The organism is Stenotrophomonas sp. Ste96, from assembly GCF_024519495.1.
Classification (GTDB): domain Bacteria; phylum Pseudomonadota; class Gammaproteobacteria; order Xanthomonadales; family Xanthomonadaceae; genus Stenotrophomonas; species Stenotrophomonas bentonitica_A.
This window is the reverse complement of record NZ_JALJRX010000002.1, coordinates 341,575-517,082: the sequence shown is the minus strand read 5'-3', so window position 1 is coordinate 517,082 and position 175,508 is coordinate 341,575. Positions and strand designations below refer to the sequence as shown.

The 175,508-nt window shown below is 66.1% G+C and carries 152 protein-coding genes, 1 tRNA gene and 1 pseudogene (1 of these 154 running past the window's edge); 72 read left to right on the top strand and 82 right to left on the bottom strand.

Annotated elements, in window-relative coordinates; genetic code table 11:
- The 9 genes and pseudogenes from OC373_RS09095 to OC373_RS09050 all read left to right on the top strand — a co-directional run.
- Positions 1-373, top strand: a pseudogene (locus OC373_RS09095) (methyl-accepting chemotaxis protein); the annotation flags it as partial.
- A gap of 183 nt (positions 374-556) precedes the next feature.
- A complete protein-coding gene (locus OC373_RS09090; protein ID WP_261997533.1) occupies positions 557-1,336 on the top strand; it encodes a flagellar brake protein in 780 nt (259 codons plus the stop codon).
- A 159-nt stretch (positions 1,337-1,495) separates the two neighbouring features.
- The gene (locus tag OC373_RS09085; protein WP_019182921.1) at positions 1,496-1,987 is read left to right on the top strand and encodes a chemotaxis protein CheW; all 492 of its coding nucleotides are present in this window, start codon (positions 1,496-1,498) and stop codon (positions 1,985-1,987) included.
- Between the two features lie 173 nt (positions 1,988-2,160).
- The gene (locus OC373_RS09080; protein WP_019182922.1) at positions 2,161-2,544 is read left to right on the top strand and encodes a hypothetical protein; all 384 of its coding nucleotides are present in this window, start codon (positions 2,161-2,163) and stop codon (positions 2,542-2,544) included.
- Between the two features lie 96 nt (positions 2,545-2,640).
- Complete coding sequence (locus OC373_RS09075; protein WP_261997532.1) at positions 2,641-5,001, top strand: methyl-accepting chemotaxis protein; 2,361 nt, start codon at positions 2,641-2,643, stop codon at positions 4,999-5,001.
- Positions 5,002-5,181: 180 nt separating this feature from the next.
- Positions 5,182-7,455: a methyl-accepting chemotaxis protein gene (locus OC373_RS09065; RefSeq protein WP_046273424.1), complete on the top strand. Its 2,274-nt coding sequence runs from the start codon at positions 5,182-5,184 to the stop codon at positions 7,453-7,455.
- Between the two features lie 53 nt (positions 7,456-7,508).
- Positions 7,509-8,369, top strand: coding sequence for a CheR family methyltransferase (locus OC373_RS09060; protein ID WP_019182925.1), 861 nt, complete (start codon positions 7,509-7,511; stop codon positions 8,367-8,369).
- A complete protein-coding gene (cheD, locus tag OC373_RS09055; RefSeq protein WP_019182926.1) occupies positions 8,366-8,962 on the top strand; it encodes a chemoreceptor glutamine deamidase CheD in 597 nt (198 codons plus the stop codon). Before OC373_RS09060 ends, cheD begins: the two co-directional genes overlap by 4 nt.
- The gene (locus OC373_RS09050) at positions 8,959-10,029 is read left to right on the top strand and encodes a chemotaxis response regulator protein-glutamate methylesterase (RefSeq protein ID WP_070427310.1); all 1,071 of its coding nucleotides are present in this window, start codon (positions 8,959-8,961) and stop codon (positions 10,027-10,029) included. Before cheD ends, OC373_RS09050 begins: the two co-directional genes overlap by 4 nt.
- Positions 10,030-10,052: 23 nt before the next feature.
- Here the strand turns inward: OC373_RS09050 and OC373_RS09045 are convergent, their stop codons facing one another.
- From OC373_RS09045 to OC373_RS09020, 6 genes are all read right to left on the bottom strand, one after another.
- Positions 10,053-10,928 (bottom strand): amidohydrolase family protein, encoded by an 876-nt coding sequence (locus OC373_RS09045; protein WP_261997531.1) that lies wholly within the window; start codon positions 10,926-10,928, stop codon positions 10,053-10,055.
- 13 nt (positions 10,929-10,941) lie between these two features.
- Entirely contained in the window at positions 10,942-11,964 is a 1,023-nt protein-coding gene (locus OC373_RS09040; RefSeq protein ID WP_261997530.1) for an amidohydrolase family protein, read from the bottom strand.
- Positions 11,965-11,987: 23 nt separating this feature from the next.
- Positions 11,988-13,283 carry a carbohydrate porin gene (locus OC373_RS09035; protein ID WP_261997529.1) on the bottom strand — a complete coding sequence of 432 codons (1,296 nt, stop codon included), beginning with the start codon at positions 13,281-13,283 and terminating at the stop codon, positions 11,988-11,990.
- A gap of 76 nt (positions 13,284-13,359) precedes the next feature.
- Positions 13,360-14,673 carry a C4-dicarboxylate transporter DctA gene (dctA, locus tag OC373_RS09030; RefSeq protein ID WP_046273429.1) on the bottom strand — a complete coding sequence of 438 codons (1,314 nt, stop codon included), beginning with the start codon at positions 14,671-14,673 and terminating at the stop codon, positions 13,360-13,362.
- 42 nt (positions 14,674-14,715) lie between these two features.
- Entirely contained in the window at positions 14,716-15,771 is a 1,056-nt protein-coding gene (locus OC373_RS09025) for a 4-oxalomesaconate tautomerase (protein ID WP_261997528.1), read from the bottom strand.
- The gene (locus OC373_RS09020) at positions 15,764-16,435 is read right to left on the bottom strand and encodes a 4-carboxy-4-hydroxy-2-oxoadipate aldolase/oxaloacetate decarboxylase (protein WP_261997527.1); all 672 of its coding nucleotides are present in this window, start codon (positions 16,433-16,435) and stop codon (positions 15,764-15,766) included. The genes OC373_RS09025 and OC373_RS09020 overlap by 8 nt, the downstream gene beginning before the upstream one ends.
- A 101-nt stretch (positions 16,436-16,536) precedes the next feature.
- Here OC373_RS09020 and OC373_RS09015 point away from each other — a divergent pair, with 101 nt between their 5' ends.
- Positions 16,537-17,790, top strand: a complete 1,254-nt coding sequence (locus OC373_RS09015) for a LysR family transcriptional regulator (RefSeq protein ID WP_070427304.1) — start codon at positions 16,537-16,539, stop codon at positions 17,788-17,790.
- Between the two features lie 104 nt (positions 17,791-17,894).
- On the opposite strand, the gene acnB is transcribed toward OC373_RS09015, so the two are convergent.
- From acnB to OC373_RS09000, 3 genes are read right to left on the bottom strand one after another with little or no spacing between them, the layout of a single operon-like run.
- Positions 17,895-20,480 (bottom strand): bifunctional aconitate hydratase 2/2-methylisocitrate dehydratase, encoded by a 2,586-nt coding sequence (gene acnB, locus OC373_RS09010; RefSeq protein WP_070427303.1) that lies wholly within the window; start codon positions 20,478-20,480, stop codon positions 17,895-17,897.
- 49 nt (positions 20,481-20,529) lie between these two features.
- Positions 20,530-20,928, bottom strand: coding sequence for a type II toxin-antitoxin system VapC family toxin (locus OC373_RS09005; RefSeq protein WP_019182936.1), 399 nt, complete (start codon positions 20,926-20,928; stop codon positions 20,530-20,532).
- Between the two features lie 7 nt (positions 20,929-20,935).
- Positions 20,936-21,160 carry an AbrB/MazE/SpoVT family DNA-binding domain-containing protein gene (locus tag OC373_RS09000; protein WP_019182937.1) on the bottom strand — a complete coding sequence of 75 codons (225 nt, stop codon included), beginning with the start codon at positions 21,158-21,160 and terminating at the stop codon, positions 20,936-20,938.
- Between the two features lie 284 nt (positions 21,161-21,444).
- On the opposite strand from OC373_RS09000, the gene acnA reads away from it, so the two are divergent.
- Positions 21,445-24,201 carry an aconitate hydratase AcnA gene (gene acnA, locus OC373_RS08995; protein WP_261997526.1) on the top strand — a complete coding sequence of 919 codons (2,757 nt, stop codon included), beginning with the start codon at positions 21,445-21,447 and terminating at the stop codon, positions 24,199-24,201.
- 182 nt (positions 24,202-24,383) lie between these two features.
- Here the strand turns inward: acnA and OC373_RS08990 are convergent, their stop codons facing one another.
- The gene (locus OC373_RS08990; RefSeq protein WP_261997525.1) at positions 24,384-24,689 is read right to left on the bottom strand and encodes a hypothetical protein; all 306 of its coding nucleotides are present in this window, start codon (positions 24,687-24,689) and stop codon (positions 24,384-24,386) included.
- A 184-nt stretch (positions 24,690-24,873) separates the two neighbouring features.
- On the opposite strand from OC373_RS08990, the gene OC373_RS08985 reads away from it, so the two are divergent.
- The 4 genes from OC373_RS08985 to OC373_RS08970 all read left to right on the top strand — a co-directional run bounded on the left by OC373_RS08985 (position 24,874) and on the right by OC373_RS08970 (position 28,814).
- Positions 24,874-25,245: a type II toxin-antitoxin system prevent-host-death family antitoxin gene (locus OC373_RS08985; RefSeq protein WP_070427301.1), complete on the top strand. Its 372-nt coding sequence runs from the start codon at positions 24,874-24,876 to the stop codon at positions 25,243-25,245.
- A complete protein-coding gene (locus OC373_RS08980) occupies positions 25,245-25,910 on the top strand; it encodes an AAA family ATPase (protein ID WP_261997524.1) in 666 nt (221 codons plus the stop codon). Before OC373_RS08985 ends, OC373_RS08980 begins: the two co-directional genes overlap by 1 nt.
- 199 nt (positions 25,911-26,109) lie before the next feature.
- Positions 26,110-27,786 (top strand): long-chain fatty acid--CoA ligase, encoded by a 1,677-nt coding sequence (locus tag OC373_RS08975; protein ID WP_261997523.1) that lies wholly within the window; start codon positions 26,110-26,112, stop codon positions 27,784-27,786.
- A 158-nt stretch (positions 27,787-27,944) separates the two neighbouring features.
- On the top strand, positions 27,945-28,814 hold the full coding sequence (locus OC373_RS08970; protein ID WP_070427299.1) for a crotonase/enoyl-CoA hydratase family protein: 870 nt from the start codon (positions 27,945-27,947) through the stop codon (positions 28,812-28,814).
- A gap of 65 nt (positions 28,815-28,879) precedes the next feature.
- Here OC373_RS08970 and OC373_RS08965 read toward each other — a convergent pair whose 3' ends face one another.
- From OC373_RS08965 to prfB, 4 genes are all read right to left on the bottom strand, one after another.
- On the bottom strand, positions 28,880-31,054 hold the full coding sequence (locus tag OC373_RS08965) for an ATP-binding protein (protein ID WP_261997522.1): 2,175 nt from the start codon (positions 31,052-31,054) through the stop codon (positions 28,880-28,882).
- A 1-nt stretch (position 31,055) separates the two neighbouring features.
- Complete coding sequence (locus OC373_RS08960) at positions 31,056-32,195, bottom strand: two-component system response regulator (RefSeq protein WP_019182944.1); 1,140 nt, start codon at positions 32,193-32,195, stop codon at positions 31,056-31,058.
- Positions 32,196-32,397: 202 nt separating this feature from the next.
- A complete protein-coding gene (gene lysS / locus OC373_RS08955; RefSeq protein ID WP_070427298.1) occupies positions 32,398-33,915 on the bottom strand; it encodes a lysine--tRNA ligase in 1,518 nt (505 codons plus the stop codon).
- Between the two features lie 127 nt (positions 33,916-34,042).
- A protein-coding gene (prfB, locus tag OC373_RS08950) for a peptide chain release factor 2 (protein ID WP_261997521.1) occupies positions 34,043-35,168 on the bottom strand; the annotation gives its coding sequence in 2 pieces (ribosomal slippage) (positions 34,043-35,092 and positions 35,094-35,168; 1,125 coding nt in all).
- A 204-nt stretch (positions 35,169-35,372) separates the two neighbouring features.
- Here prfB and OC373_RS08945 point away from each other — a divergent pair.
- The gene (locus OC373_RS08945; RefSeq protein ID WP_070427297.1) at positions 35,373-36,122 is read left to right on the top strand and encodes a M48 family metallopeptidase; all 750 of its coding nucleotides are present in this window, start codon (positions 35,373-35,375) and stop codon (positions 36,120-36,122) included.
- Positions 36,123-36,172: 50 nt separating this feature from the next.
- Here OC373_RS08945 and OC373_RS08940 read toward each other — a convergent pair whose 3' ends face one another.
- On the bottom strand, positions 36,173-37,042 hold the full coding sequence (locus tag OC373_RS08940) for a LytTR family DNA-binding domain-containing protein (protein WP_019182948.1): 870 nt from the start codon (positions 37,040-37,042) through the stop codon (positions 36,173-36,175).
- A gap of 175 nt (positions 37,043-37,217) precedes the next feature.
- Between OC373_RS08940 and OC373_RS08935 the strand changes: the two genes are divergently transcribed.
- Together OC373_RS08935 and OC373_RS08930 are read left to right on the top strand one after the other, a co-directional pair.
- Positions 37,218-38,423 carry an acyltransferase family protein gene (locus OC373_RS08935; protein WP_070427296.1) on the top strand — a complete coding sequence of 402 codons (1,206 nt, stop codon included), beginning with the start codon at positions 37,218-37,220 and terminating at the stop codon, positions 38,421-38,423.
- Between the two features lie 9 nt (positions 38,424-38,432).
- The gene (locus OC373_RS08930; protein WP_261997520.1) at positions 38,433-39,425 is read left to right on the top strand and encodes a phosphatase PAP2 family protein; all 993 of its coding nucleotides are present in this window, start codon (positions 38,433-38,435) and stop codon (positions 39,423-39,425) included.
- A 36-nt stretch (positions 39,426-39,461) separates the two neighbouring features.
- Here the strand turns inward: OC373_RS08930 and OC373_RS08925 are convergent, their stop codons facing one another.
- Positions 39,462-42,341, bottom strand: a complete 2,880-nt coding sequence (locus OC373_RS08925) for a VIT domain-containing protein (RefSeq protein ID WP_261997519.1) — start codon at positions 42,339-42,341, stop codon at positions 39,462-39,464.
- Positions 42,342-42,489: 148 nt separating this feature from the next.
- On the opposite strand from OC373_RS08925, the gene OC373_RS08920 reads away from it, so the two are divergent.
- The 4 genes from OC373_RS08920 to OC373_RS08905 all read left to right on the top strand — a co-directional run bounded on the left by OC373_RS08920 (position 42,490) and on the right by OC373_RS08905 (position 46,470).
- Positions 42,490-43,539 (top strand): DUF1176 domain-containing protein, encoded by a 1,050-nt coding sequence (locus OC373_RS08920; protein WP_261997518.1) that lies wholly within the window; start codon positions 42,490-42,492, stop codon positions 43,537-43,539.
- Positions 43,540-43,670: 131 nt separating this feature from the next.
- Entirely contained in the window at positions 43,671-44,735 is a 1,065-nt protein-coding gene (locus OC373_RS08915) for a DUF1176 domain-containing protein (protein ID WP_261997517.1), read from the top strand.
- A 244-nt stretch (positions 44,736-44,979) separates the two neighbouring features.
- The gene (locus tag OC373_RS08910; RefSeq protein WP_156785825.1) at positions 44,980-45,990 is read left to right on the top strand and encodes a DUF1176 domain-containing protein; all 1,011 of its coding nucleotides are present in this window, start codon (positions 44,980-44,982) and stop codon (positions 45,988-45,990) included.
- 93 nt (positions 45,991-46,083) lie between these two features.
- Positions 46,084-46,470, top strand: a complete 387-nt coding sequence (locus OC373_RS08905) for a DUF1176 domain-containing protein (protein ID WP_323054049.1) — start codon at positions 46,084-46,086, stop codon at positions 46,468-46,470.
- 56 nt (positions 46,471-46,526) lie between these two features.
- On the opposite strand, the gene OC373_RS08900 is transcribed toward OC373_RS08905, so the two are convergent.
- The 11 genes from OC373_RS08900 to OC373_RS08850 form a co-directional block, all read right to left on the bottom strand.
- Positions 46,527-46,967 carry an SMI1/KNR4 family protein gene (locus OC373_RS08900; protein WP_070427292.1) on the bottom strand — a complete coding sequence of 147 codons (441 nt, stop codon included), beginning with the start codon at positions 46,965-46,967 and terminating at the stop codon, positions 46,527-46,529.
- A 158-nt stretch (positions 46,968-47,125) separates the two neighbouring features.
- Complete coding sequence (gene recJ / locus OC373_RS08895; RefSeq protein ID WP_261997565.1) at positions 47,126-48,790, bottom strand: single-stranded-DNA-specific exonuclease RecJ; 1,665 nt, start codon at positions 48,788-48,790, stop codon at positions 47,126-47,128.
- A gap of 155 nt (positions 48,791-48,945) precedes the next feature.
- Positions 48,946-49,866 (bottom strand): phosphoglycerate mutase, encoded by a 921-nt coding sequence (locus OC373_RS08890; RefSeq protein WP_261997515.1) that lies wholly within the window; start codon positions 49,864-49,866, stop codon positions 48,946-48,948.
- A 5-nt stretch (positions 49,867-49,871) separates the two neighbouring features.
- Positions 49,872-50,336, bottom strand: coding sequence for a transcription elongation factor GreA (gene greA / locus OC373_RS08885; RefSeq protein ID WP_026069738.1), 465 nt, complete (start codon positions 50,334-50,336; stop codon positions 49,872-49,874).
- 8 nt (positions 50,337-50,344) lie between these two features.
- On the bottom strand, positions 50,345-53,587 hold the full coding sequence (gene carB / locus OC373_RS08880; protein WP_019182957.1) for a carbamoyl-phosphate synthase large subunit: 3,243 nt from the start codon (positions 53,585-53,587) through the stop codon (positions 50,345-50,347).
- A 54-nt stretch (positions 53,588-53,641) separates the two neighbouring features.
- A complete protein-coding gene (locus OC373_RS08875; protein ID WP_139146366.1) occupies positions 53,642-54,199 on the bottom strand; it encodes a hypothetical protein in 558 nt (185 codons plus the stop codon).
- A complete protein-coding gene (gene carA, locus OC373_RS08870) occupies positions 54,196-55,326 on the bottom strand; it encodes a glutamine-hydrolyzing carbamoyl-phosphate synthase small subunit (protein ID WP_019182959.1) in 1,131 nt (376 codons plus the stop codon). The genes OC373_RS08875 and carA overlap by 4 nt, the downstream gene beginning before the upstream one ends.
- Before the next feature lie 241 nt (positions 55,327-55,567).
- Positions 55,568-56,308, bottom strand: coding sequence for a 4-hydroxy-tetrahydrodipicolinate reductase (gene dapB / locus OC373_RS08865; protein ID WP_026069739.1), 741 nt, complete (start codon positions 56,306-56,308; stop codon positions 55,568-55,570).
- 66 nt (positions 56,309-56,374) lie between these two features.
- Complete coding sequence (locus OC373_RS08860) at positions 56,375-56,629, bottom strand: DUF6587 family protein (protein WP_070427290.1); 255 nt, start codon at positions 56,627-56,629, stop codon at positions 56,375-56,377.
- Positions 56,629-58,488, bottom strand: a complete 1,860-nt coding sequence (locus tag OC373_RS08855) for a ferrous iron transporter B (protein ID WP_070427289.1) — start codon at positions 58,486-58,488, stop codon at positions 56,629-56,631. Before OC373_RS08855 ends, OC373_RS08860 begins: the two co-directional genes overlap by 1 nt.
- The gene (locus OC373_RS08850) at positions 58,485-58,742 is read right to left on the bottom strand and encodes a FeoA family protein (protein WP_019182966.1); all 258 of its coding nucleotides are present in this window, start codon (positions 58,740-58,742) and stop codon (positions 58,485-58,487) included. The genes OC373_RS08855 and OC373_RS08850 overlap by 4 nt, the downstream gene beginning before the upstream one ends.
- A gap of 113 nt (positions 58,743-58,855) precedes the next feature.
- Here OC373_RS08850 and OC373_RS08845 point away from each other — a divergent pair, with 113 nt between their 5' ends.
- The 7 genes from OC373_RS08845 (at position 58,856) to OC373_RS08815 (ending at position 65,602) form a co-directional block, all read left to right on the top strand.
- Complete coding sequence (locus OC373_RS08845) at positions 58,856-59,644, top strand: enoyl-CoA hydratase-related protein (RefSeq protein WP_019182967.1); 789 nt, start codon at positions 58,856-58,858, stop codon at positions 59,642-59,644.
- Positions 59,645-59,654: 10 nt separating this feature from the next.
- Entirely contained in the window at positions 59,655-60,041 is a 387-nt protein-coding gene (locus OC373_RS08840; RefSeq protein WP_070427288.1) for a VOC family protein, read from the top strand.
- Positions 60,042-60,208: 167 nt separating this feature from the next.
- The gene (locus OC373_RS08835) at positions 60,209-61,102 is read left to right on the top strand and encodes a hydroxymethylglutaryl-CoA lyase (RefSeq protein ID WP_261997514.1); all 894 of its coding nucleotides are present in this window, start codon (positions 60,209-60,211) and stop codon (positions 61,100-61,102) included.
- A complete protein-coding gene (locus tag OC373_RS08830; RefSeq protein ID WP_019182970.1) occupies positions 61,099-63,687 on the top strand; it encodes an EAL domain-containing protein in 2,589 nt (862 codons plus the stop codon). The genes OC373_RS08835 and OC373_RS08830 overlap by 4 nt, the downstream gene beginning before the upstream one ends.
- A gap of 52 nt (positions 63,688-63,739) precedes the next feature.
- Positions 63,740-64,510, top strand: a complete 771-nt coding sequence (locus OC373_RS08825; RefSeq protein WP_261997513.1) for an SDR family NAD(P)-dependent oxidoreductase — start codon at positions 63,740-63,742, stop codon at positions 64,508-64,510.
- 68 nt (positions 64,511-64,578) lie between these two features.
- Positions 64,579-65,145 (top strand): elongation factor P-like protein YeiP, encoded by a 567-nt coding sequence (gene yeiP / locus OC373_RS08820; protein ID WP_019182972.1) that lies wholly within the window; start codon positions 64,579-64,581, stop codon positions 65,143-65,145.
- Between the two features lie 106 nt (positions 65,146-65,251).
- Positions 65,252-65,602: a hypothetical protein gene (locus OC373_RS08815; protein WP_019182973.1), complete on the top strand. Its 351-nt coding sequence runs from the start codon at positions 65,252-65,254 to the stop codon at positions 65,600-65,602.
- 46 nt (positions 65,603-65,648) lie between these two features.
- Here OC373_RS08815 and OC373_RS08810 read toward each other — a convergent pair whose 3' ends face one another.
- Together OC373_RS08810 and OC373_RS08805 are read right to left on the bottom strand one after the other, a co-directional pair.
- The gene (locus tag OC373_RS08810) at positions 65,649-66,398 is read right to left on the bottom strand and encodes an MliC family protein (RefSeq protein ID WP_019182974.1); all 750 of its coding nucleotides are present in this window, start codon (positions 66,396-66,398) and stop codon (positions 65,649-65,651) included.
- Positions 66,399-66,502: 104 nt separating this feature from the next.
- Positions 66,503-66,898 carry a nuclear transport factor 2 family protein gene (locus tag OC373_RS08805; RefSeq protein WP_261997512.1) on the bottom strand — a complete coding sequence of 132 codons (396 nt, stop codon included), beginning with the start codon at positions 66,896-66,898 and terminating at the stop codon, positions 66,503-66,505.
- Positions 66,899-67,117: 219 nt separating this feature from the next.
- On the opposite strand from OC373_RS08805, the gene OC373_RS08800 reads away from it, so the two are divergent.
- Positions 67,118-67,867 (top strand): response regulator, encoded by a 750-nt coding sequence (locus tag OC373_RS08800; protein ID WP_261997511.1) that lies wholly within the window; start codon positions 67,118-67,120, stop codon positions 67,865-67,867.
- Positions 67,867-68,934 carry an ATP-binding protein gene (locus tag OC373_RS08795; RefSeq protein WP_261997510.1) on the top strand — a complete coding sequence of 356 codons (1,068 nt, stop codon included), beginning with the start codon at positions 67,867-67,869 and terminating at the stop codon, positions 68,932-68,934. The genes OC373_RS08800 and OC373_RS08795 overlap by 1 nt, the downstream gene beginning before the upstream one ends.
- Here OC373_RS08795 and OC373_RS08790 read toward each other — a convergent pair.
- The 3 genes from OC373_RS08790 to OC373_RS08780 all read right to left on the bottom strand — a co-directional run bounded on the left by OC373_RS08790 (position 68,912) and on the right by OC373_RS08780 (position 72,475).
- A complete protein-coding gene (locus tag OC373_RS08790) occupies positions 68,912-70,729 on the bottom strand; it encodes a DUF4105 domain-containing protein (protein ID WP_261997509.1) in 1,818 nt (605 codons plus the stop codon). The genes OC373_RS08795 and OC373_RS08790 overlap by 23 nt on opposite strands.
- Positions 70,729-71,025: a DUF2388 domain-containing protein gene (locus tag OC373_RS08785; RefSeq protein WP_046273482.1), complete on the bottom strand. Its 297-nt coding sequence runs from the start codon at positions 71,023-71,025 to the stop codon at positions 70,729-70,731. The genes OC373_RS08790 and OC373_RS08785 overlap by 1 nt, the downstream gene beginning before the upstream one ends.
- Before the next feature lie 61 nt (positions 71,026-71,086).
- Positions 71,087-72,475, bottom strand: coding sequence for an FAD-binding oxidoreductase (locus tag OC373_RS08780; RefSeq protein WP_261997508.1), 1,389 nt, complete (start codon positions 72,473-72,475; stop codon positions 71,087-71,089).
- Positions 72,476-72,695: 220 nt separating this feature from the next.
- On the opposite strand from OC373_RS08780, the gene serA reads away from it, so the two are divergent.
- Complete coding sequence (serA, locus tag OC373_RS08775) at positions 72,696-73,937, top strand: phosphoglycerate dehydrogenase (RefSeq protein ID WP_261997507.1); 1,242 nt, start codon at positions 72,696-72,698, stop codon at positions 73,935-73,937.
- On the opposite strand, the gene OC373_RS08770 is transcribed toward serA, so the two are convergent.
- Positions 73,931-74,515 (bottom strand): NUDIX hydrolase, encoded by a 585-nt coding sequence (locus OC373_RS08770; protein ID WP_261997506.1) that lies wholly within the window; start codon positions 74,513-74,515, stop codon positions 73,931-73,933. The genes serA and OC373_RS08770 overlap by 7 nt on opposite strands.
- 185 nt (positions 74,516-74,700) lie before the next feature.
- On the opposite strand from OC373_RS08770, the gene OC373_RS08765 reads away from it, so the two are divergent.
- From OC373_RS08765 to mtnC, 5 genes are all read left to right on the top strand, one after another.
- A complete protein-coding gene (locus OC373_RS08765; protein ID WP_261997505.1) occupies positions 74,701-76,179 on the top strand; it encodes an amino acid permease in 1,479 nt (492 codons plus the stop codon).
- A gap of 68 nt (positions 76,180-76,247) precedes the next feature.
- Positions 76,248-77,675 (top strand): amino acid permease, encoded by a 1,428-nt coding sequence (locus OC373_RS08760; protein ID WP_070427279.1) that lies wholly within the window; start codon positions 76,248-76,250, stop codon positions 77,673-77,675.
- A 167-nt stretch (positions 77,676-77,842) separates the two neighbouring features.
- Positions 77,843-78,484 carry a methylthioribulose 1-phosphate dehydratase gene (locus OC373_RS08755; protein ID WP_026069746.1) on the top strand — a complete coding sequence of 214 codons (642 nt, stop codon included), beginning with the start codon at positions 77,843-77,845 and terminating at the stop codon, positions 78,482-78,484.
- A gap of 117 nt (positions 78,485-78,601) precedes the next feature.
- Positions 78,602-79,165, top strand: a complete 564-nt coding sequence (locus OC373_RS08750; RefSeq protein WP_019182986.1) for an acireductone dioxygenase — start codon at positions 78,602-78,604, stop codon at positions 79,163-79,165.
- 3 nt (positions 79,166-79,168) lie between these two features.
- Positions 79,169-79,867 carry an acireductone synthase gene (gene mtnC, locus OC373_RS08745; protein ID WP_261997504.1) on the top strand — a complete coding sequence of 233 codons (699 nt, stop codon included), beginning with the start codon at positions 79,169-79,171 and terminating at the stop codon, positions 79,865-79,867.
- An 80-nt stretch (positions 79,868-79,947) separates the two neighbouring features.
- Here the strand turns inward: mtnC and OC373_RS08740 are convergent, their stop codons facing one another.
- From OC373_RS08740 to OC373_RS08715, 6 genes are all read right to left on the bottom strand, one after another.
- Complete coding sequence (locus tag OC373_RS08740; protein WP_261997503.1) at positions 79,948-82,587, bottom strand: glycoside hydrolase family 2 protein; 2,640 nt, start codon at positions 82,585-82,587, stop codon at positions 79,948-79,950.
- 83 nt (positions 82,588-82,670) lie between these two features.
- Positions 82,671-83,864 (bottom strand): AGE family epimerase/isomerase, encoded by a 1,194-nt coding sequence (locus tag OC373_RS08735; RefSeq protein ID WP_019182989.1) that lies wholly within the window; start codon positions 83,862-83,864, stop codon positions 82,671-82,673.
- The gene (locus tag OC373_RS08730; protein ID WP_261997502.1) at positions 83,861-84,856 is read right to left on the bottom strand and encodes a carbohydrate kinase; all 996 of its coding nucleotides are present in this window, start codon (positions 84,854-84,856) and stop codon (positions 83,861-83,863) included. Before OC373_RS08730 ends, OC373_RS08735 begins: the two co-directional genes overlap by 4 nt.
- A 7-nt stretch (positions 84,857-84,863) precedes the next feature.
- The gene (gene fucP, locus OC373_RS08725) at positions 84,864-86,174 is read right to left on the bottom strand and encodes an L-fucose:H+ symporter permease (RefSeq protein WP_019182991.1); all 1,311 of its coding nucleotides are present in this window, start codon (positions 86,172-86,174) and stop codon (positions 84,864-84,866) included.
- A gap of 44 nt (positions 86,175-86,218) precedes the next feature.
- Positions 86,219-87,262 (bottom strand): LacI family DNA-binding transcriptional regulator, encoded by a 1,044-nt coding sequence (locus tag OC373_RS08720; protein ID WP_019182992.1) that lies wholly within the window; start codon positions 87,260-87,262, stop codon positions 86,219-86,221.
- 118 nt (positions 87,263-87,380) lie between these two features.
- A complete protein-coding gene (locus OC373_RS08715) occupies positions 87,381-89,753 on the bottom strand; it encodes a GH92 family glycosyl hydrolase (protein ID WP_261997564.1) in 2,373 nt (790 codons plus the stop codon).
- 683 nt (positions 89,754-90,436) lie between these two features.
- Here OC373_RS08715 and OC373_RS08710 point away from each other — a divergent pair.
- Positions 90,437-93,520: a TonB-dependent receptor gene (locus OC373_RS08710; protein ID WP_019182994.1), complete on the top strand. Its 3,084-nt coding sequence runs from the start codon at positions 90,437-90,439 to the stop codon at positions 93,518-93,520.
- Between the two features lie 77 nt (positions 93,521-93,597).
- Here OC373_RS08710 and OC373_RS08705 read toward each other — a convergent pair whose 3' ends face one another.
- From OC373_RS08705 to hisS, 15 genes are all read right to left on the bottom strand, one after another.
- On the bottom strand, positions 93,598-94,329 hold the full coding sequence (locus OC373_RS08705; protein ID WP_070427275.1) for a copper homeostasis protein CutC: 732 nt from the start codon (positions 94,327-94,329) through the stop codon (positions 93,598-93,600).
- Positions 94,326-95,324 (bottom strand): N(4)-(beta-N-acetylglucosaminyl)-L-asparaginase, encoded by a 999-nt coding sequence (locus OC373_RS08700; RefSeq protein ID WP_070427274.1) that lies wholly within the window; start codon positions 95,322-95,324, stop codon positions 94,326-94,328. Before OC373_RS08700 ends, OC373_RS08705 begins: the two co-directional genes overlap by 4 nt.
- A 33-nt stretch (positions 95,325-95,357) precedes the next feature.
- Positions 95,358-96,359, bottom strand: a complete 1,002-nt coding sequence (locus tag OC373_RS08695; RefSeq protein WP_070427273.1) for a glucokinase — start codon at positions 96,357-96,359, stop codon at positions 95,358-95,360.
- 145 nt (positions 96,360-96,504) lie between these two features.
- Complete coding sequence (locus OC373_RS08690) at positions 96,505-98,103, bottom strand: calcineurin-like phosphoesterase family protein (protein WP_261997501.1); 1,599 nt, start codon at positions 98,101-98,103, stop codon at positions 96,505-96,507.
- Positions 98,104-98,196: 93 nt separating this feature from the next.
- Positions 98,197-98,823, bottom strand: a complete 627-nt coding sequence (hisIE, locus tag OC373_RS08685) for a bifunctional phosphoribosyl-AMP cyclohydrolase/phosphoribosyl-ATP diphosphatase HisIE (RefSeq protein ID WP_172838084.1) — start codon at positions 98,821-98,823, stop codon at positions 98,197-98,199.
- A 1-nt stretch (position 98,824) separates the two neighbouring features.
- Positions 98,825-99,601: an imidazole glycerol phosphate synthase subunit HisF gene (gene hisF, locus OC373_RS08680; RefSeq protein WP_019183001.1), complete on the bottom strand. Its 777-nt coding sequence runs from the start codon at positions 99,599-99,601 to the stop codon at positions 98,825-98,827.
- Positions 99,595-100,329 carry a 1-(5-phosphoribosyl)-5-[(5-phosphoribosylamino)methylideneamino]imidazole-4-carboxamide isomerase gene (gene hisA, locus OC373_RS08675; RefSeq protein WP_019183002.1) on the bottom strand — a complete coding sequence of 245 codons (735 nt, stop codon included), beginning with the start codon at positions 100,327-100,329 and terminating at the stop codon, positions 99,595-99,597. Before hisA ends, hisF begins: the two co-directional genes overlap by 7 nt.
- Entirely contained in the window at positions 100,326-100,928 is a 603-nt protein-coding gene (gene hisH / locus OC373_RS08670) for an imidazole glycerol phosphate synthase subunit HisH (RefSeq protein ID WP_261997500.1), read from the bottom strand. The genes hisA and hisH overlap by 4 nt, the downstream gene beginning before the upstream one ends.
- Positions 100,925-101,998 carry a bifunctional histidinol-phosphatase/imidazoleglycerol-phosphate dehydratase HisB gene (hisB, locus tag OC373_RS08665; protein WP_261997499.1) on the bottom strand — a complete coding sequence of 358 codons (1,074 nt, stop codon included), beginning with the start codon at positions 101,996-101,998 and terminating at the stop codon, positions 100,925-100,927. The genes hisH and hisB overlap by 4 nt, the downstream gene beginning before the upstream one ends.
- A complete protein-coding gene (gene hisC, locus OC373_RS08660; protein WP_261997498.1) occupies positions 101,995-103,083 on the bottom strand; it encodes a histidinol-phosphate transaminase in 1,089 nt (362 codons plus the stop codon). Before hisC ends, hisB begins: the two co-directional genes overlap by 4 nt.
- The gene (gene hisD / locus OC373_RS08655) at positions 103,080-104,375 is read right to left on the bottom strand and encodes a histidinol dehydrogenase (RefSeq protein WP_070427268.1); all 1,296 of its coding nucleotides are present in this window, start codon (positions 104,373-104,375) and stop codon (positions 103,080-103,082) included. The genes hisC and hisD overlap by 4 nt, the downstream gene beginning before the upstream one ends.
- Positions 104,372-105,283: an ATP phosphoribosyltransferase gene (gene hisG / locus OC373_RS08650; protein ID WP_261997497.1), complete on the bottom strand. Its 912-nt coding sequence runs from the start codon at positions 105,281-105,283 to the stop codon at positions 104,372-104,374. The genes hisD and hisG overlap by 4 nt, the downstream gene beginning before the upstream one ends.
- A gap of 10 nt (positions 105,284-105,293) precedes the next feature.
- Positions 105,294-105,614: a YerC/YecD family TrpR-related protein gene (locus tag OC373_RS08645; RefSeq protein WP_070427266.1), complete on the bottom strand. Its 321-nt coding sequence runs from the start codon at positions 105,612-105,614 to the stop codon at positions 105,294-105,296.
- Between the two features lie 166 nt (positions 105,615-105,780).
- Positions 105,781-106,074: a hypothetical protein gene (locus OC373_RS08640; protein ID WP_261997496.1), complete on the bottom strand. Its 294-nt coding sequence runs from the start codon at positions 106,072-106,074 to the stop codon at positions 105,781-105,783.
- Positions 106,071-107,468: a histidine--tRNA ligase gene (gene hisS / locus OC373_RS08635; RefSeq protein ID WP_019183010.1), complete on the bottom strand. Its 1,398-nt coding sequence runs from the start codon at positions 107,466-107,468 to the stop codon at positions 106,071-106,073. The genes OC373_RS08640 and hisS overlap by 4 nt, the downstream gene beginning before the upstream one ends.
- 140 nt (positions 107,469-107,608) lie before the next feature.
- Between hisS and OC373_RS08630 the strand changes: the two genes are divergently transcribed.
- Positions 107,609-108,370 (top strand): helix-turn-helix domain-containing protein, encoded by a 762-nt coding sequence (locus OC373_RS08630; RefSeq protein ID WP_019183011.1) that lies wholly within the window; start codon positions 107,609-107,611, stop codon positions 108,368-108,370.
- Between the two features lie 7 nt (positions 108,371-108,377).
- On the opposite strand, the gene thrC is transcribed toward OC373_RS08630, so the two are convergent.
- From thrC to OC373_RS08605, 5 genes are all read right to left on the bottom strand, one after another.
- Positions 108,378-109,670, bottom strand: coding sequence for a threonine synthase (gene thrC, locus OC373_RS08625; RefSeq protein WP_261997495.1), 1,293 nt, complete (start codon positions 109,668-109,670; stop codon positions 108,378-108,380).
- A gap of 31 nt (positions 109,671-109,701) precedes the next feature.
- Complete coding sequence (locus tag OC373_RS08620) at positions 109,702-110,634, bottom strand: homoserine kinase (RefSeq protein WP_261997494.1); 933 nt, start codon at positions 110,632-110,634, stop codon at positions 109,702-109,704.
- Positions 110,631-113,153, bottom strand: a complete 2,523-nt coding sequence (thrA, locus tag OC373_RS08615; RefSeq protein ID WP_261997493.1) for a bifunctional aspartate kinase/homoserine dehydrogenase I — start codon at positions 113,151-113,153, stop codon at positions 110,631-110,633. The genes OC373_RS08620 and thrA overlap by 4 nt, the downstream gene beginning before the upstream one ends.
- 347 nt (positions 113,154-113,500) lie before the next feature.
- The gene (locus OC373_RS08610; RefSeq protein ID WP_070427260.1) at positions 113,501-114,448 is read right to left on the bottom strand and encodes a DMT family transporter; all 948 of its coding nucleotides are present in this window, start codon (positions 114,446-114,448) and stop codon (positions 113,501-113,503) included.
- Between the two features lie 66 nt (positions 114,449-114,514).
- The gene (locus tag OC373_RS08605; RefSeq protein ID WP_261997492.1) at positions 114,515-115,204 is read right to left on the bottom strand and encodes an AraC family transcriptional regulator; all 690 of its coding nucleotides are present in this window, start codon (positions 115,202-115,204) and stop codon (positions 114,515-114,517) included.
- 90 nt (positions 115,205-115,294) lie between these two features.
- On the opposite strand from OC373_RS08605, the gene OC373_RS08600 reads away from it, so the two are divergent.
- A complete protein-coding gene (locus OC373_RS08600; protein ID WP_261997491.1) occupies positions 115,295-115,783 on the top strand; it encodes a GNAT family N-acetyltransferase in 489 nt (162 codons plus the stop codon).
- A gap of 57 nt (positions 115,784-115,840) precedes the next feature.
- On the opposite strand, the gene OC373_RS08595 is transcribed toward OC373_RS08600, so the two are convergent.
- The 10 genes from OC373_RS08595 to OC373_RS08550 all read right to left on the bottom strand — a co-directional run bounded on the left by OC373_RS08595 (position 115,841) and on the right by OC373_RS08550 (position 122,429).
- A complete protein-coding gene (locus OC373_RS08595) occupies positions 115,841-116,128 on the bottom strand; it encodes a hypothetical protein (RefSeq protein WP_046272599.1) in 288 nt (95 codons plus the stop codon).
- Between the two features lie 201 nt (positions 116,129-116,329).
- Positions 116,330-116,779 carry a PA2169 family four-helix-bundle protein gene (locus OC373_RS08590; protein WP_019183020.1) on the bottom strand — a complete coding sequence of 150 codons (450 nt, stop codon included), beginning with the start codon at positions 116,777-116,779 and terminating at the stop codon, positions 116,330-116,332.
- Between the two features lie 169 nt (positions 116,780-116,948).
- Positions 116,949-117,218, bottom strand: a complete 270-nt coding sequence (locus OC373_RS08585; RefSeq protein WP_261997490.1) for a PQ-loop domain-containing transporter — start codon at positions 117,216-117,218, stop codon at positions 116,949-116,951.
- Positions 117,218-117,934, bottom strand: a complete 717-nt coding sequence (locus tag OC373_RS08580) for a glycosyltransferase (protein WP_070427256.1) — start codon at positions 117,932-117,934, stop codon at positions 117,218-117,220. Before OC373_RS08580 ends, OC373_RS08585 begins: the two co-directional genes overlap by 1 nt.
- Positions 117,931-118,518, bottom strand: coding sequence for a class I SAM-dependent methyltransferase (locus OC373_RS08575; protein ID WP_070427255.1), 588 nt, complete (start codon positions 118,516-118,518; stop codon positions 117,931-117,933). The genes OC373_RS08580 and OC373_RS08575 overlap by 4 nt, the downstream gene beginning before the upstream one ends.
- The gene (locus tag OC373_RS08570; RefSeq protein ID WP_083279901.1) at positions 118,515-119,264 is read right to left on the bottom strand and encodes a PIG-L family deacetylase; all 750 of its coding nucleotides are present in this window, start codon (positions 119,262-119,264) and stop codon (positions 118,515-118,517) included. The genes OC373_RS08575 and OC373_RS08570 overlap by 4 nt, the downstream gene beginning before the upstream one ends.
- Positions 119,261-120,253 carry an acyl-CoA dehydrogenase gene (locus OC373_RS08565; protein ID WP_083279900.1) on the bottom strand — a complete coding sequence of 331 codons (993 nt, stop codon included), beginning with the start codon at positions 120,251-120,253 and terminating at the stop codon, positions 119,261-119,263. Before OC373_RS08565 ends, OC373_RS08570 begins: the two co-directional genes overlap by 4 nt.
- Before the next feature lies 1 nt (position 120,254).
- On the bottom strand, positions 120,255-121,418 hold the full coding sequence (locus OC373_RS08560) for a zinc-dependent alcohol dehydrogenase (protein WP_019183026.1): 1,164 nt from the start codon (positions 121,416-121,418) through the stop codon (positions 120,255-120,257).
- A gap of 190 nt (positions 121,419-121,608) precedes the next feature.
- A complete protein-coding gene (locus tag OC373_RS08555) occupies positions 121,609-121,848 on the bottom strand; it encodes a hypothetical protein (RefSeq protein ID WP_070427253.1) in 240 nt (79 codons plus the stop codon).
- Between the two features lie 92 nt (positions 121,849-121,940).
- Positions 121,941-122,429 carry a YetF domain-containing protein gene (locus OC373_RS08550; RefSeq protein ID WP_070427252.1) on the bottom strand — a complete coding sequence of 163 codons (489 nt, stop codon included), beginning with the start codon at positions 122,427-122,429 and terminating at the stop codon, positions 121,941-121,943.
- 156 nt (positions 122,430-122,585) lie between these two features.
- On the opposite strand from OC373_RS08550, the gene OC373_RS08545 reads away from it, so the two are divergent.
- Positions 122,586-122,957: a hypothetical protein gene (locus OC373_RS08545; RefSeq protein ID WP_070427251.1), complete on the top strand. Its 372-nt coding sequence runs from the start codon at positions 122,586-122,588 to the stop codon at positions 122,955-122,957.
- A 17-nt stretch (positions 122,958-122,974) separates the two neighbouring features.
- Complete coding sequence (locus tag OC373_RS08540) at positions 122,975-123,139, top strand: hypothetical protein (protein ID WP_019183030.1); 165 nt, start codon at positions 122,975-122,977, stop codon at positions 123,137-123,139.
- An 84-nt stretch (positions 123,140-123,223) separates the two neighbouring features.
- On the opposite strand, the gene OC373_RS08535 is transcribed toward OC373_RS08540, so the two are convergent.
- Positions 123,224-123,300 (bottom strand) — tRNA-Arg (locus OC373_RS08535).
- A 124-nt stretch (positions 123,301-123,424) separates the two neighbouring features.
- On the opposite strand from OC373_RS08535, the gene OC373_RS08530 reads away from it, so the two are divergent.
- The 8 genes from OC373_RS08530 (at position 123,425) to OC373_RS08495 (ending at position 131,552) form a co-directional block, all read left to right on the top strand.
- Positions 123,425-124,027, top strand: a complete 603-nt coding sequence (locus OC373_RS08530) for a phosphatase PAP2 family protein (protein ID WP_261997489.1) — start codon at positions 123,425-123,427, stop codon at positions 124,025-124,027.
- A 117-nt stretch (positions 124,028-124,144) separates the two neighbouring features.
- Complete coding sequence (locus OC373_RS08525; RefSeq protein WP_261997488.1) at positions 124,145-124,474, top strand: hypothetical protein; 330 nt, start codon at positions 124,145-124,147, stop codon at positions 124,472-124,474.
- Between the two features lie 92 nt (positions 124,475-124,566).
- Positions 124,567-125,673 carry a polysaccharide biosynthesis/export family protein gene (locus OC373_RS08520; RefSeq protein ID WP_261997487.1) on the top strand — a complete coding sequence of 369 codons (1,107 nt, stop codon included), beginning with the start codon at positions 124,567-124,569 and terminating at the stop codon, positions 125,671-125,673.
- A gap of 55 nt (positions 125,674-125,728) precedes the next feature.
- Positions 125,729-126,376 carry a YjbF family lipoprotein gene (locus OC373_RS08515; protein ID WP_261997486.1) on the top strand — a complete coding sequence of 216 codons (648 nt, stop codon included), beginning with the start codon at positions 125,729-125,731 and terminating at the stop codon, positions 126,374-126,376.
- Positions 126,373-127,152 (top strand): capsule biosynthesis GfcC family protein, encoded by a 780-nt coding sequence (locus tag OC373_RS08510; RefSeq protein WP_261997485.1) that lies wholly within the window; start codon positions 126,373-126,375, stop codon positions 127,150-127,152. The genes OC373_RS08515 and OC373_RS08510 overlap by 4 nt, the downstream gene beginning before the upstream one ends.
- Positions 127,149-129,290 (top strand): YjbH domain-containing protein, encoded by a 2,142-nt coding sequence (locus tag OC373_RS08505; RefSeq protein WP_315985455.1) that lies wholly within the window; start codon positions 127,149-127,151, stop codon positions 129,288-129,290. Before OC373_RS08510 ends, OC373_RS08505 begins: the two co-directional genes overlap by 4 nt.
- A gap of 69 nt (positions 129,291-129,359) precedes the next feature.
- The gene (locus OC373_RS08500) at positions 129,360-130,475 is read left to right on the top strand and encodes a glycosyltransferase (protein ID WP_261997484.1); all 1,116 of its coding nucleotides are present in this window, start codon (positions 129,360-129,362) and stop codon (positions 130,473-130,475) included.
- A 30-nt stretch (positions 130,476-130,505) separates the two neighbouring features.
- Entirely contained in the window at positions 130,506-131,552 is a 1,047-nt protein-coding gene (locus tag OC373_RS08495; protein WP_261997483.1) for an NAD(P)-dependent oxidoreductase, read from the top strand.
- A gap of 316 nt (positions 131,553-131,868) precedes the next feature.
- Here OC373_RS08495 and OC373_RS08490 read toward each other — a convergent pair whose 3' ends face one another.
- From OC373_RS08490 to OC373_RS08455, 8 genes are all read right to left on the bottom strand, one after another.
- Positions 131,869-133,092 carry a hypothetical protein gene (locus OC373_RS08490; RefSeq protein ID WP_261997482.1) on the bottom strand — a complete coding sequence of 408 codons (1,224 nt, stop codon included), beginning with the start codon at positions 133,090-133,092 and terminating at the stop codon, positions 131,869-131,871.
- A 139-nt stretch (positions 133,093-133,231) separates the two neighbouring features.
- A complete protein-coding gene (locus OC373_RS08485) occupies positions 133,232-134,086 on the bottom strand; it encodes a glycosyltransferase family 1 protein (protein ID WP_261997562.1) in 855 nt (284 codons plus the stop codon).
- A gap of 243 nt (positions 134,087-134,329) precedes the next feature.
- Positions 134,330-135,535, bottom strand: a complete 1,206-nt coding sequence (locus OC373_RS08480) for a glycosyltransferase family 4 protein (protein ID WP_261997481.1) — start codon at positions 135,533-135,535, stop codon at positions 134,330-134,332.
- Positions 135,532-136,527 (bottom strand): glycosyltransferase, encoded by a 996-nt coding sequence (locus tag OC373_RS08475; protein ID WP_261997480.1) that lies wholly within the window; start codon positions 136,525-136,527, stop codon positions 135,532-135,534. The genes OC373_RS08480 and OC373_RS08475 overlap by 4 nt, the downstream gene beginning before the upstream one ends.
- Positions 136,524-137,996, bottom strand: a complete 1,473-nt coding sequence (locus OC373_RS08470; RefSeq protein WP_261997479.1) for a flippase — start codon at positions 137,994-137,996, stop codon at positions 136,524-136,526. The genes OC373_RS08475 and OC373_RS08470 overlap by 4 nt, the downstream gene beginning before the upstream one ends.
- Positions 137,997-138,186: 190 nt before the next feature.
- Positions 138,187-140,403, bottom strand: a complete 2,217-nt coding sequence (locus tag OC373_RS08465; RefSeq protein WP_261997561.1) for a polysaccharide biosynthesis tyrosine autokinase — start codon at positions 140,401-140,403, stop codon at positions 138,187-138,189.
- A 68-nt stretch (positions 140,404-140,471) separates the two neighbouring features.
- Positions 140,472-140,906 carry a low molecular weight protein-tyrosine-phosphatase gene (locus tag OC373_RS08460; protein WP_261997478.1) on the bottom strand — a complete coding sequence of 145 codons (435 nt, stop codon included), beginning with the start codon at positions 140,904-140,906 and terminating at the stop codon, positions 140,472-140,474.
- Between the two features lie 205 nt (positions 140,907-141,111).
- Positions 141,112-142,584: an undecaprenyl-phosphate glucose phosphotransferase gene (locus tag OC373_RS08455; protein ID WP_315985454.1), complete on the bottom strand. Its 1,473-nt coding sequence runs from the start codon at positions 142,582-142,584 to the stop codon at positions 141,112-141,114.
- A gap of 324 nt (positions 142,585-142,908) precedes the next feature.
- Here OC373_RS08455 and OC373_RS08450 point away from each other — a divergent pair, with 324 nt between their 5' ends.
- The 7 genes from OC373_RS08450 to OC373_RS08420 are packed head-to-tail and all read left to right on the top strand — an operon-like array spanning position 142,909 to position 149,370.
- A complete protein-coding gene (locus tag OC373_RS08450) occupies positions 142,909-144,441 on the top strand; it encodes an aldehyde dehydrogenase family protein (protein ID WP_046273729.1) in 1,533 nt (510 codons plus the stop codon).
- Positions 144,441-145,226, top strand: a complete 786-nt coding sequence (locus tag OC373_RS08445; RefSeq protein WP_261997477.1) for an SDR family oxidoreductase — start codon at positions 144,441-144,443, stop codon at positions 145,224-145,226. The genes OC373_RS08450 and OC373_RS08445 overlap by 1 nt, the downstream gene beginning before the upstream one ends.
- 50 nt (positions 145,227-145,276) lie before the next feature.
- Positions 145,277-145,561, top strand: coding sequence for a DUF4190 domain-containing protein (locus OC373_RS08440; RefSeq protein ID WP_261997476.1), 285 nt, complete (start codon positions 145,277-145,279; stop codon positions 145,559-145,561).
- A gap of 7 nt (positions 145,562-145,568) precedes the next feature.
- On the top strand, positions 145,569-146,339 hold the full coding sequence (locus tag OC373_RS08435; protein ID WP_070427234.1) for a class I SAM-dependent methyltransferase: 771 nt from the start codon (positions 145,569-145,571) through the stop codon (positions 146,337-146,339).
- Between the two features lie 9 nt (positions 146,340-146,348).
- Complete coding sequence (locus OC373_RS08430) at positions 146,349-147,404, top strand: quinone-dependent dihydroorotate dehydrogenase (protein ID WP_261997475.1); 1,056 nt, start codon at positions 146,349-146,351, stop codon at positions 147,402-147,404.
- Complete coding sequence (gene murB / locus OC373_RS08425) at positions 147,401-148,450, top strand: UDP-N-acetylmuramate dehydrogenase (protein ID WP_261997474.1); 1,050 nt, start codon at positions 147,401-147,403, stop codon at positions 148,448-148,450. The genes OC373_RS08430 and murB overlap by 4 nt, the downstream gene beginning before the upstream one ends.
- 32 nt (positions 148,451-148,482) lie before the next feature.
- Entirely contained in the window at positions 148,483-149,370 is an 888-nt protein-coding gene (locus OC373_RS08420) for a DMT family transporter (RefSeq protein WP_026069760.1), read from the top strand.
- 10 nt (positions 149,371-149,380) lie between these two features.
- Here the strand turns inward: OC373_RS08420 and OC373_RS08415 are convergent, their stop codons facing one another.
- Positions 149,381-150,547, bottom strand: a complete 1,167-nt coding sequence (locus tag OC373_RS08415) for a nucleotide sugar dehydrogenase (RefSeq protein ID WP_261997473.1) — start codon at positions 150,545-150,547, stop codon at positions 149,381-149,383.
- Between the two features lie 330 nt (positions 150,548-150,877).
- On the opposite strand from OC373_RS08415, the gene OC373_RS08410 reads away from it, so the two are divergent.
- Both OC373_RS08410 and OC373_RS08405 read left to right on the top strand, forming a co-directional pair.
- Positions 150,878-151,228 (top strand): helix-turn-helix transcriptional regulator, encoded by a 351-nt coding sequence (locus OC373_RS08410; RefSeq protein WP_261997472.1) that lies wholly within the window; start codon positions 150,878-150,880, stop codon positions 151,226-151,228.
- Positions 151,225-152,532 (top strand): HipA domain-containing protein, encoded by a 1,308-nt coding sequence (locus OC373_RS08405; protein WP_261997471.1) that lies wholly within the window; start codon positions 151,225-151,227, stop codon positions 152,530-152,532. The genes OC373_RS08410 and OC373_RS08405 overlap by 4 nt, the downstream gene beginning before the upstream one ends.
- A gap of 9 nt (positions 152,533-152,541) precedes the next feature.
- Here OC373_RS08405 and OC373_RS08400 read toward each other — a convergent pair whose 3' ends face one another.
- Entirely contained in the window at positions 152,542-153,570 is a 1,029-nt protein-coding gene (locus tag OC373_RS08400; protein ID WP_261997470.1) for an aminoglycoside phosphotransferase family protein, read from the bottom strand.
- Between the two features lie 268 nt (positions 153,571-153,838).
- On the opposite strand from OC373_RS08400, the gene OC373_RS08395 reads away from it, so the two are divergent.
- Positions 153,839-156,958, top strand: a complete 3,120-nt coding sequence (locus tag OC373_RS08395) for a discoidin domain-containing protein (RefSeq protein ID WP_261997469.1) — start codon at positions 153,839-153,841, stop codon at positions 156,956-156,958.
- A gap of 13 nt (positions 156,959-156,971) precedes the next feature.
- Here OC373_RS08395 and OC373_RS08390 read toward each other — a convergent pair whose 3' ends face one another.
- On the bottom strand, positions 156,972-157,607 hold the full coding sequence (locus OC373_RS08390) for a helix-turn-helix domain-containing protein (RefSeq protein WP_261997468.1): 636 nt from the start codon (positions 157,605-157,607) through the stop codon (positions 156,972-156,974).
- Between the two features lie 432 nt (positions 157,608-158,039).
- Between OC373_RS08390 and OC373_RS08385 the strand changes: the two genes are divergently transcribed.
- From OC373_RS08385 to OC373_RS08350, 8 genes are all read left to right on the top strand, one after another.
- Positions 158,040-159,914 (top strand): serine hydrolase domain-containing protein, encoded by a 1,875-nt coding sequence (locus tag OC373_RS08385; protein ID WP_261997467.1) that lies wholly within the window; start codon positions 158,040-158,042, stop codon positions 159,912-159,914.
- Positions 159,915-159,948: 34 nt separating this feature from the next.
- Positions 159,949-160,947, top strand: coding sequence for a dipeptide epimerase (locus OC373_RS08380; RefSeq protein WP_261997466.1), 999 nt, complete (start codon positions 159,949-159,951; stop codon positions 160,945-160,947).
- Positions 160,944-162,968 carry a serine hydrolase domain-containing protein gene (locus OC373_RS08375; RefSeq protein WP_261997465.1) on the top strand — a complete coding sequence of 675 codons (2,025 nt, stop codon included), beginning with the start codon at positions 160,944-160,946 and terminating at the stop codon, positions 162,966-162,968. The genes OC373_RS08380 and OC373_RS08375 overlap by 4 nt, the downstream gene beginning before the upstream one ends.
- A gap of 19 nt (positions 162,969-162,987) precedes the next feature.
- Positions 162,988-164,292: a peptide MFS transporter gene (locus OC373_RS08370; RefSeq protein ID WP_261997464.1), complete on the top strand. Its 1,305-nt coding sequence runs from the start codon at positions 162,988-162,990 to the stop codon at positions 164,290-164,292.
- Positions 164,293-164,371: 79 nt separating this feature from the next.
- Entirely contained in the window at positions 164,372-166,579 is a 2,208-nt protein-coding gene (locus tag OC373_RS08365; protein WP_070427223.1) for a TonB-dependent receptor, read from the top strand.
- Positions 166,580-166,769: 190 nt separating this feature from the next.
- Positions 166,770-167,813: a DUF1611 domain-containing protein gene (locus OC373_RS08360; RefSeq protein WP_070427222.1), complete on the top strand. Its 1,044-nt coding sequence runs from the start codon at positions 166,770-166,772 to the stop codon at positions 167,811-167,813.
- Positions 167,810-168,814: a class A beta-lactamase gene (gene bla / locus OC373_RS08355; RefSeq protein ID WP_019183071.1), complete on the top strand. Its 1,005-nt coding sequence runs from the start codon at positions 167,810-167,812 to the stop codon at positions 168,812-168,814. Before OC373_RS08360 ends, bla begins: the two co-directional genes overlap by 4 nt.
- A complete protein-coding gene (locus OC373_RS08350; protein ID WP_070427221.1) occupies positions 168,811-170,007 on the top strand; it encodes a hypothetical protein in 1,197 nt (398 codons plus the stop codon). The genes bla and OC373_RS08350 overlap by 4 nt, the downstream gene beginning before the upstream one ends.
- On the opposite strand, the gene OC373_RS08345 is transcribed toward OC373_RS08350, so the two are convergent.
- Positions 169,977-170,888 carry a LysR substrate-binding domain-containing protein gene (locus OC373_RS08345; protein ID WP_261997463.1) on the bottom strand — a complete coding sequence of 304 codons (912 nt, stop codon included), beginning with the start codon at positions 170,886-170,888 and terminating at the stop codon, positions 169,977-169,979. The two genes, OC373_RS08350 and OC373_RS08345, sit on opposite strands and share 31 nt — an antisense overlap.
- A 262-nt stretch (positions 170,889-171,150) precedes the next feature.
- Here OC373_RS08345 and OC373_RS08340 point away from each other — a divergent pair, with 262 nt between their 5' ends.
- The 4 genes in view from OC373_RS08340 to lpdA are tightly spaced (at most 4 nt apart) and all read left to right on the top strand, a layout consistent with a single transcriptional unit that may run on beyond the window.
- Positions 171,151-172,401 carry a 3-methyl-2-oxobutanoate dehydrogenase (2-methylpropanoyl-transferring) subunit alpha gene (locus tag OC373_RS08340; RefSeq protein WP_261997462.1) on the top strand — a complete coding sequence of 417 codons (1,251 nt, stop codon included), beginning with the start codon at positions 171,151-171,153 and terminating at the stop codon, positions 172,399-172,401.
- A gap of 4 nt (positions 172,402-172,405) precedes the next feature.
- Positions 172,406-173,449 carry an alpha-ketoacid dehydrogenase subunit beta gene (locus tag OC373_RS08335; RefSeq protein ID WP_088434370.1) on the top strand — a complete coding sequence of 348 codons (1,044 nt, stop codon included), beginning with the start codon at positions 172,406-172,408 and terminating at the stop codon, positions 173,447-173,449.
- A gap of 3 nt (positions 173,450-173,452) precedes the next feature.
- On the top strand, positions 173,453-174,796 hold the full coding sequence (locus OC373_RS08330) for a dihydrolipoamide acetyltransferase family protein (RefSeq protein WP_261997461.1): 1,344 nt from the start codon (positions 173,453-173,455) through the stop codon (positions 174,794-174,796).
- 3 nt (positions 174,797-174,799) lie between these two features.
- Positions 174,800-175,508 carry the 5' portion of a dihydrolipoyl dehydrogenase gene (gene lpdA / locus OC373_RS08325; RefSeq protein ID WP_261997460.1) on the top strand. It continues 698 nt past the right edge of the window, so 709 of the gene's 1,407 nt are visible here — the first part of the coding sequence; the start codon lies at positions 174,800-174,802; its stop codon lies off the right edge, out of view.

The following is a 175,508-nucleotide window of genomic DNA, read 5'->3' as shown; positions in this document are numbered from 1 at the left end:
GGCCTCGGTGCAGCGCGTGACCGACATCATGGCCGAGATTTCCGCGGCCTCGCAGGAACAGTCGGCCGGCATCGAGCAGGTCAACCAGACCGTCGTGCAGATGGATGAGACCACCCAGCAGAACGCCGCGCTGGTGGAAGAAGCCACTGCCGCCGCCCGTGCCATGGAAGAACAGGCCGGTCACCTGACCGACGCTGTCGCACTGTTCAAGCTGGACAGCCACGGGCACACGGCACCGGCCACCGTGGTCCATGCACCGGCCGCGCCACGAGCCGTCGCAGCGGCCAAGCCGCGCAGCGTCGTTGCCGCACCGCGCCGGGTCAGCCCCCGCGAACCGGCCCTGGCCAACGACACCGAGTGGCAGGAGTTCTGATCGCGCCTGCCACGTGATCACGCGCCCTTCGACACCCCGCTCCGGCGGGGTGTCGTCGTTTCGGCAGGGCCATCGCGCACCGCCGCGCTGCAATTGCCCCTACATAAATGTGAACTACTGCCGATAAACGGACAGAGCCCCGGCATCTACGCCTGCCGGCACCCGCCCAACCCAGCAGATTCCATGTCCGAAGGCAGCCTCGACGCACACGACCGCCCCCATGGCATCCACGACGATGCCACGGATGACAGGTACCTGGTCCGCAACCCCCGCCAGATCCGGCAGTTGCTGCAGGCGCTGATCGACCAGCGTTCGTTGATCAACGCCCATCTCGGCGGCCGTGACCAGTCCTTCCCCACGGCCGTCCTGGAACTGGACGAAGACGACGACTGGCTGCTGCTCGACGGCAGCCCGTCCGAGCCCTCCAACCGCGCCGCCGAGGACGCTGGCCACCTGCTCTGCTTCGCCCAGCTGGACCGGGTGATGGTCCGCTTCCGCCTGGACGGGCTGGAGCGCGTGCGCAACGAAGGCCATGTCGCCTTCCGCGTGCCGTTCCCGCAGGAACTGGTGCACCTGCAGCGCCGTGAACTGTACCGGCTGGAAACGCCGATCACCGATTCCCCGCACCTGCAGTTCCCGGTCAACGAAGACCGCAGCGAAGCGCTCCAGCTGCGCGTGGTCGACATCAGCGGCGGTGGCCTGGCCGTCACGGTGCCGGTGGACTGCAACGTGTTCTCCCTGCAGAAACGCTACGCCGCCCGGCTCGACCTCCCCGACGGCAGCCCGCTGCACGTCTCGCTGATCGTCTGCAACCAGTTGGCGCTCAAACTGCCCAACGGGGCGGAGATGAAGCGCATCGGCATGCGCTTCGACGACCTCCCGCGCGGCGGCGACAGCGCGATCCAGCGCTACATCTTCCGTATCGACCGGCAGCGGAGTGCGCGGAAGAACGGGGAGAGTTGATCGCTGCTTCAACGGCATGGCGTCGCCGCATCCCTGCGGCTCATGGTCCCGACTGAAGGCAGGGTTTGGGTGGGTGGGAGCTAAAGTCGCCCCCGGGCAGGCCGATATCCAGCGTGACCCCCGGTTTTTCGACCGCCACGCCCGACCCAGGACCCCTCGATGAACGACAAGAACAGCAACGCCGCCAGCGACGGCGGCGAGTACCTCAGCTTCACCCTCGGCGCCGAGCACTACGGCGTGGACATCCTCAAAGTCCAGGAAATCCGCGGCTACGACTCCGTCACCCGCGTGCCCGATGCCCCGGATTACATCAAAGGCGTCATCAACCTGCGCGGCACCATCGTCCCCGTCATCGACCTGCGCCTCAAACTGCGCCTGGAAAATGCCACCTACGATGCCTTCACCGTGATGATCGTCCTCAACGTCGAAGACCGCGTCGTCGGCATCGTCGTGGACAGCGTCTCCGACGTCATCCCGCTCGCCGCCGACCAGATCCGCCCGACCCCCGAATTCGGCGCCGCCGTCGATACCCGCTTCATCTCCGGCATCGGCACCCAGGACGACCGCATGCTGATCCTGCTGGATATCGAAACCCTGCTCGACAGCGCCGACATGGGCCAGGCAGCGGTCATCGACGACGTCGCCGCCTGAGACATCCGTCACAGAAAAACGGCAGTCACGCCGCTGCCGCCGTCTGCAACGGCCACCGTCGAAAAAATTGCTTCAGTTCCCCCCTGACCGGCCGATAGCTGGTTTCAGAACCCGGCTGCACTGGATCGCCCATGGCCGGGCCACCTTGCCCATATCCCCGGAGAATTTTCCCGATGAAGTCCCTGCTTGCCCTGTTCTCGGTCGCCGTGATCGCCTCTTCCGCCTCCACTGCATTCGCCCAGTCCGGTGAAATGATTCCGCCGGAACTGGCACCGCGCTCGGTCGGCAAGGACGGCATGGTCTGCGGCAAGGTCGAAAAAGCCCGCTACGCCGAAGGCTCCGAAGGCCAGCCGACCTTCCTGTACATGGGCGGCGCGTTCCCGCGCCACACCTTCTCGGCCCGCATCGCCGGCGCCAACCGCGACAAGTTCAGCTTCCCGCTGGAATCGCTGGAAGGCAAGACCGTCTGCGTGATCGGCAAGATCGCCCGCGATGCCTCGCGTGCTGAAATCGAAGTCAGCTCGCCGGCCGGCCTGAAGCTGGCCAACATCAAGTAACTGCCCGTTCGCCCTGCCACGCCGGCCCTGGCCGGCGTGGTCGCTGCAACCGGCCCCGACGGCCGGACGCGTTTGCCACTGGAGACCGCACCTGCCATGCCGTGGATCAACAACCTCAAACTGATGCCCAAGTTGATGCTGACTTTCGGCGTCCTCCTGCTGGTGATGCTGCTGCAGGGCATCGTGGCCTATCGTGGCCTGCACTCACTCAACAACGTCACCACCGAACTGGCCGGCCCCCGGATGGACAGCATCCGCACCGCCGGTGAGCTGCGTGGCATGGTCGGCGAGTACCGCAACTCCGCCTACCAGGGCCTCATCCGCGCCAGCGATGACGTCAAGGCCGAAGCCAAGGCCCGCGCCGCGGAGCTTCGCACCCAGATCGACGCCTCGATCAAGAAATACCCCGCGCTGATCGACAATCCCCAGCAGAAGAAGCTGTTTGACACCTTCGCCAAGGATTGGACCGATTCGCTGGCGTCCTACGACGCCGTTACCGAAATGCTCGAGCTGGACCTGCCCGACGATGCCGTGGACACCTTCGTCGGCGAAACCCGCGCCAAGCATCGCAAGGCCTCGGCGGCGCTCGAAGCGCTGATTGCTGAAGACAACCGTCTCGCACGCGCCTCCCGCGAGGAAGCCGAATCCACCTACGCCGCCTCGGCCACGCTGACCGTCATCACCCTGCTGGGCGGCGCCGCCCTGGGCCTGGTGCTGGTGTATCTGTTTGCCCGTTCGCTGGTGGGCAGCATGCGCGGCGCCGTCTCGGTCGCCAACGATGTCGCCAGCGGCAAGCTGGACGGCCATATCGACGTCAGCCGCAAGGATGAAGTCGGCGATCTGCTGCAGGCCATGCAGCGCATGCAGCGCGATCTGCGCGAGCGCACCGAAACCGACCAGGCCATCGCCCGCGAGAACCTGCGCATCCGCACCGCGCTGGATTACAGCTCCACCGGCGTCTACCTGACCGATGCCCACCACACCATCGTCTACAGCAACCGCGCCCTGCAGCAGACCCTGAGCCAGTACGAAGCCGACATCCGCAAGGACCTGCCGGACTTCGACGCCGCCGCTTCGCTGATCGGCAAGTCGGCCGCGACGCTGGAACATGGCAGCGAGATCGATCCCCGCACGCTGGCACAGCTGCAGCAGCACGGCGTCAGCCGCCGCCCGATGCAGTTCGGCCAGGCCCAGTTCGCCCAGGTGATCTCCTCCATCGCCAACGAGCAGGGCGAGACCGTCGGCCACGTCATCGAATGGCGCGACCGTACCCCTGAAGCCCTGGTGGAAGCCGAAGTTGCCCGCGTGATCGCCCAGGCAGCGGCCGGCGACCTCTCCGGCCGCATCGACAGCGACGGCAAGGAAGGCTTCTTCCTGCAACTGGCCCAGCAGCTCAACGGTCTGCTGGATGCCAACTCGGCCAGTATCGAACAGGTCTCCAACCTGCTCGCCTCGCTCTCGCAGGGCGACCTGACGGTGCGCATGCACGGCGACTTCCAGGGCGTGTTCGCCCGGATGCGCGACGACGCCAACGCCACTGCCGAACAGCTCAGCGGCATCGTCACCCGGATCAAGCACTCCAGCCAGCAGATCAACTCGGCCGCCAGCGAGATCGCCACCGGCAACAGCGACCTGTCGCGCCGCACCGAGCAGCAGGCCGCCAACCTGGAAGAAACCGCCGCATCGATGGAGGAGCTGACCTCCACCGTGCGCCAGAACGCCGAGCACGCCCGCCAGGCCAACCAGCTCGCCATCGGCGCACACAGCGTCGCCTCCCAGGGCGGTGATGTGGTCGGCCAGGTGGTGACCACCATGAGTGCGATCCAGACCTCGTCCAAGAAGATCGCCGAGATCATCTCGGTCATTGATGGCATCGCCTTCCAGACCAACATTCTGGCGCTGAATGCCGCGGTGGAAGCTGCGCGAGCCGGCGAGCAGGGGCGTGGTTTTGCGGTCGTCGCCTCGGAAGTGCGCACCCTGGCCCAGCGTTCGGCCGGCGCGGCCAAGGAGATCAAGGGCCTGATCGACGACTCCGTCGGCAAGGTCAACGATGGCTCGGCGCTGGTGCAGAAGGCCGGCGCCACCATGGGCGAAATCGTCGCCTCGGTGCAGCGCGTGACCGACATCATGGCCGAGATTTCCGCGGCCTCGCAGGAACAGTCGGCCGGCATCGAGCAGGTCAACCAGACCGTCGTGCAGATGGATGAGACCACCCAGCAGAACGCCGCGCTGGTGGAAGAAGCCACCGCCGCTGCCCGTGCCATGGAAGAACAGGCCGGTCACCTGACCGATGCGGTGTCCATCTTCAAGCTCGACGAGCAGGAGATCGCCCCGGCGCCGGTCGTGGCCGCACCGCCGCGCGCCGTGCGTGCACCGCTGGCGCAGGCCGCGGTACGTCGCCCGGCCTCGCGCCCGGTGGCCACCGAACTGGCCGACGGCGACTGGCAGGAGTTCTAAGCCCCGCCACGCACCACGCGGAAAGGCCCCGATGCATGCGCATCGGGGCCTTTTTTCTGCGCGTTCCACTGCGGCGCTGCCCGCAACCTGAATACGCTCAGTCGAGCGGACTCAATCGTGGCGACCTGCGGCCGATAACAGCATTGCCGCGACATGTCTGTCGATCAAAGACCCCTGCCCATGAATCTACTCAGCCGCTGGAACCAGTCCTTCTCCAACCTGTCCGTCAGGCGCAAGCTCAACCTGCTGACCGCACTCATCGCCGTCGGCGTGATCGCGCTGGCGATCATTGCTGCCCGCATGCAGTACCTGGACCTTGCCGAAACCCGCAAGGAAGCGCTGAAGACCCAGGTTGAACTCAGCTACGGCATCCTGGCGCACTACACCCGACTGGCCAGTTCCGGTGAGCTGACCGAAGAGGCTGCCAAGGCAGCGGCGTTGCAGGCGCTGGACGTGATGCGTGCCGACAATGACAGCGCGTACTACAACGTGCTCGGCACCGACTACACCCTGTTGATGCACCCCTTCGCGCGTGACCGCGTGGGCAAGGTGCAGAAGGACTACACCTCCAAGGACGGCGTGCCGATCTATCTGCAGCAGGTGGACATGGCCAGGACCGGCGGCGGCTACACGTATTACAAGACCACCAAGCCCGGCAATGACGCCCTGATCGAGAAGGTCACCTACGCCGGCATGTACGCCCCGTGGCAGTGGGTCATCACCAGCGGCGTGTACATGGATGACGTGCAGTCCGACGCATTGGCCTTCACGGCCGTGATGACCGCCAGTGGCGGCGCCGTGGTGCTGATCGTGCTGGGGCTGAGCTGGCTGATCGGCAACCGCATCACCCTGCCCCTGCGCCAGGCCACCCACGTGGCCGAAAGCATCGCCCGCGGCAAGCTGGACAGCCGCATCGGCGAGCAGGCGCACGACGAGCCCGGCCGCCTGCTGGAAAGCATGGCGCGCATGCAGGAACAGCTGCATGCGGTGATCAGCGGCCAGCGCGAGATGGCCCGCCGCCACGATGCCGGCAGCACCGGCTACCGCATGGACGAAACCGCCTTCCCCGGTGAGTACGGCCTGATGGTGCATGAAACCAATACCCTGGTCGGCGCACACGTGCAGACCATGGATGCGGTGCTGGCGGTGGTGCAGCGCTACGCGCAGGGCGACCTCAGCGCGGACATCGCGCGCTACCCCGGCGAGAAGGCCGCCATCACCGCCACCGTGGATGCGGTCAAGCAGAACCTGGGCAACATCAACGGCGAGATCCAGCGCCTGGCCGCGGCGGCCGCCGCCGGCGATTTCAGCCAGCGTGGCGACACCGCCCGCTTCGATCACGATTTCCGCCGGATGATCGGCCACCTCAACGCGATGATGCAGGTCAGCGATGACAACCTGGGCAAGCTCTCCCAGCTGCTCTCGGCGATCGCCGAGGGTGATCTGACCGCACGCATGCACGGCGACTTCCAGGGCGTGTTCGCCACCATGCGCGACGATGCCAACGCCACCGTCGCGCAGCTGACCCAGATCGTCGGCCAGATCCAGGAGGCCGCCGGCAGCATCAACCTCGCCGCCGGCGAAATCGCCACCGGCAACAGCGATCTCTCGCGCCGTACCGAGCAGCAGGCTGCCAACCTGGAAGAGACCGCGGCCTCGATGGAGGAACTCACCTCCACCGTGCGCCAGAACGCCGAGCACGCGCGCCAAGCCAACCAGCTCGCGATCGGCGCCCACACCGTGGCCACCCAGGGCGGCCATGTCGTCGGCGAAGTGGTCACCACCATGGCCGCGATCCAGACCTCCTCGAAGAAGATCGCCGAGATCATCTCGGTCATCGACGGCATCGCCTTCCAGACCAACATCCTGGCGCTGAACGCCGCGGTGGAGGCGGCACGTGCCGGGGAACAGGGACGTGGTTTTGCCGTGGTCGCCTCCGAGGTGCGCACCCTGGCCCAGCGCTCGGCGGGTGCGGCCAAGGAAATCAAGGGCCTGATCGACGACTCGGTCGGCAAGGTCGCCGAAGGCTCGCAGCTGGTCAACCAGGCCGGCGCGACCATGGGCGAGATCGTTGCCTCGGTGCAGCGCGTGACCGACATCATGGCCGAGATCTCGGCGGCCTCGCAGGAGCAGTCCGCCGGCATCGACCAGGTCAACCAGACCGTGGTGCAGATGGACGAGACCACCCAGCAGAACGCCGCCCTGGTGGAAGAAGCCACGGCTGCCGCCCGCGCGATGGAAGAACAGGCCACCCAGCTGGCCGATGCCGTGGCCATCTTCCGCCTGGACAACCAGGTCGCGCAGGCCGTCAGCGCGGTCACCGCCCGCGCGGTTGCCGGGATGCCGCCGGTGCGTCCCGCCAGCCGCCCAACGCCGGCCGCCCCGCGTGCCGCCACGCCGATGCGTCCCGCGCGCAGCACGCCGGCCGATGACGGCAACTGGCAAGAGTTCTGAGTGCCCGCGGCGATCACCCGGTCGCCGCATCCCCTTCCCCTGCGAGTCCGCCCGTGTCCACGCCCCCCGCCAACGCCGCTTCACCGAACGCTCGCGAATTCGAGTTCGCCGACCGCGACTTCCGCCGCGTCTGCGAACTGATCTATCAGCGGGTCGGCATTTCGCTGGCGCCGGCCAAGCGCGACATGGTCTACGGCCGGTTGTCGCGCCGGCTGCGGGCGCTGGGCATGCGCAGTTTCAGCGAGTACCTGGATCAGCTTGAAGCCCACGGCGGCGACGAATGGCAGGCGTTCACCAATGCGCTCACCACCAACCTGACCGCCTTCTTCCGCGAGCCGCACCACTTCGAGAAGCTGGCCGAGGAACTGCGCCTGCGCGCCGGCCAGGGCACGCTGCAGCTGTGGTCGTGCGCGGCCTCCACCGGTGAGGAGCCCTACTCGATGGCGATCACCGCCTGCGAGACGTTCGGCACGCTCAAGCCGCCGGTGCGCATCCTGGCCACCGACGTGGACACCCAGGTGCTGGCCACCGCCAGCCGTGGCGTCTACGCGATCGACCGCGTTGCCGGGCTGGATCCTGCGATCCGCAAGCGCTACTTCCAGCGCGGCACCGGTCCCAACGAAGGTCACTGCCGGGTCAACCCCGCGCTGCGCGACCTGATCGACTACCGCCCGCTCAACCTGCTCGCCACCCGTTACGACGTTGGCGGCCCGTTCGATGCCCTGTTCTGCCGCAACGTGATGATCTACTTCGACAAACCCACCCAGCGCGGCATCCTCTCGCGGCTCATCCAGCACATGGGCGATGACGGCCTGCTCTATACCGGCCACTCGGAGAACTACCTGCACGCCGCCGACCTGATCCAGCCCTGTGGCCGCACGCTGTACAAACGCGCGCCGGGAGCGCCGGCATGAGTCTGCCGATCCGCAACGACGAGGTGATGCGGTACTTCGACAGCCGCTTCCAGGTCACCGCGGCCAAGCTGCTGCCGACCCAGTACCTGGCCGTGGACGACGCCACCGCGTTGACCACCACCCTGGGCTCCTGCGTGGCCGCCTGCCTGCGCGACCCGGTGCTCAAGATCGGCGGGATGAACCACTTCCTGCTGCCCGAGGGCAACGTCGGTGATGGCGCACCTGCACGCTACGGCAGCTATGCCATGGAACTGCTGATCAACGACCTGCTCAAGCGCGGCGCCCACCGCAAGCGCCTGGAGGCCAAAGTGTTCGGCGGTGCCAACGTGCTCAAGGGATTCACCAGCAATCCGGTCGGCACCCGCAACGCCGAGTTCGTCCGCCAGTACCTGCAGGCCGAGCACATCCCGATCATCGCCGAGGACCTGTGCGGCATCCACCCGCGCAAGGTGTGGTTCTTCGCCGATACCGGGCGCGTGGTGGTGCAGCGACTGCCGCACGCCCACGAAGCCGAAGTGGCCGCGACCGAATCGGCCGTGCGCGCCCGCCTGTCCAAAGCCCCCGTCACCGGTGGCGTGGAGCTGTTCGAATGAGCCACGGTGTGCCCTGCAAGGTCCTGATCGTCGACGACTCGGCGGTCGTGCGCCAGATGCTCAGCGAGATCCTCGCCAGCGATCCCGGTATCGAGGTGGTCGGCACCGCGGCCGATCCGCTGCTGGCGCGCGAGAAGATCAAGCGCCTGGCGCCGGATGTGATCACGCTGGACGTGGAAATGCCGCGCATGGACGGGCTGGCCTTCCTGGAAAACCTGATGCGCCTGCACCCCCTGCCGGTGGTGATGATTTCCTCGCTGACCGAGCGCGGTGCCGACACCACCCTGCAGGCACTGGCGCTGGGCGCGGTGGACTTCGTCTCCAAGCCCAAGCTCGACGTCGCCCGCGGCCTGCAGGGCTACGCCGAGGAGATCATCGCCAAGGTCAAGATGGCCGCGCGCTCGCGCGTGCGGCCCCTGTCGCGGCCGAACCCGCCACGCATCACGCTCGATGCGGTTGCGCCCGTGGCCGTGCCCCGCTCCATCCAGTTCCGCACCACCGACCGCCTGATCGCCATTGGTGCCTCGGCCGGGGGTACCGAAGCCCTGCGCGTGGTGCTGGAGGGCCTGCCGGCAGACGCCCCGGCGGTGGTGATGACCCAGCACCTGCCGGCGCAGTTCAGCACGCCCTTCGCCGAGCGCCTGGACCGCCATTCGGCGATGTCGGTGCGCGAGGCCACTGACGGTGAAGCGGTGCTGCCCGGCCACGCCTACCTGCCCCCTGGCGGCAAGCACCTGCGCGTGATCCGCGACGGTGCCCGCTGGCGCTGCCGGATCGACGATGGCCCCCCGATCAACCGCCACAAGCCGGCGGTCGATGTGCTGTTCCGCTCGGTGGCCGAAAGTGCCGGGGCCAACGCCATCGGCGCCATCCTGACCGGCATGGGCGACGACGGCGCCCGCGGCCTGCTGGACCTGCGCAACGCCGGCGCCCCGACCCTGGTGCAGGACGAGGCCACCAGCGTGGTCTGGGGCATGCCGGGCAGCGCGGTGAGGATCGGCGCGGCCGAGGAAATGGTGCCGCTGGAGCGGATCGCCGAGCGCTTGATGGCGTTGGCGCGCAGCTGACCGCGGCGGACCGCCCGCTGGCCCTATGCCCAGTACAACCGCATCGGGTTGTCCACCAGCAGCTTGCGCTGCAGCTCGGCGGTCAACGCGATCCGCGGAATGACATCCACCAGCGTGCCGTCATCGGGCATATGCGATTTCAGGTTCGGGTGCGGCCAGTCCGTGCCCCACAGCACGCGATCGGGGAAGCGCTCCACCAGATGCCGGGCGAACGGCACCACGTCGTCGTAGGTCGGCGGGCCGCTCCGTGACAGACGCTCCGGGCAGCTCACCTTGCTCCACACATTCGGGTGCTCGGCCATCAGCCGCACGAACTGCTGGAACGCCGGGCCATCCACGGGTTGGGTGACGTCCGGGCGGCCCATATGGTCCACCACCACGGTGGTCGGCAGCGAGGTGAAGAAATCCCAGCGCTCGGCCAGGTCGGCCGCCTCGAAGTAGACGACCACGTGCCAGCCCAGCGGCGCGATGCGCTCGATGATCGCGCGGTAGTAGGCATCCGGCTTGGGGTCGACCAGCCGCTTGACGAAGTTGAAGCGGACCCCGCGCACGCCAGCTTCGTGCAGCGCTTGCAGCTCTGCATCGGTCACACTATCGCGCACGGTCGCTACGCCACGGGCGCGGCCTTCCGCGCTGCGCAGGGCGTCGACCAGGGCGCTGTTGTCGGCGCCGTGGCAGGTGGCCTGTACGATCACGTTGCGCTCGAAACCCAGCCGGTCGCGCAGCGCGAACAGCTGGTCCTTGCCTGCATCGCACGGGGTGTACTTGCGCTCGGGGGCATACGGAAACCTGTCGCCCGGGCCGAACACGTGGCAATGCGCATCCACCGCCCCGGGCGGCGGCACGAAACCGGGCACGCTCGGGTCCGGGCAGAAATCCAGCCAGTCAGCGTCTTTCACGAACCTCGTCATTTCACAGACCCCTTGCCTTCAGCTGTGCATCCAGGCGCGGATAGACGCGCCGCGCGTTGCCTTCGCAAACCTTGTAACGGTCGCCTTCGGACAGGCCCAGCGCGTTCACGTAGCGCAGCGTGTCGTCGAAGAACTGCCCGGTCTCCGGGTCAATGCCCCGCACCGCGCCCACCATTTCCGAGCCGAACAGGATGTTGTCGATGTCGATGACCTTGAACAGCAGATCGATGCCCGGCTGATGATAGACGCAGGTATCGAAGAACACGTTCTTCATGACGTGCGCGTTCAGCGGCGGCTTGCCCAGCATGTCGGCCAGCCCGCGGAAGCGCCCCCAGTGGTAGGGCACCGCGCCGCCGCCATGCGGGATGATGAAGCGCAGGTCGGGGAAGTCACGGAACAGGTCGCCCTGCAGGAACTGCATGAACGCCGTGGTATCGGCATTGAGGTAGTGCGCGCCGGTGGCATGGAAATTGGCGTTGCAGCTGCCCGAGACGTGCACCATCGCCGGCACGTCCAGTTCCACCATTTTCTCGAAGAACGGATACCAGGCGCGGTCGGTCAGCGGCAGGCCGGTCCAGTGTCCGCCGGACGGGTCGGGGTTGAGGTTGCAGCCGACGAAGCCGAGTTCGTTGACGCAGCGCTCCAGCTCGGCAATGGAGTGGGCGATCGGTACGCCAGGCGACTGCGGCAGCTGGCACACGCCGATGAAGGTTTCCGGATAGAGCGCCACCACGCGGGCGATCAGGTCGTTGCAGCGGCGGGTCCACTCGGCGCTGACCCGTTCATCGCCGATGTGGTGGGCCATCGTGCTGGCGCGGGGGGAAAAGATGGTCATGTCCGCACCGCGCTCGCGCAGCAGGCGCAGCTGGTTGCTCTCCACGCTCTGGCGCAGTTCCGCATCGCTGATGTCCGGATAGACCGGCACAGGCAGCGAAGGATCGTTGTAGTGCGCGATCTGCTGTTTACGAAAGGCGTCGTGGCTGGCGGGGGCGGTCGTGTAGTGACCGTGGCAGTCGATGATCATGCAAGGGCCTCGTGGGGGAGGAATCACCAGCCGAACAGCTGGGCGAAGTGGATGTCCACGCGCAGCCCGACGATCAGCGCATCGGGGATGTCGGTGGTGCGGGTCGGCGCGTAGATGGGGTCGGGGTTGATGACGTACTGCAGGTTGGGCATCACGCGGATCCCCTTGTGCACGGCCCAGCCGTAGCTGAGTTCGGCGATGATTTCGTCCGCGTGTGGCGCGCCGCTACCGCCATTTCGGGTGCGCCGGTCGCGCAGGAAGTCGATCTGTTCATCGCTGAAATGGGTGTTGGAGACGAACATCGCCAGCGTGTCCTGCTCGCGGCCGGCGAACGTACCGGTCTTGACGAAGCCGGCCGAGAAGAAGGTATCGATCGGCGCTTCGTTGCCCGTGTTCACGTATGCCCGTGCGAACAGTGCGAGGTTGCGCTTGCCTTCGCCACGCCAGACGGTCTGGTCGGCCATCGCATACCCGCCCGCCCGCGCACCGTCCTGCACGGCGGTCGGTCTGCCGGTCAGCGCCGCGGAGTTGCCGTCGGCGTCGTAGTAGGAGCTCTTGCCCCCATCGCTGTTGCGGTACATGCCCAGCCGGTAGGTCCGTGGCAGGCGGTCATTGGCGAAGCTGGTCTGGTAACCCACTTCATAGGCGGTGATGGTGCCGGTGCCCTCGCCCACCGAAAAGTCCAGGCCGTTCTTGCCAGCCTTGTTCAACTCGTTGTTGTAGTCGAACGCGCCGGCCTGCGCATACCAGCGCTCGTTCACGTCGTAGCGCACGATCCCGGCCCAGGACGCGTTCGGGTAGGCGGTGATGCCCAGGTCGGTGATCGCCCCATACGGGGTCAGGCACATCGCGTTGCTCATGAACACGCAGTTGAGCGCGGAGCTGTTGAAGTAGCTGTTCACCGGGGCGCGCCCGGCGATGATGCTCAGGCCGTTGTCGAAGCGGTGGCGCAGGGTCAGGCGGGTCAGGCGCCCGCCGGCCACCGGCCGCCAGGTCTGCTGGGCACTGATCGAATTGCCGATCTTCTCGCGTGCCAGGTTGCGACCGGCGAACCAGGCCCACTGCGCGTCGACCTCGGTGTTGTGGATACCCCACAGCGTGTCCAGATCCAGCTTGGACTGGGCCATCACCCAGTACGAGCCTTCGGTGCCCTGCTCGACACCGCCGACCGGATTGGAGGCGACGTTGCCGACCAGGTCCAGCGTGAGATCGACGCCATCAGGCAGACCGCCCTGGGTTGCAGAGGACGCGGCGAACGCCGGCGCCGCCAGGCTGGCAGCCACCAGCAGGGAAAGGGTGTTGCGGGAGAAACGGGACACAAGCGCCTCCTGTGCGCGGCCGGAGCCGCGCAACGGATGGATGTCGGGAGGCCGCGGCAGCGCCGCGGCGGGAGGATCAGACCGTGGCGGCGGTCAGCACGCGGCGGCGCAGGCGGCGGGTGCCGATCTGCTCGGCCAGCACCTTCTCATCCAGCTTGCCTTCCCACTTGGCGATGACCAGCACCGCGATCGCATTGCCGATCAGGTTCACGAAGGTCAGCCCCTCGGCCAGGATCCGGTGGATGCCCAGGATCAACGCGATGCTCGCCACCGGAATGGTGCCGGTCGTGCCCAGCGTCGCCGCCAGCACCACGAATGCCGCACCGGCCACGCCGGCCGCGCCTTTGGAGGTCAGCAGCAGCACCGCGATCAGGCCCAGCTGGTGCCACACGGTCAGTTCGGTGTTGGTCGCCTGGGCCAGGAACAGCGCCACGGTGGTCAGGTACAGGCAGGTGCCATCCAGGTTGAACGAGTAACCGGCGGGGATCACGAAACCGACCACGCCTTCCTCGCAGCCCAGCTTCTTCATCTTCTCGATCAGGCGCGGCAGCACCGTTTCGGTGGAGGTGGTCGCCGCGACGATCACGATCTCATCGCGCAGATAGCCCAGCAGCCGCCACAGGCTGGCGCCGGTCCACCAGCACACGCTGCCCAGCACCAGCACGGTGAACAGCCCGCAGACCACGAAGAACTCGATGATCAGCTCGCCCAGCGACAGCAGCGAACCCGCGCCGAACTGGCCGACGGTGAAGGCGATCGCACCAAACGCACCGATCGGGGCGAAGTACATGATGTAGCCGATGATCTTGAACAGCGCGCCCGAGGTCGACTCGATCACCTTCATCACCGGCGCGCCGCGCTCGCCGATCGAGGCCAGCGCCACGCCGAATAGCACCGCCACGAACAGCACCTGCAGCACATGCGCTTCGGTGAAGGCGCTGACCAGCGTATTGGGGATGATCGCCATGATGTAGGACACGATCGACTGGTCGTGCGCACTGTGCACGTAGCCCTGGATGCTGGCCATGTCGATCGTGGCCGGGTCGATGTTCATGCCGGCGCCGGGCTTCCAGACATCGACCACGACCAGGCCCACGATCAGCGCCAGGATAGTGATGACTTCGAAGTAGATCAGCGACTTCAAGGCCAGGCGGCCCACGCTGCGCATGTCGCGCATGCCGGCGATGCCATGCACCACCGTGACGAAGATGATCGGACCGATCATCATCCGGATCAGCTTGATGAAGGCGTCGCCGAAGGGTTTCATCGCCGAGCCGATGTCTGGCTGCAGCCACCCCAACAACACACCGATCAGCGTACCGGCCAGCACCTGGAACCAGAGCTGGCCAACAATGCCGAAGCGGCTCGGCCGCTTCTCTACAACGGTCATATCAACCCTCCCAGGTCACAAGAATAAGGACGTCGTGCGTATTCAGTCGAACAGCACGCCGTCGAAGAGCTTCCGCGCAGTGCGCAGTACGGCGGCGCGGGACACCTGCCCGGCCGCATCCAGATCAAGCACGGCCGCGGTGCTGCCGCTGGGGTGTTCGATCTCCAGCGTCTGGTGCAGGCCGCCGGGCAGCACCGCCAGGGCGTGCGCGGGTGAGTCCGGCAGCAGGCAGGCGGTGGCGACCGTCACTGCCCCGAGCACGCCGATGGAGGCGTGGCAGCGGTGCGGAATGAAGGAACGGACGCTGATCGCCCCGCCCGCGCGGGGCGCGGCCACCAGCATCATCTTTGGCACCGACTGGGCACTGACATCGCCCAGCCGCATCAACGGGCCGGCCTGCAGGCGGATGGCCTCCAGCCGTGCCTTGAGCGCCTCGTCCGCATCCAGCGTAGCGCGGTCCTCATGCCCGCTGATCCCGACATCGCCGGCACGCAGCACCACGCACGGCATGCCGTTGTCGATCAGCGTCACCTGCACGCCATCGATCGCATCCACGGCATGGCCGGTCGGCAGCAGTGCGCCGCAGCTGGACCCGGCGATATCGGCGAAGGCCAGTGGCACCGGCGCGGCGCGACCGGGCACGCCGTCGATACGTGCCTCACCGTCATAGGCCACCTTGCCCTGCGGCGTCTGTACGCTGGCCACCGCGAGCGTACCGGTGTTGCACATGAAGATGCGCACCTCGGTCTGATCCGTGGTGGCGGCAACCAGCCCGCGCTCGATCGCGAACGGGCCGACCGCAGCCAGCATGTTGCCGCAGTTCTGCGCATCGCTCACCACGGCCTGGTCCACGAAGACCTGCAGGAACAGGTACTCCACGTCGGCATCGGCGCGACTGGAAGGCGCCACGACGGCGACCTTGGAGGTCAACGGATCGCCGCCGCCCATGCCATCGATCTGGCGCGGATCGGGCGAACCGAACGCACGCAGCAGGAAGGCATCACGCGCGGCCGGCGCGGCGGGCAGCTCCGACGCGAGGAAAAACCCGCCCTTGGAGGTGCCACCGCGCATCCACATCGCGCGCACGCCCTTACTCATAGCGCAGGCCCTTGGCCGCCAGGCGCTCACGCATCTGGTAGAGGTCCAGGCCGAGCTCGCCCTTGGCCAGGCGTTCGCGCTTGTCGGCCTCGCGCGCCTCGCGCGCCCGTGCGTCGGCGGCTACCCGGTCTGCATCGGCACGCGGCACGATGCAGACGCCGTCATCGTCTGCGATCACCACGTCGCCCGGCTGGACCAGCGCCCCGCCGCAGACCACCGGCACATTCACCGAACCCAGCGTTTCCTTGACCGTGCCCTGTGCGTGGACCGCGCGGCTCCAGACCGGAAAGCCCATCGCGGTGAGGTCACCCACGTCGCGCACGCCAGCATCGATCACCAGCCCGCGGCAGCCGCGCACCTGGGCCGAGGTCGCCAGCAGATCGCCGAAGTAGCCGTCCGTGCAATCACTGGTGGGCGCGACCACCAGTACATCGCCCTCGCGCAGCTGTTCGATCGCCACGTGCATCATCCAGTTGTCGCCCGGCGGCACCGACACAGTGACCGCGCTGCCGGCGATGCGGACGCCGCTGTAGATCGGGCGCAGCCGTGGATGCAGCAGGCCGCTGCGGCCCTGCGCTTCGTGCGCGGTGGCGACACCGGCCTCTGCCAGCACCTGGATCGCCGCCGGAGCAGCGCGTTCGATAGAAGAGACTACGCGGGACATCCATCCATCCTTCGTTGACGATGACGCAGTCTGTCGTCGCCCGGTCTGCCCCCTCAAGATCGTTTTTCGAAACAGCCATTGGTTTTGGTTATAGTTGATCCATGAGCAGCCCTATGGATCTGAATCTCAAGCATCTGCACGCCCTTGCCGCCGTCTACCACCACGGCGGCATCAGCGCCGCCGCTCCGCACGTGAACCTGTCCCAGCCGGCCCTGACCCAGGCCATCGCGCGGCTGGAGAAACAGTTGGATGCGCCGCTGTTCGACCGGCAGCCCGGTGGCATGTCGCCCACCGAGGCGGCCGACCTGCTGGTCCCCCGCATCGAACGCGCGCTGGACTACATCACGCACGGGGTCCGCGTGGCCCGTCGCGCACAGCGGCTGCCGGCGATGCCGGCTGTCGAACGCCGCGTCACCCTGGGCCAGCTGCGCGCCCTGGCGGCGGTGGATACGGCCGGCAGCTTCACCCTGGCCGCCAGTCGCGCGGGCGTGTCGCAGCCCGCGATCTACCGTGCGGTGCACGAGTTGTCCGAGGTGATCGAAACACCGCTGACCGTGCGCCGAGGCAAGACCGTGCAACCGACGCCGGCGGCGACGCGCATGCTGCGCCTGGTCCGGCTGGCCCTGTCCGAACTCGGCGCCGGCATCGATGAACTCGCCTCGCTGCGCTCGCAGCAGGGCGGCCGGGTTTCGCTGGGGGTCATGCCGCTGGCGCGGGCGATCCTGCTGCCCCAGGTACTGGCACGCTTCGCGCGGGCCTATCCGGGCGCCACGGTGAACGTGATCGAAGGCCCCTACGCGGAACTGCTGGGCGATCTGCGCGAGGGCAGCCTGGACCTGTTGATCGGCGCGATGCGCGACAGGCTGCCGGTGCGCGATATCGCCCAGGAAGGGCTGTTCGACGACGACCCGGTCATTGTCGCGCGCAGCGGCCACCCCCTGGCCGCGACCAAGGGCTTCGGCTTTGCCCGGCTGCTGGACTACCCGTGGGTGATCGCCGCGACCGGCGCACCGGTGCGGGCGCGCTGGGAACACATGTTCCGGCAGCACGGCCACGAACCGCCGCGGCTACGCATCGAGTGTGGTTCGGTGTTGATCACGCGCGGCCTGCTGCTCGAAGATGATTGGCTCACCTTGATGTCGCGCGATCAGTTCGTGTTCGAACGTCGCGCCGGCCTGCTCTGCGAGGTCGGGCGGGCCGGTGATGACCTGCGCCGCCGCATCGGCCTCACCACCCGCGCCGATTGGCACCCCACCCGGCTGCAGCAGGCGTTCGTGGAAACGTTCCGCCAGGTCTGTGCCGAGCGCAACGAGGTGACCGACGACGCCTGGCCGTTCCGGTTTCCAGCGACCTGATCGTGCACATGAAAAAACACCCGGCTCGCGCCGGGTGTTTTCGTGTTTCATCCATCGGCCAGTGACCGATGGGTTACCGAAGCCGGGCAGCGCCCGGCGTCGGATCAGGCAGCAACCGTACCGGCCACGTCCTGATAGTCCTCGATCTGGTCGAAGTTCATGTAGCGGTAGATGTCCTTGCTGCTGGCATCCAGCACGCCGATGTCGGCCATGTACTCTTCCTTGGTCGGGATGCGACCCAGGCGCGAGCAGATCGCGGCCAGCTCGGCCGAGCCCAGGTACACGTTGGAGTTGCGGCCCAGGCGGTTCGGGAAGTTGCGGGTCGAGGTGGAGAACACCGTCGCGCCCTCGCGCACCTGCGCCTGGTTGCCCATGCACAGCGAGCAGCCCGGCATTTCCATGCGGGCACCGGCGGTGCCGAAGGTGCCGTAATGGCCTTCCTTGGTCAGCTCCGAAGCATCCATCTTGGTCGGCGGGGCGACCCACAGCTTGGTCGGGATGTCGCGCTTGCCTTCCAGCAGCTTGGCCGCCGCACGGAAGTGACCGATGTTGGTCATGCACGAACCGATGAACACTTCGTCGATCGCCGCACCGGCGACGTCGGACAGCGTCTTGACGTCGTCCGGATCGTTCGGGCAGGCCACGATCGGCTCGTGGATGTCGGCCAGGTCGATCTCGATGACGGCGGCGTACTCGGCGTCGGCATCCGGCTCCAGCAGCTCCGGGTTGGCCAGCCAGGCTTCCATCTTCTCGATGCGGCGCGCCAGCGAACGGGCGTCCTGGTAACCCTCGGCAATCATCCACTTCAGCAGCGTGATGTTGCTGGTGAGGTACTCGATGATCGGCTCCTTGTTCAGGTGCACCGAGCAACCGGCCGCCGAACGCTCGGCCGAGGCATCGGAGAGTTCGAACGCCTGCTCGACCTTCAGATCCGGCAGACCCTCGATTTCCAGGATGCGACCGGAGAAGATGTTCTTCTTGCCGGCCTTGGCCACGGTCAGCAGGCCGGACTTGATCGCGTACAGCGGGATCGCGTTGACCAGGTCACGCAGGGTCACGCCCGGCTGCATCGTGCCCTTGAAGCGGACCAGCACCGATTCGGGCATGTCCAGCGGCATCACGCCGGTGGCGGCCGCGAAGGCCACCAGGCCCGAGCCGGCCGGGAACGAAATGCCCACCGGGAAACGGGTGTGCGAGTCGCCGCCGGTGCCGACGGTGTCGGGCAGCAGCATGCGGTTGAGCCAGCTGTGGATCACGCCGTCGCCCGGGCGCAGCGAGATGCCGCCACGGGTGGAGATGAACTCCGGCAGGGTGTGGTGGGTCTTGACGTCCACCGGCTTCGGGTACGCGGCGGTGTGGCAGAACGACTGCATCACCAGGTCGGCCGAGAAGCCCAGGCAGGCCAGATCCTTCAGCTCGTCACGGGTCATCGGGCCGGTGGTGTCCTGCGAGCCCACCGAGGTCATCTTCGGTTCGCAGTAGGTGCCCGGGCGCATGCCCTTGCCTTCCGGCAGGCCACAGGCGCGGCCGACCATCTTCTGCGCCAGCGAGAAGCCCTTGCCGGTATCCGGCGGGTCCATCGGCAGGCGGAACAGATCGGTCGGGGCCAGGCCCAGCGCTTCACGCGCCTTGGCGGTCAGGCCGCGGCCGATGATCAGCGGAATGCGGCCACCGGCGCGCACTTCGTCGAACAGCACGTCGGACTTGACCTTGAACTCGGCGATGACGGCGCCGTCTTTCAGCGCCTTGCCGTCGTACGGGCGCAGCTCGATCACATCGCCCATGTTCATCTGCGACACGTCGAGTTCGATCGGCAGGGCGCCGGCGTCTTCCATCGTGTTGTAGAAGATCGGCGCGATCTTCGAGCCCAGGCACACGCCGCCGAAGCGCTTGTTCGGAATGAACGGAATATCTTCGCCAGTGAACCACAGCACCGAGTTGGTGGCCGACTTGCGGCTCGAACCGGTACCGACCACGTCGCCCACGTAGGCGACCAGGTGGCCCTTGTCCTTCAGCGATTCGATGAACTTGACCGGACCGCGCTTGCCGTCTTCTTCCGGCTCGATGCCATCACGCTTGTTCTTCAGCATCGCCAGGGCGTGCAGCGGGATGTCCGGGCGGGTGGTGGCATCCGGGGCCGGCGACAGGTCATCGGTATTGGTTTCGCCGGTCACCTTGAGCACGGTGATGGTCAGGCTCTCGGGCACCTGCGGGCGGCTGGTGAACCACTCCGCATCGGCCCAGCTCTGCAGCACGCCTTGGGCGTTCGCATTGCCGGCCTTGGCCTTTTCCTGCACATCGTGGAAGGCATCGAACACCAGCAGGGTGTTCTTCAGCGCATCGGCGGCGATCGCGCCGACGGTGGCGTCGTCCAGCAGCTGCACCAGCGGGGCGACGTTGTAACCACCGAGCATGGTGCCCAGCAGTTCGGTGGCGCGCTCGCGCGTGATCAGCGGATTGACTTCGCTGCCCAGCGCGATCGCGGCCAGGTACGAGGCCTTGACCTTGGCGGCGTCATCGACGCCGGCCGGCACGCGGTGGGTCAGCAGTTCCAGCAGGAACTCGGCTTCGCCCGCCGGCGGGTTCTTCAGCAGCTCGATGACGTCGGCCGTCTGCTGGGCGCTCAGCGGCAGCGGCGGGATGCCAAGCGCGGCGCGCTCGGCTACGTGGTGGCGGTAGGCTTCCAACATGACAACTCCCGGGTGATTCTTTGAAAGAATGCGGTTTAAAAGTATGGGCTCAGGCGTGCGGCACGATCAGCTTCAGGCCCTTGAAGTAGTCGCGGTAAAACGTGTCGTTCCAGGTGATCAGGCCATCGCACTGCAGCAGTGCATGCGACCCGACCATGAATTCGTCCAGCCCGCGTGGCTTGGCGCCCCGCTGCCGGTGCCGGCGGTGCATCTCACCGGCGCGCAATGCGGATTTGGCCTCCAGCGGACTGAAGTGGACGCCCATTTCCTCCAGCGCCTCCTGCACTTCGGCGCCGCCGCGCAGCGACGCGCAGATCTCGGCGAGGGTCACCCCGCAGATCACCACGCGCCCGCCGACCAGGCTCTGGCGCAGGCCCGCTTCGACCGCATCGGCCTGCGGGCCATTGCTGAGCAGCTCGATCAGCACCGGTGAATCCACGGCGATCATCACGCGCTCATTCCTCGTCGCGGACCGCGCGCACGGCCGCTTCGGCCGAATCGAAACCATCCAGCGCGAACTTGCCGCGGGCACGGGAGATCGCATCGTCCACGCTCTTGCGCAGGATGATGCGGCTGCCCTCGAGCTCCACCTTCAGCTGGGTGCCCTTGGTCAGGCCAAGCGCATCACGGACCGCCTTGGGCAAGGTGATCTGCCCGCGTTCTGCAACGGTAGCTTCCATCGGTACGCCCTCCAAAGTATGCACAAATTATACATACTTCCGGGGGCATACTTCCACTGGAGTACTGATCTGGCCGCCAAGACCCTTGGCACAGAAAGGATCTGTCTCATCCGTGACATGAGGGATACATATCTCCATGTAGCCTGAGACCAACTGCCGCAGGTGGGCGCCGCCCTGAATCGTTCATACTCAGAACGATCGCGGGCCCACCGGTCAGCGGCGAACGCAAGCAGGTCTGCCTCGGGCGGGCCAACGCAAGCCATCCGCAAGAGGAGTCATCTGCAATGAGCGATTCGTTCTCCACCCGCAGCCAGCTGGACGTCGGCGGCACCACCTACGACTACTTCAGCCTGCCCAAGCTCGGACAGACGTTCGACATCTCCCACCTGCCCTACTCGATGAAGATCCTGCTGGAGAACCTGCTCCGGCACGAGGATGGCGGCGTCACCGTCGGCAAGGACCACATCCAGGCCGTCGCCCAGTGGGACCCCAAGGCCGAACCGGACATCGAGATCGCGTTCATGCCCGCGCGCGTTGTGCTGCAGGATTTCACCGGCGTGCCCTGCGTGGTCGATCTGGCCGCGATGCGTGATGCCGTGGTCAAGCTCGGCGGACGCCCGGAGCAGATCAACCCGCAGATCCCCTCCGAGCTGGTGATCGATCACTCGGTGCAGGTCGATGTGTTCGGTACGCCCGATGCGCTGGATCTCAACGGCAAGATCGAATTCCAGCGCAACCAGGAACGCTACGGCTTCCTGCGCTGGGGCCAGAAGGCCTTCGATAATTTCAAGGTGGTGCCGCCCAACACCGGCATCGTCCACCAGGTGAATCTGGAAAACCTGGCCCGCGTGGTGATGACTGCAGACAAGGATGGCAAGGCCGTTGCGTACCCGGACACCGTGTTCGGCACCGACAGCCACACCACCATGATCAATGGCATCGGCGTGCTCGGCTGGGGCGTGGGCGGTATCGAAGCGGAAGCGGCGATGCTGGGCCAGCCATCGTCGATGCTGATCCCGCAGGTGGTCGGCTTCAAGCTGACCGGCCGCATGCCCGAAGGCGCCACCGCCACCGATCTGGTGCTGACCGTCACCCAGATGCTGCGCAAGCACGGCGTGGTCGGCAAGTTCGTGGAGTTCTTCGGCGAAGGCCTGCAGCACCTGCCGCTGGCCGACCGTGCCACGATCGGCAACATGGCCCCGGAGTACGGCGCCACCTGCGGCATCTTCCCGATCGATGAAGAATCACTGACCTACCTGCGCCTGTCCGGCCGCAGCGAGGAGCAGATCGCGCTGGTGGAAGCCTATGCCAAGGCCCAGGGCCTGTGGCATGACGCCAACACCGCGCACGCCAGCTACAGCGCCACGCTGGAACTGGACATGGGCCAGGTCAAGCCGTCGCTGGCCGGCCCGAAGCGCCCGCAGGACCGCGTGCTGCTGGAAGACGTCAAGCAGAACTACCGCGAGAACCTCGTCGGCCTGACCACCAACCGCGACAAGCGCAACGATGATGTCGCCAAGTTCGTCAACGAAGGTGGCGGCGCGGCGGTCGGCAACGAACAGCTGGCCAAGGGTTACAGCGATGTCGAACTGGATGGCCAGAAATTCCGGCTGAAGGATGGCGCGGTGGTCATCGCCGCGATCACCTCGTGCACCAACACCTCCAACCCGGCGGTGATGATCGGTGCCGGCCTGCTCGCCCGCAACGCGGCGGCCAAGGGCCTGGACCGCAAGCCGTGGGTCAAGACCTCGCTCGGCCCAGGCTCGCGCGTGGTCACCGATTACCTGGAAAAAGCCGGTGTGCTGACCGAGCTGGAGAAGGTCGGCTTCTACGTGGTCGGCTACGGCTGTACCACCTGCATCGGCAACTCCGGCCCCCTGCCGACCGAAGTCAGTGCCGGCATTGCCGCCGGTGACCTGGTCGTGGCCTCGGTGCTGTCGGGCAACCGCAACTTCGAAGGCCGCGTGCACCCGGAAGTCAAAATGAACTACCTGGCCAGCCCGCCGCTGGTCGTCGCCTACGCCATCGCCGGCACCACCGACATCGACCTGACCACCGAGCCGCTGGGCACGGGCAGCGATGGGCAGCCGGTGTACCTGCGCGATATCTGGCCGAGCAACAAGGAAATCGGCGATGTGATTGCCGCGACCATCGGGCCGGAGATGTTCAAGAAGAACTATGCCGACGTGTTCAAGGGCGACACCCGCTGGAACACCATCAAGTCGCCCGATGGCGATCTGTATGAGTGGGACGGCAGCTCGACCTACATCAAGAACCCGCCCTACTTCGAAGGCATGACCATGGACGTCGGCCACATCGACGACGTGCACGGGGCGCGGGTGATGGGCCTGTTCGGCGATTCGATCACCACCGATCACATCTCCCCGGCCGGCAACATCAAGAAGGATTCCCCGGCGGGCCGCTTCCTGCAGGAGCGCGGCGTGCAGCCGGCCGATTTCAACAGCTACGGCAGCCGCCGCGGCAACGATGACGTCATGGTGCGCGGCACCTTCGCCAACATCCGCATCAAGAACCTGATGTTCGGCGGCGAAGAAGGCGGCAACACCCTGTACTTCCCGAAGGATGGCGGCGAGCCGCAGAAGCTGGCGATCTACGATGCGGCGGTCAAGTACAAGGCCGAGGGCGTCCCGCTGGTCGTCTTCGCCGGCAAGGAATACGGCACCGGCTCCTCGCGCGACTGGGCGGCCAAGGGCACCAACCTGCTGGGCGTCAAGGCGGTCATCGCCGAGAGCTTCGAGCGCATCCACCGCTCCAACCTGGTCGGCATGGGCGTGCTGCCGCTGCAGTTCAAGAACGGCGACAACGCCCAGAGCCTGGGCCTGGATGGTTCGGAAGTAATCGACATCACCGGCCTGGAGGATGGCGCCAGCAAGACGGCCACCCTCACCGCGACCAAGGCCGATGGCACGAAGAAGACCTTCGAGGTCCATGTGATGCTGCTGACTCCGAAGGAAGTGGAGTACTTCAAGCACGGCGGCCTGCTGCAGTACGTGCTGCGTCAGTTGGCGGGGAAGCGATAAAAAGCTGAGCAACGCAATCATGGCGTGGAAGCCCCCCTGAAACCTCAGGGGGGGGATAGCAACTCGGCCGGATCCGCGACACGCTCAGTTTTACTCCCGACTAGCGCTACCGCGCCGACAGTGCAACTACGGCAGCCATGTCGAGGGCTGCCGTATTAGTTTTGGCCGTGTAACCAAAACAATCAGGGGTACAGGCGTTCACGGAGCACCGTAGTACAGCGCAAAGTCACCTGCCCGAAATGGAAAGTCGCCACGGCCAACCACACCAGCAGCGTTGTGAGCAGCCAGGCACTTACGCCCCAGTCAACAAAACGCACCGTATCCACTGCGCTGTTGTACGCCGGCCACGCTTGCTTTAGCACGTCGCCGTAGAAGAGCGCGCAGGGCGCAGATGCAGTCAACAAGAGGATGAGCAGCCACGTGGGCTTCTCACCATACGACTTATAGACCTTGCGCCCGCGCCACTTTTCGATCAGTCGCCTCAACATTTTCGCGCTCCGCTTGAATTGTGTTCTCAAACAGTGCCGAACCAAGCACCGCCTCTCAACACCGACTGACGAACTCCTAGACGGCCATCACATTCATAATTCTTATCACTTTCATAAATTTCATATTTTGTACAATTTAGCCAAGCTGAGGTATGCTTGACCCATCCGCCAGGGAGCCGCCGCCATGCTGCACGCGCTCAAGTTCGACCCGATCACCGAGCTGACCCGCACCACCGCCTCGACGGTGAAGGAGCACTGGCGCAAGGTGATGCAGGACGTCCGCGAACAGCAGGCCGTACTGGTCACCAATCACAACGAGCCGCAGGCCGTCATTCTGTCCGCCCAGCAGTACCAGGCCATGCAGGCCGAGGTTGTGTCGTTGCAGCGGGACCTCGCGTCCCTGCGCGAACAGGCCCCGGCCCTGCAGCAGCTCCGTCAGCGCTTCGATGATCGCCTTGCCGTGCTGGACAGCGCCGCGGCCGCCAACAAGGCGCGCGCGCTGCTGCGCAAGCCGGCACGCCTCAAGGGCAAGGTGGCCGCAGGCAGCGGTTACTGATGCCTGCACGGCCCTTCCTGTTCGTGCTGGCAGGGGTCAACGGCGCAGGCAAGAGCTCCATTGGGGGCCATCTGCTCCGCCAAGCGGGTCTGGACTGGTTCAATCCCGACGACTGGGCCCGCCAGCTGTGCCGCGAATTCGGCATGAATCAGCGCGAGGCCAATGGCCGGGCGTGGACGGAAGGCTTCAGCCGGCTTCGCTCTGCCATCGCCGAACGCCGCAACCACGCCTTCGAAACCACCCTGGGCGGGCAGTCGATCGCCGCGACCCTGGCCGAGGCCTGCGCCACGCATGACGTACTGGTCTGGTACTGCGGCCTGGCCTCGCCCCAGCAGCACATCGCACGGGTGCGCGCACGCGTTGCGGCCGGTGGCCACCCGATCAGCGATGCGGACATCCACCGCCGCTACCCGTTGGCGCTGCAGAACCTGATCGCCCTGCTGCCAGCGCTGGCACAGCTGCAGGTGTACGACAACAGTGCCGAGGCCGGTCCTGGCCAGCCGGTTGCCGATCCACAGCTTGTGCTGCAGATGGACGGTGGCCGTTTGGCCTGGCCTGCGGCCGATGACGCCGCCCAACTGCGGCAGACACCCGACTGGGCCGTGCCGGTGCTGGAAGCTGCACTGCAGTGCCACGACACCTGCGCTGACGAGCCGCCGCGATGAGCAGGGATGGACGGATGAGCGAACACATGCGGCTGCAAACGTCATGTATCGCCGGGGCCACCCTGCCCCGCGGCCCCGCTGCCGCCGTTGTTCACCGGCCCTTCGCGTTTTCCATTCGGGACGGTATGCTGCCGAGGCATGAAACGACGGATACTCTCCGTCATCGCTTTACATCATCCACGTTTCCTGGAGGGGGAATATGAGTCTGGAACGACCCTGGCTGCAGAGCTATCCCAAAGGCGTACCCGCCGAGATCGACGTCAACGAGTTCCATTCGGTCTCCGCCGTCTTCGACACTTCGGTGGCCAAGTTCCGCGACCGCCCCGCCTACTCCAGTTTCGGCAAGGTCCTGACCTACGGGGAAACGGACGCACTGGTCGAACAGTTCGCCGCCTATCTGCTGGGTGAGCTGCAGCTCAAGAAGGGCGACCGCGTTGCCCTGATGATGCCCAACTGCCTGCAGTACCCGATCGCCACGTTCGGCGTGCTGCGTGCCGGCCTGACCGTGGTCAACGTCAACCCGCTGTACACCGCCCGCGAGCTCAAGCACCAGCTGGTGGATTCCGGCGCGGCCGTGCTGGTGGTCGTGGACAACTTCTGCGACACCGTGCAGCAGGTCATTGCCGACACCCCGATCAAGCAGGTGGTGACCACCGGCCTGGGCGACATGCTCGGCGCCAAGGGCATCGTGGTGAACTTCGTCCTGAAGTACATCAAGAAGATGGTGCCCAACTACAGCCTGCGCGGCGCGATCCGCTTCAACCAGGCGCTCAAGCTGGGCAGCCGCCACACCCTGCCCAAGGTCGAGATCGACCACGACGATGTCGCCTTCCTGCAGTACACCGGCGGCACCACCGGCGTGGCCAAGGGCGCGATGCTGACCAATCGCAACCTGGTCGCCAACATGCAGCAGGCCTCGGCCTGGATCTCCGCCTCGGGGATCGAGATGGGCAGGGAGGTGATCATCACCGCCCTGCCGCTGTACCACATCTTCGCGTTGACGGCGAACGGGCTGGTCTTCATGAAGTTCGGTGGCTGCAACTACCTGATCACCAACCCGCGCGACATGAAGGGCTTCGTCAAGGAGCTCAAGGCGACCCGCTTCACCGCGATCACCGGCGTCAACACGCTGTTCAACGGCCTGCTCAACACGCCGGGCTTCGACGAGGTCGATTTCTCCTCGCTGAAGGTCACCCTGGGCGGCGGCATGGCGGTGCAGCGCGCCGTCGCCGAGCGTTGGAAGAAGGTCACCGGCGTCACCCTGGTCGAGGCCTATGGCCTGACCGAGACCTCGCCGGCCGCCTGCATCAACCCGCTCGACCTGGCCGAGTACAACGGTGCGATCGGCCTGCCGATCCCGTCCACCGATGCCTGCGTCAAGGATGACGCCGGCAAGACGCTGGCCGTCGGCGAAGTCGGCGAGCTGTGCATCAAGGGCCCGCAGGTCATGAAGGGCTACTGGCAGCGCCCGGAAGATACCGCTCAGGCGGTGGACGCCGAGGGCTGGCTGCACACCGGCGACATGGCACGGATGGATGAGCAGGGCTTCTTCTACATCGTGGACCGCAAGAAGGACATGATCCTGGTGTCCGGCTTCAACGTGTACCCCAATGAGGTCGAAGACGTCATCGCGATGATGCCCGGCGTGCTCGAAGTCGCGGCGGTCGGCGTGCCCGATGAGAAGTCCGGTGAAGTGGTCAAGGTGGTCATCGTCAAGAAGGACCCCAACCTCACCGCCGAGATGGTCAAGGAACATGCACGCGCGAACCTGACCGGCTACAAGCACCCGCGGATCGTGGAGTTCCGCAAGGAACTGCCCAAGACCAACGTCGGCAAGATCCTGCGCCGCGAACTGCGCGATACCCCTGCGCCGTAACGGTTCCCCAACGGCTGCATCTTCACAGGGCCCCTGCCGGCAACGGCGGGGGCCTTTTGCATTGCGTGAGATGCCGGGGGTGTAGGATCGCGGCGTGTGGACCCGTCAGGCCCGCCGCCCACCGTCCTCCCAGCGGGCCAGCCTCCGAGGAAATCGCCATGAGCACCATTGAAAAGCTGCCCGTCAACCACCGCTACGCCACCATCCGCACGGAAACCACCGGCAACGACGATGCCCATTGGCTGTTCATGCATGCCGATGCCGCCAGCGGCATCCGCCCGTGCTGCCGCAAGGACATGCTCGATGAAATGTGGAACTTCATGAGCGCGATCACCCGCAGCCCTGCCGAGCGCAACAGCGGCAAGCTGCGCCATTTCGTGCTCGCCTCCGATGCCAATGCCTACAACCTGGGCGGCGATCTGGACCTGTTCACCCGCCTGATCCGCGAGGGCAACCGCGACCGCCTGCTGACCTATGCGCAGCGTTGCGTGGAAGGCGTGCACCACCTGCACACCGGCTTCGGTGGCGACGTGCGCTCGATCGCGCTGATCCAGGGCGATGCCCTCGGCGGCGGCCTGGAGATGGCGCTGGCCTGCCACACCATCGTGGCCGAGGAAGGCTGCGGCATGGGCCTGCCGGAAGTCCTGTTCGGGCTGTTCCCGGGCATGGGCGCCTATTCCTTCCTGTGCAAGCGCGTGGCCCCGCAGCTGGCCGAGAAGATCATCCTCGACGGCCGCGTGTATTCCTCCGAAGAGATGCATGCCATGGGCGTGGTCGATGTGCTGGTGCCCAAGGGCCAGGGCGTCAAGGCCGTGGAAGATCTGATCCGCCAGCACCAGCGCATTCCGCATTCGTATCTGGCGATGAACGCCGCGCGCAACCTGGCCCAGGCCGTGCGCTATGACGAACTGCTGGAAATCACCAAGGTCTGGGTGGACTCCGCCCTTGCGCTGGGCGACAAGTCGCTGCGCACCATGGACCGCCTGATCAAGGCCCAGACCCGCCGCGCCACCCTCGACGTCGCCTGAGCCATCCCCTCCCCTGTGTTGTTCAAGCCCGGCTGCCGCCGGGCTTTTTTTTATTGCAGCCCCACTCAGCGCATGTCGCCGCCGTCGTCGGCCTGCCCCTGCGCCTTGCGCTGCGCACGCGCATCCAGCGCCTGCCGGCCTTCCTTGATGCCCGCCTGCAGCAGGGTCACGCGCTGCCGCCATTCGCTCTTGAGCTGCCAGTCGGCCATGCGCATCAGATCCCCGGCGCGGTTGGCGACGCGGACCAGGCCCAGATTGCTGGCCACGCCCTTGATCGCGTGCGCCTGCTCGCGGAAATGGACCCAGTCGCTGCGCTCGCCGTCGGCCAGTGCCACGCCGATGCACTGGTCGGCATCGGCCAGGCATTGGCGGATGAACTCGCGTTCGAAACCGTCGCCCATGCCGAGCGAGGCCAGCTCGTCGAGCACGCCCGGGTCCAGTACACCATCCAGCGCGGTAGCGGTACGCACGATCGGTGCGCTGGCCTTGAGCTGGCCGTTGGAGGCGATATCGGCAAGCACATCCAGCAGCCGCACCGCGACCACGGGCTTGGCCAGGAACGTATGCGCGCCGGCCTGCGTGCAGCGTTGGATGGCCTCGGGCGTGACGTCGGCGCTGAGCACCAGCACCGGCGTGCGCGGACCGCCACCGGCCTGCATCACGCGCAGTTCCTTGAGCATGTCCAGGCCACTCATGCCGGGCATGTGCAGATCCACGATGGCCGCATCGAAATCACTCTCGGCCATCGCATCGAGCACCGCTTCACCGCCGTTGACGCACAGCACCTTGTGGCCGGCCTTCTGCAGCAGGCGCTGCAGCACCATCCGGTTGGCCTCGTGATCATCGGCGACCAGGATGTGCATGCTGCGCACGCGCGCGCGGTGGCGCAGGAACGGGTCGGCAAACGCAATCACATTGCCGTTGCGGTCCGGCAGCCCGTCGCCGACCAGCGCCGGGGTGACCGTGCCCAGCGGCACGCGCGGCGGCGCGAACGGCAGCTCGAACCAGAAATGGCTGCCCTGCGGCGGGTTCTCTTCGTAGCCGATGTCCCCGCCCATCGCCTCGACCAGGCCCTTGGCGATGGTCGTGCCCAGGCCGGTGCCTTCGTGGCGGCGCGCCATGCTGACGTCGGCCTGCTCGAACGCTTCGAACAGGCGCGGGCGCATCTCCGGGGCGACACCGATGCCCGTGTCGAGGATGTCGAACCGCAGGCGCACCCCGCCGTTGGATTCGGCATCGAGCACGGCCACGCGGATTTCGACACGGCCGTGGTCAGTGAACTTGACTGCGTTGCCGGCGATGTTGAGCAGGATCTGCCGCAGGTGACCCAGGTCACCGCGCAGCAGCGGCGGCACGGTATCGGCCACCTTGACCCGGTAATCCAGCCGCTTGGCCTTGGCCTGCGGCAGCAGGATCAACCCGATGGCCTGGATCACATCGGCCAGCGCGAAGTCCTCGGCGGTCACGCGCAGCTTGCCCGCTTCGATCGCGGAGATATCGAGCACTTCCTCCACCAGCGCCAGCAGGCTGCGCGAGGACGCCTGGATGGTGTTCACACACTCGCGCTGCTCGTCATCGAGCTTGGTGGTGGCCAACAGCTCGGTCATGCCCGACAGGCCGTTGAGCGGCGTGCGGAACTCGTGGCTCATGTTGGCCAGGAAACGGCTCTTGGCCTCGCTCGCGCGGCGCGCCTCGGCCATCGCACGGGTGAGCTGGCGCAGCAGCGTGGAGAAATACAGCGGCACTGCCGCCAGGCCCAGCCACAGGCCGAATGCCAGCCGCGCGTTCAGATGCCAGTACGGGGTCAGCAGTGCGGTGCTGCCGAAGCTGACCATCGCCATCGCCACCGCGACGTACAGATAGTTGTTGCCGTAGCGCATGCCGTTGCCGACCGTCACCCACATCACCACGATGTAGACCCAGGCCAGTGGCTCGCCCATCTGCACCATGCCGGCGGCGATCAGCCCGTAATCGGCGAGCATGCCGGCCACCCGGCGCGGGTCCGAGCGTCCCGGCCGCCACAGCAGCCAGCCGAACAGCCCCAGCGAGAGGGTCAGGCCGGTCAGCACGATCGCCAGCACCCCGTGGTACTGCGCCGGGGGCAGGTCGTGGCGCGGCCCCGGCATGAGCACATACAGCAGGATCAGGGTGATCAGCACGATGCGCACGATCGCCTGGCCGTGTTCGGTATCCGGGCGCTGCGCCAGGCGGTGCTTCAGGCGCGGGTACAGACGACGCATATCACATCCCCGGGCGGGATGACGCGGTGGAGTGCTGTGCGCAGATCTCATCAAGCTGGAGGCGGCCGCGCAGCAGGGCATCGACGCAGCGCGGATCGAACAACCGGCCCCGCTGGGCATACAGATACGCCAGCGTGGCTTCCATGGTCCATGCTTCCTTGTACGGACGCGGTGAGATCAGCGCGTCGAACACATCGGCCACCGCCACGATCCGCGCTTCCAGCGGAATCGCATCGCCGACCAGCCCATCCGGGTAGCCGCTGCCGTCGTAACGCTCATGGTGGCGCAGTGCGATCAGGGCCCCGACCTGGATGAAACGGTTCTGGCTGCCACTCAGCAGCTCGTAGCCGATCCGCGGGTGCCGGCGCATGATCGCCTGCTCCTCATCGCTCAGCTTGCCCTGTTTGAGCAGGACCGCATCGGGAATGGCGATCTTGCCCATGTCGTGCAGGGGCGCCGCCATCTCGATCAGCTTGACCTCTTCTTCCGGCAGCCCGAGCTGCTCGGCGATCAGCCCGGCGACATGCGCCATGCGCTCCAGGTAGGCACTGGTGCCGGCATCACGGAATTCGATCGCCCGCGCCAGCCGCGACAGCGTCTCGCGCTCGCGCTCCTCCACCTCGTGCATGCTGGCCAGCAGGCGCTGCTCCAGCGACAGCGCGCGCTGCTTGACGTTCTCCGACTGCTGGCGCAGCTGCAACAGGTTGTAGCAGCGCGCGCGCAGTTCGCGCGGGCGGATGGGCTTGACCAGGAAATCGATCACCCCGGCCTCCAGCGCGGCCTGGCGGATCGGCTCGTCGCCGACCACGGTGATCAGGATCACGGGGATGTCGCGGTGCTTGGGCAGGCGGCGGAAGCGGCGGGCGAACTCCAGCCCGTCCATCTCCGGCATGCGGTAATCGAGCAACAGCAGATCCACGGCGTGCGACTCGCACCAGGCAAGCGCCGTCAGCGGATCGCCGAAGTCGTGCACGGACAGTTCCGGCGCGATGTCCTCGATGACATGGCGCAGCATGGTACGCGCGGACGTCTGATCGTCAACGATGACAATATTCAAGGCTGCTTCTGCCTTCTTCCTTGACCACACTGGAACATGCTGCGAAGAGGATACTCCGCCGCTCTGCACACTGGCACCTTGCATCGGTCCGCCTCCCGTCATGAACACCCCAGTTCATGATCGTCGTCACAGTGTGACGCCGGTGTCGGCATCTCCCTGCAACCCGTCATGGTCTGTGGCCATCACGCCATAGCGCCTGTTAAGGCCACGCAGAAACCATACCCGCGCGGCCACGGCAGCGGAACCCCCGCGCCGGACGTGCCCCAAGCACGCCCGGACCCAATTCTCAGTTTTCCGGACGCATGTACGGGAACAGCAGCACGTCGCGGATCGAACTGCTGCCGGTCAGCAGCATCACCAGACGGTCGATGCCGATGCCCAGGCCGCCGGTCGGGGCCATGCCGTACTCCAGCGCGCGGATGTAATCGGCGTCATAGTGCATGGCCTCGTCATCGCCGCCTTCCTTGGCCGTGACCTGGGCCTGGAACCGGGCCGCCTGGTCTTCCGGGTCGTTCAGCTCGGAGAAGCCATTGGCCAGCTCCTTGCCGTTGATGAACAGCTCGAAGCGGTCGGTGTAGCCGGGCTGGTCATCGTTGGCGCGGGCCAGCGGCGAGACCTCGACCGGGTGGTCGGTGATGAAGGTCGGCTGGATCAGGGTGTGCTCGACGGTGGCCTCGAAGATCTCCAGCAGCAGCTTGCCCCAGCCGTAGGACGGCTTGATGCGGATCTTCAGGCGCTCGCAGTGGGCGGCCAGCGCATCGCGGTCGGTGCAGTCGGCGGCGCTGATCTCCGGGTTGTGGTGGCGAACCGCCTCGTCCATGCGCCAGCGGCGGAACGCCGGGGCCAGGTCGATGGTGGCACCGTCCCACTCCACCGTGGTGGTGCCCAGCACCTTGCTGGCCACGTCACGGATCACGCCTTCGGTCAGGTCCATCACTTCGGTGTACGTGGCGTAGGCCTCGTACAGCTCCATCATGGTGAATTCCGGGTTGTGGCGGGTGCTCACGCCCTCATTGCGGAAGTTGCGGTTGATCTCGTACACGCGCTCCAGGCCACCCACGACCAGGCGCTTGAGGTACAGCTCCGGGGCCACGCGCAGGTACAGGTCCAGGTCCAGCGCGTTGTGGTGGGTGGTGAACGGCTTGGCCGTGGCGCCGCCGGGGATGTAATGCATCATCGGCGTTTCGACTTCCAGGAAGTCGCGGTTGTCCAGCCACGCGCGCATGGCGCGGATGATCCGCGAGCGCTTGATGAACACCTCGCGCGACTCCGGAGTCACGATCAGGTCGACATAGCGCTGGCGGTAGCGCTGCTCCACGTCGGCCAGGCCGTGCCACTTGTCCGGCAGCGGGCGCAGCGACTTGGTCAGCAGGCGGATGCTGGTGGCCTTGACCGACAGCTCACCGGTCTTGGTCCGGGTCAGCCCGCCCTCCACGGCGATGATGTCGCCCACGTCCCAGCCCTTGAAGGCGGTGTAGGCATCGCCCAGCGTGCTGCCCTGCAGGAACAGCTGGATGCGGCCGGACTCGTCCTGGATCTGGGCGAAGCTTGCCTTGCCCATCACGCGCTTGGCCATCAGGCGGCCGGCCATCTTGACCTGGCGGTCGCTGGCCTCCAGCGCTTCGGCGGTCCACTGCTCTGCATCGGCGAACTCGGCCTGCAGGGTGCCGGCGAAGTGCTCGCGGCGGAAATCGTTCGGGTAGGCAATGCCCTGCCCGCGCAGGGCGGTCAGTTTCGCGCGGCGCTCGGCGATGAGGCTGTTCTCGTCGACGGGGGGCTGCGGCGAGGCGGTCTGATCGTTCATGGCGTGGGTCTATGTATGTCGGGGGGGAGGTACGGTCCCCGCCATCATGCCGATGGTCGGGGCGGATTGCGAAACCGGGCGCGGCCCGGGCACAACGGATCGGGGCCGCGCGTGGCGGCCCCGACGGTCAGGCGTCGGTGCGTTTGGCACCCACGGCCAGGCCGGACTTCAGGCTGGCTTCGACGAATTCGTCGAGGTCGCCGTCCAGCACCTTCTGCGTATCGGAGCGTTCGATGCCGGTGCGCAGGTCCTTGATACGGCTCTGGTCGAGCACGTAGTTGCGGATCTGGCTGCCCCAGCCGATATCGGACTTGGTGGCTTCCACCGCATCACGCTCGGCATTGCGCTTCTGGATCTCCAGCTCGTACAGCTTGGCGGCCAGCATCTTCATCGCGTTGTCGCGGTTCTGGTGCTGGCTGCGGCCGGTCTGGCAGGCCACGACCGTATTGGTCGGAATGTGCGTGATACGCACCGCCGACTCGGTCTTGTTGACGTGCTGGCCACCGGCGCCGGAGGAGCGGTACACATCGGTGCGCAGGTCGGCGGGGTTGATGTCGATCTCGATGTTGTCATCGACTTCCGGCGACACGAACACCGAGGTGAAGCTGGTGTGGCGGCGGTTGTCCGAATCGAACGGCGACTTGCGCACCAGGCGGTGCACGCCGGTCTCGGTCTTCAGCCAGCCGTAGGCGTAATCGCCTTCCACGCGCAGCGTGGCCGACTTGATGCCCGCGACGTCGCCGCCGGAGACTTCCATCAGCTCGGTCTTCCAGCCGCGCGATTCGCACCAGCGCAGGTACATGCGCAGCAGGATCTCGGCCCAGTCCTGGGCTTCGGTACCGCCGGCGCCGGCCTGGATATCGACGAACGCCGCGGCGTTGTCCATCTGGCCGGAGAACATGCGCTGGAACTCCAGCTGCTCCACGTGCTTCTGGTACTTGTCCAGGTCACTGACCACGGCCAGGGCGGTTTCTTCGTCCTGTTCGCTTTCGGCCAGTTCCAGCAGTTCGCCCGACTCGGTCAGGCCGTCGAGGATCGTGGCGATGCCGCCCACGGTCTTGTCCAGGTTGGCGCGTTCGCGGCCAAGGTTCTGGGCGTACTCGGCGTTGTTCCAGATATCCGGGTTTTCCAGTTCCCGGGCTACTTCTTCCAGACGCTCTTTCTTGGCGTCGTAGTCAAAGATACCCCCTGAGCGAGAGCACGCGATCGGTGAGATCGGTGATGCGCTGGCGGACAGGATTGAGCTCGATCATGTCGGCGATTAATGCGTGCGAAAAGACTGTCCATCATAGCCTATCCGGGCCTTTCCGGCGGTGGCCGGGGCGGCAGGTACCCGCCGGCGGGCAGGAAAGCGAGATCGCTGAACACGGGCGCCCGGCCAGACGGTAGACTTCGGCCCCGCCGCGCGGCCCCCTGCCCGCGGCGTCCCCCAACGCACTACATGGAGCACCACCCCGATGAGGACGTCATCCTCCGCCCTGCTGCTGGCCTTCGCCTGCCTGACCGCCTCCACCGGCGCTTCGGCCCTGGACCTCAAGCAGCTGACCAGCACCGGCCTGAAGGCCGGCCAGGCGCTCACCCTGTCCGACCAGGACGTGGCCAAGGCCGCCGACGAAGCCTGCGTCTACATGGACCAGCAGAACAAGGTCGCCCCCGCCAACTCGCCCTACGCCCAGCGCCTGGCCAGGATCACCCAGGGCCTGGCCAACGAAGACGGCATGAACCTCAACTTCAAGGTCTACCTGACCGACGACGTCAATGCCTGGGCCATGGCCAACGGCTGCGTGCGCGTGTACTCGGGCCTGATGGACATGGCCTCGGACGACGAAGTGCGTGGCGTGATCGGCCACGAGATCGGCCACGTCAAGCTGGGCCACTCCAAGACCAAGATGCGTACCGCACTGCTGGCCTCGGCCGGTCGCGACACGCTGGCCGCCTCGGGCAATGCCAATATCGCCACCCTGACCCAGGGCCAGCTCGGCGAACTGGCCGAGGGCTTCGTCAACGCGCAGTTCTCGCAGAAGGAAGAAAGCGCTGCCGACGAATACGGCTACCGCTTCATGAAGCGCCACCAGTACGACCCGGCCGCCCTGGCCAGCATGTTCCGCAAGCTGTCCAGCAAGGGCGGCCTGATGTCCTCCCACCCGGGCTCGGAAGCCCGCGCCGGGCGCATCGACGCGATGATCAAGAAAGACAGCAAGCGCTGAGTTCCCTGCCGGCACCCTGCTCCGCCAGGGTGCCGGTCAGCCAGGCCGGGTCAGGCCGTTGCCTGCACCGCCAGCGCCTGCCGGAACGAGGGCAGCTGCCGGCGACTGCACGGTACGCGCCCACCATCGTCCATGTGCAGCAAGGCCTCGCCCCCGTCCAGCGGCTCGATCGAGACCAGGTGCCGCACGTTCACCAGCCAGCTGCGGTGGGCCCGCACGAACACGGCCGGATCCAATCGTTCTTCCAGTGCCGCCATGGTGCTGCGCAGCGGGTAGTCGTGCCCGCGCACCCGCAGATTGACGTAGTTGCCGGCCGCCTGGGCATATTCGATATCACCGGTGGCGACCAGGAAGTCGCGCCCCAGCTTGCGCACCAGGAACCGTTCCGGGCGCTCCACGGCGTCCACCGGCGGCGCATCGTCCGGCGCGGCCAGCAGATGCGCCTCGCCCTGCCGGCGCCGTCCGAACCAGCTGAAGAAATGCTCGATCGCCACGAAGGTGAAGAACGCACGCACATCCTTGAGGTACTCGTACACCAGGCGTACCGGCCAGCTGGCATCGTCCTGGTAGTGGTAGCCGAGCGCGGCATAAGCGAGATGGCGCAGCCCCATCATCCCGGTGACATGCACCAGCGACCACGCCACGCTGGCCAGCAGGTACAGCGGCAGGCGGCGCTTCCAGGTATCGGCATGCAGCGGCCAACGCTGGCAGCCCCACCACAGGACCGGCAGCGTCAGCAGGATCATCGTGACGCTGCTCAGCTCCCAGATCATCGGCTGCCACAGGCCCAGGTCTTCGCCACGGCGCCCCGCATCCATCACTTCCACCAGCGCATTGGCCACCGCGGTGGTCAGAAGGATCACCGACCACACCAGCATCCGCGCACCCGGCCGCCACCGCGCGGCACGTCCGTTCGCCATTGAATCGTCCATTCGCAAAGGGTCGTCAGCCTGACTCATCACACCATGGTAGTGCGCCCCGCCCGTCCCTTGGCGACCGCCATTGGTCACTTGGCACCCACGGCAGAGCCCTTTGGCGTGGCCGAACCTCCTGCCAGTGCGCACCGTGGAGGCTCCTGCCCTCCCTGCCCCGTCCATGCCACGCCGCCACGACATCGACGCCCTGCGCGTACTCGCCTTCGCCCTGCTCATCCTGTATCACACCGCCATGGCCTACGTGGACGGCTGGGGGTTCCATCTCAAGAGCGATCACACCGCCGAGTGGCTGCAATGGCCGATGCTGCTGGTCAACCGCTGGCGGATGCAGCTGTTGTTTCTGCTCTCGGGCATCGCCATCGCCTTGATGCGGCCGGAGACACGCATCGTGCGCTTTGCCGTGCTGCGCTCGTGGCGGTTGCTGCTGCCGCTGGTGTTCGGGATGTGGGTGGTGGTGCCGATCCAACCCTACTGCGAGGCATTGACCAACGGCCGCATCGAGCCCGGCTTCGGCGCGTTCCTGCTGCGCTACTGGCAGATGCCGGCCTGGCCGCAGGACAGCTTTGCCGGCTGGCAGCTGCGCATCACCTGGAACCACCTGTGGTACCTGGCCTACCTATGGGTCTACACGCTGGTGCTGGCCTTGCTGATGCCGGTGCTGGATACCGCTGCCGTGCATCGCGCCGTGGAGCGCTTCGCCCGTGCGCCGGCGCCGCTGCTGATCGGGGTGCCCAGCCTGCTCTCCTTCGGCTGGGTGGCCTGGCTCGATCCCCGGTTCCCGTCCACCAACCTGCTGTTCGGCGATTGGTACCAGCACGCCAAGTACGGCACGGTATTCCTGGCCGGCTACCTGCTTGCCCGCGCCACCCCGTTCTGGGCGCGCGTGGTCGAGCTGCGCCGGACCACCCTGTGGGTGGCGATCATTGCCGCGAGCTGGTACTTCGGCATCCGCCTCCTGGGGCGGGTCTTGCCGGCCGATTCGGTGCTGCGGCAGTGGCCGGACAGTGTCTGGACGCTGCAGGTGATGGCCAGCCAGTCGCTGTACCTGTGGGCCGTGCTGCTGACCCTGCTCGGCTGGGCCAAGGTGTATCTGGATCGCCCGTTCCGCTGGCTGCCGTACTGCACCGAGGCGGTGTATCCCTGGTACATCCTGCACCAGAGCCTGATCATCGCGCTGCTGTTCTGGCTTAAACCGCTGCACCTGGGGCCATGGTGGGAGCCACTGCTGGTCCTGGCCGGAACCGTGGCGGGTTGCCTGCTGCTGCACGAAGGGCTGATCCGGCGCGTTGGCTGGCTGCGTCCACTGTTCGGACTGCGCCGGGAGCCGTTATCGTTGCCGGTCACGCGGGCGGTGGCCCGACACTGAGGAATACGGATGTTCCAGACCCATTGGCATGTGTGGCTGCAATCCTTCTTCGATGCCGCATGGATGTTGCCGCTGATGAACTTCGTCAGCGCGCTGGGCTACGAATGGGCGTACGTGCTGTTGATCGTGGTGTGCAGTTTCGGGGTGCGTCTGCGCGCGGGGTTGGGCATCATGCTGGCAGTACTGCTGATGTCGATGGCCACGCACGCGATCAAGCAGGGTGCCGCCCTGCCCCGCCCCAGCGATGTCGACATCCACGTGCTGGACAAGGGCCGGCCGGACCACGCGCTGGTCGCCGATGGCGCTGCCGGATCGTTCTGGTCGTTGCCGGCCAATCAGGCGATTGCCTCCCTGCGCGCGCAGCCGGATCCGGACTACGGATTCATCAGCGGTCATGTGGGGGTGGCGACGGCTGCCATGACGGCCGGGGTGCTGTGCTTCGGTATCCGCAGTGCTGGCTGGCGAATCGCGCTGCTGATCGGCTGGCCATTGCTGATGGCGCTGTCTCGGATGTACCTGGGGCGGCATTTCCTGTCCGATGTGCTGGGCGGCTGGCTGGTCGGGATGGCCTTGGGCTGGCTTGCCTGGCAGTGCCTGCCAGCGCCCGCGCGCCGTAATCGAACCCGCCACCTCATCCTCGCCACCCTCGGCGTCGGCGTGACGGCAGCGGCGCTGACGACCGCGTTCGTCCCGGCAGACAGCGCGGGGCGGTATCTGGGGCTGCTGCTGGTCTTCGCCTTCCTGCACTGGCGCGGCTGGCCGCTGGATCCGTACACACCGTGGCAGCGGATCGGGCGCGTCATGGCCGTCATCGGGCTGTATCTCGTCATCAGCCCCGTGCTGGAGGCAGTCGCCGTCGCACTGGCACTCCCTGACGCAGCGGTGGTGGAGGTGGTGTTCAATGCCATCGGCAACGCGGCGATCTTCATGGGCGGCATTGCCCTGGCCGGGTACTGGCCGCAGGCGGCGCGCAGCCTGCCTCGGGCCACCGCCGTCAAATAAAGGGCGGCGGCCCTCACGGGGTCCGCTTGCGGGTGCTTACTTCACCTCGAACTCCCCGACCAGCACCGTCTCCGCGCGGTCCTTCAACCGCAGCGTGACCTGCTGGTCGCGCTGGTCGCGGCTGCCCCATCGGGTGCTCAGGCGCAGCATCAAGGTGGTGGCACCGGTGACCAGCTGCTCGCGGCTGCCGAAGTAGTTCGCTTCGATCCGGTAGATGCCCGGCTTGGCATCGCGCACCGAGAACTGCTCCGGGCCATAGCCGCCGGTGAAGTCCTGCGACATCTGCCCGCCCTGGTAGGTCAGCCGGTTGCCGTAGTAGGCGCGCTCGCCATTGGGATCGGTGACCCACAGGTCCATGTCGCTGTTGTCGCTGTCCCAGCTCAGCACCACGCGCAGGTCCAGCGGCATCGCACGGCGCAGGCGTGGATCGATGGCCGAGGCATCCACACGCTCGCGCACGATCAGCCGGGTCAGTTCGTCCAGCGCGATCAGCGAGATGCCGTCGAACCGCCCATCCCACGGGCGCACCACGACTTCGTAGAGCGCATCCACCGCCGCCTGGTACTGCCCGGCCGCTTCCAGGGCCAGGCCCAGGTCACGGAAACTCTGCGGCTCTTCCTCGCCCATCGCCAGCACCTGGCGGAACACCGGCACCGCCAGCGCCGGCGCCTTGGCCTGCATCAGGCGATAGCCGAGCACGCGCAGCACGTGGCGATTCTCAAGCTGCATCTCGGCCAGGTTGGAGAGCACGCGCAGGGCCAGCTCCCGCTGTCCGCTGGCCAGCAGCAGATCGGCCACGTCCAGATAGAACGCGCTGCTGCCGGCGTGCTGTTCGCGCTCCTGCAGGTACAGCGGATACAGCTGCGCCGGCGTGGCATCGCGCAGGCGGCGTGCATACGCCGAATCCGGTGCCCACGGCGCGAGCGTCAGTGTGATCTGGCCATTGTTGGCCCTGGGTGCCGATTTGGCGCGGCGCTCGGGGGTGGCCTCCGCCTCATCGGCAACCGCCGAGGCGGTCAGCTCTACACGGTCCAGCGCCATCGGCGCCGCAGGTGCCGGCGGTGGCGCGGCCATCGCCATGGCCACCGGCGCGGCGACAGCGTGCACGTCCGGCTTGGGCTGCGGCGGCGTATCTTTCGGCCAGCGGGTATTCCACCACTGCTCGCGCTCGGCGAACTGGCGGGCGATGCCATCCAGGCGGCGCTTCCGCTCGGTTGCCACGTCGGCCACCGTCAACGCATGGCGCTGGTCGTAGGCCGCGCGCAGCGGAGCCGGCGGGCGGATGCCATAGCGCAGATAGTCCTCCAGCGTCTCCAGGACCAGCAGCGATGTATCGGCCGTCACGATCCCGAACTGCCGGGCCAGCGCCTTGGTCTCCGGCGCCCCGGCGGGGGCCGCCGCCAGTGCTGCCAACCGGTCATTCGCCCACGCGTGAGCGACCAGGCCGCCGTCGACCGCACGCGCGTTCGCGACGTTGAGCGTAACCGGCTGCGGACCGCTGTCGCCACCACGCAGGGACAGCAGCACCGTCGCATCGGGACGCAGCACGCGGCCGGTGACGCGAATCCAGCCCTGCGCAGCCCGCGAGGCATCCACGCTCACGTCCTCCACGCCACGTGCCAGCACATCGCTCACTTCGGCGGGCTGCAGCAGCAGCAGCGGCATCACCGCCTCCACCTCCGCCTCGCTGCCCAGCTGCAGCAGCTGACCATGATGGGCGCTGGTCCACGCACGAAGGCGCGGCGCGTCGGTCTTCGCACCGGCGCTGCTCAATGCATACAGGCGCTGATCGGGCGACAGGGTGGGCAACGCCTGGCGGCCATAGTTGGCCAGGCCATCGCTGACCAGCAGGTACTCGCCGATGGTGCGGTTCGGCGTCCAGTCGCCCAGCGCACTGGCGCCATCGTGGGGCAGCGCCAACAGATACTCGCGCAGCGCCGACCAGTCGCCCCGGGTGATCGGGAACTCACGCGGCGCTTCGCTGCGGTCACGCAGCACCGTCAGCTGGACCTGACCCGAGCCGAACGCCTGGAAATAGCGGTCCAGCACGGCCAGCTCAGCCGCACGGTTGCGCGTACCGGCCGAACCGGAGGCATCCCAGAGCAGACCGATGCGCGCAGGCAGGACGCGCGCGGCGGTCTGGGTGCGGACCGGCACGCTGGCCAGCAGATAGCGCTGCCCATCCTGCAGCCCCGTGACCACGTCAGTGCTGCGCGCGAGCGGCAGGCTCCATTGCAGTTGGGCAGGCAGGTCCGCGCCCCGCCCCTGCCACTGCGCCGCGTAGGCATCGGTCTTCAACGTGAACGCGAGTGGATTCACGCCCACGGGCATCGGCTGGCCGGTGCCGCTGGTCTCCAACCGCAGCGTCAGTTGCTCGGCCTGGCGTGCGAAGGACACCGGCAGTGACCAGTGCAGACCCTGCGGCACGAGCGGCAGGCTGTCACGCAGCACCAGCCGCACACGCCGCTCGCCACGCGCCGGGATGGGATACAGGCGCAGCCGGAACTGGTTGCCGGCGGTCTGTTCCAGCAGGCCCGGATCAACCTGGCGACGTTCGATCGCCTCGAAGACCTGGCGTCCCTGCGCCTTGGGTACCGGCACCGCATCGCGAAGCGTGCCATCGATATCCAGTGCGAAACCGGCCACCTGCTGGCCGTAGGCCAACGGGAATTCCAGCTGCCCTTCCAGCACGCGCGCATTGGGATTGTGGAAGGTCAATTCGATCGTGGTTTCGCCGAGCCCTGCCACGACGCGGCTGTCGATGTGGGCCTCGGTCAACCGCACCGGCACCTCGGCACCGGCGACCTGCAGGATGGGTGGGCGTGGCGAGGGAAAACGCCGTGGCTGTGCGTGGGCGCTGGGCAGCTGCCAGCACAGCAGCGCGAGCAGACCGATACTGCGCAGTGCGAGTCCCATGTGACGCTCCTGATCCGATGACCCTCCATTGAACGCGCCGCGATCCACAACGGGGTTGAGCGGTGGCAATCGCCTGTTCCGGTCATGGACGCCTCATCCGCGCTGGGCCAAGATCGCTCTCCACGGATTGATGGACCAAGGATGCCGCATGCGCCTGTTGTTGACCGCCCCGTTGTTGATGGGGCTCGCCCTGCCCGGTTACGCCGCCGCCCCCATCGAGGGCGTGACGTTCACCCACCACGACTGGACGCTGGCCTGCGACAACACCCGCACCTGCCGCGCCGCCGGTTATCAGGCCGATGACAATGGCGGCGACCCGGTCTCGATCCTGCTCACCCGCGCGGGCGGGCCGGATCAACCGGTGCAGGCGGAACTGATGCTCGGCCAGTACGACGACAATACCGCCACCAAGCGGCTCAGCCTGCGTATCAATGGCACCTCGCTGGGCCCGATGCAGTTCGATGCCGCCGAGGGCACCGCCACCTTTTCCGCGAAGCAACTCGCTGCCCTGCTCGCTTCGCTGGCACGCAACAGCCGCATCGAGCTGATGGGCGACGATGGCGCGCGCTGGACGGTTTCCGATCAGGGCGCCTCGGCCGTGCTGTTGAAGATGGATGCGTTCCAGGGCCGCCTCGGCACACCCGGCGCGCTGATGCGCAAGGGCACGCAGGCCGAATCCTCGGTGCCGCCCGCACTGCCGGTGCCGGTCGTGCAGCTGGGCACGCCGGTGGCCACCCGCCCGGCGGATACGGCGCTCGCCGCGTCGCCCGCGCTGCGCGCCGCGCTGGCGGCGGTGACGTCGGCCGACGACTGCGAAGCGTTGGGCGCCGGCGGCAGCCTGTCACCGGACGGCGAACCCGAAGCGCTGACCGTACAGCGGCTCAGTGCCGACAAGCTGCTGGTGTCGCTGAGTTGCTGGCGCGGGGCCTACAACACCGGCGACGGCTACTGGGTGATCAATGACCGCGCGCCGTACCAGCCGCGGCTGGTCACCACGGCAGCCGTGGGGGATGAGGTGCGCACCATCCAGGAGGCGCAGAAGGGCCGTGGCCTCGGCGACTGCTGGTCCACCACCACGTGGGGCTGGACCGGCTCGCAGTTCGTGAAGACGGCCGATTCCAGCACTGGATTGTGCCGCCTTGTTGCCGCCGGTGGCGCCTGGGAGATGCCGACGCTGGTGACCGAAGTACAGGAGTAGCGATCGCATCTGCAATACCCGACGTCGCCGTGACCGACCCTGACTGACCAGAGGGAACCGAATCGTACTCGTTGCATGGCCGTCGCGCTCGCCAGCAGGGACACTGTGAACCCCCGCACAGGACCCCCACGATGCGCCTGCTCGCCAGCCAGCCGACCCTTGCCCTGCTGCTCTGCTTTCTTTCTTCGCCTACTGCTCTGGCTGCCCCGCCCATCAAAGGCATCGCCGTTGACCACGGTGATTGGACTCTGGCCTGCGACAACACCCGGACATGCCGTGCCGCAGGTTATCAGCCTGACGATGGCGAGCATGCACCGGTATCGGTGCTGCTGACCCGGCGGGCGGGCCCGGACCAGCGGGTGAAGGCCGAGCTCATGGTTGGCCAGCTCGGCGAAATCAAGCTGCCCCTGCGGCTGTCGCTGCAGATCGACGACGCCAGGTTGGGCCCGCTGAGGTACAACGCAGCCGATGGCACCGCCACGTTGTTGCCTGCGCAGGTCAGCGCCATGCTCACGGCACTGATGGGCAACAGCCGCATCGCGCTGATCGGCGACGACGGCAGACGCTGGACGCTGTCTGGTCGCGGCGCTTCGGCGGTGCTGTTGAAGTTGGATGAATTCCAGGGACGGATCGGCACGCCCGGCGCGCTCGTGCGGAAAGGCACGAAAGCCGAGAGCACGGTACTGCCCGCCGTGTCGATGCCAATCATGAAACTGACCAACATAGTCGCCACGCGACCGGCTGACAAAGCGCTGGCCTCGTCGGCCGCGCTGCGCGAAGCGTTGATTGCAACCATCTCGGCCGACGATTGCGAAGCCCTGCAACCGACATGGAACGACACCTCCAATGAAGGCCCTCAAGAAATGAAGGTGCAGCGTCTGAGCGCAGACAAGCTGCTGGTATCGCATCTGTGCTGGCGGGGCGCCTACAACAGGGGTGACGGATATTGGGTGATCAACGACCGCCCCCCGTACCGCCCCAGGTTGGTCACTAACTCGGGCAGCGGCGACAACGTGCGCTCCATCGAAGAATGGCACAGGGGCCGCGGCCTGGCCGACTGCATTTACTCCACTACATGGAGCTGGATCGGCACCCGCTTCGTACAGACAGCGGTGGCCAGTTCTGGACTGTGCCGATCAATCACGCTTGGCGGCCCATGGAATCTGCCGACCCTGGTGACCAAGGTGCAGCAGTAAGATGCGCGGCTGTTCATTTCCTTGCGGTCGAGGACCGATCAGCTGTGGGGCGCAACAACCACTGCCACGAATGCCCGCTGGACACCCTCCAAACGCGCATGCGGCAGGCCCAGCGCAACGGGGTTGCCACCGCGCGGAAGGATGCGCCGGTCATGTACGCCTCAGCGCGGGTGGGCAAAGATCACGCTCCCAAGCCCTCATGCTCCAAGGATGCCGCATGCGTTCGTTGCCTCCCAGCCGCTTGATGTTCGTCCCCCTGCTGCTGGCCGGCGCAGTGCCCGTCCAAGCCGCCGATGCGCTCACCGGCATGCGGTTCGATCACCACGACTGGACCATCGCCTGCGACAACACTCGCACCTGCCGTGCAGCCGGCTACCAAGCTGACAATGGCGACCGGGAGCCGCTTTCGGTGCTGCTTACCCGGGCGGGCGGCCCGAACCAGGCGGTCACCGCCGAACTGATGCTGGGCGTGTACGACGAAAGCACGCCGCCGGTTAAGCCGCGCCTGCGCATCAACGGGCAGGATCTGGGCGCGGTAGCTGAGACCGGTGCCGGGCCGTTGAGTGCCGCACAGACCGCCGCCCTGCTCAAAGCGCTGACCCGCGACAGCACGATCCTCGTCGTGAGCGCCGATAAACGCCAGTGGCAGCTCTCAGACCGTGGCGCCTCGGCGGTACTGCTGAAGATGGACGAGTTCCAGGGCAGGCTCCACACGCCCGGGGCGCTGCTGCGCAAGGGCAATCGCCCCGAGGCGACGGTGCTGCCGGCGGTGCCGGTGCCCGTGGTCAGGCAGGCCGCCCTGGTCGCTACGCGTCCCGGCGATGCCGCGCTGGCCGGAAGTGCGGCACTGCGCGCGGCCCTGAAAACCTCCCTGGCACCGGACGCCTGCGATGTCCTGGTGAGCGGCGAGCGCGTCGAACCGCTGACGGTACGCCGCCTCAGCGCGGACAAGCTGCTTGTTTCCACGCAGTGCTGGATGGGTGCCTACAACGTGGGCGAGGGCTACTGGGTCACCAACGATCGTGCGCCGTTCAACCCGCAACTGGTGACCACGAGCGGCAGCGATGAAGACGAAGGCAGCATCCACGCCGCGCACAAGATCCGCGGCCTGGGTGACTGCTGGTCGAGCGATAGCTGGACCTGGGATGGCCGCCGGTTCGTACATACCGCCGATGCCACCACCGGGATGTGCCGGCTGGTCGCGGCCGGCGGCGCCTGGGACATGCCGATCCTGGTGACCCGGGTCGTCAAGTAAGTCGCGCCCGCGTGGAACGGCGGGCTCAGGCGTCGGCATAGAGCATTGGAACGACCCCCTTCCCGTCGCTCGGCTCTGTGTGCCACCGAGCAGGTGGAGCTGCAGGAACGATGCCCCGACCTGTTCTTCGACGAACGCGACCACCCTCTGACCGTACGCAGATTAAGCGGCAGCAAACTGCTGGTTTCCGCCCAATGCTGGATAAGGGGGCAAAACGCAGGGTTCGGCTATTGGATGGTCAACCACCGCGCGCCCTATCAGGCTGCTCTGGTCACTATATCGGCCGACGAAAGTATTGGGGCAAGCCACATTTTTGCATCACAGAGGAATGTTGCTGGCGACTGTTTATCGGCTAAGAGCTGGGCGTGGGATGGCAAGGATTTTGTCCCCACATCGGCGTTGACTACCGGCCTGTGCCGCCTTGTCACCCTTGGCGGACCATGGCAGATGCCGACACTGGTGACCCGTGTGCTGAAGTAAGTGCCTGGTCTGCCCGCTGCCCTGTCATCGGGCAGTGGTCAGCCCGTGCCAGGGAATCACCTTGGCGGACGCGGCATCCTGAAAGGGAAGGTCTGGCTTAGCAGCTGCTCCAACGAGTCATACAACAACTCGGTTTCTCCAGTCTCGTGGAGATACAGATGAAGTACCCCTTCGGCTGTCATCAAAACCGGGTTGCCGGTCCCGTCATCCGATATGACGTAGGCGTCGCGCCACTGTTCTCCGGCACTTTCCAGATAGTTGTCTCGAAACCGCTCGGTCAGCTCAGTGACTGTTTCATTGCCGATAAGAGAGCCATTGTTGAAAGCGTGGATCTCGATACCGCCAAATGCACCCCCAAACGCCTTGATGAACTGGATGTAGTCAGCATTGAACTTGACACCAAGTGTCTGTTCCGCGGTCTCGATCTCAGAATCGGTGGCAGGCAAGCCATAAAGATCCCCGTCCCCCGTCATGATATCCAGGGTGATCATGTCCATTAACTGGTGATCCACTTTGAACGCACTCGATTCCGCTTTCGTTGGTTCAGATCCTAATTGGTCCAGCACAGCAAGTACTGCCCCGCTGCGCCAGAAGTTGACGCAATCGGCACGGACGTTCGGCGCTCCCCCCTGAAGTCAGAGAACAGGCATGCGCCTCACGCATCCGCGCAGTGCTCCACAATCAACTGGATCGCCCCACCGCCCCGGTAATCATCGCTGACCAGCCGGTAGGCGATATGCACCTGGTTGGCCGGCGCATTGCCGGTCCAGCCGCTGAAGTGGATGGCGCTGATCGGCTCGGCACGGCCGGGCACGCGCAGGCTCAGCTTGAGGTGTTTCTCTTTGAGCACCTGCCAGCGGGCTACCTGGAAGTGACCATCGAACAACGGCTCCGGGAAACCCTGCCCCCACGGCCCGGCCAGGCGCAGCGCCTCGGCATGGGCGAAATCCAGCTCCTGCGGCAGCAGCTCGCCGTCGGTGATCAGCAGCTGCTGCAGCGAGAGCGGGTCCAGCGTACGTTCCACCACCTCCACGAAGGCCTGCTCGAAGGCGGCCAGCTGCGCGTGCGGCAGGCTCAGGCCGGCGGCCATCGCATGCCCACCGAACTTGTCGATCAGGCCCGGGTGCGCCGCGTTGACCAGTGCCAGCGCGTCACGGATATGGAAGCCGGGGATCGAGCGCGCCGAGCCACGCAGCGAATCGCCACCTGGCTCTGAAGGCGCAAACGCAATCACCGGCCGATGCAGGCGATCTTTCATCTTCGACGCCACCAGCCCCACCACCCCCGGATGCCACTCGGCGTCGAACAGGCAGGCCGCAACCGGGCGCACGCCTTCGGCACTCAACACCGCACGGGACACGGCCAGTTCGGCGTCGTCGGTCATCAGCTGCTGAACCGCACGGCGCTCCGTATTGATCGATTCCAGCGTCGTGGCGATCTCACGCGCATGGGCGCGGTCTTCGGTGAGCAGCAGTTCGATGCCCAGCGCCATGTCTTCCAGCCGGCCGGCCGCATTCAAACGTGGGCCCAGCGCAAAACCGATGTCGCTGCCGGTCAAGCGCGAGGCATCGCGCCCGCTGGCTTCGATCAGCGCCTGCAGCCCGACGCAGCCCTTGCCGCTGCGCAGACGGCGCAGGCCCGCCGAGACCAGGGCGCGGTTGTTGTCATCCAGCGCCACCAGATCGGCGACGGTACCGACCGCGACCAGGTCGAGCAGGGTCAGCAGGTCCGGCTCCGGGGCCGTGGCGTAGGCGCCCTGCCCGCGCAGGTGGCGGCGCAGCGCCATCAATACATAGAAAATCACCCCGACGCCGGCCAGTGCCTTGCTCGGGAAGGCATCGCCGCTGATGTTGGGGTCCACGATCGCATCGGCCGGCGGCAGGTGCTCGCCGGGCAGATGATGATCGGTCACCAGTACTTTCCAGCCCAGCGCCTTGGCCGCGTTGACGCCGGCGTGGCAGGCGATGCCATGGTCGACCGTGACCAGCAGCCCGGGATTGAGCGGGGCCAGTTCGGCCACCAGTGACGGCGACAGCCCATAGCCGTGCAGCATGCGGTTGGGCACGGCGTGCACCACATCGCGCGCGCCGAGCATGCGCAGGCCGCGCACGCCAACTGCACAGGCCGTGGCGCCGTCGCAGTCGAAATCACCGACGATCAGGATGCGTTCGTTGTTGGCGATCGCATCGGCCAGCAGCGTTACCGCAGCCTGCATGCTGCCGAGCAGGTCCGGCGCATGCAGCTGGGCCAGTTTCGGCTGGGCCTGTGCGGCATCCGTGACGCCGCGGGCGGCATACAGGCGCTGCAGCAACGGCAACATGGACGAGGGCCACTCGCTGACGGCGGCGGCAGGACGGCGCTGGATACGGGGTGCTTCAGACTGGGTCAAAACAGGCTCGATCAATGACGTGCGCGCCCATGATACCGCCCTGGTACCGGTAGAGCCGACCGCTGGCCGGCTGCCGTTCGACGCACTCAGAGCGCGTGCAGTTGCACCGGCTTCTTCCAGAACCGCCAGCGCTGGGCCTTGTCGATCTCCACGCGGGTGCCGTCCTCGAAATCCAGCACCAGCCGCTTCAACTCCCCGCGCGCGATCGCCGCCAGCAACGGGCGGATCGCATCGTTGCCCAGCTGTTCCAGCGAACGCAGCTGGCGCAGATCCACCAGCGCATCCACGGTCTGCTCGCCGTCGGCCTGCAGGCCCGCGGCCTTGGCCAGTGCCTGCAGCAGCGCATCGCGGCTGCGGACCTGGGCATGCGCGGTGGTCACACGTTCGGGCAGCTCACCGCCGCCCCAGAACCACAGCGAATTGATCGCGCGCTTGCCCTCGCTCACGCGCTGCTGGTTCCACGCATGCTGGTGCAGCACCACCTGCGCTTCGGTCAGCAGGGCGCGCCAGCGGCGGCCGGCATCGCCTTCGGGCAGATGGGCGAACAGATCATCGCCGAGCACTTCATCCGGCTCGGCAAAGGCTGGCAGGGTCGTGCCCGGCGGAAGACGCAGGTACCAGCGCGACGGCACCGGGGCATCCAGCACGAAACCGAACCCGGCAAACAACGGCTGCAACGCCGGCAGCAGATGCATTACATCGGCCAGTTCGGGGCGCAGGGTATCCCCGTGCCCCATCAGGCGGGCGCCGTGCATGTCCGGCACCACGTTGGCCGGATCGGCCCGCAGCCAGACCGCGCCATCGGCATCGCCGACGTCCAACTGGCGGGTCAGGGCTGCGGCCGACCACGCGTCCGGCTGCGTCTGGAAATGCCGACGCAGCTGGGCGCGCTCGCCCGCATCGGCACTGCGGCGTTCGGCACGCCCCAGCGCCTTGGCGACGTCATCGGGCAGCGGCGCCGCCGGAAACCGGCTGCGCGCCGGCAGCAACAACGTCGCCGTGGCCATCGCGGTCAGTCCAGGTACTGGACGCTGACGATTTCGTACTCGCGCTGGCCGGCCGGCGCGTCGATGGTGACCGCATCGCCTTCCAGCTTGCCGATCAGGGCACGCGCCAGCGGCGAGGAGATCGCGATCAGGCCCAGCTTGATGTCCGCTTCCAGGTCGCCAACGATCTGGTAGCGCTTTTCTTCATCACTCTCCACGTCCGACAACTCGACCGTGGCGCCGAACACCACCTTGCTGCCGGCGTTGAGCTTGGTGATGTCGATGATCTCGGCATGCGAAAGCTCGCCTTCCAGCTGCTTGATGCGGCCTTCGATGAAGCCCTGCTCTTCGCGCGCGGCGTGGTACTCGGCGTTCTCCTTGAGATCGCCGTGCTCACGGGCCTCGGCGATCGCCGCGATGACCTTCGGGCGCTTAACCGACTTCAGGTGGTCAAGCTCTTCGCGCAGACGCTGCGCGCCCTTCAGGGTGATCGGTGCTCTCATGCGTTCAACTCCTTGTGCAGTTCCTGCAGGGACCAGACCGGGCCGGTCCCGCGGAATTCCAGTGATTGCACCAGCGCCTTGGCGCCGGCAATGGTGGTCGAATAGGTGACGCGATGCTGCAGCGCCTCGCGACGGATCGAGAACGAGTCGTTGATCGCCGCGCGACCTTCGGTCGTGTTGACGATGTAGACGATCTCGCCGTTCTTGATCGAATCGACGATGTGCGGACGGCCTTCGACGACCTTGTTGACGATCTCGCAGTCCATGCCGTGCTGCTGCAGCCACGCGGCGGTGCCACGGGTGGCGACCAGGGTGTAGCCACGCTCGAGCAGGGCCTGGGCCACCGGCAGGACGCGCTTCTTGTCCGGATCACGGACCGAGACGAAGGCCTTGCCCAGCGGCGGGGCCTTGATGCCACCGGCTTCCTGCGCACGCGCGAAGGCGGCGCTGAAGCTGCGGCCCACGCCCATCACCTCACCGGTGGAGCGCATCTCCGGCCCGAGGATCGGGTCGACGCCCTGGAACTTGGCGAACGGGAAGATCGCTTCCTTGACCGAGTAGTAGCCCGGCACGATTTCCTTGGTGGCGCCCTGCTCGGCCAGCGTCTTGCCGGCCATGCAGCGCGCGGCGATCTTGGCCAGCGGCATGCCGGTGGCCTTGGAGACGAACGGCACGGTGCGCGAGGCACGCGGGTTCACTTCCAGCAGGTACACGATGTCCTCGCCGTTCTCGCCGGCCTGGATGGCGAACTGGGTGTTCATCAGGCCGACCACGTTCAGGGCCTTGGCCAGCTCCACCACCTGGCGGCGCAGCTCGGCCTGGGTTTCAGCTGACAGCGAGTACGGCGGCAGCGAGCAGGACGAATCGCCCGAATGCACGCCGGCTTCTTCGATGTGCTCCATCACGCCGCCGATCAGTACGTTGCCGTCCTTGTCGGCAATGATGTCCACGTCCACTTCCACGGCATTGTCCAGGAAGCGGTCCAGCAGCACGGGCGAATCGTTGGACACCTTCACCGCGTCACGCACGTAGCGGGCCAGGTCGGATTCGCCGTACACGATTTCCATCGCGCGGCCGCCCAGCACGTAGCTCGGGCGCACCACCAGCGGGTAGCCGATTTCGCGCGCCAGCAGCAGCGCTTCCTGGTCGTTGCGGGCGATGCGGTTCGGCGGCTGCTTCAGGCCGAGCTTCTCGACCAGCTGCTGGAAACGCTCGCGGTCTTCGGCCAGATCGATGGAGTCCGGCGAGGTGCCGATCACCGGCACGCCGTTGGCTTCCAGCGCGCGCGCCAGCTTCAGCGGGGTCTGGCCGCCGTACTGCACGATCACGCCCTTGGGCTGTTCCAGCTCGACGATCTCCAGCACGTCTTCCAGCGTCAGCGGCTCGAAGTACAGACGGTCGGAGGTGTCGTAATCGGTGGAGACGGTTTCCGGGTTGCAGTTGACCATGATGGTTTCAAAGCCATCATCGCGCAGCGCCAGCGCGGCGTGCACGCAGCAGTAGTCGAACTCGATGCCCTGGCCGATGCGGTTCGGACCGCCGCCCAGGATCATGATCTTGTCGCGGTTGCTCGGGGCCGCTTCGCACTCGTCCTCGTAGGTCGAGTACAGGTAGGCGGTGCTGGTGGCGAACTCGGCGGCGCACGAATCCACGCGCTTGTACACCGGGCGCACCTTGTGGGCACGACGCAGCGCGCGCACGGCCGCTTCGTTGGTGCCGGTCAGTTCGGCCAGGCGGGCGTCGGAGAAACCGGCGCGCTTGAGCTTGCGCAGGCGTGCGGCATCCAGTGCATCGATGCCGTCGGCGGCCACCTCGGCCTCGGCCTGGATGATCTCTTCGATCTGGTCCAGGAACCACGGGTCGATGTGCGACAGCGCGAAGACCTCTTCCACGCTGAAGCCGGCGCGGAACGCATCACCCACGAAGAACAGGCGCTCCGGGCCCGGGGCCTTCAGCTCGCGCTTGAGGGTGGTGATGTCGTCTTCGTTGGCCAGGTCCAGGCCGGTCGGGTCCAGCCCGATCTTGCCGGTTTCCAGGCCACGCAGCGCCTTCTGCAGCGACTCCTGGAAGGTGCGGCCCATCGCCATCACCTCGCCCACCGACTTCATCTGGGTGGTCAGGCGTGCGTCGGCGGCCGGGAACTTCTCGAAGGCGAAGCGCGGGATCTTGGTGACGACATAGTCGATCGACGGCTCGAACGAGGCCGGGGTCAGGCCACCGGTGATCTCGTTCTTCAATTCGTCCAGGGTGTAACCCACGGCCAGCTTGGCCGCGACCTTGGCGATCGGGAAGCCGGTGGCCTTGGAGGCCAGCGCCGAGGAACGCGACACGCGCGGGTTCATTTCGATCACCACCACGCGGCCGGTGGTCGGGCTGATGCCGAACTGCACGTTCGAGCCGCCGGTGTCCACGCCGATCTTGCGCAGCACGGCGATGGAGGCATCGCGCAGGCGCTGGTATTCCTTGTCGGTCAGGGTCTGGGCCGGGGCCACGGTGATCGAGTCACCGGTGTGCACGCCCATCGGGTCCAGGTTCTCGATCGAGCAGACGATGATGCAGTTGTCGGCGGTGTCGCGCACCACCTCCATCTCGAATTCCTTCCAGCCCAGCACCGACTCTTCCACCAGCACTTCGGTGGTCGGCGACAGCTCCAGGCCGCGGGTCACGATATCGACCAGCTCTTCGCGGTTGTAGGCGATGCCGCCACCGCTGCCGCCCAGGGTGAAGCTGGGGCGGATGATGGTCGGGTAGCCGACGCGGGTCTGGATCTCGATCGCTTCTTCCAGCGTGTGCGCCACCGCGGCGGACGGGCACTCCAGGCCGATCTCACCCATGGCCACGCGGAACAGCTCGCGGTCTTCGGCCATGCGGATGGCGTCGCGCTTGGCGCCGATCAGCTCGACGTTGTACTTCTCCAGCACGCCGTTGTCGGCCAGGTCCAGCGCGCAGTTCAGCGCGGTCTGGCCACCCATGGTCGGCAGCAGCGCGTCGGGCTTTTCCTTGGCGATGATCTTCTCGACCGTCTGCCAGTTGATCGGCTCGATGTAGACGGCGTCGGCCATCTCCGGGTCGGTCATGATCGTGGCCGGATTGCTGTTGACCAGCACCACGCGGTAACCCTCGTCGCGCAGTGCCTTGCAGGCCTGCGCGCCAGAGTAGTCGAACTCACAGGCCTGGCCGATGACGATCGGGCCAGCACCGATGATGAGGATGGTTTTAAGGTCAGTGCGCTTGGGCATTGTCTTCTCTAAGTCTGGACAGCGAGGCAGATGGGGGTGATCGCACGCTGTCGATCAGGAAATATCGTCGGGGTTCAGCGCGATCCGGCACTGGTCCTGCAGTCCTTTGGCCAGCTGCACGCCGATGTCGTCGGGCAGCTCCGATTCGATGTCGAGCGTGGCGATGAAGCGGGTGTAGGCCGGGCTGGCCAGGAACGCAGCCACTTCGGCGCGCTCGGCTTCACTCAGATCCACGTTGGACTTTTCGGCGATCGTCGATGGATTCGCAGCGGCGAAGGCCGAGGAGAGGCTCTTGCCCCCGGGGGTGCCCAGGAAGCGCGACCACTCCGCGATCACCTCGTCGCCGTCGTTGCCGAGGCCGGAGATCACCGAACGACGGAACTGTGCGTCGAGCAGACTCTTGATCGGCGCATGCGCGCACTGGCGATCGGTCTCGGGCAGCGCATTGAGCGCGGGCACGTTGTCGACCATCAGCTTGGCCATGTCCGTGCCCAGCGTGCCCAGGCCCAGCGACTGGACCACCGCCCGCACCTCCGCATCCGTGGCCGGTGCGGCCTGGGCCACACCGGTGAAGCACAACAGCGACAGCAGCAGCACGGGGCTGCGCATCACGCCTTGGCCTCGGCCATCAGGGTCACGAAGCGGTCGAACAGCGGACCGACGTCATGCGGGCCCGGCGAGGCTTCCGGATGGCCCTGGAACGAGAACGCCGGCACGTCGGTGCGGGCGATGCCCTGGTTGGTGCCGTCGAACAGCGAGCGGTGGGTCACGCGCAGGGTGGCCGGCAGCGAGGCTTCATCCACCGCGAAGCCATGGTTCTGCGAGGTGATCATCACGCGGCCACCGTCCAGGTCCTGGACCGGGTGGTTGGCGCCGTGATGGCCGTGGCCCATCTTGACCGTCTTCGCACCGGAGGCCAGCGCCAGCAGCTGGTGACCCAGGCAGATGCCGAAGGTCGGCACCTTCTTCTCGAGGAAGGTCTTGATGGCGGCGATCGCGTAATCGCACGGTTCCGGGTCGCCCGGGCCGTTGGAGAGGAACACGCCGTCCGGGTTCATCGCCAGCACTTCGGCGGCCGGGGTCTGCGCCGGCACCACGGTCAGCTCGCAGCCGCGTTCGGCCAGCATGCGCAGGATGTTGAGCTTGGCGCCGAAGTCATAGGCCACCACCTTGAAGCGCGGTGCGGCGTTGACGAAGGCGTTGCTGTCCAGATCCAGCTGGCCCTCGGTCCAGGTGTAGCGCTTGTCGGTGCTGACCACTTTGGCCAGATCCATGCCCTTCAGGCCGGGGAACGTGCGGGCCGCTTCCAGCGCCGTTTCCACGCTCAGGCCTTCGCCGGCCATCAGCGCACCGTTCTGGGCGCCGCGCTCGCGCAGGATGCGCGTCAGCTTGCGGGTATCGATCCCGGAGATGGCGACCACGCCGCGCTGGATCAGCCAATCCTGCAGCGACACCTGGCTGCGCCAGTTGCTCGGGCGGCGCGGCACATCGCGCACGATCAGGCCGGCCGACCACACCTTGGCCGCTTCGTCGTCCTGGTCGGTCATGCCGGTATTGCCGATATGCGGGTAGGTCAGCGTGACCATCTGCCGGGCGTAGGAAGGATCGGTCAACACTTCCTGATAGCCGGTCATGGCGGTGTTGAACACCACCTCACCAACGGACAGGCCGGGCGCGCCTACGGATTCGCCCTCGAATACGGTGCCGTCTTCGAGGACGAGGATTGCGGCTTGGGTCACGGAAATCTCACTTTGGCTACCGAGGGGTCGCCGAAGTCACGCCTGCGCTTCACGAAAAAGCGGCTGCAAAAAAGCGCGGACTGCGGTTCTGGACCGGTCCGGCTGTCGTGATTCGGCGAGCGGGAATTGTAAAGGGAAGCCGGGTTCGACGCCAGTATCCGCGTGCAATTGCCCTATTCAGCCCGACAGAGGGCATGGCGCCGGTTCAGGCGCCTGCCCAAGCTGGCCGGGCGGGCCCCATTCAGACGGCGGGCGGCGGGGTGGCGCCATCCAGCAGGTCTCGGACCCGATAGCTGCCCGGCGCGCGGCCCGGCAGCTGGGCGGCGGCAAACAGCGCGCCACGGGCGAAGATGTCGCGGTTGGTGGCGCGGTGGGTCAGCTCGATGCGCTCGCCCAGCCCGGTGAACTGCACCAGGTGCTCGCCCACGATGTCCCCGGCACGCAGGCTGGCGTAGTGCGGGTGCGCCCCGCCCTTCTCCGCTGCGGCGCCCAGGGTCAGGGCGGTACCGGAAGGCGCATCCTTCTTCTGGGTGTGGTGGGATTCGACGATATCGCAGTCCCAGCCGGCCAGCGCCGCTGCGGCCCGCTCCACCAGTTCATCCAGCACCGCCACGCCCAGGCTGAAGTTCGAGGCCCAGACCAGTGGAATCCGGCCCGCCGCCTGGATCAGTGCCTGGCGCTGCGTCTCGCTGATGCCGGTGGTGCCGGACACGAAGCCGGCACCGCGCTCCACGCACAGCGCCAGCACCGGATCAAAGCCCTCGGGCAGGCTGAAATCGATGGCGACATCGAACTGGGGCGCGCCGGCCAGCTCGCTGCTGGCGAAATGCGGCACGCCGTCCACCACGCGCTGGGCAGGCGAGCGGCGGGTGACCGCGGCCACGACCTGCAGGGCGGGATTGTCGGCGGCAAGACGGAGCAGCGCCTGGCCCATGCGGCCGGAGGCACCGTGGATGAGCAAACGTAGGGGAGTGGTAGTCATGCACGCAGGCTAGCGGGTGGTGGTGAGGCTGCACAAGAGGTTTTGGCGTGGCCCTGCCCTGGCGGCTCAGTGCTGCTTCGGTGGCGTCGGCCCACAACTGTCGCAGCCGCCACACGCACCACCGCCACCCGTGGCAGGTGGCGCGATCTTCCGGCCCAGCGCCTGCAGCCAGGCGGCGCGCTGCGGCTTCACCAGCCCCAGCGCGATCGCCCCGCGCGCCTTGCGCACGGTGCCGGGGAACTGCTTCTTCATCACCACCCACGCGCTGACCAGCACGGCCAGCGCGATCACGGCGTACTGCAGCAGCAGGCCGGTCTCCATCAGCCGCCGCCCAGTGCCACGGTCACCTGGTAGGTGATCAGCGAGGCGATGTACGCGGCCGCGAACAGGTAGAAGGTGGCGAAGCCCATCTGCTTCCACGAGTTGGTTTCGCGCTTGATCGTGGCCAGCGTCGAAATGCACATCGGCGCGTAGATGTACCAGACCAGCAGCGAAAGCGCGGTGGCCAGCGACCAGCCATCGCTGATCAGCGGGGTCAGCGCCTGGCTGGCGGCATCGTCATCGGCGGCCGACAGTGCGTAGACCGTGGCCAGCGAGGCGACCGCGACTTCACGCGCGGCCAGGCCCGGAATCAGCGCGATGCAGATCTGCCAGTTGAACCCCAGCGGCGCGAAGAACACCGCCATCGCATGGCCGATCTGACCGGCGAAGCTGTAGTCGATCGCCGGCATGGTCGCGTTCTCGGGCGCGCCCGGGAAGGACAGCAGGAACCACAGCAGGATGGTCAGCGCCAGGATGATGCCGCCCACGCGCTTGAGGAAGATCATGCCGCGCTCGTACAGGCCCACCGCCAGATCACGCGGGTGCGGGATGCGGTAGGACGGCAGTTCCAGCATCAACGGATGCTCGCTCTTGTCGCGGCGCCACTTCTTCATGGTCCAGGACATCAGCAGCGCGCTGAGAATGCCGGCCGCATACAACCCGAACAGCACCAGGCCCTGCTGGTTGAACACGCCCCAGATCTGCTTCTGCGGGATGAAGGCGCCGATCAGCAGCGCATACACCGGCAGGCGCGCCGAACAGGTCATCAGCGGCGCGACCAGGATCGTGGCCAGCCGGTCGCGCGGGTCCTGGATGCTGCGGGTGGACATGATGCCCGGCACCGCGCAGGCGAAGCTGGACAGCAACGGGATGAACGAACGGCCGGACAGGCCGGCCGCGGCCATCATGCGGTCCAGCAGGAAGGCCGCGCGCGGCAGGTAACCGGATTCTTCCAGCGCCAGGATGAAGGCGAACAGGATCAGGATCTGCGGCAGGAACACGATCACCCCGCCGACGCCAGCGATGATGCCGTCGGTGAGCAGGCTGTTGAGCGGGCCCTCGGGCAGCGCGCCGCCGATCCAGCCCCCCAGCGCGGCCGTGCCGGCCTCGATCAGGTCCATCACCGGCGTGGCCCAGGCATACACCGCCTGGAAGATCAGGAACATCACCACCGCCAGGGTCAGCAGCCCGAACACCGGGTGCAGCAGCCAGCGGTCCAGCGCGTCGTCGATCTTCGCCGTCCGCGTCGGCATGCTGACCGAGGCGGCGAGGATGTCACGCACCTGCGCGTGGTAGTCGGCCTGCGCCGCGGGCACCGCCACCGGGGCCTGCAGGTGCGGCACCATCGCATCCAGGCGCTCCACCAGCCTGGCCGCGCCGTTGCGGCGCACCGCCACGGTCTCGACCACCGGCACGCCCAGCGCCTGTTCCAGCGCCTGGACGTCGATCTTGATGCCACGCCGCTCGGCCGCATCGACCATGTTCAGCGCCACGATCATCGGCTTGCCCAGCTCGCGCAGTTCCAGCGCGAAGCGCAGGTGCAGGCGCAGGTTGGTCGCATCGATCACGCACAGCAGCACGTCCGGGGCGGCCTCGCCCGGGTAGAAGCCCCGGCACAGGTCCCGGGTGATCGCCTCGTCCAGGCTGGCCGGCTGCAGGCTGTAGGCGCCCGGCAGATCGAGGACGGCGAATTCGCGGCCGGACGGCGCGCGCAGGCGGCCTTCCTTGCGCTCCACGGTTACGCCGGTGTAATTGGCTACTTTCTGGCGGCTGCCGGTCAGCTGGTTGAACAGCGCGGTCTTGCCGCTGTTCGGATTACCGACCAGGGCGATGCGCAGGGCGTTGGCGGCAGCGCTCATGCGCGGGCCTCCTGACCCTGCAGCGCGGTGACCACGATGCGGGCGGCCTCACTGCGGCGCAGGGCGAAGCGCGTGAACCCGACCTGCACCAGCAGCGGCTCGGCGCCGACCGGACCACGGGCTACCAGACGGACCTCTTCCCCTTTGACGAAGCCAAGCTCCTTCAGGCGGCGGGCGATCGCATCGTTTGCGTGTAGTTCCTGCACGGACTCCACCAGGGCGGAGCTGTACAGCGCCAGATCGGACAACGTCACGGAGCGCCTTCTCGATGATAGGAATGGTTATCAATTCTACCATCGCCGCGCCGCGTCATTGCCCGTGACCAACGGCCCGCTATGATCTGTACATGTATGGAGTAAACCCGCCCATGAGTGACGCATTACGGATTGAACGCAGCGCCTCGGTGCTGACCCTGTGGCTGAACCGCCCGACCCTGCACAATGCCTTCGACGCCTCGTTGATCGCCCAGCTGACCGCCGCACTGGAGGCCGCCGGACGCGACGACCATGTCCGCGCGGTGGTGCTGGCCGGGGAAGGCGCCTCCTTCTCGGCAGGTGCGGACATGCAGTGGATGCGTGGCATGGCCGCCGCCAGCGAGGAGGACAATCGCCAGGATTCGCTCGCCCTGGCCCGCCTGATGCGGACCCTGGACGAGCTGCCCAAGCCGACCATCGCCCGCGTGCAGGGTGCCGCCTTCGGTGGCGGGGTCGGCCTGGTGGCCTGCTGCGATATCGCCATCGCCAGCACCAGCGCCCGCTTCGGCCTGACCGAAAGCCGCCTGGGCCTGCTGCCGGCGGTGATCTCGCCCTATGTCATTGACGCGATCGGCCCGCGCCAGGCCCGCCGCTGGTTTGCCACCGGCGAGCATTTCGACGCCGAAACCGCCCTGCGCATCGGCCTGGTGCACCAGCTGATCGAGCCGGAACGGATCGACGAAGCCGTCCAGCGCCAGCTCGGCCTGCTCGACAAGGCCGGCCCGGTGGCCTCGGCCTCGGCCAAGGACCTGGTCCGGCGCGTGGCGCTGGGCCGCGACCGGGACGCCACCGACCGCGACAACGCGGCGCTGATCGCCCGCCTGCGGGTCTCGGCCGAAGGCCAGGAAGGCCTCGGGGCCTTCCTCGACAAGCGTTCCCCGCATTGGGTCACCCAGGACTGAGGACAGCGTCATGCTCGACCATATAGGCATCCGCTGCGCCGACTTCGGGCGCAGCCTGGCGTTCTTCCAGCAGGCCCTGGCGCCGCTGGGCATCACCGTGGTGATGCAGGTCTCGGCCGCCCAGACCGGCGAGCATGACCACGCCGGCTTCGGCCGTAGCGGTAAACCGGACTTCTGGATCAGCAACGCCCCCGGCGCCCATGGCGGCGTGCACCTGGCCTTCAGCGCGACCCGGCGGGCCGACGTGGACGCCTTCCACCGTGCGGCACTGGCGGCCGGTGGCACCGACAATGGCGCCCCGGGCATCCGCGAGCATTACCACCCCGATTATTACGGGGCGTTCGTGCTCGATCCGGACGGCAACAACATCGAAGCGGTCTGCCACCACCCCGGCTGACCGCGTACGCCGGCGGGATGGCCGCTTTGTCGCCCATCCCGCGTATCCCCTTTTCGTGGCCCGCCGGGGAACGTGGGCCGCCTTTCGTCTGACAGGAATCTCCGTGACCTCTACCCCACCCCGCCCCCTGCTGGTCGTCCGTCGCTCCGTTCGCGGAGGGCCGGCACATGGATGACTTCGTCCGCATCGTCGAGGTCGGCCCGCGCGACGGGCTGCAGAACGAAGCCCAGCCGGTGGCCACCGCCGACAAGATCGAACTGATCCGCCAGCTCTCGCTGACCGGGCTGCGCACCATCGAGGCGACCAGTTTCGTCAGCCCGCGCTGGGTGCCGCAACTGGCCGACGCCGCCGAGGTGTACACCGGCATCGAGCGCCGCCCGGGCATCGATTACCCGGTGCTGGTCCCCAACGAACAGGGCTATGACCGTGCACGCGCGGTGGGCGTGCAGGAAGTGGCGGTGTTCACGGCCGCCTCGGAAACCTTCAACCGTACCAACACCAATGCCGGCATCGACGAGTCGCTGGCCCGTTTCGCGCCGATCCTGGAGCGGGCCAAGGCCGACGGGGTCAAGGTGCGTGGCTACGTCTCCACCGTGCTTGGCTGCCCCTACCAGGGCGAGGTCGCGGTGAGCGGGGTGGTGCGCGTCGCGCGCGCGCTGTACGAGATGGGCTGTTACGAAATCTCGCTCGGCGACACCATCGGCGTCGGCACGCCGCGCAAAGCCCGCGCGATGCTCAAGGCGGTCGCCGGCGAACTGCCGATGGCCGCGCTGGCGGTGCACTTCCATGACACCTATGGCCAGGCCCTGGCCAACATCGATGCCTGCCTGGAAGAAGGCGTGCGCGTGGTCGATTCGGCGGTCTCCGGTGCGGGCGGCTGCCCGTATGCCAAGGGCGCCAGCGGCAACGTCGCCAGCGAAGACGTGGTCTACATGCTGCATGGCATCGGCATGCGCACCGGCATCGATCTGCCGGCGCTGGCCGCCACCGGGCGCTGGCTGGCCGCACGGCTGGGGCGCGAGACCGGCAGCAAGACCGGCAGGGCGCTGGCGGCGACATGAAAAGCGGCGGCCCGCGCAAGGACGCTGCGGTAGGTGATCATCTCACCGCCCACGTCCACGCGCTGGCCGCCCTGCAACGCGCCCTGGCACAGTCGCCGGGCGATCTGCGCGGCCTGCTGGAAGAAGTGCAGCAGGCCCTGCAGGAGGCCATGGACGAGCGCCAGCTGGCGCTGCGTCGCTATGCCGCGCTGTTCGATGCGGTCCCGGACCCGGTCAGCATCCTCAGCGAACGCGGCGTGGTACTGGACCTCAACAAGGCTGGCGTGCGCGCCTATGGCCGTCCCCGCGAGGAAATCGTCGGGCAACCGATCGAGCTGCTGAACCCGGACCTGCCGGGCGACCACCTCGATCCGGTCTGGGAGGCGCTGCACCGGGGCGAGACCTATGTCATCGAGGTCACCAACATGCGCGGCGATGGCAGCCGCTTCCCGGTGGAGGTGCATTCGGCCGGCTTCGAGCACCAGGGCGAGCACTGCATCGTGGCGGTGGCGCGCGACCTGAGCAGCCGCTGGCAGGCCGAATCGCGCTACCGGCTGCTGATGGAATCCATCGACAAGGGCGTGATCCTGTTCGATCGCCAGTTGCGGGTGGTCTCGGCCAACCCGGCCGCGCATCGCATTCTGGGTACCGCCGGCAATGGCGGCAGCCTGCAGGCGATGCTCGCCCCGGAAGACTGGATCAGCGTGGACGAGCACGGCCACCCGCTCACCCGCGAGCAATGGCCGGCCAGCGTCTCGCTGCACAGCGGGCGCATCGTGCGCAGCACCATCGTCGGGCTGTACCACCGCCCGCGCGGCCGGATGATCTGGATCTCCACCACCAACGTGCCGGTGTACGGCAACGGGCGCGATGCGCCGGACCATGTGTTCGGCCTGTTCAGCGACATCACCGAACTCAAACGCAACAACACGCTGTTCGACCGCGCGCAGTCGCTGGCGCACATCGGCGGCTGGGAGTGGGACCGCGGCCTGCAGCGGCTGTACCTGACCGACGAGGCGACCCGCATCCTCGGCCAGGAGCTGCCGATGCGCGACATGGCCGAGCTGCTGGAATGCCTGCGCGTGGACGACCGCGCGCAGCTGCAGCAGGCGCTGCTGGAAGTGGTCGACCGCCAGGTTTCGTTCGAACTGGAGCTGCAGGGCCAGCGCAGCGACGGGCATTCGTTCTGGGTGCGGATGATCGGCGAGGCCGAGGCCGGGGATGTCGATGCCGCGCGCATCGCCGGCACCGTGCAGGACATCACCGCGCGCAAGCAGGCCGAGGAGACGCTGCGGATCCAGGCGCGCACCGATCCGCTCACCGGGATCATGAATCGCGATGCGGTGCTCAACGACCTGGCCATGCGCATGGCCAACCCGACCCACTGCCGGGTCGCGGTGCTGTACATCGACCTGGACCGCTTCAAGACCGTCAACGACCTGCTGGGCCACAACGCCGGTGACGAACTGCTGATCGATGCCACCCGCCGCATCGCCACCGCGATCGGCACCGAAGGCCTGCTGGCCCGGTTCGGCGGCGATGAGTTCCTGGTGATCTGCGATACCCGCGACCAGGCCGATCAACCCGAGCGGCTGGCCACTGCGATCACGCGCGCCTTCAGCACACCGTTCCGCTTCGGTGCCGACGAATTCCCGGTGACCACCAGCATCGGCATCGCGCGCGCGCCGCAGGATGGGCTGCGCCCGCAGCAGCTGATCCAGAACGCGGACATCGCCATGTACGACTGCAAGCGGCGCACCCGCAACGGCTGGCAGGTGTTCTCGCCCGAGCTGGCGCAGCGCCAGCATGACCGCCTGCAGATCGAGAGCCGGCTGCACCGGGCGCTGGACGATGACGAGTTCCATCTGGTCTACCAGCCGCAGGTCAACCTGCACAGCGGCCAGCTGATCGCCGCCGAAGCGCTGATCCGCTGGCGCAATACCCAGCTCGGCGAGCTGCGCCCGGACATCTTCATCGGCCATGCCGAGAGCACCGGTGACATCGTCCGGATCGGCCTGTGGGTGCTGCGCGAAGCCTGCAGGCAGGTCCGCCAGTGGCAGGATGACGGGCTGGGCATCGTGCGGGTGGCGGTCAATGTGTCCTACCGGCAGTTCGTGGGCGAGGACCTGGCCCGGCATGTCCGCGCGGTGCTGGACGAGTTCCATCTGCCCGGCAGCGCGCTGGAACTGGAATTCACCGAACGGGTGCTGATCGAAGATGCCCCGGACACGCTGCGCACCTTCGCGCAGCTGCGCGAGATGGGCGTGCTGCTGACCATCGACGACTTCGGCGAGGGCTACAGCGCGCTGAACTATCTGCGCCGGCTGCCGATCCATGGCCTCAAGCTGAGCCAGCTGTTCGTCGAGGGGGTGCCGGCCAACCGCTCGGATGTGGCGGTGTGCGAGGCGGTCTGCGGGATCGCCCGCAGCCTCGGGCTGGGCCTGGTGGCCGAAGGCATCGAATCGGAGGCCCAGCGCCAGTTCCTGACCTCTTTGGGGGTCTCGGTCGGCCAGGGCTTCCTGTTCGCGCCCGGGCTGGCGCCGGACGAGTTCGCGCGGCGCCTGGCGCTGCGCGCCCGGGTCGCGGTGGGCAGTGCACAACGGTGATGGCGGCCGCTTCCGCTAGAATCAGCGGTTCTTGAACCAGCGGGATCGTGCAATGCAGCTGTCTTCTGTCCGCGCCGTCATCACCGGCGGTGTCTCCGGCCTTGGTCTGTCCGTGGCCCAGCACCTGGTCGCCAACGGCGCCAAGGTGGCCTTGTTCGATCTCAATGACGACAAGGGTGCGGCCGCCGTGGCCGCGCTTGGCGAAGCCAACGCGCGCTACTACAGCACCAATGTCAGCGACGAGGCCGCCGTGGCCACGCAGATCGATGCCGCCTGCGACTTCCTGGGCGGGCTGAACACCGCGATCAACTGTGCCGGCATCCTGGGCGCCGGGCGCGTGCTGGGCAAGGAGGCGCCGATGCCGCTGGCCAACTTCCAGGGCACGGTGATGGTCAACCTGGTCGGCAGCTTCAACGTCGCCAAGGCGGCCGCCAACCGCATGCAGCACAACACCCCGGGCGACGACGGCGAGCGCGGCGTGATCATCAACACCGCCAGCGTGGCCGCCTATGAAGGCCAGATCGGCCAGGCCGCCTATGCCGCCTCCAAGGGCGGCGTGGTCAGCATGACCCTGCCGATGGCACGCGAGCTGTCGCGCTTCGGCATCCGCGTGATGACCATCGCCCCGGGCATTTTCTGGACCCCGATGGTCGATGGCATGCCGCCGGCGGTGCAGGAATCTCTGGCCGCCTCCATCCCGTTCCCGCCGCGCCTGGGCAAGCCGGAAGACTTTGCCGGGCTGGTCGCCTACATCCTGGGCAACACCTATCTCAACGGCGAGACCATCCGCCTTGACGGCGCCGTGCGTCTGGCGCCGAAGTAAGCGAGCACGCAACCCGCAGGGTGCCCGGTTCCGGCACCCGCCACCTCCACGAACCGACCTTCATTCCCATGAAAGCCAGCGACATCAAGAAAGGCAACGTCGTCGAATTCAACAACGGCGTCTACCAGATCCGCGACATCGAACGCAGCTCCCCGCAGGGCCGCGGCGGCAATGTCCGCTTCCGTTTCATCATGTACAGCGTGCCGGGCGGCAACAAGCTCGATTCCAGCTTCGACGCCGACGACAACCTGCCGGAAGTCGAACTGCTGCGGCGCCAGGCGACCTACTCGTACATGGACGGCGATGCCTTCGTCTTCCTGGATGACGAGGACTACACCCCGTACATGGTCGATGCCGATGTGCTCGGCGATGACGCCGGCTACATCACCGACGGCCTGACCGGCATCTACGTGCAGGTGATCGACGAGACCCCGGTGGGCGTGCAGCTGCCGACCAGCGTGGTGCTGGAAGTGGTCGAGACCCCGCCGGAACTCAAGGGTGGCACGGCCACCAAGCGCCCGAAGCCGGCCAAGCTCAACACCGGCATCGAAATCATGGTGCCGGAGTACATCGCCAACGGCGAACGCGTGCTGGTCAACACCACCACCGGTGAATTCGCCGGCCGTGCCGACTAAGCGCGCCGCACCGACCGTCCTGCTCCTGCTGCTCGCGGCGTGTTCGCCGCGGGCAGTGGAGAGCGAGACGCTGGCGCCCGTGCCTTCGGCGACAGGCACAGCGCCAATGGGGAACACCGCTGATGCGCGCTGCGAAGTGCCTGCAGAGATCTTCGTGGCCGAGGACATCCGCATGTACTGCGCGATGCCGGGCGACGTGCAGGCGTTTCTGACGCGCGAAAGCGCCTGCCAGCACTTCGCTGGCGAAGAAGCCTACGACGAGGACCGCGCCCGCGAACTGGCGTATGCGATCCACGAAACCTGCGACGACCGGGCTGCGCTGTTCAATCAGCTGCTGCAGCGCCACGCCGACAACTGCCTGGTGCACACCGAGCTGATGCTGCTGGGCACGCGTAACGAGCTCGCGCTGGATGCGGACAGCCGGGCGCAACCCAACCCCTGCCCACGCGGCTTGTGACCCTGCACCGGACGCGCAGGTGCGCAATCCGGTGCGTTCCCTTCGATCAGGGCTTGGCAGCCAACGACGGCGCACCGGCGAAATCGCCGCAGCCGTGGTACTGGCGCGCGCCGACGGTAAGCATGGCCGTGGCACCGAAGGCCTGGCCACTCATGTTGTCCTGGCACACGGTGCGCTGGAAGGTGAGCTTCACCGGGGTGCCGTCAGCGGCGGTACCGGACCAGCCATCACGGCCCTGGGTGGGGCTGGCGATCTCGAGCTTGCGCTCGCCGTAATCCATCTCGATGTGCAGCGCCGGGGTGGCCCCCGCGCCGACCTGGGCCAGCCAACCGGGCTCATTGCCGGTCGCGCGGAACCCGGCGGCGGCATCGGCGCCGGCTTCGGTATCGGCCTTGGCGGCCGCATTGGCCGGCGGCGCTTCGCCGCCCTGCTCGCCGGTACCGGTGCAGGTGCGATCGGGCTCGCCCTTGAGGATCAGGATCCCGTCAGTGGTGCCCTTGGTCCAGAATTCGTTGCCCTGCCCGTCTCCGTATTTCGCGCCGGAGGCGGCCGGCTGCGAGGACATGGCAAACGTGCGATCGGCAACCACCACCGTGGCCGAATCCTGGCCGCGATACGTGGCATGCACTTCCAGCTCGCCACAGCGGAACGCGTAACTGCGCTCATCGGTGGTGGAGGCATCCATCGGTGGGGGCGCTTCGCTGCCATCGGCGGCAGGGCGGCTCTCGGTGGCCGGTTGGCAGGCGGCGAGTGCGCCGGTAATGGCCAGGCTCAACAGCCAGGGAGATGCGCGCATGAGGAAACTCCTTGCGATAACGTCAACAACACTTGATCGTACCTGCCGCGCCGTGAGAGCGGGTGAAGCGAGGCTGACCCCGGCGGCAGGCCTGAACACGCGGTTCAGTGCGCACGCGGCGCGGCCGGCAGCACGCACAGCGAAAGCAGATGCACGCCGGGTGCGCCCGTGCAGCGCGCCCAGACCCGCAGCAGCCGCATCGCATGCAGCTGCCGACCGTGCTCGCCGTCGAGATGGAGGCGCATCTCGCCGGTGACCAGCACCATGGCGCCGCAGGCGAGCTGCTCGGTCTGCTGCCGCTCGATGGCAACGATGCGGATGCGCCGCGCATTCCAGCCCGCCAGCAACGCCGAGGCATCCTGCCGCCGGCCATCGTGGTCGGTCAGGAACAGCGCTGGCGAGAGCAGTGCGTTCACCTGCTGCGGCTGCCACTGGATAAGCGCGTCCCACAGTCGCGCCTCGGCCGCCTCCACGTGCGCCGGTTGCAGTATCGCGCTCATGGGCGCACCGGACATCGTCGTCGCGGCCCGCTGGCGTGCACGCCCAGCGTCTGGATTGCCGCCACCAGGGCGGCATGCGTCTTCCTGCTCTTCATCTGCACAGCTGCCGGAACACCGGCCGAAATCACGATGGCGGCAGTCTGCGCGGCCTCGGTGGGGTTTCGATGGAGGAAGTGTGGAGATACGATGGAGCCCAAGCACCTTCCGGCTTTGCCCTGCATGCCCGCCTCCGATCTACCCGGCGCCCCGACCGCGCGCTGGGATCATTCGCTCAATGCCCTGGTCCTGATCGTCGAGGACGAACCCGAGATCGCCGACATCGTCGCGGCCTACCTGGCCCGCGAAGGGCTGCGCACACTGCGCGCGCAGGACGGCCTCACTGCCCTTTCCCTGCACCGCAGCGCACGCCCGGACCTGGTCCTGCTCGACGTGCAGATGCCGGGCATGGATGGCTGGACCGTGCTCAACACACTGCGCCAGCGCGGCGACACGCCGGTGATCATGTTGACCGCGCTGGACCAGGACCTGGACAAGCTCACCGCGCTGCGGATGGGCGCGGACGATTACGTGGTCAAGCCGTTCAACCCGGCCGAGGTGGCCGCGCGGGTGCGCGCGGTACTGCGGCGCACCTTGAACGCCGCGCGCCAGAGTGCGCCGGAGATCCTGCGCGTGGGCAACCTGGTGATCGATCCGGAGCACCACACGGTGCATGTCGAAGGCGACGGCTACAGCCACGAGCTGCTGCTGACCCTGACCGAATTCAAGCTGCTGCACTGCATGGCGCTGGCACCGATGCGCATTTTCAGCCGCAGCGAACTCATGCATGAGTGCCTGCCGGAAAGCGAAGCGCTGGAGCGCACCGTGGACAGCCACGTCAGCAAGCTGCGCCGCAAACTTGACGATGTCGGCCTGGCGAACGTGCCGGCCAGCGTGCGCGGCGTCGGGTACCGGCTGGCGGCGGACCACTGATGCGCCGCTCGGGCCTGAGCCGGCACATCGTGGTCTCGATGTCGATGATGGTGCTGGCGGTCATCGTGATGGTGATCCTCAGCTCCTACCTGCTCTATGCGGTGCTGGTGGCGTTTTACCCCGGCGGCGTGGACGAACCGGTCAGCTGGGTGCCCAGTGGCCCGGAACTGGTCTGGATGGTGGGCGTGACCCTGATCGGGTTGACGCTGGCGGTCGCCGCATCCGTACGCCTGTCCCAGCGCATCCTGACCCCGCTCAACGCGGTGGTGGACAGCATCGGGCGGCTGGCCGATGGCGACCTGGGTGCACGCGCGGCAGTGAGTGACCGCTCGCTGGGCGAAGTGGCGCTGCTGGTGGACGACTTCAACGCCATGGCGCGCCGGCTGCAGAACATCGAGGCCGACCGGGTGATGTGGCACGCGGCGATCGCGCATGAACTGCGCACGCCGGTCACCATCCTGCGCGGCCGCCTGCAGGGCCTGGCCGAAGGCGTATTCGCCCCGGACCAAGGCCAGTTCCGCAGCCTGCTGGCGCAGGTGGAGGGGCTGTCGCGGCTGATCGAAGACCTGCGTGTGCTCAGCCTGGCCGACAGCGCCCGCCTGGACGTGCGCCGCGCCCGCAACGATGTGGTACAGGAAGTGCACACGGTGATGACCCTGGTGGATCCGGGTTTCCGCAGCAGCGGCTTCGTGCTGGAACTGGAGACCTCACGCGAGGAGCATCCCGCACATTGCGACCCGACCCGCGTGCGGCAGGCATTGATGGCACTGCTGGAGAATGCACGCCGCTATGCGACGCCGGGCCGGGTGCGCATCGCGGTGCACGACACCGCTACCCATGTGCAGATCGCCATCGATGAGGAAGGCCCCGGCATCGATGCGGCGCTGCGCGAGCAGATCTTCGATCCCTTCCTGCGCGGCGATGGTTCGCGCTCGCGTCAGCGCGGCGGCAGCGGGCTGGGCTTGGCGGTGGTCAAGGCGATCGCCGATGCGCATGGCGGCCAGGTCGCCTGCAGCGCCAGTACTCTGGGCGGCGCACGTTTCGTCATCGAGCTGCCGCGGCAGTAGCAGCGTCCTGGAGGGCCAGCTCGCGCAACCGCGTGCCGAGCCGGGCCAGATTGCGGTCGATCGTGGCCAGTTCGCGTTGCTGTGCGGCCGGCAGGCGCTGCTTCAACTGCGCCTGCAGCGCCTTCCAGGCCGGGACGCCCTGGGCGCTCAGCTGCGCCGCCGCCGCCGCAGCCTGCACGCGCTCCCCGGCCAATGGCAGCCCGTAGCCGCCACGGCTCACCAAGGCGGCCGGACTGACCAGCTGGCCGGTGTCCTCGAGCAACGCGCGCAGCGTGTCGCGCGCCGCGGCATCGCCAGGGCGCGGATGGCCGAGCAGCCGTTTCAGGGCATCGCGCGCGCGCAGCTCCTCACGGTGCAGCGCCGCCTGCTCCAGCAGCAGCAAGGCGGAGGTGGCGCGCAGGTCGCCCTGCTCCACCCAGCGTGACCGGGCGCTGGCAGGCTGCCGCAACCAGTCGCCTACCGTTGCCGTGCCCAGCGGCAGCTGCCGCCGGGCGACATCGAACAGCTGCTGGTAATGGTCTGCGGCCGAAGCGAAGTAGTAACCCTGGCGCGTCGCCTGCGCGCGATCGGCCAGCACGCTGGCATCAGCCACGCCCTGGCGCTCCAGCCGGGTCAGCAATCCGCGCGGGGTGATCCGGTTCAACCCGGGCGACGCGAGGCGTGGCACGCCTTCCTGCAGCAGCTTCCCGGTCTCCACCGCGCAGTTGTTGCTGACGAACAGATACCGGCCGTCATAGCTCCAGTGCACCTGCGCGACACGTTCGAGCAGGCCGGCGATGTCCTGGTCATCCAGCGCCAGCGGCACCGAAGACAGGCCGCGCAGCTCGAGCTGCGTGTACTCGTTGATGACCTGGTTGAGCGGCAGCACGAACAAGCGCGAGGGATAGGAACCGGTCAGCCCGCGCCAGCTGGATATCTGCACATCGCCAACGAAGGCGCGGTAGGACAGCACGCGGTGATGGGACAGGTCCATCCGGCACGCCGGCCCGCGCGGCCGGCCCGGTGCGCAGATCACCAGCCGCAGCATGCTGTGGCCCCAGCGGCTCATCAGCTGCTCGTTGCCTTCGGCAAGCAGGTAGTCGACGGCGTAGATCCGGGCCGGGTCCAGTTCCAGCAGGCTCGCCGCGCCCGCGTCTTCCTCGGCCTGCATCAACGGCAGGCGGCTGTCGCAGGCCACGGTTTGGCCGATCGGCCCGAGATGCTCGGCGAACCACGCGGCCACCGCCGGCCGACGGCAGGCGTAATCGGGATCGAGCAGCAGGTGCTCGGCATTCACCGCCAGGAATTCCGCGGGGCGTGCGCGCTCATAGTCGTCGGGGCTGCGCCCGCTGAAGGCATTGGCCGTACGGCCAAGTTTCCAAGGTCGCCGCTGCCACCCGGCCAGATCGCGCAGCCGCGCATCGCGCGACCAACCGCCCTGCGGCGAACGGTCCAGTACGTGGGTCAGTTCATGGATCAGCGCGGCCTCGAGCGGGCGCGGCAGCGGTTGATCGTCTTTCACGGTGTCGAGCAAGGCGCGCTGCAGGGTAATCGCCCCGTTGCGGGCGCGGCCATGCACGTGCGCGGGGAGCGTGTCCGACCAGCGCACCTGCACCGGGTGCTGGAACCGTGCCTGCCACTGCGGCGGCAAGCGGCCGCGCACCTGCTGCAGGGTACGCTCGGCCGCGACGATCTGCGCCGGATCCAGTCCCTGCGGCTGCAGCTCCAACATGAGTGCCGCGTGCGCCCATGGCGCGGCAAGCCATGCGACCAGGACCGCCCAGCGCCAGCGGCGGACCTGACCGGACGGGTGCATCAGCGGGCCAGCAGCGTCCTGGCCAATGCCATGTCACTGGCCTGCTGCTGCGCGACACTCTGCTCGCGCAGGTGCAGCAGCGCAGCTTCCAGGCGTGCACCGCGGATGGCGCCATCGCTGGCCACGAAGGCAGCAGCGTCGTCGCGGGCGTCGATCACGATCTTGTCGTCGCCGGAGCTGGACGAACCGGCCGACGACGCGCCGGAGGCGGAACCGGCGGAGCTGCCGGCAAAACTGGAGGCCATCGCCGACAACGGCAGGGCGAGCACGGCAAGGAGCAGGATCGGACGCATCATCGGGGTGTCGTTCGCGGTGGAAAACACAGAGCGTATAGGCTGCGTGAAATCCTGTCTTGCCTCAGAGGTCGAAAACCTTGCCCGGATTCAGCAGCGCTTGGGGATCAAACGCGCGTTTGACCGCCTTCATCAGCGCGATTTCCGGCGCACTGCGCGTGCTGTCCAGATAGCCCTTCTTGACCAGGCCGATGCCGTGCTCGGCCGAGATGCTGCCATCGAAACGGCTCAGCACACCGGCGAGCAGTTTGGTGACGTGCTCGCACTGGGTCAGGAACTCCGTATCGGCGGTATCGTCAGGCTTGAGCACATTGATGTGCAGGTTGCCGTCGCCGATGTGCCCGAACCAGACCACCTCGAACTGCGGGTACGCCTGCCCGATCAGCGCCTGGGTTTCGGCAAGGAAGGCCGGCATGGCCGAGATGCGCACCGAGACATCGTTCTTGTAGGGCTTGTAGCGCGCCACCGCCTCGGTGATGCCCTCGCGCAGGCGCCACAGCTGCGCGGCCTGCGCATCGCTCTGGCTGACCACGCCATCGCTGACCCAGCCGTGCTCCATGCAGTCTTCGAATGCCGCCATGGCCGCCGCTTCCTGGGCCTCATCGCCGGCCGCGAACTCGGTGACCACGTAATACGGGTAGACCTCGGCGAACGGTGCCTGCGCCCCATGCGCCAGCACATGCTCGAGCGCGCGGTCGGTGAAGAACTCGAACGCCTGCAGCTGCAGCCGCTCGCGGAACGCGGCGAACACCTGCATCAGCACCTCGAACGAGGGCAGCGCCAGCAGCATCACGTTGCTGGCCGGCGGCGGATCGGTGAGCTTCAGGGTGGCTTCGACGATCACGCCGAGCGTGCCTTCCGAGCCGATCAGCAGCTGACGGAAATCGTAGCCGCTGGAATTCTTGATCAGGCCCTTGTTGAGCTCGACCAGCTCACCGGCCATGGTCACCACCTTCAGCCCGGCGATCCACTCGCGCGTGTTGCCATAGCGGATCACCCGGATGCCGCCGGCATTGGTGGCGATGTTGCCACCGATCGAGCAGGAACCGCGCGCAGCGAAATCCACCGGGTAGATCAGCCCGTGTTCGAGCGCGGCGTTGTGCACCGCCTCCAGCGCCATGCCGGCCTGCACGGTCAAGGTGCGGTCGACCGCATCGAAGGCCAGCGGCTTGTTCATGCGCTCCAGGCTGAGCACCAGCTCGCCGTGCGCCGCCACCGCGCCACCGGACAGGCCGGTACGGCCGCCGGAAGGCACCACGGCCACGTGTTGGGCGCTCGCCCAGCGCAGGATCGCCTGCACCTCATCGACCGTTCCCGGCAGTGCGATCGCCAGCGGTGCCGGCACCCAGCGCCGGGTCCAGTCTCGGCCGTAGTGCTCCAGATCGGCCGGGTCGGTCTTCAGGCGCAGCCCGGGGCAGTCGTGCAGGAGCGAATCAAGGCGCGGATCGGTCATGGGGCGTCTGGCGGTGCCGGGGGAGCCCGCAAGCCTGCCAGCCACCACGGGCCGCGTCCAGTAGCGGAGCCCCGGGCGCCGCAGCCTGTGGCGATCCCCAGGGCGCACACCGGAAATAGGTGCATCTGAAACCGTTTTGCCACCGATTGGCGCACCGCACCATCGCCGCCCGCTTCTGGCATAGTTGAGGGCTCCCGCCGCCACACGTCGCACGCCGCCCATGTCGCCGAAAAAGACCTCGTTCCCGAAGCAGGATATCCGCGTACTGTTGCTCGAGGGGGTCAGCCAGACCGCGATCGACGTCTTCACCGCGGCCGGCTATTCGCAGATCGAACTGCACAGCAAGGCGCTGCCCGAAGACGAGCTCAAGGCACGCATCGCCGAGGCCCACATCGTCGGCATCCGCTCGCGCACGCAGCTCAGCGCGGACGTCCTGGCACATGCCAAGCGCCTGATGGCGGTCGGCTGCTTCTGCATCGGCACCAACCAGGTGGACCTGGAGGCGGCGGAACTGGCCGGCATCCCGGTGTTCAACGCGCCCTACTCCAACACCCGCAGCGTGGCCGAGCTGGTGATCGCCGAGGCGATCATGCTCACCCGTGGCATCCCGCAGAAGAACGCCGAATGCCATCGCGGCGGCTGGTCCAAGTCGGCCGCCGGCAGCCATGAGGTGCGCGGCAAGACGCTGGGCATCATCGGCTACGGCCATATCGGCACGCAGGTCGGCGTGATGGCCGAAGCGATGGGCATGCAGGTGATCTTCCATGATGTCGAAACCAAGCTGTCGCTGGGCAATGCCCGGGCGGCGATCAGCCTGGACGACCTGCTGGCACGTGCGGACATCGTCACCGTGCATGTACCCGAGACCCCGGCCACCCAGTGGATGATCGGCCCCGATGAACTGGCCCGGATGCGCCCCGGCGCGCACCTGATCAATGCCGCGCGCGGCACCGTGGTCGACATCGACGCGCTGGATGCGGCGCTGCGTTCAGGCCACCTCGGCGGCGCGGCGGTGGACGTGTTCCCGGTCGAGCCCAAGGGCAACGGCGATGCCTTCGTCTCGCCGCTGACCGCGCACGACAACGTGATCCTGACCCCCCACGTAGGCGGCAGCACGCTGGAAGCGCAGGACAACATCGGCGTGGAAGTGGCGGCCAAACTGGTGCGCTACAGCGACAACGGCAGCACCCTGTCGGCGGTCAACTTCCCGGAAGTGACCCTGCCCGAGCATGCCGAGAGCCTGCGCCTGCTGCACATCCACCAGAACGTGCCGGGCGTGCTCTCCAAGGTCAACGAGATCTTCTCGCGCCACAACGTCAACATCGACGGCCAGTTCCTGCGCACCGACCCCAAGGTCGGCTACGTGGTGATCGACATCACCGCCAGCGAAGCCCAGGCCGGCGCGGTGCGCGAGGAGCTGGCGGCCATCCCGGGCACCCTGCGCACCCGCGTTCTTTATTGACGGGCCAGCCAGCGCTTGGCCATGCGCGGCAGCGAATCATCCCCATCGGGGGTCTCGATCGCCGCGTTGGCCACGTCACGGATCTCACGCCAGGCCAGCGCCAGTGATTCTTCGCTGATCGCGAACTGCTCGCTGCCCAGCGCCCGCACCACGTAGCGGGCGTCGTAGTGCCAGTGCCCCGGCACGTCCTTGCGTTCCGGGATCCAGTGCTTGTCGATGTCGAATAGTTCGCCATCCTCCAGCACCAGCGCGGTCAGCCCGGATTCCTCCTCGGTCTCCTTCAGCGCCACCTGGGCCAGATCGCGCTCGCCATCGGCGTGGCCGCCCAGTTGCAGCCAGCGGTCCAGCTTGCGGTGGTGGGTCAGCAGGACCCGCTGCCCGTCGGCGCTGACCAGCCAGGCGCTGCCGGTGAAGTGGCCGGCCAGCCGCTCACGCAGGAAGGGATTCAGGGGATCGTCCAGGAGTGTGCTGAATTCGTCAGCCAGTGCGGCTTGATCCGGGTGGCGGCGGGCGTAGGCATCAAGCTGACTGCGCAGTGCAGCGTCAGGAATGGCAACGGATTCGGGGTTCAGCGACATGGCAGGAGCAGGCATCGTGCGGATTTGGCCGATTATCGCTCGGCCATGCTGCATTTGTGCTTGTACAGCGGCTTCAGCTTTGGCTAAGGTACAGCGGGCCCCGCACCGCTGGGGCGCCCAGTCGCCATCAGGGCGTGCGGCAATGTACCGCGCGCCTCACCTTTGTTCTTTTAGGGAAGCACTGCATGCTGAAGTCTCTGTTGAGGGTCAAACCGGTCGCACCGGCACCGCACGTCGATGCTGGCGAGCCCATCGAAGGCAGCCTGGATGGCGAGCCCACACTGAAACGGACCCTCACAGCGAAACACCTCATCCTGCTTGGCATCGGTGCGGTGATCGGTGCGGGCATCTTCGTCATGACCGGCCAGGCCGCGGCCTTCCATGCCGGCCCTGCCGTCACCCTGTCATTCATCGCAGCAGGCCTGGCCTGTGCTCTTGCCGGCCTGTGCTACGCGGAGTTCGCGGCCATGATGCCCGTCTCGGGCAGCGCGTACTCTTACTCATACGCGACCCTGGGCGAAGGCATGGCCTGGTTCATCGGCTGGTGCCTGGTACTGGAGTACCTGTTCGCCTCGGCATCCGTTGCGGTGGCTTGGTCGGCGTATCTGATCAGCTTCATCACCACCACCCTGCATCTGCCCTTCCCGGACGCGCTGGCATCGGCGCCGGTGGCGTGGGAAGCAGGACAGTTCGTGTCCTCTGGGAAGCTGTTCAACCTCCCCGCCGTTCTGATCGTGGCGGCCGTCACCGGCCTGCTCTACGTCGGCATCACCCAGTCGACCTTCATCAACGCCATCATCGTCGCGATCAAGGTCGCGGTGATCTGCATGTTCATTGGCGTCGGCGTGGCGTACATCGATCCCGCCAACTGGACTCCGTTCGTTCCAGATAACACGGGCACGTTCGGCGAGTTCGGCTGGAGCGGCGTCCTTCGCGCGGGCTCCATCGTGTTCTTCGCGTTCATCGGGTTCGATGCGGTGTCCACCGCCGCCGGTGAAACCAAGGATCCACAGCGCAACATGCCGATCGGCCTGCTGGGTTCGCTGGCCATCTGCACCATCATCTACGTGATCGTGTGCCTGGTGCTGACCGGTCTGGTGCCCTACACCCAGCTCGGTACTGCCAAGCCGGTAGTGACCGCGCTGGAAGCCCACCCCCAGCTGTCGTGGCTGAAGACCTTCGTCGAAGTCGGCGCCATCGCCGGCCTGTCCTCGGTGGTGCTGGTGATGATGATGGGGCAGACCCGCATCGCCTACACGATCTCGCGCGACGGTCTGCTGCCAAGGCTGTTCGGCAAGGTGCACGCACGGTTCAAGACCCCGTACGTGGCCACCATCATTGTGGGCGTCATCGCAGCGGCGCTGGCTGGCCTGATGCCCCTCAATGTCCTCGGTGAACTCGTGTCGATGGGCACGCTGCTCGCGTTCGCCACTGTCTGCGTGGGCGTGCTGATCCTGCGCTACACGCGCCCGGAACTGCAGCGACCGTTCCGCGTCCCGGCCGTGTGGCTGATCTGCCCCCTGGGCGCGCTGGCATGCCTGACGCTGTTCGGCATGGCATTCCGTGAGCATTGGCATCTGTTTGTTGGCTGGACCTTGCTGGGGACACTGATCTACTTCGGCTACGGCATCCGCCACAGCAAGCTGAACAAGAAGTCCGCCTGAGTGCTACCGGGCCGGCCCAGTGCCGGCCCGGTCGTTTGTTACATCGCGCCTGAGAAGAAATCCAAACCATGTTCAAGCAACTGTGGGCCACCAAGCATCCGCACGCCGCCCATGAAGACGCCAATGGCCTGAGCCTGCGCCGTACCCTCGGCCCGTGGGGCCTGACCGCGCTGGGCATCGGCGCGGTGATCGGCGGCGGCATCTTCGTGATCACCGGCCAGGCCGCAGCCAACCATGCCGGCCCGGCGATCATGCTGTCGTTCGTGCTGGCCGCGATCTGCTGCGCGTTCTGCGCGATGGCCTATGCCGAATTCGCGGCGATGGTGCCGGTCTCCGGCAGCGCCTACACCTATACCTATGCCACGTTCGGCGAGCTCTCGGCCTGGTTCATCGGCTGGATGCTGGTGCTGGAATATGGCGTCTCCGCCTCGGCGGTGGCGGTCAGCTGGACCGGCTATTTCCTGAGCCTGCTCAGCCATTTCGATATCCATCTACCCGCCGCGCTGGTCAGCGCGCCGCTGGATGGCCAGCTGCGCCCGACCGGCGCGATCGCCAACATCCCGGCCGCCGTGCTGGTGCTGCTGCTGACCTGGCTGTGCTACGTGGGCATCAGCAAGTCCTCGGCCATGAACATGGCCATGGTGGTGCTCAAGACCGCGCTGATCCTGCTGGTGATCGTGGTGGGCTGGAAGTATGTGGATCCGGCGAACTGGACCCCGTTCATTCCGGACAACGAAGGCCCGGGCAAGTACGGCTTCGACGGCGTGCTGCGCGGTGCCGCGATGGTCTTCTTCGCCTATATCGGTTTCGAGGCGGTGTCCGTAGCCGCGCAGGAATCGCACAAGCCGCAGCGCGACATGCCGATCGGCATGCTGCTCTCGCTGGTGATCTGCACCGTGCTGTACATCGCCATGGCCGCGGTAATGACCGGGCTGGTGCCGTACCAGCTGCTGGGTACCGATGAGCCGGTGGTGACCGCGGTGGCCGCGCATCCGCAGCTGGGCTGGTTGCGCGTGGTCGTGGAGATCGGCGCGCTGATCGGGCTGTCCTCGGTGGTGCTGGTGATGGTGATCGCGCAGCCGCGCATCTTCATGATCATGGGCCGCGACGGGCTGCTGCCGCCGCTGTTCACCAAGATCCACCCCACGTACCGCACGCCGCACATCAACACCGTGATCACCGGCATCGGCATCGCGCTGCTCGCGGCGGTGTTCCCGCTGGACGTTCTGGGCGAGCTGACCTCGATGGGCACGCTGATCGCGTTCGCGGCGGTCTGCGCCGGCGTGCTGATCCTGCGCCGCACCCAGCCGGACCTGCCGCGTCCGTTCCGGATGCCGATGGCGTGGCTGATCTGCAGTCTGGGCGTGCTGAGCTGCATCGCGCTGCTGACCGCGATGACGGCCCACAACTGGATGCTGATGGGCTTCTGGACGCTGGGCGGTTTCGCGATCTACTTCGGTTATGGGTATCGCCATAGCCGGCTGCGCGGGAATTAAGGATCACGCCTAAGCCAACGGCCGAAGCACCGGCCGAAGCGTCAGCTCTCCTGTTTCGGTCGGTTTGGCGGGTGGCATGGGTTCGCGGGGGGACGCCGCAAGCCCCACCCCGTCCGGCCCAGTCGACAAACCTGCTTTTAGCGTTTGACCTAGCTAAAATGACCGGCATGAGCACCCCCACCTTCCCGTACGACACCGCGCGCCTGAGCGAGCTGGCCCAGCTGCTGATCGACAACGTCCGCGAGCTGGCCCACGCCGGGTGGACCCCGGCCACCAGCAGCAACTTCTCCCACCGCCTGGATGACCGCCATGCCGCGATCACCGTGTCCGGCAAGGACAAGGGCCGGCTGGTGGAGGACGACATCATGGTGGTCGATTTCGACGGCAAGGCCGTCGGCCGGCCGCTGCGGCCGTCTGCCGAGACGTTGCTGCACACCCAGCTGTATCGCCGCTTCCCGGAGATCGGCTGCGTACTGCACACCCATTCGCCGGTGCAGACCATCGCCTCGCGGCTGTATGCGCCGCAGGGCCATATCCGCCTGGAAGGCTACGAGCTGCTCAAGGCCTTCCACGGCAACAGCACCCACGAGATGGCGGTCGATGTGCCGGTGTTCGCCAACACCCAGGACATGGATGTGCTCTCGGCCCAGGTCGATGCCCTGCTCGACACCCAGCCGCTGTGGGGCTACTTGATCGATGGCCACGGCCTGTATGCCTGGGGCCGCACCATGGCCGAGGCACGCCGCCATATGGAAGCCTTCGAATTCCTGCTCCACTGTGAGCTGGAGCTGCGCAAGCTGCGCGGCTGATCGCGCTCAGATTCCTGAAGAGAATCTGTATTCCGCGCATCGGCATCAGTGCGTCGCCCCCACCCCGGCGCCGCACTGGTACCCTTTCCTTTCCCTCTTCGCCTCGATGCCGCCGCCATGAGCCGACTCCGCATATTTGATGACACCGCCCCGGATGTCCCGCTGTTCGACAGCCGGGATGGCGAGGCGATCGCTGCCGAACTGACCCCGATCGGCGTGACGTTCGAGCGCTGGCAGGCGGCCCATGAGGTCGCGCCCGGCGCCAGCCAGGACGAGGTGTTCGCCGCCTACAAGGTCGACATCGACCGGCTGGTCGCCAAGCACGGTTTCAAGAGTGTGGATGTCGCCTCGATCGCGCCGGACAACCCGAACCGCGCCGAGCTGCGCAAGAAGTTCCTGGACGAGCACTTCCACAAGGAAGATGAAGTCCGCTTCTTCGTCGCCGGCTCGGGGCTGTTCACCCTGCACGTGGATGGCAAGGTCTACGAGATCGAGTGCGTGAAGAACGATCTGATCGCCGTGCCCGATGGCATCACGCACTGGTTCGACATGGGCGAGGAGCCGAGCTTCGTGGCGATCCGCTTCTTTACCGAGCCGGATGGCTGGGTCGGCCATTTCACCGGCAGCGACATCGCCCAGACCTTCCCGCGTTACCACCCCGCACAGCACCAGGCCGACTGATCCATGCCGCATCCGACCGTCATCCTCACCGATATCGAGGGCACCACCAGCAGCATTTCGTTCGTCAAGAACGTGCTGTTCCCGTATGCGCGCAAGGCGCTGCCGGCGTTCGTCGCCGCGCATGGCCAGGAGCCGCAGGTGCGCCGCTGGCTGGATGCGGTGGCGGTCGAGATCGGCGGCGCCTGCCAGGACAGCCTGATCGTGGAGACGCTGCAGGGCTGGATCGACCAGGACCGCAAGCACACCGCGCTCAAGGCGCTGCAGGGCATGATCTGGGAAGCCGGCTACCGCAACGGCGACTACAAGGCGCACTTCTATCCCGAAGTGGCCGCCGTGCTGAAGGGCTGGCATGCCGAGGGCAAGCCGCTGTACGTGTATTCCTCCGGCTCGGTGCCGTCGCAGAAGCTGTTCTTCGGCTTCAGCGAGGCCGGTGACCTGACCGGGCTGGTCTCGGGCTGGTTCGACACCGAGGTTGGCGGCAAGCGTGAGGCGGACAGCTACCGCCACATCGTCGAGGTGATCGGCGTGCCGGCCGGGCAGATCCTGTTCCTGTCCGACGTGGTCGAAGAGCTGGATGCCGCGCGCGACGCGGGCCTGCAGACCCGTCTGCTGGATCGCCTGGACGACTATCCGCTGCCGCGCAGCGGTGAGGCCACCCACGGCCACGACCGCGTCGAGAATTTCCAGCAGATCAGGCTGTAAGACCCCTCATCGGTAGCCACGCCATGCGTGGCTGGGTTTGGCGCGATGCCGGCACCGCGCCAGCCACCCATGGGGTCGCTCTACCTTGCGTCGGCCAGCGAGGTGAGGCGGAGGGTGCGGCGCAGGGTCGGCAGGTCCGCCTCGCTGCGCAGGCGGATGGTGACCGTCTCGCCCGGCACCAGGTCCAGCGCGTTGTCGTCCAGGGTGGCATCCACGCCGTCGAAGTCGATCCACAGCGCACGCACCAGCTTCGGCGCACGCAGGGTCAGCACGGCACCCTCGCCGTCCGCGCGCAGCGTGCTGTCGATCTTCGCCGGTGACAGCGCCAACGCCTTGGCCGGTGCGAAATACACCACCTGCCGCGACAACAGCGTGGCGCCATCGAACAGCTCGACCACCGCCACCGTGCGGGTGGGATCGGCGCCCTTCAACAGGTCCGCGTCGGCGAATCGCCCCACCTCCAGCGCGGACAACGGCGGCAGTGCCACGGTATGCCGCTGCTCGCTGCGCAGCGCGCCATCGAGATCCATCACCCGCATCCGCCACGTCGCCTGCAGGCCCTGCTGACGATCGTTGAGCAGGCTCACCCGGGTCACGCCTTCGTCGCGCAATGCGGCCACCGCGTGGTCGGCGAAGAACCGTTTGGCGTGGAAGTGCAGCGCTTTCCAGCGGCCGGCGTAGTCGATGCTGGACCACGAGGCGCCCGGCCACACATCGTTGAGCTGCCAGTACAGCGAGCCCATCGTGTACGGCCTGGAGGCGCGGTGATGCAGCGCGGCGAGCTGGATGCCGTCTGCCTGCATCACCTGGCTCAGATACACGAAGGCCGGGAAGTCGCGCGGCGTGCCGTACTCCTCCTCGATGTACTTGAGCAGGCGCTGGTTGCCCTCGCCTGCCATGAATTTCTGGTGCGCGCGCACCGTCGGGCTGTCCACCTGCTGTTCCGCGGCGGGAATGATGCCGTCCAGCGTGCGCAGCACCGGCCAGGCCTGCAGCCCGTACTCGGACATGAAGCGCGGCGTTTCGTGCAGGTAGGCGGTGACCGGCAGGGCCGGATTGCCCCACACCTGCCAGTAGTGCTTGTCGCCGCGGGTGGAATCGTTGGCCTTCTCGTCCAGGTCGTTGCTCGGCGAGCTCGACCAGTACGGCACGCCCAGGCCCTCCTCGGCCACCACCTGGCGCAGGTCATTGCCGAACAGGTCAACGTAGCCCTGCCAGACCTTCGCGGCGAACGCGGGATCGGCAGCGGTCAGGTCGCGGCCGTGGCCCCAGTCCTTCCACGCGGTTTCTTCTTCGTTGTTGCCACACCACAGCACCACGCTGGGGTGATGTCGCAGGCGCCGCACGTTGTCGCGCGCCTCGGCGACCACGTTCGCGCGGAAGTCCGGATCGTAGCCGGGCTGCATGCCGCCCCCGAACATGAAGTCCTGCCAGACCAGCAGACCGAGCTCGTCGGCGATGTCGAAGAACACGTCATCTTCGTAGTAGCCGCCGCCCCAGTTGCGCAGCATGTTCATGTTGGCATCGCGCGCAGCGGTCAGCTCGCGCCGGATCCGCGCCGCGTCCACGCGCGCCGGGAACATGTCGAACGGGATCACGTTGGCGCCCTTGGCGAAGATCGGCACGCCGTTGATCACGAATGCAAACCCCTGCCCGCCGTTGCGGTCCACTTCCCGGCGCAGCTCGACGGTGCGAAGGCCGGTGCGCTGCTCGATGCGGGTCGCGTCTCTCGTGCCAGGGGCCAGCGTGGCGCGAACGGTGTAGCGCGCCTGCTCGCCCTGCCCGGCCGGCCACCAGCGCCGTGGCTGCGGTAGCGCGACCGGCATGACGATCCGGTTGTCACCGGCCTTGAGCAGGGCCTTGCGGTCGATGCGCGCCACGCGCTTGCCGTCCGGATCCAGCACCTCGACCTGCACCGCTGCAGTGCCGACGGCAGCACTCTCCACCTCCACCGCAACCTCAAGGTCCGCCCGCGTCGCATCCAGGGCGCGGGTCTGCACGGCCAGCGCGGTCAGGCGCTGCGCGTCCCAGCTCTCCAGTCGCACTGGGCGCCAGATGCCGGCGGTCACGTATCGCGGGCCCCAGTCCCAGCCGAAGTGGTAGCCCGGCTTGCGTACGAAATTGCCGACCATCGCGTCTTTTGGCTCATCGCCATAGGGCGAGGGATAGTTGCCGGCGATCTTGTGCGGCATCGCCTGCACGCCCGGCAGCAGGGTGCGGATCGGCGAGCGCAGCACGATGCGCAGTTCATTGCCGCGCGCGCGCAGCTTCCCGTCGACCCGGGCCCGCCAGGTGCGATGGCTGTTGTCGGCCTGCAGCAGTGGCTGACCGTTGAGGGTGACCGTGGCGAACGTGTCCAGCCCGTCGAACGCCAGCTCGGCATGCGCACGGGCGAGCGTGCCGGCATCCACATCGAACCGTGCGCGGTACTCCCAATCGGCCAGGCCGATCCACTGCAGGCCGGCCTCCGGGGCGCCGACGTAGGGATCCGGAATCTGCCCCTGCGCCAGCAGGTCGGTGTGCACGGCGCCGGGCACCTGCGCCGGGCACCACTGTTGCAGGCCGGGGTGCGCGGCACCGCGCGCGTCGCCGGGTAGCAGGCGGAATGACCACTCCGCCGCCAGCGGGGCGGCTGCCACGGGCAGTGCCCAGGCGGCCAGCAGGACCAGCATCAGCCAGCAGGCCGGTGCAACGACATGGAGACGGCTGTGCATGCGCATGGGGATCTGCCTGGCTGCGGGAGCAGCCGACCAACGGTCGGCTCTACCGGGTTGGTGCAGCCGACCTGCGGTCGGCTACCGATTCAACGCACTACGTTGAGCACTTCGTAGCACGCGCCCATGGTGTGGTAGTCGGTCTTGCCGGCCGGGCTCTTCTCATCGCTGTACTTGCGGTTGTCCGCGTCCAGGATGCGATACCAGGCGCCGTAGCGATGATCGATCATGTGCTGCCAGGCGTAGCCCCACAGCTTGTCGTACCAGTCCCAGTACACGGCGTCGCCGGTGCGCTTGGCCAGCAGCGCGGCGGTGGCCAGCGATTCGGCCTGCACCCAGAAGTACTTGTCGTCATCGCACACGCTGCCGTCCGGGGCGAACCCGTAGTACAGCCCGCCGCGTTCGGCGTCCCAGCTGCGTTCCACCGCCACATCGAACAGATGCCGCGCGGTCGGCACGAGCCAGTCGGCCTGTACGTGGCGATCCAGGATCAGCAGCAGCTTGGCCCACTCGGTCTGATGCCCCGGCTGGAAACCCCAGGGGCGGAACAGGTGCTTGGGATTGTCACGGTTGTAGTTCCAGTCGATCTGCCACTGGGTGTCGTAGTGCTCCCACACCAGCCCGTCGCCCTGCGCCGCCTGGCGGCGGGTCATGTGGTCGGCCAGCAGCAGCGCACGTTCCAGGTAGCGCTGCTCGCCACTGGCCTCGAATGCAGCCAGCATCGCTTCGCACATGTGCATGTTGGCGTTCTGGCCGCGGTAATCGCTGAAGGTCCAGTCGGCGTCGGCTTCGTCCTTGTACAGGCCGAACGCCGGCTCCCAGAACCGCGTCTCCAGCAGCTGCCAGGTCTCGTCCATCCACGCACGGGCCTCGTTGATGCCGGCCTTCAGCGCGCAGCTGTAGGCCAGCAGCACGAACGCCACGCCGTAGCAATGGTTGGTCGCATCTTCGACCACCCCATCGCGCAGCGTCCAGGCGTAACCGCCGGTCGCCGGGTTGCGATGCACCTCGCGCAGGTAGCGGAGGCCGTGTTCGACCGCGGCCAGGTCCTCCGGCTTGCCGAACTCGCGGTAGGCCATCGCGTGGTTGAACACGAACCGGGTGCTGCTGACCAGATGACGATGGCTGGCGTCGTAGACGCTGCCATCGTCACGGTAGTAATGGAAGAAACCGCCCTTGGGGTCGATTTCATGCGGCTGGTAGAACGCCATGGTCTGCGCGATATGGGCGCGCAGGAACGCGGGCGAGCGGAAATCGGGGGTCGGCGGAACCGGCGTGGTCATGCGGCGTCATCCTGTTGTTGCTGGAGCAGGTGCTGGACTTCATCACGGCTGGGCATCGCGGCGAAGGCGCCCTTGCGGGTGACCGCGAGCGCACCGACGGCCGCACCGAAGCGGATCGCCTCCACCAGCGCGGCGGGGTCCTCGCAGAAGGCGGCAAAGCCCGTCCCGTCGCCACCGCGCTCGCCGATGCCGAACAGCAGGCCGCCAACAAAGGCATCGCCCGCCGCAGTGGAATCGACCGTGGTGACGCGGAAGCCGGTGAGTACGCCGTGGGTGTGGCGGGTGTGCCAGCGGATCGGCGCGGCACCGTCGGTGATCACCACCGCCTGCGCCTGCGCGGCGAGCAGACGCTCGACCACGGCGGCGTCACCGCCCGGCACCGAGGCCGCCAGATACTCGAGTTCTTCGCGCGAAAGCTTGACCAGATCGGCCAGCGACAGCGCTTCCCACAACCGCGGCAGCGGGTCGACACCGGTCGGCCACAGCGCCGGGCGCAGGTTGAGGTCGAGGCTGACCATCGCACCGGCCTGGCGCGCGCGGCGCATGCCCTCCAATGTCGCCTCGGCGATCTCGGCCTCGGTCAGGCTGTTGGAGCACACATGGAAGCTGCGCGTGCCTTCAAAGCAGTTCGGATGGAAGTGCGCACTGCGGAACAGCAGGTCCGCCGCCGGCGGGCGGTAGAAGCTGAAGCTGCGTTCGCCGCTGGCATCCAGTGCCACGAAGGCCAGCGCGGTCTTGGCCGCGTCGGTGCGTACGATGCAGTCGGTCGCCACGCCGGCACTGGCCAGGCTCTCGGCGAGGAAGTCGCCGAACATGTCCTGGCCGAGCATGCCGGCGAAATGGGTGTCCGCACCAAGCCGCGCCGCAGCAACGGCGACGTTGGCGGGCGCACCGCCGGCATACTGCAGGAAGGCACGCGGGGTGTCCGGGGTGGCCGGCGGTTGGGCAAGTAGATCGATCAAAATCTCGCCGAAACAAACAATCTTGGACATCTTGGCCTCAAGCTCCCTGGCGGATTCCAGCGGCCGGGCGCGAGCCCCACAGGCCGTAGAAGATGATGTAGCCGTAGCACAGCAGCGGCAGGATGAAGGACGGCTGCAGGCCGATATGGTCGGCCAGCTTGCCCTGCAGGACCGGGATCAGCGCCCCGCCGACGATCGCCATGATCAGCAGGCTCGACGCCTTGGTGGTCAGCGTGCCCAGGCGTTCGATGCTCAGCGCGAAAATCGTCGGGAACATGATCGAATTGAACAGGCCGATCGCCACCACCGAGTACAACGCCACCTGCCCCTGGGTGAGCATGGTCAGCGCCAGCAGTGCCACGTTCATGCTGGCGAACAGGGTCAGCAGCAGACGCGGCGAGAAGCGGGTCATGATGGCAGAACCGGCAAAGCGGCCGATCATCGCCATCGTCCAGTAGGCAGAGACGTAATGCGTGGCCTGCTGTTCGCTGAAGCCACCGATGTTCGGCAGCGACAGGTAGTTCACGAGCACGCTGCCGACCGCCACTTCCGCACCCACGTAGAAGAAGATGCCGAGCACGCCGAACCGGACGTGGCGGTGACGCAGCGCCTCCATCAGGGTGTGCTTGTCGCCGCTGTTCTGCTCCGTCGTCTCATTCAGTGCCGGCAGGCGGAACAGATAGACGAACACGGCAAGCAGGACCAGCGCGATTGCCAGGCCGACATACGGGCCCTGCACCGACTGGGCTTCCTGGGTGCGATAGGCCAGCTGTTCGGCCATCGGCAGCACATTGATCTCGTCCGCACTTTTGACGGTGTTGCCCAGGATGAGCAGGCCACCGAAGATCGGCGCGATCGCGGTCCCCAGCGAGTTCAGCGCCTGGGCCAGGGTCAGTCGGCTCGACGCCGTCTGTTCCGGACCGAGCAGCGCCACATACGGGTTGGCCGCCACCTGCAGGACAGTGATACCCGTGGCCAGCACGAACAGCGCACCCAGGAAGGCTTCATACACGCGCAGCTCGGCCGCGGGCCAGAAGCCGAGCGCGCCCACTGCGGCGATGGCAAGGCCGGCCACGATGCCGTTCTTGTAGCCCAGCCGTGCGACCAGGCGACTGGCCGGCACCGACATCAGGAAGTACGCGCCGAAGAAGGTGAACTGCACCAGCATCGCGCGGGCGTAGGTCAGATCGAACACGGCCTTCAGATGCGGGATCAGGATGTCATTGAGGCAGGTGAGGAAGCCCCACATGAAGAAGATCGTGGTCGCCACGGCCAGCGCAACGCGCGTGTTCACCACGGGCGCGGCGGAGGATGAGGATGGGAGGCGGGGCGTTGGAGAGATGGGCATTCAGGTACGCGCCTCAGTGCGCGAGCAGGTGATTGGGGGAGCCATCAGACAGTCATCGCGCCGCTGCTCTCGCGAACGCGGAGCTGGACCGGTGCAACGGTACGGGCCGGTGCGGCGTCGGGATGATCCAGACGCAGCAGCAGCAGTTCGGCGGCCTGTCGCCCGCGTTCGCGCGGGTTGACGGTCAGCGTGGTCAGCGGCGGCGATGCCACCGAGGCCTCGGAAATATCATCGAAACCGGTCACCGCGAAATCGCGGCCCGGCTGCACGCCACGCGACGCCAGGCCCAGCATCAGGCCCAAGGCGACGCTGTCGTTGTAGCAGACCGCTGCGGTCGGCACGGCATCCAGGGCGAACAGCTCGCCGGTGCGCGCGGCCGCATCCAGGCGGCTGGGCGAGGTTTCAATCAGCCACTCCGGCTGCACCGGCATGCCGGCTTCCACCAGGGCCTGCGCATAGCCGGTGCGGCGCTGATGGCAGGAACTGGATACCGCATGACCGCCATAGAACGCGATGCGGCGGTGGCCCTGCTCGATCAGATGCCGCGTAGCCAGGTAGGCGCCCTGCTGGTTGTCCAGGGTCAGGAAGTCCCAGTCGGCACCGGGCAGCTCGCGGTTGAACAGCAGCACGTTGGCGTGCCCGAGCACCTGGCGCAGCTGCCCGGCATCGCTGCCTTCGGCGGGCGACAGGATCAGCCCGGCCGGCATGTGCTCCATCAACGTGGTCAGCACCGCCTGCTGCCGCTCCGGCGATTCACCGGTGCTGCCAAGCAGGGTCACGAAGCCCTTGCCGCCCAGCGCTTCGTCCACCCCGGAGGCGAACTCGGCGAAGAACGGGTTGGACAGGTCGTTGATGACCAGCGCCACGCTGGACGAAGTACGCCGGCGCAGATTGGCCGCGCCACGGTTGTAGACATAGCGCTGGCGCCGCAGTTCGGCCTCCACCTTGGCACGGGTGTCGACATTCACCAGCGGGCTGCCACGCAACACCAGCGAGACGGTCGCGCGCGACACGCCGATCGCTTCGGCGATGTCGGTCACGGTGACCGCGCGCGTGCCTTTGCCGGCGGGGGTGGCCTTGTCTTTCATCGGGTCGTCGGGTTCCTCAAGCAAGGTGCAAGCCTAAACGATCGCATTGACCAGCGGTCCGTGCCCGTGCCGGCGATCAGCCCCGATGGGCTGGCCACGGCACGGGCCGGTGCGTGGCTCATTCGAGCGCCGCGCCCGGGGTGGCGCAGAACGAGGCCGGCAGCGCCTCGGCCTGGGTGCCCCAGCCATTCTCCGGCGCGGTGCCGCCCAGCGCGAAGGCGATGGTGCCACCGCGCTGCAGCTGCGCCCAGTCCAGCCACACCGGCGCATGCGCGCGGCCATCGACCTGGACATTCTGGACGTACTGCAGCTTGCGGCCGTCGGCGCCCGGTGCCTTCAGGGTGAGCGTCCTGCCCTGGCCCAGATCGATCTCGGCGCGGGCGAAGCGCGGGGTATGCAGCAGGAACTCGCCGCTGCCCGGCACGGCCGGGTACAGGCCGAGCGCGCTGAACAGGTACCAGGCCGACATCGTGCCCAGGTCATCGTTGCCGGTGACCCCGTTGGGCGCGTTGGTGAACAGCTGCTGCGCGGCGCGCACCACGGTGGCGGTCTTCCACGGCTGGCCGATCAGCGTGTACATCCACGGTGCATGCAGATCCGGCTCGTTGTTCGGGTTGTAGCGGTACTGGTTGTAGTAGCTGTACGGGCCAACCACCCATTCCTTGCGTGCGGCGGTCAGCGGCGAGGTCACCAGCGCGTCGTAGGCGAAGAACGTGTCCAGGCGGCGAGCGGCCTGCTCGCGGCCGTGCATGGCCTGGACCAGCCCGGGCACGTCCTGCTGCGCCAGCCACTGGTACTGCCACGCGGTGCCTTCATGGAAGCCATGGTGCGAACGCGGGCTGTACTTGCCATCGGCCGGCAGGTACCACGCGCCATCTTCCATGCGCGGCCGCGGGAAGCCGTTGAAATCACCCTCCTCGTCGCGCACCGACGGGTCCCACACCTTGTGCCAGTTGCGGCCACGCTCACGCAGCACGCCGGCATCGGCAGCATGACCGAGGCCATCGGCCATCTGCGCCAGCGCGCAGTCGGCCAGTGCGTACTCCAGCGTTGCCGAGCCACCGTGGTGCGGGTCCACGTCCATGCCCTTGGAGGGGAAGGCGCGGTCGTACTGCACGTAGCCGTTGGCCAGGTAGCTGGGGTTACCCGAACGACCCGCATGACGCGAGTTCATCGGCGGCACTCCGAACGCGTTCTTGCGCAGCGCGGTGTAGGCCTCGCCCTCGCGGCCGGCCAGCGCGCCGAAACGCCACAGGTCGACCAGGAACGGCGTCACCGGATCACCGGTCATCACGTTGGTTTCGAAGTTGGCATAGCCCCAGCGCGGCAGCCAACCGCCCTGCGCCTCGATGGCCAGCAGCGTGCGGCCGATGTCGCGCGCGACCTCCGGCTTGGTCAGGGCCAGCCACTGGTTCTGCGCGCGGTAGGTATCCCACAGCGAGAAGTACTCGTAGTAGGTCCAGCCGTCAGCGCGATGGATGTTGTCGTCGTAGCCACGGTAACGGCCGTCGGCATCGCTGCCGGTCAGTGGCTGCAGCAGCGCGTGGTACAGCGCGGTGTAGAGCACGGTACGGTCATCGTTGCTGCCGCCCTGCACACGCACGGCCGCCAGTTCCTTGCGCCACTGCTGCTGTGCCATCTGCCGCATCTGGTCGAAAGAAAGCAGGCGGTCGCCCTGCATGCCATCGCTGCGCAGGTTGGCGCGCGCGCCTTCGGCATCCACGTGGGAGATCGCGCTGACTGCGGTCACTGCGCGGTCCTTGCCCAGGTCGAAGCTGAGCCAGGCGCCACTCGGCTTGAGCTCGCCTTCCATGCCATGGCGGGCGCCGGGCAGGCCACCGCCCTCGCCCCAGGTGCCGAACGACTTGAACGGGCGGTCGAACTCGATGCGGAACCAGGTGGTGTACTGATGGCCACCGCAGAAGCTCTTGGTGACCAGCTTGCCTTCCACGGCGCGGTCGCCGACCACATCAACCACGCTGCCGATCACCGAATGGCGCTCGTTGGCCTGGCCGAGGTTCACCAGCACGTGGCCGGTGCCTGCATCGGCGGCGAAGGTGTAACGCTCGGCCGCGGCACGGGTGCGTGCGGTGGCTTCGGCATCGATGCCGCCGTAGTTGGTCAGGCGCACCTTGTAGTAGCCCGCCTGCCCGACTTCGCCGTCGTGGGTATAGCTGGAGGCGTAGCGCTTGTGATCGAAGCTCTTGGCGTCGTCGGTATTGAAGTCGCCGCCCGGGCCGATGCTGCCGGTCACCGGCAGGACCGAGACCTGGCCGCCCTGCTCCCAGCAGCCCGCACCGGAGAGGAAGGAATGCCCGAAACCCCGGATCTTCGGATCGTCGTAGCGCCACCCGGCGTAGTGCTCACCGATCGGGCTGACCTGGATCAGGCCGAAGGGCGCCGAGGCACCCGGGAACGTATTGCCATCGTCCTTGCTGCCGATGAAGGTGTTGACCTCGCGCTCCAGCGCGGCGGGCGCGGCCTGCAGCATCAGCGGCGCGCAGCTCAGCGCCAGCAGGCAGGCCAGGCCGGCGAGCGGGCGGCGGCGGGCCGGGATGGCGCCGGCGGCGGAAACGACGGAAGGACGGTGAGAAAGACGGGTCACGGACACGGACTCCTTGGCGGACGTGGCGGCAGCGCGAACCAGTGGCGGCGGGCGCCTCTAATTCCCTGGACTGGGTGACCCAATCCACACCCCGGTGAATTTAGATCGATTCAAGTAAAGCACGGGAATTTCAATCGATGCATTCTGCGCTGCAACATCGAGGACCGATCGACAGCACCCCGCCCTGCCCGAGCCTGCGCAGTGCCTGGCAATGCCCGATGCGTAGGGCGGACATTCCGCCCCATCGGCCGATATAGCGGGCTGAAGCCCCGGACCCAGCAACATTGCGGGATCGGCCGGGGTCAAGCGAAAGCACGCTCCACGTCCATATTGCGGAGCAGCATGCTTCCCTCGCGCGGTCGTGCTAAAAATCCCCCGCCAATCGTTTAGATCGATCCAACTTGAAACGGTCACGATTGCCGGAAGTGGGGAGCCGGGGGACTGCCCCACGCGATGCATGCGGGACGCGCCAGGCAACTCGACGCTCGAGATAATTTGGCTCCACCCATTAGATCGATTCAAAGAATTCGTATCGCCACCGTTTCAATCCAGGAGAGGGAGAGAGTGGAATGAAGATGTCACGCATGCACCGCCGCGTTGCGTTGTCCGCGGCCATTGCCAGCGCGTTGGCCACGGCCGTCGTGCCGGCCGCGCTCGCGCAGCAAGCCACCCCGGCCACGGGTACACCCGATGCCACCACGCTCGACAGCGTGACCGTCACCGGCTACCGCTACGCCATCGAAAAGAGTCTGCAGCAGAAGCGCGACGCCAACGCCGTGGTGGAAGTGATCACCGCCGAAGACGTGGGCAAGTTCCCCGACAAGAACGTCGCCGACGCGCTGCAGCGCGTGCCTGGCGTGGTCATCGAGCGCAGCGGTGGCGAAGGCAAGACCGTCAGTGTCCGCGGCCTCGCTCCGGACCTGACCCTGACCCAGTTGAACGGCAACTACGTGGCGACCTCGGAAACCAACAACGAGGCCACCCGTTCGTTCAACTACACGCTGCTGCCGGCCAACATGCTTTCCAGCGCCGAGCTGTTCAAATCGCCGGAGGCCCGCCTGGATGAAGGCGGCATCGGCGGCACCGTGATCCTGCACACCCGTCGCCCGCTCGACATGGAAGCCAACTCCGGCTACGTGAACCTGGAGGGCACCTCCTCGGACACCAGCCACGACGTGGATCCGCAGACGTCGGCGCTGTACTCCTGGCACAGCAAGGATGAGCGCTTCGGCGTGCTGGTCGGCGCGACCAAGCAGACCCGCACCAGCCGCACCATGCAGGCGAGCACCGAGGACTACCAGTGGTACGGCAACGGTACCGACGCGGTGGATGCCTACGGCAATCCGCAGCTGCAGGACGGTATCCACTACTGGTGGGGCCAGTCCGGCTTCAATGACCAGAGCGGCCGCAACTACAGCGAATTCTTCATGCCGACCTCGGTGAACTTCGCCGTGAAGGAAGAAAAGCGCGAGCGCACCGGTGGCCAGTTGACGTTCCAGTTCAAGCCGACCGACAACCTGACCCTGACCGCCAATTACTTCCGCTTCGAGCTGGAAGGCAATTACACCCAGAACATGTTGAAGATCCCGGAATGGAACCTCGCCCGCTTCAACGGCGACGGCAACTGGGACGGCGGCCGCCTGCTCAACGGGCTGAACTTCGATCCCTCCGGCAGCATCGTGACCGGCGCGCAGTACGAAAAGCTGGCTGGCAAGACGTATTACTGCAGCGAAGAACAGGCTGCGGCCGCCGGCATGGCGCCGGGCGGCTGGGGTCCGGACGACTGCACCATCCCCACCCCGCAGCTGACCGGTACCTACAGCAAGGAAAAGGCGCTCTCGCAGACCGGTGACCTGACCGTCGAGTGGGATATCAGCCCGCTGTGGAAGGCCTCCTTCACCGGTGGCCGCACCTGGTCCGAAGGTGGCCCGTCGATGAACTTCGGCATGTCCGCCAAGCCGCGCCGCCAGGTCGACGGTGTGTGGCAGTCCGGCAACACCTACAGCGCATGGGATCTGACCGGTACGCCGAGCGCCACCTTCTCGCCGAACCTGCAGGACCAGTTGATGGCCGGCATCGCCGAGATCGACACCGGCTCGACCGGCTCGTCGTGGATGCAGACCGAGGTCAAGCAGAACTACTTCCAGGCCGACTTCACCAAGCTGTTTGAAAGCGGCTGGCTGGACTCCATCCAGTTCGGTGCCAAGTACCGCGACGGCGATGTGCACCGCAATACCGGCAACACCTACTGGGTGTGCCAGGGCAAGGATCCGGCCGACTACGACAACAACCGTTACCAGGCCGGTTGCGATGCCACCGCCGGTGTCGCCCAGCCGGGCTTCTTCCTGTCCAACCCGATCAGCAACATCGCCGGCGGCTTCAACGCCAACGTGTTCCCGGGCATCAACTACCCGGCCTACATCAACTACCTCAACGAGAAGTACGGCGGATCGCACAGCCGCAAGGAAGAGGACTTCGTCTACAACGTCAACGAGAAGATCTACTCGGGCTACTTCCAGGCCAACTTCCGTACCGAGCGCGTGCGCGGCAACGTCGGCGTGCGCGTGGTCCGGACCAAGCAGTTCGCCGAATCCAGTGACTCGGTCGAGAAGTTCAACGACTACTTCCAGGACAACGCCGCCGGCTCGCCGATGGGCTGCAACGATCCTGCTGCCGCGCCGCTGATCGCCTCCAACACCGGCTATGTCTGCCAGAGCGGCTTCGTGCGCCTGCCGGATGGCCTGGCACGCGAGAAAACGTACGCCTTCACCTCGATGGACAAGACCTACACGGACTTCCTGCCGAGCTTCAACATCGCCTGGGACATCACCGATACGTTGGTGCTGCGCGGTGCGGCCTCCAAGGTCATCGCACGCCCGAGCTACACCAGCATCGCTGCGCCGGGTGCGCTGAACTACATCAGCGAGGAGTACAGCAACGACCGGCGCGTCGCCGGTGGTACCGACACGCCCGGCTGGTACGGCTATGGCAGCAACAAGAACCTGGAACCGTTCGAAGCGACCCAGTTCGACGTCGGCCTGGAGTGGTACTTCAAGCCCGGCGCGGTGGCGGGCCTGGGCCTGTTCCGCAAGAACGTGGACAACTTCACGGTGCCGGTGGTCCGCGACCAGCAGATGAATGTCGGCGGAGAAACGGTCACGGTGCAGAAGTACGAGACCCAGGCCAACGGCCGCGATGGCGTCTCCCAGGGCGTGGAGCTGTACGGTCAGTACACCTTCGACACGGGCTTCGGCATCCAGGCCAACTACACCTACAACGACACCAACCTGGCCGCCATCGTGCTCGATGGCGAAGAGATCGGTTCCTCGCCGCTGGTGGGCAGCGCCAAGAACCAGGCCAACGTCACCCTCTTCTACGAGAACGAGAAGTTCCTGGCACGCGCGTCGTACAACCGCCGCGGTGAAGTCGTGGGCGGTCCGGTCAACGGCATGAGCCAGTACTCCGAACCGTACGACCAGCTGGATCTCAACGTGGCCTACAACTTCACCGAAGCGCTGACCTTCACCGCCTCGGTGCTGAACGCGACCAAGTCCGAGCAGCGCATCCATCTGGGCAACGACACCAAGGCCCGCCTGGTGTCCAACACCTACACCGGCCGCCAGCTGTACTTCGGCGTGAACTGGAAGTTCTAAGCGTCATCCGCCCCCGCCTCCGGGCGGGGCAACGGTCCTCCACGGCAGCTGCGCTTTCACAGGCGGCTGCCGTTTTTTTAATCCAGCGCCGCGCGCAGTGCGCTGACCTGCGCCGCGTCGGTGACGGTCCAGTCCGGCGACAACCCGATCAGCGCCGGATTGTGATGGCGCATCGCCGAATGGTGTGTGGTCTTCGCCGAGGCATGCAGTTCGAGGCACCCACTGCGCTGGGCCAGCTCCACGATGTTGCCCGCCGTAATTCCCGCCCCGGCCATCAGTGATAGCCGATCACCTGCCTGCGCCATCAAGGCGGCCAGGACATCAGCACCGGCCAGCGCACTGGCCTGCCCGCCCGAGCTCAGGATGCGATGGCACCCCAGCGTCACGATCTGCTCCAGCGCCGCGGGCAGATCACGCGCGGCATCGAAGGCGCGGTGGAAGGTGATGCCGAGCGGACCCGCTGCGGATACCAGTTCCCGGCACAGCGGCATGTCGATGCCGCCGTCGGCATCCAGCGCACCGATCACCACGCCATCGCAGCCGAGTTGGCGGCAATGCGCGATATCGCGCAGCATGATCTCGGCCTCGAGCGCGGTGTAGCGAAAATCGCCGGGACGCGGCCGGATCAGCACGAACAGGGGAATCCGCAGGCGATCACGGGCGACCGCGATGCTGCCCTGCGACGGGGTCGTGCCGCCCTCGGCGAGGTTGTCGAACAGTTCGACCCGATCCGCCCCGCCGTGCTGGGCCGCCAGGGCGGAGGCCACCGAATTCGAGGCGATCTCCAGCAACCGGCGCGGCGCGCTCACGTCTGCTCACTCGTGTACACCGAGGCCGAATCACGCAGATCGTCCTGCCGGCCCTTGTCGCAGACCGCGTAGACGAAGCCGCGGTGCAGCGCATACGCGCCGACCTCACCGTGCTTGTTCAAGGCGAGGAAACAGACCTGCAGGGTCCTGCTCGCCTCGGGGCGCTTGCGCACCACCCGCGCGATCGCCTCGCGGCAGGCCTCGGCCGGCGAACGACCCTGGCGCATCAGCTCGACCACCAGGAACGAGGCGGCATTGCGGATCATTTCCTCACCCACGCCCGAAGCGGTGGCGGCACCGACCTCGTTGTCCACGTACAGGCCCGCCCCGATGATGGGGCTGTCGCCCACGCGGCCGTGCATCTTCCAGGCCATGCCACTGGTGGTGCAGGCACCGGCCAGACGCCCCTGGGCATCGATGGCGAGCATGCCCAGCGTGTCGTGGTTGCTGCTGTCGCCGGGGCGGCTGCGCCGCTCGGCATTGATCTCAGGGGTGTACTGCGCGGTCTTGAGCCACTCGCGCCAGGCCTTCTCGGCTTCCGGGGTGAGCAGCTTCTTCCGCTCAAAGCCCTGCTGCACGGCGAACTGCTGCGCGCCCTCGCCGACCAGCATCACGTGCGGGGTCTGCTCCATCACCCGCCGTGCCACCGAGACCGGGTGCGCGATATCACTCAGCGCCGCCACCGAACCACAGCGGCCATCGCCATCCATGATGCTGGCATCCAGGCTCAGCACGCCGTCACGATCGGGATTGCCGCAACGCCCGACCGTGGGATTGCACAGATCACTCTCGGCCCAGCGCGCACCGGCTTCCACGGCATCGAGCGCCGAACCACCGGCCGACAGCGTTTTCCAGGCGACCTGGTTGGCCCCTACGCCGAAATCCCAGGTGGACACCACCCGCGCACCGGCGGCGGAACGCGCCTGCAGCGTCGGCAGTGCGAGGGCGCCAGCGGCCAGGGCACCGGCCTGGAGAAATCGCCTGCGGTCAGTCATGGGTAGATCTCCAGCGAATGGGCAAGGAAAGAATTACACGACGATACAGCGATGTTCTGCGTGCCAGACCGCCGCGCCAAGAACGCCCAGCTCGCCGTGGTCCACCCGCCAGATCGGCACCTGGCGCAGCACCTCGTGCATCACGCCCTTGGCCAGGAAACGCGCGCGGAAACGGCCATCACGCAGGAAGCGATCCACCCGCGTGGAGATGCCGCCCGCCAGATAGACCGAGCGCGCACCAAAGGTGGTGGCCAGGTCGCCGGCCAGGCTGCCAAGCCAGGCGCAGAACACCTCCAGCGTTTCCACCGCCACCGGATCCACGCCCTCGTGCGCGGCGGCGATCAGTGCCTCGGTGCTGGTCCAGTGTGGTGTGACGCCACGGATATCGCACAGGCAGGGATACAGGTTCATCAGGCCGCCACCGGACAGCACGCGCTCGTTGTCCACGTGGTCCCAGCGCTGCAGCAGGCGCGAGAGCACCTCCAGCTCCAAAGGATTGCAGGCATTCAACGCGGCATGGCCGGCTTCACTGGCCAGCACCGGTCGCTCGCCGCCTTCAAAGCGCAGTGCCGCGCCCAGCCCGGTGCCCGGCCCCAGCACCAATGCCGGCCAACGCGGGCCCGCGCCCGGATCGCCATTGAGGGCCACCATGGACTCCGGCGCTACGTGCGGAATCGCGTAGGCCACTGCTTCGAAATCGTTGATCAGCGCCAGCGAAGCCAGCCCCGAATCGTGACGGGTCTGCGCGACCGAGACCGGCCACGGCAGATTGGTGTTGACCAGGTGATCGCCGTCCAGCAGGCCGGCAATCGCGACCACCGCATTGTCCGGCGCGGCGGGCAGCGTGGCGATGAAATCGGCCAGGATCGCGGCCAGGCTGGGGTGCTCGGCACAGGCATAGCGCTGAAGACCGCTCAGCTGTGGCGCTGCACCAGCGCGCACGCTGGCCAACGCGACGCGGGCGAAGGTACCGCCGACATCGGCCACGATCAGCGTGTCAGGGAGGGAATCCCGCTGCGCCGCGGTCGGCGACACCTCAGGTTGAGCCGGAACCGGTACCGCTGCGCTCACTCGCTTGCCTTGGTTGAATCGATTGAATCCCGGCGATTCTCAGGCATCGCCGGGGGATTGCAAAGCCGCGCCTGCCATACAGCGCCGTACTGAAACGACCGCGCCGCGCTCAGGGCTTGGCGGTCTGCAGGCGGTAGCTGGTGCTGGCCGTGGCGGTCGGGCCATCGCCCTGCACCGCACGCACTTCCACCTTATGCTCCCCCACCGCAAGGTGGGTGGGCAGCGCGCCGCGCCACAGGTGCGGCGACGGCGTGGCTTCGGGCGAGCGGTCGAATCCGCGCAGGCGCTCGGCGGTATCGTCGGCGACGTTTTCCTGCAGCAGGCGCGGGTCCGGCTGCTCGACGCGCTTCATCGGCTGCCAGGCGCCATCGTCCACGCGGTACTCCACCAACGAATCGGCCTGGCCCATGAACACGTTGGCGTACACGCCCCACGCCGGATACGCGCCCTGGCGCAACACCTTCGGCGCATGCAGGGCGATCTGGTAATCGTCCGGCGCGCGCGCCACGTAATAGCGCAGCCCGTACTCGCCACCGGGCTTGACCGAGAGCACCGCGTAGCCATTCGGGGTGCCATCGCTCATGGTGGCATCGGGGATCCCGCTGCTGTCCTTCACCCCGGACCAGAACGCACCGCAGGCGGCGCCCACGTTGTATTCGTGCAGCGGCTTGCGGCCCTGCCAGCCCTCGGCGGCACCGTGGTAGTAGTGCTGCTGGGTGTGGCTGTGGCCGCTGAGCACCAGCACGTTCGGGAAGTCCTTGAGCAGCGCGAACAGGCGCGTGCGGTCCGCATGGCGGAACGTCTCACGGCCCGGCGCCGCATCGAACAGCGGGATGTGCATGCCGAGCACGACCAGGCGATCACGCGGCAGGCCCTTGAGGTAGTTGCCCAGGAAGGTGAACTGGTCCGCGCGCAGCCCGCCCACGTAGCTCGGCTTGGCCTTGGGGTCGTAGACCACGTCATCGAGGAACACGAAGCTTGCCCCGCCCTCTTCCACCGCGTAGGTATCCGGCCCGTAGACCGCGCGCCAGCTGTCCAGCGAATGGGCATCGTTGCCGGCGTCCATGTCCAGGTCGTGGTTGCCCGGCACGTGGAACCACGGCACCTGCAGCTGGGCGGTGACCTTGTTGATGTCCGGGTACAGGCTCAGGTCGTCGTTGACGATGTCGCCCAGCGTGGTGCCCAGCCGTGCCGGGTGCTTGCCGATGATCGGCTCGACGATGGCGCGCTGGTAGTAGCCGATGTCCTGGCGGCTGGCGGTCTGCGAATCGGTGAACACCAGCATCTCGAAGCCGTTGCGCGCGGCATCGGTGCCCTTGGCCGGCTCCAGCGCGAAATCCCAGTTGCGGGTGGCACCGCTGGTGGCACGGATGCCGTCGTACTTCAGCTTCGGCGACCCCTGCGGCGCATAGTGGCGCCAGTAGGACGGCAGTCCGTTGGCAGCGGCCGGGAAACGGTACTCGTCCGGCTTGATCACGAACACCGTCTGGCCCTCGCGCACCGGCAGGCTGTAGCTGCCGTCGGCGGCGGTGCGCACGATCGTTTCACCGTTGGAAACCTGCACGCCGGCCAGGCCGGGATCGGTCGGGCCGCGGCCCGGCTTGCCGTCGCGCTCCTGATACACCTTGCCGGTAACGGTCGTTTCAGCAGCCCAGGCAGGCGAAGTCATCAACAGCAGGCAAGCCAGCCAGGCGGCAGTACGGGTCATCGGGGGTGGTCCGGTCGAGGGTGGGGAATTGTAGAGCCGCACATCATCGCCTGCACCGCGTTTCACCGACGTTAAACGATGTGCAGCCCGGGCTTACCCCGCGTGGCGCGCCGCCAGCACCGCGACCGCGTCGTCCAGCGACAGGCCACGCGCCCGCAGCAGCACGGTGAGGTGGAACAGCAGGTCGGCCGACTCGCCGAGCAGCGCCTCGTCATCCTGCGCCACGCCGGCCAGCGCCGTCTCCACCCCCTCCTCCCCCACTTTCTGCGCGATGCGGCGGGTACCGCCGTCGAACAGCGAGGTGGTGTAGCTGCCAGCCGGGCGCTGCTGCTCGCGCTCGCGCACCACGGTATCCAGCCGGCCCAGGAAGTTGCCCGGCGCCTGCGGGAAGCAGCTCTCGCTGCCGGTATGACAGGTGGGGCCGGCCGGGCGCGCACTGACCAGCACGGTGTCGTTGTCGCAGTCGATCCGTATGGCGGTCACCGCCAGCACGTTGCCGGAGGACTCGCCCTTGGTCCACAGCCGCTGCTTGCTGCGGCTGAAGAAGGTCATCTGCCCCGTGGCCAGAGTCTGCTCCAGGGAGGCCGCATTGGCATAGCCCAGCATCAACACGCGCAGCGTGTCCGTGTCCTGCACCACCACCGGCAGCAGGCCATCGCCCTTGCCCCAGTCCAGCTGCGCCAGCGCCTCGCGCGACGGCCGCACGTCGATGGAATTCACCTCAATAGACATCTCGAACCTCGATCTGCTGCTCGCGCAGGAACTGCTTGAGCGCGGGAATGGCGATGGCACCACTGTGGAAGACGCTGGCAGCCAGCGCGCCATCGACGTCGGCCTGGTCGAACACATCGGCGAAGTGCTGCATCTCGCCAGCACCGCCGGAGGCGATCAGCGGCACCTGGCACAGCGCACGCGCCTGGCGCAGCTGGGCCACGTCGTAGCCGCGGCGCACGCCATCACTGTCCATGCAGTTCAGCACGATCTCGCCGGCGCCGCGGCGCTGCGCCTCCACCAGCCAGTCCAGCGTGCGTACGGCCACCGCCTGGGTCTTGTCCGGGTCGCCACTGAACCGGCGCACCCGCCATTCGCCATCCGGCTCGCGTACCGAATCGATACCAACGACAACGCACTGCACACCGAACGCATCGGCCAGTTCCTCAATCAGTTCCGGCCGGCCCAGCGCCGGGGAGTTGATCGAGATCTTGTCGGCACCGGCATGAAGCACGCGCCGCGCAGTCTCCACATCGCTGATGCCGCCGGCCACGCAGAACGGAATGTCGATCAGGCGCGCGATGCGTTCGATCCAGCCCACATCCACCGCGCGCCCTTCCGGGCTGGCGCCGATGTCGTAGAACACGAGTTCGTCCGCGCCCTGGTCGCGGTAGCGCATCGCCAGCTCGGCGATATCGCCCATGTCCACGTGGTCGCGGAAGCGCACGCCCTTGACCACGCGGCCATCGCGCACGTCCAGGCACGGAATCAGGCGGCGGCTCAGCATGCCAGCGCTCCTTCCAGGGTCATGCGCCCTTCCAGCAGCGCCTTGCCGAGGATCGCGCCGCCACAGCCGACGGCCTTGGCCTGGGCCACGTCCTGGGCATCGCGTACGCCGCCGGAGGCCTGCACCGCCACGCCGGGCAACAGCCGCGCCAAGTGCTGGTAAAGGTCGATGTTCGGCCCGGACAGCATCCCGTCGCGGGCGATATCGGTGCACAGCAGGTGCTGCATGCCGGCCTCGGCGTAGCGCTGGGCCAGCGCCTCCAGCGTGTCCTCGGCGGTCTCGGTCCAGCCATGCACCGGCAGCAGCCAGCGGCCGTCCTCGGCCTGGCGGGCATCGAGTGCGATGGTCAGCCGGTCCGGGCCGAACTCGCGCAGCCAGCCGATCACCGTGTCCGGCTCGCGCACCGAGACCGAGCCGACGACGACCCGGGCCGCACCGGCATCAAGAATCCGGGCGACATCATCGCGCGAGCGCACGCCGCCGCCGGTCTGCACCTTCAGGCCGGTCTGCGCCGCGATCGCAGCCAACAGCGGCGCCAGCGTGTAACCGCCTGCCCGGGCCGCATCCAGGTCCACCAGGTGCATCCAGCTTGCGCCGGCCGCGGCAAAGGCCTGCGCGCGCGGCAGCGGGTCATCGCCGTAGGTGGTCTGCTGCGCGTAATCGCCCTGCAGCAGCCGCACTACACGGCCTTCGCGGATGTCCAGGGCGGGATAGACGATGAAACTCATGTGGGTTCGTTCTCGATGAAGTTGCGCAGGATGCGCGCGCCCGTATCGGCCGAGCGCTCCGGGTGGAACTGGGCGCCACTGTGCCGGCCGCGCTGCACGACCGCCGCGAACAGCCCGCCGTGATCGCAGGCCGCCACGGTGTCTTCGCCCAAGGGTGCCGCATAGCTGTGCACGAAGTAGGCACTGGCGCGTGCCGGCACACCGGCCAGCAGCGGCGACTCGCGCAGTGGCAGCAGCCGGTTCCAGCCCATGTGCGGTACGCGGATGCCGGTGGCCGGGCGCAGGTGCCGCACCACCCCGGGCAGCAGGCCCAGGCATTCGACGCGCCCCTCTTCGGAACCGTCGAACAGCAGCTGCATGCCCAGGCAGATGCCGAGCAGCGGCACCTGCAGGTTGCGCAGCGGCTCGACCAGCCCCTGCGCATGCAGGCGCGCCATGCCGTGCGGTGCCGCGCCGACGCCGGGCAGGATCACCCGGCTGACGCCCTCCAGCCCCTGCGCATCGCGCACCAGCCGCACCTGCACGCCCAGCCGCTCCAGCGCATAGCGGACCGAGCCAAGGTTGGCCCCACCCGCATCGATCAGCGCAACCTCCGTCACAGCGCCCCCTTGGTACTCGGCAACGCGGTGCCCTGGCGCGGCAAGGCCTGGCGCAGTGCACGGGCCAGCGCCTTGAAGCAGGCCTCGACCTTGTGGTGGTCGTTGTCGCCGCGCACGCTCAGGTGCAGGTTGAGCCCGGCCGCATCGCACAGCGAGCGGAAGAAGTGCGGCACCATCTCGGTCGGCATGTCGCCCACGCGCTCGCGCTTGAACTCGCCCTCGAACACGAAATACGGGCGGCCGCTGAAATCCAGCGCGGCACTGGCCAGCGTTTCGTCCATCGGCAGCGTGAACCCATAGCGGCCGATCCCGCGCTTGTCGCCGAGTGCCTCCCGCAGGGCCTGGCCCAGCGCCAGGCCGGTGTCTTCGATGGTGTGGTGCTCATCGATGTGCAGGTCGCCCTCGGCCTGCACGCTCAGCGCGAAACCGCCGTGCTTGCCGATCTGCTCCAGCATGTGATCGAAGAACGGCAGGCCGGTGTGGGTCTGCGGTTCGGCGGTGCGGTCCAGATCGACATCGACCCGGATCCTGGTTTCCTTGGTGTTGCGCTGCACGCTGGCGCGGCGCGGTGCGTCGGCCAGTTCATGCGCGATCGAGGTCCAGTCCCAGTCACCGCCGAACTGCTCGGTGCGCAGCTGGAAACCACGGATCTTCATGTTCTCGGCGAACTGGATGTCGGTCAGGCGGTCGCCCACCATGGCCGAGCGGGCCCAGTCGATGTTGCGGTCCTGCAGGTACGGCAGCATCAGCCCTATACCCGGCTTGCGGGTGGGCGCGTTGTCCTGCGGCCAGGTGCCGTCGATCAGCACGTCACGGAAGGTGATGCCCTGGCTGGCGAAGATCTGCAGCATCAGGTCGTTGGGGCCATCGAAGCTGGCCTGAGGGTAGCCGTCGGTTCCGAGCCCGTCCTGGTTGCTGACGATCACGAACTGGTAGCCAGCATCGCGCAGCTTGAGCATCGCCGGGATCACATCGCGCACGAAGCGCAGCTTCTCATAGGCGTCGATCTGGAAATCAGCGGGCTCTTCGATCAGGGTGCCGTCGCGGTCGACGAACAGAATCGGGGTCATGCGGCAGCCCTCCGGGCCATCAGGGCGGCAAGTACACGGTCATTCTGCTCGGGGCTGCCGATGGTGATGCGCAGCGCATCGCCAAGCTGGGGTGCAGCCCGCTGGTCACGCACCACCACACCGGCGGCGAGCAACGCGTCGAAGGCACCCTGTGCATCGGCAAAGCGGGCGAGCAGGTAGTTGCCCTGCGAAGGATAGACGCGCGCGACGCCGGGCAGCGCGGCCAGGCCGGACTGCAGGCGGGCGCGTTCTGCCTTGATCTGCGCGGTGCGCTGGGCGGTCACGGCCAGGCTCTCGGGTGAGAGCGCCGCCAGCGCCAGATCCGCGCAGGGCGCCGGCACCGGGTACGGGGCTTGGCAGCGGCGCAGCAACTGGATCAGCGCGGCATCCGCGATCAGGCTGCCGATGCGCGCCGCCGCCAGGGCATGCGCCTTGGACAGCGTCCGCAGCACGGCGATGTTGTCGTAACGGCTCAGCAGCGTCGTTGCGGACGGTTGCTCGGCGTACTCACCGTAGGCCTCATCCACCACCACCAGTGCCCTGCCCTGCAACGCGGCGGCCACCCGCTCGATCTCCGCCAAGGGAATCACGCTGCCAGCGGGATTGGAGGGTGAGCACAGGAACACCAGCTTCGCCTTGCCGGCCAGGGCAGCGGCGATGACCGCGTCGATATCGGCGACCAGTGCATCGCCCTGGTCCACCAGCGGCACCTCGATCAGCGGCGCGTTCTGCAGGCGGGCGCAGACGGCGTACATGCCGAACACCGGCGGCGTGGTCACCACCGCATCGCGGCCTGGTTCGCACAGCGCACGGACCAGCAGATCGATGGCCTCGTCACTGCCACGGCCGATCAGCAGTTGTCCGGGGGCGCAGCCGTAGAGGTCCGCCAGGCGATCACGCAGGGCGGCCGGCTGGGGATCCGGATAGCGGCGCGCGCCCCCCTCGGCGTCGGCCGGGTTGGCCCAGGCCGATTCGTTGGCGTTGAGCCAGACATCACCGGTCAGCGCACTGCTGCGCGCCGAGGAGTACCCGGCAAAGGCCTGCAGGTCCTCGCGGACCAGGGGCAGGACGGAGGCAGTGCTCATGCGGCCGCCTCCATGCGCAGGGTCACCGCGTTCTCATGGGCATCCAGGCCCTCGGCGCGCGCCAGCACACGCGCGCACTGCCCGATCGCGGCGATGCCGGCGGCAGTGGCCGACTGCACGCTGATCAGGTTCTGGAAGCTGGCCACGCTGACGCCACTGTACGCACGTGCCGCACCGGCGGTGGGCAGCACGTGGTTGGTGCCACTGCAGTAGTCGCCCAGCGCTTCGGGGGTGTAGTCGCCGAGGAACACCGAACCGGCGGCCTCCACCTTCTCCAACCACGCGCGCGGCTCGCGCAGCGCGAGAATCAGGTGCTCCGGCGCGTACCGGTTGCTGATCGCGAAGGCTTCATCAAGCGAATCCACCAGGATCAAGCGCGAGGACGCCAGCGCCTGCGCCGCGATTTCCGCACGCGACAACTGCGCCAGCTGCGCTTCCACCGCAGCCTCGACCCGGTCCACCATCGCCGCGTCATCGGTCAGCAGCAGCACCTGCGAATCCGGGCCGTGCTCGGCCTGCGAGAGCAGATCGGCGGCGACGAACGCCGGATTGGCGCCGGCATCGGCGATCACCAGCACTTCGGACGGGCCGGCCGGCATATCGATGGCCGCCGCGCCGTCCTGGGCCACCTGCTGCTTGGCTTCGGTCACGAAACTGTTGCCCGGGCCATACAGCTTGTCGCAGGCCGGGACGCTGTCGGTGCCATAGGCCATCGCCGCAATGGCCTGGGCGCCGCCCAGCTTGAACACGCGGTGCACGCCGGTCAGGCGCGCGGCAACCAGCACGGCAGGGTCGGCACTGCCGTCCTTGCGCGGCGGCGTGCACAGCACCACCTCGCGGCAGCCGGCCAGCTGCGCGGGCACGCCCAGCATCAAGGCGGTGGATGGCAACGGTGCACTGCCGGCCGGTACATACAGCCCCACCCGGGCGATCGGACGCACCACGCGCTCGCAGCGCACGCCGGGCGCGGTCTCGACCGCATAGCCCTGGCTCATGCCCGCCTGGTGGAAGGTGCGGATGCGGGCGGCCGCATCGATCATCGCCTGCCGCAGTTCGGCGGAGACGGCCTGCTCGGCGGCGGCGAATTCCGCCTCGCTCACCTCGAAGGTATCCGGCGCCACCCCGTCAAAGCGCAGGGTGATCTCGCGCAGCGCGGCATCGCCGCCTTCGCGTACCGCGGCGATCAGGGCCGCGACCGACTCGCGGGTGCGTGCCGCCACGGCCTGGACCGGGCGTTGCAGCGCCTGCGCCTGGGCGCCGGCATCCAATTGGGACCACGTCAAACGATTCATGCCAGCGACCGCTCCACACTCAATACCATCAAGCCCTGCGCGCCCGCGCGCTCCAGTTCCTCCAACCGCTGCCAGGTCAACGCACCGTGGCACATGGTCTGCAAACGCAGGTGGCCGCCATCATCGGGCAGCTGCACCAGCGGGTCGGCGTCGGGCAGCAGGCGGGTCAGCTCGGACACGCGATCCAGTTCGGCGCGGAACATCAGCAGCTTGCTGTCCTGCACCTTCACCACACCATCGAGGCGGCGCAGCAGCATTGCCATCAGGCCGGCACGGGCGTCATCGGGCGTGCGGACCGGGCCGGCCAGCACCGCTTCGCTCTCCAGCAGGGTTTCAACCGGCTTGAGCTGGTTGGCGGCCAACGTCGCGCCACTGGAGACCAGGTCGCAGATCAGATCGGCCGTACCCAGGCGCGGGGCGATTTCGACCGATCCGGACAGCTCGACCACCTGCGCATCCACGCCACGCTCGGCCAGCCAGTCGGCCAGGATCGCGGGGTAACTGGTGGCGATGCGCTTGCCGGCCAGCTGTTCGACGCCGGTCCATTCCCAATCCTCCGGCACCGCCAGCATCAAGCGGCACTGGCCGAAGTTGAGCCCGCGCAGCGCCTGGTAGGCGTCCGGCAGGCCGATCCGGCGGCGCGCGGCCCCCTGCTCGTCCAGCTCGTTGCGGCCAACGATGCCAAAGTCGCATACGCCATCGGCGATCAGGCCGGGGATATCGTCATCGCGGACCAGCAGCAGGTCCACCGGCAGCGATTCGCCGTAGCAGAACAGCTTGTCTCGGCTCTGCCGCCAGCTCAGCCCGCAGGCGGTCTGCAGGCTGCGCGCGGGCTCGGCCAGCCGCCCGTTCTTCTGGATGGCGATGCGCAGCCGGTCACGTGCCGGGGCGGTCTGGGTTGCACTCATGGGGAGGTCTCTACTCGGATTCGGGGGAGGACGGCGTGGCGGCGATGGCGGCGGCATAGCCGCCGTGGCCGTGGTCCAGCGAGCGCGCCACGCGCCCGGTGGTGGTCACGCTGACCCCGGTCAACTCATGGATCTCGCGATACGGCACGCCCTGCTGCAGCAACGGCACCACTTTCCAGCGGTCGGACAGCGCCTCCAGCTCGGCGGGCGTGCACAGGTCGCGCAGGAAGGCGGTCACTGCCTCCGGATCGGACAGGGCAGCAAACGCACGCGCCAGCGAGGCCAGATCGGCCTGGGCATCTTTTTCGCGGGGGATCGGACGTAGTTTCATCGTATCAATGTAATAGCGTGCTATTACATTAGCGCAAATGACGGCGCACGGTCAAACCGCCGCGCAGGCGGAATGGGCCGGTTCAGGGTCTGGAAACGAACAACGCCCGCGTTGGCGGGCGTTGGATGGGTATCCACGGAGAAGCGTGCCGACCAGCGGTCGGCAACTACCGGCAGCGGACCTCGGCACGCAGGGCACCGCTGCGCAGGCATTCGCCAAGCAGGCCGCCCTGGCGGCTGGGAAGCGACTCCAGCGCTTCCAGCGGGCCCGCACCCTTGGGGCAGACGCTGCTGGCCAGTTCGCGCAGGTCGTGTTCCAACAACTTCGGGTCAACCATGTGGCAGCGGTCGACCGTCAACCGGTAATGCCCGGGGCCGATCCGCTTGCTGCGCAGCTGCGGATCGCTCTGGCAGCCGGCGAGCAGGAGCACCATCAGTGCCCCCGCTCCCAGCCGCTTCATGCCATCGCCTTGGCCTGCTCCAGCTCGACCTGCAGCGCGCTGGCCAATTCGTCGCGGGCAACCTCGAACTGCTGCTCGCGCAGCAGATCCTTGACCGCCACCACACCACGCGCCAGCTCATCCTCACCGGCCAGCACGACGAAACGGATACCCGCCTTTGCCGCGTACTGGAACTGCTTGCCGATCTTCTTCGGCTCCATCTGCACTTCGGCATTGATGCCACCCACGCGCAGGCGGCGGGCGATATCCAGCGACTCCGGCAGGCCGTTGTCGTCCATCAAGGCCACCAGCGCGTGCACGCTGCTGTCCTCGATACCGGCGATCAGGCCGGCCTCGCGCAGCTGCCAGAACAGGCGGGTCAGGCCGATGGAGATGCCCACGCCCGGCAGCTTGGATTTGCTGTAGTGGCTGGCCAGGTCTTCGTAACGGCCGCCCGAGCAGATCGAGCCGATCTGCGGGTGGTCGGTCAGCGTGGTCTCGTAAACGGTGCCGGTGTAGTAATCCAGGCCGCGCGCGATCGAGAAGTTCAGGCAGTACGCGGTTTCCGGCACGCCCAGCGCCTTGACCAGCTGCAGCACTTCGCGCAGCTCGGCCACGCCCTGCTTGAGCGTCTCGCTGGCGGCCGCATCGGCCAGCAGTGCGTCCAACTGGGCCAGTGCATCGGCATGGCTGCTCGAGCGCACGGCGACGAAGGCCAGGATGCGCTCGACCTGCTCGGCGGGAATATCAAAGCCCTCGCCCACCAGCGTCTCGCGCACGTAGTCGGCGCCACGCTTGTCCAGCTTGTCCACTTCACGCAGCACGGCCAGCTGGCGCTCGCCATCGGCCACGCCCAGGCTTTCGAAGAAGCCGCGCATCAGCTTGCGGTTGTTGAGCTGCACCGAGAAATCACCGATGCGCAGTTCAGCGAACACCGCATGGATCACCGCCAGCACTTCGGCGTCGTAACGGGTGCTCAGCGTGTCCTTGCCGATCACATCGATGTCGCACTGGTAGAACTCACGGAAGCGGCCACGCTGGGCACGCTCGCCGCGGTACACGCGCTGCATCTGGTAGCGGCGGAACGGGAAAGTCAGGTCGTGTTCGTGCTCGGCCACGTAGCGCGCCAGCGGCACCGTCAGGTCGAAGCGCAGGGCCAGTTCGGGCAGCGCCTTCTCTTCAGCTTCGGCGGCATTGGCCAGCGCACCGGTGGACTGCACGAAATACACCTGGCGCTCGGTCTCGCCGCCGGACTTGGTCAGCAGCACATCGGACAGCTCGAACACCGGGGTTTCCACCGGCAGGAACCCGAACCGCTCGTAGTTGCGGCGGATGACGTCCAGCATGCGCTGGAACGCGATCTGCTCACGCGGCAGCAATTCCATGATGCCGGGCGGCGTACGGGGCTTGATCACTTGCGGGACTCCTGCGGAAACGGGGGGATGAGCGAGCGGCATATTCTAGCCGCAGCCAGCGCGACGGGCCGCATCCCGCGTCAAGACCGGGCCAATGGCGGCATGAAGTATCATAGGCAGGCCCCGCTTGCTGACCTGACATGACCCGGCCCCACTCCGGTACCGCGCTCTCCGCTGTTGAAGACCCCGCCGCCCCCGGTTGCTCGCCCCTGCGCGACTGCCTGCATTGCTCGGTACGGCACCTGGCGGTCTGCTCGGCGCTGTCGCCGGATGAAGTGCAGGCGCTGGAGCGGGTCACCGTCTCGCAGGCGCTGCCGCTGGGTTCTACCCTGGCCCGTGCCGGCGAGCCGCGCCAACATGTCTATACGATTACGGCCGGCGCGCTGCGCCTGGTCCGCACGCTGGCCGACGGGCGCCGCCAGATCAGCGGCTTCGTGCTGCCCGGCGATTTCCTCGGCCTGAGCGGCAGCGACCACCACCGCTATGACATCGAGGCCATCGCCGACAGCCGGGTCTGCCGCGTGGCCCTGCCGCAGATGAAGGACCTGCGCTCGCGCTTCCCCCACCTGGAACGGAAGCTGCTGCAGCGCGCCTGCCAGGAACTGGATGCCGCGCAGGATGCCGCGATGGCGCTGGGCCGGCTGCAGCCGGCCGAGAAGGTCGCCGATTTCCTGCTGCGCCTGGCCGCGCGCGAAGCGTTGCTCGGCGAACCGGGGCTGCGCGTGACCCTGCCGATGGGCCGCGGCGATATCGCCGACCATCTCGGCCTGACCATGGAAACTGTCAGCCGCACCTTCACCAAGCTGCGCCAGCAGGGCCTGATCGCCCTGCCCCATCTGAACACCGTCGAGATCCTCGACGAAGCCGGTCTCCAGAAGCTGTCGGCCGACGAGTCTTACTGACCCCGCATCAGCCGCGCAGCAGCACCTCACGCAGCGCGCCGTACGCCGGCGCGCATGCCTCGGCCCGCGCCGGCCGCTCCAGCAACGCGGCCAGGGCCGGCGGCACCGGCAACGGCCGGCCGATCAACGGCTCCACCACCGACTCGAACTTGGCAGGATGCGCGGTGGCCGCCACCGCCCAATGCCCCTGCACGCCGGCAGCCCGCAGGTGCTCCAGGCGCGCCACCGCGGTCGCCGTATGCGGGCAGAACACCTCGCCATGCAGGTCATGGCGCCGCTTGATCACTTCGCGGATCGCCGCATCATCCACGGCTTCGGCCGTGAACGCGCCCCGCAGGGCCACGTCATCGTCGTTGTACAACCACCGCAGCCGCTCGAAATTGCTGGGCGCGCCCACGTCCATCGCATTGGCGATGGTCGCGACGCTGGTCTGCGCCTGGTAGGTCTCGCCGTGGAAATAGCGCGGCAACACATCGTTGGCATTGGTCGCCAGGGCGATCTGCCCCAGCGGCAGCCCCATCGTCCGCGCCAGGATGGCCGCCATCGCGTTGCCCAGGTTGCCGGTCGGAATCACCAGATTGAGCACGTGGCCGGTCTGCGCCTGATGTAGCAGTGCGGCGTGCGCGTAGTAACTCATCTGCGGCAGCCAACGGCCCAGGCTGATGCTGTTGGCCGAGCTCAGCGGCACAGCGTCCTGCAGCTCACGATCGCCCAGCGCCTGCTTCACCATCGCCTGGCAATCATCGAAGGAACCGGCCACCCGCAGCGTGCGGATGTTGTCGCCGAAGCAGCCGAGCTGATGCGCCTGGCGCGGCGAGACGCGGCCATCCGGGTACAGCACCACCACGCGGATCCCCGGCTGCCGATGGAAGGCAGCGGCCACCGCCGCGCCGGTATCGCCCGAGGTCGCCACCACGATCGTCAGCGGGCGCTCGCGCCCCTGCTGCAACCGGGCAAGACAGGCCGCAAGGAAGCGCGCACCGAAATCCTTGAACGCCGCCGTGGGGCCATGGAACAGCTCCAGCACATGGTCATCGGCGGTTGCCAGCGCGCGCAACGGCGCATCGAAATTGAAGGCCTGCGCGCAGAGTTCGGGCAGCACCGTTTCCAGGGCATCGTCCTGGAAGTACGGTGCAAGCACTGCGGCCGCGGTCTGCGCGAAGCTCGCCTGCGCTGACCAGCTCTGCAACTGCGGGCGGTGTTCGGGCACATACAGACCGCCATCCGGGGCAAGGCCTGCGGCAAGCGCCTGGCTGAGCGAGGTGGCGGGAGCAGCGTGACGCGTGGAGACAAACTTCATCGGAGATCCCAAAGTAGAAAGAGTGGAGGCGTCACAGCAGTCGGGCGGCAGGAGCATTCAAGGGCGACACCCAGCTTTGGCTGTCGAAGCCTGCCTCGGCGAACGCCTGCTGGACCGCGGCCTGCGCCGCGAGTGCGGCCTCGCGCTGTTCGAACCAGGCAAACACGCTTGGCCCCGCGCCGGAAATGCTGGCGCCCATCGCCCCGGCGGACAGCGCGGCATCGCGCGCCGCCGCAAACCCGGTGATCAGCCCGGCACGGCGTGGCTCCACCAGCACGTCGCGCAGGCCCGCCCGGACCAGCCCGGCATCGGACGTGTAGCAGCCACTGAGCACCAGTGCCAGGTTCGCGCTCTGCGCGACGAACTCGCTCAGCGCGTAGTGCCCCTGCAGTGCAGCGCGTGCACGGCGGGTCTCCAGCACCGCATCCGGATGCACCAGCAGGCTGTGCCACGCCGCCGGGACCGGCACCGGCACCAGGCGGTCGGCCGTGCTCAGTACCAGCCCGCCCAGCAGCATCGGCCCGAGGTTGTCGCCGTGGCGGCCGCCACTGGCCACCGCCTCGCCAGTCAACGCGAACGGATACAACGCTTCGCGCGACAACGGCTGCGGCAACAGCGCATTGGCGGCCACCAGCGCCGCCACGCAGGAGGCGGCCGAACCGCCCATGCCCGAGCCCAGGGCGATGCCCTTGTCGATCTCCACCTCAAAGCCGAAGGGCAGATCCAGGGCGGCACGCAGCGCGATCAGCGCGGCACCGGCGGTGTTGTCCTCGGCCACCAGCGGCAGGTCGACAGTGGTGCCGCGGATCGCGTGGATGCGAACCACGGGCGCGTCGATCCGGCGGACCGTGACCGTATCGCCAACGCCTTCGATCGCGTGGCCAAGAATATCGAACCCTACCCCCACGTTGCCGACCGAGGCCGATGCGAACGCGCGGGCTTCAACGCTGCTGCCGTCACTCACAGGCGTGCTCCTTCGCCCACCGCCACGCGCAGCACATCGGCGAACACGCCCGCGGCGGTCACCTCCGGCCCGGCACCCGGGCCCTGCACCACCAGCGGGTTATCGCAGTAGCGGCGCGTGGTGAACTGCACCACGTTGTCGGTCAGGCGCAGGTTGGCGAAGGCATGCGCCGCCGGCAGCGCGACGAGTCCTACTTCAGCGCCGTCGGGGGTCAGGCGTGCCACGTAACGCAGCACCGCACCCTCGGCCCTGGCGACGGCCAGCCGCTCGGCAAACACCGCATCGATCTGCGGCAGGCCGGCCATGAAATCCTCCACGCTGGCCTGGCGCAGCGCTTCGGGCACCAGGCTCTCCACGCGCACCTGCTCCAGGCTGAGTTCACGGCCCGCCTCACGCGCCAGGATCACCAGCTTGCGCGCGACATCCACGCCGGAGAGATCATCGCGCGGGTCCGGCTCGGTGTAGCCCATGCCACGCGCCTGGCTGACCAGATCGGAGAACGGCACCTGGCCGTCGTATTTGTTGAACAGCCACGCCAGCGTGCCGGAGAAGATGCCGTCGATCGCCAGCACCTCATCGCCGGTATCGACCAGGTCGCGCAGCGTGGTGATGACCGGCAGCCCTGCCCCCACCGTGGCCTCATAACGGAAGCGCGCGCCACTGCCGGCGGCCGCCTCGCGGATCGCGTGATAGCGCTCCAGCGGACCGGCGCCGGCCTGTTTGTTCGGGGTGACCACGTGGATGCCCGCGGCCAGCCAGCCGGCATAGCGATCGGCCACATCGGCGCTGCCACTGCAATCGATGATCAGCGCGTGCGGCAGGTGGGCAGCGAGCAGATGCTCGGTGAACGCCTCCAGGTCACTCGGCTGCGCCGGGCCGGACAGCGCCGCGCGCCAGTCGCCCTTCAAGCCCCGTTCGTCCAGCACCATGCGGCTGCGCGAGGCCACCGCACGCAGGCGCAGATCCACATTGGCGCGGCCCAACAGCTGCACCTGGGCGGCCTGCAACTGATCCAGCAGGGCCGCCCCCACGTTGCCCGGGCCGATCACACCGACCGAGAACGTCTGCGGCGACAGCCAGAAGCCGGCATGCGCCGCGCGCAGGGCCTTGGTCGCATGGCGGCTGTCCACCGCCACGGAAATGTTGCGCTCGGACGAGCCCTGCGCGATCGCCAGGATGTTCACCTGCGCGCGGCCCAGCGACTCGAACAGGCGCGCAGCCACGCCGGGCTGCCCGGCCATGCCGTCACCCACCGCCGCCAGCACGCTCACGTTGTCGGTCAGCTGCACGCGCTGCACCTGGCCCAGGCTCAACTCATGCGCGAACGCCTGCAGCAGCGACTCACGCGCACGTACCGCCTCGGCCTGTTTCACCACGCAGCAGATCGAGTGCTCGGAAGACCCCTGCGAGATCATCACCACTGACACATGCGCATTGCGCAGCGCCGCGAATACCCGCTCGGCCGTGCCAGGCACGCCGATCAGGCCGGTGCCTTCCAGGTTGATGACCGCCAGGTCCGGGCTCAAGGTCAGGCCCTTGATCGGGCCGGAGGCGGTGCGCTCGGCGGTGATGCGTGTTCCTGGATGGTCCGGGTGGAAGGTGTTGCGGATGATGATCGGCAGGCCGCGCTCGATCGCCGGCGACATCGTCTGCGGGTGCACCACCTTGGCGCCGAAATAGGCCAGCTCGCAGGCTTCGTCGTAACTCAGGGCTTCCAGCTGGACCGCCTCGGGTACCACCCGCGGGTCGGCGGAGAGCACGCCGTCCACATCCGTCCAGATATGCAGCTCATCGGCATTGAACAAGGCGGCGAAGATGGCGCCGGAATAGTCGCTGCCGTTGCGGCCCAGCGTGGTGATGCGGTCCTGGCGGTCGCGGGCGACAAACCCGGTCGCCACGATGCGCGATTGCGGATGCTGCAGTCGCCATTGCGCAAGGCGTTCAGCGCTGCGCACCCAATCCACGTCCACACCCAGTTCGCCGCGCTCGATCACCAGCACATCGCGCGCATCCAGCACGGCGCAGTCTTCGCCCAGCGTCTGCAGGTACTGGCCCAGCAGCTGTGCCGAGTACACCTCGCCCATGCCCTGCACCCGGTCCAGCACTTCGGTGGGCAGGCCACCGATCACCGCCAGCGCGCCCAGCACCTCGGCCAGCTGATCGAAGCGCTGGTCCAGCCATTCCACCGTCGCGCCGGCGTGTTCGCCCAGCAACGCCACTGCGGCGCCACGGTGGCGGGCACGCAGCGCATGCCAGTGCTCGCGCCAGGCCGAGCCGTCTTCGGCCGCCAGCGTGGCCACACCGATCAACGCATCGGTGACGCCCTTCATCGCCGATACCACGGTGACCTGCATCGCCTCGTCACGCGCCAGCAGCAGCTGGGCCACGTGACGATAGCGCTCGGCATCGGCGACCGAGGTGCCGCCGAACTTGTGGACGACGGTCGCCACCCCGGCACGCGAGGCGACGGAGACGGCAGGCTGGGCGGAGGGTGGAGCGGAAGCGGCGACAGAAGACATGCTGACCTCGATGCGAGGCCCCGCGGCATATCAGGCTTGAGAGTTTCCCCCGCCACCTGATCTGGGTGCGGGGCCGTGGTTTTCGGAAATTACGCGAAGACGACGGGCCGCACCGGGCGAGTGGTGGCGGTGGTAATGATGGTGGTACCGGTCGACACGGTCTGCCCGCCCGCGGAGGCGGGAAGGAGCAGCTGAACGTGGGCGGCGGTGATGACCATGGGCCAAGAAAACTACGCCGCCGCCCTGCTTGTCAAGTGCTGCGGTGCAAAAGATCGCGGCACGTAAACCGCCGTGATCGTCGGCCAAACAGTTGCGATTGTGACCATCCAGATACAGCAAGGGCTGCCCTATCCCACATGCTCGGCCACTGCGGCAGGCGGACGATGTGCATGCGCGCACATCAGCACGCCGGTGATCAGGCAGACGATGGCCACGGTTTCCATCAGGGTCGGCCAGCGCTGCTGCCAGGCAAACCCGTACAGCAGCGCAAACAGCGTTTCGAACACGATCATCTGGCCGGTCAGGGTCAGCGGCAGGTGGCGGCTGGCACGGTTCCAGCAGGCGTTGCCGAGCACCGACGCGACCACCGCCACGCCCGCACTGATCAGCCAGAAGTTCAGCCACGCGCCGGGCGCATGCACCGTGGTGCTGGTCAGGAAGGCGCTGGGCACCAGCACTAGGGCGAGGCCGCCGGTGGTGATGCCGGTCAGCAGCGACCAATCGTGCCCGGACAGGTCCGGCCGGCGGGCCAGCCAGCGGCTGTTGCCGATCGAGTACACCGCCCAGGACAGCAGCGCGCCGATCGCGCACAGCAGGCCCAGCAGGCGTCGCCCGGCAGAGCCCTGTGCGTGCTCGGCCATCAAGGCCTCATAGCCCACCAGCGCCACGCCAAGCAGGCACAGCAGCAGCGCCGGCGCCAACCGCCGCAGTGGCACGGCGCCCTCCTCGCGCACGCCGGCCAGGGTCACCACCACCGGGATCAACCCCACGATCAGCGATGCGGCCGCGCCGCCGGCCCACTGCACAGCATTGGCCAGCAGCAGGAAGTACACCAGGTTGCCGGCCAGGCTCAGCCACAACAGCCCACGCCACTCGGGCCAGGCCAGCCGGTCCTTGAGCTGCCGCCAGCGCGGTGCCAGCAGCACCACGGCGATCAGGCCGTAGACCAGATAACGGCCAGCCGAGAGCTGCACCGCATTGAAGCTGTGCAGCATCGCCGGGGCCAGGAACACCACGCCCCACAGCGCGCCGGCGGCGATGCCGTTGGCGATGCCCACTCCCATCGATCGATTCATTACGGCTCACGCATCTGCATTGGCCGCGCAGTGTAGAAGCCGCGCCCGGCGGCGTCTTGACCCAGGCTACTGCCGCCGGAAGGCCTGCGGGGTCAGCCCGGTCTCCCGGCGCAGGGCGCGGGTCAGCGCGCTGTGCTCGGAGTAGCCGGCATCGAGCGCGATCGTGGCGATGCTGTCGGCACTGGTCAGCAAGCGGTGCTTGGCCCAGCGCAGCCGGCAGGCACTGAGCCAGGCGTGCGGCGGCACGCCGAACTCCTGCACGAACGCTGCATGCAGGCGGCTGGCACTGATGCCGACCAGCGCGGCCATGCGGGCCACGTTCCAGTCCGCGCCAGGGTTGGCGGACAAGCGGGTGCACAAGGCATGCAGACGCGCCGCGCTGCCGGCGGCGGCGTACTGCTGCAGCAGTGTGGCCAGCAGCGCATCGCTGCCCTGCGGCGGCGTGCCGGACAACCCCTGCCGCAATCGCTTCGGCAGGGCCAGCCAACGCTGCCGGCGCAGATGTTCCAGGGTGTCATCATCGATCAGCCCGGCCGGGCAATCCACGATCAGCATCAGATGCTCGCCATCACCGGTCTGCGCATGCCCCTCGCCGGGCGCCACGAAGGCCCCCTGCAGCACATCCAGCCGGCCGCCGAAGGCGTCGACTTCAAACTCCAGATCACCGCGCAGCGGCAGCACCCATTGCGCAAAGTCATGCCGGTCCACATCGCTGGACGTTCCGTAACACCGCAGGTGGCAGGCGCTGGCAAGCATGGCGATAGTCTGCGCGCGGGGCGAAGGGCGCTGCAAGCCACCGCATCCGCGTACCATGGCGGCCGACCCGTACAACATGGAGCGTTCACCGTGGCCTGCAGCATCGTTCCCCTCAGTGACCGCCCCGACCTGCTACCCGTGCTGGCCCAGTGGTATTTCCAGGAATGGGGAAGCCACGTACCGGGTCTGACCCTGCTCGATGAGCAGCAGCGGCTGGAAGTCTTCCTGCAGGACGACGAGTTGCCCCTGCTGCTGATCGCCCTGGACGACGGGGCTCCGGTCGCCGCGGCGCAGCTCAAGTTCCATGAACGTACCGAACGCCCCGAACGCCTGCACTGGCTGGGGGGCGTCTACGTGCATCCGGCGCACCGCGGGCGCGGCCTCGCCGAGAAGGTCATCAGGGAGTTGCTGGCACGCGGCCGTGCGCTCGGGGTACGCGATGTCTACCTGCAGACCGAAGCCGATGATGGCGGGCTGTATCGCCGCTTGGGCTGGGCACCGCTGGAATCGCTGCAGCATGCCGCCGGCATGCCGGTCCGGATCATGGTGCGCAGCGTCGCCGCCGACCGCATCGACTGAACGCGCGGCTGCGGCAGCCCGGTGGGTAGTGAATGAATGCGTGGCCGATGAACGGCGTCAGCGGAAGCGCACCGGCTGCGGCGCCGGACGGTCGGCCAGCGAGCCGAGCGTAAAGGTGTACCCGGCCTCCTCCAGCAGCTTGCGCATGCGCAGCTCGGCGCGCTTGGGATAGGCGAGCGAGGTGGGGGCATGCAGCGCGTAGGAGGTCGATTTCCCGGGCAGCGTTTCGCGGGTCACCGAAGACTGATTGGTCTCGCACGCGTTGGCCCACAGGTCCATCAGCACCTTCGGGCCGATGGATTGATTGTTGCTGAGACGAAGCGTCAGCCAACGCATGTGTTCCATGACAAATCCAAGCGGCTCTTTGTCCCGAGTATGCACCAATTCCCCTGCTACCGTTCGGGGCCGTCCGGTGCGCTGGCGGCCACCGGCGGTGTCGGGCAAAAACGAACAGCCCCGGCAGGGCCGGGGCTGTTCGGGTACCGCTTCAGGAAGCGGGCCACTGGCGACCGTGGGGGAATCGCCAGCGCGCCGCCTGTCTGAAACTCAGTGCTTCATGGCGTGCTTGCGGTCGCGCATCACGGCATGGCATTCCTGCACCTGCGGCAGCAGGCGCTGGACTTCCTGGCGCGCGGCCGGCGAGGTGTCGGCGTCGGTCAGGGTGTCCTTGAACGCCTTCAGCAGGCGATCTTCGGATTCTTCCAGCTCGGCCACGTAGCCGTACTGCTTGTCGCCCAGGGTGGCGCGCACCTTGCCGTAGAACTGCTGCATGGAACCGACGAAGGTGCCATGGTCGGCCGGCTTGCCGCCAGCGGCGACAACGGTGGCGCTCAGCGAGCGGACGATCTCGTTCTTGACACCGGCGATACGGGTGAAGAGCGCTGCCAACTCGGCATCTTCGACCTTGCCTGCGGCCTCGGTGTAGAACTCCTGGCCATCGCGGGCGATTTCGATCAGGTCGTTCAAGTTATGCGCGGTCTTCGATTCGGTATTCACTGCGATGTACTCCTGTTGGTCCGGTTTGACCCGTGTGTTGTTGTCGGGGTGAGTCGACTTTTCCGCATTGGCCATGAAGTCGGCGTGACACTGAAATGCGAGTGTTCAGCGAGCTCAACGCACTGCGCGATGAATGTGCACGGCGCGTCGTCGAGGCGCGAAATGCGTGTTACTTCCCTGCCCGCCTGCGCTTGATCCAGGACAGACATTGCCCGGCGATCGCAGTGAGCAGAATCAGTGAATTGGTCACGACAAAGACGAGCGATCCGGTTGCCGCGCTGTAGGCGATGAACAACACCGAGGCCGTGATCTGACCGACGAACAACCACGTCGATACCGCCTCGGGATCGTCGGCCGTCCACTGCTTCCAGATCTGCCGCCACAACGTGGCGATCAGCACGGCCGTCGCCGCCCAGCCGAGCAGGTCAATGGCTTCCATCAACGCGCCAGCAACGACAGCGGCGCCGCGTCGCGCACCACCACCTCGTCCGTCGCCAGGCCCACACGCTGTTCCAGCCGACGCAGGAACTCGCTGAAACCATGCGGTGCACGGGCGTGCCGACGTGCGCTGGTCATCACCCGCGGGCTGGCCAGCCGCGCCACCTGCATGCCGGCACCGTGCATGGCCTGGATCAGCGCGACGTCCTCACCGGTCGCCAGTGGCGCAAAGCCGCCGCATTGCCGATACGCCACGGCGCTGAAGCCCATGTTCGCGCCGTGTACATGCGGATGCCCGTCCACCGCATGCTCGCCCTGCAGGAACTGCTCGCGCACGGCCTGCGGATAGTCCAGCCAGTCACCCACCGCCACCACGCCACAGAACGCGCTCGCACCGCATTGCAGCTGGCGTGCAAGCCAGTCCGGCGGGACCACGCTGTCGGCATCGGTGCAACCGATCCAGCGGGCGCCCAAGGCCAGGGCGCGCTCGCTCGCCGCCGCACGCGCGACGCCGACACAGCCGGCATCCACCGTGATCACCTCTACTCCGAAGCGCTCGCAGATCCACCCGGTCGCGTCGCTGCAACGATCCAGCGCCACCACGATCACCACCTGCTCGTCGCGCAGGGCAGGATGCTGCGCAGCCACCTTGAGCGACTGCAGGCAGGCTGCGATCAATTGTTCTTCGTTGTGCGCAGGAAGGGTCACCGCGATCATCGCAGGCCCTCCCGCTCCGCCACCGAGGTGGTATCGGCCGACCAGCCTTCCAGCAGCATGTCCTCGTCACGATAGGAAAGCAGCCGTGGCAGGCAGTCATCCAGCTGGGCATGCACGAAGCTGGCGCTGCAGCGTGCCTGCTCGAACGGCACACGCCAATGACAGGCGATCACCACGCCCTGCGGCGTGAGTGACCGCACCACCTGCGCCGCCGTTTGCTGCATGTCCTCTGGCGACAGGTAGTAACCCATCTCACCCAGCACAATCAGATCGAAGCGCCCCGCCGGCCAGTCCTGCGGATGACGCGCCTGCTCGATGCTGACATGCGCGTGGCGCCGCGTCATCGCGCGCGCGGCCAGGACCGCGCCTTCGCTCAGGTCGGTCGCGAGCAGTTGATCGCAGCGCTCGGCCAGGGCGGCGGTCAGCACTCCGTTGGAACAGCCCAGCTCCCAGCCACGGGCGAAGCGCTCCTGCGGCAGGCTGGCCAGGGTGAGCGCGCGCTTGCGCTGCTCATACCAGCGGGTGCGGTACTGGAAGGGATCGTCCTTCTCGTACAGCGCGTTGAAGTAGGCGATATCACTCATCCGATCAGTACCTCGTAGTTCCGTTCGAAGCGCTGCAGCACGGCGGCCGGCAGGATGGGGTCGCAGTCCAGCCCTTCCACCGCGCCGGTCTGGGTGACGAATTGCTGGATGGCATCGCGCTTGCGCTCCAGCAGGGCGTCATCCAGCGCAACGCGCGTGGCCGACGCCCAGGCGCTCGGCGCCGCCTGCGGGTCCAGCCAGTGCCAGCCCCACACGGGATATTCCTTCAGGTCGGCACCGCGCTCACTGCATGCCTGGAGGCAGGCACGCGCCACGGCTTCATGGTCCGGATGGCCGTCGAACCGCCACGGCGCCAGCACCAGATCGCCCCGCTGCAGCACGGCCGCCAACTGCGCGGCGATCCACGCCTCATTGGCCGTCACCTCGCCATCGCCGATGTGCCAGGAAATCCGCTCTGCGCCTGACAAGCCCAGGCAATGGAGCGCGTCATCCAGCTCTGCCGCACGGGCGATTCGCAACCGCTCGGGCGACCATGCCGGTTGGTCGGGATAGCACGCCTCGCCATCGGTGACCGAGACCACCATCACCCGCAGGCCGGACCGGTGTGCCAGTGCCATCAGGCCGCCGCAGGCCAGTACTTCATCGTCCGGATGCGGGGACACCACCACCAGGCGCTGCGCATCGCCGAACAGCGCCGCCGCGGATGCACGCGGCAGCGTCTGCAGCCAGCGCGATGCCGCCCATTGGGCTTCGGTGACGCCGCCGCCTTCAATCTGTCGATTCACAGCGTCCACGTGCGGCCCTCGCGATGCATCAGGTTGCCAAGGTGCTGCCAATCGCGGTCGGCGTGGCTCTGGCGGATGAAGACCGTCAGGTCGGCCCAGCGCCGGGCGTGTGCCGGGTCCATGCACATCGGCCCTGGCCCCAACGCCCTGCCCACGCGGTCCAGCGTCAGCGAGGCAGCCCGCTCCACCGCGCTGCGTGCCCGCACGATCTCGCGCTGATGCGGCAGCCCGGGTTGTGCATCGATCAACGCGGCCAGCTCGCGCAGCAGCGACGCACAGGGCGAGAGCGCCAGATCGATTTCGCCGAGCAGGCCGGATGCCGTGCCCGGCTCATCGGCCCGTGCGCTGCGCAGCAACGGCTCGGCCAATGCACTGGCGCCACCGAACCAGCATGCCGCGATGCCTGCGCCACCGTGCCAGAAACCGGGTCGCTGCAGATAGCCATCCGCCGCCCCGACCTCCACGGCCGGCACCTGGTCAAAGCGCGCCGTGCCACTGGGAACGCGCCCCATGCCCGTGGCCTGCCACGTCTGTGGCAGGAAGCTCACATTGGCGCGGCGCACGGGCACCAGGAACAGACGCGAGCGACCGTCATCGCGCACCGTCACAAGGGCATGGTCGACCCAGCCGGCGCCGGAGCACCACGGCTTGTCACCGGACAGCGTGCCGCTGGCCCGATCAAAGCGCAGGGTGGCCGCTGGTCCTTCGGCCGCCCACACGGCGCCCAACCGATCCCGGTCCGGGGCGGTTGCGCCCAGTTCTTCCAGGATCGCCTGCGCGTCATAGTGCGCTTCAAGCACTTTGGCCAGACATAGATCGCGGGCGGCGATGTGCGCCAGCGCCTGCCAGCGCACCAACGTATCGCCGCTGCCGGGACGCGGCAGCGACGGCTGGTGCTCGATCCACGTGCGGGCCTGGGCCTGCAGGTCATCGCCATCGGTCACCGGTTGCGGATGCTCCGGCGGCACAAGAGAAGCCACGGCATTCATATCAGGGCGTCAGGATCACCTTGCGGCAATCCTCCTCTTTGCGGTCGAAGATCTCGTAGCCACGCACGGCGTCTTCGAGCGACAGCCGGTGGGTCACGATCACGCCCGGGTCCAGGCGGCCCTCGCCGATATGGTCGAGCAATTCGGGCATCAACTTCTGCACATGGGTCTGGCCCATCTTGAAGGTGAGGCCCTTGTCGAACGCATCGCCAAGCAGGAAGCCGTGAATGAAGCCGGCATACACACCCGGGATGCTCACCGTGCCACCGCGACGCGTCGCCGCGATGCACTGACGGATCGCCACGCCGCTGCTGCCTTCCACCTTGAGGGTGGTCAAGGCCGATTCCAGCGCACTGCCCTCGGCTTCAAAGCCGACCGCCTCGATCGTGGCATCCACGCCGCGGCCATTGGTCTGGGTGATGATGTACTCCGCCGGGTCCTCGACCTGGGTGAAGTCGATGGGGGTCACGCCGTAGGTCTGCTGCGCGAAGGCCAGGCGATACGGCAGATGGTCGACCATGAAGATCGTTTCCGCCCCCAGCAGGCGGCAGCACGCCGCACTCATCAGCCCGACCGGGCCCGCACCGAAGATCGCCACCGTGGAACCGGGCTTCACCCCGGCATTGATGGCGGCCTGGTAGCCGGTCGGCAGGATGTCGGAGAGGAACAGCACCTGCTCATCGGCGAGCGCATCCGGAATGCGCAGCGGACCGACATTGGCCTTGGGCACGCGGACGAACTCCGCCTGCCCGCCCGACACGCCGCCATACAGATGGCTGTAGCCAAACAACGCCGCCGGGGGGCGAATGCCCTTCTGGTTCACCGCCGCGCCCTTGCCGGTGTTGGTCGTCTCGCAGGCCGCGAACTCGGCGAGACGGCAATGGAAGCATTCACCACAGGCGATCACGAACGGAATCACCACGCGATCGCCCGGGCGCAGGTCCATCACGCCGGCGCCCACCTCCTCCACCACGCCCATGAACTCATGACCCAGCACGTCGCCGGTATGAAGATCCGGGATCTTGCCGCGGTACAGATGCAGATCCGAGCCGCAGATTGCCGTAGCAGTCACGCGCAGGATGATGTCGTCGGGGGCGGCCAGCGCCGGATCCGGCACGGTATCGACCCGTACATCCTTGCTGCCGTGGTAAGTCAGTGCGCGCATAGCAAACTCCGTTGTCCAAGTACCTCTGTGGTACGTGGTACGGCGTGGCAGCGTCGTGACCGCCCCGTGTGCGGCGTGTCTACCCCGGCAGAGGGGCCGCGCTGCAGCTCCGGCACGCAGGGCGCTCGCCACTGCGTGAGGACTGAATCATTCATTCTGCTGCGGCGGCAGGCGCCGCTCGCGCGGGTCGTTACTCAGCCGGCGGCGCCGAGGGTGTTTCCGGATCCGGCGGCAACTCCTGCGGCGGCGAGGCAGGCGCGGGATCACCCTCCGGTGGAATTTCCTGCGGCGGCTCCTGGGCGGGCGGATCGCCGCGGCCCGGCGCTTCCACCGGCGGCGTGGGTGGCATCGGGTCCGGCGTGGGGTCCGGCACCTGGGCGATCACGCTCTCGAGTGAAGAGGTGGATCCACTGCGTACTGTCGTGTCCATCGCGCATGTTCCTTCTGGAGGGCTGAGCTCGACGCTACGCGGCGCGCCGTCAACATCCAGCGACGGTGCCGCTGCCGGGCGAACGCCTCGGCTCAGTCATCGCCTTCGGAACGGCGCTTGTTCACCGTGATCTCGCCGGAGGTTTCCAGCACCGCCAGGTCCACCTGCCCGAAGCCCTCGCAGCCGTTGGCGCGCATCGCCACCTCCAGATCGGCCGGGCTGACATTGCAGCGTTTCACCTGGTCCCAGTAGATCGTGCCGTGCCGCGCCAGCACTACCGGCACCCCTTCCACGATCTCATTGAGGCGCGTGCTGCGCGCGCCCAGAAAGCCGACAAACCAGTTCAGCCCGATCAGGGTGGCGGCCAGGATGAGCCCGCCGGGCAGCGAGGTGTCCTCACCGATCAACGAGTTCTGCACGGCCGTGCCCAGCAGCACGATCACCAGGATGTCGAACGGGGTGGATTGCCCCATTGAGCGCTTTCCGCTCATGCGGGTCAGCAACAGCACCACCACGTACACCGCAACCGCGCGGACGACGAACTCCCACCATTCCATTCCCAGCTCGAACATCGCATGCATGGCAGCAGCCTCCGTGTGGCGAGGTCTGGACGATAGGAACTCCCGGGTGAAGCCCATGGGAGCACCCGCCCTTCACAGGACACCTGCCGCTTCGTAACAGCGGCAGGGCTAGCGTCGGGGCATCACCGCCCTACCCGATTGCGCAGGAGATATGCCATGCAGCACGACAAAATCCCGCCCGCCTCCACCGAAGACGCCCATGCCACCCACAACTGCCCTCCGGCGGACGGTAAGGTCGACAAGCAGCGCACCTCGGAGAACCACGACGAAGCGCTGGAAGAGACCTTCCCTGCGAGCGATCCGATCTCCCCGTTCGTCGCGGCCAAGCCGCCGAAGGATGACGAGGACGAAAAAGATCCGGATGCAGCGCGGCTGAAGACGGAGAACGAGGGCTACAACCAGCACGGCCACGGCAAGGGTGGCAAGGCAGGTGAAGGGGAACCGGATGGCGTCCGCGAGGACGACGGCATCACCCAGCCCAATTTCGGCCAGGGTGGGACGTCGGGCAAGCAGACGCTGGATCGCTGACCAAACGAGGACATGTCATGACCACGACACCGCAAGCCCCGGCTACGAAAGAAGATGATCAGCAGAAGAGCCATACCCCGGACAAGCTGAGGAACGATGACGCCCGGTGGAAGGACAAGGACATGCCGGAGGCGGAGCATGGGGCGACGCCTGAGGATTATGAGCGGCCCGGGAAAGTCTGAGCGCCAGTGGCCTATCGGCCCCACCCGAATCGCACGCCTGTGGAACCCTCCGCCGCCGACATCGCGGCTCTCAACGGAGGTGGATGGTGACCCCGGCCCGATTCGAACGGGCGACCTTCCCCTTAGGAGGGGGACGCTCTATCCAGCTGAGCTACGGGGCCACGGAGGGCGTAAAGGATACAGGCAAACCATGGGCCTCATCCACGCCCGGCCGTTTGCCCACCACTCATCACCGGAGATGCCAACTGCCCTATGCTCCTCCGTCCCCTGCGATAAGTGACATGGATGCATCCTCTTTGGGCCACCCTTTCCCAACTCGGCGATAGCCGCTGGCTTTTGCCACTGAGCCTAGTGCTGATCCTCTTCGGCCCCAAAGAGAGCCGCGCCCTTCGCATTCGCTGGGCGACCGGCTTGACTGTTGCCGCTGGGCTTACGCTGGCCTCCAAGCTGGCCTTCCTGGGTTGGGGCATCGGCTGGGCCCGGCTGGACTTCACCGGATTCAGCGGTCACGCCACCATGACGGCAGCGGTTTATCCGGTCGCCCTGTATCTCGCCGCATCTGGTCGGCTCCCGAAACCCCTCCTTTGGGCACTGCTTGGGTCGCTGCTTGCTGCCACGGTCGCCTATTCGCGCCTACCCCTTAACGCCCACTCCGCATCTGAGGTGGTGAGTGGGTGGCTGCTGGGCACGGCGGCGACGGTTTTCGCCCTGTCGGCGCGCGCCACAGGCTGGACAACGCCCCTACCCACTCTTGCCGCGTCAGTCATAGTGGGACTGGCGGTCCCAATGCTGATGCCCACGGTCCGGACCCACGATGTGGTCATACGCCTTGCGACCGAGCTGTCAGGCCGCGACCAAGTCTTCAATCGACATCATTTTGTGCGATAGGCGTCAAATATTGGACGCAACGAACCCAGCCCAGGCGCCCAAACCGACTTGACACTGAATAGCCTTCAACGCGAAGATGACGGCGAAAATTTACCTCACGGAGTAGGAAACCCCGTTATGAAGAAGATCTTTGCCGCTCTCGCCCTCGTGGCTTTCTCCCCGATGGCTCTGGCTCAGGAAGCCCAGGTTGAGCAGGCTGCTGGTGCTGAAGGCACCACCGCTGCCACCAGCGCAGAAGTCGCCGGCACCGGCGCCGCCACCGGTGCCGCCACCGGCGCCCTCACCACTGCGGCCGTGATCGGCGCCGGCATCGCTGTCGCTGCAGTCGCATACAGCGTCGCGTCCGACAGCAGCAGTGGTGATGACGCAGGCAACAACAACGGCGGCGGCACGACGCCCCCGCCGACCGGCACCACCGGCACGACCGGTACGACCGGCACCAACTGATCCGCTAGTCGGAGTCAGGTCATTACGCCCTCGCCGGGCGCAGGTCCGGCGGGGGTTTTTGTTTTGCCCGACAGGGCCAGGAAGAATCATCGATGGACTGCAAGCGTCTCGGCGCCACTCTGGCGTTCGCCCTCACCCTGTCTGGCTGCGTGTTTGCACCCGGTCAACATATGCGATCGAGCGCTCTAGCTCGTGATGACCAGCCGATCGGGAACGATCAAATCGAACTGATACCGATCACGCCTAAGCTGATCGCTATGGACCGTGCCGCCCGCGATGTTCCAACGTTGCCAAGCGCACTCACCGGGTATCAACCTGGGCCCTATCGAATCGGGGCGGGGGATAGTCTCTACATTACTGTATGGGATCATCCCGAGTTGACCGTTCCTGCTGGACCTCAGCAGCAGCTCAATGCGGCGGGCCGTCCGGTGCAGTCTGACGGCACATTGTTCTACCCGTATATTGGAAAAATCGCAGCCGCTGGCAAGACGCCCGTTGAGCTGCGTGAAGAGATCATGACGAAGCTGGCTCGATATATTGAGTCGCCTCAGGTTGATGTATCCATGCTTGGTTACGGCAGCCAGCGCGTCTGGGTCACAGGCGCATCACGCCAGGCTGCCACTGTGCCATTGACCGTGACTCCACTGACCCTCGGCGATGCTATCAGTCAATCCGGACTTGATCCGACGCAGGCCGACCTGTCGGGAGTGCGGCTTACACGCGAAGGCGTGACTTACACGATCGACCTCGACCGTCTCGGTCGTCAGGGAGGCGGTGCCACTAACGTATTCCTCAAGGCGAATGATCACCTCTACGTCCCCTATCTGGACCGGAAGGAGGTGTTTGTCGTCGGCGAAGTCAACCAGCCCGGCGCCTTGAGCTTCAAGACCAGTGACATTTCGCTGAGCCAGGCCCTTGGCCGTGCGCGCGGCCTGCAGCAGTCGACCTCCAACGGCAACGCTGTGTACGTGATCCGTGGCTCGACCGATCTGCAAAGCACCCCCTCAATCGTGTATCAGCTGGAAGCCAAATCACCAGCGGCTTTCGCCGTTGCCAGCCAGTTTGAACTCCTCCCGGGCGATGTGGTCTTCGTTGGCGCAGCTGGCGTGACCCGTTGGAGCCGCTTCGTTAATCAGCTGCTTCCGTTTACCTCGATCATCAGCAACGCCGCAAGCGCGCGTAACGATCTCGACAATTGACGGTAGCCAAGTGATGAGCAGGACCGCTCTCGTTGCGCCGCAACGGAACCGAGGGATGCGCGGCTTGGCCGCGCTCGTGCTGGTGGCGATCACTCTGTCAGGCTGCGGCGTGGTGGGGCGCACCAGCATCAAGACAGTGCAGATGGCTATGCAAGGAAAGCCTGACGTGCATCCAACGACTGGCGATGTGGCAGCCAATCGGTATCCTCAAATCAAGGTGACCGGCCCCCACGGAGGCGCGGTACTGGTGCTGGGGAACGTTGATGGCAACCGTCAAGCTTGGTACAGCAGCGACCGCAGCATCGTGTTCCTAGAGGATGGCCTGCTCGTGGGTACGCACGGCGGCACGCCGGAGCTGCACGGGATGCGCATCGACGGCAATAACCCCTTCCATGATCTGCGTCAGATCAGAACGTCAATCACCATCCAGCGCCAGTACGACGTCATGCCGGGCTACCGCTTCGGGATGACGGTGACCGGCACGCTAGAGCGCATTGGCATCGAGAAAATCGAGATTCTGGACGCCACTCGTGCATTGCTGCACGTTCGCGAACGGCTCAACGGCCAAGACTGGAAGCGCGAGAACCATTACTGGGTCGACCCGGGCAATGGTTTCATCTGGAAGAGCGTGCAGGCCATCGCGCCGGATGCGAGCTTGGAGATCATCCAGCTCAAACCTTACTCCCAGGACCTGAAACGTTGATCACCTTGCGCCTGGCCGCCCTCGCCCTCTGCGCGGCGGTTTCTTGCTCCGTATGCGCCGCGCCGCTGGTCACCGTCGAAGTGATGGGCAGTGTCCGTACTCCGGGGGCGCTGACGCTTCCCAGCGGCTCTCGCTTGTCTGATGCAGCGCTGGCAGGCGCGCCAGACGAGCATAGCTACCTGCTTGGCGCCGCCTTGTTTAGGCGTAGCGAACTCGTCGCGCAGACCCGCCTCAAAACAGGCCTACTGTTCGATCTTGAACTGCTTGAAAGCCGGGCGAGTGTCGACCCAGACGGCGCCGCAGCAGCAGGTCGCATCGCCGGAGACCTCTCGGCGATGCCCGTCACGGGTCGCATTGTCCAGATGCTGTCGCCTCGTGCATTGGAAATGGACCTCAGCAGTAATCGCCCTTTGGTCGATGGCGACAGGCTGTATTACCCGTCGAGGCCCAACACAGTGACCGTGCTGGGCGCGGTCGAGCGACCCTGCTCGATCACCCACCGCCCTCTCCAGCAGCCCCTTGATTACGCGCGGCACTGTACCGTTCTGGCTGCCGCCAACCAGGATGATCTGTTCGTCATTCAACCTGACGGCAAGATAGAAAGACTCGGAATCGCGCTTTGGAATCGGAGCCCGTCGTCGGCCCTGGCCCCAGGCGCTCTCATCTATGTTCCGCTCAATGCGAAAGCTCTGCGCAACGTCAATCCCGATTTCAACGAGGATGCCGCGCGCTTCCTCGCCACCCAGGCGCTCGATGCGCCCGGAGCACCGAAGTGACCAGTTTCGACAAAACACCGAGCGCCCGGGTGGGTCTTGCGCTACTCAGCATGAGCATCAGTTCCGCACTGTACGCGCAGAGTGCTCCGCCCCCCACCGCCAGTGACTGGGGTGGCATCGGCCTTTTGCAGACACCAACCGCACGCATGGCGGACGAGGGCGAACTTGCCTTCACCGCCAGTCATACCTCCCCTTACAGCCGCTACAACATTGTTCTACAACCGCTGCCATGGCTGGAAGGCGCGTTTCGCTATGTATCAGTGGCCAATCGCCGCTACGGCCCTGAGTGGCTAAGCGGCCAGCAGAACTACAAGGACAAGTCGATCGACGTCAAAGTCCGGCTGCTTGAAGAGAGCCGCTGGACGCCCGAAGTATCTGCCGGCTTCCGCGACATAGGCGGTACCGGGCTGTTCTCCAGCGAATACATGGTAGCAAGCAAGCGATTCGGCCCCGTTGATGCAAGCATCGGTCTGGCCACCGGGTACATCGGAAACCGCGGAGACTTCAAGAATCCGCTGGCAGCCATTGACGATAAGTTCGAGAACCGGCCACGTGCCCGAGGCACCGGCAATTTCAACGGCAAGGGCGTATTCCGGGGTCCAGTCGGTGTCTTTGGCGGCATCGCTTACCAGACTCCGTGGGAGCCTTTGCAGCTCAAGCTTGAGTACGATGGCAATGACTATAAGCACGAGCCACAGAGTAACCACCAGGATCAACGCACTCCGTTCAATCTGGGTGCCTCCTATGCACTGAACAGGAACATCCAGCTTCACGCGGCTTGGGAACGGGGCAACACCGCGATGTTCGCGCTCACGCTGCACACCAATCTAGCCAACGCGCAATCGACTGCCAAGCCACTGGATCCGCTACCGCTGCCAATGCGGAAACAGTCTACAGATGGGGAAGTTGTTGCCAATGGCAACGATCTTTCCCGCGTCGACTGGGCGGACGTTGCCCGGTCGCTGGAAAGCAATGCAGGCATGCGGATCCACAGTATTGAGAAGCGCGAGCACGAGCTGATCGTAAGCGGTGAACAGCGGCGCTTTGCGTATCCCGCCCAAGGACTTGGCCGGGCTGCCCGAGTTCTGGACAGTCAGCTCCCAGACGACGTCAGTTGGATCACAGTGCAGAACACGCGACTCGGTGTACCCATCGTTGAAACCAGCATGGACAGAGCCACCTTCGCTAGCTATATCGACCACCGGGTATCACTGCAAGAGTTGGCAGGCCACATCGAGATAAACCCACCTGCGCAGCAGACCCGAGAAGCGCTGTATCAGGCACCTCTGCGGAGATATGACGGCGCCCTCAATGTAGGGTATCGCCAAACGCTGGGAGGCCCTGATGGCTTCGTCTTGTTTCAGGTGGCGGGCACCTATGGCGCAAACGTCTACCTCAAGCGCAACCTTTGGCTCAACGGCGGCCTGAGCTACAACGCGTACAACAACTACGACAAGTTCCGATACGACGCTCCAAGCCGCCTTCCCCGAGTACGTACTTACATCCGGCAGTATCTGACAACCGAGGACCTGACGATCCCGACACTTCAGCTGACGGGAACCCGCCAATTGGGTCGTGACCTGTACGGCATGGCGTACGCTGGGCTGTTTGAATCCATGTACGGCGGCGTTGGCGGCGAAGTGATGTATCGGCCGCTCAATGAGCGTTGGGCAATGGGCGCCGAACTGAACTGGGTGAAACAGCGGGATTTCGATCAACGCTTCAGTTTCCGCGACTACAGCGTGACCACGGGGCATGCCAGCTTCTACTATTCCTGGGGAGATGAAGGCCGTGTTGTCAGCATCGTGAGTGCAGGGAGGTATCTGGCCAAGGACTGGGGCGCCACCCTGACCGTCGCTCGCGCATTCAATAATGGTGTCAGCATGGGTGCCTACGCGACCAAGACCGACGTATCCTCCAATGACTTCGGCGAAGGCAGTTTCGACAAGGGCATTTACGTCTCTGTTCCCTTTGATTTCCTTCTGCCACGTTCGACGCGTGCAAGAGCGAACTTTACCTGGAACCCGCTATATCGCGACGGCGGCGCGCGCCTGTCGCGTAGCTACGGCTTGTACCAGATGACATCGGAACGCGACCCTGACTTCTTCTTCGACAACCTGAAACGCATCAGCGATTGATTTTTGTGCGCTTGCGATCAAGCTCAATGGCGCGCCGCCCATGAAATGTAACAAACAAGGAAAGAAACGATGCGCACGGCGATTGTGCACTACTGGATGATCAATATGCGCGGAGGGGAAAAGGTACTCGAAGCGCTTTGTGAGGCCTATCCGGACGCAGACATCTTTACGCATGTCTATGCGCCTGAAGAGATGTCAGCAACAATCAATTCGCACCAGGTCTATACGACGTTCATTTCCAAGCTGCCGCGCGCGTCTCGCTGGTATCAGAAGTACCTACCCCTGATGCCGCTCGCCCTCGAAGAGCTCGACCTTACAGAATACGACCTGATCATTTCCAGCGAATCCGGCCCGGCCAAGGGTGTCATCACGCGACCTGATTCCACGCACATCTGCTATTGCCATAGCCCGATGCGGTATCTATGGGATCAATATCATCTCTATCGCCAAAACGCAGGCCTGGTAACCCGCACCCTGATGCCAGTCCTGGCACATTATCTTAGAATGTGGGACATTTCGACGGCTTCTCGGGTGGACAAGTTCATTGCCAACTCGCGCTCAATTCGAGCTCGAATAAAAAAATTCTATCGTAGAGATGCAGACGTCATCCATCCACCCTGCGACGTTGATGCCTTCGTGCCTGCGCCCGATCATGAAATTGGCAACTACTACCTTGCCGTGGGGCAATTGGTTGCCTATAAGCGCTTCGACATCGCCGTGAGAGCTTTCACTCAATCCGGCAAAAAACTTGTTGTCATAGGGGAAGGAGAGGAGCGCACCAGGCTTGAAGCGATAGCCGGAGACAGCGTCACGTTTCTTGGGAAGGCGCCTTTCGAACTACTCAAGCACCATTATTCCAGATGCCGCGCTCTTATCTTCCCCGGTGAGGAGGATTTTGGAATCGTTCCTGTTGAAGCGATGGCATCGGGAAGGCCAGTCATCGCTTACAAACGAGGTGGTGCTCTGGACACGGTGGTACAGGGCCTGACTGGTCATTTCTTTGCAGAGCAATCTCCGACAGCCTTAGCGAAGGCCGTAGATGAGTTCGAGAGCGAGCTACATCTGTACGAACCAGCCAAGATTTCCGCCGCAGCACAAAAATATAGCCGTGAGCGTTTTATCCAAAATATCAAGTTAACTGTCGAGCGCGAAGTTCGGAACAATCAGCAAAGTCTATCCAATTAACGTGAACTTTAACCTTCCTAGGAACTTCAAGTGAGCTGCATAGTCATCTTTGGAGGAAGCGGCTTTATCGGTACGTTCTTCGCCGATTTCCTCCTCAATAATGGAGTAGCGGAGAAGATCTATCTCGTTGATGTGGAGTCACCTCTCGAGAAGCCCTTCCCCTTCAGGCACAGAATTATCGCCAAGCATGGGGAGCGAATTGAATTTGTCAGACTGGACGTTCGCGAAAAAATTGAGTTCTCCCCGCCGGAGCCTGTCTTCCTGACAGCGAACTTTGCAGCAGTTCACAGAGAGCCTGGCCACCTCAGCGCCGAGTACTTTGAGACTAACCTCCGCGGCGCCGAAAACGTGTGTGATTGGGCGACACGAATCGAGTGCGAGAACTTGATTTTCACGTCGTCCATCTCCCCGTACGGGGTGAGCGAGTTGACTAAGGATGAGACAACGCTACCAGTTCCTGTGACGGCATACGGAGCATCCAAACTCGTGGCTGAGAAAATCCACAACACTTGGCAGGCATGGTCGCCAAATAAGCGACGATTGGTAATTGCCCGCCCGGGCGTAGTATTCGGCCCCGGGGAGGGGGGCAACGTGACCCGGCTCGTTCGTGCCGTGAGCAGGGGGTACTTCTGCTACATGGGCAATCGCGCGACACGCAAAGCCGGGATCTACGTCAAAGAACTTTGCAATGCCTTGTGGTGGACATTCAAGGAGCGAGCGTCACAATCAGAATTTCCAATACTCTTCAACGGGACCATGAATCCAGGACCGTCCATTGAAGAATACGTGAATGCGGTGATCTCCACACGAGGGCGCAGAGCAATTGTACCCACTGCGCCCTTCCCGCTCCTTCTGGCGGCGTCCTACCTTATTGATGGACTTGCTAAGCCACTCCGGATTACGCATCCATTTGATCCCGTGCGGATGCGCAAGCTCGTAAGGTCGAACAATGTGCTGCCATCCTTCCTGATTTCGAACGGATACAATTATATCTACACGCTTAGAACGGCCATGGATGACTGGAAACTGGAGTGTCCAGATGACTGGGACATGACAGGTCAGCAGACTAAGAACTAGGATACTCGCGCCAGCCTACTAATCGGGAGCCGCACGGATTACTTCGGTTCCGTCACAGCCTTCTAGACGAAGTCAAGCGAATCAGTTTTAGCTCCAACAAACTAATAATGATCAGCTAACCAAACTATATCGCAGTGAGGCTCTCAACGCAGCTCGACGAAGCAGTAATGACTCTCCCGCCTCGCGAGCTGCAAACAGCACACGTTAACTTGCCATATGATCTGATAAAGATTAGCGTGCAGCTTTGCACGGCACCCATGGCATCGGACCCACTAGGCCGGGGCTACTAAGCAACGCCCCTTATCCTTGGAATCCCTCAGCCGACTTGCCGCTCAGCCCCGCCGTTCCTGCCCGCAGAAAAACTGCCGTTTTTAGCGTTCGCGGCAGTCTTTGACGACAGATTCCAGGCTGTGCAGGCGCCGAGAATTATAAAAAAGTTTGTAAGCGTCGGAGGAAGCCATGCCGCGCCATCCGACAGAGAGGCGCCCAGGTATGCGACTATTGGAGTCAGATAGATACTCCCGCGTAATGCCCAAGCCTTAAGCAACACAAATGTTGCGAAGGCCGTTGACACGATAACTCCGAACATCTGAATCATCGACAGCGAAGTAATCTCGTAGATCTCTGCGAAGGCGCGGGGATGGAAGAGCATGCCTGAGAAGAGCAATTCGGGCTCCCTACCCACATCTTCCAGATATCCTATGACTTTGATCACCCGACCGCCGCCCTGACTAAGATCTCGGTTAAGCAAGCGTTCTTGCAGAATAGTGGCGATAAGACTGTCGCCAAATAATACATACAGAGCAACTGGAACGCCAAAGCACAGCGCTGCGAACGATGCCAGCACAGCAGATCGCACGCCCCCCTTATACGACAACAGAAGGTGAAGACAGCCGGCCGCGAATCCCATGAACACAGAGGCGGAGGCAGTGAGAAGACACGCCAGCCCCATAACGCACAATGTCAAGATAAAGCGACGAGATTGCTCCCTCAGAATCGAAATATAGGCAAATCCGATAAGTATGATGTTTACGCCAAAAAGGTTGCCATTCTGATACGTCGACGTAGCCTTCAGATAACCGAGGCCCCAAATCATATTACTCTTCTCGGCGAGAAAGTCTGGAGACATAGCATCCTGATAGTTTGCGGTAAGGCCAGGAACCACAACCACATAATCCCCAAAAATCTTTTGGGCAAACGCGTACATAACCAGCACCCAGAAACACCAACCAATCATTCCCTTGACAATGGACCACCTTACCTCCACGTCATACGCCGCAAAGAGAACGACGAACGACGACAGTGCGGCAAGATAGGCAAATATCTGCGGCGCGGCTAGATACTGATACCCGATCGAATTGGCATTGAGTACAAAGAATAGAATAAATGACCCCAGCACCGCGCCAACCAATCCTACATTCTCAATCCTTCTGAGCACACAGGGAATACTCCAAGCCTGCAGGATCAGCATCGATAGAATTGAAATATAAATCGGAAATCCGCCAACCTTAATTCCAGCTTTTGGGAAAACGAGCGTCACGACTATAAAGAACCAGAATATGTATTTAACCACTTTAGATCCATTCGACGGACGAGTAGCGGGACAAGCCTTTGGCTAGGCACACCACTCGGAGTGTTGATCCCTTTATTAACATCAACCTGCTCCGAGCTGCAACCATTCAACCAATAGGCCGCTCAGCTAGTAGATAACGCTCAATCACTGAAGCAACCCCGTCCCAAGAGTATTGAGACGCGCGCCGCACGCCAAGAATCTGAGCGTCTCTTCTAACGCCCACGTCTTTCACGACGCTAGCGATCCCACGCGCGATATCGATATCGTTGAGTGGATTAACCCCGATTGCCGCACCGCCCGCCACTTCTTCAAGCGCTGTCGTATTGGACGCAATGACTGGGCAACCAACTGCCATCGCCTCGACTGCAGGCAACCCAAAGCCTTCATACAACGAGGGAAACAGTAAAGCGACTGCGCCTTGGTAGAGCTGGCATAATTCACTCTCACTGAGAGAGCCGGCGAACTCCACTCTCTCCGTCAATCCCTGAGCCTCAATCTCCTCGGCGAGTGCAGACGATGCTAACCCAGAAAATATCAGTCTAAGATGGGGAAAGCAGCTCAATGATGCCAAGGCACGAACTGACGCTCGCTCATTCTTGTGGACCTTCCTGTTCCCAACGGAGAAAAGGTATCCCCCGAACGCGTCACGCGTCACGTCATTCTTCTCGCAGTCGTTAAATGCGGAAGAAACACCGTTCCCGACACAGACAATATTAGAGCCGACTGCTCCAGACCATTCCTTAATGCGAGACTTAGAAAACTCCGAAACAGTAAATACCGTGCGAGCAGCCCTGCATGCCCGCCTAAGAACTACCTTATAATATAAACGCTTGACCCAGCTAGAGTTCTCTGGGACGTCTATATGATTTAGGTCGTGAACCGTGAAAATGAATCTATCCAATCCTATCAGAGGGGCGGTGTACCCAGGGGAGAAGACTACCGCATGGGGATTTAAAAGCATAAAAATACTTAGCTTAACAACATCGAATGGCGATGTCGGATTTCCCTTAATCGGCAGGTCTTGAACGCAGCCTATGCGCGATCGAACCTCCCGACAGAATCGGCCGATACCATTTTCCCCTTCCCAACGTCGATCAAAGTAAATCACGAGACCCTCCCCCGAGCGGCTTGCGCGAGAAAACAGATATGAAAAGAATCGGACCCTGAAGAGAATGACTGATGCGGGACTTCCAAGTGCTCGCAACTAGACATTCTGGCATTGGGGTTGAGAAGTAAGAGCGCGATAGAGAGCCTCATACTCCCCCACCATTCTATCCATATCGGTCAACCTAGATACAGAAGCTCTCGCGTTCGACATCATGTTTTCGCGCCGTGGTCGATCTTCAAAAATGGCACACATCGCATTGGCAAGTGACGTCGAATCACTTGGATCACAGATAATTCCCGCAACGTCGTGCTTCACGATTTCAGGAAGCCCTCCTCGGTTCGTAGCAATGACGGGAATCTCGTACGCCAACGACTCGAATGCAACCCCAGGAAAGGTGTCAGACCAAAGGGATGGGACGACGCTAACGTCAATTTCGCCGAAGAAGCAAGATGGACTCACGTAGCCAACAAACTCAATATTGGAGCCCTGAGCTAGTTCTTTTAAATACTGAACGTATACATCACTGCCACGACCCGCAATTTTTAGGGACATACCATCTCGTTCGATCATCTTGAATGACTCGATAAGCCACTCTATACCCTTGGATTTGACGAGCGTACCGATGAATCCAAACGTGATTGCATCTGTACTCGTTCTTGTTCGCGCTCGAGATGGAATCGGCCTTGCGTTATTGATAACCAGCTGCCTTGAGCTACGGAAGTAGCCATTGCCGCAGAGTTTGTCGAGCACGAACCGACTAACGCCCACTACTGCGTCGACATCAGCAGAGAGATGCGCATGCTGTGTTCGGAATAGCTTGCAACTTAGACACTGTCGTGGGCAACTCTCGTCCTTTCGGAACATGGTCGAGCGATAGCAAAGCAGGTATAGATCATGCAGAACCTGCACAATCGGAACGGAGGCCGACCTCAAGGCATCCCAAGTCGAAACGGAAAATCCGACGACATTGTGGCAGCTTGCCACGTCAGGGCGCTCCTTCTTCACTACGTCACCGACATACTTGCCCATGGCTGCGTTGTATCTGTCGCGCCAGTGCCAGCTGAGCTTTGCCAAGGCCCCCTGTTCGCCAGCCTCAAAGGGCCAGTACAAATTCTCGATTCCAGCGCGATATACCCTAACCCCGTCGACCGTCTCTTCAGACAGACCGACCCCAGGTCCAGTCGCGAGGACAACGACCTCGTGCCCCAAGCGTTGAATGCCCTCAACGATGGATTTAATTGTTATCTCCGCGCCACCTCCGATATGTGGTGAATAGAGGTAGTTGATATATAGAATTTTCATAGCGGGTACGCCCTATTGACACCAAGCCGACCTGCGAGACCATGGGCAATCGCAGTGAGCAGCAACCGAGTCCGCTTCAATTTGCCGAAACGAACGCCGCAAGCAGAGATGATGAAAGTGTAGAGGACGGCGTTTGCCACAAACAAAAGTCTGCTATCCGCCCCCTTGTTCCAGTCAAACCAAACTCTATTTCTGACGGAGTAATAGGCGCGGAAATCACCCTCCCCCGCAAGAAGGCCGCGCACGGCGCCCAACTTGGGAGTCGCTACGTTCCAAGAGAGCTCAAGGTCCTCCAGGGCGGCGCTTGTTGCGATCATCAGTCGACCGCCACTCGCCGTGATTCGGCTGGTGTACTCGGAGTCATCCGCGTACAGCACCAGCTCGCTCATTGGGAGCCCAATCCGCCTCAGAACTTCGCGTCTCACAAGTAGCCCACCGTATGGGCCGAACGGCACTTCTAAGAGCTTATGGGCTGGAGAGTGCCGCTTAGTGCGTCCCGTCAGGCGATCCGCCAGTTTTCCGGGAACATCCAGCACATGGAACCCTAGAAAGCTAGATCTACGATGTGTCGATGCTCCACTTGATATTGCAGCCTGGTGAGATTCTCTATATCCGAATACACCGTCCACCTCGCCAACCGGCGAAGAAGAACCCTGCGAAAGGATTTCAAGGAGAATTTCCAAGGCGCCCTGGACAGGAACATTGTCGTCATCCATTAGCCATATGTATGGTGCGGCCGTCGTAGCCAGGGCCCGCTCTATTCCAGCTGCGTAAGCGACAGCTGACCCTGTATTACGGCCCATATCGATAATATCTACGCGAGCGCCGTACTCCTCAGTGAGGGGAGAGAGGTCAGAGCTCGATCCATTATCAACTAGAACAATGCTACTTACACTTGGATTTCCCAAAACGGTTGACACCAACTTGGACACCAAGTCAATGCGATTACCGTAGGTAACTGTAACGAGAACGACACTGTTGGATATGTTCAAGTCCGCTCTCCGCTATGCTCTAGCTTCCGAAGGGAGAGCAACGCCACTGCCGCACAAGTGAGTGTCAGACACATCACAACTAAGGCGCGAGCCCACACTACCTCGATCTGCGAGGTGGCCCAAAGAAGCCCTGTGGCGATAGCACAAACAGCGACTGTGGCTAGCGACGTCTGTACGACTGTATTTTTGAGCCTCGCCAGAACAAAGCTCATGAGTAGAAGATCAAGGGCCATTCTGAGTGTCCATGCCATCGCCGCACCAAGAACACCGAAACTATGAAGCAGCCACCAGAGGCCGGCCGCGTAGATAGGGAGCTCGGCAATATGGATCTTAGCGGTTTTATCTGGCCGCCCGGCCGCTTGAAGCAGCGCGTGCGGAAGGCGCGCCATTGCGTTGAATAGGAAACCAAGTGCCAGCCACTGAAGCAACTTGTAGCTATCCGAAGCGAAGCTTTCGCTGATCCAAGCACCCAACGCTTCTTCTGCAAAGCAGTAAAGAATCGCTGCGATTGGAAGCACACCAAAAAACATGAGAACGCTGCTTTGACGATAGATCTCCTCCTCCCTGCCAGAGCCCTGGGCCGCGGCCTTTGTGAATTCCGGGAAGAGAACACCAACGACAGCAACCGGTATAAAGCTGAGCCGGGTGACCATATCGCCAGGTATTGAATAGGCGGGAAGGACTGCCAGCGCCAGAACAGCGCCGACGACTAGTCGATCAAGCTGCGACATAATGGGGCTGATCAAGTTGCTAACCGTGATCCAAGATCCGAATCGCCATAGTTCATTTAGATGGCTGGATGACCACAGGCCAAATCTTGGAAGATCCCCAACCAGTTTCTTGACGGCGAATATATAAATAGAAGTGGATAACAGCCGTAGAACAGCCAGCAGCGTGGTAGCTAGGATCAAGCTGGAAGTGAAGTGCAACGCCAACAGAGGCGCCAGAAAGTTCATCAACCCCGCTACGAGTCGCACCCTATTAATAAGAGCGAAAGCTCCGTAGGCTTCAAGAATGCCGATCATGGCTGACGCCGTCGTCACAAGCGGCAGACTGACCCCCATCACAATCAATGCCGCACTGAATTCTGCCGCGAAATGTCTGTCGACCTTCAAAATTTCAGAGACGATAAACGAGCTTGTGAAGACCAAAGGGAGCGCAAACACTGCTCCGAGAACCGCAATCGACAAAGTGCCGGTTGATACCAGCATTGGAATATCCCGACCTTGCTGCGCGATTCTGGCGGCAACCAGTCTTGTCAACGCCCGGCCCAGCCCAAGGTCAAAGACGCTGAAGTAGCCGATCACAGCCCATACAATGGTCAGAAATCCAAATCTGACCTCACCGTATCCTAGAAGCAACTGAGGTATGGCGTACAAGGCGAAGGCAAGGGGGATTCCAACGCCCACAAGATTCCAGATGAACCCGGAGCTGAATCGCCCTTTCAATAGCACAGTAGCCGCCCTCATTCGCCAATCGCCTGGAGAAGCAGCTCGTTACTATTCCGCGATGCGATCGACGCATACATGCGGGATCTGAGACAGCTTCCTGCTTCAAGCCCCAAACTCTTCGTGCACACCATGGGCTTCCTCATTTACTGATACAAACGACAAAGGAGTCGCCATGGGGCGACTCGATTTGAGGTATTCGCGCTGCGAATCAAGTCGAAGACTTGTACTCGTAATAGCCGTAGCTATAGTAGCCAGTCGAGCGCCGCTCCACGGCGTTGAAAATGGCACCCTTGAGCTTCACGTCGTTCTGCTCGAAACGTCGCTTCGCGAGAGCCAACTCCTTCGGCTGATTGAGACCGAAACGAGCAACGAGAAGGCATGTGCCGACATGGTGGGCGATGATCGCCGCATCGGTTACAGCGAGAATAGGCGGCGTATCGATTATAACGATGTCGTAATCTGCCCCTACTGTGTTCAGTAGCGTCGAGAAGTTTTCATGCATGAGCAGCTCAGACGGATTTGGCGGCACGTCACCCCGAGTTATGTAGTGGAGCTTTTCTAGCCCGTCCAGGCTACGAATAGCCCGATTAACGGAGACATTGCCCACAAGTACGTCGGACAGACCTGGAGTTTGATGTGCCCCCAAGGCCTTATGCAACGTTCCCTTTCGCATGTCAGCGTCGATGATCAGTACGCGCTGCCCCGCCTGGGCCATGACGGTAGCAAGGTTTGCCGATACAAAAGTCTTGCCTGCATTGGGGCTGGAACCTGATATCAGAACAAGATTGTTCTTCGCCTCCAGCCTGGCGAAGTGCAGACTGGTACGCAAACTGCGGACCGCCTCAATCGCAAGGTCAGCGGGGTCGTTGATAGCCAACAAATGTAGCTTTCCGTCAGCGCGGAAGTTCCCGCGCACCGAGTCCCCTTGCTGCTTTGGGCTTACGGGAATGGAGGCGTATACGGGGAGCCCCAGCTCTTCAATCTGTGAAGGATCCTCCACGCCACGGTTCAGCATCTGTCTGACCAAGACGAGTGCCACGGACAGGAAGCCCCCAAGAAGTGTGCCGATGAGCACAATAAGTGCTTTGCGAGGCTTAACTGGGGTAGCGCTATCAACTGCTGCAGCGTCCACTATTCTCACATTGCCAACGGTACCTGCCCGTGCAACATCAAGCTGCTGCGCCTGATTCAACATGCCGGTATACATTTCGTTGCTGACCTTCAACTCGCGGGTCAACTTGAGAAGCTCTTGCTGCGCTTCGGGCAGCTGTCGGACTTGGCCCTGGAAGCCTGACTTACGACCCTGCAACTCACCAATCTGACGCATAAGCGCTTGGTAAGCAGGGTGGTCACGGGTGAACTTGCGGTCCATCTCTGCCTGCTGCAGACGCAGCTGTTGAATACTTGTTTCGACCGCCACCTCTTGGTCCAGCAACCCCTTTGTCTGCAATGTGAGGTCTACGGAATTGGCTCGAGTCTGGTAAGCAGCTAGCGATTTCTGGGCGGCATCCACTTGGTTACGGATATTTGGAAGCTGCTCCTTGACGAACACCAGCTGTGCAGACGCCTCAGCTGAGTTACGGTCGACGTTCTGGCGGACATAGGCCTGCGCAACCTGCTGCAGAAACGTCTGGGCAAGCTCCGGATTCGTGTTCTCGTAAGCAAGCGTCAAGATCCCTGAATCCTTCCCCGACTCTGAAGCCGAGACCTCACGCTGCAGGTCGCCAATAATTTTCAGCCGCCGCACTTTCGCGACTCGGAATCGCATCCCCGGATGGCCCCGGAGCCGGTCCACCTGCATCACAACGCCATTGCCTTTGGCCAATTCACCCACTCGCCCCTTCAACAGCAGCGTCCCGCCGTGATCATGGAGGGAATACCCACCACCGGCGTCTTCGATCGACAACGTCATTTCGTTGTCCAACAACGCTGCTGGAACGTCGAGCTGATATATCCCAAGAATCTCGCCCCCCCAACCGTAGCGGCTAAGGCCGAACCTGGTCGGAGTCAAGGTCGTTGGCGATGCCGCCTCCGCCTTGCGAGCAAGGAAGTTTCCGATGAGCGGAAAACGGTTGGGTTCGACCTCGATATCAAGCTTGAGCTCGTCGACAGCGGAGCCCACGACTGCACGCGAAGTGATCAGCGCGATTTCAGTGCTCGCCTCGGCTGAGCCGGCACTGACACCCAATGATTGGCTGATATCGGCAAGACCCGGCAGTGACGGCGCCTTGGATTCAACTTGGATGATCGCATCGGCACGGTAGATCGGCTTGGCCAGCAGCGCGTACGCAGCTGATCCAACCAGGAATGCACCTGTAATGCCAACAATCCACCATTTATGATCGATCAATGTACCCAACAGCTGGCGAAGATCAATATCCGGTGTGTCGTCTGGCGCTGAGCTACGAATCTCTGGGATGGTCATATCGAATTCTAAAAGGGCTTGAATGTTGTACAGGCACTGCAGATACGGCGCGGAGCACCAACCGAGGGTCAGATGTAGCGCTTCCAACTCTCAACGCCTTCGGCCATTAGCCGATGGACGTGCTCGAAAGCCGGACGCTGCTGCCGGTAAGGATCGGGAATCTCGAAATCATTCTTCCACTTGCCGAGAAGGAACGATTTGCCAGATGCCTCGGGTGCGATCTCGCTGATCCGCCGCAAGTGTTTCTTTTCCATCACCAGCACAAGATCTGAGGCTGCAAGAATGGAGGAAGTAACTTGACGCGCGCGATGCGCGCTACCGTCCAATGCGTGCTCCAGAAGCAATTGCTGTGCCGTGGGGTCGATTCCATGGTCAACCAGAGCCCCCAAGCCCGCTGAGGCAACCTGTATGCCTCTGCCCTCAAGCGCGCTGCGCATCATGACCTCCGCAGATGGACTTCGACAGACGTTGCCAATGCACACGAACAAAATATTCTTGAACACTACGATCCAATCCTGTTGCATTCGACGTTGCGGGCTCGGCCGGAGTAGACCCGGCGGCCACGCATCCAATCGAACAGAATAACCGATTAGCCCTAACGATTGCCTTCGCAACCCGAAAAAGGCCTCTAGAAACAACGACCAAGGAACAAAATGAGACGCGAGTCGCTCATCGTCAAATTTCGCTCTCGACTGACTTGTCGGCGACTCAGTACGCTGTCCTCTGCCCCAACACCTTCAACACCGTCAACGCAATGATCCGCACATCCAGCAATGGACTCCACCGCCGGATGTAGTCGATGTCGTACTGCACGCGCTTTTTCATCTGCCGCAACTGGGGCGTCTCCCCTCGAAGCCCGTGGACCTGCGCCCAGCCCGTGATGCCGGGCTTGACGTAGTGACGATGCATGTAACGTTCGATCAGCCGCTCGTATTGATTGTTGTGCTGGACCGCATGCGGCCTCGGCCCAACTACCGACATGCTTCCACCCAACACATTGAAGAACTGCGGCAGCTCATCAAGGCTGCTACGACGCAGAAATGCACCGAACCGGGTGACCCGCGGATCGTTGCGAATAGCCTGCGTCAGCTTGTCGGGCGCTTCGGCATGCACGCGCATCGAGCGGAACTTGAGCATCCAGAATTCCTTGCCATCCAGCCCATGACGCCTCTGCCGGAACAGTATCGGCCCAGGCGAACTCAGCTTGACCCCAAGGGCCAGGACGCCCAACAGGGGCGACAGCAGGACGACGGCAATGCCAGCGACCAGAAAGTCCTCGACACGCTTGATGATGAGGAAACGCGGCTCCACCACCCCTTGGCGCACACCGATCATCGGCACGTTGCCAACCTGATGCACACCTGGATTGAGCGCGCCCAGGCCAGTGATATCCGGCACGAGCCGTACCTGCACGGGATAGCGCTCCAGCAAGCGCAGTACGTCTTTCAACCGCGCACGGCCACCTAGCGGAAGCGACACCCAAATCTGCTCGATCTGGCCGCGATGGGCGTCTAGGTAGGCCTCGAGGCCATCCAGATCACCCAAATGTTTCGGTGCATCCGCCCCCTCTCTACGCAGTGCAATGTCGTCCGGACCCGCGAAGTATCCGATCACTTCTTTGCCAATTTCCGGGCGGCTGCGCAACAAACGATGCACTTTCAATGCTGGTGCACGCAGGCCAACCAGGAGGACACGCTGACGATCCAGCCCACGCGCCCGCAACCAATGCAAGCGGAAGCGGATGCCGACACGGGTGGCACTCATGGCAACGAGGGCCAGCGAGTACCAGCCGACCAACCATGAAGCGGGCACCGTGTCTGCCATATCGATCAGGACCGCGTACATGGAGAACAGAGCGAATACACCCGTCCAGCCAAGGAGCAGAGTCCACAAATCCGCGAGAAGGCCGCGGTTACGCCAGTCGCGGTAGACCGGCGCCACGCCGAAGCAGACAAGAGTGCATAGCAGCACTGCGCCGAACACCACCCGCTGGGGATGCGTAGGCACCAGCCAGCCGTAAGTGACGATATGGGTCAACGCCGCGGCGCCTGGCACCAACAGCAAATCTCCCACTCGCAGCCACACATCGAGCGCGGCCCGAGCCTCGGCAGTCACACGCTGGCGTCCACGCCGCGCGGGCAACTCTTCTACGGATCCATGTAGCAAAGGCAATTTCTCCATCAGGGATGACCGCCGGGACGGCCTCCCGTTCCAGCCCGTGCAACCGACCTCCCCGTCGTTTTCACAAGACTACTTGAGCGAATGTCTGGTCACTAAACCGGCGCCAATCTTACAGACTTCTCACAAAGATGACCGTCCGGCAACCTGAACTTATTCACTGTCCCATTAAAATCAATGACATAAGGGCCATTGTCGACCGTGCGTGTGCGCGTCAAAGTCCCGGCAGGTCGGATTGCCGGCTCTGTTACCATTCAATGTTCAGCTTGCCGCCCCCCACCCTGCCAGCGGCCAGCGCCTTACAAACGCAACGCAACAGGAGTTTGCATGTCCTCTGACCTGCTCAAGGCCCTCGGCCTCGACGCGACCAACGCTGGCACCTACCTTGGCAACGGTGAGTGGTCCTCGGCCACCGATGCCGGTGTGATCACCCCGGTGAACCCGACCACCGGCGAAGCCATCGCCAAGGTCTACGCGACCACCGACGCCGACTACGAAACCATCGTGGCCCGCGCCCAGGAGGCCTTCAAGGTCTGGCGCACCACCCCGGCCCCGCGTCGCGGCGAAGCCGTTCGCCTGTGCGGCGAAGCCCTGCGCGCCAACAAGGACGCCCTGGGCTCGCTGGTTGCGCTGGAAATGGGCAAGAGCAAGCCCGAGGGCGATGGCGAAGTGCAGGAGATGATCGACATCGCCGACTTCGCCGTGGGCCAGAGCCGCATGCTCTATGGCTACACGATGCATTCCGAGCGCCCCGGCCACCGCATGTATGAGCAGTACCAGCCGCTGGGCCTGGTCGGCATCATCAGTGCGTTCAATTTCCCGGTCGCGGTGTGGGCCTGGAACTCGTTCCTGGCCACGATCTGCGGCGACATCTGCCTGTGGAAGCCGTCCAACAAGACCCCGCTGACCGCGATCGCTTCGATGCGCATCTGCAATGAGGCGCTGCGCGAGGGCGGCTTCCCGGACCTGTTCTTCCTGATCAACGATGCCGGCACCGAGCTGTCGCAGAAGATGGTGGCCGACAAGCGCGTGCCGCTGATCAGCTTCACCGGCTCCACCCAGGTCGGCCGCCAGGTCGCCGAGAAGGTCGCCCACCGCCTGGGCCGCTGCCTGCTGGAACTGGGCGGCAACAACGCGATCATCCTCGATGAAACCGCCGATCTGAAGCTGGCGATCCCGGGCATCGTGTTCGGCGCGGTCGGTACCGCCGGCCAGCGTTGCACCACCACGCGCCGCCTGATCGTGCACGAATCCATCCATGACGACGTGCTGGCCACGCTGATCAAGGCGTACAAGCAGGTGGAAGGCAAGATCGGCGATCCGACCGACCCGGCCAACCTGATGGGCCCGCTCAACAGCGACGGCGCCGTGCAGCAGTTCCTGGCCTCGATCGAGAAGGCCAAGGCCAGCGGCGGCACCGTGCAGACCGGCGGCACCCGCATCGACCGCGCCGGCAACTTCGTGCTGCCGGCCATCGTGACCGGCCTGAAGAACAGCGACGAGGTCGTCCAGCACGAGACCTTCGCCCCGATCCTGTACGTGATGAAGTACAGCACGCTGGACGAAGCGATCGACATGCAGAACGGTGTGCCGCAGGGCCTGTCGTCTTCGATCTTCACCACCAATCTGAAGACCGCCGAGCGCTTCCTCTCGGCCGCGGGTTCGGATTGCGGCATCGCCAACGTCAACATCGGCACCTCGGGTGCGGAGATCGGCGGTGCGTTCGGTGGCGAGAAGGATACCGGCGGTGGCCGCGAGTCCGGCTCGGATGCCTGGAAGGTCTACATGCGCCGCCAGACCAACACCATCAACTACTCCGACTCGCTGCCGCTGGCCCAGGGCATCAAGTTCGACCTGTGATGGATGCCGTGCCCCAGCTGCCGGCTGGCCCGCGCCTGGATTTCACCGGGCGCCGGGTACTGATTGCCGGTGGCAGCAAGGGCATCGGGCGCGCCATGGCGCTGGCGTTTGCTTCGGCAGGCGCCCACGTCTCGGTCTGCGCACGTGGCGAGGCCGGTCTGGCTGCGCTGCGTGCGGATGCCCGTGCACTCGGCCTGGCCGTGCATACGGCCAGTGCCGACCTCTCCCGGCTGGACGACATCGGCCGTTGGCTGGACGATGCCGCCCAGGCCTTGGGCGGCATCGACGTGCTGGTCAACAATGCGACCGGTTACGGCATGGCCGACGATGAGGCGGGCTGGGAAGCCAGTTTGAACGTCGACCTGATGTCGGCGGTGCGGGCCTCGCGGCTGGCACTGCCCTGGCTGCAGCAATCCAGCGATGCCTGCATTCTCAACCTGGCTTCGATCGCGGCCCAGCAGCCGCGCCCGGGTGGCGCGCCGTATGCGGCAGCCAAGGCCGCGCTGATGCACTACACCACCTCGCAGGCCCTGGCCCTTGCGCCGCAACGGATCCGCGTCAACGCCATCGCCCCGGGCTCGATCGAGTTCGAGGATGGGCTGTGGGCGCGCCGGCGCGAACAGGACCCGGAGCTGTATCGAAACACCCTGGCGAAGATTCCGTTCGGCCGCTTCGGCGAGCCGGCCGCCATCGCCAACGCCGCGCTGTTCCTGTGCTCGCCCCTGGCGGGCTGGATCACCGGGCACACCTTGAATGTCGATGGTGGCCAGGTCCTGATGGGATAAACCCGCCGCTGGCCCTATCATCGAACCACCCCACCGCGACCAGGACCTGCATGAGCCTTCCGCCCCGACAAACGAGTGCCATGGCCGTGGTCAGCCTGATCATGGGCATCCTCGGCTGGACCGCCCTGCCCTTCATCGGCAGCGTCGCGGCGATCATCACCGGCCACCTGGCCCGCGCCGAGATCCGCCGTCGCCCGCTGGAGCTGGAGGGCGACGGCATGGCACTGGCCGGCCTGATCCTGGGCTGGATCATCGTGATCGGCAGCCTGCTCGCCTCGGTGGTGATTCTGTTGTTCTTCGGCGGACTGGCCTGGTTTGCCGCTACCCAATCGTGAGGTGCACATGAGCCGCTCGGATTCGACCGAACGCTTCAGCAGTCGGGTTGCCGACTACGTCCGCTACCGTCCCGACTATCCCCCGGCATTGCTGGACTGGCTGCACCAGGACATCGGTGTACCTGCCGAGACCCTGGTCGCCGACATCGGCGCCGGCACCGGCATTTCCACCCGGCTGTTCCTGGCCACCGGCCACCCGGTCATCGCGGTAGAGCCGAACGCGGCCATGCGCGAGGCCGCCGAACAGTTGCTTGCGCCTGACTATCTGCGCCTGAAGGTCGCCGACGGCACCGCCGAGGCCACCGGCCTGGCCGACAACAGCGTTGGCCTGGTCGCCGCCGCGCAGGCCTTCCACTGGTTCGATACCACGGCGGTGCGCCGCGAATGGGCGCGCATCCTGCAGCCCGAAGGCATGGCGCTGGTGTTCTGGAACTCGCGCCTGCTCGATGCCTCGCCCTTCCTGATCGGCTACGAGCAGCTGCTGCAGGAGTTCGGCACCGACTACGTGGAAGTGGCCGAGCGCTACCAGGACGATGACACCATGCGCGCGTGGTTCGGCGAGGGCCTGCGCGGCATGGCCCGCCTGCCGAACGTGCAGCGCATGGATTTCGATGGCCTGCGCGGGCGCCTGCTCTCTTCCTCCTATGCACCGCAGGCCGGCCACCCGCGCCACGCGCCGATGCTCGATGCGCTGCAACAGCTGTTCGACGCCCATGCGGTGGACGGCCAGATTGCCTTTGAATACCAAACCCGTGCCTTTGTCGGCACGCTGGACTGATTGAACGCCATGTACTCGCTTGCCCGCCCCTTCCTGTTCGCCCTTGATGCAGAACGCGCCCACGGCCTTGGCCTGAACGCGCTGGACCTGGCCTACCGCACCGGCACCACGCCGCTGATGGGCCGCCGCATCGACCCGCTGCCGACCACCGCGTTCGGAGTGAATTTCCCGAATCCGGTGGGCCTGGCCGCCGGCCTGGACAAGAACGGCGAGCACATCGATGCGCTGCTGGCGCTGGGCTTCGGTTTCGTGGAGATCGGCACGATCACCCCGCGCCCGCAGGCCGGCAACCCGAAGCCGCGCCTGTTCCGGCTGCCGGACCACCAGGCGATCATCAACCGCATGGGCTTCAACAACCTGGGCGTGGATGCACTGGTGCGCAATGTGGAGCGCGCCAAGCGCCGCACCGGCCTGCTCGGCATCAACATCGGCAAGAATAAGGACACCCCCAACGAGCAGGCGTTCGACGATTACCAGCACTGCCTGGAAAAGGTGTATCCGCTGGCCGACTACATCACCGTCAACATCTCCTCGCCCAACACCGCCGGCCTGCGCGAACTGCAGGAAGAGACCGCGCTGCGCCAGCTGATTTCGCAGCTGCGCGAAAGCCAGGAACGCCTGGCCGCCAAGCACGGCAAGCGCGTACCGATGCTGGTCAAGGTCGCCCCGGACCTGAGCGACCGCGACATCGATGCCGCCGCGCGCGTGCTCGGCGAGCTCAGGGTGGACGGTGTGATCGCCACCAACACCACGATCGACCGCAGTGCGGTGGCCGGTGACCCGCGGGCGAACGAGGCCGGTGGCCTGTCCGGCGCGCCGCTGCTGGGCCAGTCGACCCTGGTGCTGCGCCGCCTGCGTGCGCGCCTGCCCGAGTCGATGCCGTTGATCGGCGTGGGCGGCATCCAATCCGGTGCGGACGCGGTGGCCAAGATGGCCGCCGGCGCCGCACTGGTGCAGTGCTACAGCGGCCTGATCTTCCGTGGCCCGGAGCTGGTGCACGAGTGCGTGGAGGCGATCCGCCGCCGCAGAGAGGCACCCAGCCGCGGCGCGGTGGCACCGCTATGAACGACGCCATGACGGCCTGGGCCATCACTGAAAACGCCTCGCTGAAGGCGCTCAACACTTTCCACGTCGAGGCCACCGCCGCGCAGCTGCTGGAGGTGTTCGACCCGTCCGTACTGCCGGAGGTGCTGGCCCTGCCGCGCGTTGCCGAGCAACCGTTGCTGGTGCTGGGCAGCGGCAGCAACGTGCTGATCGCCGGCAACGTGGAAGGCACCGTGCTGGTATTCGCCAACCGCGGCATCGAGATCCTGGAACACCGCGCCGACCACACCATCGTGCGTGCCGGCGCCGGTGTGAACTGGCATGGGTTGGTGATGTGGTCGCTGCAGAACGGCCTGTCCGGTCTTGAAAACCTGGCGCTGATCCCCGGCACCGCAGGCGCCTCGCCGATCCAGAACATCGGCGCCTATGGCGCGCAGGTCGGCGAATTCATCCAGGCCGTGGATGCGTGGGACCGGCACGAGAACGACTGGGTGCGCTTCGACGCCGAAGGCTGCCAGTTCGCTTACCGCGACAGCATCTTCAAGCACGACCCGGACCGCTACCTGATCACTGCGATCGAGCTGCGCCTGCCGCTGCTGCACGGCCTGCGCCTGGGCTACGCCGGGATCGCCGAGGAAATGGAGGCGATGGGCGTGGAGCTGCCAGTGGCTGCCGATGTGGCCAATGCGGTGATCAACATCCGTCGCCGCAAACTGCCCGACCCGGACGTGCTCGGCAACGCGGGCAGCTTCTTCAAGAACCCGATCCTGCCGCTGGAGCAGGTCGAGGTATTGCTGCAGCATTTCCCCGAGCTGCCGGTGTTCCCGGCCGATGAGGACAGCCGCCGCAAGATCTCCGCCGCCTGGATGATCGAGAGCTGCGGCTGGAAGGGCTACCGCGATGGCGATGCCGGCGTGGCGCCGAGCCATGCACTGGTGCTGGTCAACCATGGCCAGGCCACCGGCGAAGAGCTGCTCGCGCTGGCGCGGCGGATTTCCGCCTCGGTCCTGGAGAAGTTCGGGGTGCCGATCGAACCGGAACCGAGGCTGATCGGCGCACAGTGGTGAATCCCGCCCCCGCCTTGCCGGTGGCCACGCCGTTGCGGGCCGCCCTGCTGATGCTCGGCAGTACGCTGGCCTTCGGCCTGATGGCGATTGCGATCCGCTACGCCACCCGCTACGTGCCGACCCAGGAAGTGGCGTTCTTCCGCAACGCGTTCGGCCTGCTGGCGCTGCTGCCGATGCTGATCCGCCCGGGCAGCGCGCCGCTGAGAACGCAGCAGCTGCCGCGCTACTTCCTGCGCAGTGCGATCGGGCTGGCCTCGATGCTGTGCGCGTTCTGGGCGATCGGACACCTGCCGATCTCCCAGGCGATCTCGCTCTCCTACTCCACCCCGCTGTTCGTCACCATCGCCGCGGTGCTGTGGCTGGGCGAAACCGTTCGCCTGCGCCGCTGGGCGGCGGTGATCATCGGTTTCATCGGCGTGCTGATCATCGTGCGCCCCGGCTCGACCAGCTTCACCCCGGGCACCCTGGTCGCCGTGGGCGCGGCGGTACTCAGCTCTCTGGTGGCGATCCAGATCAAGCAGCTGACCCGGGTGGACAGCGCCGATACGGTGGTGTTCTACACCTATGTGTTCTGGGTGCCGCTTTCGCTGGTACCCGCCTTGTTCGTGTGGGTCTGGCCGACCGGCCTGGCATGGGTCTGGCTGGTCGCCACCGGGGTGCTCGGCACGCTGGGCCAGTTGCTGTGGACCCGCGCCCTGCGCCTGGGCGAGGTCTCCGCGCTGACCCCGATCAGCTTCATGCAGCTGCCGCTGGTGAGCCTGCTGGGCTGGCTGCTGTTCAATGAAACGCTGGACCGCTGGACCGTGATCGGCGCCGCCATCATCCTCGGCGCGAATGCCTATATCGCCCACCGTGAAGCGGTGCTGGCACGGCGGGCGAAATCGCAGGCCGCCACGGCGGCCGTCAAACCGGGGGAATAGCCCCCGGGAATCAATCCGAGCCGAACAGATCGCGGGTGTAGACCTTGTGCGCGACGTCCGCCAGTTCCGGCGTTAGCCGGTTGGCGACGATGATGTCGGCCTCGGCCAGGAACGCGGCGAAATCGTTCACCACGCGCGAGCGGTAGAACGTCGGCTCGGTGAGCACCGGCTCGTGCACGATGACCTCGATGCCCTTCGCCTTGATCCGCTTCATCACCCCCTGCACCGCCGAGGCACGGAAGTTGTCCGAGCCGGCCTTCATGACCAGCCGGTAGATGCCCACCACCTTCGGGTTGCGCGCCACGATGTCATCGGCGATGAAATCCTTGCGGGTCCGGTTGGACTCGACGATGGCGTGGATCAGGTTCTGCGGCACCTTGCTGTAGTTGGCCAGCAGCTGCTTCGTGTCCTTGGGCAGGCAGTAGCCGCCGTAGCCGAAGGACGGGTTGTTGTAATGGTCGCCGATGCGCGGATCCAGGCTCACCCCTTCGATCATCTGGCGCGTATCCAGCCCGTGCGAACTGGCGTAGGTGTCCAGTTCATTGAAGTAGGCCACCCGCATCGCCAGGTACGTGTTGGAGAACAGCTTGATCGCCTCCGCCTCGGTCGCGTCGGTGAACAGCACCGGCACGTCCTTCTTGATCGCGCCTTCCTTCAGCAGTTCGGCGAACACCGCGGCGCGCTCGGAGCGCTCGCCGACGATGATCCGGCTCGGGTGCAGGTTGTCATGCAGCGCGCGTCCCTCGCGGAGGAATTCCGGCGAGAACAGGATGGTGTCGGTGTTGAACTTGGCCCGCAACGCGGCCGTGCAGCCGACCGGCACGGTCGACTTGATGACGATGACGGCAGATGGGTTGATCCGCAGCACATCGCCGATCACCGCCTCCACGGAGCCGGTGTTGAAGTAGTTCGATTTGGGGTCGTAATCCGTCGGCGTGGCGACGATGACGAAATCCGCGCCCTCATAGGCCTGCGCCGGATCCAGCGTCGCGGTCAGGTTCAGCGCGCGGTTGGCGAGGAAGTCTTCGATCTCGACATCTTCGATGGGCGACTGGCGGGCATTGATCATCGCCACTTTGGCCGGATCGATGTCCAGGGCCACCACCTCGTGATGCTGTGCGAGCAGCACCGCGTTTGAGAGGCCCACGTACCCGGTACCGGCGACGGCAATCTTCATTCAAGGTCCTTCTTTTGCAGCGTCCAGAGTGAACTGCGAATTTTAGCAAACGCCGTGCACTGAACGCCGGCCAGGTAGGCCGCATTTCGACAGGATCGCGGCGGATGCTGCTGCCTGGACCGGTGCCCATCGTGCGGGCCACGGGTTCGGGGTCCCACTTGCGCGCACGAATACCCCGTCTTTAAGCGTCATTTATGGCGCGTTATGCGCATATCGCTGTATAAACCGCCATACTTGGCGCTTTATATAAACACCATTTAAGCTCCACAAAGCGCCATACTTGACGCCGTAGCCCAATAGAGGATGATAAAGCGTCAGGAGGGTCACTTTATGACGATCACACATCTGATGACCGACGAGGCGGTGCTGCTGGAGCTTGGGCTACGCCTTGCGCGCATGCGCCTTTCGCAGGGACTCACCCAGGAACAGCTGGCGGATGCCGCTGGCGTCTCCAAGCGCACCGTGCAGCGGCTCGAAGACGGTACGCCCGCGCAACTGGCCAACCTGATCCGGTACCTGCGCGCCCTCGGCAGGCTGGAGGCGCTGGACGCCCTGCTGCCCAGCGACAGCCGCAATCCGATCGACCTGCTGGAACGCCGCGGCCAGCCGCGCCAGCGTGCCCGACCGGGGGTGGCCGCGTCGGCCCCGGCCAAGCCGTGGACGTGGGGCGATGAGCAATGAGTACCACGGCCGAGGTGCGCTTGTGGGGCAGCCGGATCGGCGCGGTGACACTGGCCGACGGCGAGCGGGTCACGCAGTTTGCCTACGACCCGGCGTTTGCACGCTCCAGCATCGAAGTCGCCCCTCTGACCATGCCGTTGGCGGCGGAGCGGGTCTTCAGCTTCCCCTCGCTCAACCCCGCAGGCTTCCATGGCCTGCCCGGCCTGCTCGCCGATGCCCTGCCGGACAAGTACGGCAACACCCTGATCAACGCGTGGCTGGCCACGCAGGGCCGCACCCCGGACAGCTTCAACGCGGTGGAGCGGCTGTGCTACACCGGCACGCGCGGCATGGGCGCGCTGGAGTTCTCGCCCGTGCATGGTCCGCGCGTGCGCACGGCGCACAAGATCCAGATCGATGCCCTGGTCGCGCTGGCCACCGAAGTCCTGAGCAACCGCGACAATCTGCGCGCCTCCTTCGGCGATGAAGAACGCGCCGATGCGCTGCGCGACATTCTGCGCGTGGGCACCTCGGCCGGTGGCGCACGGGCCAAAGCCGTGATCGCCTGGAACGAAAGCACCGGTGAGGTCCGATCGGGCCAGGCCGCGGCCGCGCCAGGCTTCAGCTACTGGCTGCTCAAGTTCGATGGCGTACAGAACAACCGCGACAAGGAGCTGGCTGACCCCAAAGGTTACGGCGTGGTCGAGTACGCGTACGCGCTGATGGCACGGGATGCGGGCATCCAGATCAGCGAGTGCCGGCTGCTGGAGGAAGGTGGCCGCCGCCACTTCATGACCCAACGCTTCGACCGCACCGAGGCCGGTGGCAAGCACCATATGCAGTCGCTGGCGGCAATGGCCCACTTCGACTTCAACGATCCCGATGCGTACTCCTATGAGCAGGCCTTGCTGGTCATGCGCCAGTTGCGCCTGCCCATGCCGCAGCTGGAAGAACAGTTCCGGCGGATGGTGTTCAACGTGATCGCCCGCAACCAGGATGACCACGTCAAGAACATCGCCTACCTGATGGACCGGCAGGGCCAGTGGTCGCTGTCGCCTGCCTTCGACATCACCTGGGCCTACAACCCGGACGGCGACTGGACGGCCCGGCACCAGATGTCGATCAACGGCAAGCGCGAGGGTTTCGACCTGGCCGACCTGGCCGCATGTGCCGCCACCGCCTCGATCAATGCCCGCCGCGCCCGCGACATCATTGAACAGGTCCGGCAAAGCGTGCTGCGTTGGCCACACGTTGCCGACCACGCCGGCGTGGCCGGGGTCTGGCGCGATCAGATCCGCGGCAGCCTGCGTACCGACATCCGCTGAGCGGCGGCCTCAGCCCTGTGTGGCCTGCCACGCACGGGCCGCGCAATCGGCGACGTTGCCGGGTGCGAACTGCTCGGCCATGTAACGCAGGGCCTGGCGTCGCTGTGCAGGCGGACGCGCCGTGGCGCCGGGCTCGAGCAGCAGATCATGGAATTCCTGCAGGTCCTGCAGGATCCGCCAGTGGCGGTAGTAGGCCACCCGCAGCGGGTCGACCGTGACCGGCCCGTAGCCCTCGGCGAACCCCGGCGGCTGTTCACGCCCCCAGCGCCCGCCGATGCCTGCGCCGATGAACATCAGATCACGCTCGCGCGGCGCCAGCACCATGTCGTCCCAATCGATCAGAAAGACGCTGGCGCCCGGCCCTACCAGCACATTGCCCGCGTGCAGATCCGCGTGACACAGCACGCGCGGACATCGTCCCTCACCGATCCGCGCGCGCAGCTCGCCACAGCGCTGCCAGATCGCCTCGATCCGCTGGCGATGGCGGCACCACAGTGCCAGGAACTCTTCGCCCAGGGCATCGCGTACGGGTATCCGCGCATCGGCCCGCTGCAGCCACGCGCCGACCCGTTCCACTGCAGTGTCATCGTCGAACACCGGGCGGCGCAGGTGATCGGCGAGCTCGGTCGGCAGCCGCGTCTCATGCACCTGGCGCAGCACCCGTCCGAGCCGTTCCCAATGCCCCCGCGAGAGCGCCTCTTCAAAACCGGAGAACGCCTCGACATACGGAAACAGCGTCCACTGCAGCCCGGCCCAGCTCGCCGCCGCCGCACCATCGCGCGTGGGCAGTGGCGCGATCACTTCCCGAAGGCCGGCGTGGTCGCGCAGGTGGTGCAGCACTGTCCACACCACCGGGGCCACCGCATAGCGGCGGCATTTCAACCACCAGCGCGCGCCGTCCGGGCCAGCCACCTGGTACACCGTCGCCCCCGCATCCGCTCCGCCGGCGCGCTGCAACACCGCGGTGGCACGCACGCCGAACACCTCATCCAGCACCTGGCTGATCTGCGCTGCGGACAACTCTTGTGGATGAAGCATCAATCCAACGCGCGTGATTTATATGTCGCGACTATCGCAGAAGGGTCACGCATCGCCCAGCGCAGTGCATCACGAAAGCGGCAACGCATGCAGCAGGCACGAACGCGTTCACCACGATCCGGCGCGCCGGTGGCTGCGCGACCGGATCGCGACGGCGGCAGGGTGACGGCCCCGGCCATATTGCGACGCGTCATGTAAACGATTACAGGCCCTGCTAGCGTGTGCCCCACCCCGCCGTCGGCGGTCGTTTGAGATCAGGAGCGCGTTGATGGGGCTGCATGCTGACCGTTCAATTGCCGTGCACCGGCCTCGCCGCGTCATGGCCCGCGCCCTGCTCTTCGCCGCCCTCGCCCTGAGCCTGCCCGCGGCTGCCCAGCCCGTGCCGCCGCGCAGCCAGTGGCAGGCCAGCAGTTCCTCGCAGCAGGTGCCGGCGATGGCGGTCAGCCACCTGATCGATGGCGACCCGACCACGGTCACCGGCGGCGCCTTCAGCCCCGGCCACTGGTTCCAGGTGGACCTGGGCCAACCGAGCACGCTCAGCGGCGCGCAGATCACCGGGGATGTGTCCAATCCCGAGGGCTACACCCTGCAGACCTCGCTGGATGGGCAGCAGTGGCAACCGGCCTACACCATGCGCGATTCACTCGGCGGTATCGAGACGCTCTACTTCGCGCCGCGCCAGGCGCGTTATCTGCGCCTGGCCAGTCCGGAGCGCACCTCGGACTGGGGCGTGTCGATCTTCGAACTGGAGCCGCTGGACAGCACCACCAGCGCGCGCGTGGCCGGCGTGGATGCAAGCCGGGCCGCGGCGCTGTGGCAAGGCGGCAGTGCGGTGGCCGTTCCACCTGGCAAGGACGGTGCGCACGCGCTTGACATCGCATTGCCGCGTGCGGTGTCCACTACCGGCCTGGCGGTGGACTGGGCGGGGGCGCACGGCGCCGCGCGGCTGCAGGCGCGTGATGCGCAGGGGCGCTGGGTCGAGCTTGCGAACGACCCGCAGGCCGGTACCCGGCAGCAAAGCTGGTTGGCCGCGCCGGCTGCCGTGACCGCCACGGCGCTGCGCTTGACGGTGGACGGCGGCGCGCCGCAGGTCGCCCGCCTGCGGCTGCTGGGTCCGAAGGCGGTGATGACGCCGATGAAGCGCTATCAGATCGCCGCCAGCGGTGCGCAGCGCGCGTTGTTCCCTGCGTCGCTGCACCTGCAGCAGACCTATTGGACCGCGGTCGGCATCCATGCCGGCCGGCAGAAATCGATCTTCGACGAGTTCGGCAACATCGAGGCGTTCAAGGGTGCACCGCTGGTGCAGCCGATCTGGCGCAGTGCGGACGGTGTCGCCGCGGGTGCCGCCGGGGCGCCGGTGCGGCACGCGCTGCGCGATGGCTGGAAGCCGATGCCGTCGGCAACCTGGTCGCCACAACCGGGGCTTGAGCTGCAGAGCGAAGCGTTCGCCGTCGAGCTCGACGGACAGCCGGTCACCTTCGTGCGCCACCGCCTGCGCAACACCGGCACTGCGCCTGTCAGCGGCACCCTGACGCTGGCGGTGCGGCCGATGCAGATGAATCCACCGTGGCAGAACGGTGGCCTGTCGGCGATCCGCGAGGTCGCCATCGAGGGTCAGCGCGTGCGCGTCAATGGCCGCGCCCTGCTGCAGTCATTGACGCCCGTTGACGCTGCCGGCGCGGCACCGTTCGGCGCGGATGGCAGCACGGAAATCACCACAGCGATCGCCAACGGCACGCTGCCTGCTGCCACGCAGGTACGCGATGCCGAGGGCCTGGCCGCCGCCGCGCTGACCTACCGCATGCAGCTGGCGCCGGGCGACAGCCGTTCGGTGGTGGTCGCGTTCCCGCTGGGCACGGCGCCTTCTGCGAAGGACGGCGCCCTGCCTGAAGCCCCGGCGCTGGATCTGGCCGCCCTTCCGCCTGCACCCGATGCCACCTACGACGCCCTGGCCAAACGTGCCTCGGATGACTGGCAGGCGCGCCTGGGCCAGGTCGGCCTGCGCCTGCCCGACCCCTCGCTGGTGGACATGCTGCGCGCGCAGGCCGCCTACATGCTGATCAACCAGACCGGCCCGGCGATGCAGCCTGGCCCGCGCAACTACAACCGCTCCTTCATCCGCGACGGCATGGCGACCTCCGCAGTGCTGCTGCGCATGGGCGAGTCCAAGGTGGCGCGCGATTACCTGGCCTGGTACAGCGAGCATGGCGTGCACGCCAACGGGCTGGTCTCGCCGATCCTCAATGACGATGGCAGCGTCAACACCGGCTTCGGTTCGGATATCGAGTACGACAGCCAGGGCCAGTACATCGCCCTGGTCGCTGACGTGGCCCGGCTCGATGGCGGCCCGGAGTCGGTGCGGGCCTACCTGCCCAAGGTGAAAGCGGCGATGCGCTTCCTGCAGGAACTGCGCGAGCGCACGCTGGTGCCGGGCTACATGGCCAGCCAGCCCTCGCCCGAACGCTTCGCCGGGATCCTGGCGCCGTCGATCAGCCACGAAGGCTACCCGTCGCCCACGCACAGCTACTGGGATGACTACTGGGGCCTGAAGGGTTGGCATGACGGTGCGTGGTTGGCCGAGTCGCTGGGCGATCACGAAACCGCGGCATGGGCGCGCCAGCAGTACACCGCCCTGCACGACGCACTGGCCGCGTCGATCCGCGCGACGATGGCGTGGAAGGGCATCGACTTCATTCCCTCCTCGGCCGACCTGGGTGATGGCGACCCCACCGGTGTGTCGATCGCGCTGGATCCCACCGGCGCCCAGGATGTCCTGCCTGCGGACGCACTGCGCACGACGTTCGCACGGTATCTGCAGGACGTGCGCAAGCGCAGCGAACTGGGCGCGCTATACGCCTACACGCCGTATGAAATCCGCAACGTGCTGAGCTACGTGCATCTGGACCAGCCCGAGGCCGCCGATGAACTGCTGCAGGGGCTGCTGCACGACCGCCGGCCGCTGGAGTGGCAGGTGCTGGCCGAGGTGGTGCATTCGCGGCTTCGTTTCCCGCGCTACCTCGGCGACATGCCACACACCTGGATCGGCGCCGAGTACGGCCGCACCCTGTTCGGGATGCTGATGCGCGAGGACGATGACGCGCTGTCGCTGCTGCCGGGCACCCCGCCCTCGTGGCTGGCCGGTGACGGGCTGGCCGTGGACCAGCTGCCGACCGCCCATGGCACCCTGGCCCTGCAGGCACGGCAGCACCAGGGAACGCTTCAGGTCACGCTGGGCAAGGGGCTGCGCACGGGCACCGCGGTGCGGGTCTGGTGGCCGAGCCGCACGCGCCCCACCACCGTGCGGGTGGATGGACGCATGCTCACTGATTACGACGCACGCGGTGTACGGCTCAACCAGCCATTCCGCCGCCTGGAGGCGACCTGGTGAGGCTGGGGACGGGTCAGACCCCGCCCTCCTGCTCATGCAGGGTGATCAGCGATTCCATCAGATCCTCATCCGCGCCGGCACAGACGGCCAGCAGCACCGCTTCCTCGCAGCCGGTATCGACGATGTAGGCGTGGCCCATCTGGCTGTCGATGTAGATGCCCTGCCCGGTCTCCAGCACCACCGGATCGTAGAACTCGGTGTGGACCTGGATGCGGCCTTCCATCACGTGCACGTACTCCTCGCCCGGGTGGCGGACCAGTTCGCCGAACTCGGCCGTGGTCTTGGCGCGCACCTTGGTGAGGATCGGGATCATCCGCTTGCGGCGCAGTTCCGTGCACAGATAGTAGTAATCGTAGTTGTCGGTTTGCACGCGCAGCGCCTTGTCCAGCGAGCCGAGGCTGCGGCGGGCGGTGACCGGCTTGGGCGCGCTGTCCGAATCCGGCTCGGAGAACAGCTCGGACATGCGCAGGTTCAAACGCTGCGCCAGATGCTGCAGCTTGTCGTAGGTCAACGTCAGGCGGTCGTGTTCGATCTTCGACAACGTGGACAGGGGGATTTCGGTGTGTTCGCTCATTTCCTTGAGCGTCCACCCCTGGCGCGTGCGCAGGCCGCGCAGCAGGGTTCCGAGCGTCGGGCTTTTCGGGCTCATCGACAGGACCTTTGGGCTATTGCTGGTGAAGTTGTGGATACGATACTACGTAGAGATGAATGCCATCCTGATCAGGATGGTTTCTTGTCGCGTTCGCCTCCGATCGCCGCCTCCACTGCCCTGAAAACGTTCCCAATTGCCGCGGAATAGCGCGTTCAGGACACCCACCCGTCACATTTGCCCCATCGCGCGTGATCCGGCGACGATCACGCGCATTTGACAATTCTCTAATCAGGAATATTGTTGTCTGATTGAGATGGTTTTTGGCCCTCCGATGATTCGCTCCGGGGTGCCGCGTCTTCCAGTTCCAGAGGGGATCGTCACATGCGTGCGTTGTCAGGACTTGTCGCGTTGTGTTGTGGGCTGTTGCTGTCGTTCCAGGCCGAGGCACAGCGGCCACCCTCCCCACCCCAGGACGCCCCCGCGCCCGGCGTGGATTCCGTTCCCGGGCTGACTGCCGAGGATGCGACCACCTGGCTGGACGGCTTCGTGCCCTATGCCATCGCGCGTGGCGATATCGCCGGCGCCGCGGTGACGGTGGTCAAGGACGGACGGATCCTGGTCCGTCGCGGTTACGGCGTCTCCGACGTGGAGAAGCAGACCCCGGTGGATCCGGACCGCACCCTGTTCCGGATGGCATCGGTGTCCAAGCTGATGACCTGGACCGCGGTCATGCAGCTGGTGGAAGCCGGCAAGCTGGACCTGGACGCGGACATCAACCGGTACCTGGATTTCAAGGTGCCCGAACGCGGCCTGCCGATCACGCTGCGGCAACTGATGACGCACACCGGCGGCTTCGAAGCCAACATCAAGTACATGTGGACCACCGAGGCGGTGGCCGAGGCCGGGGGCGTCGAACTGGGGCCGTATCTCAAGCGCCGCATACCGGCGCAGATCTTCGCGCCGGGCACCGTGCCGGCGTATTCGAACTACGGCACCAGCCTGGCCGGCTACATCGTCGAGCGCGTGTCCGGCCAGCCGTTCGCCGAGTACGTCCAACAGCACATCTTCGCCCCGCTGCAGATGCAGCACGCCAGCTTCCGCCAGCCGCTGCCGCCGGCGCTGCGTGCGCTGGTCAGCAAGGGCTACGCACTGGGGTCGGGCAAGCCGCGCGAGTTCGAAGTGACGCCGTCGGCCCCGGCCGGTGCGCTGTCGGCCACCGCCAGCGACATGGCGCGTTTCATGATCGCGCATCTGAACGCGGCGGGCGGGCACGACACGGCCATTCTGAAAGCGGCCACCAGCCAGTTGATGCTGACCCCGCAGACGCGCTTCGCGCCACCGCTGAACACCATGGCGCTCGGGTTCTACGAGATCGATGTCAACGGCCAGCGCGTGGTCTCCCACGCCGGTGACACGTACTCGTTCCACTCGCAGCTGTTCCTGTTCCGCGACCACGATGTCGGCCTGTTCATCACCCTCAACAGCGCCGGCGCCAATGGCATCACCGGCCAGATCCGGCGGGAGCTGCTGGAGAACTTCGCCGACCGTTACTTCCCGGCGCCCGCCGTGGCCGCGGCACCGGTGGTCGACGCCGCGCTCGCCAAGGACCAGGCGCGCCAGCTGGCCGGGCCGAGCTACCTCGATTCGCGCCGCGCCGAAACCGGTATCGGCCGCACCGGCATCCTTACCCAGACGCGCCTGGAGGCCCTCGGCGATGGCAGCCTGCGCCTGCCGCGCATGAAGCAGCCAAATGGCCAGCCCACCACCTTCAAGCCGATCGCACCGTGGCTGTGGCAGGCGAACAACAGCGAGCTGCGCCTTGCCGCCATCCTCAAGGACGGCAAGCCGGTCGGCTTCGCTGTGGACTCATCCTCCCCGTTCAACGTGTTCCTGCGCGCGGAAGGCTATCGCTCCGCCGTGTGGCTCAAGCCGGTGCTGACCGCGGCCGTCGCGGTGTTGGCGCTCTCCGCGCTGGCATGGCCGATCGCCGCGTGGGTGCGGCGTCGCCACGGCCGCGGGCTGGGCTGGCCGCGCAGGACGCTGCTGGCCTACCGCCTCAGCCGCGCAGCGTGCTGGTTCATGCTGCTGGTACCCGCCGTGGCGATGGCGGTAATGGCCTGGGCCTCGGCGGACTTCGCGCGCCTGGATGATCGTCTCGATCCGGCGGTGATCGGGCTGGGCATCGCTTCGGTGATCGCGATCATCGGCGGGATCGGATCCACCGCCTGGAACCTGGTGCAGACCTTCCGCGCCGGACGCGGCTGGCTGGCGCGCCTGTGGGCGGTGCTGCTGCTGATCTCGGCCTGCGTGCTCGCCTATGCCCTGGTCCTGATGGGCCTGGCCGACTTCGCACTCACCTACTGACCCGTAGCCCCGACCATGGGGCTGGAGACATCCTGTGAAATTGACCCTGCAGATCGACTCGCTTGCGTTGCTGGCCCCGTTCCGGATCAGCGGCTACGTGTTCGAGCACGCGCCGGTACTGCGCGTGGAACTGGAAGACGGCGGCCATCGCGGCCGTGGCGAAGCCAGCGGCGTGTACTACTTCGATGACACCCCCGAGCAGATGCTGGCCACGCTGGAGCTGCTGCGTGCGCGGATCGAAGCAGGCATCACCCGTGCCGAACTGCAACAGCTGCTGCCGCGCGGCGGCGCGCGCAATGCACTGGACTGCGCACTGTGGGACCTGGAAGCGAGCCGCACCGGCAAGCCTGCCTGGGCCCTGGCCGGTCTTTCGCAGACGCGTCCATTGCTGACCACGTGGACCCTCGGCGCCGATGATCCGGCGACGATGCAATCGATCGCCACCGGCCGCTATGCGCCCGCCAGGGCGCTCAAGCTCAAGCTCAGCGGCGATCTGGATATCGATGTCGAACGCGTGCGCGCGGTGCGCAAGGTGCGCCCGGATGTCTGGATGGGCGTGGATGCCAACCAGGGCTATACCGTGGATGCGCTCGATGCCCTGATTCCGGTGCTGCTGGAGAACGACATCAAGCTGCTGGAACAGCCGCTGCAGCGCGGGCGCGAGGGCGAACTCAAGGGCTATGCGCGACCGCTGCCGTTCGCGGCCGATGAGAGCGTGCAGGACGCATCGGAAATCGAGGCGCTGGCGGGTCTGTTCGACGTGATCAACATCAAGCTCGACAAGGCCGGCGGGCTGACCGAAGGCCTGGCGATGGTCGGCAAGGCGCGCGCCCTGGGCATGCAGGTGATGGTCGGCAACATGATCGGCAGCAGCTGGGCGATGGGCCCGGCCTTCATCGTGGGCCAGCATTGTGACGTGGTCGATCTGGATGGCCCGTTGTTCCTGCGCGATGACCGGGTGCCGGGCCTGCGCTACGACGAGGGCCTGGTGCACTGCGACGACGCCGTATGGGGCAAGGGAGTGCACGCATGAACACGACATCGCATCGTCCGCGCGCGACCCAGTGGCGCACGTTGATCTCCGGCATGCTGCTGGCATCGACCGCAGCGTTCTCGCCGCTGCATGCGCAGGCGCCGACGCCTGCTGCTGCACCGGTGCCCGCGACCACCGAATCGCCTGACACCGTCACGCCCGCGTCGGCGCCGACCGGCACGCTGGATGCGGCCCGGGTCGATACCTTCCTCGATGGCCTGGTGCCCTACCTGATGGCCCAGGGCGACCTCGCCGGCGCCGTGGTCACCGTGGTCGAGAACGGCAGGGTCGTCACCGAGCGCGGCTTCGGTTTCTCCGATGTCGAAAAACGCACGCCGGTGGATCCCAAAACCACCCTGTTCCGCCCGGGCTCGATCTCCAAGCTGTTCGTCTGGACCTCGGTGATGCAGCTGGTTGAACAGGGCAAACTGGACCTGGACGCCGACATCAACACCTACCTGGACATCAAGGTCCCGGCCAAGGGTGAGCCGATCACGCTGCGGCAGATCATGACCCACACCAGCGGTCTGGAAGAGCGCATGCGCTACCTGATCGTGCTGGGTCCGGACCATCCGGCCAACCGCGACAACTACCTCAAGGACTGGGTGCCCAACCAGATCTCCGCACCCGGCACCACACCGGCGTACTCCAACTACGCTACGGGTATCGCCTCGTACATCGTCGAGCGCGTCAGCGGCCAGCGCTTCGAGGATTACGCCAGGCAGCACATCCTGCAGCCGCTGGACATGCAGTACGCCAGCTTCGAACAGAAACTGCCGGCCGAGCTGCTGCCGCACGCCGCCAAGGGATATCTGCTGGGCTCGGGCAAAAGCTACCCGGCCGAGAAGAACACCGCGCCGGGCGTGGGCGGTCTGTACGCCTCCGGTTCGGCGATGTCACGTTTCATGATGGCCACGCTCAACCACGGCGAACTCGACGGCCAGCGCATCATGCGCGCCGAGACCAACGCACAGATGCTGACCCCGCAGGCCGCGTTCCTGCCGCACCTGCCGCGCATGACCCTGGGCTGGATGGCCTCGGACACCGGCGGCTATGACACCCGCTCACACGGCGGCACGATGCTGTTCTTCTACTCGTGGCTGTGGATGATTCCGGAACGCAACATCGGCGTATTCGTTTCCACCAACAGCGTGGGCCGTGATGCCGCCGGCTCGGCACTGCGTGCCCAGGTGTGGGAGCGCTTCGTCGAGAACTTCCTGCCGACCCTGCCGATCGAACGCGCCGGCCCGGGCGTGGGTGCCGCCACTGCCCGCGAGCATGCCGCTGCGCTGGCCGGGATGAACTGGCAGAGCACGCGCCGTTCGGACAGTTCCTATCTGCGCATGCTGTCGCTGTTCGCACCGACCCGCGTGCACCCGCAGGAAGACGGCACGATCACCGTTGACGGCCAGAAGGGCCTGAACGGCCAGCTGCTGCGCTGGCGCGAGGTGTCACCGTGGCTGTGGCAGCAGGAAAACGGGCGTGGCCTGCTGGAAGTGAAGGTCAAGGATGGCCGCCCGGTGTACTTCTCCGGCGGTCCGTTCGCCTCGGTGTTCGGCTTCGAGCCGATCCCGGGCTGGCGTTCGCCGGCGTGGCTGCGCCCAGCGCTGTTCGTCGCACTGGGGTTGCTGACACTGTCGGCCGTCCTGCGCATCGGCGGCGTGTTCGTGCGCCGTTACTACCGTGCCATCGCGCCGGTCGAAGGCCGTGGCCTGCGCTGGTTGCAGACGCTGGCGCTCACCACGCAGCTGGGCACCGTGATCGCCTGGGCGCTGTACGTGAAATCGATCGCTGGCCCGGGCGCGATCTCCTCGTACACCAACGGGCCGTTGATCCTGGTGCAGGCGCTGTCGTGGCTCAGCGTCATCGCCGCCATCGCACTGGTCTGGGTGGCGGTCCGCGCGCCGGCCAGCTGGCCGCGCGGGCGTCGCTACGGCGCATGGGTGGTCGCACTGGCAGGGCTGGTGGTCGCGTTCGTCGCCATCACCCAGCGCCTGATCAGTACCGGCCTGCAGCTCTGACCGCCGGACGCCCCGCCAGATGAGCCTCCAAGTACCGCGCAAGGCCTGGTTCGGGCAACCGCCAGGCCTGACCATCCTGTTCCTCACCGAGATGTGGGAGAAATTCTCCTACTACGGCATGCGGGCCCTGCTGGTCTATTACATGACCAAGCAGCTGCTGTTTTCGCAGGAACAGGCCTCGCTGGTCTATGGCCTGTACACCGCGCTGGCCTACCTCAGCCCGGTGTTCGGCGGCATGCTCGCCGACCGCTGGCTGGGCAAACGGCGCGCAGTGATCCTGGGCGGGGCGATCATGGCGTTCGGCCATTTCCTGATGGCCTTCGATGCACTGCTGTATCCCGCGCTGCTGGCGATCATCCTGGGCAACGGGCTGTTCCTGCCCACCCTGCCCGGCCAGGTCGGCGATCTGTACACGCGCGATGACCCGCGCCGTGGCTCAGCGTTCAACGTGTACTACGTGGGCATCAACCTCGGCGCGTTTCTGGCGCCGCTGGTCTGCGGCACGCTGGGCGAGGTGTATGGCTGGCACGTGGGCTTTTCCGCCGCCGGCATCGGCATGCTGCTCGGGCTGGTGATCTACATCACCGGCCGCCGCCACCTGCCACCGGATCCGCCGCGCAGCGAGCGCGCCACGCTGCCGTTCTCGGCGTTGTGGCAGCCGGCCTACCGGCCCTTGCTGCAGCTGATGACGATGATCGCCGGGTTGATCGTGATCTTCCGCCTGGCCTACGAGCAGATCGGCAACACGATCGCGATCTGGCTCGACACCGGGGTGGACCGCGTGCTCACCGCGGACTTCACCCTGCCAATGACCTGGTTCTTCTCGCTCAATCCGCTGCTGGTGTTCCTGATCACGCCACTGCTGGTGCGTCGCTGGACGCGCCAGGCACGCGATGGCCGCGAGCCGGCCGCACTGACCAAGATGGCCATCGGTGCCGCGGTGGTCGGGCTGTCGTTCGCGCTGGTGGCGGTGCTCGGCGGTGAACCGTCGGCCAAGGTCGGCTGGCTGTGGGCCGCGCTGTTCTTCGCGATCTTCACCTTCGGCGAGCTCTTCATCCTGCCGGTGGGGCTGGGCCTGTTCGCCCGCCTGGCGCCGGTGGGCTTCGGTGCCACCATCATCGCGTTCTGGTTCCTGGCCTCGTTCGGCGGCAACCTGCTGGCCGGCGCGGTCGGCACGCTGTGGTCGACGCTTTCCAGCACGGTGTTTTTCGCCCTGATGGCGGGCACCTGCTTGTTCGTTGCGGTCCTGCTGCTGCGCCTGGAGCGTCGGGCACGGCCACTGCTCGCCAACAACGCAGCCCCCACCCAATCCCCTGCGGACTGACGCCACGCGGCTGTACCAGCCGTGGCTGGCGACCGTGTTTTCTGCCTGACCCCGTCCCTGATTCCGGAGAGACCGCCACATGCGCAAGCCGATCAACCGCTCGATCCTCGCCTCCACCATCACCCTGTGCTGCATGGGCCTTGCCACCACCGCGATGGCGCAGGATGCCGACGCCGATGACAGCCGCAGCACCCCCGATGTCGTGGAGCTGGACCGCGTGGTGGCCACCGCGCAGAAGCGCAGCGAGAACGTCATGGAGGTGGCGGCCGGCGTGAGCGTGATCAGCGAAGAACGCCTGGAAGCGTTCGGTGCGACCCGCTTGAACGACTTCGCCGCCTACGTGCCCGGCTTCCAGGTCGACAGTGGCGGCGCGCCGGGCCAGACCACGATGGCGCTGCGCGGTGTCGCGCCCCTCGGCGGCGGTTCGATCATCGGCACCTACATCGATGACACCCCGATCGGCCCCAGCAGCAACAAGCAGCGCGCGACCACCTACGCGCTGGATCTGCTGCCGTATGACATCCAGAGCGTGGAAGTGCTGCGCGGCCCGCAGGGCACCCTGTATGGCGCCAGCTCGATGGGCGGCCTGTTCAAGTACATCACCAAGGCCGCCGATCCGGACGGCTTCGAGTTCCGCGCCGGCATGGACGTCAACGCCACCAAGGAAGCGGGCGACGTGGGCACCGGCGTGCGCACCTCGTTCAACGTGCCGCTGATCGAAGGCAAGCTGGGGCTGCGTGCCAGCCTGTCGCGCCAGGGCACGCCCGGCTATGTGGACCAGCCCGACCTCACCGGCGACAACGCCAAGGACAGCAACGGCTATTACCAGCTCGCCTCCCGGCTGGCATTGACCTGGCGCATCAGCGACACCGCCAACCTGCGCGTGCAGGCGTTGTCGCAGATCGTGGATGCCGACAACTCCAGCGCGGTGGGCCTGACCTATCCGACGCTGGAGCCGATCCGCGGCCCGCTCGAAGGCATCCTGCAGCGGGCGACCCCGTACCGGATGGAGACCGACTACTACTCGGCGATCCTGGACTGGGATCTGGGCAACGTTGATTTCGTCTCCGCGACCAGCTTCTCCGAGACCCGCATGGATGAGGTGCAGGACTCCACGCTGGTCTATGGCGTGGCATGGCCGCTGCTGACCCCGTACCCGGCCGGCCAGGCGCAGTTCGATGTATTTCTCGGCACCCGCAAATGGACCCAGGAGTTCCGCCTCAGCTCCAAGGAGAGTGAGCGCTTTGAATGGTTGCTGGGCACTTTCTTCACCGGCGAGAAGAACGCCAACCGCCAGCAGGTCAGTGCCTACGATGCCAACGGCATCCCGCTGCCGTTCAATCCCGGCACCGCCAGCCTGCCCGGCACCTATGACGAGCAGGCGATCTTCGCCGACGTCACCTACAAGTTCAGCCCGCGCGTCGATGTCTCTGCCGGTGTGCGGCATGCGCGCAACCAGCAGGATTTCGAGCAGCACAGCACCGGCCTGCTGTACGGCCCGCGGCCGATCGATCTGGCCGACTCCGCCGATGACAGCGTGACCACATGGAAGCTGGCCTCGCGCTGGCACCTCAACGACAGCACGATGATCTACGCGCGCTACGCCACCGGCTACCGCCCGGGCGGACCGAACGTATCGACCTCCGGCGTGGTGCCGATGACCAAGGCCGACACCCTGGACAACCTGGAGCTCGGCTTCAAATCGCACTTCTGGGACCGCCGCGCGATGATCGACCTGGCGCTGTTCCGGATCGACTGGGACGACATCCAGGTGCGCGTCTCCGAGAACGGCCTGAGCTGGATGGGCAACGCCGGCAGCGCGCGCAGCCAGGGGGCGGAACTGAGCCTGATGGTGCGGCCGGCCGAGCGCCTCACACTCGGCCTCAATGCGGCCTACATCGATTCGACGATCGGCGACGTACCGGCCTCCAGCGGCCTGGTCTCGGGCAGCCGCATGCCGATGACGCCGCGGCTGAGCTGGTCGGGCACGATCGACTACGACGTCGATGTGAGCGACCAGTGGCGGGGCCGGGTCGGTGCCGGCTATCGGGTCACCGGCGAGCGCGTGGCCGGGGCGTACGACATCGACAGCTACAACGCGCTGGACCTGCATGCCGAGCTGACCAACATGACGTGGACGGTCCGCCTGTATGCGCGCAACGCCACCGACGAACGCGCGTACGTCTCCACCGGCTCGGTGCGAGACGCGCTCAACCGCTATGTCGCGGTGACCGGCGTACCGCTGCAGCCGCGCACGATCGGCATGTCCATCGACTATCGCTACTGAGTCCAGCCACCTGCCATGGCGGCGCCCCGAGCTGCCGCCGGACCACCCGTCGGAAGAGAAATGGAATAATCCTAATTAGGTTGCATATTCTCTGATTAGGACTTATACAGATCCAACCAGGTCAAACAACAGCGAGCCCCTCGTGAATGCTTCCCCTGCTCTCTTCTCTCCCCCGACCACTGGATCCGCCATGAGCTCGACGCCCACTGCCGCCGTGCAGGCCCTTGCCGCCCTCCCCCAGCCGTACCTGCTGTTCCTGGGCGACACCACCGAAGCCGGCTTCGCCAAGACCGCGATCGGCCTGCACGACTGGGCCCCGGAAGTGTGCGTGGCCGAGTGGAGCCTGCCGGGCTGCCCGATCAGCACCGGCCTGCCGAGCATGACGCCGGCCCAGGCGCGCGCGGCCGGTGCACGTGCGATGGTGATCGGCGTGGCCAACGGCGGTGGCGTGATTCCGCCGCAGTGGCTGCCGGCCCTGGTCGATGCGTTGGAAAACGGGCTGGACCTGGTCAGCGGCATGCACCAGAAGCTGGGTGACATTCCGGAACTGGCGGCCGCAGCCGAACGCCATGGGCGCGAACTGATCAACGTGCGCGTGCCGCCGCGTGGCATTCCGGTCGGCAACGGCCGCAAGCGCACCGGCAAGCGCGTGCTGACCGTCGGCACCGACTGCGCGCTGGGCAAGAAGTACACCGCCCTGGCCCTGGCGCGTGGCCTGCGCGGCCTCGGCGTGGATGCCGACTTCCGCGCCAGCGGCCAGACCGGCATCCTGATTGCCGGCAGCGGCATTCCGATGGACGCGGTGGTGGCCGACTTCTCCGCCGGCGCCGCCGAACTGCTCAGCCCGAACGCGGCCGATGATCACTGGGATGTCATCGAAGGCCAGGGCTCGCTGTTCCATCCTGCCTACGCCGGTGTCAGCCTCGGCCTGCTGCACGGCAGCCAGCCCGATGTGTTCGTGGTCTGCCACCAGCCGGGGCGCAAGCATGTGCTCGGCTATCCGGACTACCCGCTGCCCTCCATCGAGGAAGTGATCGCGCTGACCGTGCAACTCGGGCGCCGGACCAATCCGGATATCCGCTGCGTCGGCGTCAGTCTCAATACCCATGGCATGACCGACGCCGCGGCAACGGCCGCCTGCGCCGAAGTCAGCGCGCGTCTTGGTCTGCCGGTGGCCGATCCGATGCGGCAAGATGGGGAATTCAACCGCCTGCTGGAGGCCTGCATCGCATGAAGATGACATCCCGTACCTTGAGCCTGTGCGTGGCGGCGTTGCTGGGCCTGAGCCCGCTCGCCGCGTTCAGCGCCGGCAAGACCAGCCCGGTGGAAACCGAGGTCGCGCGGCTGGCCACCCTGATCGACGGCAAGGTCGGTGTCTCGGCGTGGCGCCTGGATGGCAAGGGCGAGCAGGTCCATCTGAATCCCGATGAAGGGTTCCCGATGGCCAGCACGTTCAAGGTGGCGGTCGCGGCGGTGATCCTGACCAAGGTGGATGCCGGCGAACTGGCGTTGACCACGATGGTGCCGGTGCCGAAATCGTTCTATGTCGATTCGGAAGTCATCGCGGACCGCTTCATCCATGACGGTGTGAGCCTGTCGGTGCACAACCTGCTGGAGGTCATGCTGACCCAGAGCGACAACACCGCCACCGACGTGCTGGTGGCGCAGGCCGGCGGACCGGCCGCGGTCACCGCCTGGCTGCGCGCGCAGGGCATCGAAGGCCAGCGCCTGGATCGCAACACCCGGCAGCTGCTGAGCGATATCTTCGGCCTCGGCGATGAGCCGCTGACCAAGGAGCGCGTCGCCGAACTGACCCTCGATCCGGAGGTGGTCAAGCGCACGAAAGCCGGCAACGAGGCCTTCGACAAGGACCCGCGCGACACCTCCACGCCACGCGCGATGTCGACCCTGTTGACCAGACTGTTCACCGGCAAGGCCCTGAGCCCGGCCAGCACCGAGGTGCTGGTGCAGATCATGGAACGTTGCCGGACCTGCAGCGCGCGCCTGCGTGGCAGCCTGCCGCCGGGCACCAAGGTGGCCGACAAGAGCGGTACCGTGGCCGGCACCGTCAATGATGTCGGCGTGGTCACCCTGCCCGATGGCAGCCAGTTCGCGATCTCCGTGTTCGTCAAAGCCAGCAATGCCCCGCGCAGCGAACGTGAGCGTGTGATCGCCGAGATCGCCCGCACCGTGCGCGACTTCTACCTGCTGCAGCCGACGGCCGCGCGCAAGTGACCGCCGCCGCCAGCCGGTTCCAGCGGTACCTGTTGCCCGGCCTGGCGTTCAAGTCCGCCGTGATCGGCGGCGGATACGCGACCGGCCGTGAGCTGGCGGAGTTTTTCCTGCCATCGGGCCCCTGGGGCGGCCTGGCCGCGATGGTGTTGTCGATGCTGATCTGGAGCGTGATCTGCATCCTGACGTTCCTGTTGGCCCGGGCGATCCGGGCCAACGATTACCGCACCTTCTTCCGGCATCTGCTGGGCCGTGGCTGGTGGACCTTCGAAGTGGCCTACCTGGCGCTGATTGTGGTGGTGCTGGCGGTATTCGGCGCGGCCGCCGGCGAACTCGCCGCGACCATGTTCGGTTGGCCACGGATCGTCGGCACGCTGGTGCTGGTGGCGATCATCACCGGCGTGGTGCAGGCCGGGACCAACGCCGTCGAACGCATGTTCAAGCTGATGTCGGCGTTCATGTACCTGGTCTACGCCATTGCCGCGTGCCTGATTCTGTATCGCTTCGGCGGCGGCGCGATGGCGCAGCTTTCGAACACGCATGAGCTCGGCCAGGACTGGGTGCTCAACGGCGTGACCTACGCCGGCTACAACATGTTCGCGGCGGTCTCGATCCTGCTGGTGGTGCGCCACCTGCTGTGCCGGCGCGATGCGGTGATCGCCGGCGCCCTGGCCGGCCCGTTGGCGATCCTGCCGGCGATCGTGTTCTACGTCTGCATGATCGCGTTCCTGCCGGACATCGCCGACGCGCCGCTGCCCTCGGACCTGATGCTCGGCCAGCTCGGCCTGCCATGGTTCCAGTGGTTGTTCCGGCTGATGATCATGGTCGCGCTGGTCGAAACTGGCGTCACGCTGATGGCCTCGGTGGACGGCCGCATCAGCGTCAACTGGAAGGAACGTACCGGCGCCGCCCCGGGCCGCGGCATGCGCGTGGCGATCATTGCCGCCATCCTGCTGATGGCCGTGTTCCTGGCCGATGGGATCGGACTGGTCGCGCTGATCGCGAAGGGCTACCGGCTGCTGGCGTATGCGATCCTGGCCACCTATGTGGTGCCGCTGCTGGCGTACTCGGCGTGGCAGATCTGGACACGCCATGGGCAGGCCTTCACCGCGCCCGTGGGCGAGCTGCCCGATCCGCGGCCTGCGCTGGCCGATGCGCTCGGCGCTCACCCGCCACAGGCAAAGACCAGGAACTGATGCAGTGCGCGTGCCGGCGCGGACAGGTCTTCGTCCGGGCGCCAGACCAGGCCGACTTCCATCGGCGGCACCGCATCGGTGAGGGTGCGCACGTCGATCCGGCGCCCCTCCAGCGACCACGGGCGGTAGACCATGTCCGACAGGATGCTCACCCCGAAGCCGTAGGCGACCATGCCGCGCAGCGCTTCCAGCGACGAGGTGCGGAACACCACGTTGGGTTCGCGCCCGACCGAGCGCCAGTAGCGCGTCGCCGACTCCTGCCCTTCGTCCACCATCAGCATGATGTATGGATACGGCTCGACGTCGGCCGGGCTGATCACGGGCAGCTGCAGCAGCGGGTGCGACTCGGACAGCCACAGTTGGCGGCGCGAACGGATCAGCACCTGCCGCCGCAGCACATAGGGCTCGGCCATGTTGGAAATGATGCACAGCCCGAAATCCAGGTCGCCGCTGCCGACGCCCTGCTCGATCGCGGCACGGTCCATATCGACCAGATCCACCTCCACCTGCGGATAGGAGCGCTTGAAGCGCGCCAGCAGGCTCGGCAGGAAGTAACCGAGCACGGTGTAGGACGCGCCGATCCGGACCCGGCCCGGCAGGGTGTTGGCCAGGAACATCGGCTCGCTGAGGGCATCCTGCAGCGTGTCCAGGATGTGCCGCACATGCTGGTGGAACCGATGGCCCTCGGCGGTCAGCCCGACCCCGTGCGGCATGCGGTCGAACAGTTTCAGCCCCAGCGAGGTTTCCAGCTGGGCGACCGCCGTGGTGATCACCGACTGGGAGACGTGCAGCTTGCGTGCGGCCTGTGAGAACTGCCCCAACTCGGCAGCTTCGGCAAAGTACCGCAACTGGCGCAGGGTCATGTTGGCTGGGATTTGCATGCACGAGCTCCCGCGGAATGAAGATATCTGAATAAACAATACCTCATACGCAATTAAACAAATTTACGATAAGCCGCTGTGCCTCTAGACTTCACATCGGGTGCAATGCGCCATGGCCCCAGCCGCCTTGCAAGCGCTGGTCCTTACCCGCTTCGCGACGAGATCCTGACCGGATGTCGGCGCGCCAACATCGCCATTACCGTTGCCCCCCGCCTGCGGTATGCCTGTAGCTCCATGACCCAAGCCCAGCGAGGCCCCTGACATGTCATCACCCCAGATCCCCGCCACGAGCGAGCCGTTGCGTCTGCACGTGCCCGAGCCCAGCGCCCGTCCCGGCGAGGCCACCGACTTTTCCTATCTGAAGCTGAGCCCCGCCGGCGCGGTCGACAAGCCGCCCGTGGACGTGAGCGCCAGCCAGACCGCACCGCTGACCAGCCAGCTGATCCGCGTGCTGGATGACAACGGCGACGCCGTGGGCCCGTGGGCCGCCGATATCGACGACGCCGTGCTGCTGCGTGCCATGCACGCCATGCTCAAGACGCGCGCCTATGACGCGCGCATGCTGATCGCCCAGCGCCAGAAGAAGACCTCCTTCTACATCCAGTGCCTGGGTGAGGAAGCCATCGCCGTCGGCCAGACCCTGGCGCTGCGCGATGACGACATGCAGTTCCCGACCTACCGCCAGCAGGGCATCCTGGTCACCAAGGAAGTGCCGATGGTGGACATGATGTGCCAGGTGCTGTCCAACGCGGCCGACCCGCTGAAGGGCCGCCAGCTGCCGATCATGTACTCCTACAAGGATTACGGCTTCTTCTCGATCTCCGGCAACCTGACCACCCAGTACATCCAGGCGGTGGGCTGGGCGATGGCCTCGGCGATCAAGGGCGACACCCGCATCTCCACCGCATGGGTCGGTGATGGCGCCACCGCCGAAGGTGACTTCCACGCCGCGCTGACCTTCGCGCACGTGTACCGCGCCCCGGTCGTGCTCAACGTGGTCAACAACCAGTGGGCGATCTCCACCTTCCAGGCCATCGCCGGCGGTGAGAACACCACCTTCGCCGCGCGCGGCGTGGGCTACGGCATTCCGTCGCTGCGTGTGGACGGCAACGATCTGCTGGCCGTGTACGCCGCTTCGCGCTGGGCCGCCGAACGCGCCCGCAGCAACCTGGGGCCGACCCTGATCGAGTGGGTCACCTATCGCGCCGGCCCGCATTCGACCTCGGATGATCCCTCCAAGTACCGCCCTGCCGACGATGCGCAGCAGTTCCCGCTCGGCGATCCGATCGACCGCCTGAAGCAGCACCTGATCAAGCGTGGCCTGTGGAGCGAGCAGCAGCACGACGCGCTCCGCGCCGAACTGGATGCCGAGATCCTGCGTGCCCTCAAGGAAGCCGAGACCCACGGGTTGCTCGGCAGCGACAACCGTCCCGGCGCGGCCCTCATGTTCGAAGACGTCTACAAGGACATGCCCGAACATCTCCGTCGCCAGCGTCAGCAGTTGGGAGTCTGAACACATGAGCGGGATTGAACAGAACAACACCGGCGGTACGCCGATGACCATGATCCAGGCGCTGCGCTCGGCGATGGACGTGATGCTGGAACGCGACGACAACGTGGTGATCTTCGGCCAGGACGTGGGCTACTTCGGCGGCGTGTTCCGCTGCACCGACGGCCTGCAGACCAAGTACGGCAAGCAGCGCGTGTTCGATGCGCCGATTTCCGAGAACGGCATCGCCGGCGCGGCGATCGGCATGGCCGCCTACGGCCTGCGCCCGGTCGCTGAAATCCAGTTCGCCGATTACATCTACCCGGCCTACGACCAGATCGTGTCCGAAGCGGCGCGCATGCGCTATCGCTCCGGCGGCAGCTTCACCTCCTCGCTGGTGTTCCGCACCCCGTGTGGCGGTGGCATCTACGGCGGCCAGACCCACAGCCAGAGCCCGGAGGCGATCTTCGCCCATGCCACCGGCCTGCGCACCGTCATGCCCTCCAACCCGTACGACGCCAAGGGCCTGCTGATCGCCTCGATCGAGAACGACGATCCGGTGATCTTCCTGGAGCCCAAGCGCCTGTACAACGGCCCGTTCGACGGTCACCACGACCGCCCGGTCACGGCGTGGTCCAAGTACCCGGACAACCTGGTGCCGGAGGGTTACTACAACGTGCCGCTGGACAAGGCCGCCATCGCCCGCGAAGGCAAGGCACTGACGATCATCACCTACGGCACCACCGTGTGGGTGGCCAAGGCCGCCGCCGAAGATGCCGGGATCGATGCCGAAGTGATCGACCTGCGCAGCCTGTGGCCGCTGGATCTGGAGGCCATCGTCACTTCGGTCAAGAAGACCGGCCGCTGCATCGTGCTGCACGAAGCCACCCGCACCTGCGGCTTCGGCGCCGAACTGGTCGCCCTGGTGCAGGAGCATTGCTTCTACCACCTGCAGGCCCCGGTGGAACGCGTTACCGGCTGGGACACCCCGTATCCGCACGCGCAGGAATGGGACTACTTCCCGGGTCCGTCCCGGGTCATCGATGCAATGCAGCGCGTGCTGGAGGACTGAACCATGGGACATCACGTCATCAAGATGCCGGACATCGGTGAAGGTATCGCCGAAGTCGAACTGATCACCTGGAAGGTCGAGGTCGGTGGCCCGGTCGCCGAAGACCAGGTCGTGGCCGAGGTCATGACCGACAAGGCCATGGTCGAGATCCCCTCCCCGGTCGCCGGTACCGTGGTCTCGCTGGGCGGCAAGCCCGGCCAGATGATGGCCGTCGGCAGCGAGCTGATCCGTCTGGAAGTGGAAGGCGCCGGCAATGCCAGCGCCGCCAGTGCGCCGGCCGCCGCCGCACCTGCCGAACCGGTTGCTGCACCCAAGGCTGCTGCACCGGCAGCTGCACCCGCGGCCGCCGCCGAGCCTGCACCGGTTGCAACGCCGGCCAAGGCTGCCGCAGCGCCCGCACCCGCCCCTGCCGCCAAGCAGGACGCGCGCGGCGCGGTCACCAACGGCGTGCTCAACGCCGGTGAAGCCCCGCTGGCCTCGCCGGCCGTGCGCCGCCGCGCCTGGGATCTGGGCATCGAGCTGCGCTACGTGCCGGCCACCGGCCCGGGCGGCCGCATCCTGCAGGCCGATCTGGACGCCTACGCCGCCGCCGGTGGCAAGGCGCAGCCGGTTGGCGGCAGTGCCGGCGGCAGCAGCTACGCGCGCCGTACCGGCGAGCAGCAGGTGCCGATCATGGGCCTGCGCCGCAAGATCGCGCAGAAGATGCAGCAGTCGTGGTCGACCATTCCGCACATCACCTATGTGGAAGAAATCGACGTCACGGAAGTGGAAGCCCTGCGCGCCAAGCTCAACGAGCGCTGGGCCAAGGAGCGCGGCAAGCTGACCCTGCTGCCGCTGCTGGCACGCGCGGTGGTGCTGGCCGCACGCGACTTCCCGCAGATGAACGCCCGCTTCGATGACCAGGCCAACATCGTGACGCGCTACGAGGGCGTGCAGCTGGGCATCGCGACCCAGAGCGAGGTCGGCCTGTCCGTGCCGGTGGTCGCGCATGCCGAATCGCTGGACCTGTGGCAGACCGCCACCGAGATCGCGCGCCTGGCCAATGCCGTGCGCGTCGGCAAGGCGACCCGTGAGGAGCTGTCCGGCTCGACCATCACCATCAGCAGCCTCGGTGCCGTTGGCGGTGTGGTGTCGACCCCGATCATCAACCACCCGGAAGTGGCGATCGTCGGCGTGAACCGCATCATCGAACGCCCGATGTTCCGCGAGGGCCAGGTGGTGGCACGCAAGCTGATGAATCTGTCGTCCTCGTTCGACCATCGCATCGTCGATGGCATGGATGCGGCCGAGTTCGTGCAGGCGATCCGTACGCGCCTGGAAACCCCGGCCCTGCTGTTCGTGGAGTAAGCGATGTCCAATACCCTTCAAACCCAGCTGCTGATCATCGGCGGCGGTCCCGGCGGTTACATCGCCGGCATCCGCGCCGGCCAGCTCGGCGTCAAGACCATCGTGGTCGAGGGCGTCAATCCGGGTGGCACCTGCCTCAACATCGGCTGCATTCCCTCCAAGGCGCTGATCCATGCCGCAGAGGAATTCGCCAAGGTCACCGCCTATGCGGCAGGCACCTCGCCGCTGGGCATCAGCGTGCAGGCCCCGTCGCTGGACCTGGCCAAGACCGTCGCGTGGAAGGCCGGCATCGTCAAGAAGCTGACCGGTGGCGTCAGCGCACTGCTGAAGAAAAACGGCGCGCAGCTGATCAAGGGCTGGGCCACGATCGTCGACGGCAAGACCGTCGAGATCGCCGGTGCCGCCGAAGACGGCGGCACGCTGCGCATCACCTGCGAGCACCTGCTGCTGGCCACCGGCTCGGTGCCGGTGGAACTGCCGTTCCTGCCGTTCGGCGGCAAGGTCATCTCCTCCACCGAAGCCCTCTCGCCGACCTCGCTGCCGAAGCAGCTGATCGTCGTCGGTGGCGGTTACATCGGCCTGGAACTGGGCACGGTGTACCGCAAGCTCGGCTGCGAGGTCACGGTAGTCGAAGCCCAGGAACGCATCCTGCCGGCCTACGACGCCGAGCTGACCAAGCCGGTGGCCACGCATTTGGAGAAATCCGGCGTGA

What these genes read in the sequence shown, in the direction of transcription:
- OC373_RS08710 (WP_019182994.1), top strand. Translation starts at nt 90,437, where the DNA reads ATGAAGATGTCACGCATGCACCGCCGCGTTGCGTTGTCCGCGGCCATT.
- OC373_RS08645 (WP_070427266.1), bottom strand. Translation starts at nt 105,614, where the DNA reads ATGAAACTACGTCCGATCCCCCGCGAAAAAGATGCCCAGGCCGATCTG.
- OC373_RS08915 (WP_261997517.1), top strand. Translation starts at nt 43,671, where the DNA reads ATGCGCCTGCTCGCCAGCCAGCCGACCCTTGCCCTGCTGCTCTGCTTT.
- OC373_RS09050 (WP_070427310.1), top strand. Translation starts at nt 8,959, where the DNA reads ATGAGCCACGGTGTGCCCTGCAAGGTCCTGATCGTCGACGACTCGGCG.
- OC373_RS08700 (WP_070427274.1), bottom strand. Translation starts at nt 95,324, where the DNA reads ATGACTGACCGCAGGCGATTTCTCCAGGCCGGTGCCCTGGCCGCTGGC.
- OC373_RS09080 (WP_019182922.1), top strand. Translation starts at nt 2,161, where the DNA reads ATGAAGTCCCTGCTTGCCCTGTTCTCGGTCGCCGTGATCGCCTCTTCC.
- OC373_RS08815 (WP_019182973.1), top strand. Translation starts at nt 65,252, where the DNA reads ATGGGGAACACCGCTGATGCGCGCTGCGAAGTGCCTGCAGAGATCTTC.
- OC373_RS08735 (WP_019182989.1), bottom strand. Translation starts at nt 83,864, where the DNA reads ATGACCACGCCGGTTCCGCCGACCCCCGATTTCCGCTCGCCCGCGTTC.
- hisG (WP_261997497.1), bottom strand. Translation starts at nt 105,283, where the DNA reads ATGAGTGCAACCCAGACCGCCCCGGCACGTGACCGGCTGCGCATCGCC.
- OC373_RS08415 (WP_261997473.1), bottom strand. Translation starts at nt 150,547, where the DNA reads ATGAAGATTGCCGTCGCCGGTACCGGGTACGTGGGCCTCTCAAACGCG.
- mtnC (WP_261997504.1), top strand. Translation starts at nt 79,169, where the DNA reads ATGCCGCATCCGACCGTCATCCTCACCGATATCGAGGGCACCACCAGC.
- OC373_RS08555 (WP_070427253.1), bottom strand. Translation starts at nt 121,848, where the DNA reads ATGGACACGACAGTACGCAGTGGATCCACCTCTTCACTCGAGAGCGTG.
- OC373_RS08370 (WP_261997464.1), top strand. Translation starts at nt 162,988, where the DNA reads ATGAGCCTCCAAGTACCGCGCAAGGCCTGGTTCGGGCAACCGCCAGGC.
- OC373_RS08780 (WP_261997508.1), bottom strand. Translation starts at nt 72,475, where the DNA reads ATGACCGATCCGCGCCTTGATTCGCTCCTGCACGACTGCCCCGGGCTG.
- OC373_RS08435 (WP_070427234.1), top strand. Translation starts at nt 145,569, where the DNA reads ATGAGCCGCTCGGATTCGACCGAACGCTTCAGCAGTCGGGTTGCCGAC.
- OC373_RS08445 (WP_261997477.1), top strand. Translation starts at nt 144,441, where the DNA reads ATGGATGCCGTGCCCCAGCTGCCGGCTGGCCCGCGCCTGGATTTCACC.
- OC373_RS08480 (WP_261997481.1), bottom strand. Translation starts at nt 135,535, where the DNA reads ATGAAAATTCTATATATCAACTACCTCTATTCACCACATATCGGAGGT.
- OC373_RS08860 (WP_070427290.1), bottom strand. Translation starts at nt 56,629, where the DNA reads ATGGAGACCGGCCTGCTGCTGCAGTACGCCGTGATCGCGCTGGCCGTG.
- OC373_RS08975 (WP_261997523.1), top strand. Translation starts at nt 26,110, where the DNA reads ATGAGTCTGGAACGACCCTGGCTGCAGAGCTATCCCAAAGGCGTACCC.
- dctA (WP_046273429.1), bottom strand. Translation starts at nt 14,673, where the DNA reads ATGACCGTTGTAGAGAAGCGGCCGAGCCGCTTCGGCATTGTTGGCCAG.
- OC373_RS08830 (WP_019182970.1), top strand. Translation starts at nt 61,099, where the DNA reads ATGAAAAGCGGCGGCCCGCGCAAGGACGCTGCGGTAGGTGATCATCTC.
- OC373_RS08550 (WP_070427252.1), bottom strand. Translation starts at nt 122,429, where the DNA reads ATGCATGCGATGTTCGAGCTGGGAATGGAATGGTGGGAGTTCGTCGTC.
- OC373_RS08585 (WP_261997490.1), bottom strand. Translation starts at nt 117,218, where the DNA reads ATGGAAGCCATTGACCTGCTCGGCTGGGCGGCGACGGCCGTGCTGATC.
- OC373_RS08605 (WP_261997492.1), bottom strand. Translation starts at nt 115,204, where the DNA reads ATGCTTGCCAGCGCCTGCCACCTGCGGTGTTACGGAACGTCCAGCGAT.
- OC373_RS08580 (WP_070427256.1), bottom strand. Translation starts at nt 117,934, where the DNA reads ATGATCGCGGTGACCCTTCCTGCGCACAACGAAGAACAATTGATCGCA.
- OC373_RS08515 (WP_261997486.1), top strand. Translation starts at nt 125,729, where the DNA reads ATGCGCGGCTTGGCCGCGCTCGTGCTGGTGGCGATCACTCTGTCAGGC.
- OC373_RS08340 (WP_261997462.1), top strand. Translation starts at nt 171,151, where the DNA reads ATGTCATCACCCCAGATCCCCGCCACGAGCGAGCCGTTGCGTCTGCAC.
- OC373_RS08910 (WP_156785825.1), top strand. Translation starts at nt 44,980, where the DNA reads ATGTTCGTCCCCCTGCTGCTGGCCGGCGCAGTGCCCGTCCAAGCCGCC.
- OC373_RS09065 (WP_046273424.1), top strand. Translation starts at nt 5,182, where the DNA reads ATGAATCTACTCAGCCGCTGGAACCAGTCCTTCTCCAACCTGTCCGTC.
- OC373_RS09020 (WP_261997527.1), bottom strand. Translation starts at nt 16,435, where the DNA reads ATGTCCCGCGTAGTCTCTTCTATCGAACGCGCTGCTCCGGCGGCGATC.
- OC373_RS08690 (WP_261997501.1), bottom strand. Translation starts at nt 98,103, where the DNA reads ATGACCCGTACTGCCGCCTGGCTGGCTTGCCTGCTGTTGATGACTTCG.
- OC373_RS09005 (WP_019182936.1), bottom strand. Translation starts at nt 20,928, where the DNA reads ATGATCGCCGTGGATTCACCGGTGCTGATCGAGCTGCTCAGCAATGGC.
- OC373_RS08365 (WP_070427223.1), top strand. Translation starts at nt 164,372, where the DNA reads ATGCGCAAGCCGATCAACCGCTCGATCCTCGCCTCCACCATCACCCTG.
- OC373_RS08565 (WP_083279900.1), bottom strand. Translation starts at nt 120,253, where the DNA reads ATGAATGCCGTGGCTTCTCTTGTGCCGCCGGAGCATCCGCAACCGGTG.
- OC373_RS08715 (WP_261997564.1), bottom strand. Translation starts at nt 89,753, where the DNA reads ATGCTGCAGGCCGCGCCCGCCGCGCTGGAGCGCGAGGTCAACACCTTC.
- OC373_RS08610 (WP_070427260.1), bottom strand. Translation starts at nt 114,448, where the DNA reads ATGAATCGATCGATGGGAGTGGGCATCGCCAACGGCATCGCCGCCGGC.
- OC373_RS08470 (WP_261997479.1), bottom strand. Translation starts at nt 137,996, where the DNA reads ATGAGGGCGGCTACTGTGCTATTGAAAGGGCGATTCAGCTCCGGGTTC.
- hisD (WP_070427268.1), bottom strand. Translation starts at nt 104,375, where the DNA reads ATGAATCGTTTGACGTGGTCCCAATTGGATGCCGGCGCCCAGGCGCAG.
- bla (WP_019183071.1), top strand. Translation starts at nt 167,810, where the DNA reads ATGAAGATGACATCCCGTACCTTGAGCCTGTGCGTGGCGGCGTTGCTG.
- OC373_RS08595 (WP_046272599.1), bottom strand. Translation starts at nt 116,128, where the DNA reads ATGGAACACATGCGTTGGCTGACGCTTCGTCTCAGCAACAATCAATCC.
- OC373_RS08335 (WP_088434370.1), top strand. Translation starts at nt 172,406, where the DNA reads ATGAGCGGGATTGAACAGAACAACACCGGCGGTACGCCGATGACCATG.
- OC373_RS08840 (WP_070427288.1), top strand. Translation starts at nt 59,655, where the DNA reads ATGCTCGACCATATAGGCATCCGCTGCGCCGACTTCGGGCGCAGCCTG.
- OC373_RS08760 (WP_070427279.1), top strand. Translation starts at nt 76,248, where the DNA reads ATGTTCAAGCAACTGTGGGCCACCAAGCATCCGCACGCCGCCCATGAA.
- OC373_RS08560 (WP_019183026.1), bottom strand. Translation starts at nt 121,418, where the DNA reads ATGCGCGCACTGACTTACCACGGCAGCAAGGATGTACGGGTCGATACC.
- OC373_RS08465 (WP_261997561.1), bottom strand. Translation starts at nt 140,403, where the DNA reads ATGACCATCCCAGAGATTCGTAGCTCAGCGCCAGACGACACACCGGAT.
- OC373_RS09075 (WP_261997532.1), top strand. Translation starts at nt 2,641, where the DNA reads ATGCCGTGGATCAACAACCTCAAACTGATGCCCAAGTTGATGCTGACT.
- hisA (WP_019183002.1), bottom strand. Translation starts at nt 100,329, where the DNA reads ATGAGTTTCATCGTCTATCCCGCCCTGGACATCCGCGAAGGCCGTGTA.
- OC373_RS08525 (WP_261997488.1), top strand. Translation starts at nt 124,145, where the DNA reads ATGAAGAAGATCTTTGCCGCTCTCGCCCTCGTGGCTTTCTCCCCGATG.
- OC373_RS08575 (WP_070427255.1), bottom strand. Translation starts at nt 118,518, where the DNA reads ATGAGTGATATCGCCTACTTCAACGCGCTGTACGAGAAGGACGATCCC.
- OC373_RS08795 (WP_261997510.1), top strand. Translation starts at nt 67,867, where the DNA reads ATGCGCCGCTCGGGCCTGAGCCGGCACATCGTGGTCTCGATGTCGATG.
- OC373_RS08405 (WP_261997471.1), top strand. Translation starts at nt 151,225, where the DNA reads ATGAGTACCACGGCCGAGGTGCGCTTGTGGGGCAGCCGGATCGGCGCG.
- serA (WP_261997507.1), top strand. Translation starts at nt 72,696, where the DNA reads ATGTCGCCGAAAAAGACCTCGTTCCCGAAGCAGGATATCCGCGTACTG.
- OC373_RS08825 (WP_261997513.1), top strand. Translation starts at nt 63,740, where the DNA reads ATGCAGCTGTCTTCTGTCCGCGCCGTCATCACCGGCGGTGTCTCCGGC.
- yeiP (WP_019182972.1), top strand. Translation starts at nt 64,579, where the DNA reads ATGAAAGCCAGCGACATCAAGAAAGGCAACGTCGTCGAATTCAACAAC.
- OC373_RS08835 (WP_261997514.1), top strand. Translation starts at nt 60,209, where the DNA reads ATGGATGACTTCGTCCGCATCGTCGAGGTCGGCCCGCGCGACGGGCTG.
- OC373_RS08500 (WP_261997484.1), top strand. Translation starts at nt 129,360, where the DNA reads ATGCGCACGGCGATTGTGCACTACTGGATGATCAATATGCGCGGAGGG.
- thrC (WP_261997495.1), bottom strand. Translation starts at nt 109,670, where the DNA reads ATGAAGTTTGTCTCCACGCGTCACGCTGCTCCCGCCACCTCGCTCAGC.
- OC373_RS08455 (WP_315985454.1), bottom strand. Translation starts at nt 142,584, where the DNA reads ATGGAGAAATTGCCTTTGCTACATGGATCCGTAGAAGAGTTGCCCGCG.
- OC373_RS08410 (WP_261997472.1), top strand. Translation starts at nt 150,878, where the DNA reads ATGACGATCACACATCTGATGACCGACGAGGCGGTGCTGCTGGAGCTT.
- OC373_RS08805 (WP_261997512.1), bottom strand. Translation starts at nt 66,898, where the DNA reads ATGAGCGCGATACTGCAACCGGCGCACGTGGAGGCGGCCGAGGCGCGA.
- OC373_RS08855 (WP_070427289.1), bottom strand. Translation starts at nt 58,488, where the DNA reads ATGAGCGCTGCCGCCAACGCCCTGCGCATCGCCCTGGTCGGTAATCCG.
- OC373_RS08900 (WP_070427292.1), bottom strand. Translation starts at nt 46,967, where the DNA reads ATGGACATGATCACCCTGGATATCATGACGGGGGACGGGGATCTTTAT.
- dapB (WP_026069739.1), bottom strand. Translation starts at nt 56,308, where the DNA reads ATGACTACCACTCCCCTACGTTTGCTCATCCACGGTGCCTCCGGCCGC.
- OC373_RS08990 (WP_261997525.1), bottom strand. Translation starts at nt 24,689, where the DNA reads ATGTTGAGGCGACTGATCGAAAAGTGGCGCGGGCGCAAGGTCTATAAG.
- hisB (WP_261997499.1), bottom strand. Translation starts at nt 101,998, where the DNA reads ATGACCCCGATTCTGTTCGTCGACCGCGACGGCACCCTGATCGAAGAG.
- OC373_RS08375 (WP_261997465.1), top strand. Translation starts at nt 160,944, where the DNA reads ATGAACACGACATCGCATCGTCCGCGCGCGACCCAGTGGCGCACGTTG.
- OC373_RS08395 (WP_261997469.1), top strand. Translation starts at nt 153,839, where the DNA reads ATGGGGCTGCATGCTGACCGTTCAATTGCCGTGCACCGGCCTCGCCGC.
- hisF (WP_019183001.1), bottom strand. Translation starts at nt 99,601, where the DNA reads ATGCTGAGCCGCCGCCTGATTCCGTGCCTGGACGTGCGCGATGGCCGC.
- cheD (WP_019182926.1), top strand. Translation starts at nt 8,366, where the DNA reads ATGAGTCTGCCGATCCGCAACGACGAGGTGATGCGGTACTTCGACAGC.
- thrA (WP_261997493.1), bottom strand. Translation starts at nt 113,153, where the DNA reads ATGTCTTCTGTCGCCGCTTCCGCTCCACCCTCCGCCCAGCCTGCCGTC.
- OC373_RS09040 (WP_261997530.1), bottom strand. Translation starts at nt 11,964, where the DNA reads ATGATCATCGACTGCCACGGTCACTACACGACCGCCCCCGCCAGCCAC.
- OC373_RS09090 (WP_261997533.1), top strand. Translation starts at nt 557, where the DNA reads ATGTCCGAAGGCAGCCTCGACGCACACGACCGCCCCCATGGCATCCAC.
- OC373_RS08520 (WP_261997487.1), top strand. Translation starts at nt 124,567, where the DNA reads ATGGACTGCAAGCGTCTCGGCGCCACTCTGGCGTTCGCCCTCACCCTG.
- OC373_RS08785 (WP_046273482.1), bottom strand. Translation starts at nt 71,025, where the DNA reads ATGATGCGTCCGATCCTGCTCCTTGCCGTGCTCGCCCTGCCGTTGTCG.
- lysS (WP_070427298.1), bottom strand. Translation starts at nt 33,915, where the DNA reads ATGAACGATCAGACCGCCTCGCCGCAGCCCCCCGTCGACGAGAACAGC.
- OC373_RS08800 (WP_261997511.1), top strand. Translation starts at nt 67,118, where the DNA reads ATGCCCGCCTCCGATCTACCCGGCGCCCCGACCGCGCGCTGGGATCAT.
- OC373_RS08755 (WP_026069746.1), top strand. Translation starts at nt 77,843, where the DNA reads ATGAGCACCCCCACCTTCCCGTACGACACCGCGCGCCTGAGCGAGCTG.
- OC373_RS08770 (WP_261997506.1), bottom strand. Translation starts at nt 74,515, where the DNA reads ATGTCGCTGAACCCCGAATCCGTTGCCATTCCTGACGCTGCACTGCGC.
- OC373_RS08790 (WP_261997509.1), bottom strand. Translation starts at nt 70,729, where the DNA reads ATGCACCCGTCCGGTCAGGTCCGCCGCTGGCGCTGGGCGGTCCTGGTC.
- carB (WP_019182957.1), bottom strand. Translation starts at nt 53,587, where the DNA reads ATGCCCAAGCGCACTGACCTTAAAACCATCCTCATCATCGGTGCTGGC.
- OC373_RS08845 (WP_019182967.1), top strand. Translation starts at nt 58,856, where the DNA reads ATGAGTGACGCATTACGGATTGAACGCAGCGCCTCGGTGCTGACCCTG.
- acnA (WP_261997526.1), top strand. Translation starts at nt 21,445, where the DNA reads ATGAGCGATTCGTTCTCCACCCGCAGCCAGCTGGACGTCGGCGGCACC.
- hisC (WP_261997498.1), bottom strand. Translation starts at nt 103,083, where the DNA reads ATGAGCACTGCCTCCGTCCTGCCCCTGGTCCGCGAGGACCTGCAGGCC.
- OC373_RS08810 (WP_019182974.1), bottom strand. Translation starts at nt 66,398, where the DNA reads ATGCGCGCATCTCCCTGGCTGTTGAGCCTGGCCATTACCGGCGCACTC.
- OC373_RS09015 (WP_070427304.1), top strand. Translation starts at nt 16,537, where the DNA reads ATGAGCAGCCCTATGGATCTGAATCTCAAGCATCTGCACGCCCTTGCC.
- recJ (WP_261997565.1), bottom strand. Translation starts at nt 48,790, where the DNA reads ATGTTGCCGTTGCTGCAGCGCCTGTATGCCGCCCGCGGCGTCACGGAT.
- OC373_RS08530 (WP_261997489.1), top strand. Translation starts at nt 123,425, where the DNA reads ATGCATCCTCTTTGGGCCACCCTTTCCCAACTCGGCGATAGCCGCTGG.
- OC373_RS08640 (WP_261997496.1), bottom strand. Translation starts at nt 106,074, where the DNA reads ATGAAGCGGCTGGGAGCGGGGGCACTGATGGTGCTCCTGCTCGCCGGC.
- OC373_RS08485 (WP_261997562.1), bottom strand. Translation starts at nt 134,086, where the DNA reads ATGCTTTTAAATCCCCATGCGGTAGTCTTCTCCCCTGGGTACACCGCC.
- OC373_RS08430 (WP_261997475.1), top strand. Translation starts at nt 146,349, where the DNA reads ATGTACTCGCTTGCCCGCCCCTTCCTGTTCGCCCTTGATGCAGAACGC.
- OC373_RS08945 (WP_070427297.1), top strand. Translation starts at nt 35,373, where the DNA reads ATGAGGACGTCATCCTCCGCCCTGCTGCTGGCCTTCGCCTGCCTGACC.
- OC373_RS08440 (WP_261997476.1), top strand. Translation starts at nt 145,277, where the DNA reads ATGAGCCTTCCGCCCCGACAAACGAGTGCCATGGCCGTGGTCAGCCTG.
- OC373_RS08540 (WP_019183030.1), top strand. Translation starts at nt 122,975, where the DNA reads ATGACCACGACACCGCAAGCCCCGGCTACGAAAGAAGATGATCAGCAG.
- OC373_RS08935 (WP_070427296.1), top strand. Translation starts at nt 37,218, where the DNA reads ATGCCACGCCGCCACGACATCGACGCCCTGCGCGTACTCGCCTTCGCC.
- OC373_RS08345 (WP_261997463.1), bottom strand. Translation starts at nt 170,888, where the DNA reads ATGCAAATCCCAGCCAACATGACCCTGCGCCAGTTGCGGTACTTTGCC.
- OC373_RS08960 (WP_019182944.1), bottom strand. Translation starts at nt 32,195, where the DNA reads ATGCAAGGTGCCAGTGTGCAGAGCGGCGGAGTATCCTCTTCGCAGCAT.
- OC373_RS08970 (WP_070427299.1), top strand. Translation starts at nt 27,945, where the DNA reads ATGAGCACCATTGAAAAGCTGCCCGTCAACCACCGCTACGCCACCATC.
- OC373_RS08360 (WP_070427222.1), top strand. Translation starts at nt 166,770, where the DNA reads ATGAGCTCGACGCCCACTGCCGCCGTGCAGGCCCTTGCCGCCCTCCCC.
- OC373_RS08890 (WP_261997515.1), bottom strand. Translation starts at nt 49,866, where the DNA reads ATGGCCACGGCGACGTTGTTGCTGCCGGCGCGCAGCCGGTTTCCGGCG.
- OC373_RS08720 (WP_019182992.1), bottom strand. Translation starts at nt 87,262, where the DNA reads ATGAAAGACAAGGCCACCCCCGCCGGCAAAGGCACGCGCGCGGTCACC.
- OC373_RS09025 (WP_261997528.1), bottom strand. Translation starts at nt 15,771, where the DNA reads ATGAGTAAGGGCGTGCGCGCGATGTGGATGCGCGGTGGCACCTCCAAG.
- OC373_RS08630 (WP_019183011.1), top strand. Translation starts at nt 107,609, where the DNA reads ATGACCCGGCCCCACTCCGGTACCGCGCTCTCCGCTGTTGAAGACCCC.
- OC373_RS08765 (WP_261997505.1), top strand. Translation starts at nt 74,701, where the DNA reads ATGCTGAAGTCTCTGTTGAGGGTCAAACCGGTCGCACCGGCACCGCAC.
- OC373_RS08940 (WP_019182948.1), bottom strand. Translation starts at nt 37,042, where the DNA reads ATGGCGAACGGACGTGCCGCGCGGTGGCGGCCGGGTGCGCGGATGCTG.
- OC373_RS09085 (WP_019182921.1), top strand. Translation starts at nt 1,496, where the DNA reads ATGAACGACAAGAACAGCAACGCCGCCAGCGACGGCGGCGAGTACCTC.
- OC373_RS08920 (WP_261997518.1), top strand. Translation starts at nt 42,490, where the DNA reads ATGCGCCTGTTGTTGACCGCCCCGTTGTTGATGGGGCTCGCCCTGCCC.
- OC373_RS09000 (WP_019182937.1), bottom strand. Translation starts at nt 21,160, where the DNA reads ATGGAAGCTACCGTTGCAGAACGCGGGCAGATCACCTTGCCCAAGGCG.
- acnB (WP_070427303.1), bottom strand. Translation starts at nt 20,480, where the DNA reads ATGTTGGAAGCCTACCGCCACCACGTAGCCGAGCGCGCCGCGCTTGGC.
- murB (WP_261997474.1), top strand. Translation starts at nt 147,401, where the DNA reads ATGAACGACGCCATGACGGCCTGGGCCATCACTGAAAACGCCTCGCTG.
- OC373_RS08750 (WP_019182986.1), top strand. Translation starts at nt 78,602, where the DNA reads ATGAGCCGACTCCGCATATTTGATGACACCGCCCCGGATGTCCCGCTG.
- OC373_RS08330 (WP_261997461.1), top strand. Translation starts at nt 173,453, where the DNA reads ATGGGACATCACGTCATCAAGATGCCGGACATCGGTGAAGGTATCGCC.
- OC373_RS08545 (WP_070427251.1), top strand. Translation starts at nt 122,586, where the DNA reads ATGCAGCACGACAAAATCCCGCCCGCCTCCACCGAAGACGCCCATGCC.
- OC373_RS08985 (WP_070427301.1), top strand. Translation starts at nt 24,874, where the DNA reads ATGCTGCACGCGCTCAAGTTCGACCCGATCACCGAGCTGACCCGCACC.
- OC373_RS08930 (WP_261997520.1), top strand. Translation starts at nt 38,433, where the DNA reads ATGTTCCAGACCCATTGGCATGTGTGGCTGCAATCCTTCTTCGATGCC.
- OC373_RS08400 (WP_261997470.1), bottom strand. Translation starts at nt 153,570, where the DNA reads ATGCTTCATCCACAAGAGTTGTCCGCAGCGCAGATCAGCCAGGTGCTG.
- OC373_RS08740 (WP_261997503.1), bottom strand. Translation starts at nt 82,587, where the DNA reads ATGCGCATGCACAGCCGTCTCCATGTCGTTGCACCGGCCTGCTGGCTG.
- OC373_RS08965 (WP_261997522.1), bottom strand. Translation starts at nt 31,054, where the DNA reads ATGCGTCGTCTGTACCCGCGCCTGAAGCACCGCCTGGCGCAGCGCCCG.
- OC373_RS08390 (WP_261997468.1), bottom strand. Translation starts at nt 157,607, where the DNA reads ATGAGCCCGAAAAGCCCGACGCTCGGAACCCTGCTGCGCGGCCTGCGC.
- OC373_RS08730 (WP_261997502.1), bottom strand. Translation starts at nt 84,856, where the DNA reads ATGTCCAAGATTGTTTGTTTCGGCGAGATTTTGATCGATCTACTTGCC.
- OC373_RS08925 (WP_261997519.1), bottom strand. Translation starts at nt 42,341, where the DNA reads ATGGGACTCGCACTGCGCAGTATCGGTCTGCTCGCGCTGCTGTGCTGG.
- fucP (WP_019182991.1), bottom strand. Translation starts at nt 86,174, where the DNA reads ATGCCCATCTCTCCAACGCCCCGCCTCCCATCCTCATCCTCCGCCGCG.
- OC373_RS08450 (WP_046273729.1), top strand. Translation starts at nt 142,909, where the DNA reads ATGTCCTCTGACCTGCTCAAGGCCCTCGGCCTCGACGCGACCAACGCT.
- OC373_RS08980 (WP_261997524.1), top strand. Translation starts at nt 25,245, where the DNA reads ATGCCTGCACGGCCCTTCCTGTTCGTGCTGGCAGGGGTCAACGGCGCA.